Genomic DNA, 230,686 nt, shown 5'->3' with positions numbered 1-230,686 from the left:
GACTGAACTGATTGAGCTTCACGAAAAGCTGAAATAGCGAGGAGTGCATAATGCAGCTACAGATTAACGCACCGGAAATCAAAACCGTCTATGAGCAGCAGCTGTTTAATGGCAAAAATTTCCATGTGTTCATCTATAACAAAACTGAGAGCATCAGCGGGCTGCACCAGCATGACTACTACGAATTTACCCTGGTTTTAACCGGGCGCTATTATCAGGAAATCAACGGTAAACGCGTATTGCTCGAACGCGGGGACTTTGTTTTTATTCCATTGGGATCGCACCACCAGAGTTTTTATGATTTTGGGGCGACAAGGATCCTGAACGTCGGTATCAGTAAACGCTTTTTTGAACAGCACTACCACCCGCTGCTGCCATTTTGTTTCGTTGCATCACAGGTCTATCGGGCGAATAATTCGTTTCTCACTTACATTGAAACGGTTATTGCATCACTGAACTTTCGCGAGAGTGGGCTGGATGAATTTGTAGAAGTGGTCACCTTCTATATTATTAACCGGTTGCGCCATCATCGCGAAGAGCAGGTGCTGGATGATATTCCGCAGTGGCTTAAAACCACCGTGGAGACCATGCATGACAAACGGCAGTTTAGCGAGAATGCGCTGGAAAACATGGTACACCTGTCCGCGAAATCCCAGGAGTATCTGACCCGCGCAACCCAGCGTTATTACAGCAAAACGCCGATGCAGATCATTAATGAAATCCGCATTAACTTTGCTAAAAAACAGCTGGAAATGACTAACTATTCTGTAACGGATATTGCTTACGAATCTGGCTACAGTAGTCCAAGTCTGTTTATTAAAACGTTTAAAAAGCTGACGTCATTTACACCTAATAGCTATCGTAAGAAATTAACTGAATTTAATCAGTAGATATTATTTGCCAATAACCCATTTTTTATAGCTTGCCCAAAATAGCGTCGGGACAGCCACGCTATACCTGACAAACGGGTTGAGCATAATACACGTCAGTGTTTTGACACTGAAGGGAGAAAGTATGAGCCAGAAATTAAAAGTCGTCACTATCGGTGGCGGGAGCAGCTACACCCCTGAGTTACTTGAAGGCTTTATTAAGCGCTATCATGAATTACCGGTTTCTGAATTGTGGCTGGTTGATGTCGACGATGGAAAAGAGAAGCTGGACATTATTTTTGACCTTTGCCAGCGCATGATCGATAAAGCTGGCGTGCCGATGAAGTTGTTTAAAACGCTGGACCGCCGTGAAGCGCTGAAAGATGCTGATTTCGTTACCACCCAGCTGCGCGTAGGGCAACTGAAAGCCCGCGAAAAGGATGAACGCATTCCGCTGAGCCACGGGTATCTGGGGCAGGAAACCAACGGCGCTGGTGGGCTGTTCAAAGGTCTGCGTACTATTCCGGTTATCTTTGATATTGTCAAAGATGTGGAAGAACTGTGCCCGAATGCGTGGGTGATTAACTTTACTAACCCGGCCGGGATGGTGACGGAAGCGGTCTATCGCCATACGAATTTTAAGAAATTCATCGGTGTATGTAATATTCCTGTCGGCATGAAAATGTTCATTAGCGATGTGCTGGCGCTGAAAGAGAGCGATGACTTATCCATCGATCTGTTCGGTCTGAACCATATGGTCTTTATTAAAGACGTACTGGTGAATGGTAAATCACGCTTTGATGAACTGTTGGATGGCGTGGCTTCAGGTCAACTGAAAGCCTCCACCGTGAAGAACATCTTCGATCTGCCGTTCAGTGAAGGGTTGATTCGCTCGCTGAAGCTGCTGCCGTGCTCATATTTGCTCTATTACTTCAAGCCAAAAGAGATGCTGGCGATTGAAATGGGTGAATACTATAAGGGCGGCGCTCGCGCTCAGGTGGTACAGAAAGTGGAGAAACAACTGTTTGATCTCTACAAAAACCCGGATTTGAACGTGAAACCGAAAGAGCTGGAACAGCGTGGTGGAGCCTATTACTCCGATGCGGCCTGTGAAGTGATCAACGCCATCTACAACGACAAACAGACCGAGCACTATGTCAACGTTCCACATCATGGGCATGTTGACAATATCCCGGCGGACTGGGCGGTTGAGATGACCTGTACACTGGGACGCAACGGCGCCACGCCGCACCCACGTATTACCCATTTTGATGAGAAAGTGCTGGGCCTTATCTATACCATAAAAGGCTTTGAAGTCGCGGCGAGCAATGCGGCACTGAGCGGCGAACTGAATGATGTGCTGCTGGCGTTGAACCTGAGCCCGCTGGTGCATTCTGACAGCGATGCCGAGATTCTGGCGCGTGAGCTGATTCTGGCGCATGAAAAATGGCTGCCAAACTTCGCCGGGTGTATCGAGAAACTCAAAAGCGAACAACACTAACTGAGGTCGGCTATGGAACGCGTACTGATTGTAAATGCGGATGATTTTGGCCTGAGTAAAGGACAAAACTACGGCATTGTTGAAGCCTGTCGCAATGGCGTGGTCACCTCGACAACCGCACTGGTTAATGGCGCAGCCATTGACCATGCGGTACAGCTGAGTCGCGATATACCTGAACTTGCCGTTGGGATGCATTTTGTTCTGACGCTGGGCAGGCCGTTGACGGCAATGCCAGGCCTTACTCGTGACGGGTTACTGGGAAAATGGATCTGGCAGATGGCTGAAGAAGACACCTTGCCGTTGGATGAAATTTCTCAGGAACTGGCCGCGCAGTATCAGCGTTTTATTGACCTGTTCGGGCGGGAGCCAACGCATCTGGATAGCCATCACCATGTGCATATGTTCCCGCAGATTTTCCCTATCGTGGCCGGGTTTGCTGCCCAACGGGGGATTGCGTTACGGATCGATCGTCAGACGGTATTCCAGGCGTCTGACTTTCCGCAGACGTTACGGACTTCCCAGGGATTCAGCAGCGAGTTTTATGGCGAAGCGATTTCTGAAGCCCTGTTTTTGCAAACGCTTGACGCGTCAGCAGACCGGGGAGAGTCCTCGCTGGAAGTGATGTGTCATCCGGCCTTTATCGATGACATTATTCGTCAAAGTGCCTACTGTTACCCCCGCTTAACTGAGCTCGACGTGCTGACGTCTCCGTCACTGAAATATGCTATTGCGGAGCGCGGTTATCGTCTTGGCAGTTTTCTGAACGTCTAACTCCTGAGTTTGCGGCGCATAATGCGCCGCATTTTTTTAGGCAGGGATCGTGTCGATTTTTCCGGCGCGTGACCAGACGCGGTGCGCAGTCATTAGCGTCAGCAGGGTATCCATAAACTGTGCGTCTGCACTGTCTGCCTCCACCACGCCTTCTTCTCCTTCAGTTTTGATATCCAACGTTGCTTTAAACTGACGCGCATCGCCAGCCAGTGCGATAGGTTTTAAGTGCTTATACGCTTCGAGTAAGTAATATCGGGCATCACCGTTCATAGCGATATCTGCGATATTGCCACACGGAACGATAACCGCATCGACGGTCAGCGATGGTGAACCCGCAAAGGTACCGGCGATTGTCAGGACGGAACCATCATCGGCAACCACATTACCCATTCGGGAATAGAGCAGTTTGGCGTGAACGCCTTTGGCCTGTAAGGCTTGCATGATGGCAAGCAGGTCGCCCGATTTCACCTGGTCATTAAGTAGAATGGCGACCACGCGGCCCTTAATCTCACCTTGCGCACCCGCATATAAACTGAGTGACGGCGCACTTTTCAAACCATTGACGTTGGCCGGTGGGGTGATTTTGGCCTGTTCCTCGGTTAGCTCAAAACCGAGATTATCGGCAACCGCCTCGGCGAGGGCTGTATCAATATGGGCTAACTGTTCGACCACTCTTTCCCGAATATAGGGGCGCGTAACTTTGCTGAGTTCGAAGCTGAATCCGCCGATAATATGCTGCTGTTCAATTGGCGTCTGACTTAGCCAGAACAGGCGAGGGTGCGCATAGTATTCGCCAAAAGAGGGGCTACGTTCGCGGATTTTGTTTCCTTCAATCCGTTCCTGATACGATTCAAATCCACCGCGTTTTGGCCCCGGCGGCGTTTCACGCGGCCAGTTATCATTGATGGAATTAGGTTCATAGTTGGCCGGGTTGGTATCGATGTCCATACGATGCATGCCGTCACGCTGGAAATTATGGTACGGGCAGGTCGGGCGATTAATCGGGATTTCATGGAAGTTGGGCCCGCCCAGGCGACTGATCTGGGTATCGGTATAAGAAAACAAGCGGCCTTGCAGCAAGGGATCGTTGGTAAAATCGATACCAGGGACGATGTGTCCGGGATGAAAAGCGACTTGTTCATTTTCGGCGAAGAAATTATCCGGATTACGGTTCAGCACCATTTTACCAACGCGTTGTACCGGAACCAGCTCTTCCGGGATCAGCTTGGTCGGGTCGAGCAGGTCAAAATCGAACTTGAATTCGTCTTCTTCAGGAATGAGCTGCAGCCCCAGTTCGTATTCCGGATAATCGCCTGCTTCAATAGCTTCCCACAGATCGCGGCGATGAAAATCGGGATCACGACCGGTAAGTTTTTGCGCTTCATCCCATACCAGCGAAGCTTTGCCCGCCAGCGGTTTCCAGTGAAAACGGACAAAGGTGGCTTTCCCTTGCGCATTTATCAACCGGAACGTGTGAATGCCAAAGCCTTCCATCGTGCGATAGCTGCGTGGAATACCCCGGTCGGACATCGCCCATATAACGTTGTGCAACGTTTCTGGCTGTAACGAGACATAATCCCAAAAGGTATCGTGGGCGCTTTGACCCTGTGGGATAGCCCAATGCGGCTCCGGTTTTACCGCATGAACGAAATCCGGGAATTTATGGGCATCCTGAATGAAGAAGACTGGCGTGTTGTTTCCCACCAGATCGAAAATGCCCTCCTCAGTATAAAATTTGGTCGCAAATCCTCGAATATCTCTGACCGTATCCGCTGAGCCTGCGCCGCCCTGAACCGTAGAGAAACGGACAAAAACCGGGGTGATTTTATTTTCATCACTCAGAAAGTCCGCTTTCGTTGTCGCGCTGAGACTGGCATAGGGCTGAAAGTAACCATGAGCGGCCGAACCTCGGGCATGTACGATCCGCTCCGGGATGCGTTCGTGATCAAAATGGGTGATTTTTTCCCGCAGGATAAAGTCTTCCAGCAGAGTTGGCCCACGGTTTCCTGCGCGCAGAGAGTTCTGATCGTCCGCGATGCGCACTCCCTGATTGGTTGTCAGAGCAAAATCTTCGCTGCCTTTGCGAAAACTTTCCAGCGCGTTGAGTTTGTCACTTTTGGTGTCAGGCGCTTTTAAGCTGCCGGACGTAGTGGGCTGCATTCCTGGTGGCGTGGGTTCAGGTGTTGGCCGATGTGAACCGTCTGCTGGCGCCAGTGAGTCAAGTCCTGGCTGGGATTCGCTGGCATCATGAACCGGCGCTGAGTGATGGAGTGGGTGCTTATCATTCTGTGACATTAAACTCGTCTCCTGTTTTCATCGCTTAAAGGTCGTTGTTGCCGTCAAAAGCTTTAACTATAGACCACTTGCTCAGTGGTGCAGGAACTGACCGAGGGCGTAAAGCGCGATGAACCAGGCAAACAGCGCACGCAAGGCAGGACGTCAGGAGGCAAAATCGGCTAAGATAGCCGTTTTCTGATTTTTAGAATTAGTCTTTAGTGAAGCAACTGATTATGAAACCTCTTCGCCAACAAAATCGTCCGGTAATTAGCTATGTTCCTCGCGTGGAGCCAGCCCCACCAGAGCATGCAGTTAAAATGGATGCGTTTCGTGACGTATGGATACTGCGCGGAAAATATGTCGCTTTTGTCTTAATAGGGGAGGCGTTTCAGCGTTCGCCTGCATTTACGGTCCCGGAATCAGCGCAACGCTGGGCTAATCAGGTTCGCCAGGAAAATGAACTGAGCGATTAATGGATATAAAAAAACCGCCGGAGCATGACACTCCGGCGGTTTTTTGTTTTTCAGATCTAACAGATTTAGCGATGCGCCAGTTCGGCGTTATCGTCGCTGTCCAGAATTGTTTTATCGGTCTGTTTCAGCCATTGGCTGGTCAGCGTACCGGCTGTCATAGAACCGCTCACGTTCAGCGCGGTACGACCCATATCGATCAGCGGCTCAACGGAAATCAGCAGCGCAACCAGCGTGACCGGCAGACCCATAGCTGGCAGGACGATCAGCGCGGCAAACGTTGCACCGCCACCCACACCCGCAACCCCTGCGGAACTGACGGTTACGATACCAACCAGCGTGGCAATCCACATCGGGTCCAGCGGGTTGATCCCGACGGTCGGGGCGACCATTACTGCCAGCATTGCCGGGTACAGCCCTGCACAACCGTTCTGGCCAATGGTGGCGCCAAAGGATGCGGCAAAAGAGGCGATGGATTCAGGCACGCCCAGACGACGGGTTTGCGCTTCAACGTTCAGCGGAATTGAGGCTGCGCTGGAACGGCTGGTGAAGGCGAAAGTCAGCACCGGCCACACCTTGCGGAAGTATTTCAGCGGGCTAACGCCGTTAACACCCAACAGGATCCCGTGTACCACGAACATAATCCCCAGACCGAGATAAGAGGCCACGACGAAGCTACCCAGCTTGATGATGTCCTGCAGGTTGGAGCCCGCAACCACTTTGGTCATCAGCGCCAGAACACCGTACGGTGTCAACTGCATCACCAAACGAACCAGCTTCATCACCCAGCTTTGCAGGGTATCGATAGCAACCAGTACACGCTCGCCTTTCGGCGCATCATCTTTCAGCAGCTTCAGTGCGGCAACACCGAGGAATGCAGCGAAGATAACCACGCTGATAATTGACGTCGGGTTAGCTCCGGTCAGATCGGCAAACGGGTTTTTCGGGATAAACGACAACACCAGTTGTGGAACGCTGAGGTCAGCTACTTTGCCAACATAGTTGGTTTCAATCGCGTTCAGACGAGCGGTTTCGGCCCCACCTTGCACCAGACCTTCTGCGGTCAGGCCGAACAGGTTGGTCACCAGAACCCCTACCAGCGCGGCAATCAGCGTAGTAAACAGCAGTGTACCGATGGTCAGGAAGCTGATTTTACCTAACTGAGAGGCGTTGTGCAGACGCGCAACGGCGCTGAGAATAGACGCAAACACCAGCGGCATGACAATCATCTGCAGCAGTTGGACGTAACCGTTGCCGACAATGTTGAACCACTGTACGGAATCTTTAAGAACCTGGCTGTCGGAACCATAAATGGTGTGCAGGGCGAGGCCAAACACCACACCCATGACCAGACCGACCAGTACTTTTTTTGCCAGACTCCACTGCTTGTGACGGGCTTGCGCCAGCACGAACAGCAGCACTACGAACACGATAATGTTCGCGATTAATGGATAGTTCATCCCCGTTCTCCTGATCTTATTATGCGTATCACCGTGTGACGGTGATTCTGTTGGCGCAAGATTAGCAGAACTGTGACTTGCCTCTTATATTCAAATGGAATTGTTTATACCAAAAATAACTTTTTGGCTGATTTATTAGTCAACCTGGTGCGTTATAAAACGATTAAACTGCATTTGCAGCGTATTTATCATCTGTGATGACCAGCGCACCGCACTGTTCTCTTGTACGGTCTGCGGCATCCAGATTGCCCACGCGAACAGCGCCATGCACAGAAACCGCTCCAGTTGGTTGCCTTTTTGCGGCACGAGGATAGGCAGACGAAAACGCCAGCGGCAGGGCCAAAGCAGGGGGACGCCCGCCGGGGTCAACATGTCGGCCAGAATGTGGCTGAGATAACCGAGAACCATACCTTGTAAGGCATCCGCTGGAATTATCCAGGTATCAGGGACTTTCAGGTAAAACGTGGCCAGCAGGGCAAAAACCGCCAGCAGGCTATGCGTAAACCCGCGATGACCAAATGCCCGGGCAATGGGCTTTGATACCCACTTCAGACGCTGCCCCAGCAGGGATTTGGGATGATCGATATCCGGCAGTAAGCACGTCAAAATGGCTGAAGGAACAATATGCCACCAGTCACCCTGCGCAAGAACGGGCGTTAGCTCGGCATTCTTGGCAAATACCGCACAGGCAATAGAAAAAAGAAGGTGACCTTCCGCCGTCATGATAAAACCCAATAAACTGTCGATTCATACAGTATAGGGGTTTTATACAGTAGGCGGAAGAGGTGACGTTGTAACCCTTTGTCACAAGTGCGCCTTTACCGCGCCAGCCAACCGCCATCCACGACCAGCGTATAGCCATGTATATAGTCCGAGGCTGCACTTGCGAGGAACACGACCGGGCCTTTCAGGTCATCAGGCGTGCCCCAGCGTCCGGCAGGCGGGCAATGCGATCATTGCCCGTCGCAGGATTAGCCGCGCAGGTGGGCGGCAGTGAGTTCGGTGAGCGAGGCCAGTTTGACGTCGGCCAGAACGAAGCGAGGATCGTCCTGATTTTCATGCGCAGGTACTACGATGGAACGCATACGGGCGGCTTTCGAAGCAATCATGCCGTTCACCGAGTCTTCCAGTGCTACGCAGTTTATAGGGTCAATGCCCAGTTTCGCCGCGCAATCGAGATAAACCTGCGGGTGCGGTTTGCTGTAGGGCAGTTTTTCCGCAGAAGCCAGTGCGTCGAAGCTGCTGCGCAGATCAAACATGGTTAGCACTTTTTCCAGCATATGCAGCGGCGAGGCGGATGCCAGTCCTACTTTCAACCCCTGAGATTTACACAATGCCACGGCCTCACGCACGCCCGGCAGCAGTGGTTTTGTTTCTTCAACTAACGCAATTGCCCGGGTAATGATGCGCTCAGTAACTTCCTGACGTGAGGGACCGTTCCACGGTTGCTGTGCAAACCACAAATCAACCACCATGTCGATGCGTAAGCCAAGTGTATCGGGAAGTTCATGGCGGCGGGAGATATCAACGCCTAAACTTGCTATCACATCCAGTTCGGCCTGATCCCAAAGCGGTTCAGAATCGACCAGTAATCCATCCATATCGAAAATTGCAGCAAGAATTTGACGCGGGGTTGACATCACAACCTCTCCTTTACGGGTGATAAAAGGGATTAAGAGCCAGCCAGGACGGGCTCTGAGCGTTCATTATGGCTAATTCAGCAGTATACCGCCTTTAAAGATCAGGCGAAAACGATAATCAACGGGTAAACTTAGGCCAAAATGACACGTCTTAATCAAGGGGAACTCATGACGTATCAACAAGCTGGACGCATTGCCATCTTGAAAAGGCTGGTGGGATGGGTGATTTTCATTCCCGCGCTGATTTCAACCCTGGTTTCAGTACTGAAGTTTATGTATGCGCACAGCGAAAAGCAGGAAGGGATTAACGCGGTCATGCTCGATTTTGCACACGTGATGATCGACATGATGCGCGTGAACACACCTTTTCTTAACGTGTTTTGGTATAACTCGCCGACGCCCGATTTTCAAAGTGGACTGAATCTCGTTTTTTGGCTGATTTTCATTCTGATTTTTATCGGTCTGGCGTTGCAGGATTCAGGCGCCAGAATGAGCCGTCAGGCGCGTTATTTACGCGAGGGCGTTGAGGATCAGTTGATTCTGGAACAGGCAAAGGGCAGTGAAGGGTTATCTCGCGAGCAACTTGAGTCGCGTATTGTGGTACCGCACCATACGATCTTTTTACAAATTTTCCCGCTCTATATTTTGCCGGTGATCGTTATCGTGATTGGCTACTTCTTCTTTTCATTACTGGGTTTTTTGTAACTGCTGCACTATCAGGCCTGACGCGTTGCGAAACGCCAGGCCAGATAAGCAACGGCGACTTTGCTAAGCCGCCAGTAACCTGTCCAGCGCTTTCTGCGCCACGACCAGATGCTGTCCCCCGAACAGAATAGCCCTGTTCAGCAGCGTATAGAGCTGGTAGACAGGCTGTCTGTCGAGAAAATCCAATGGTAGCGGAGAAACAGACTGATAACCGTCATAGAGTTGCGGCGGCTGATCGGTATGTAACGGCAGCATTGCCAGGTCACACTCTCTGTCCCCCCAGTAGCAGGCAGGGTCAAAGATGTACGGGCCGTTCGGGCCGAGGGCGCAGTTCCCGGACCACAAATCACCATGCAGAAGAGATGGCTGCGGCTGATGAGAAGAGAGACGCTGCTGAACATGCTCGACAATGGCGTCGATATTGCCAAACGCAATGCCTTTTTCAGCGGCGAGTTCCAGCTGCCAGCCAATACGCTGCTCAGCAAAAAAGGTTGACCAGCGACGTTGCCAGGTGTTGGGCTGCGGCGTGGTAGAGAGCGCATTATCAAAGTCGAGCCCAAACTGCGGCTGATCGCTCCATTCATGCAAATGCGCCAACTGTTGGCCGAGGATAAACGCGTTGTGCGCATCAAGCGGACGGGGAGGGAGGAAATCCATCACCAGAAAGCTGTAATCTCTGTCTGCGCCTACCGCCCAGACTTTCGGTACAGATACGGTTTGACTGCGAGAAAGTAGCTCCAGCTGATCGGCTTCCGCCGTAAAGCCGGTTAACAGCTCTCTTTCATCGCATTTAACGAAAAAATCGCGCCCCGCATAGCGTAAATGCCATGCGGCGTGGATCTCTCCGCCGGGCAGTTCGTTACGCAGTTCGATTTCGCCTTCACCTAATTGCTCGCTTAAAAGACGACTGATAGCCTGCCACATGATGTCTCTCCCCATGTTGTCTGCCAGATCATAAGGTTAGCGCAAGAATGCGGTTAAAAAACACGAACTGACGCACACCACGGACGCGTCATCGCTGGAAAGGCACTTAATGTGTGTCGTTCTTCTTCACCTCGCATCGTTGTGAAGACGCCCGGTCGCACATGATTCACTTCTTTGTAATCATGTGATTTTTTATCATAGACGTATAACACCCATGCCGACAGTTTTACGGGGAAATCCCCTTGTATCTAGACAAGGGGAAGCCGTTATTACTGAGCCAGATACGCGTATATTTTTTGCGTATCGTCTAAAGCGCACAGACGCGTACCCTGATTCAGGGTGGCGGCGCTACCTGCGGCGACACCGTAACGAACAATATCTGCAAAAGGTGCGCTCTCAGCCAGTTTAAGCGTCATGGCCCCGACCATACTGTCGCCCGCGCCTACGGTACTTTGACTCTTCACCGGTGGCGGAACCACCTGGACACAGGTTTCACGATCAACGCCCAGCGCTCCTTGTGGTCCAAGCGAGACTACTACGCGATGCGCTTTTCCGCTTTGCACGATTTCTTGTGCGGCGTTGCGCACATCATCGGGCTGCGTGAGTTCGCGATTCACCAGCGCGCTCAGTTCTTTGAGGTTAGGTTTGACCAGTTCGATATTGCCGATGGTTAATGCTGCCGCCAGCGCTTCGCCAGAACTATCGACGATACAGCGAATCCCTTGTTTTTGTGCTGTGGTAATGAGCCGGGTCAGCTTCTCAAGCTGTACGCCAGGCGGCAAACTGCCGCTAATAACCAGCAGTGCGCCAGACTCAATTTCCAGCACCTGATCCTGAAGCTGGTAGAACTCATCATCGGTGAGCGCAGCGCCTGGCATGACGAAGCGATACTGTTCGCCGCTGGACTCAACGTGGACATGGAGATTTTGTCGGGTCCAGTCTTTAGCTTCGACGGTGGATACGGGAACATTTTCGTCGGCGAGCAAAGTAACAAGATGCTCTCCGGTGGCGCCACCCGCAGGGAAGATGGCCGTAGCGGTGCCGCCAAGATGGGCAATTGCGCGAGCGACGTTGATGCCGCCGCCGCCGGGTTCAAAAACCGGCGAGGTACAGCGAAGCTTACCTTCCGGGTAGATTTGCGGCGTGATTGTTGCGCTATCGAGAGAGGGCGCAAGTGTTAACGTATAGATACGTACCATCTTTACCTCCTGTTAGGCTGTCCTCAGTCTGGCACTTAACCCCCCGAAAGTGAAGTAATTAACAACATGATTTTTCATATCTTTATTTAAAATAATCGCGTTAAAGATATATAAATAAAAAAACGGTTTAGGAACGCTCTTATTCAAAAAATGAAATAAGAATTTATTGCTATGTTATTCGAGTCTTTTTATAATTTGTTACCTTTCAAGGGTCTTTTGTCATTGATCCATATGAAAGTTTCCGAGACCGTTATGGTCTCTTTTTTTGTTGTACGGACTCTTAATAAATGAAGCTTTTGAAGACAGTGCCCGCAGCGTTACTGCTGACGGGTGGCCTGCTTGCGTCAATGCAGGCTGCCGCCGATGATTCCGTTTTTACTGTCATGGATGACCCTTCCAGCGCGAAAAAACCCTTTGAAGGTAACCTGAACGCGGGATATCTCGCCCAGTCAGGCAACACAAAAAGTTCTTCTTTAACTGCAGACACCACCATGACCTGGTACGGTCAAACTACGGCGTGGTCTTTGTGGGGAAATGCCAGCAATACCTCCTCAAATGATGAGCGTTCATCAGAGAAATATGCCGTAGGTGGCCGTAGTCGTTACAACATGACCGACTATGATTATCTCTTTGGGCAGGCAAGCTGGCTGACCGACCGTTACAACGGCTATCGCGAGCGTGACGTGCTGACCGCAGGTTATGGTCGTCAGTTCCTCAACGGACCAGTGCACAGCTTCCGTTTTGAATTCGGTCCTGGTGTGCGCTATGACGAGCACACGGATGGCACCACCGAAACACAGCCGCTGGGCTATGCGTCCGGGGCCTATGCGTGGCAGATGACGGACAATACTAAGTTTACGCAAGGTGTGTCGGTATTTGGTGCTGACGATACAACGCTCAATTCTGAAACGGCCTTGAACGTTGCTATCAACGAACACTTTGGGTTAAAGGTGGCTTACAACGTTACCTGGAACTCTGAACCACCGGCAACAGCGCCGGAGCATACCGATCGTCGTACTACTGTGTCACTCGGCTATCGTATGTAATGACAAGCCGGGTCAAATAATTGGCCTGGCTTTTCTCAATTAACGTTAAATTTATTTAATATTAAATTTGTGTTTTATTTTTAATACTTATCAATAACGCGCTATTTTCAGACGAATTCGATTTAATTGATAAATACAACGGAACCGGAACAGCGTGTGCCAGTATTTTAACCCCAGATCATCGCAGCCCAACGTAGCATCAGCATTGCCGCACAAATAACGAGCAGTATCACAACCATCTTCCAGTGTTTCTTCGCAAAGCGATTTGTTGGCATTGTCCTTTTCCTGCTCAGGTTAGATAACTTTATACAAGTGTAACAAAAACGTCAGGGTGTCAGTGAATTGATTTACATCATAGAGTGCGCGTTGATTGTTGCTTTGATCGGCTCGTAATGCCGTGTACACTGTCAAACGGTGTTATCAAAAAGCGGGTGTAGGTCCAGTGTAGCCATTAAGGCGACCAGTGACATATTTCGCAGAGTGAAGCGGGAATCAGCCCACACCTTTTTGATGATTTTAAATATTGAATCTTTGTATGTGATCTTACGTGTGGGTCACCACTGCAAATAAGGATATAACATGCCTGTTATTACTCTTCCTGATGGCAGCCAACGCCATTACGACCACGCTGTAAGCCCCATGGATGTTGCGCTGGACATCGGTCCAGGTCTGGCGAAAGCCACTATTGCTGGCCGTGTTGACGGTGAGCTGGTAGATGCTTCCGATCTGATTGAGCATGATGCGAAGCTCTCCATCATCACCGCGAAGGATGAAGAAGGTCTGGAGATCATTCGTCACTCCTGTGCGCACCTGTTAGGGCACGCGATCAAACAACTCTGGCCGTACACCAAAATGGCGATCGGACCGGTTGTTGATAACGGTTTTTACTACGATATCGATCTTGACCGTACGCTAACCCAGGAAGATGTCGACGCGCTCGAGAAGCGGATGCACGAGCTCGCTGAGAAAAACTACGATGTCATTAAGAAGAAAGTCAGCTGGTACGAAGCGCGTGAAACCTTCGTGAAGCGTGGCGAGACCTATAAAGTCTCCATTCTTGATGAAAACATTGCCCATGATGACAAGCCTGGCTTGTACCATCATGAAGAATATGTCGATATGTGCCGTGGCCCGCACGTGCCGAACATGCGTTTCTGTCATCACTTCAAACTGATGAAGACCGCTGGGGCATACTGGCGTGGCGACAGCAATAACAAGATGCTGCAGCGTATTTATGGTACTGCGTGGGCCGATAAAAAAGCCCTGAGTGCCTACCTGCAACGTCTGGAAGAAGCGGCCAAACGCGACCACCGTAAAATCGGTAAGCAGCTTGACCTGTATCATATGCAGGAAGAAGCGCCGGGTATGGTGTTCTGGCACAATGATGGCTGGACAATCTTCCGTGAACTGGAAGTCTTTGTTCGCTCAAAACTGAAAGAATACCAGTATCAGGAAGTTAAAGGTCCGTTCATGATGGACCGCGTGCTGTGGGAAAAAACAGGTCACTGGGATAACTACAAAGATGCGATGTTCACGACCTCCTCTGAGAACCGTGAATACTGCATTAAGCCCATGAACTGCCCGGGCCACGTGCAGATCTTCAATCAGGGTCTGAAATCCTATCGTGATCTGCCGTTGCGTATGGCCGAGTTTGGTAGCTGCCACCGTAATGAGCCGTCAGGCGCGCTGCATGGCCTGATGCGTGTTCGTGGCTTCACTCAGGATGATGCACATATCTTCTGTACAGAAGAGCAGATCCGTGATGAAGTTAACGCTTGCATTCGTATGGTCTACGATATGTATAGCACCTTTGGCTTCGAGAAAATCGTCGTCAAACTGTCCACTCGCCCCGAAAAACGTATCGGTAGCGATGAAATGTGGGACCGTGCTGAAGCTGACCTGGCCGTTGCGCTGGAAGAAAACAACATCCCGTTTGAGTACCAACTGGGTGAGGGCGCATTCTACGGTCCGAAAATTGAATTTACCCTGTATGACTGCCTCGATCGTGCATGGCAGTGCGGTACTGTACAGCTGGACTTCTCTCTGCCGTCCCGTTTAAGCGCCTCTTATGTTGGCGAAAACAACGAGCGTCAGGTGCCGGTTATGATTCACCGCGCAATTCTTGGGTCGATGGAACGTTTCATCGGTATCCTGACCGAAGAGTTCGCTGGCTTCTTCCCGACCTGGCTTGCGCCAGTTCAGGTTGTCGTCATGAACATCACCGATTCACAGTCTGAATACGTCAACGAATTAACGCAGAAACTACAAAATGCGGGTATTCGTGTAAAAGCAGACTTGAGAAATGAGAAGATTGGCTTTAAAATCCGCGAGCACACTTTACGTCGTGTCCCTTACATGTTGGTCTGTGGCGACAAAGAGGTAGAAGCAGGCAAAGTTGCCGTGCGCACCCGTCGTGGCAAAGACTTGGGCAGCCTGGACGTAAATGAAGTGATTGAGAAGCTGCAACAAGAGATTCGCAGCCGCAGTCTTCAACAACTGGAGGAATAAGGTATTAAAGGCGGAAAACGAGTTCAAACGGCACGTCCGAATCGTATCAATGGCGAGATTCGCGCCCTGGAAGTTCGCTTAACAGGTCTGGAAGGCGAAGCTTTGGGTATTGTGAGTCTGAGAGAAGCGATCGAAAAAGCTGAAGAAGCTGGAGTAGATTTAGTTGAAATCAGCCCTAACGCCGAACCGCCAGTTTGTCGTATTATGGACTACGGCAAGTTCCTTTATGAAAAGAGTAAGTCTTCTAAGGAACAGAAGAAAAAGCAAAAAGTTATCCAGGTTAAGGAAATTAAATTCCGTCCTGGCACCGACGATGGCGATTACCAGGTAAAACTCCGCAGCCTGGTACGCTTTCTGGAAGATGGCGATAAGGCTAAGATCACGCTGCGTTTTCGCGGTCGTGAGATGGCCCACCAACAGATCGGTATGGAAGTGCTCAACCGCGTCCGTGACGATCTGAGTGAACTGGCAGTAGTCGAATCCTTCCCTACGAAGATCGAAGGCCGCCAGATGATCATGGTGCTCGCTCCTAAGAAGAAACAGTAAGGCCTTCAAGTAGCAATGTCTGTGGAGCCTGCGGGTTCCACTGCCGTTGTTCGCCTACGTTTCGTTTATTAACAATGCGAAGTGGAAGTTATTAAAATGCCAAAAATTAAGACCGTACGCGGTGCTGCTAAGCGCTTCAAAAAAACCGGTGGTGGTGGATTTAAGCGTAAGCACGCAAACCTGCGTCATATTCTGACCAAAAAATCTACTAAGCGTAAACGTCACCTGCGTCCAAAAGGCCTCGTTTCTAAAGGCGATCTGGGTCTGGTTATCGCGTGCCTGCCGTACGCATAAGCCGTTAACGTTTAATTAATTTTTTTACTAAGAATATAGATACAGGAGAGCACATATGGCTCGCGTAAAACGTGGTGTAGTTGCCCGTGCACGTCACAAGAAAATTTTGAAACAAGCTAAAGGCTACTACGGTGCGCGTTCTCGCGTATACCGCGTTGCCTTCCAGGCTGTTATCAAAGCTGGTCAGTACGCTTATCGTGACCGTCGTCAGAAAAAGCGTCAGTTCCGTCAACTGTGGATTGCGCGTATCAACGCAGCAGCACGTCAGAACGGTATTTCTTACAGCAAATTCATCAACGGCCTGAAAAAAGCCTCTGTTGAAATCGACCGTAAGATCCTGGCTGACATCGCAGTATTCGACAAAGTAGCGTTCACCGCTCTGGTCGAAAAAGCGAAAGCAGCTCTGGCATAAGCCGGTGAAAAGAGGGAGCCTGGCTCCCTCTCTTTTATTTGTAGTGCAATCAATTGGTTGACAATTTATCCGTAAGCCTTTTCAATAAAGGTTGTCCGGTTTTTACCACACAAGGTAACGCAAGCATGAATGCTGCTATTTTCCGCTTCTTCTTTTACTTTAGCACCTGAACTCAGGAGGCTTGCGCGTGAAAGAAGAAACGGAAAACAGCGCCTAAAAGCCTCCCTGGTGGAGGCTTTTTTTATACACGTTATCCTTCAGGCTGCCTCTGCGTTGGCTGCAGTCGCTTACCCCAGTCACATATTTGTCTGAGGATTAGCGCTCTACTGCTGTCTTGACTCAGCCAGAATGATTTTGTGTATATACGAGCGACTAGTGAATATCGCAACATAACGAGGAAAACCATGTCACATCTCGCAGAGCTGGTTGCCAGTGCAACGGCCGCCATTAACCAGGCTTCAGATGTTGCCGCGTTAGACAATGTCCGCGTCGAATATTTGGGCAAGAAAGGGCACCTGACCCTTCAGATGACTACCCTGCGTGAACTGCCGGCAGAAGAGCGCCCGGCAGCAGGTGCGGTGATAAACGAAGCCAAAGAGCAGGTTCAGCAAGCGCTGAACGCGCGTAAAGCCGAATTAGAAAATGCCGCGCTGAATGCTCGTCTGGCTGAAGAAACTATCGATATCTCCTTGCCTGGGCGTCGTATCGAAAACGGCGGTTTGCATCCGGTAACGCGGACTATCGATCGCATTGAAAGTTTCTTTGGTGAGCTGGGCTTTACCGTGGCGACCGGTCCGGAAATTGAAGATGACTATCATAACTTCGATGCGCTGAACATTCCTGGCCATCACCCGGCGCGCGCTGACCACGACACTTTCTGGTTTGATGCGACTCGTCTGCTGCGCACGCAGACTTCCGGCGTGCAGATCCGCACCATGAAAGAAAAACAGCCGCCGATCCGTATTATCGCTCCGGGCCGCGTATATCGTAACGACTACGATCAGACGCACACCCCAATGTTCCATCAGATGGAAGGTCTGATTGTTGATACCAACATCAACTTCACCAACCTGAAAGGCACGCTGCACGATTTCCTGCGCAACTTCTTTGAAGAAGACCTGCAGGTTCGTTTCCGTCCTTCCTACTTCCCGTTCACCGAACCTTCTGCGGAAGTCGATGTGATGGGTAAAAATGGCAAATGGCTGGAAGTATTGGGTTGCGGAATGGTTCATCCGAATGTGCTGCGTAACGTCGGTATCGATCCGGAAATCTACTCTGGCTTTGCATTCGGTATGGGTATGGAGCGTCTGACCATGCTGCGTTACGGCGTAACCGATCTGCGTTCTTTCTTCGAAAACGATCTGCGTTTCCTCAAACAGTTTAAATAAAGGCAGGATAAAACAATGAAATTCAGTGAACTGTGGTTACGCGAATGGGTAAACCCGGCGATTGATAGCGATGCGTTGTCAAACCAAATCACGATGGCGGGTCTGGAAGTTGACGGTGTGGATCCTGTTTCTGGCGCGTTCAACGGCGTTGTGGTGGGCGAAGTGGTTGAGTGCGCTCAGCATCCGAACGCTGACAAACTGCGCGTCACCAAGGTGAATGTCGGCGGCGACCGCCTGCTGGATATCGTCTGCGGTGCGCCAAACTGCCGTCAAGGGCTGAAGGTGGCTGTAGCAACCGTTGGTGCCGTTCTGCCGGGCGATTTCAAAATCAAAGCCGCAAAACTGCGCGGTGAGCCGTCTGAAGGCATGCTGTGCTCGTTCTCCGAGCTGGGTATTTCTGACGATCACAACGGTATTATCGAACTGCCTGTCGATGCACCAATTGGTACCGATATCCGTGAATACCTGAAACTTGACGATAATACTATCGAAATCAGCGTCACTCCGAACCGCGCCGACTGCTTAGGCATTATCGGTGTGGCACGTGACGTTGCTGTACTGAACAAAGCCCCTCTGGTTGAGCCGGAAATAGCGCCAGTAGCCGCAACCATTAGCGACGTCTTGCCGATTCAGGTCGACGCGGTGGAAGCCTGCCCACGCTATCTGGGCCGCGTGGTGAAAGGCATTAACGTTAAAGCGCCAACCCCGCTGTGGATGAAAGAAAAACTGCGTCGTTGCGGCATCCGCTCGATCGATGCCGTGGTTGACGTGACTAACTATGTGCTGCTCGAATTAGGCCAGCCGATGCACGCATTCGACAAAGACCGCATTGAAGGCGGGATTGTTGTCCGCATGGCAAAAGAAGGTGAAACCCTGGTATTGCTGGACGGCAGTGAAGCGAAGCTGAATGCGGATACGCTGGTGATTGCGGACCATAACAAAGCGCTGGCAATGGGCGGCATCTTTGGTGGCGAGCACTCCGGTGTGAATGATGAAACGCAAAACGTCCTGCTGGAATGCGCGTTCTTCAGCCCGCTGTCTATTACCGGTCGCGCACGTCGTCACGGTCTGCACACCGATGCCTCTCACCGCTATGAGCGTGGTGTCGATCCGGCGCTGCAACATAAAGCCATGGAACGTGCTACGCGCCTGCTGATTGATATCTGCGGCGGCGAAGCGGGTCCAATCATTGACGTGACGAACGAAGCCTCGCTGCCAAAACGCGCAACCATTACGCTTCGCCGTAGCAAACTTGATCGTCTGATCGGACACCATATTGCGGATGAGCAGGTGAGCGATATTCTGCGCCGTCTGGGTTGTGATGTTACGGAAGGGCAAGATGAGTGGAAAGCGGTAGCGCCGAGCTGGCGTTTCGATATGGAGATCGAAGAAGACCTGGTCGAAGAAGTCGCCCGCGTATACGGTTATGACAATATCCCGAATACGCCAATTCAGGCGGGTCTTATCATGGGTACGCATCGTGAAGCGGATTTGTCGCTGAAACGCGTAAAAACCATGCTGAATGACAAAGGCTACCAGGAAGTTATTACCTACAGCTTTGTCGACCCGAAAGTCCAGTCGCTGCTGCACCCGGGTGAAGAATCGCTGCTACTGCCAAGCCCAATCTCGATTGATATGTCGGCAATGCGTTTATCCCTGTGGACCGGCTTGCTGTCTACGGTAGTGTACAACCAGAATCGTCAGCAAAACCGCGTGCGTATTTTCGAAACGGGTTTACGTTTCGTACCGGACACGCAGGCCAATCTCGGGATCCGTCAGGATCTGATGCTGGCGGGCGCGATCTGCGGTAACCGTCATGATGAACACTGGAATCTGGCAAAAGAGACCGTTGATTTCTATGATCTGAAAGGCGATCTGGAAGCGGTTCTCGACCTGACCGGCAAGCTGGCGGATATTCAGTTCAAAGCTGAAGCGAATCCAGCACTGCATCCGGGGCAGTCTGCGGCGATTTATCTGAAAGGTGAACGCATTGGTTTCATTGGGGTTGTTCATCCTGAACTGGAACGTAAACTGGATCTGAACGGTCGCACTCTGGTGTTTGAACTGGAGTGGAACAAGCTCGCAGACCGCGTGGTGCCTCAGGCGCGTGAAGTTTCTCGCTTCCCGGCGAACCGTCGCGACATCGCAGTCGTTGTGGCAGAAAACGTTCCCGCTGCGGATATTTTATCCGAATGTAAGAAAGTTGGCGTAAATCAGGTAGTTGGCGTAAACTTGTTTGACGTGTACCGCGGTAAGGGTGTTGCGGAGGGTTATAAGAGCCTCGCTATCAGCCTGATCCTTCAGGATACCAGCCGTACACTTGAAGAAGAGGAGATTGCCGCTACCGTCGCCAAATGTGTAGAGGCATTAAAAGAGCGATTCCAGGCATCATTGAGGGATTGAACCTATGGCGCTTACAAAAGCTGAAATGTCAGAATATCTGTTTGATAAGCTTGGGCTTAGCAAGCGGGATGCCAAAGAACTGGTCGAGCTGTTTTTCGAAGAGATCCGTCGTGCTCTGGAAAATGGTGAGCAGGTAAAACTCTCTGGTTTTGGTAACTTCGATCTGCGTGATAAGAATCAACGTCCGGGCCGTAATCCGAAAACGGGCGAAGATATTCCCATTACAGCACGGCGCGTGGTGACCTTCAGACCCGGACAGAAGTTAAAAAGCCGGGTTGAAAACGCAACGCCGAAAGAAGAGTAATCTGAACTAACTAAAAAGGCCGCGAATGCGGCCTTTTTTCTTAGTGGGCCAGAAGGAAAAACAGCCCGGTCAGTGCTGCGCTCAGCAGGTTAGACAACGTGCCCGCCAGGATCACTTTAAGCCCCATTTTAGCAATGAAACTTTTTTTCCCCGGCACAATCCCCCCCAGTACGCCAATCAATGCAGCAGGAGAGGACAAATTGGCAAAACCAGCCAGCGCCATGATCGTTATTATCTGCGAATATTCCGACAGTTGGTCTTTCATTGGAATAAAGCTGGTATACGCGACGAACTCATTCAACACCAATTTTTGACCTAACAGGCTGCCAATTTGCAAGACTTCGTTAGCGGGAATGCCCAACAGCCAGGCAACCGGAGCAAAGAGGTAACTAAAGATAAATTGTAGCGTGACGTTACCATAGCCGAAAAAGCCACAAAACCAGCCCAACAAGCCGTTCACCATAGCAATTAATGCAATCAGTGCCAGAAGCATTGCCCCCACGTTAGCGGCTAGCTTCAGCCCGATAGTCGCGCCATTTGTCGCCGCTTCAACGATGTTGATAGGCTTTTCCTCTTGACCAAGCATATCGCCTGACACGTCGGCAGTATTTTCGGGTTCCGTTTCTGGAAACAGCATTTTCGCCATTAACAGACCGCCTGGCGCTGACATAAAAGAGGCGGCTACCAGATAGCGAATTTCGATCCCCATACTGGCATAGCCAACCAGCACTGAGCCTGCGATAGAGGCAACACCACCTGTCATGAGGGCAAACAGTTCTGAGCGCGTCATGCGTGGCGCATAAGGCTTCATCAGGACGAAGACGTCAGTATTGCCCGCAAAAATATTGGCCGTTGCAGCCATGGATTCTGCCGGGCTGGTGCGCAGCAGTTTATGGATACCCGTACCGATGAGGCGGATAATCCACTGCATGATGCCCAGGTAGTACAGCACGGAGAACAATGCTGACATAAAAATGATAATCGGCAGAACATGCACGGCAAATACAAACCCCATTTTGAACTGTCCGAGATTACCGAAGAGAAAGTTAATCCCTTCCGACGAATAGTTCAGCATGCCTGACAGACTGTTTGATATGGCGAGTAAGATTTTTTCCCCTAAGGGGACATACAGGATAAATGCAGCAAAAAGAGCCTGGATTGCAAAGGCGCCGCCAACAGTGCGAAACCGGATAGCTTTGCGATTTTCTGAACATAGCCAGGCAACGAGTAACAGGACAACAATGCCAAGTATGACGATGAGTATCTGCATGGTTTATCCCTCATCGGCATCAATGATGCTACGGAAAAGATCTTTAAAGAGAGCATCCCGTTCAATAAATTTTGCGACCTGAATGACGTGACGGCGGTTATCAAAACTCCAGCTCAGATTGTCATTGATCAAAGGGGATGTACGGTATTCACAGGTGAACCAGTCAGGATTCAGGACATAGCCAACCGTAGTGATATCCCAAATGACTTTGCGGGATGCAAAACCAATCCAGGGGCATCGCGGGGCAATTTCAGCAAAGTAGCTACCAATGCGGCTGGTCTCTGCAAAATAGTACTGCATCTCTGGGACCGATGAGGCCATAGTGTTAGCCACGCCAAAGCAGGGGATTTGGGTGAGCGCTACGCCACTATCAAAAAGTACCCGACTCGCCGCAATGTCCTGCATCAGGTTGAATTCATGATTATCTTTCCAGGCATAACTGTTACCCCCAAGCCAGATGACATGAATCTTTGTGACGATGTCCGGCGCGAGGAGCAGTGCGTTAGCGATATTGGTCGGCGCGGCGATTGCGAGTACATGTAATGTTTGCTCAGCCGTTCTTGCCCGGTTAATCAAATCCTGTACTGCTGCTGACATCTCCGGCTGGTTGCTATCTTTCAGATAGCGTGTTGAACCCTGGAATATTTGCGGTATGTTTTCGCGGCGGGGGAGTTTGTTAAATACGCGATAGATCTCATCGACGCTCAGTTGCATGCCTACTGCGGGATCGTCAACATATGTGTGCGAGCCCTCTTTACCAAAATAGTGGTTGGTAAACGGAGCGGCGTAAACAGCTTGCAGATCGAGGCGCTCCGGGTGTAAGAATGCCCAGGCAATGGCCATCTGATCGTCAATTTCATTGTAGGTATCGCTGTCAATAACGATAGGTACTTTGCCATACTTAGGTGGCGTAATTAAGGCAATACGCTGCGCTGAAGTTAATTCAGGCCAGTGGATACTTAACATCGTTAATGTTCCTTAAGTTAGAAGTCGTAGGCCAGTCGATAAATGAGAATATCGCCATATCCATCCGCACCAAGTTTGTTATAAAAGTATCGATACATTAATGTGGTGGATATATGAGGCATGATTTTCCAGGTAATATTCAGGCCGCCGTTTAAACCATTGCTACCATGATTGTTAGCGGTATAGTCATCATTACGGTCAAGTTCTATTTCATTCCAATTGGACAGTAAGAAGTCCTGGTTGAGAAGATTGAAAGCATAGCCAGCGTTCCATCCGATTGAGAAACCATTGAGTCCATTAATATCATAAGCTGGGCCAAAATTACTGTGCGCGGTAATGTACTGACGAGCAATCCAGGGTTTAAACCACCATCCATCGCCTTTCAGGTCGGTATAGCCAAGCCCAATAAATTGATTCGTCTCTTTAAAATTGGGGCTTTGCGAATTATAGACTTTTGTAAATAAGCTGGCACCTGTTTTCCAGAGGTAGGTATGGATTTCACCATTCGCAGTCTGCCCCTGATTTCCCTCGTCATCTAGAATGTTTTCAAAATCATAAAAACCGTACATTTCACCCCAATCAAAACCAATACCTCCCTCAATACCAATTAAGGCTTGTTCATATTCGAGGTCTTTAACACCGGCATCCCAGGATTGATAGTCAAAATGTATATTCCCCCAGCCGTATTGTTGTTCAGCTAATGAGGAAAAAGCTACGCACGATAATAAAGCCCCGAAGGCGATTTTTTTCATTCCATATCCCTATTTTGGTGGTGGGTTAATATCAGTATTTATTACAAGCTAATCGTTTTAATACGAGTTCATGGGATGGCATATTGGCTGCACCTTCACGCTCTACGGCCAGTGCTGCAAATACACAGGCGTAATGAATTGCGTTGGCAATATTTTCTCCACAGGCAAGTCGTGCAGCGAGTGCACCATTAAATGCATCACCGGCGCCGGATGTATCAATATTAACGGCGGGATATGCCGGGAACTGTTGGTGTGTAGATCCATCAAATAACCAGCACCCATCTTTGCCTAACGTAATTAGAATATATTGTGGTCCCATTTGGTGCATGGTTTCGGCGGCCTGACGAATATCGTCTGGCGTACGAATAGCCTTGCCAATAATCGCCTCTGCTTCTGTGAGGTTTGGGGTCAGGATGTGTGTCCAGCGGAGAAGATCTGTCACTTCCTTGCGCCATGGCGCTGGATTCAGGATTGTCATCACCCCTGCGGCATGTGCGAACTTAATAGCTTGAGCTGTAGCGTCAGGATTGTTTTCCATCTGCGTCAAAAAAACATTGGCGGTGCCTATCTCGTCATAACAGGATATAATTTCTTCACTCGTTATTTCCTGATTAGCCCCTGGATTAATAACGATTACATTATCGCCAGCCTCTTCGGATATCATCACTACGGCACTGCCGGTTGGTGCATCACTTTTGGTAAAGATGGTTAGCTTTTCTAATCCTACGCCATTTAAAAAATGCTGGGCTTTGGTTGAAAACTCATCTTCACCTAATTTGACTGTAAAATAAGTGCGAGCATTGGCTTGTGCGGATGCTATCGCCTGGTTGCTGCCTTTCCCTCCGGGTAAACAACAGGAAAAAAGCGCGCGCGTAGTTTCCCCTGAAATAGGAAAACGGTGAAGCCGATATACTAAGTCAGTATTAAATGAACCCAGAATGTAAACTTTCCCATTGTTTTCGTTCATTGATATTTCTCGTTCGATCTTTGATTGGTTAATGATGATGTTTTGGTGCAAATAAAGAGAGTTATTCTCATATAATGGGAATGCATTGTCGTGATTATATACAGCACCTCCATAGCATGAGCGGACATGTCCTGTTTTTACGAGGTCATTGATGTCGCGGCGGAGTGTTCTTTCCGTAACATCAAGTACCTTAACAAGAGATGATATTTTTACACTTCCTTGTTTTTTGAGTAGTGTTAAAATATAGCGAAGACGCTGTTTTTTGTAACGACAGGGCATCTAATCCTCACTTTTCATGAATGTGATGAGAGGTCCATGTAATAAGTTTATTTTGTCTGCGTGTTAATTTTTTGTGAATGAATTTATTTGTTGAATAAATAGTTAAAGATCTGATTACCACTAAGTACACCGATGATACCAAATACACCAGGCCAGGCAGCAGGGGCTGGAATGGGGAGTTTTATTAATGTAAATATGAAACCAATAATTGCACCGGCAATAAGCGAAAGAATTATATCCATAAGATAATTCCTGAGGGTGTTATGATGATATGAAGACTACACAATATATTTACGTATTGATGAGAAGACAATCACACAAAACTTCTGCAACCGGACATCTTGTCCGGTTGTGGTTATTTATTTAATCTCAGGAACGATATTAATAATGACAGCTACTACCTGGTATTGCTGCCAGCATTGCATTATGCAAAAGACTAAGGAAGGTGCGAATAAGCAGGTCATTTCTTCCCAAGCTGACTCGCTGATTAAAATTTCGCGGATCTGGGCCGATTTTTTTCCCGCAAACACATCGAATCAGCCTATTTAGGCTATTTTTTCCACCATTTCTGGCGTTATTTCCGGTTTTTACTGAGATCTCTCCCACTGACGTATCATTTGGTCCACCCGAAACAGGTTGGCCAGGGTGAATAACATCGCCAGTTGGTTATCGTTTTTCAGCAGCCCCTTGTATCTGGCTTTCACGAAGCCGAACTGCCGCTTGATGATGCGAAACGGGTGCTCCACCCTGGCACGGATGCTGGCTTTCATGTATTCGATGTTGATGGCCGTTTTGTTCTTGCGCGGATGCTGCTTCAAGGTTTTTACCCTGCCGGGACGCTCGGCGATCAGCCAGTCCACATCCACCTCGGCCAGCTCCTCGCGCTGTGGCGCTCCTTGGTAGCCGGCATCGGCTGAGACAAATTGCTCCTCTCCATGAAGCAGATTACCCAGCTGATTGAGGTCATGCTCGTTGGCCGCGGTGGTGACCAGGCTGTGGGTCAGGCCACTCTTGGCATCGACACCAATGTGGGCCTTCATGCCAAAGTGCCACTGATTGCCTTTCTTGGTCTGATGCATCTCCGGATCGCGTTGCTGCTCTTTGTTCTTGGTAGAGCTGGGTGCCTCAATGATGGTGGCATCCACCAAAGTGCCTTGGGTCATCATGACGCCTGCTTCGGCCAGCCAGCGATTGATGGTCTTGAACAATTGACGGGCCAGTTGATGCTGCTCGAGCAGGTGGCGGAAATTCATGATGGTGGTGCGATCCGGCAGGGCGCTATCCAGGGATAATCGGGCAAACAGGCGCATGGAGGCGATTTCGTACAGGGCATCTTCCATGGCACCGTCGCTCAGGTTGTACCAATGCTGCATGCAGTGAATACGCAGCATGGTCTCCAGCGGATAGGGCCGTCGGCCATTGCCCGCCTTGGGATAAAACGGCTCGATGACAGCGGTCATATTCTGCCATGGCAGAATCTGCTCCATGCGGGAGAGGAAAATCTCTTTTCGGGTCTGACGGCGCTTAGTGCTGAATTCACTATCGGCGAAGGTGAGTTGATGGCTCATGATGTCCCTCTGGGATGCGCTCCGGATGAATATGATGATCTCATATCAGGAACTTGTTCGCACCTTCCCTAAGGTTCATGCTGTTTTGGGCCATTGCCTCATTTGCGGTAGAGCTTCCTTCCATGTTTTTTGCTTTCATCGTAAAATTAATGAGATAACCCATAAAAAAAGTATAAACATGCAACCTTTTGCACAATTACAACGTCGGCGAGACCGATACTGGTTAGGCACTTTATCGCTGTTGCTATTGGTCATGCTCGTGATTAGCTTATGCGCAGGAGAACAGTGGATCGCCCCCGGCGACTGGTTCAGCGCCCGCGGCGATCTGTTCGTCTGGCAAATCCGATTTCCCCGTACCCTCGCCGTTTTGCTGGTAGGCGCTGCGTTGGCCTTATCTGGCGCAGTGATGCAAGCTCTCTTTGAAAACCCGCTCGCAGAGCCTGGATTACTGGGCGTGTCTAATGGCGCGGGCGTCGGGCTCATCGCGGCGGTGCTGCTGGGGCAGGGGCAGCTCCCCGGCTGGGCGTTGGGCTTATGCGCCATCGCTGGGGCGCTGATTATCACGCTTATTCTGCTCCGTTTTGCCCGCCGTCATTTGTCTACCAGCCGTCTGCTGTTGGCGGGGGTGGCGCTGGGCATTATCTGTAGCGCGCTGATGACATGGGCCATCTACTTCTCCACTTCTTTTGATTTGCGACAGCTAATGTACTGGATGATGGGGGGCTTTGGCGGCGTTGACTGGCATCAGGCCTGGCTCATGGTGGCGTTGATTCCGGTGCTGGTGTGGATCTGCTGTCAGTCGCAGCCGATGAATATGCTGGCGCTGGGGGAGACTTCTGCACGTCAGTTGGGATTGCCATTATGGTTCTGGCGCAACCTGCTGGTGGTCGCCACGGGCTGGATGGTTGGCGTAAGCGTGGCTCTGGCGGGAGCGATTGGCTTTATTGGGCTTGTGATCCCACATATTCTGCGGCTGTGCGGCTTAACCGATCATCGCGTGTTACTGCCGGGCTGCGCGTTGGCTGGCGCTATCGTATTACTGTTGGCTGATGTTGTCGCGCGTCTGGTGCTGGCCTCGGCTGAGCTGCCAATTGGCGTGGTGACGGCCACCATGGGCGCACCGGTATTTATCTGGCTATTGTTAAAAGCCGCGCGCTAGAACGCGTTGATTCGGTCTATGATTAAAAACTGAAAATCCACCTGTTGTTCTGGAGATGCTATGCAAAACACTATCCTCGATACAGACGTGACGACCATCGACGGCGAGGTGACCTCAATGCAGCCGTATGCCGGAAATGTGCTGTTAATCGTCAACGTTGCTTCAAAATGTGGTCTAACGCCGCAATATGAGCAACTGGAGAATCTGCAGAAAGCCTGGCATCAGCAGGGCTTTACCGTTCTTGGGTTCCCCTGCAACCAGTTTCTGGGCCAGGAGCCGGGCAGTGAAGAGGAAATAAAAACGTACTGCAGTACCACCTGGGGCGTTACCTTCCCGATGTTCAGCAAAATTGAGGTCAACGGCGAGGGACGCCATCCGCTGTATCAGAAACTGATTGATGCCGCGCCAACCGCCGTCGCGCCTGCGGATAGTGGATTCTATGAGCGAATGGCGAGTAAAGGTCGGGCGCCGCTCTACCCGGACGATATTCTGTGGAATTTCGAGAAGTTTTTAGTGGGTCGGGATGGTCAGGTACTGCAACGATTTTCACCCGATATGACGCCTGAGGATCCTGTTCTGGTGCAATCCATCAAGACGGCGCTGGCAAACTAATGTCTCGATTGATGCAGCTACAGGAGGTAGCAGAATCGACCCGACTCGGCCCGCTTTCTGGTGAGATAAAAGCAGGGGAGATCCTGCATTTAGTGGGACCTAACGGCGCAGGAAAGAGCACGCTGTTGGCGCGAATGGCGGGGCTGACGACCGGCAAGGGCAGCATCACCTTTGGTGATGTGTCATTGGATGAATGGCCGGCAGCAAAGCTGGCGCAATATCGCGCTTATCTTGCGCAACAGCAAAACCCGCCGTTTGCGATGCCGGTCTGGCATTTTCTGACGCTGCATCAACCCGATAAAGCACGCACCGATCTGTTACAGGAAGTCGCCGATGCGCTTGGGCTTGGGGATAAGCTGGGACGCAGCGTGAATCAGCTCTCCGGCGGTGAGTGGCAGCGCGTGCGCCTGGCTGCGGTTATCCTGCAGATTTGCCCACAAGCGAATCCATTCGGCCAGCTTTTGCTGCTGGATGAGCCGATGAACAGCCTGGACGTGGCGCAACAAAATGCGCTGGAGCGGATGCTGGGTCAGCTGTGTTTGCAGGGCATCGCGATTGTAATGAGCAGCCATGACCTTAATCATACCTTACGTCATGCGCACAAGGCCTGGCTCCTCAAACGCGGGAAGCTGCTTGCCAGTGGTGCTCGTGATACGGTACTAACGCCGGCCAATCTGTCTGCGGCTTATGGCGTGAACTTCCGTCGTTTGGATATTGAAGGCCACAGAATGCTCATATCAACCACTTAAGTTAAATGGGTTCTTGAAAATCATATAATTTCCACGCTAAATTGACATAAAAATATAATTCAGAGGATTCGTCCTGAATGCGCTTTTGGCTTCTTTTCATCACAGCATTGTTTTTGGCGGGCTGCAGCAGCCATCGTGCTCCTGCGCCAAATGCCCGCTTGTCGGATTCTATCGCCGTTATCGCCGGGCTTAATGACCAGCTACAAACCTGGCATGGCACACCCTATCGTTATGGCGGCATGAGCCGTAGCGGAGTGGATTGTTCTGGATTTGTATTGATGACAATGCGCGATAAATTCGATCTGCAACTCCCGCGTGATACGCGCACGCAATCAAAAATTGGTACCGAAATTGATAAAGATGATTTGCTGCCCGGCGATCTGGTGTTCTTTAAAACCGGTTCTGGGGAAAGCGGTCTGCATGTCGGAATTTACGATACCAATAATCAATTTATTCATGCCTCAACCAGCCGTGGTGTGATGCGCTCGTCACTGGACAACGTTTACTGGCGCAAAAACTTTTGGCAGGCGCGACGTATTTAATCCTCATCAGTCACGAGGCTGCCTACGGCTGAGCAGCCTCGACATTTCCATTTGTTAGTAACTTCTTATTTCTGCCGCCAGCCGGACAATACCCCTGAACATTAAGAGCGTATCTTGCTAAAAATATGATTTATTCCGAGATATTAAAAAGTGCAAAGCTGGATATTCGCTTATAATCAGGATAAGCTAAAAAAAAGGGATTCGATTTACTGGCTATAAAGGGAAAAATGAAAGGGCCTCTACTTGCATCAGCAATAACGTATTTCTCCATCCTTTGCTACAGGATGCCGGATAACACCTATGCAGAGGGGCTGGCACGATGATTGTTTCAATGGATACTCTTTATCATTCAGAGTTCTCTTTTCTCCCTGCGAGAAACGAAAAAGGCGATCTTGAATACGTAGATATCATTACCAGTTTTGCCAGTGCGCAGGGGGATGTGCGTATACCCACCGAGCTGGTCCTACCTCGGATGTCGGACGAAGAGCAATGTCGCTTATTTACCGAAAAGCTTGAATTAATCGAAACGTGCCAACATTTTTTTATTCAACGAAAGGTTTCTGCCTGGATTAATTTAACGCCGGCAATTGCTAATACTTTATTATCAGATGCTAAATTTGCTTCACAAGTTGAACGATTGTCATTTCTGGAACTGGCTATTAATGAAAACTATCCAGAGTTAAATAATGGAAAAGCGAATCCAACGCTGGCAGCACTGGCGGCGCGATTTCCATTAGTACTGACAAACTATGGTGCTGGCGGCATATCAAACCGGGCAATTTTTGATGGGTTGTTCAAACGCGTCGTGCTCGATAAAAACTTTGTTCAACAAAGGATTACACATATTTCGTTTGAGCCATTTATGCGGGCTATCCTGGCACAGCTATTTCCCAGCAGTGAGTCAATTATCATTAGCGGTATTGATACACCCGAGATGTTAGCGCGCGTACTGCCTTTGGGATTCAGCGCCATGCAGGGCGCGCTGTGGCCTGCTGTGCCCCCCGCGCAGATAATTTCGCTTGCGAAGATATAACCCTCATATTTGCTGGTGTTTAACAGGCTTTTAACCGTCTACACTAGAGACAGGAGGCCCTATGACCCTGTCTTTTACCACCCGCTGGCGTGATGAATTACCAGCAACCTATACAGCACTTTCACCCACTCCCCTGAAAAACGCGCGCCTGATCTGGCATAACGATGCGCTGGCGGAGCAATTAGCTATTCCAGAGACACTATTTGATATTCCAACCGGAGCCGGTGTTTGGGGCGGTGAATCGTTGCTTCCCGGGATGTCGCCTTTAGCGCAAGTTTATAGCGGACATCAATTTGGCGTCTGGGCGGGCCAGCTTGGCGATGGACGCGGGATCCTGTTGGGCGAACAACAGCTCGCTGACGGCTCAACGTGTGACTGGCACCTGAAAGGCGCCGGACTTACGCCTTATTCCCGTATGGGGGATGGTCGCGCCGTACTGCGCTCGACAATTCGCGAAAGCCTGGCCAGCGAAGCGATGCATTACCTGGGAATACCGACCACGCGGGCATTGTCGATTGTTACCAGCGACACGCCGGTGTATCGCGAAACGGTAGAATCAGGGGCGATGCTCATTCGCGTGGCGCAAAGCCATATGCGCTTTGGCCATTTTGAGCATTTTTACTATCGCCGCGAGCCGGAAAAAGTGCGCCAGTTGGCTGACTTTGCGATTCGCTATTATTGGCCGCAATGGCAGGAAGAAGCCGATAAGTATCAGCTGTGGTTTAACGATGTTGTCACGCGTACTGCGACGTTAATCGCGGACTGGCAGGCGGTGGGATTTGCGCATGGTGTCATGAACACGGACAACATGTCGATTCTGGGACTGACGATGGATTACGGCCCATTCGGTTTCCTTGATGACTACGTGCCCGATTTTATCTGCAACCACTCAGACAACCAGGGGCGATACAGTTTCGATAATCAACCGGCCGCGGCGCTTTGGAACCTGCAACGTCTGGCGCAAACTCTGTCGCCATTTATCCCGGTCGAGGCGCTTAATGATGCGCTGGACAGTTATCAACTGGCGCTGTTAACTCGCTACGGTCAGCGGATGCGACAAAAGCTTGGCTTCTTTAGCGAGCAAAAAAACGATAACGAACTGCTTAGTGAACTGTTTAACCTGATGGCGCGGGAAAGAAGCGACTATACCCGAACGTTTCGCATGCTCAGTCAGACGGAACAACACAGCGCGCAATCCCCGCTGCGCGATGAGTTTATCGATCGCGCAGCGTTTGACGATTGGTTCACGCGGTATCGCTCACGCCTGCAGCAAGACAACATTGCCGACGCAGTCAGACAAACGCAGATGAAGGCGGCTAATCCGGCGATGGTATTGCGTAACTGGTTGGCGCAACGGGCGATTAATCAGGCAGAGCAGGGGGATTACGCCGAGCTGCATCGGTTACACGAAGCGTTGCGTACCCCATTTGTCGATCGTGATGATGACTATGTCAGCCGTCCACCTGACTGGGGCAAACGGCTGGAGGTGAGCTGTTCAAGCTAAGGGGCCAGAAACACCTGCGGGGATCCGTTGGCCGGATGCTGGCCAACGTGTACCTGGGCGCCATACCAGCGCTTCAGGTCATCGGCCTGTAACACGGCCTCTGGCGTTCCCTGCGACACCAGCCTGCCGTTGTGCAGCAACACTATTCTGTCTGCCCACAGTGCGGCGAGATTCAGATCGTGAAGCACAATGCACACATGCAGCTCTTGTGAAGCGGTAAGCGTCTTCAGCAAGCGCAACAGATGCTGCTGGTGGTAAAGATCCAGCGCAGAGGTAGGTTCATCAAGGAATAACCAGCCGCGAGGCGCGCCGTCGCACCAAAGTTGCGCCAGTGCACGGGCTAACTGTACTCGCTGTTGCTCGCCGCCGGAAAGCGCGGCGTATTGCCGGCCCGCCAGCGGTGTACATCCGGTCATTTCCATCACCTGAGCGATAAGTCGAGGTTCCGACCGCTGGGTCCAGGGCGCACGCCCCATCGCGATGACGGCCTCTACCGGCCAGTCAAATCCCAGTTGTGTTTGCTGGCGCATCACCGCCCGATGCCGCGACAGTGTTTGGCTATGCCATTCATCCAGCGGTTTACCCGCCAGCACGCAACGCCCTATAGCCGGTTTCAGAAAACCGGTCAGCAGGCGCAGCAGGGTGGATTTACCCGCACCGTTTGGGCCGATGAGCGCCACCAGTTCACCTTTTTCGAGAGCAAGAGAGACGTCGTCAATCACCGCTCTGCCCGCGACGCGATAGTGAAGCCCTTTAGCGATGAATTGTTCAGCCATGCGGTCCTCGTTGACGAAAAATAAGCCATAAAAACCACGGTGCGCCCAGAAGACTGGTTAGCAAACCGACCGGCATTTCCGCAGGCGCAACCGCCGTACGGGCCAGCGTGTCGGCTATCAGCAATAAAAATGCGCCCGCCAGCACGGAACCTGGGATAACGGCCCGATGGTCTGAGCCGAGCCACATGCGCATCAGATGCGGGATAACCAGCCCGATGAAGCCTATTACGCCGCTTACCGCCACGGCTGCGGCAACCAGCAATGCGCTACAAAGTAGCAAAACACGCTGAACGGTACGCACATCTACGCCGAGGTAATGCGCCTCTTCCTCACCTAACTGCAGCAGGTTCAGCGCCGGTGCCAGACGCCAGATGATCAGCACCGTCGGGACAGTCAATGAAGTGACAGCCAGCAGCGTGGACCATTGCGCGGCCCCCAGACTGCCCATCCCCCATAGCGACAGCTGGCGCAGTTGCGCGTCATTACTGACCCACGACAGAACGCCAACCGCCGCCCCGCACAGCGCGTTGATGGCAATACCGACCAACAGCAGACGTGAGAGTGAAGCGTCGCGTTGTTGGCTAAGGATAAAAATAACCACCGTTGCCGCCAGCGCACCGAGAAAAGCGGCCAGCATGGGGGCGTACAGCATCAACAGCGCGGGCAAAGAGACCGGCAGCACTACCCACAGGGCGACGGCGCAGGCGGCACCGCTGCTTATCCCCAGTAATCCCGGATCGGCAAGCGGGTTGCGAAACAGGCCCTGCATCACGCAGCCCGCGAGCGCCAGAGAACCGCCAATCACCAGCGCCAGCAGGACGCGGGGCAGGCGAATGGTGAGCCAGATTTGACGCAGTGCCTCATCGCCATCACGCCACAGCAGACTTACCGGCAGGCGCAACGCGCCAAAACCGGTAGCCATAATTGTCATCACGACCAACATGAGTGCGAGTGTCCATAAAGAACAACGGATACGTCGCGACATCAGGGCAATTGCTCAGCTTTAGCGCGAAGCTGCAAAATGGCCTGCGGCGTGCGTACGCTAAAGCCGAGCAGCGCCATATCGTCAACCTGCAATACCTGTTTATTCCGTCCGGCAGGCGTCTGCGCCAGGCCCGGCAGCGCCCACAGGTTATCTTCGCCACCCATCGCCTTAACGCCGTCCTGTGAAATCACCACCAGATCGGGCTGGCTGGCAATGACACCTTCCTGCGACAGCGGCTGATAGCGGTTAACACCCTGCATTGCGTTGCGCAAACCGGCGGCACGAATAGCCGCATCGGCTGCGGTTTGCTGGCCCGCCGCCATCGCGGTCATCCCTCCATGATTGAGAATAAACAGCACGCGTTTGTTAAGTTCAGATGACGGCAACGCCGCCAGTTCCTGACGTAAGCGGGTGCGCAGCGTTTCGCCATCGGCCTCCCTATGGGTGGCTTCGGCGATGACGCGAATTTTTTCATCAATCACGTTAAGCTCGTTGCTTGCCGGGATCGTCACAACCCTGACGTTGCTCTGTTCGAGCTGTTTTAGCGCCAGAGAGGGCTGCGCCTGCGCGCTGGCAAGGACCAGCGTAGGACGGGTGGCAAGGATCCCTTCGGCGTTGAGCTGGCGCAAATAACCGACATCAGGTAGGGCGTTTGCTGCTTCAGGCCACTGGCTGGTGCTGTCTCGCGCCACAAGGGAAGACTGTGCTCCCAGTGCGTATACAATCTCGGTGACATCGCCACCGAGAGCAACAACCCGTTCCCTGGACGCAGCCATCGCGACGATGGGCAGTAGCGCAATCAGGACCAGCAGTTTTTTCATGCGGCCAGCCCCTTCGGCGTCAGTGCGTCAATTTGCGCGCGCCATTGCGTCTGCTCTGGTTCGCCTTCCGTTCGTTGACCATACAGCTGGGCGATTTGCGTGCCGTCGGCAGCAAACAGTTCCAGGCTGGTGACGTGGCCATCGGCGGTCGGTTTGCGCGTTACCCATGTTTCTGCCACGCTCTCTTCCAGCAGGTGTAAGGTAAATGTCGGGTTGAATATGTTCAGCCAGCCTTTCATCGGCACCAGTTTTTCTATCACACCGGTAAAAATCTGTACGCAGCCACGATTACCCACAAAGACCATAATTTCATTGCCATCCTGGCGCGCGGTGTCGAGTAACTGCGCCAGAGCGCTATTTGCGACTTTACAGGCCAGATCGTCGCCCACCAGGTTAAACGCCTGTTGGCGGGTGAGGTCGTGGCGTTTCAGCAGACCGAAGAACTGGTGTACATCGGTCATGGCTCGCCACTCTTGATCAACGGTCTGCGCATCGACCGTGACGGTGGCTGGAGCAGAAGGGGGGGCGGGTTGCAGCGCCAGAGGCGGGTTTTCCGCGAAGATGAAACGGGTCAGCAACGCAGCCCATTCCTCAATGAGGGTATTCTGTGTGGCATAGACCTTCAGTAGCGCATCCCCCTGATGGTCAAAGAACTGAATGCTCTGACGTTCGCCGTGGGCGGTTGTTTCGCTGATATGGAACACGCTTGCCCACTGATTGAGGAACAGGCGCAGGTCGAGAGCGCGCGGATTGAGTACCAGTCCGGCATGACCGTTCAGGTGCTGATTGGTAAACGCACCAACCTGCTCATGCACCGCATATTCGTTGCGGCATATACATTTGGTTTCGCCGACGGCTTCCAGTGCGCCGAGGATTTCACGCACTTCGCCACGTAAGCGCCAGGCGTCATGACCGACGCGCGCGAAGGTCAGTTCGGCTTCGCTAATATTCATCAATCCCGCAATATCACGTGCGTATTTGCCAGGATTTTCTTTCTTCAGTTCCAGCCAGCGTGTGTAATGATTCATTGTCTCTTCCTTCCAGATTGCTGCCCCGGCGAACCGGGGAAAAGTGATTACCACTGATAACTCACGAAAATTTTTCCATTACGACCATCCTGCGGAATGCCCTGCGGCGACCAGTACTCTTTGTCGAAGGTGTTGCCCAGTACCAGCGTGGTGGTCATGCCTTTCAGCGCTTGTTGGCCCTGATAGCTCACGTAGAAATCGTTTACCGCATAACCGGGCTGTTTCGTGTAGCTGCTGCTGATATGCGTTGAACGGTCAGCAAATGTACCTATCCAGCCAACGGAAAAACCGCTGTGCGCAACCGGTACGTTCAGTTTGCTGGTGACGGTATCCGGGTTAATGCTGGAAATGTATTCGCCGGTGTCTGTATCTTTGCCGCGCGTACGGTTATAGGCCATGTCGAGGCTGAACAGATCGGCGGAATATTTCGCCATCACGTCCCAGCCCCAGATTTTGGCGTTGGGTACGTTATAGGACATGGTTGTCGCGGCGGCGAAGTCGACGCTGGTGGAGATGTAATCTTTCGCTTTGGTGTCGAAATAGCTGGCTTTAAATTCGAGCGCATCGCTCGCCATCAACAGATCGTCAAAGCGCAGGCCAAATCCGTATTCCTGGGTTTCGTTGGTTTCCGGGCGTAGGTTAGGGTTCGGCACCCAGTAGTTGGTGTAAAAACGGCCAATCGAGAAGTGTTTCGCATCGTTATACATCTCGCCCATGGTCGGCGCACGGAAGGCCTGAGCGTATGATCCGAACAGCATCAGCCAGTCGGTTGGCGCAACGGTGAGCCCGGCGCGGGACGACCATTTATCGGCATCGACATCTTCATAGCCGTCGCTGCTGCCGCGATAAGAGTCATAACGGGTACCGCCCAGCAGCGTAACCGGCAGGTCGCGCAGGGTGATTTCATCTTGTAGCCAACCGGAGCTGAAATCGATTTTTGCCTCCGGGAAACCGGTGGTTGCGCCGCCTGGCTGTTGTTCCTGACGATAGTATTCCCCGCCGTAGGTCAGCAGGTGAGATGCAAAAGAGTCGGTAAACAGGCGGCTGCGGTTGTCGATTTTGCCGCCTTTGGTGGTTTGTTTGCGAAACTCGCCGGTGTTATCCGTGTTTTGCGCATTAATGCGTGCTTCGGACCAGTAGACGCGGGCATCCGCGTTCAACCAGTCATTGTCGGCTGGAGCAATCGAGTAGGTCAGTTGCGCGTCGCGCTGGATGGTTGAGCGATCGGTCATCGGGTTGCTGGTGGCATCCGCTGCGCTGGTTTGCGGGTTTTTAGGTTCACGGGCGTCATTGTTGTAGTAACGCAGCGAGCCGGCCAGCGTCTGGGCGCTGTCAATTTTCCAGCTGCCTTTCGCCAGCATATTGTTAATCGCTTCGTCGTTTGGTGCCGTAGTACCGTCGCTCTGGCGCAAATCACCGCGATCGCGACTGGACCAGGCAAGCAGTCCGTCCAGCGTATCGGTGCGACCAAACGCGCTGGCGCCCATACCGAGGCTGTGATCGCCGGTTGCCGCGGTACCGAACACGCGATAACCGCTGTTTTGTCCGGCTTCCAGCAGATCTTTGGCATCCGCAGTGTCATAGGCGATCACTCCACCTAAAGCGCCGCTACCGTACAGCAGTGCAGAAGGGCCACGGACGACCTCGATGCGTTTGATCAGCGCCGGATCGAGGAAGGTACTGTTCAGGTGTCCGGTGTCGGTTCCCTGACGAACGCCATCAACCAGCACCAGAACGCCACGTCGATCGTAGCCGCGCAGATTCACGTCCTGGCCGTTAGTGCGACCGGTGCCGTCAAGGGTCAGGCCCGGAACCGTACGCAACAGGTCGGCTGCTGAGCTGGCGGTCTGGTTTTCCGGCGCGGTGGCATCAATCACGCTGACCATCATCGGCGCTTCAAAAGCACTACGGGCATTGCCGGTAGCGGTGACGGTCATATCTTCTACCGCCGCATACGCGACGGTGGGCAGGTTACTGATAATCGCCAGCGCCAAGAGCGAAGGGCGCAAGGATGCAGTGTGCAGGTGTGGCATAGCAACTCTCCATTAGGAAATCGAAAAGCGCTGGCTGCCTGGGTATTACCTGGGTGGCTGGCGAAAAGTGGTGTTTATTTGGTCAGAATGAGTTTTCCGGCTTGTGTCTGGCGCAGCAAATAGAGCTGGCCATCGTGTTCTATGATCACGCGCCCCTCTTTGCCCAGCAGACTTTTACTGTCAATTCGGCGCTCGTTTGGCGCGACGGCAGGCGGTGTTTTTTCTTTTGCGGGCGTTGTTGTGTTATCCATACGTGAATAGTTTTTAAAAATAACAATCAATTTAACAATGATAATCATTATCAACAAACTGCAAAATTGCGGCAAGCCTTTTTGTGAAATAATTGTGACGAGAATAAATTTTGTACAATAAGGAGGGGGAAAACAAAGGATTAGCACCGGGAAACGTGATGTTACCCGGCGAACAGCATTAAAAACGGCTATCAACCGCAGAGGCGAGTTTTTCAACCAGTAGTTCAGTATCTTCCCAGTTCAGGCACGGGTCGGTAATGGACTGGCCGTAAACCAGCGGCTGGCCGCTAACGATTTTTTGCGTACCTTCACGCAGGAAACTCTCCGCCATAATCCCGGCAATCGCCGTCGAACCATTGCGAATTTGCTGGCACACATCATCACAAACGTCCAACTGACGACGATGCTGCTTCTGGCAATTGCCATGGCTAAAATCGACCACCAGATGTTCAGGCAGGGAAAATTCGTGCAGGGTATCGCAGGCGGCGGCAATATCTTCAGCATAATAATTCGGCTTTTTACCGCCGCGCATGATGATATGCCCGTAAGGATTACCGCTGGTCTGATAAATGGTCATCTGGCCGGTTTTATCCGGAGAGAGGAACATGTGGCTGGCACGGGAGGCGCGAATCGCATCGACGGCAATACGCGTATTGCCATCCGTACCGTTTTTAAAGCCGACCGGGCAGGAAAGCGCAGAGGCCATTTCACGGTGGATCTGGCTTTCGGTGGTGCGTGCGCCAATGGCTCCCCAACTGATTAAATCGGCAATAAACTGACCGGTCACCATGTCGAGGAATTCTGTTGCCGTGGGTACGCCCAGTTCATTGACCTGCAACAGCAGTTTACGCGCCAGTTCAATGCCGTGGTTCACGCGGTAGCTGCCGTTTAAATCCGGGTCGGAAATTAAGCCTTTCCAGCCCACTACGGTGCGCGGTTTTTCAAAATAAGTGCGCATCACGATTTCCAGACGCGCCTGATGTTTTTCGCGCAGCGCCTGTAAACGCGTCGCGTATTCCATGGCGGCATCAAGATCGTGAATCGAGCAGGGACCTACGATCACCAGTAAACGAGCGTCTTCACCATTTAATATTTTTTCTATCCGGCGTCGGGAGTCCGTAACATGACGGGCGACGGAGGACGAAACAGGATGCCGTTGCGCAAGCTCTGCTGGAGTGACCAGGTTGTCAATACGCGCAGTACGGAGTTCATCGGTTCTGTTCATTACTTGTCTCAGAAATTTGTTGCTTCAACGGCAGGACTACCGGGAAGTGATGTATATCACAATATCATACTCATCCTGCCTGGTGGCGAGCATAATAACAAAAAATCGAACCAATGCACTAGCATTCTAGTACATGCGGCGATTCAGCCCCATGATGTCGAGGATCTTGGTAGCAATCTCTTCTACCGAATAATTGGTACTGTTCAGCCATGGGATCTGGTTTTTCCGGTATAGCGCTTCCACCTCAGCAACCTCCATCCGGCACTGGCGCATCGAGGCGTAACGGCTGTTTTCCCGGCGCTCTTCGCGGATGGCTGCCAGGCGCTCAGGGTCGATGGTCAGGCCGAACAATTTATGCTGTAACGGCTTCAGGGACGCTGGCAGCACCAGATTATCCATATCATCGGCAATAAAGGGGTAGTTGGCCGCGCGAATGCCAAACTGCATGGCCAGATACAAACTGGTCGGGGTTTTACCGCAACGGGAAACGCCAAGCAGGATCACCTGCGCCTGATCGAGGTTGCGCAACGAAATGCCGTCGTCATGGGCGAGGGTATAATCAATGGCGGCAATGCGCGCGTCGTACTTGTTAAGGTTGCCGGGGTTCAGGCCGTGGGTACGATGGGCGATCGGCGTAGGATCGAGCTTCATCTCTTGCTGCAGTGGGGCAACCAACGCCTGCACGATATCCTGACAAAATCCTTCGCTTTGCAAAATGTTCGAGCGAATTTCCGGCAAAACGATAGAGTAAAACACCAGAGGGCGCACGCCAGTTTGTTGATAGATCGCGTCAATCTGGTCTTTAACCGCTCGCGCACGACTCTCATTTTCCACAAACGGCAGCGTAATGCTGCTGATCGTAACCGGAAATTGCGACATTACCGCGTGGCCCAATACCTCGGCGGTGATGGCCGTACCATCAGAAATATAAAATACGTGACGATCAACAGCATTATCCATTTTGCTCATCCTGGGGCAGACATAATTCTCTGAAAGCATAAATTAAAATTCGCCAGAAGCGAATATTGCTGCATCTATTTTGTAAAATGAAACGGTATTTTTATATTTACTGAAAAGTACATTTCATTTTTCGGAACAAATGTTTATACCGGTAGTTTTTGTGGTGATCCCCTGTGGCTCGCGGGTTTGCGCAAATGCGGAAACAATCTGAAAAAATAAAAAATAAAGTTGCTTGAACGATTCACCGTTTTTTTCGCTGAAGTAAATATGCAAAGATAATTACGCAAAATTGAGTTTCCTAACCTCGTTCATATATAAGGATTGTTCGATGTCCAACAATGGCTCGTCACCGCTGGTGCTTTGGTATAACCAACTCGGCATGAATGATGTAGACAGAGTTGGGGGCAAAAATGCCTCCCTGGGTGAAATGATTACTAACCTTTCCGGTATGGGTGTTTCCGTACCGAATGGTTTTGCAACGACCGCCGATGCGTTTAACCAGTTTCTGGACCAGAGCGGTGTAAACCAGCGCATTTATGAGCTGCTGGATAAAACGGATATTGACGATGTCACCGAGCTTGCGAAAGCCGGCGCACAGATCCGCCAGTGGATTATCGACACTCCTTTCCAGCCGGAGCTGGAAAATGCCGTCCGCGATGCCTACGCGCAGCTGTCAGCAGACGATGCCCATGCCTCTTTTGCCGTGCGCTCTTCCGCCACCGCAGAAGATATGCCAGATGCGTCATTTGCCGGTCAGCAGGAAACCTTCCTCAACGTCCAGGGATTTGATGCCGTACTGGTTGCTATCAAACACGTCTTTGCCTCGCTGTTTAACGACCGTGCAATCTCTTATCGCGTTCACCAGGGTTATGACCATCGTGGCGTGGCGCTCTCTGCTGGCGTTCAGCGGATGGTGCGCTCAGACCTCGCGTCTTCCGGCGTAATGTTCTCCATCGATACCGAATCCGGTTTCGATCAGGTGGTGTTCATCACTTCCGCATGGGGCCTGGGCGAGATGGTCGTGCAGGGTGCCGTTAACCCGGATGAATTCTACGTGCACAAACCGACTCTGGCGGCAAACCGTCCGGCGATCGTCCGTCGCACAATGGGTTCGAAAAAAATCCGCATGGTCTACGCGCCAACCCAGGAACATGGCAAGCAGGTGACGATTGAAGATGTACCGCAGGAGCAGCGCGACATTTTCTCCCTGACCAACGCAGAAGTGCAGGAACTGGCGAAGCAGGCGGTACAGATCGAGAAGCACTACGGTCGTCCGATGGACATCGAATGGGCGAAAGACGGTCATACCGGCAAACTGTTCATTGTGCAGGCGCGTCCGGAAACTGTGCGCTCGCGCGGCCAGGTGATGGAGCGTTATACGCTGCATGCTCAGGGTAAAATTATTGCTGAAGGTCGTGCTATCGGTCACCGCATTGGCGCGGGTCCGGTCAAAGTCATTCAGGACATCAGCGAAATGAACCGTATCGAACCTGGCGACGTCCTGGTTACCGACATGACCGACCCGGACTGGGAACCGATCATGAAGAAAGCGGCGGCGATTGTCACCAACCGTGGCGGTCGTACCTGCCACGCGGCGATCATTGCCCGTGAACTGGGGATCCCGGCCGTGGTTGGCTGTGGTGATGCCACCGAGCGTATGAAGGACGGTGAGAAAGTCACTGTCTCCTGTGCCGAGGGTGATACCGGTTATGTTTACGCTGAGATGCTCGACTTCAGCGTGAAGAGTTCCAGCGTGGAGACCATGCCGGATCTGCCGTTGAAGGTGATGATGAACGTGGGTAACCCGGACCGGGCTTTCGACTTCGCCTGTCTGCCAAACGAAGGTGTCGGCCTGGCGCGTCTGGAATTTATCATCAACCGCATGATTGGCGTACACCCGCGTGCGTTGCTGGAGTTCGATGACCAGACGCCTGAGCTGCAAAACGAAATCCGCGGCATGATGAAAGGTTTTGATTCCCCGCGTGAATTCTACGTTGGTCGTCTGACGGAAGGGATCGCCACGCTGGGTGCGGCGTTCTATCCAAAACGCGTTATCGTGCGTATGTCAGACTTTAAGTCCAACGAATATGCCAACCTCGTCGGCGGTGAGCGTTATGAGCCGCATGAAGAGAACCCGATGCTGGGCTTCCGCGGGGCGGGCCGTTACATTGCTGATAGCTTCCGCGACTGTTTCGCGCTGGAATGTGACGCAGTGAAACGTGTCCGTAACGATATGGGCCTGACTAACGTAGAAGTGATGGTACCGTTTGTACGTACCGTTGCCCAGGCGAAAGCGGTAGTGGAAGAGCTGGCGCGTCAGGGGCTGAAACGCGGTGAGAACGGACTGAAGATCATCATGATGTGCGAGATCCCATCCAACGCCTTGCTGGCCGAGCAGTTCCTTGAGTACTTTGACGGCTTCTCCATCGGTTCAAACGACATGACGCAGCTGGCGTTGGGACTGGACCGTGACTCTGGTGTGGTTTCTGAACTGTTTGACGAGCGTAACGACGCGGTGAAAGCGCTGCTGTCGATGGCGATTCGTGCAGCCAAGAAACAGGGCAAATACGTTGGTATTTGCGGTCAGGGTCCATCCGATCACGAAGACTTCGCCGCCTGGCTGATGGAAGAGGGGATCGACAGTCTGTCGCTGAACCCGGACACCGTCGTGCAGACCTGGCTGAGCCTGGCTGAACTGAAGAAGTAACATCATGCCGGATGGTGGTGTAAATGCCTTATCCGGCCTACGGTTAGTGTGCAACGTAGGCCGGATTAGAGGTGTTAGCATTGCCATCCGGTACTTTACCCTTCAACGCTTTCCACACTCTCCACGCTTAAACGCTGAATGATATCCTGACGCAGCTGGTATTTTTGTACCTTGCCTGACGCCGTGCGCGGTAACGTTTCGACAATGACGATGTGTTCCGGATATTTATACTTTGCCACCCGTTTGCGGCTAAAAAAGGCCACCACTGATTCCAGCGACAGCGAATGATGCGGCGGTTTCAGCACCACATAAGCGCACGACCGTTCACCTAACCGATCGTCTGGCATCGCGACAACGCAGGCATCATGAATGCGCGGATGCTGTAATAAAATATCCTCCACTTCGCGGCTGCTGATGTTTTCCCCACCGCGCACAATAATATCTTTTTTACGCCCGGTAATTTTGATGTATCCCGCTTCGTCCATGCGGCATAAGTCGCCACTGTAATACCAGCCATCTTTGTCCAGCGCGCGGGCGGTCAGTTCAGGCTCATCGAGGTAGCCCATAAAAACATTGGGGCCACGCGAGGCCTCTTCACCTTCGCACCCTGCAGGCAACGTATTGCGCGCTTCATCGACGACTTTAATTTCCACGCCTGCGGCGGCATATCCATCGGTATTCATTATGCGTGAAAGTGAATCGTCGAGATTGACCAGCGCATGCGGCGAGCTCTCCGTCGAACCATAGATGCTTAACAATTTAATGCCGCGCTGTTGGCAGTCACGGGCAATCTTTTGCGGAATGGTGGTGCCACCGCATAAGAAAAAACGTAGTGATGTGAGATCACAGGGCCGTTTTTCCAGACTACACAACATGTCGTAGACGAAGGGGGTTGCACCGAGCACGCAGGTACAGCGTTGTTGCTCGAGCAGTTCAAGACAGGCGGTTGGGGTGAATATATCCAACAATACGCTGCGTGCGCCGATTAAAAACGGCGCGGTAACGCCATGCAAAAAACCGGTAGCGTGTCCCAGTGGGGCGGGCATCAAAACCACATCCTGCCAGGTGAGATTGAGTCGGGCACAGTAGGCGCGTTCGCTGGCAAGGATATTGTTGTGGGTTAACATTACGCCTTTCGGCATTCCCTCGGTTCCGGAGGTAAACAGCACGGCAGCCAGTTCATCGGCGTGAACGTTAATAACCTGGGTTAATGGCGGAGCCTGAAGCAGTTGGCTGAACGCCAGCGAGGCGGTGGCCGGTGCCAGTTTATCTACGGCGACAATCTGTTGCAGATGCGGCAACTGGTTTTGCAAGGGGAGGATCAGATCAACCGGTCGGGTCTGTTTAAACAACGTCGGTGCGAAAAAAATCTTCGCTTTGCATTTGTTCAGTACCCACACCAGTTCCGCTTCGCGCCAGGCAGGCAGCAGTGGTACGGAAACGGCTCCGGTTTTCAGGCAGGCCAGGTAGATAATGGTGAACTCGCACCAGCCAGGCAACTGAAAGGCAATGCGATCGCCGGGTTGGATCCCGCAGGCTACAAACCAGGTTGCCAGACTGCTGGCAGCATCGTCGAGTGCAGCGTAGGTATATGAAGCGCCATGATTATCAACCACGGCGATTTTATCCGGCATGGCTCTGGCGGTTTGGTGCCAGTAATCGCCAAGCGAAGCATCTCCCCATAAACCCAGTTGTCGCCAGGCCTGGCGACGTTCGGCGTTAAACGTAAGTGTGATACTCATGAAGTTATTCCCAGGATTATTTCGGCATACATCTGACCGGATGGCCAGGCGGGGCCAATCCGGCGTACAACATGCAAAATCCGTTAGCCGTAGCGGAAATCAACGCCAAATGTTCCGAGCGGGTATTCCCATTGTGTGAGGATCGTGTCACCGCACAGCACCCGGCAGGTGCCGCACTCCAGGCAGCCTGCGGAATCAAAATGAATATTTCCACTCTCATCCTGTTTATACAGTCCGGCGGGGCAGGCTTTCAGCAACTTGCGAAATTCATTAAGGTCGGGATGTTCAGCCAGAATGATGTGCGGGTGGCCTTCATCAACATTAAATTTATTGACGCCCAGTTTGACGTCGACGTTAACGTTAGTGTCCTGATTCATAGTGCGGTGGCCCCCTTGATGCCGTCTTTCAGTAAGTTCATCAGCCCAATCTGCCTGGCATGGGACATGATCATCTTGCGAACGGGCTGATTTGGGCTTCCGTCAACGGTAAACATATCGTTCATGATATCGGCCACCATGCGGGGATACTGGGTGAACAGGCGCGGGTTTTCCATCAGCGCCGGGATCTTGCGAAAATGCTGCAAATCACGCATCACACAGCCCTGTTCGAGGGCGCGTTTGTAATCCATCAGGCTACTGGCCGAGTAATCCTGGCGCTCTTTTGCTGCAATGGCTGTTTGGGCGGCGGCTTCTGCGGAGGCTATCGCCAAATCCATGCCGCGCACGGTATAACCCAGATTCAGACAGAAACCAGCGGCATCGCCGACGATCATTACCCCGTCATCAACCAGTTTCGGAACCATTGCCAGACCGCCTTCCGGTACCATATGTGCGGAATACTCCAGCAGTTCACCGCCGGCAATCAGCGGACGAATAGTCGGGTGTCGCTTAAAGTCTTCCAGCATTTGCGGAATGCTTTTCGTGGCATGGGCAATATCCCCCAGACCACACACCAGGCCCAGAGAGATGGAATCCTGGTTGGTATACAGAAATCCGCCTCCCATCAGTCCATCAGACGGTGAGCCTGCGAACAGCCAGGCTGCACCTTCGTTGCCTGACAGATTGAACCGATCCGCAATCACCGCTGACGGTAAGCCGATCAGCTCTTTTACGCCAACGGCATAGTGCTGCGCAGAAGAGGGGGGAACCATCCCCAGCGACCGTCCCAGCATAGAATTAACGCCATCGGCTAGGATGACAATATTGGCTTCGAGGATATCGTCCCCGGCTTGTACTCCGGTGACCTTATTGCCTTCGCGAATTAGCGCGTCGACGCGCACGCCGGGGATAAACTGCACGCCAGCCTGTTCCGCTTTTTCCATTAGCCATGGGTCAAGCCGGTTGCGCAAAACGGTATAAGAGTCCTGCGCTGGCGCGTTGTCTTTTTCACGATGGAAGTCGAGGGTAACGGCGCTCTCTTCGGTCAGGAAGGAGATTTTTTCGCGGGTGACTTTACGTTCGAGAGGCGCTTCCTGCGCGAATCCGGGCATGATGCGCTCAAGGCTGTGCGCGTAGAGTCTCCCGCCGGTCATATTTTTACTGCCCGCACTGTTGCCGCGCTCAATGACCAGTACGTCCAGTCCGGCCCGGGCCATAACGTAACCTGCCATTGTACCCGCTACACCAGCCCCGACCACAATGGCATCAAATTTTTCATCTGACATGCTTTATGCTCCTTTCCCGCCGCGAGGGCAGCGGGAGATGTGCGTTAACGGGATTAGCGGCTGAGATGGTCGATAAGGGCCGGAACCACTTTGTAGATGTCGCCCACCAGACCGTAATCGGCGTAATTGAAAATAGGGGCTTTTTTATCTTTGTTGATGGCGACAATGACTTTCGCGCCGTTACCGCCGACCATATGCTGAATTTGTCCTGAGATGCCCAGCGTGAGATACAGGTCTGATTTCAATAACACGCCAGAAACGCCAATGTAGCGTTCGCGTTCCATCCAGTTTTCGCCTTCGGCAATCGGTCGTGAACAACCCACTTCAGCACCCAGCACCGATGCCAGTTGGCGCACCATTTCCAGATCGTTTTGCGCCACCAGACCGCGACCCACACCCACCACGCGCCTGGCTTTGCTGAGATCCACGCTGCTCACGGATTTGGCGCGACGCTCCAGGCACATCACTTCATGGTGCGGCGCGATGTACGTTGCTGAGACAACCGGGCAGTTGTGCGAGGCGTTTTCCGCGACCGGTTCAAGCAGGCCTGGAGCAAGCGTGATAATCGCCAGCGTACTTTTGATTTTTTCTTTGCCAAATGCCAGACCACCATACATCCGGTGTTCGGCGAACAAAATGCCTGCATCCAGCGTTACCGATGTGGCGTCGTTCACCATCGCTGCGTTGAGCTGAATACTTAAGCGTGCGCCAAGGGATTTGGCTCGTTTAGTCGCGGACATCAGCAGCAGCCCGGCGTGTTCCTGCATCAGGGCGGCGATGGTCTCAGCGTAATTTTCAACACGCTGTAAACCGGAGGTTGCGTCGAGCACGACTATCTTATCGGCGCCCAGGGCTTGCAACTGATTGGCCTGGTCGCTGCCTTGTACGATAAGGTGAACCTGCTCACCCCACAGGCGAGCGCCGGCCATTAATTCTGCATAGCGTTCTACGTTATCACTGAACACCCAGACGTTGGCTAATTTACTCATGATGATTTCTCTCCGTTGGGCTTAGTTCAGGGCTTTTTTCAGGTGTTCAGCCAGTTCGGCAATGGCTTCTGCTGAGTCATTTTCCAGAATGATGTGCTGACGTTCGGTTTGCGGCGGCACGGTGAGACTCACCAGCTCCGCTAACGGTGACGCAGGTATCCAACCAATATCGCTGGCTTGCCACGGGGTGACCGGTTTTTTACCCGCGCCCAGAATCGCCTTCATCGAGGGAATACGCGGTGTGTTGATATCCGACGTCACGCACAGTACGGCGGGGAGCGGCAGATCAATTACTTCGACTTCATCTTCAAGTGTGCGCTCAACCACAAGGCGATCGCCGTTACGTTGGATGCTGCTGACGGCATTAATCACCGGGAGCTGTAATAGTTCGCCAACCAGTAAGCCGACCTGCTGCGCGTAGATATCCCCCGATCCTTCACCGAACAGCATCAGGTCGAAATCCATATTTTTGGCTGCACAGGCCACCGCCTGAGCGGTATCCCGGGGTAATGAATGCTCCAGCTGTGGATCCTGCACCATATACAAACTGTCCGGCCCGCGGGACAGCACGTCTTTACGCACTTTGGAGTTTTGTAGTAGCGACCCGCCCACCGTTAAGGCGATGATTTCATCACCCTCCGCGCTAAGCTGCGCTGCGGCCTCTATCGCATTTAAGTCAAACTGGCTGATTTTGGCATCGGCCCGGTCAAAGTTAAGCGAGCGCTGTGGGGTAACAACAATGTCCTGTTCTTCAGGCACCAACTTAAAGCAGGTTATTATTTTCATGGCATCTCCAGTGATTCTCGTGTGGATGATGACGTGGTGCGTCATTATCGACAGTAGGGAAAATTGACTGAAAATAGTGTGCGACAGAGGGAGGGCTGTTTTCGACGGGGAAATCTGTTTTCATTGCCAACAATCTTGCAAAAAAAACGTCCCGGGAATGCCTGGTTTATCAGCAATAATCAGACTGTGCGTCCCAGAGGAAAAAACGGGAACACAAAGACAGTGAAAATAATTGCGAAATGCGTCATGTTTTTAATCGCCTCTGCGCTGAATTTGTTTCTTATATGTAAATTATTAATGCAGACTTAATAACATTTATTCTTTTTGATTATTATAAAACGCAAATAATCAATGGCAGCAATGTACCAAAGCAAAAGGTGTCATCTTGCAGACGGGGCAAATAATTTTGTTTCGCCGGGAAGGAATAACGTTGTATAACGTCATTATCATTTTTATTTTCTGATATTAATAATCCCAAAATTGCTGCCTTTAGGTGGAGGTTGTCATGTATCAACGCTGCTTTGATAATGCCGTGGAGACCCTTTTTGAACAGGGGAAAACCCCGAGATTCTCGCGATTCGTCATCAGTGATGACCCTAACTGGGAGTCGGGTCATCACGTTCACGATAATGAAACAGAGCTTATTTATGTCAAAAAAGGGGTCGCAAGATTAATTATCGATTCGTCGCTGTATGTCGCGCATGCCGGGGATATCGTGGTGATAGAGCAAGGGCGACTCCATGCGGTTGCTTCGGATAGTAGCGCGCCTGCAACGACTTACACCTGCGCGCTCTACGGTTTTCGTTTCAACGGCTGGCAGGATAATCAGCTATTGCAGATGCACTCGTGTCCGGTGATTAGCGTTACTCAGGGGAAGGAAGTTATTAAGAGTATCTTTAATGAGTTGGGGGTTATGCTCCCCCAGAGCAAAAATAACCTGACATCTTCAGCCTACGACGCTTTTGCTTATGCTCTAACCGTTTTATTTTACGAAAACTTTAAAAATGCCTATCGTTCTGAGCAAGGTTATATTAAAAAAGATGTCTTAATTAAAGATGTGCTGGTTTATTTAAATAATAACTTCCGTGAAAAAATTACTCTCGATCAGTTATCCAAAAAATTCCGGGCCAGCGTGAGTTATATCTGCCATGAATTTACTAAGGAGTATCGAATTTCGCCGATCAATTATGTGATTCAGCGACGAATGACCGAGGCGAAATTTGCCCTGACGAATACGGAAGCTTCGTTAGCGGAAATCTCCTGGCGGGTAGGGTATGAAAATGTCGATCACTTTGCCAAACTCTTTCAGCGGCATGTGGGTTGTACCCCCAGTGATTATCGCAAGCAGTTTAAAAATAATCTGGTTGAGCAGGAATGCTTGATGCCAGAGGTCTGATTATCCTGGATCGTGCCGGAAAACGCTTGTGCGCTATCCGGCACGGATTACCGCTTACTTATTCTGATAATCTTTCAGGATTTGGCGTCCGGCGACGTAAATCATAATTTCGTCGGTGCCGCCGCCAATGCGCTCGCAGCGAACATCGCGCCAGAATCGGGAAACGCGCGCTTCATCGGTGTAACCCAGCCCGCCCATGATCTGAATGGCGTCATCAATCACTTCCATTGCCGTGCGGGCGCAGTACAGTTTTGCCAACGCCGCGCTGGTCCGCAGCGACTGTTCCTGATCGGCCTGCCAGGCGACTTTCAACACCATATTGCGCATGTTTTCAATTTTAATCGCCATCAGCGCCAGTTTTTCCTGGATCATCTGGTTATGGCCAATCGGTTTACCAAATGCGATGCGCTGGTTAGCGTAACGGGCGGCATCTTCGAAGGCGCACTCGGCGAAACCGGTACTACGCGCGGCGTTGATCAACCGTTCCATCTCAAAGTTGTACATGACGTTGAGGAAGCCCATGCCTTCTTCGCCGACCATATCGCTTTCGTCTACTTCAACATCATCAAGATAAACTTCGCAGGTGCTGAGCATGTGCCAGCCGATTTTATGCAACGGGTTCACCTTAATGCCGGGTTTCTTCGAATCCACCCACCACAGCGTAAAGGCTTTCTTCGGATCTTTCGGCTCCGGATCGCGAGCCAGTACCAGCATATAAGGATACTCTTTAGCGCCGGTGATAAAGGTTTTTTGCCCGTTGAGATATACCTTGCCGTTTTTGCGGGTGTAGCTGGTGGTGGCGCTGTTATTGTCTGAACCTGCTCCCGGTTCGGTTAATGCCAGCGCATAAGCCGGATCGCCCGTTTCCATGGTGCTTTCTGCTGTTTTACGTAACTGCTCGGCGGAGCCAAAACGACGCATACTGTGAATACACTGACCGTTCGTGATTAAAAAAGCGGGTGCGCCGCATTTGGAAACTTCCATCAGTGCCAGCATCTGTGTGACGTAATCTGCCGGGATGCCGCCAAATTCTTCCGGAACGCCCAGCATTGAAATACCGTTGTCCGCAAGGGCGCGCATAAACTCTTTCGGATAGGTCGCCGTCTGATCGCAGGTACGGAAATATTCCTCCGGGAAATTGCTGGTAATCAGTTCGCGAATGCTGGCAAGCAGCAGCTCTTGTTCTTCAGTTAATGAAAAATCCATCAGGGTACTCCTTTTAATTGGCGGCATCGGGCAATATAAAACCCATCGAAGCATCGATAAATAATCTTTCGTCCATCAGTTTCAGTTCCGGAGAAATAACCGGAGGGAAATCCATTTTGTCCAGAATGTCTTCCTGTAAAGAGACTCCTGGCGCAATTTCGACTAAATGAAGGCCATCTTCTTTTAACGTAAATACAGCACGCTCGGTGATGTAACGGACATCCAGTCCGCGCTCGAGTGCAATTTTTCCGCTGAAAGTGACTTCTGGTAATTCGTTGACGAATTTTTTCACCCGGCCTTCCTGCACGATATTTAATTTGCCATTGGCCACTTCCGTTTTCAGGCTTCCGGCAGTTAACGTGCCGCAAAATATTATTTTCTTCGAGGTGGCGCTAATATCGATAAAACCGCCGGTCCCCATAATTTTGCCATTGAATTTATGTACGCCGACATTGCCGTGGCGATCCACTTCGGCGAAGCTTAAATAGCAGACATCCAGCCCACCGCCGTGGTAGAAGTCAAACTGGGAGGTCATATCCAGAATCGCGCGGGTGTTGACGTTGGCGCCAAAAGCGATGCCCTGGGAGGTAATTCCGCCAATCGGACCGGTCTCGACCGTCAGAATAAAGTCGTCAGCGCAGCCTTCTTCGCGAGCAACGAGACCAATACCATCGGCGATACCCACGCCAACGTTGCCGACCGCGCCTTTACGCATTTCGAACAGGGCGCGTCGGGCCACCAGTTTACGCTGATTGAGCGGCAGGGCAGTCTGCTGGCTGTCATCAAGGACAAAATCGCCCGAGATAAAGCGGTTAACCGGCGCGCCGCCGTACAATTGAGTTTGATCGGGATCGATGACCACAATATCGACCAGATAGCCCGGAATACGCACGGCTTTTGGGTGCAGTGTGGCTTTCTTCACCATTTTTTGCACCTGCATCATGACGATGCCGCCGTTGTTGTGAACGGCCTGAGCAATCACCAGCGCGTCGAGATACATAACTTCATCTTCAAACGTGGCGTAACCTTCGCTGTCGCAGGTGGTGGCGCGAATAAAGGCGATGTTTGGCGCAATGGCTTTGTAATAGAGGTACTCTTTGTTATCAATTTCCACCAGCTTGATCAGATCTTCGGTGGTCACTTCATTCAGCTTTCCGCCCTGTTGGCGGGGATCGACAAATGTTCCGATACCGATCTCACTCAGAATACCCGGCTGGTGGGCTGCCGAGGCACGCAGGGTCTGGGTTAATACGCCCTGAGGATAGTTATAGGCGGCAATTTTATTCTGCTCAGCGAGGTCGGAAATTCGTGGTGATTGTCCCCAGTGGCCGCATAATGCCCATTTGACTAAACCTTCTTGTGCTAACGGGCTAATTCCACGGTCAGCACGGTCACCTAATCCCGTTGGGCTAATCAATGATAAGTTTCGGGGAGAGTGTGAGTTTTTATATTTTTCAGCCAGCGCGTTAATTAATGTTGTTGCTTCGAGAATACCGCCGCCTGCGCCTAATACACAGAGCGTTGCCTCATCAGGAATATAATTAATGGCATCCACTGCGGATAATACGGGGACCCGACCATCAATGCGTTTTGGTCTTGATAATTTCATATGAACTCCAGATTATATGCGTGCGACTACCTGTCGCTATATTCGACAATAATAATGTGAGTTATTTAATAATGTCCGGCCATCTGCCCGATATTCGGGATTAAGCGAATATCTGGGGCAGGGCATTACTGATATTAATATGGATAAACAGTACTATTACGCCTGATGCAATATGGTCAAAACGGTACGTAGGTCGGTGACCGAAATTTGCCCAGGGGCAGAGGCTTTTTTCACCGCGCCAAAGGTTGCCGCTGAACCGAAAACCTCACCGGACAGACGTGAAATCACCCCTGTTTTAGCCATCGACATGGTAATGATCGGGCGATCGGCATAGCGTTCCTGCATTTCCAGCGTGGCGCCAAGCAGGGTCAATACATCCGTCTTGTTTTGCGGCATCAGGGCGATTTTCGGGATATCAGCGCCAAGCTCCTGCATTTTACGCAGGCGCAGGACAATCTCTTGTGCCGCTGGCGTCTTATGGAAATCATGATTCGACATAATGACGGCGACATTTTTTGCATGTGCATATTCGACGGTGGCTTTAATCAGTTCGTCACCGGTGAAAAGCTCCAGATCGATCATATCGACCAGACCGCTATCTATCGCCGCACGGTTTAGCGCAATATAGTTTTCGACAGCCAGCGCCTGTTCACCACCTTCTTTGGCACTACGGAAGGTGAACAGCAGCGGTTTGTCAGCCATCACATCGCGGATGGCGCGTGCAGCTTCCAGTACGACATCAACGGAGGACACCTCGGTGAAATGGTCAACGCGCCATTCCAGAATGTCGAAATCCGCCTCGCGATAGGCCAGCGCTTCGCTTTTTACCGTTGCGATGTCTTTACCCATCAGTGAGACAATGATCTTCGGCGCACCCTCGCCAATGACGAGGTTTTTTACGGTTACGGTTTTCATCGATTACCCTTTAAATATTTTACAAATGCTTGCCCATCAGGCTGCAAAACCCATAACCTGTTTCACATACTCAAGAGGGAAATCTTTCCCGGTCCAGAGTTTAAACTGTTCAGCCCCTTGCCATAACAACATGCCGTAACCATCAATCGTTTTGCAACCGGCAAGTTGTGCCTGTTGCAATAATTTGGTCATATGCGGGTTGTAGACGCATTCAGTCACCAGCAGATCCGGGCGTAGCAGGGAAACGTCGGTCACCAGAGATTCGTTCTCCAGCGGCTTCATTCCCACTTTCGTACCGTTGGTCAGAATATCCGCGCTTGCCAGTGCGTCCGCAAAAGCCTGTCGATCGTCGAGATCGATAACGGTGACCACGCAATCGGTATTTTCATTAACACGTTTGGCGAATTCCTGTGCTTTGGCAAAGAACTCATCTTGACGGTTAAAGAGTTTGATTTCTTTGATGCCTTCAATCGCTGCCTGGGCGCCAATGGCCGTTGACGCGCCGCCTGCGCCCAACAGTACCATGGTTTTACCCCTGATATCGAAACCGCTTTCCTTGATGGCGCGAATATGCCCCGTGCCATCAGTATTGTAGCCGCGCAGGTAACCATCATCATTGACGATAGTATTAATCGCGCCGACCAGTTTGGCTGCAGGCGTTAATTCATCAACATATTCACATGCCAGCTGCTTGTTGGGCATCGAGACTCCGGTACCGCGCATTTTTAAGGCCTTCAGCCCGGCAATCGCATTAGCAAACGTGGAGTTATCGACTTCAAATGCCATGTAGGTAAAAGGTAATCCCGCTTTTTCTAATGCCTTATTTTGCATTTCAGGCGACAGGCTGTGTCTGATAGGGTAGGCCATCAGACCAATCAGTTCATATTTTGCAGTTACGTCCATTTGATACTCCTTCTAAGCAATTTATTGAAAATAACGTTCGCCCAACCGCACATCATTTTTGGGAATATCAAATACGCGGTAGTAACGAATAAAGACGATGATGGCGGTGATGAAGGCCAGCAAAGCAAATGCGAGGTCCAGCAAAATGATGTACTGCAGGCCAATGTTTGAAAGGTATCCGGTGATTAATGGGATAATAAAGTTGGCTACGCCCCCCATCATCATATAAATACTGGTGACCTTGGCTTTGCTCCTGGGGAAAAACTCTGACATCACCGAAACGCCGAGCTGTAAAATACCGCCTGCGGCAGAAAACCCGATAAGAAATGAACCGGCGTTACACACCAATGGGGATGGATATAAATAGATAACCGCTGCGGTGAGGGTTGCCAGCCCGGCGTTAAACACATTCGCCCAAATGGGTCGAACCATTTTCTTGAGCAGTACAGCAAAAATAAACACGCAGACCAGCGATCCCATACTGTAGTAAGAGATGGTTTTCAGCGCGTCGGCTTCTGCCATGCCGGCAAATGCCATCGCGTATTTCGGCATCCAGACCACGATGACGTAAAAGGTCGAGAATGCGGCCACCCCAAACATAACGGAGGCTACGCCTTCCAGCCAGACCAGCGGTTTACTGTTCATCTGCGGTAGCTCTTTTGCAATGCCCGCATCCACCATCTGGCTGGGGAAACGGCTTTTGAGCAGCATCAACGTTATGACGACGAACAGTACCCCCGGGATAATGACCGCATAGCCGTACCAGATATGGTTGAGCAGCATGGTGCTGACGACGATGGGGTAGATCATCTGCCCGAATGAGACCATCGCTTTAACCAGGATAACCGCTGACCCAGACGCCTTAGGGAAGCATTCCATCAAAGCCGGATAGCCACCTGTATCCAGGGCCGAGTTAGCGACGCCGACACAAACAGCGAGAATAAAGGCAATCATCAGATTCGGGCTGGCGGGAATGCCGAAGAAAAACAGCATGTACAGAATTGCTCCTAACAGAATGATAGCCCGTCTACCAAATTTATCTGAGAGCACACCAAAGAATAAAATACTCACCAGGCGGCCAAGACCAATGCCGGAAATTAAATAGGCTATCCCAGCATTGTCAGTGGAGAATTTTTCTGCGAGAGAGCTCATATTTTGCGCCAGTGTAATGACGCTAATGCCGTGTAAAAAATAACTTAAGTAAATACAGATTATCGCCAAAAGAAATGGCGTATTAAAGGTCTTATTTTGAGACATGTTCACAACTCCTTGCGGATTTTAAAATTGTTCTGTGCTCGTCGATTTTGTTTAAATTGCGGCGACCTTGTGATTAATATACCGGGGTGCTGATATTGTGCCTACATAGCATGGCGTTTAAGTTACCAGGTATGTTGCATGCTCAACTGTGAAACTTAATTCTTTCAACCAACATTTTGCTGAAGTTTTAAAACCGCGACCAATTATTTTGCAACGGGGGAGAACAATATTGCATCCGCGTTATTTTACGACCGTCGCCATGTTTAGTTGCTGCTTTGTCGCGATACGGCTGCGATAGCCAATAAACAATGCTAACAGGAAGCCTACCGCGGCTATGCCGGTATCAAACCACATGATGTGAGCAATGCTGGTCTGCGAGAGTCTTGCCGTTATCAGTGGGATGGTGAAGGTCGCAATGCTGCCCGCGCTGTAGTAAATCCCGGTGGCTTTGCCCTTCGCATCGGGAAAGCGTGCGGCCATCAGCGTTAAACCGATTTGTACAACGCCCCCGGCTGAAGAGAAACCGATGACAAATGCGAAGACGATCACCATGTAGATCGACGGATGCAGGCAGACCATCAGCAATGCGATAAATGAGATAAAGGTGTACAGCATTAACAGAGAGGTTGCGCGCCCCGTCTTTCGTGCCAGTGGCGCGGTGATCAACACACACAGTAGAGAACCGCAGGTGTAAATGCTTAACAGCTTGATCGATAAGGTGTAGGACATCCCAGCGACAAACTGTCCGTACTGTGCCAACCACTGGCTTATCAGATAAAATGTCGCCATGGCGATGTAGCCGTACAGAGTGTAACTGGTGAGATCGAGAAGAGAACAACGATGTTCAGATTGTATGCTTTTCTGTTCAACGGGTAATGCCTTGAGGGGGGCTTGATGCCCAGGATGGGCCGGGAATCGACAGCGAAACAAAAATACGCCATTGATTAGCATCACCGCGGCCGCCACAAGAAAGGACCAGCCAAACCAAAGTTCTGCCCACACCAGCAGACTGATAATCATCGGCAGCAGAAACTGACCGATGGAAACAAACGCTTTAATTAAGATATTAGCCGTGCCGGGAGAGCGGGGAAACGCCTCCATCAGGCTGGGGTAAGTTCCGGCGTCAAGAAAACTGTTTGCCATTCCGGCTAAAAATCCAAAAGCATAGGCAATATAAATGCTGTGAGTATTGATGATGCCTACAAAGAACAGCAGGTAGCAGACCATACCGAAAATAATAAACGGTCTGCGGCCATAGCGATCGGAAAGCATGCCCGCCACCAATAACACGCTTAAACGGCCAATGCCGAGTGAGGAAATAACAATTGAGACGCCTGCGGCATCGGTGTGCCACTGTTGTTCCAGTGAAGACATATTGAGGCTCATCAGAATGACCCCCATGCCGTGTACCAGGTAATTAAAGTACAGCCCTATCGCAGTGGAGAAATAGGTGTTTTTCATAATATGTTACTCAGCGAAAAGGCTAAATGAGTGTGGCGCTGCGGTCTCTTAACACAAACGCTCAAGGTCGTGGGCATACAGTTCAACAGCGACCGATTGATAGATTTTCCAGTCGAGAAAATCATCGTGCTGATAAACCGCCTGAAAAGAGATCAGATCGGGAAAGAAACGCATGGTGTTATTACCGATACGGTTATTTATTTTTTCGATAATGGCGTTAATTCTTAACTTTCGTCTGGCTTTCATTTCTGCACAAATGCGCGTGATGTCTTCCGGGATTTCCCTTTCGCCATTCTCCCATTGTTGCCAGGCGGCAACATTGTGATCCCGCGAGATATACATAGCGCTTTCTTCTACCGTCATAGCAAAAATATGGCGGATAGCCTGGAGTTCCAATGCGTTCATTATTTGATCACCTCATAAAAGACGGTGGAATAGTAATAACATTGCTGTGGATATTTCGGCTTGAAGAGAGTCACAGTATCTTGTGCAATATTATTTGTTTATCAACGGGGAAGAGCGGAGCTGTGGTGCGGTAAGGTTGGTGGCGAGGCGCGCGAAGGACAAAAAAAAGCCCATCGTGGGAGATGGGCAAAGACTACACACAGCAATTCGTTGTTTCACTCAGGGGATTTCCATGCTTATAAATCAATGTGTTGATCTAAAGCCATGGGCTAATAGTAGGCATACTGATTTTTTACGTCGATCAGATTCATCTCAATAGTTTAAAAACTGTAAATAATTTGCGAAGCAAATGAGTATTTAAAGAAGGATAACGTTGGGTCTTATTCAGTAAGTGGGCGGAATTGATTAGTATTGTTAAACAGTCAGGCGGCGGTGCCGCCTGACGTGGGATTACTTATTGCGTTCGATTTCAGCAATTTCTTCGAGGATTTCGTCGGGATCGCTACCTGGCGCAGGGGCTTCGTTTACCCAGGCGGAGAACAGACGCCAGGACACGGCCAGTACCACCGGGCCGATAAACAGACCAATCATGCCGAAGGCAATCAGTCCGCCGATGACCCCTGAGAGAATCAGGATCAGTGGCAAATCGGCCCCCATGCGAATCAGCATCGGGCGAATAACGTTATCCAGCGTTCCGACCACGCCGCTCCACACCAGCAGCACCGTGCCCCAGGTTGAATCGCCCGTCCAGTACAGCCAGATAATGGCCGGGACCAGCACCGGCAATGGTCCCAGTTGCACCAGACAAGACAGGATCATCAATACCGCCAGCAACGTGGCGTACGGCACGCCGGTTACCGCCAGACCAATACCACCGAGCACTGCCTGCACCAGCGCGGTGACCACAACGCCTAATGCGACGGCGCGAATGGCTTGTGCTGCCAGCAGAATGGCGGCATCGCCACGTTTGGATGCCAGGCGACAAGCGAAGTGGCGAATACCTAACGCCACCTGTTCACCGCGCCAGTACAGCAGGGCGCTGAACAGCAGCATCAGACCACAGTGCATCATAAAGCGGCCAAGATGTGCAGCCTGGCCAACAAACCAGGTCGTCGTTGTGCCGATATAAGGACGAACCTTGGCCATGATGGCCGCGCCGCCCATATCCAGCAGACTGTGCCAAGCGGCATACAATTTGGCGCCGACCAACGGAATACTGTTCAGCCACGCCAGATCCGGCAGGGTCATATCGCCTGCGGTTACGGCATGGATCAATGGCCCGCTGCCATCAACAATGCTATTGACCAGTAGCGCGATAGGAATGATGAACAACAGCACCAGCAGCAGGGTCATCACCAGCACGGCCAGCGAGCGACGGCCCCAGAGCAATTTTTGTAAGCGTAGCAGGATCGGCCAGGTCGCAATGACCACCGTCCCCGCCCATGCAAAACCGAGGATAAAGGGCTGAACAATCCAAAGACAGGCCACAATCATGACGGCTAAAAACAGCGCCGATAGCAGCACTTGTGCAATATCCTTGGGCTGGCGGAAATTTACCATAAATACTTTTCACCTTTGTCTTTGCGCCAGAACGTTGACGCGACGTGAACACTTAAATGACACCCTGTAATGATGAGCAATTTCAGCGGTTTTTAACAGGCGGATTCTGCCTGTAAATCTGCTGAGCGTATTAGAAAAAAATGTGATACAACAAACAAAGCAACACGCAAACGATTAAATTCACAACACAGACCGCAGGAAAGGGTCACTATAATGATTCCACAAATTTCTCAGGCGCCAGGTGTCGTTCAACTGGTGCTCAATTTTTTGCAGGCACTGGAGCAGCAAGGATTTACGGGCGATACGGCAACGAGCTATGCCGATCGTCTGACAATGTCGACGGATAACAGTATTTATCAGCTGCTTCCTGATGCTGTCGTATTCCCTCGTTCAACCGCAGATGTGGCGCTCATCGCTCGTCTGGCGGCGGAACCTCTTTTCTCTTCGTTGATTTTTACCCCACGCGGCGGCGGCACCGGGACCAACGGTCAGGCGCTGAATCAGGGCATTATTGTTGATATGTCCCGCTATATGAGCCGCATCATTGAAATCAATGTGCAGGAAGGTTGGGTGCGGGTTGAAGCCGGGGTGATAAAAGACCAGCTCAACCAGTTTCTGAAGCCTTACGGCTATTTCTTTGCCCCCGAGTTATCCACCAGTAACCGGGCAACGCTGGGGGGGATGATCAATACCGACGCATCCGGACAAGGCTCGTTGGTTTACGGTAAAACCTCCGATCACGTGCTGGGTATCCGCGCGGTGCTGATGGGCGGCGATATTCTTGATACCCAGCCAATGCCGGTCGAACTTGCCCAAACGCTGGGTAATAGCAACACCACTATTGGCCGCATCTACAAGACGGTTTATGAGCGTTGCCGCGACAACCGACAGCTGATCATTGATAAATTCCCGAAACTTAATCGCTTCCTGACCGGTTACGATCTGCGGCACGTCTTTAACGATGAGATGACCGAATTTGATTTAACCCGCATTCTTACCGGCTCTGAAGGTACGCTGGCGTTTATCACCGAAGCCCGTCTGGATATCACGCCGCTACCCAAAGTCAGACAACTGGTTAACGTTAAGTACGACTCTTTCGACTCGGCATTGCGTAATGCCCCGGTGATGGTGGAAGCGCGCGCGCTGTCGGTAGAAACCGTCGACTCCAAAGTGCTTAACCTGGCACGGGAAGATATTGTCTGGCACTCGGTAAGTGAATTGATTACCGATGTGGCGGATAAAGAGATGCTGGGTCTGAATATTGTGGAGTTTGCCGGTGACGATGAAGCATTGATTGATTCGCAGGTCAGCGCACTGTGCGAACGGCTGGATGGCTTAATTGCGCGTCAGGAAGCGGGTGTTATAGGCTGGCAGCTATGTACCGAGCTGGCAGGCGTCGAACGCATTTACGCGATGCGTAAAAAAGCCGTCGGTCTGCTGGGGAATGCAAAAGGGGTCGCGAAGCCGATTCCGTTTGCTGAAGATACCTGCGTTCCGCCGGAACATCTGGCTGACTATATTGCCGAGTTCCGTGCGCTGCTCGATAGCCACGGCCTGAGTTACGGCATGTTTGGTCACGTAGATGCAGGCGTGCTGCACGTCAGACCGGCGCTGGATATGTGCGACCCGCAGCAGGAAGTGCTGATGAAACGCATTTCTGACGATGTTGTCGCGCTGACGGCAAAATATGGCGGTCTGCTGTGGGGCGAGCACGGGAAAGGTTTTCGTGCAGAATATAGCCCGGCGTTCTTCGGTGAGGAACTGTATCGCGAACTGCGTAAAGTGAAATCGGTGTTTGATCCGCAAAACCGGCTCAATCCGGGCAAAATCTGTCCACCGGAGGATGTTGATGCGCCGATGATGAAAGTCGACGCGGTGAAGCGCGGAACGTATGACCGTCAGATCCCGCTGGCCGTACGCCAGGAGTGGCGTGGGGCGATGGAGTGTAACGGCAACGGGTTATGCTTTAACTTTGATGCGAAAAGCCCGATGTGTCCGTCGATGAAAATCAGCCTCAACCGTATCCATTCACCGAAAGGGCGAGCTACGCTGGTGCGTGAATGGCTGCGTCTGTTGGCAGATCGCGGGATTGACCCGCTACAGCTGGAAAAAGAGCTACCGGAAAAACGTGCCAGTTTACGTACGCTGATTGCCCGTACCCGCAACAGCTGGCATGCGCGCAAGGGCGAATACGATTTCTCGCACGAAGTGAAAGAGGCAATGTCGGGTTGTCTGGCGTGTAAAGCCTGCTCCACACAGTGTCCGATTAAAATCGATGTGCCGGAGTTCCGCTCACGCTTCCTGCAGTTGTATCACACGCGTTATCTGCGGCCGTTGCGCGATCACATGGTGGCGACCGTTGAGAGCTATGCGCCGTTAATGGCGCGGGCGCCCAACACGTTTAACTTCTTCATCAACCAGCCGCTGGTGCGTAATCTGGCTAAAAAGCACATCGGCATGGTCGACTTACCGCTGCTGTCTGCGCCGTCGCTTCAACGTCAGCTGGTTGGCCATCGTTCCGCTAATATGACGCTGGAACAACTCGAATTACTCAGCCTTGAGCAAAAAGCCCGTACGGTGCTGGTGGTGCAGGATCCGTTCACCAGCTATTACGATGCACAGGTGGTGGCTGATTTTATACGTCTGGTTGAAAAGCTAGGTCTGCAGCCAGTACTGTTGCCGTTCTCGCCAAACGGCAAGGCCCAGCATATTAAGGGCTTTTTAAACCGTTTTGCAAAAACCGCAAAGAAAACATCTGAGTTTCTCAATCGGGTGGCGAAGCTGAATATTCCGATGGTGGGTGTCGATCCGGCGCTGGTGCTTTGCTATCGCGATGAATACAAACTGGCGCTCGGGGAACAGCGGGGCGATTTCCATGTGTTACTCGCCAACGAATGGTTATCGACAGTTGTGGAGTCACAGCAGCCAGTCGCTGTGGGCGGTGAAGCGTGGTACTTCTTTGGACATTGTACCGAAGTGACGGCCCTGCCGGGCGCGCCTGCTCAGTGGGCGGCTATTTTTGCCCGCTTTGGCGCAAAGCTGGAGAACATCAGCGTAGGGTGCTGTGGCATGGCGGGCACCTATGGCCACGAAGTGAAGAATCATCAGAACTCACTGGGGATCTATGAGCTATCATGGCACCAGGCAATGCAACGATTGCCGCGTAACCGTTGTCTGGCTACCGGATACTCCTGTCGCAGTCAGGTTAAACGCGTTGAAGGCACGGGCGTTCGCCATCCATTACAGGCACTGCTGGAGATTATAGGATGATCTGGAAACGTGAAGTCACACTCGAAGCGCTCAACGCCATGGGTGAAGGAAATATGGTTGGGCTGCTTGATATTCGTTTTGTGCACATTGGCGATGACACGCTGGAAGCCACAATGCCGGTAGACCACCGTACTAAACAACCATTTGGTTTGCTGCACGGCGGCGCGTCCGTGGTGCTGGCTGAGAGCATTGGTTCGGTGGCTGGTTATCTGTGTACTCAGGGTGAGCAGAAAGTGGTGGGCCTGGAGGTCAACGCCAACCATATTCGCTCGGCGCGGGAAGGGCGCGTCAGAGGGGTATGTCGCGCGGTGCATACCGGCTCCCGTCATCAGGTATGGCAAATCGAAATCTTCGATGAGCAGGGACGATTGTGCTGCACGTCGCGTCTGACAACAGCAATTTTGTGATGCATATTGCTTTTGGTCATTATCTGCACAGGGAATGGTGTTATACTGTGCAGGTTTTGAACACAAGCGAGGATGATATGTCTACCCAATTAGACCCGGCCCAACTGGCAATAGAGTTTTTACGTCGTGATAAAACCGATCTTTCACCAGCTCAGTACCTGAAAAGACTGAAACAGTTAGAGCTGGAGTTCGCGGATTTATTGACGCTTTCTTCGACTGAACTTAAAGAAGAGATCTATTTTGCCTGGCGCATGGGCGTTCATTGATTCCGGTATGCTTATCGTAATGAAACCCCGACACGCGTTCGGGGTTATTTTTTGCGTTAAATCTCAATCACCACTTCATCTCACCAGTATTAACCTTCGCACTTAGCTCCAGAGAACTTGCGTCTGCAAGACCTGGCCATGCCGCGGTGATGGTTTTAATCACATAATCCGAACCTTTCTTCGCCCCTAACGCCTGCTCAAACGATTGCAGATAGTCCTGTGTGAAGCGAATCGCTTTATCGCCCGCAGGGCGTTCGCCGATGTAATGCCCCGGGACCACCTGGGTGGGTTGTAACTTCTGCATTTCGCCCAATACGCTACGCCACGCGCTACGCTGTTCTGCAGATTGCGTATCCGCCGTCCAGACGTGTATACCAGACGCCACGCCGGTACCGCCAATAATGGCACGGTTCGCCGGGATCCAGACATAGGCTGCATAATCATTAGGGTGGCGCAGCTCCAGCGTTTCACCATCAACTGTGAAATGCGTTTGCGTTGTCGCCTGCGGAACGGTGAGCGATGTTGGCGCGCCATCCTTCATTTGCGGACCCCAGAATTGCAGTTTGGCCTCTTTGGTGGCACGGATATGGTCTACTACGTGCGGTGTTGCCAGGACTTTTACCTGTGGGAAGGCTTTGACGATAGGCTGCAGTCCGAAATAGAAATCCGGATCGCCGGAGGTGATCACGATGGCCTTCAGCGTTTTACCGCTGGCGCGAATCATCTGCACCAGCTGTTCACCATCTTTAGTACTGAACTGTGCGTCAAACAATATCGCTTCTTTCGGTCCTGAAACCAGCGTTGAAGAGACCGGGAAAATAGCCTTGTCCTGTGGATTGTAGACGTCCAGCTGTAGCGTCGCGGCAAAGGCTGAAGAGGCGAACAGAGGTAACAGCAGGGCCAGCGTTTTAACTTTCATGTCAGGTATCCTTGTGCAGGAAATTGTCTTTTGATAGTTCCTGTATTTTAAGGAAATTCGGATCTGTTAGAATTCCCTTATTAGGACATGCTGAGTTTCATAAAACGATCGGATGGGATGCAATGGACAGAGTGATGGCGGCAACGGTATTCAACCATATCTGTGATTTGGGCAGTCTGAGCGCTGCCGCGCGTGCGCTGGGGCTTTCCCGTCCGATGGTCAGTCGTTACCTCGACGAGATGGAGAAATGGGCGGGTGCAAGGCTTATCCATCGCTCGTCGCGCCGTCTGACAATCACGCCAGCGGGTGAAGAGGCATTAGTGAAAACGCGTTCTCTGGCGCAGCTTTCGCTGGATATTGGTGCCGCCAGCGCCGCGCAAATTCCTTCTGGCACGCTACGCGTGGCCTGTGCGCATTTTACAGCTATGCATATTTTAGCGCCGGTACTGCCCGCGTTTCTGACGAAGTATCCGCAACTGCGTATCGAGGTGGAGATCAATAATCAACCGGTAAGCCTCGTGGGAGAACGCATTGATGTGGCGATCCGTATAACGGAAAACCCTGAACCTGGAACTATCGCCCGTCGCCTTGGCGACTGTAAATCGGTACTGTGCGCGTCTGTAGAGTACCTGCATCAGCATGGCACCCCTGAGACTATCGACGACCTTACGCGGCATAATTGTCTGTACTACAGCGGGTTTGCCGGAAAATCCTGGCACTTTCTGGATGCCCAGGGGCGGGCTGCCGCTGTTGCGATTAAAGGCAATTTGAGCGCCGGGATCTCTTCGTTGCTCTGTGAGTCGGCGTTGGCGGGAACGGGCATTGCGCTGGTGCCGGAACTGGAGGCGCGGGAAGGGCTGGCACAGGGAAAGCTGGTTAGACTCTTGCCCGAGCTTCAACCAAAAAGCCTGCCAATTTATGGTTTATATCTTTCGCGGGAGCATCAGCCTGCAGGACTGCGCCTGTTGCTGGACGCGCTCAGTGAAAAACAGCGCCTAATAATTGATTGAATACGCTTATAAAATAGTCAAATCGCAATTTGTGTTAAACAAAACATATCCGGAAGTGAGATTATTCTTATCGCCCCTTCAAGAGCTAAGCCATCGTGAGTGCCGGAGATAAGCGCCGGATGGGGCCGGAACCCTTAAGCCTGCCAGCAAGCAGCCTTAAGGGTTTTTTGTTGTCTTCACGTAGTGCCCGAACGGGATTGTACCTACTTGCCGTGAGTCTGCAGACCGGTGTTGTCAAAAAATAGCCGTGGTGACATTTAAGTTTAAAGAATCATAACCGCTTTATATCGTACAGAGAATGCAGAACAGACCCTTTGGTAAATCATTACTGTGTGTGCTGTTCTGGTCACCGTGAAACGTTAACCGGGTTTAAATAATGGTAGAGAATCTTGTTTTCAATTATAAAAATCAGACACCGATTCACTATCGATTCAAACCAGCCTCCAGAGATTGTCGGCATTTGTTGATTGTTATGTCTGGATTTAATATCCCGGATGCTACCATCTATGACTTTGTCATGCTTGACCATTGCCATTCTGCAATTCTATGGATTAAAGATGAATTTGGCGGTCTGCCAGCTTATTACTTGTGTAATAAAATGAATTTCGATATTGAGCAGGGGGTTAGTCTACTTATGCAGGGGGTGATTGATTTTGTGAAACCCACTAACACGACTATTCTTGGTGCTTCCAAAGGCGGGTCGATGTCGATGTATTACGGCATTAAGCACAACATTCGGAACATCATTACAGCAGTCCCCCAGTTTTACATCGGTAGCTATGTTGCAAAAGGATATTGGACGCACGTCGGACAAGAGATGATGGGCACCATCTCGCCAGCGAATATTAATAAGCTGGATAATATGCTGCAGGATGTTATCTACAGAGATAAACATAAAACTGCGAATATCTATCTTTTCACCTCACCAAATGATAAACAGTTTCCTGTTGAGATTGCGCCAAATTTAGCACTGTTGCAGGAATATAATCATTTCAATCTTGTGGAAACCAGTTCATCCTTTGCAACCGAACATAATCAAATAACACGATATAACTTAAATGTTATTTTATCCATCATCTATCAGCTTGAAAATAATATAACCCCTGCCTTCGGGCGAGTGAAAAATGGCAATGGGTGGTTAGCCAGCCGTTAACTTTTGTCCGTTCACCGCTCTGCGAATATCATCTCTGATGACTCCCTGGTTAGGTATAGCCTGACAGAGGAAGTTACCCCTTCTATCACAGAAATAGTCATTTTCTATACATCTTTTGATTATCGACCTGTCTCGCCGATTGAAATTACTTAATCCATTATTAATCAATGCATTGAACAAAAAAATCCATCCCTGTTAACCCACGCAGCAGGGTCTATGCTTAGTAAAAGGGGTCAAAAAGGGCGATTAACCCGAATGCCCCTGCTGTTGAGGGGTTGAAGTGATAATCATTATCACTAACATGTTGTTATAGCTTGAAAGCTAGTGACTCGAGGTAACCCTATGGAATTGCATTCAGGAACATTTAACCCGGACGATTTTGCCTGGCGTGGTCTGACGTTAACGCCAGCGGCTGCGGCGCACATCCGCGAGCTGGTGGCAAAGCAACCCGACATGTTAGGCGTGCGTTTAGGCGTGAAGCAAACGGGATGCGCGGGATTTGGCTACGTGCTGGACACCGTTCGCCAGGCGGAAAAAGACGATCTGCTGTTTGAAACGGAGGGGGCCAGACTTTATGTACCGTTACAGGCGATGCCATTCATCGACGGCACAGAAGTTGATTTCGTGCGCGAAGGATTAAATCAGCTATTTAAATTTCATAACCCGAAAGCCCAGAACGAATGCGGCTGTGGCGAAAGTTTTGGGGTATAGGCGGTACTATGTCTCGTAATACTGAAGCAACTGACGATGTCAACACCTGGGCTGGCGGGCACCTTAATTACAAAGAGGGCTTCTTCACCCATCTACAAACCGATGAACTGGCAAAAGGGATCAACGAAGATGTCGTGCGCGCGATTTCGGCAAAACGTAATGAACCCGACTGGATGCTGGAATTTCGCCTGAATGCCTTTAAAGCGTGGCTAACCATGGAAGAGCCGCACTGGCTAAAAGCGCATTACGATAAGCTGAACTACCAGGAGTACAGTTATTACTCCGCGCCGTCCTGCGGTAATTGCGATGAAACCTGCGCGTCTGAGCCGGGCGCGGTGCAGCAAACGGGGGCAAATGCGTTTTTAAGTAAAGAAGTTGAGGACGCATTCGAGCAGCTTGGTGTGCCGGTCCGCGAAGGCAAAGAGGTGGCGGTTGATGCCATTTTTGACTCGGTGTCGGTGGCGACAACTTATCGCGATAAACTGGCGGAACAGGGCATTATTTTCTGTTCGTTTGGTGAGGCGATTCACGATCACCCTGAGCTGGTAAAACAATATCTGGGTACGGTTGTCCCGGGTAATGACAATTTCTTTGCGGCGCTGAATGCGGCGGTGGCCTCCGACGGCACGTTTATTTATGTCCCGAAAGGTGTGCGTTGCCCAATGGAACTGTCGACCTATTTCCGTATAAATGCGGAAAAAACCGGTCAGTTTGAGCGCACCATTCTGGTTGCGGATGAGGGCAGTTACGTCAGCTATATCGAAGGCTGTTCAGCCCCGGTACGCGATAGCTACCAACTGCATGCCGCGGTGGTGGAAGTCATTATCCACAAAGATGCCGAAGTGAAATACTCGACGGTACAAAACTGGTTCCCTGGTGATGGTAACACCGGCGGCATTTTGAACTTCGTCACCAAGCGCGCTCTGTGTGAAGGCGAAAACAGCAAAATGTCGTGGACGCAGTCGGAAACCGGCTCGGCCATTACCTGGAAATACCCAAGCTGTATTCTGCGCGGCGACAACTCTATCGGCGAATTCTACTCCGTCGCGCTGACCAGTGGTTATCAGCAGGCCGATACCGGCACCAAGATGATCCACATCGGCAAGAACACCAAATCGACCATTATCTCGAAAGGGATCTCCGCGGGACACAGTCAAAACAGCTATCGCGGCTTAGTGAAGATCATGCCGACCGCAACCAACGCCCGCAACTATACCCAATGCGACTCGATGCTGATTGGCGCGGATTGTGGAGCGCACACCTTCCCGTATGTGGAGTGTCGTAACAACAGCGCCCAGCTTGAGCATGAAGCTACGACCTCGCGCATTGGTGAAGACCAACTGTTTTACTGTTTACAGCGCGGCATCAGCGAAGAGGATGCCATTTCGATGATCGTTAATGGTTTCTGTAAAGACGTGTTCTCTGAACTGCCGCTGGAATTTGCCGTTGAAGCGCAAAAACTTCTCGCCATAAGTCTTGAACACAGCGTCGGTTAAAATTTAAGGAAAGCACATGTTAAGCATTAAAAATTTACAGGTCAGTGTGGAAGATAAGGCGATCCTGCGTGGGCTGAGCCTGGATATTGGCCCCGGAGAGGTACACGCCATTATGGGGCCGAACGGTTCCGGGAAAAGTACGCTTTCCGCAACGCTCGCCGGGCGCGATGACTACGAAGTCACCGGCGGGACGGTAGAATTCAACGGTAAGGATTTACTGGAACTGTCACCCGAAGACCGGGCCGGTGAAGGGATCTTTATGGCATTTCAGTATCCGGTAGAAATCCCCGGCGTCAGTAATCAGTTTTTCCTGCAAACGGCACTGAATGCGGTGCGCAGTTACCGTGGCGAAGAGTCGCTGGACAGGTTTGACTTCCAGGATCTGATGGAAGAGAAAATCGCGTTATTGAAGATGCCGGAAGATTTGCTAACGCGTTCGGTCAACGTTGGTTTCTCAGGTGGCGAGAAAAAGCGTAATGACATTTTGCAAATGGCGGTGCTGGAACCTCAGCTGTGCATTCTTGATGAGTCGGACTCCGGGCTGGATATCGACGCGCTGAAAGTCGTTGCGGATGGCGTGAACTCGCTGCGCGACGGGCAACGTTCATTCATTATCGTCACCCACTATCAGCGCATCCTGGATTACATCAAACCCGATTATGTGCACGTTCTCTACCAGGGGCGAATTGTGAAATCCGGCGATTTCACGCTGGTCAAACAACTGGAGGAGCAAGGTTATGGCTGGCTTAGCGAACAGCAGTAACGTGCTGCAACAGTGGCATCATCTGTTTGAAACGCAAGGGAAGACGCGCTCGCACCATGCCCAGCAGCACCTGCAGCAGATGCTGCGTCTGGGACTGCCAACGCGTAAGCATGAGGACTGGAAATACACGCCGCTGGAAGGATTAACCAACAGCCAGTTTGTCAGTCATGTCACTGAGATAACGTCCGCCCAGTGTGAAGCGTTAGCGCCAGCTATTGATGCTGTCCGCCTGGTGTTTGTTGACGGGCAATTCTGTCCAACGCTCAGCGACAGCGCAGAAGGTAGCGGGTTTAACATTACCGTTGATGATGTGCGCCAGTCGCTACCGGCGGCTATCCAACCGGAAGTCTTTCTGCACCTGACCGAAAGCCTCTCCCGCAGCGTAACGCACATTCAGGTGAGGCGTAACCAGCGACCGGCAAAACCGTTGCTGCTGCTGCACATTACCCAGGGGCTGGCGGGTGATGAGGTGAACACGGCGCACTATCGCCACCATCTGGACCTGGCAGAAGGCGCAGAAGCCACCGTCATTGAACACTATGTCAGCCTCAGCGAATATCGCCATTTTACCGGTGCACGATTAACGATGAACGTCGCGGCAAACGCACACTTGCGCCACATCAAACTGGCGTTTGAGAATCCGCTCAGCCACCACTTCGCGCATAATGATATTCAGTTGGGCGCTGATGCCACGGCCGCCAGCCACAGCTTTTTACTCGGTGATGCGGTGTTGCGCCATAACACCAGCACCCAGCTTAACGGCGAAAACACCACGCTTCGGCTTAACAGCCTGGCGATGCCGGTGAAAAATGAAGTCTGCGATACCCGCACCTGGCTTGCGCACAACAAGGGATATTGCAACAGTCGACAACTGCATAAAACGATTGTCAGCGATAAGGGGCGCGCGGTATTCAATGGCCTGATCAACGTCGCTCAGCACGCCATTAAAACCGACGGTCAGATGACCAACAATAATTTGCTGCTCGGAAAACTGGCGGAAGTGGATACCAAACCGCAGCTTGAAATTTATGCCGACGACGTGAAATGCAGCCACGGGGCGACGGTAGGGCGGATCGACGACGAGCAGATGTTCTATCTGCGTTCGCGCGGGATCGGCCAGCAGGATGCCCAACAAATGATTCTCTATGCGTTTGCCGCTGAGCTGACGGAAGCCCTGGGCGAGGAAACGCTGAAACAACAGGTCCTGGCACGGATCGCCCAACGCTTGCCGGGAGGCGTAGCATGACATTTCCCATTGAAAAAGTGCGGGCTGATTTCCCGGTCCTGACGCGTGAAGTGAACGGTTTACCGTTGGCGTATCTGGATAGCGCCGCCAGCGCGCAAAAGCCTAACCAGGTGATTGATGCCGAAGCCGAGTTTTACCGTCACGGCTATGCCGCGGTCCACCGCGGGATCCATACGTTGAGCGCGCAGGCCACGGAAAAAATGGAGAATGTGCGCAAGCTCGCCTCGCTGTTTATCAACGCCCGTTCAGCTGAAGAACTGGTGTTTGTTCGCGGTACAACGGAAGGTATCAACCTGGTAGCTAACAGCTGGGGCGGCAGCAATGTGCGGGCGGGCGATAACATTATCATCAGCGAAATGGAGCACCACGCCAATATTGTGCCCTGGCAGATGTTGTGCGCCCGCGTAGGTGCAGAACTGCGCGTTATTCCGCTCAATACAGAAGGTACGTTGCAACTGGAAACGCTGCCGACGCTGTTTGACGATCGCACGAAACTGCTGGCGATTACCCATGTGTCTAACGTGTTGGGCACGGAAAACCCATTGGTTGAGATGATTGAGCTGGCGCATCAATACGGCGCGAAAGTGCTGGTAGATGGCGCACAGGCAGTTATGCATCATCAGGTGGATGTGCAGGCGCTGGATTGCGACTTCTATGTTTTCTCTGGGCACAAGCTCTACGGGCCAACCGGTATTGGCATTCTGTATGCCAGAGAGTCGTTGCTGCAGGAAATGCCGCCGTGGGAAGGCGGTGGGTCGATGATTGCGACGGTGAGTCTGAGCCTGGGGACGACGTGGGCCAAAGCCCCCTGGCGGTTTGAAGCCGGAACGCCAAACACCGGGGGGATTATTGGACTCGGCGCGGCTATTGAGTATGTTTCCGCGCTGGGGCTTACTGAAATCAGTGAATATGAACAATTCCTGATGCGTTATGCGCTGGAACAGCTGGCGGATGTGCCTGATTTGACGCTCTACGGGCCGGATAATCGTCTGGGGGTGATTGCGTTTAACCTCGGCAAACATCACGCCTATGACGTCGGGAGTTTTCTTGATAACTATGGCATCGCCGTGCGGACAGGGCATCACTGCGCCATGCCGCTGATGGCCTACTATAACGTTCCTGCGATGTGCCGGGCGTCGATTGCCATGTACAACACCCACGAAGAAGTGGATCGCCTGGTAACGGGCCTCAAGCGTATTCATCACTTACTGGGATAACAGGGAGGCGTTATGGCTGCGCTGCCGGATAAAGAAAAGTTGTTGCGTAATTTTCTGCGTTGCGCTAATTGGGAAGAGAAATACCTGTACATTATTGAACTGGGTCAGCGTTTGCCGGAATTAAACGACGACGATCGTAATACGGAAAATAGCATCCAGGGCTGTCAAAGTCAGGTATGGATTGTCATGCGTCAGAATGCTGAAGGAATTATTGAATTACAGGGCGACAGCGATGCGGCAATTGTGAAAGGGCTTATCGCTGTCGTATTCATTTTATATGACCGCATGACCGCCCAGGATATTGTGAATTTTGATGTGCGTCCGTGGTTTGAAAAAATGGCGCTCGCACAGCATCTCACACCGTCTCGTTCACAAGGGCTGGAGGCGATGATTCGGGCTATTCGCACCAAAGCCGCAACTCTTAGCTAAACTGATAAAACACGTCAATTTTCAGCTCGACGTGAAAGAGTGAGGTAGTGCAACGCAGTGACTCGTAGGCCGGATCGGGCGCTCGACGCCGTCCGGCAGGAACGCCAGGGGGGTGAGTATGAAACGCGCGTCTGTTATTACGTTAATGCTAATCGGCGCTTACAGCGCTATTCAGGCCGCATGGGCGGTCGATTATCCTTTGCCTCAGGCGAACAGCCGTCTTGTTGGGCAAAATCAAACTTACACCGTGCAGGAAGGCGATAAAAACCTACAGGCGATTGCCCGTAAGTTTGATACCGCCGCAATGCTGATCCTTGAAGCCAATAATACTATTGCCCCCGTACCTAAACCCGGAACGCTGATTACTATTCCCTCGCAATTACTGCTACCGGATGCACCACGAGAAGGCATTATTGTGAATCTGGCGGAACTGCGTCTGTATTACTTCCCGCCGGGAGAGAATATTGTTCAGGTTTTCCCAATTGGTATCGGTTTGCAGGGGCTGGAAACGCCGGTAATGGAAACCCGGGTTGGGCAGAAAATCCCGAATCCGACCTGGACCCCTACAGCAGGCATCCGTAAACGCTCTTTGGAGCGCGGCATAACATTACCGCCGGTAGTGCCTGCCGGGCCAAATAACCCGTTAGGACGCTTTGCACTGCGTCTGGCGCATGGAAACGGTGAATATCTGATCCATGGCACCAGTGCGCCGGACAGCGTGGGACTGCGCGTAAGTTCTGGGTGTATTCGCATGAACGCGCCGGACATCAAAGCACTGTTTGCTCAGGTCCGCACAGGAACGCCTGTTCGGGTGATTAATGAGCCGATAAAATATTCGGTAGAGCCGAACGGAATGCGCTATGTCGAGGTGCACCGACCGCTGTCGCCGGAAGAGGAGCAAAACGTCCAGACCATGCCGTATGTGCTGCCAGCCGGTTTTACCCAGTTTAAAGACAATAAAGCCGTGGATAACAGTTTGGTGGAAAGAGCCTTGTATCGTCGTGCGGGCTATCCGGTCACCGTAACGGCCGGGCAAGCGTCGGTCGTAAGCAATGGCGCGGAAGTGAAGTCTGCACAGAATGGCGTGCCGGGAGAGGATGCAGAGGTGCGCGCTACGCAATAACAGGGAAGGGAAATTCAGAGCAAAAAAAATGGCGCACAATGTGCGCCATTTTTATTACACAGATACTATTACTTGCGGTATTTAGTAGCTGCGTTGTCCAGACGCTGGTTAGCGCGAGCTGCGTCATCTTTAGCAGCCTGAACGTCGGAACGCATTGCGTTCACGTCGTTGCTCAGCTGGTCAACTTTAGCGTTCAGAGTCTGAACGTCAGAAGACAGCTGATCGATTTTAGCGTTGCTGGAGCAACCTGCCAGCAGAGTAGAACCCAGGATTACCGCGCCCAGTACCAGTTTAGTACGATTCATTATTAATACCCTCTAGATTGAGTTAATCTCCATGTAGCGTTACAAGTATTACACAAAGTTTTTTATGTTGAGAATATTTTTTTGATGGGAATGCACTTATTTTTGATCGTTCGCTCAAAGAAGCATCGAATTGTGCAAAAACGGCTAAAAACCCGAGTGAAAACAGAAAGCTTCCATCGGATTCATCTTAGATAATCACGGATTAGATAGTGAAATCCGATTTGATTTTTTATTAATTGTAGCTATCGATAAAATTAAAAAAGCGCCACCAGGGCGCTTTTTTAAGCAAATTAATTCGCGTTGGAATTATTACAGCACGTGAACGGATGCCGTGTTGGTCGTGCCGCTCGGAACCAGCGCACCGGAAACCATCACCACAACGTCACCTTTCTGAGCCAGACCGCTTTCCAGAGCGACTTCTTTACCCAGACGATAGAAATCATCGGTAGAGCTGATTTCTTTAACCACCTGTGCAACTACGCCTTTACTCAGCACCAGCTGACGCGCGGTAGTTTCGTTGGTGGTCAGCGCCAGGATGGTGGCATCCGGGAAGTATTTACGTACTGCGCGAGCAGATTTACCGCCCTGGGTTGCTACAACGATCAGCGGAGCATCCAGTTTTTCTGCAGTTTCAACCGCGCCACGGCAAACGGCTTCGGTGATACGCAGTTTGCGGCTGTCGTTGTTGAAGTCCAGACGGCTGGTCATCACGCGGTCGGTACGCTCACAGATGGTTGCCATGATGGTAACGGCTTCCAGCGGGTATTTACCTTTTGCAGACTCGCCAGACAGCATGACTGCATCGGTACCGTCGAGGATGGCGTTCGCTACGTCACCGGCTTCAGCGCGGGTCGGACGCGGGTTTTTGATCATGGAGTCCAGCATCTGGGTCGCAGTGATAACGACTTTACGTGCACGGATACATTTTTCGATGATCATCTTCTGCGCGAAGATAACTTCTTCAACCGGGATCTCAACGCCCATGTCGCCACGAGCAACCATGATGCCGTCAGATGCTTCGAGGATTTCGTCGAAGTTGTTCAGGCCTTCCTGGTTTTCGATTTTGGAGATGATCTGGATGTTTTCGCCGCCGTGCGCTTTCAGGTGCTCACGGATTTCAACGACGTCAGAACGTTTACGGATAAAGGATGCTGCAACGAAGTCAACGCCTTGCTCGCAACCGAAGATCAGGTCCTGTTTGTCTTTTTCAGCCAGTGCTGGCAGCGCGATGGAAACGCCCGGCAGGTTAACGCCTTTGTTTTCGCCCAGGTCGCCGTTGTTCAGCACTTTACAGATAACTTTGTTACCTTCGATAGCGGTAACTTCCATGCCGATCAGACCATCGTCAACCAGAACGGTATTGCCGACGGACAGATCTTTAGTGAAGCCTTCATAAGTAACAGCAACGATTTCGTTGTTGCCGACAACGGATTTGTCGGTGGTGAAGGTGAAGGTCTGGCCCGCTTTCAGGGAAACGTCGTTACCGCCTTCCAGTTTGATGGTACGGATTTCCGGACCTTTGGTGTCGAGCAGGATTGCGGCTTTCTTGCCGGTTTTGCTCATGACGTTGCGCAAATTCTTGATGCGCTGACCGTGTTCTTCATAGTCCCCGTGGGAGAAGTTCAGACGCATGACGTTCATGCCCGCGTCCAGCATTTTGGTTAACATCTCTTCGGATTCGGTTTTCGGACCGATGGTGCAAACAATTTTCGTCTTTTTCATGACAGTCTTAGTCTTTAAGTTGAGAAGGATATGGAAATCTGGCTCCCGCCGCGCACGGACGGGAAGCTAAACCTGAGTTACGAAAGTTGTGATGCCTCGCACTAAGGATAGGTGACATCGAAAGAGCGTGCAGAGGAATGTGTGCTTGTGTTTCAGCCCAACGGGATGGTGAGTTTTGTAGTCGTTGAGTTTTACAGGTCAATGTGCTGAAACCATTCAAGAGACAATTGGCGCGCATTATACGCTGAAAATTATCAAAAAGGAAAATGGAAACAGCGTTTCAAAACACTTCTGTGCAGTTTTACAGAAAATATTCATTAATTTGTTTCCAGGTATGGATAAAGAGGTTATTCGCAGCAGCATTTGTTGCGCAACAAGGTGTAATTGTCATCCCAATCCCTGACTTTTTGTGTATAACGCCGACCAAACCGACATATTTCTAAAAGTTATATCAAATGCGTTTTAATTCATTTTAAAAGCCAATCTCACTGATTACACTCGTTTGGACATCCATACTGCTAAACAGCCAAAAGCGCTAGCAGCAGAACAATAAGCAGCAGCGGATACCTAAACGACATGATTGTCCTGAAAAATATTTCGAAAGTGTTTACGCCAGGCAGGCTTGCCATTACCGCTGTCGATAACGTCAACCTGACGGTTGAACAGGGACAGATTTACGGAATTATTGGTTACAGCGGGGCGGGGAAAAGCACCTTAATACGCTTACTTAATGGTCTGGAAAAACCGACTTCAGGCAGCGTAACGATTAACGGCCACGATATCTCTGCCGCCCGTGGGGAATCTTTACGTCAGGCGCGACTGAAAATCAGCATGGTGTTTCAACACTTCAATTTGCTGTGGTCACGAACGGTTAGTGAAAATATTGCGTTCTCTATGCAAATTGCTGGAGCACCAAAAGCATCAATTAAAGCGCGAGTTGCTGAACTGATTTCGCTGGTGGGGCTGAGCGGTCGTGAAAATGCATATCCGTCCCAGCTTAGCGGTGGGCAAAAACAGCGGGTAGGAATTGCCCGTGCGCTGGCGAACAATCCTGACGTTCTGCTGTGTGATGAAGCCACCTCGGCGCTGGATCCGCAAACTACCGATCAGATCCTCGATTTGCTGCTCGATATTAATCGCCGCTTCAAATTAACCATTGTGCTGATCACGCATGAAATGCACGTGGTACGCAAAATCTGCGATCGCGTCGCGGTAATGGAAAACGGCAGGGTCGTTGAGGAAGGCGACGTGCTCAACGTCTTTACCCATCCGCAGCAGCCGATCACCCGACAGTTCGTTCGTCAGGTGAGTCAGTACACCGAAGAAGACGAGTTTAACCCACAGTTGGCCCGCGAGCTGGGCGGTGTGGTGATCAAGCTAACGTTTACCGGGCAACGTACGCATCGGCCTGTGGTTGGCGAATTGACCCTGCGCTATGGCCTGCCGTTTAACATTTTACACGGCAAGATGACGCAAACCGCGCACGGTGTGTTTGGTCAGCTTTGGGTGCACGTTGTGGCCTCTGAGGAACAATTGAACAATATTTTGGCCGATCTGCGCCAGAGCGACATTGAAGGCGAGGTGATCAACCATGGCTGAAGAACTGTTTCCTCATCTGAAGTGGGAGCAACTGCTGGCAGCAACCCAGGAAACGCTCTACATGACGGTCCTTTCTGGTGCGGCGACCTTTGTCCTGGGCGTTGCACTTGGTCTGGCGCTGTTCCTGACCGCACGCGGCGGACTGTTTCACAATCGCACGGTGTATAGCGTTATTTCGCTGGTGGTGAATATCTTTCGTTCCATCCCGTTCATCATTCTGATCGTGCTGCTGATCCCGTTTACCAAAGCGATGGTTGGCACCATTCTCGGCGCTAATGCCGCGTTGCCTGCGCTGATCGTAGGGGCCGCACCGTTTTATGCGCGTCTGGTCGAAATTGCCCTGCGTGAAGTCGACAAAGGGGTTATTGAGGCGACGCGTTCGATGGGCGCACGGCTAAGCACGCTTATTTTTCGGGTTTTACTGCCGGAATCCTCTCCTGCTCTGGTGTCCGGGATCACCGTGACGCTGATTGCGCTGGTCAGCTACAGCGCGATGGCAGGGGTGATTGGTGCCGGTGGTTTAGGGAATTTGGCCTATCTGGAAGGATTCCAGCGCAACCACAGCGACGTCACGCTGGTGGCGACGGTGACGATTTTGCTCATTGTCTTCATCATCCAGCTTTGCGGCGATGTGATCACCTCTCTGTTAGATAAACGCTAATAAAATACGGAAACCATTATCATGAAAAAATCACTGACGTTACTCGCCGCAGCAACCTTAAGCGCCCTGAGCTTTGCCTCCTGGGCTGATACTCTGACCGTTGGCGCCTCTAACGTGCCGCACGCGGAGATCCTTGAGCAGGCTAAGCCTATTCTGGCAAAGCAGGGGATCGATTTAGAGATTAAACCGTTCCAGGATTACATTCTGCCCAACACCGCGCTGGCTGGCCGTGAGATTGACGCTAACTACTTCCAGCATATTCCGTACCTGAACAGCGTGATTAAAGATCATGCGGGCGATAAAACCTATGATTTTGTCAGCGCCGGAGCGATTCACATTGAGCCAATTGGGATCTATTCGAAAAAAGTGAAATCGCTTAAAGATCTGCCGGAAGGCGGCAAGGTCATCATGCGCGATGCGGTATCTGAAGAAGGCCGTATTCTGTCGATTTTCGAAAAAGAGGGCGTAATCAAGCTGAAGCCGGGCGTGGATAAAGTCACCGCGCGCATTAGCGATATCGTCGAGAACCCGAAAAAACTGAAGTTCCTGCCTAACGTGGAAGCCGCGCTGTTACCGCAGATGTATAACAACGACGAAGGCGATGCGGTGGTGATTAACGCCAACTACGCCATCGACGCCGGGCTGGATCCGGTGAAAGATCCTATCGCCGTCGAAAGTGGTGAAAACAACCCGTATGCCAACATCATTACCGTGCATCGTGGCGACGAGAAGAAAAAAGATATCGTGGCGCTGGTTGATGTCCTGCACTCAAAAGAGATCCAGGACTGGATCCGCACTAAATATAAAGGTGCGGTGATCCCGGTAAATAACTGATCCGCTGGCATTGCCTTATCCGGCCTACGACGTTCTGTAGGCCGGATAAAACGCGTTGGCGTGGCCATCCGGCGTTAGAGTTTCACTCGCTCAATCCTCGCTGGCAACCCCTGGCGCACCGCTGCACCTGACACCCAGTCAAGGCAGGTATTGGCTACCTGCCGGGTAGGATCCGCAAAGCCCAAATCGTTGAGATTAATCCCCGACCTTATTTGTGCGTCAAACGCCATCGGCTTGCCGTCGAGCGTATGCTGCGCCGCGCCCATTTCTTTATGCCCATAACCGTGTTCAATGGCGATCACGCCCGGCATCACGCCATTAAGCAGGCTTATCTGCGCCTGCGCCTGACCGCCAGGCGTGGTGATACGCACCATATCGCCGTGCGCTAAACCATATCGTTGACCATCCTGCGGATGAAGCGCCACCAGATTAACCGGCTTCAGATGATGCAAACGTGGGATCACCGCCGTGGCGCTGGACATGGTATTGGATTTAAAAGAAATCAGTTTCAGCGGCCACTCTTGTTCCGGGAACAACTCCTCGACCGCACGCCCATCTGACAGGCGTGAAGGATACCAGGCCGGGCAGCCGCTGTAGCGCTCGCCGGTAATTGCATGGCGGTGCGCGGCGACGTCGGCATTCCAGATTTGTAGCGGTTTTTCCCACGCATTGCCTATCCGATTCTCAACCCGCCCGCTGTTGTCTGGCGCAAAACGCCCACCGCGGGAGTAGATAAACGCCACCCGGCTGATTTCATCGGCTTTCAGCGTTTGGGTCATCACAGGCACGATCCGCTGTACCCCAGTCAACGCCAGGTCTTCCGGTTGCGCTTCAGCGACCGGCGCTTTGCCCATAAACGCAATATTGGCGGCGAGTCGCAGGTAGTAATCTTCCGCACGATTCAACGGATAGTGATTGCCCTGCGGATCGGTAATCGCATTGTCACCAAATCCGGGTAGCCCGATGCGTTTTGCCACTGCGATACAGAAAGATTCCATCGAGGCGGGTTGACCATCAGCGGTACTGCTGGTTGCCGCTGTCACTACCGGCCAACGCGCGGTGGTGGCTTTACTGGCAACGCCGGCCCACGGGGCGCTGAATCCCCAACTTTCGAAGTTGTGGGTATCCGGCACGATGTAATCGGCCAGCGCCGTGGTTTCGTTCATAAAGGCGTCAATAGCGATAAACAGCGGCAGACGCGCAGGATCCTTGAGCTTTTCTTCCGCCACGCCGCGCAACCCTGCGATGCCGTAGAACGGGTTGGTCATGTTGGAGATCCAGGCTTTCAGTGGATAAGGGTAGCCTTCCAGCGCCGAGACGAGGAGTTCGGTAAGCTGGCCTGCGACAAACGGATACCACGGGGCTTTGGCCGGGAAGGGCGATTGTCCGGCCGCCACCTTATTGCGATACTCTTCGGAAGACTCATAAGCAGTTTTACTGCGCGCGATGCTTAATCCTTTTGGTTTTACCTTCCCGGCGAAGCTGTCCATGTTGTAGCGCGGACCGTCGGTGGCGCCATTGAACTTGCCGCCGCCGACAAATACGCCGCCTTCAAGACTGAGATTGCCAATCAGCGCATTGAGCATCATCACCGACCAGGCGTTATAAAATCCATTGCCTGCCATCATTCCACCGTGCGTAATCACCGCTGCCTGGCGGCCATGGCGGGTAAACGCGTCGGCCAGGGCGCCAATGTCAGCTTCAGACACGCCGCATTGCTGGCTGTACTGCGTCAGCGTTAGTTTCCCGGCGGACTCTTTCAGACACTGGAAGCTGCTTTTTACCGTCACCGTCTGACCGTCTGCCAGCGTGACCTGGCGGGTGACGAACAGCTGCGCGCGTGGGCAACTGCTGGCGGCGACAATTTCGCCGGCCTCGTTAATGACCACCGGCTCCTGGGCGGCGTTTGCACTCAGGTGCGCGAGGGTTAAATGCTGTCCGGAAAGGGTTGGAAGCTCATCGGTAATCACCAGATGTGTGGCGTTAGTCCAGCTTTTTTCCCCGGCCTGCTGCATGGCCTGTACGCCGGGAATGGTGAGATAATCGGCGTTATAACGCTGTTTTTCGATAATCCAACGGATCATCCCCATCGCCAGCGCGGAGTCACTTCCCGGTCGTACAGGCTGCCAGTGGCCGCGATTGTCAGCCTGCACCGTGGTCAATGGCAGGGCCGGTGCCACCACCACGTAACGGAAGTCGTCGCGTAAACGGGCGCTGGCCAGTTGGCGAGCCTGGCGCTTAAACGGGTTACCGGATTGCGCCGGAGACGTTCCCATAAATAGCGCGAATTTGACATTGTCCCAGTCGGGCTTCACATGGGTATTTTTATCCAGATCGCCCATTAACGCACCGGAACCGGCCCGGTATGCCAGACCACAGTAAGCGCCATGAGCGCCGAAGTTTTTACTGCCAAAACTATTTAATGCAAAGCGGCGCAAAAATGTATCACGTCCTTCATCGCTGGTATTGGTGACCAGCAGTTGATTGGATTTAGGGCCAAAGCCGGGATGCCTGGCATCAAGCGGTGTGTTGGTGTCATGGATTGCCCGCAAGCCGTCAACGTGGCCTTCACCAAACAAGTCGCCGCCTTCCACCACCTCTTTGATCAGCTGTTCAAAGCTGATGCTCTGCCATTTTCCCTCACCGCGTTTGCCGACACGTTTCATGGGCTGGAGAATGCGTAACGGGCTGTATAAACCTTCAAGTAAGGTTGCGCCACGGGCGCAGGCCGTGGAACGAGCGTCAAGACCCGTTTCGCCCGCCAGTTGTTCCATTGCGGTGGTAAAGGGGACGGAGGCGTCAATATGGTGCTCGTGAGACAATGGGTGATAGGGGTTGCCCGCAATGCGCAACACTTTGCCTTGTTCGCTGTCAACGCGCACCCGCACGCCACACTGCGTCCAGCAGCCGAAGCACTGCGTCATGGAGATAACCTGCTGCGGGTTCTGCTGCCAGCGCGGCTGGGCATTGGCTTCGGGGATGAGGGCGTTACCAAAGATGCGGTCTCGGGTAATTTTGCCCGAGGAGCCGTCCAGCAAACCGTCTATCGCGCGCTTTGCCACATCCCGATAACTCAGGCCAAAAGTCACCATACCACCTACGGCAAGGCCTACTTTAAGCCACTGACGACGGGTTAAATTAGCCATGTTGCATTCTCCTTGCGATCGCGTTCAGGGCTTCACGAACAATAATGATCAGTGCTATCCACAGGCCGAAGGTGCCCACAATGGCCAGCCAGCCATCGGTACCACCGGGCAGGGTATAAGGATTAAACAGCGCGTTAAATTTCGGTACGGTCTGCACCTGGATAAGTAATGTCCAGCGCATCAGCCAGCACAGCGCCATCGCGCTAAATGCAAGTAATATGCGCAGCGGCAGCGATAAGGGGTTACGGAGCACCAGCCCGCACAGGACAAGCGAAACAAGCCATAGCGCAACCCAACCGATAGCGTAGTGTCGTGCTAACGGGGCAACGTTCAGCCATTGGCGAATAGCCGAACCGGAAAGCGTATTGCCGCTCACCCATATCACCACGACCAAAGCCAGTACCATCAGGGTGACTGTCTGCCCCCACGCCAGTTTGCGGGCCAATGTTCCCTCGCGTTTTGCCGCGGCGATGAGCAGGGCGAGAAACGTTTGCAGCGCGCTGAGGAACATCGCAACCGGAAAGGCGTAGCTGAACCAGACGGGACGCGCCTGCACTACCGACACTTCGCGGCCGGTGTATACCAGCAACCCGATGGCTGACAAGGCGCTACCTATCGCCAGCCACTTAGTGACGCTGTAACTTTTAAGCGTTAACCGTTTAACATGCTGCGCCAGAAACCACAGACCTAAGAAGCCGGTAAAGAGCGGTAAGAACAGCGCGCCCCAGGGCATCCAGGACCACGGCGTCGGCCAGGCGTAGAAATGCCAGACGCGGGCGGTTTGGTGTAAGTCAGCGGTCAGCGCCAGCGGCGCGGTAATCGCGCAGGTCAGGGCGATTAACAGCGTCAGGTTTTCCAGTTCCGGCATCTCTTGTTTACGCCAGTGAAGTACGCAGGCGAACAGCGCGGCGCAGGCGGCAATGCCGATGAAAAAGAAATATTGTACTGCCCAGGGTAACCAGCTTACGTCCTGGGGATGGGCCAGAACCTCTTCAATAACCAGTGAATGGCTCATTTAAACCTCCTGCCAGAGAGCGGGTTGAGCACGTCCCATCAACGGGGTTACAAACACTTCGTCCAGACCCAGATAGAACACGTGCGGTGATGTCCCGTTTTCCGGTTTCAGGACTTTGATGGCGTCATGGTGTTCACGCAGCATTTGAGAAATCCGGCTGTGCGGATCTTTGATATCGCCTATGATGCGCGCGCCGCCGACGCAGGATTCCACGCAGGCCGGGAGCAGGCCAGCTTCGAGGCGATGAACGCAAAAGGTACATTTATCGGCGGTTTGTGTTTCATGGTTGATGAACCGCGCATCATAAGGGCAGGCCTGCACGCAGTAGGCGCAGCCCACGCAGCGCGTGTTGTCGACCACCACAATGCCGTCTTCGCGTTGGAAGGTAGCCTGTACCGGGCAAACGGGCACGCAGGGAGGATTATCACAATGGTTGCACAGCCGCGGCAGCAGGACGTTGGTGACGCTCTGCTGACCTTCAATCTGCACCTGGTACTGGTTAACGAGGGTGCGAAATTCACCCTGCGGCGTCTGGTTTTCAATGGCGCAACTGACAGTACAGGCCTGGCAGCCGATACAGCGTCGCAGGTCAACCAGCATGGCGTAGCGATGCTGAAGTGAGCCTTCATGGCGTTCAGGCGAGAAGGGAAATTGCGCCTGAGCCAAGGGTACCAGTGATGCGCCAGCGGTCAGGACGCCCAGTTGTTGGAGAAACTGCCGTTTACTGCTGTCCATATTTTCTCCCGTCACGATGCAACAACGAAACATTGGTCACGCCGTTGGTTTGCGTGTGATGAATAAAGAATCTTGATGATTTACAGTGTAAAAATCGTGACGGGGGGTACTCTATTGTGGTTAACCACATACCCGGCTTGTTGTTGATCTAAAACAACATAATTGACAGGGATAATTGAGTGGGACGCAACGTAGCAAAATGTCTGACGGTGCTGGTGTCGCTATGGATGCTAAGCGGTGTGGTCAGGGCTCAGACATGGAACATTGGCGTTTTGGCGATGCGTGGGGAGGTCTCCACACGTAATCACTGGCAGCCGCTGGAAACCCTGTTGAATCAGCAAATTCCCGGCGAACAGTTTCATATTCAACCTCTGGACCTGCGGCAGATGCAGGAGGCGGTGAATCGTGGAACGGTACAATTTGTGGTCACTAATCCGGCGCAATTTGTTCAACTAAACAGCCGCGCTGCGCTACGCTGGCTGGCGTCACTCCGTTCTACTCGCGGGGGGAAAGCCACCAGTAATGTGATTGGCAGCGCGATCCTCGTCAGGCGCGATAGCGGGATAACCTCCGCACACGATCTGATCGGCAAAACGGTGGGTGCCATTGATGCTCAGGCATTTGGCGGCTATTTGCTGGGATATAAAGCGCTCAGCGATGCCGGCCTGCGCCCGGAGCGCGATTTGCGCCTGACGTTTACCGGATTTCCCGCCGATGCCTTACTCTATTTATTACGCGAAAAAGCCGTGCAGGCGGTGATTGTGCCGGTGTGCCTGCTGGAAAAAATGGACGAAGAAGGGCTTATTCGTAAAACAGATTTTACGGCCGTGCTTAACCATCCAACGTCGATACCCTGTTTAACCAGTACGCCGCTCTATCCTGACTGGTCATTTGCGGCACTGCCTGCGGTAAGCGACGAGCTGGCCGATCGCGTCACGCGGGCTCTGTTCAACGCGCCGCAAAACGCGACGTTTCGCTGGGGGGCGCCCGCCTCGACCCGCGAAGTGGAAGCGTTGCTGCGCGATGTCCGCCAGCATCCGCAGCAGCGCCAGCTGTGGCTGGATGTCAAAAGCTGGTTTATTCAACATCGGCTGGCGATGGGGGCCGCGGCTCTCGTACTGTTGTTGCTGACGCTCAATTACATCTGGGTGATGCTGCTGGTCCGCCGACGCGGCAGGCAGTTGGAGCGAAACAACGTATTGTTGCGCAAACAGGAACAGGAGCTGGAAACCGCTCGCCAAATGAGCGTGCTTGGCGAGATGACGTCGGGTTTTGCCCACGAGCTCAATCAGCCGCTATCGGCTATCCGTCATTATGCGCAGGGCTGTCTGATCCGCCTGCGTAGTCAGGATCAACAGCATCTGCTGCTGCCCGCGCTGGAACACATTGATACCCAGGCGCAGCGGGGGGCTGATACGCTGCACAATCTTCGCCAGTGGGTCAGCCAGGCACAGGGCAATCCGGTGATGACCGATGACTGGCAAGTTGTTAACGTTCACGATGCTATCCATCACGTCTGGCAATTATTACGCATGCCCCAGCAATTTCCGGCGGTAGCGCTGCAAACGCAGATCGGTAAGGCGTTAACATTAACGTTGCCAAGTGTTCTCCTCGAACAGGTACTGGCCAATGTGGTTCTCAACGCCGCTCAGGCGGGGGCAACCACCGTGTGGTTTTGCGCTCAGCGTGAGGATGGTGATGTGAGTATTCAGGTGCAGGATAACGCCGGAGGTATTGATGAGGTGCAGCTGTACCAGGCTTTTCAGCCGTTTATGACCACCCGTAAAGAGGGCATGGGGCTGGGGCTAGCCATTTGCCAGCGGCTGGTGCGCTACGCAAACGGAGACATTGAGATCAAAAATCATCAGGCTCCAGATGAAAAAGCGGGCGTTGTAGTGACATTACATTTTAAGCAAAATCCGGAGGGAGGCCGTCGTGGCAATCATTCATCTGCTGGATGACGATATTGCCGTCACCCAGGCTTGCGCGTTTTTACTGGAAAGTCTGGGATATGAGGTGTGTTGCTGGAAGCAAGGCGAAACATTCCTCTCCGAGGCAAATCTGCACCAGGTGGGCGTACTTTTGCTGGATATGCGTATGCCTGTACTGGATGGGCATGCTGTGCATGAAGCCATGCGCCAGCGTGAGAGTACGCTGGCGGTGGTATTTCTCACCGGGCATGGCGATGTGCCGATGGCGGTTGAGCAAATGAAACGCGGTGCGGTCGATTTTTTGCAAAAGCCGGTTTCCGCCGCGCCTCTGCAAGCGGCGTTAGAGCATGCAGTGCAGATTTCTCACGCCGCCTTTTCGCGACAAGAGATCGTGGTTTGCTATCAGCAGCTTACGCCAAAGGAGCGAGAGCTGGCGCGACTGGTAGCAAAAGGGTTAATGAATCGGGAAATTGCTGATGCCATGAATATTGCCGTGCGCACGGTTGAGGTTCATCGGGCGCGGGTGATGGAAAAAATGCAGGCGGGGAGTCTTGCTGAACTGGTTAATCGACTGCAGAGGATTCAGTAAATTTATGACATTTATTTGATTTTCATTGAATTTTGTCTAATCCGTCAGACTGATATATGCTGTTGGTTTGAGTTAATGACGAGCGGGAAAAAATGGGAAATCAGACCAAAGACGATGAGTTGTACCGTGAAATGTGCAGAGTAGTCGGTAAAGTAGTGCTGGAAATGCGCGATCTGGGACAAGAGCCTAAGCATATCGTCATTGCGGGAGTACTGAGAACCACCCTCGCCAACCAGCGCGTGAAGCGCAGCGAGTTAGAAAAACAGGCTATTGAGACCGTAATTAAAGCATTAGCCGGTTAATCCACAAAAAGAGGATGGTGGTCTCGTTCGCCGTCCTTTTATTCTCGTCACGTTAATTTATCAATATATATAATTTAGTGCTGCAATTAGAAGAGTAACCTTCGTTGTATATTGAGTTATATTCCGAATGATATATTAAAATATATATGCGAGTAGAGTCACAAATATTTGCAAAGCATGTGAAATATTATTTCAACTTATCTTAATGATAATAAATCTCACTCCGCATTTATTATTTCCCTTCCGTTTTTTAATTGATGACGATCAAAACTATGAGCGCTGAATAACCACATTATCTTTACGCCTAACCCTAAAGGATTAGATTCATTCAGTTTAACCACCGTCATTTTACGCGATCAGGTTAGGGCAAAAATTTACGTGTTGTTGGCAACATTAACCGCCCGAAATGGCTTGAGTTGCACGGGTTTAATTTAGCCTGGAGGTGTTGCTAACACAGCGTTTGCGAAGAGGATGCGAAATAAATGAATCAGGTTGATCGTCCATTTTTAGATTGTGGTTTAACGCGGCTTGAATTTCTGCGGATATCAGGAAAAGGTTTGGCGGGATTAACCATCGCCCCTGCACTGTTATCACTTTTTGGCTGTAAGCAGGAAGATATCGACAGCGGTACCGTGGGGCTTATCAATACGCCGAAAGGGGTGCTGGTGACCCAGCGAGCGCGTTGTACTGGCTGCCACCGCTGTGAAATTTCCTGTACCAATTATAACGATGGTGCCGTGGGGACTTTCTTTTCCCGTATAAAAATCCATCGCAACTTCTTCTTTGGCGATGATGGCGTCGGGTCCGGTGGCGGACTTTATGGCGATTTAAACTATACCGCTGATACCTGCCGTCAGTGCAAAGATCCGCAATGCATGAAGGTCTGCCCCATTGGCGCTATTACCTGGAAACAGGAAGACGGCTGTATTGCGGTGGATCATAAACGTTGTATTGGCTGCAGCGCTTGTACCACCGCCTGCCCGTGGATGATGGCGACCGTGAATACTGAAACAAAAAAATCCTCAAAATGTGTGTTATGTGGGGAGTGCGCCAATGCTTGTCCGACTGGGGCATTAAAAATTATCGAGTGGAAAGATATTACTGTTTGATAGATAGCAGGTATGCCTGATACGCGTCATTAATTGCCAAAAATATCGCAGTTTTGCAAAAAAAAACTGCCTGAAGGATGGCGGGTATATCTATTAAACCTTCTTGCAAAGGAAAACATGATGGCTAATGGTTGGACAGGTAATATTTTACGGGTCAATCTCACCACGGGGAATATCACCCTTGAAGATTCCAGTAAATTTAAAAAATTTGTCGGCGGGATGGGCTTTGGTTATAAAATTATGTACGACGAAGTCCCGCCAGGCACCATGCCTTTCGATGAAGGGAATAAACTGGTTTTCGCCACCGGGCCATTAACGGGCTCTGGTGCCCCTTGTAGCTCCCGCGTCAATATCACCTCCTTATCGACTTTTACCAAAGGCAATTTAGTGGTGGATGCTCATATGGGCGGCTTCTTTGCTGCGCAAATGAAATTCGCCGGTTACGACGCCATTATTATCGAAGGCAAGTCCGCGACGCCTGTCTGGATCAACATTAAAGACGAAAAGGTCAGCATCGAAAAAGCCGATTTCCTGTGGGGTAAGGGAACGCGTGCCACAACCGAAGAGATTTGCCGCATTACCAGCCCGGAAACCTGCGTCGCCGCTATTGGTCAGGCGGGTGAAAATCTGGTGCCGCTCTCCTGCATGATCAACAGTCGCAACCACAGCGGAGGCGCCGGTACTGGCGCGGTAATGGGGTCGAAAAACCTGAAGGCTATTGCGGTAGAAGGGACCAAAGGGGTCAATATTGCCGATCGCAAAGAGATGAAGCGGCTCAATGATTACATGATGACCGAGCTCATCGGTGCCAACAACAACCACGTTGTGCCAAGCACCCCGCAGGCCTGGGCAGAATACTCTTCGCCAAACTCGCGCTGGACGGCCCGTAAGGGACTGTTCTGGGGCGCGGCAGAAGGGGGACCAATCGAAACCGGGGAAATCCCGCCGGGTAACCAGAATACCGTGGGTTTCCGTACCTATAAATCCGTGTTCGATCTGGGGCCAGCCGCTGAGAAATACACGGTCAAAATGAGCGGCTGCCATTCATGCCCCATTCGCTGTATGTCGCAGCTCAATGTCCCGCGGGTGAAAGATTTTGGCGTGCCAAGTACCGGCGGTAACACCTGCGTGGCGAACTTTGTCCATACCACCATTTTCCCCAATGGCCCGAAAGATTTCGACGATAAAGACGATGGGCGCGTGGTGGGAAATCTGATTGGTCTGAACCTGTTTGACGATTATGGCATCTGGTGTAACTACGGGCAGTTGCATCGTGATTTTACTTACTGCTATTCGAAAGGCGTCTTTAAGCGCGTACTGCCAGCTGAAGAGTATGCGGAGATCCGCTGGGATCAGCTGGAAGCGGGCGATCCTCATTTTATTAAGGATTTTTACTACCGGTTGGCGCATCGCGTGGGGGAACTCAGCCATCTTGCGGACGGATCGTATGCCATTGCTGAACGCTGGAATTTGGGCGAAGAGTACTGGGGTTATGCCAAAAATAAACTGTGGTCGCCGTTTGGTTTTCCTGTCCACCATGCAAACGAGGCCTCTGCACAGGTGGGGGCGATCACCAACTGTATGTTTAACCGTGACTGTATGGCGCATACCCATATCAACTTCATCGGTTCCGGTTTACCGCTGAAATTACAGCGCGAAGTGGCGGGCGAGCTATTTGGTTCGCAGGATGCATACGACGAAACCAAAAACTACACCCCGATCAATGCCGCCAAGATCAAATATGCCAAATGGACGCTGCTGAAAGTCTGCCTGCATAACGCGGTTACGCTGTGCAACTGGGTGTGGCCGATGACGGTTTCACCACTCAAGAGCCGTAACTATCGCGGCGATTTGGATCTGGAAGCAAAATTCTTCCAGGCGGTCACCGGCGATGAAACCACGCAGGAGAGTCTGGACCTGGCCGCTGAACGCATCTTTACTCTGCACCGTGCCTATACGGTCAAATTGATGCAAACCAAAGATATGCGCAATGAGCACGATCTCATCTGCTCCTGGGTGTTTGATAAAGATCCGAAGATCCCGGTCTTCACTGAAGGGACCGACAAGATGGACCGGGAGGATATGCGTCAGTCGCTGACGATGTTCTATCAGGAAATGGGCTGGGATCCAGAGCTGGGTTGCCCAACGCGTGAAACCCTGAACCGACTCGGACTTGAAGATGTAGCCGCTGATTTGGCTGCACAAGATCTGTTGCCGGCGTAAGGAATGCGAGATGACTAACGTGAGCGACGTTCTGCCCCCCGTTGAGGCGTTTCCTGACGAAGTGGATAGCCGAAAGAGACAGTGGCTGCAGGCGTTTCACCCGCCTGTTGAACAGATGAATGCGCCCCAGGTTCAGGAACCAGCCAGCCCGGAGTCGATTGTGGCAGATTTTATCCGTCAGCATTCAGCATCGGGGCAACTGGTGGCGCGCAGTGTCTTTTTGCTGCCGCCTTATTCGGTTCCTGAAACCGATCTTTCCGCGCTGCTGGATGTGCTGGGCCAGGACGCGAATGGTGCGGATATCACCTGTGTGCAGGGTGCGGAAGAAGCATATTTCTATTCGACGCAAACCATGACGGCAAATTACGCCGACATGTGTGTGCAGGTGGTGGAAAACGACATCTGCCGTGCGATTGCCGAGGCGGTACGCTTCGATTGTCGAACGTATCCTCGCCCTTATAAGGTCGCCATGTTGACGCAACCGCCGTATTGCTTTGAGTCTCAACAGATTGCCGCTGCGCTCACGGCTATGGAAACGCATCCTGATTATGCAGATATACGGACTGTGGAATCGTCAAATGCGGAGCCTTATTTGTTCAGCGAACGTTTTATGAGTTATGGCAAAGCGTACGGCCTGTGCGAATGGCTTGAGGTTGAGCAGTATCAGAACCCCTGAATTATTCAGGTTGATGTCATGGAACGTGTGGACGACCACTGTCACAGTATTAGAGGATAACCCGATGTCCTTCACCCGACGAAAATTTGTCATTGGCATGGGGACGGTGATTTTTTTCACTGGCCCAGGTCAAAATCTGTTAGCGAGTACCAGGAGTTCTAAAGACGTACATTACGTCATGATTCACGATGAATCACTGTGTAACGGATGTAATATCTGCGCCCGCGCATGCAGGAAAACCAACCATGTTCCTGCGCAGGGTAGCCGTTTGTCGATAGCTCATATTCCGGTTTCGGACAACGACAACGAAACGCTGTATCACTACTTCCGTCAGTCCTGCCAGCACTGTGATGATGCCCCCTGTATTGAGGTGTGTCCGACCGGCGCCTCATGGCGAGATGACAACGGCATTGTGCGGGTAGACACGTCTTCCTGTATCGGCTGCAGTTACTGTATTGGCGCGTGTCCTTATCAGGTGCGTTATCTCAACCCGCAGACCGAAGTGGCGGATAAATGCGACTTCTGCGCTGAATCACGTCTGGCGAAAGGTTTCCCGCCGATCTGTGTTAATGCCTGCCCGGAACATGCGCTGATTTTTGGTCGCGAAGATAGCCCGGAAATTCAGACCTGGTTGAGAGAAAATAAGTATTACGAGCATCAACTTGCAGGCGCCGGGAAACCCCATCTGTATCGTCGGTTCGGTCAACATTTGATTAAAAAGGAAAATGTATGAACGCGTCGCAGAATGCCGAACAGTTTCACGCCCAGCTTGCGCAGTATGTTCCCCTGTTTTCACCGGACTACTGGCCTGTGTGGTTGGTCATCGCCGGATTAATGCTGGTGGGGATGTGGCTGGTGCTGGCGCTACACGCCATGCTGCGCTTTCGGGCCGCACATAAAGCGTCGGCAGGGCACGGTGAGAAAGTCTATTTATACTCGAAGGCCGTTCGTTTGTGGCACTGGTCGAATGCGCTGCTATTTCTGCTACTTCTGGTCAGTGGCCTGGTCAATCACTTTTCCGTCGTCAGTGCGTCGGTGATGAAAAGCCTGCTTACCGTGCATGAGGTCTGCGGCTTTTTGCTGCTCGCCTGCTGGATTGGATTTGTCCTGATCAATCTGATTGGCGGCAACGGGCATCACTATATTATTCAACGTCAGGGCTGGATCGGACGAGCGCAAAGACAAACGCGTTTTTACCTGTTTGGCATTATGCAGGGCGAGTCACACCCATTCCCGGCATCAAAGCGTTCTAAATTCAACCCGCTACAGCAGGCGGCCTATGTTGGCGTGATGTATGGCTTACTGCCACTGCTGCTGATCTCAGGGTTGTTATCGCTCTATCCGACGGTTGTCGGTGACCTGTTCCCCGGCGTGCGTTACTGGTTGCTCCAGGCGCACTTCGCGCTGGCAATAATCAGTCTGTTTTTCATTTTTGGGCATCTTTATCTCTGCACGACAGGTCGTACGCCGGGCGAAACTTTCAAGTGTATGGTGGATGGCTATCACCGGCATTAAGCGATGATGATTACGCGAAGTGACTTACGGGCCTGGCGCGTTGGGCCCGTAATGTATCGCTGGTTTCTACGCGCGTTTCCAACTGGCGGAAGCTATGCTGATGTCCATCGTGCGCTCCAGCGGGAAGGGTATACAGACTGGGCAAATAGCCTGGTGGAATACGGCTGGTCAAAATGGCGGGAAGAGGCGAGTTTTGCCCAGCAGGATATTCGCGCGATGGGGAATATTTCCCGTGTGCAAACGGCGGGGGAAATCAGCCGTCCGCTGGCGAGTGCGGAAGATAATGCCCGATTCAGTTGTGCAAGTGATAACGTTAAAATCACCAGCGCCGGGTATGCCGCACAGATCGCCAGCGCAGGTTACAGCGCACGTATTGGTAGCGTAGGCTATAACGCGCATATCGGCAGTTCAGGCGATCGCGGGCGAATTGCGGTTGCGGGAAATTCGGCACGTATCAGTAGCGTGGGTGACGGGACGCGTATCGCCAGTACCGGCATGCGCGTACGCATCAGTTCGCTCGGCGACAGAAATCGGATTGCCTGCGGTGGTGATTTAACTCAGTTGGCCTGTTTTGGCGCAGAGTCTAAAATCGCCAACTGCGCCGACAACATCCACATTATTGCCAGCGGAGAGAACGCCGTTGTTGCCAGTACCGGTGTTGTCGATTCGATAATACTCGGTCCCGGCGGCTGCGCGGCGCTGGCCTATCACGATGGCGAGAGAATGCGTTTTGCGCTTGCCGTTGAGGGGGAAAATAACATCCGGGCGGGCGTGAAATATCGGCTCAACGAAGACCACCAGTTTGTGGAATGTTGAGCCGTGATCTCATTTTAACGCGAAGCGGCGTTGGGTGATTTTCTCCAGACTCAGGCACAGCAGGTAATAGACCAGTCCGGTAAAGATAAAAATGGCTGCCGGATAGATTTGTACCCGGCTGTTAACCTGACCCGCAACCGTTGTGAGTTCCGGCACGTTAACGATAAACGCCAGCGATGTGTCCTTCAGTAATCCAATAAAAATCCCCGTCAGCGATGGCAGTACGTTACGCAGCACCTGCGGCAATAAGATAAGCCACAGGGCCTGATACGGGCGAAAACCCTGAACCACGGCAGCATCATATTGCCCGCCAGGCAGCGCGCTAATTCCTGCATACACTGAGTGCATGACCGAGGCAGCGGTGAACCATGCCAGCGCCAGCGTCACGGTAACGGCTCCGGGGAGATCGCTTCCGGTCAGCATGGGTAGCAAATACCACATCCAGAAAATCACAAAGATTAGCGGAATGCCGCGAATAAACTCCGCCCAGATAAACAACCCGTTGCGAACCGTGCCTGGAAAACGCCAGGCGCAGCAGGCAAGAACTATCCCACCAGGCAAGGCCAGCAGCGCCGCGCCGAGAGCCATCAACAACGTGAGCAGAACGCCGCCGGGTTGTCCATCCGCCACCCGTCCCCACAGGAGATAATCAAGATTGTCGGTAATGACAGAAATGTTAGCGATCATGCAGTATGCTCCTGACGCTGAAGATACGCGTTTTAACCTTTGACGATTTACCCGATGCAGGCCGTGGGCCAAGACGCGTAAGCAGCATACCCAGAACGATGCCGGTGAACAGATAGAGCGCAGTGCCAACAGCAAAGGCTTCCAGCGCGTGCGCGTTGTAGCTCTCAATTTGCCGCACCTGGTAGGTGAGCTCAGCAAATCCAATACCGCTGGCAAGCGAGGAAAGTTTCATCAGGTTAAGGTATTGCCCAACAATGGGTTGCCAGGCGTTCGCCAGTCCCTGAGGGAGCAGAATGTGACGAAACGTCGCCCAGGATGAAAAACCCTGCGCCACGGCAGCCTCACGTTGTCCGGCAGAAACCGCCTGTAAACCAGAGGCGATCTCCTCGACCAAAAATGCCGAGGTAAATACGCCCAGCCCCCATGCTGAACAGATAAACTCTGGTGTTAACCACCAGACATCGCCTGGCAGAATAGACCAGGGATGCTCTGCATTGATGAAGGTAATGACGTTGCGGGGCAGCCAGTTCCATGCGGCAAAATACCAGAACATCAGTTGCACCAGTAAAGGCGTGTTGCGAAACACCGAAACCCATACACTGACCACCGCTTTGTTGAAGCGATTGCCCGTCAGACGCAGGCCGAGTAGGAAGATGGCAATGAGCGTGGCGAGTACGACACCTGCCAGTGTCACCCAGAGCGTGGTGAGAAAACCGGAAATTATCCATTGCAGAGGTTGCCCGCTCAGCACTCCCTGCCAGTCCATTGCAAGCATTATAGCGATGACTCCTGGTGTAGCGGGTCGAGCACTTTTTTCAGGAAACGCTGGGTTCTCGGGTGCTGTGGCCGGGTGAAAAAATCCTCCGGCGCGGCCACTTCAAGAATTTCTCCGCCATCGTTGAATACCACGCGATCGGCAATCTCACGGGCAAAATGCATTTCATGGGTCACGACGATCATGGTGATACCGCTGTGGGCCAGGTTTTTCATCACCTGTAATACCTCGCCGATCATTTCTGGATCCAGCGCGGAGGTGGGTTCATCAAACAGAAGGATTTGTGGCGATGAGGCCAGCGCGCGGGCGATGGCCACGCGCTGTTGCTGCCCACCGGACAACTGTGCGGCATAAGCGCTCGCTTTTTCTGCCAGTCCCACCTGATCCAGCAATTCGAGTGCCCGACGCGCCGCTGCCGCCTTGTTCCAGCCGTGAACATATTCCAGCGCCAGCGAGATGTTCTGATGCGCTGTCAGATGCGAATAGAGATTGAATTGCTGAAAAACGAAACCGATACGGCTGCGTAACTGGCGTAATGCTGCCCCGCGCAACTGACTAATTGGTTTGTCATCAATGAAAATCTCGCCACCGCTGAGCGACTCAAGCTGATTGATAAGGCGTATAAGCGTGGATTTTCCCGAGCCAGAAGGGCCCAGAATAGTCACCACTTCACCGGGTTCAACTGACAGGCTGACGCCGTTAAGTACGGTATGAGTGTCAAACTGTTTGATGACATTGCGCAGTTCGACGCTTGCCTGGCGCAAATGGGTAAAATCCGCCGCGGAAACTGCACAACGATGAAACAGGGCTGAGAGCATATTACTTCGCTTCTATTTTAAAGGCGCGGAGTTGCGGATTTTTGGTTTCAGGGCCAAACCAGACATCATAAATTTTTGCCGCCTGCCCGGTAGATTCCAGCCTCAAAAGCTCATCATTGACGGCTTTTAACAGCGCTGGCTCACCTTTTTTTACTCCCACGCCAATCTCTTCTTTGCTCAGCAGGTCTGGCAGAATTTTGAAATCTGCTTTATCCGGCGCACCGCTTAATAGACCGGCCAGAATCGTACTGTCCTGGGTGATGGCCTGAACATTGCCATTGCGTAGCGCGGTTAACGCCAGTGGAATATCGTCGTAGGCCAGCACACGTGACTGCGGGAAGCGCTGATGTAGCGCCTGCTCACCGGTAGTGCCTTTCACCGCACCGATTCGCGCTTTGCTGTATGCATCGAGCTGGTCCGGGGATTTGGCCGGTACCAGGAACTGCTGCCCGGTAACAAAATAGGGGACGGAGAAGTCAATGACCTGCGCCCGCTCAGGCGTAATCGTGATATCCGCCACGATTAAATCGGCTTTACCGGATTGTAATAACGGAATGCGGTTTGCCGGATTAGTCGCTACCAGTTCCAGTTTTACGCCGAGGGATTTCGCCAGCGCTTCAGCAAAATCAACGTCATAGCCGACAATCTTATGCGTTTTTGCATCGATGGAGCCAAACGGCGGATTCGCGTCGAATGTCGCAACTTTTACAACACCTGCGGCTTTGATATCGGCCAGTTGGTCAGCCTGAGCCTGCGAGGCGGCAATGCCGGTGGCCAGCAGCACGCCGAGTGCCAGCAATGTTTTTTTAGCGCGGTAAGTTTTCGTTGCCATCATGATGTAAATCCCTGTCGTTTTTGGTTTGTGCTTTTTACGCTCCCATAACTTACGTTCAGGACAAAATAAGAAAAAATTCTTATCTATTTACAAAATGTTATTAGTAAAAGCGGTGTTAACAATGGGTAAACGCAATGGGAAATGTATATAAGAGGAGGGGCATAGTCTGGCGGTAAAAAAACCGGCATTGCGCCGGTTTGGAAATCAGATTTTACAGGCGTCGCCGCAGTCATTATCAGCAATAATGTCCTGCGCTTTCTTGTCAGCATCTTCCAGACGTTCAGCATTACGCTCTTGCGCTTCTTCCAGTCCATCAAAGACCAGATTATCGAGATCAATTTCCATCATTCACCTGCTCAGGTTCAGCGTTTAACATCACATTATTATATTGCAAAAATGTTGCTTAACAGCAGCGATTCTTGCTACTTAGCGTCGAACTCAATTCGGGGTGCCTGTTTACCCGTCAATTGACCAACAGTTCGCCATTGCTAAAGAACCGTGAAGCGTAAATACCGAAAAATGCTTGTGCCCTCGACTGTTCTACCCCCACCTTTTCATTAACGTGATGCGCGATCATTTTTAACAAATTAGCGACAAAATCACTATACATATAACTTAATATCTTTTATACATTAATTGTTCAACCCTGCGACTATTCCACAAAAGAGAAAGCTATATGGAACAGACACCTGATAAGAAAAACGATAATTTTCAAAAAGATGGCAAAGAACAGTTCAATCGCTCGATCGGTCTTATTTCAAACTTTGCGTTGGGTTTTACCTACCTTTCGCCGCTTACCGCCGTCTATTCGCTGTTTGCACTGGCCGTAACGCTGGCGGGGCCGCCCGCAGTCTGGTGGATTTTAATCGTCGCATGTGGACAACTTTTGGTGGCGTTGGTGTTTGGTGAGGTGGCTTCCCAGTATCCGATAACCGGCGGGCTTTATCCCTGGGCCAGAAGGTTATGGGGCAAGAAATATGCGTGGATCGCTGCCTGGATTTACCTGTGGGCACTGGTGGTCACCATTACGTCAATCGCGGAATATACTTCAACATTTGTTGAGTCGCTCTTCCACTATGGTCAGACGCCAGCCACTATGTTGGCGACTTCCGTCCTGCTGCTGCTTTTGATGATGGCTGTTAATATGTCCGGGACTAAAAATCTGGCCCGGGTTGCAAAAATTGGCTTCTGGTGTGAAATCGTTAGCGTGATTGCGCTGGGAATTTATCTGCTGATATTCCACCGTTCGCAGCCATTCTCCGTAATTTTTGATTCGATGGGCGTGCTGGCGCATGACGGCAGCTATTCCACCGCATTTATGTCTGCCGCGCTGATGGGGCTGTTTATGTTCTTTGGCTTTGAGGCCTGCGGTAACGTTGCGGAAGAGGTACAGAATCCAAGTAAAAAGATCCCGGTTGCGATGATTTTGAGCATCGTATTTGGTGCGATTTCGGCGATTATTTCCGTCATGGGATACCTCCTGGCTTCACCAAATCTGGTCAGTATCGTGAATGGCAAAACATCTGACCCGATTCCGGCCATCCTTAATGAAGCACTTGGTGAAACTGGCGCAACTATCTTTATCATCGTCGCGATTGTGGCGATGCTGTCGTGCATTTTGTCTCTGCAGGCTGCGTTAAGCCGCCTTATCTTTTCTTTCTCCCGCGACAGAATGCTGCCGGGAAGTGAGTGGATGTCAAAGATCTCTAAAAATGGCGTTCCGGATAATGCCATGGTTGTTAGCTGTCTGCTGCCAGTCATCATTTGCGTTTGGGTCTATTTCCAGCCAGACAACCTGTCGCGTATTACCGCGTTTGCCGTCATCGGTATTTATATCTCGTTCCAGATGGTTGTGCTTGCCGCACTGCGCCAGCGCCTGAAAGGCTGGAAACCGGCTGGGGAGTGGACCATTGGCGGTTGGGGCGTGATTGTGAACGTGCTGGCGCTAGCCTATGGATTGTGTGGGATCTGGTTGTTGGCGCAACCGGCAGACAGCAACGATTTCATCGACCGTTGGACGGTACTGTTCGGCCTGGCGATTGTCGTTGGCTCCGGGCTTATCTATATGTTCCTGACCCGACCGTTTGGTCGCTCTGCGGCGCCGGAAAATGACGCCATTGCCTACGCTAACAAGCTGAATATGGGGCAGGATAACTAAACACTAAGGGCCTTCGGGCCCTTAGTTTTGATAGTGATAAAGGATAAAGTAGTCGCTCTGATAAACAAGGGTACTGTTTGCGGGAGAGAGTAATTCACCCACGCGAAAACGTGGCCAGCTGGAAAAGATAATTCTGTTTTCCAGATTGGTCAGAATGACATAGTCAGGATGAGCGCAGGAGAGCAGTTCGGCCTCAATCTGACTGACCAGCAGATCGACGGCGGCAACGCCAAGAAACTGATCGTTGTAGTAGATCGGCACTGCCGAGGTCAGGGTGTAGGAAATATTGCAGATATAGTCGACGTAGGGGCCGTGGATATAGGCTTTTCCTGCCGGAGGTGAGTGCTTAAACCACTCGAAGGTTCTGAAATCCAGACGTTGCTGGGTGGCCTGATCTAAATCGAGGTGCGCCTGACTCAAACCATTATCTTTCTTATACCACCATTCCAGCAGCCAATACTCTTTTGTGGTGGCAGTGCTCTCAATATGGCTGGCGAACCCGGCCCCTGAACAGTAATGATTGTTACTGAGGGTGCGCTTGATGTGTTGCTGAACGGTAGATCTCAGCGATGGATCGAGGACAACTTCTGCTGAGGTCTTTTGCACCCCGGAAATCGCCTCATGGATGCTCCTCGCCAGCGCAACGGTAGAATCTACGGTAGAGGCGGTAATATCATCAATCTTACGAATTAATGCGCTTAAGGATGTCGAAGAGCTCATTGTCTGTCCTGCCTTCACTGATTGTCAGTTCGAGTTATATTTCAGCTTTTTTTCAATAAGGTAATAGGTAAACGTGTCGATGATCCGTGTGGCAAGCTGCACGGATTCTGCCTCGTTGTGAGCCGCCAGCGCATCGGCCAGTGCCGAGTAAAGCGCAATAATTTCGGCATGAATGTTGTCTGCGCGATAAAGTATCGCAACCAGCGATGCCCATTCAGCCTGGACCTGCAGCTCCTGATTGGCCAGTCGCGCCGAATGTGAACTGGCAGCTATCGCCAGTAGACAGCGCATGTCGGCCTGGGTCATCAGCTCAGGTGAGTTTGCCTTGTTGAGCACCTCAACAAACTCGCGAAATTTGGCGATATCCGCGCCGGTCATCCGTCTGGAAGCCAGCCTTGCGCTATGGCTGATAATGGCGCAATGCATTTCGCCCAGGTCAGAAAGATAATCCGTACTGATCGCTTTGAACGGATGCAGGGCGCTGTTTTTGCCATCAATATTTTCGCAAACGAAGCTCCCGCCATTACGACCACGAACCGTATGGATAAGATTATTAGCCCGAAGCGTGTTTAGCGCTTCTCTGATAGTGATATGTGAGACACCCATCATCTTTGCCAAATCAGTTTCGTTGGGGAGCTGTTCTTTTGGCTCCAGCAACCCCGTGATAATGGCGTTTGACAGGCGCTGCACTATCTGGTCTGAACGACTGACCTGCCCGATAGGCGCAAATATGACCGCGTGAGTAATCATAATCTTTTCTGCACTCAATTCCCTGAAACAACGACCATTTTTAACACATGCCCGTCAGGCAAGGAAGGTAAGAATGGCCGAGTTATTTTACATGCCTATGCGCAACGTCACTGCACAAGCGGATGTGTGTCCCGATAACTTCATGATGAGCTGAGCATAAAGCCTCGGCTCACGATGAAAAGCCTTATCCCGAAAATGTAAAAATTAAGTTAAAAATGCGAGGCTTATCATAGTGTCAATGTTGCGCATTTGAAAATCTTTTACAATATATATATTACATAAGATTCTTTATGTATTAACGGGCAGGAGACAGACATGAAAACCCTGAAGCATTTTATCAATGGGCAATATGTAGCAGGTCGTAGCGAAGATACCTTCGAACTGGTGAGTCCGGTCGACGGCGAAACGTACGCATTATCACCCAACGCCGATGCGGAAGAGGTGGAGCAGGCCTACTCGGCGGCGGAGGCGGCGTTTAGCATCTGGCGAAAATCGACGCCGGCACAGCGGCAAAAGGCGTTATTGCAACTGGCAGATGAGATTGAACGAAACGTTGAGCGGCTGGTGAACGCACAGAGTCAGGAGACCGGTCAGCTTCGCCATTTTATTGAGAAGGAAGAGATCGCGGCATCCTGCGATGCCATCCGCTTTTTTGCCGGTGCGGCGCGTTGTCTTGAAGGGAAAGCCGCAGGGGAATATTCCGCCGGGTTTACCTCGACTATCCGCCGTGAACCGCTGGGTATCGTTGGACAAGTCACGCCATGGAACTACCCGTTCATGATGGCGGTATGGAAGATTGCGCCAGCGCTGGCGGCAGGCAATACGGTCGTATTAAAACCCAGCGACACCACGCCGGTCAGCACGCTGCTGTTGGCTGAACTGGCCGCGCCGTTGTTCCCAAGAGGGGCGTTTAACGTCGTATTAGGTAAAGCCAGCACCGGTTCGCTGGTGGTTTCAAACCCGAAGGCCTCACTGGTTTCGATTACCGGTTCGGTCCGCGCGGGCCTACAGGTTGCGGCTTCGGCAGCGGCGAACCTGACCAAGGCGCATCTGGAATTGGGCGGGAAAGCGCCTGCTGTGGTGTTTGCTGATGCAGATATGGACAAGGCGATCGCGACGATCACCACGGCAGGCTTCTTCAATGCTGGCCAGGATTGCACGGCGGCTACGCGTATTCTGGTCGAACAATCCATCTACGCTGAATTCCTGGAAAAGCTGGTTCAGAAAACGAAGAGTATTAAATTTGGACCGCCAGCGGATCAGGCTGCGCTATATGGCGCATTGAACAGTAAAAACCAACTGGAGCAGGTGAAAGGCTTTATTGCGCGTTTACCGGCACATGCAAAAATTGAAACGGGTGGGCGTGCCGGGCCAGGTCCGGGCTTCTATTTTGAGCCGACGATCGTCTCCGGATTGCATCAACATGACGAAGCTATTCAGCATGAAGTATTTGGACCGGTAATGACTATTCAGCCGTTTTCGACTGATGAAGAGGGTCTACACAAAGCGAATGATGTGGAATATGGTCTGGCCGCCAGCGTCTGGACCAGTAACCATGGTCGCGCACAGCGCTTCAGCATTGACCTCGATTTTGGCACCGTGTGGATTAACAATCACATTCCTCTGTGCGCCGAAATGCCGCACGGCGGGTTCAAAAAATCGGGTTATGGCAAAGATCTCTCATCCTATTCGCTGGAAGAATATACTCGGGTGAAACATATCATGTGTGACATTTCTGAATAGAGAGGATGTCGATGAAAACATTAAACATAGCGGTGCTTTCATTCGTGATGTTCTCGGGCTATAGCCTGGCAGAAAGCACATCGCTGAATACCGTTAAAGAGTATATGGCGGCCTGGAATGCACACGATGCTTCACGAGCCGCGCAATATCTTGCTGATGACGCAGTCTATTATGATGCCGCCGCTGGCGAACCGATAAATGGCAGAGAAAAAGCTGAAAAAGAGGTTATCGGTGCCTTTATTAAGGCGGTGCCAGATCTGAGCTGGAAAATGGTCGGCAAACCCGTTTACGACGAAGATACCGTGGCGTTTCGTTGGGAATTTTCAGGCAAAAATAGTGGTGAATGGGCAGGGAGTCCGCCGACAAATAATCCGATAAAATTTGAAGGTGTCAGCTATATTCATGTGAAAGCAGGTAAAATCACCTGGCAGGGTGATTATTATGATTCTAAAAAACTGGATGAAGAGTTAAAGCCAGGGAAATAGTCGGCTGTACCCCTTTATTACTATGAAGGGGGACATCTCTTATTTGTGTCGTATTTAGGGCAGTGTGTAGCAATAAGGAAAAAAGTTAATGGCAATTACCAGACGTGATTTTCTCAACGGCGTCGCGGTGACTATTGCGGCGGGGCTTACCCCGCTGGAATGGGTCAGGGCGGCAGGAAAGGGAAACGCATTTATAGATGGAAATTATTATCCGCCAGGGCTGACGGGGCTGCGGGGTAATCATCCTGGATCGTTTGAAATGGCGCATGCAGTAGGCCGCGAGCATAAACATTTTGATTTAAACGCTCTGCCCGTTGAGGAAGAGTACGATCTGGTGATTGTGGGCGGCGGTATTAGCGGGCTGGCTGCCGGTTGTTTCTGGCGCCAGCTTGCCGGGCAAAATAGCCGGATCCTGATCCTCGATAACCATGACGATTTTGGCGGACACGCCAAACGTAACGAATTTACGAGCTCAGGTAAGAAATTACTCGGCTATGGCGGTAGCGAAGCATTCCAGTCGCCCGCGCACAATTTCAGCCCTGAGGTGCAAAAACTGATGGAAACCGTGGGCGTCAGTGTCACGCGGTTAAAAGAGAGTTTTGACGTAAACTTCTACCCCGACTGGCAGCTCAGTCGCGGTGTTTTCTTCGACAAAAAGAATTTTGGCGAGACAAAAATCGTCAGCGGCGATCCGGGGCGCGCGGTATCTGATGATATCCCGCCGAACAGGCTCAATGGCCGTAAAATTGAAGACTTTATCAATGATTTTCCGCTAAGTGAGCACGACCGAAAGGCGTTGATCGACCTGCACGTCCATCCTGGCGACTATCTTCCGGGCATGACGGTCGATGAGAAAATGGAATGGCTGGATACCCACAGCTACAGTGAATTTTTGGCCACAAAAGTTGGTTTGAGCAAAATGGCGCTGCTCTATTTTCAGCAGCGTTCTAATGACTTCTTTGCCATCGGCATTGAAGGCATTTCCTGTAGCGATGCCAGGGCGTGCGCATTACCCGGCATGGAGGCGCTGGGACTACCGCCGTTGGACGGCGAGTCGCTGGCCGACCTCGAAGAGCCGTATGTTTACCATTTCCCTGACGGTAACGCCGGGCTGGCCCGACTGTTAGTCAGGTATATGCTGCCGAATGCGCTACCGGGTAACACGATGGAAGACTCTGTCCTTGCCAGACTGCATTACGAAAAGCTGGATCTGCCGGAAAACACCACGCGCCTGCGTCTGAACAGCACGGTGATTAATGCGGCCAACACAAAGGATGGCGTGGTGGTGACCTATCTGCGTGACGGCAAAATGCATCGCGTGCGCGGTAAAAACACCATCATGGCGGGCTATAACATGATGATCCCGTATCTGGTGCCTGAGATGCCGGAACAGCAGCAGGCGGATCTCAAACTGAACGTGAAGGCACCGCTGGTGTACACCAACGTGGTGGTCAAAAACTGGCAGGCGTTCAAACAGCTTGGCGTGCATGAATTTTACTCTCCGGCGGCACCATACAGCCGGATTAAGCTCGACTATCCGGTCAGCATCGGCGGGTATCAACACCCGGCCTCACCGGACGATCCGATGGTCATTCACATGGTCTATGTGCCTACTTATCCAGGCAGTAATCTGTCGGCCAGAGAGCAATTCCGTCTGGGGCGAGCGTATTTACTGGGGACCACATTTGCGACGCATGAGGAGATGATTCGCTCCCAGTTGCAGGAAATGTTTGGCTCAACGGGCTTTGATAATCAACGCGATATCTCCGCCATTACGGTTAACCGCTGGGCGCATGGCTATGCGTATTACGCCAACGCGTTGTTCGATGATATGGATAAAATGCCAGAAATTATCGAGCGGGCGCGTCAGCCAGTTGGTCGCATTGCCATCGCTAATTCCGATTCTGACTGGGGGGCTTATGCCCATACGGCCATCGACCAGGCATGGCGTGCGGTTAATGAACTCAAGGATATGGGGTGATCTATGCGTAACGTAACCGTTCTTGCCGCCTGTTTGTTTACCGCCTCTGTGAGTGCAGCGGAATCTAATGGCGAATATATCGCCCGTATCTCTGACTGTGTGGCCTGTCATACCACCGAAGGGGGGGCGGCGATGGCGGGTGGCAAAAAGTTTCCTACTCCGGTAGGGGATATTTATTCGACCAACATTACCCCAGACAAAACCCAGGGTATTGGTAATTACTCATACGAGGATTTTGACAAGGCCGTACGTCAGGGAATTGCCAAAGATGGTCATCCGCTCTATCCGGCCATGCCTTATCCCTCTTACGCGAAACTTTCTGATGACGATGTACAGGCGTTGTATCGCTATTTTATGCATGATGTCACCCCCTCTGCGCAGCCCAATAAAGAGAATGCCATTCCGTGGCTACTCTCCGCCCGCTGGCCGCTGCATATCTGGAACTGGCTGTTTACCGACGCGCCAGCGACGACTGTAGAGCGTGCGAAAACGGATGACAACGCTGCGTTAGTAAAACGGGGCGCTTATCTGGTGGAAGGTCCCGGGCACTGCGGTTCTTGCCATACCCCGAGAGGCATGGCGATGAACGAAAAAGCGTATACCAATGCTGATGCCGAGTACCTGAGCGGCGCGATGATCGACGGCTGGTATGCGCCTTCGCTGCGCGGCACGGGAATGTCTGAGCAGGAATTAAAATCGCTGTTGCTGACCGGTAAAAGCAAGCATGCCGCGGTTTCAGGTTCGATGGCTGAAGTCGTTACGCAGAGTACACAGTACCTGACCGATGACGATGCCACGGCGATCGCGCAATATCTGCTGAGCCTGAAAAGCGAGAAGCCTGAAACGGTGCGCGCAGCGGCAACTACGGTGTCCTGGTCGAATTCACCCGAGGCGGGCAAAGTGACCTATAACCGCTACTGCTCCACCTGTCACGGTCTGGAGGGGAAAGGTACGGATGATAACGTCCCTTCTTTGATCAACAATCCGTTGGTGATGGTTGATGACCCGACGCCGCTATTCAGAGTGATTTCCCACGGCGCAGAAACACCGACAACGCGTGGTAGCGTCTCCTTTAAGATGCCGGCTTACGGTGGCATGTTAAGCGACAATGAAATGCGCGACGTGATTAATTACGTGCGTAAAAGTTGGGGAGAAGGGAATGGCGAAGTAAGCCAGGAGGACCTGGCAGGGATTAAAAAAGCGTCACATTAAACAGCATGTCGGATGGACAAGGTGCTTGCAGCGCCATCCGGCAGTGCTTAAACGGCGTTTACTCTGATAATACCCACCAGTCGGGTAAACGCCGCCGCCATTTCATGCTCTTCGATACTGGCAAATCCCAGCAGCAGGCCGCTGCGTTTCTCTTCATTCACGTAGTAGCGAGACAGCGGGCGCACCAGCAGCCCTTGCGCATTTGCCTGTTGGGCAATGACAACGTCATCGCTCCCGACGGGCAACTGTAGAATCATATGCAGCCCGGCGTTGCTGCTGAAGGAGCCAAGATACTGCTCGCCCAACTGGCGGCTGATAAGCTCCACCAAGGTTTGGCGGCGACGACTGTACAACTGGCGCATTTTACGAATGTGCGCCGCGTAGTAACCCTCGCGGATAAACTCCGCCAGCGCTGCCTGAATCAGCAAATGTCCACCACGATAGAGGTCGTTATGAACCTTCTTCAGCGGCGCGGCGAGCGGTTTGGGCAGCACCACATACCCGAGCCGCAGTGCGGGATAGAGTGTTTTACTGAATGTCCCGATATAGATGACCGGCGTCTCTTCTTCCAGTCCCTGCAATGATGGAATTGGCTGGCCGGAAAAGCGAAACTCGCTGTCGTAGTCATCTTCCACTATCCAGCTTCGCGTTTCACGTGCGCGAAAGAGAAGTGCCCGACGGCGGTTGAGGCTCATTACCGAACCGAGCGGATATTGATGTGACGGCGTCACAAAAATCAGCTTTGGCGCGGATTCGCCAGCCTCCGGCGGCACCATACCTTGTTCATCAACCGGGATCGCCGAAAAGTTAACCGCATTGATGCGCAGAATATTTTTGATTCCCCAGTAGCCCGGCTCCTCAATCCAGGCGTTATCCCCCGGGTTGCATAGCGTCCGGGTCACCAGATCCAGCGCCTGGTGAATACCTTCAGTAATCAGTATTTGCTCCGGTGAACACCGCACCCCGCGTGCGGTGCGCAGATAGTCTGCCAGCGCTTCTTTCAGTTCAGTCACGCCGCCTGCGGCATCGTACGTGAGAAACTCCGGGCGCAAGCGCCTCGCCAGCCGATCCTGAATTTTTTTGAGCACCCGGTGAGGAAAATGCTCCACATCAGGTACGCCTGGAATAAATGCGCCCCATTGACGAGGGCTGGCGCTGGCATGGCCCAGCAGCTCAAGGCAGCGGGCAGATAAGCGGGTGTGATCCTCCAGTGTGGCGGCAACGGGCTCTTTGTGGGGACGCAGGTCGAGATTGTCCAGCACGCTGTCGGTGACAAATGTGCCGCTGCTGGTGCGCGCGGAAATATAACCTTCGGCCTGCAATTGCTCGTAAACCCGCAGGACGGTATTGCGCGATAGCGTCAGTTCGCCTGCCAGGTCACGCGACGGAGGCATTCGGGTAGCCGGTTTCAGGCTACCTTCGAGGATGCAACTGCAGATGGCGGCATACAGGCGACGATGCAGCTTTTCATCGGTCTGCTGGCTAAATGCCTGCTTGATCACATCTCCGGCAAGTGAACGCATTTGGATCCTTAAAATAAAACGATTTGGCTCTCGATTAAAGTACCAGATGGCGTCTAAATTTAAAGGGTAATTCAACCTAAATGTATTAATGGACAAGGTGTAGAGAATGAACAATAAAAACCTGCAACAACGTCGTCTGGATGCCACCCCGCGTGGCGTGGGTGTAATGTGTGATTTTTATGCCCAGTCAGCAGAAAACAGCACAATTACCGATATCGAAGGCAATCAGTACATTGATTTTGCCGCCGGGATTGCCGTGCTGAACACCGGACACCGTCATCCTCGCCTGGTGCAGGCAGTCGAAGCGCAACTGCAGGCTTTTACCCATACGGCTTATCAGATTGTCCCGTACGAAAGCTATGTGTCTTTGGCGGAGAAAATCAACGCCGTTGCGCCAATCGACGGCAAGCGCAAAACCACATTCTTCACCACCGGGGCTGAAGCGGTCGAAAATGCGGTGAAAATTGCGCGCGCACATACCGGCCGTCCTGGCGTTATTGCTTTTGGCGGCGGTTTTCATGGACGTACCTACATGACAATGGCGTTAACTGGCAAGGTGGCGCCGTATAAAAAAGGGTTCGGCCCGTTCCCTGGCTCGGTTTACCACGCACCGTATCCTTGCGAGTTGCAGGGGATTTCTACGGCGGACTCCATCAAAGCGATTGAACGCCTGTTTAAAGCCGATATCGATCCCACCCAGGTCGCGGCGATCATTTTCGAGCCCGTCCAGGGTGAAGGGGGCTTCGTGGTGGCGCCGCCGGAGTTTGTGGCTGCCATCCGCCGTATTTGCGACGAGCATGGCATCGTGATGATCGCCGATGAGGTGCAAAGCGGGTTTGCCCGTACAGGCCAGTTATTTGCGATGGACCACTACGCTGACAAAGCTGACCTGATGACTATGGCAAAAAGCCTTGCAGGCGGCATGCCGCTGTCTGGCGTCGTGGGCAAAGCTGAAATTATGGATGCGCCTGCGCCGGGTGGTCTGGGCGGAACCTACGCCGGAAACCCGCTGTCAATTGCGGCAGCTCATGCGGTGCTGGATATTATTCGTGATGAACAGCTGTGCCAGCGTGCGGCAGCTCTCGGCGAACAACTGCGCGCCACACTGACTGACGCGCAAACCGGGTGTCCTGAACTGGCCGAAGTGCGCGGCTTAGGCTCTATGATCGCCGCTGAATTCTGTGATGCAGCGACGGGAGAACCCAACGCAGTCGCCGCACAACGTGTGCAGAAGAAAGCCCTTGAGCAAGGATTACTGCTGCTGACCTGTGGTCAGTATGGCAACGTTATTCGTTTCCTTTATCCGCTGACGATCCCGCAGGATCAGTTCGCCAAAGCGCTCGATATCATTAAAGCGGCAACCAAATAATCCGTTAGTCATAGTGTTACCCACAGCCGACGGTGGTCATCACCGTCGGCTTTTTTGTCGGCATAAATTGATCTTCCTCGTGTGTCGTGCGGTATTTATCGCGAATGGGTTGCCTGTTATATCGTTATATAATTTAATGCACATCGTTTTTACTCCGCTATCCAGATGGTATCCCATGTTAACTTTCCGCTCTTTTGTGCTGGTATGCGCCAGCATGTTGTTTGCGTTTTCTGCCCAGGCCGACCGTACGATCACCGACCAGCTTGGTCGTCAGGTCACGATTCCGGACCACGTCGACAAAGTGGTCGTGCTGCAACACCAGACGCTGAATATTCTGGTCCAGCTTAATGCTCAGCAGGACATTATTGGCGTGATGTCGAGCTGGAAAAAACAGCTCGGGCCTGAGTTTGCGCGCTTTATGCCGACAATTGCCACATTGCCGACGCCGGGCGATCTCACCAGCGTGAATATTGAAAGCCTACTGGCGATTCATCCACAGGTGGTTTTTGTCGCCAACTATGCGCCTGCGGAGATGATCCAGCAGATTCAGAACGCCGGTATTCCGGTCGTGGCAATCTCATTGCGCAAGGATGCAGCCGGGCAACAGAATAAAATGAACCCGACCATGGCCGATGAAGAGCAGGTCTACAACGAAGGGTTAAAGCAGGGGATTCGCCTGATTGCGGACGTCGTGGGGCGCAAACCGCAAGCTGAGACGTTAATCGACTACGTTTTTGCGGCGCGGGCAAAATTCAATGCGCCGGTCGCAAAAATCCCGGATGCGCAAAAAGTCCGTATTTATATGGCTAACCCCGACCTGATGACTTACGGTTCCGGGAAGTACACGGGACTCATGATGCAGCACGCGGGTGGGCTAAACGTGGCGGCTGCCAGTGTAAAAGGCGCCCGTCAGGTTGCGCTGGAACAGGTATTGGCGTGGAACCCGCAGGTAATTTTTGTTCAGGATCGCTACCCGCAGGTGGTAACGGAGATCCAAAACGATCCTAACTGGCAGGGGATTGATGCGGTGAAAAATCATCGCGTCTGGTTGATGCCTGAGTACGCCAAAGCCTGGGGCTATCCGATGCCTGAAGCGTTGGCGATTGGTGAGCTGTGGATGGCCAAAAAACTGTACCCGGACGCCTATAAAGACGTGGATGTTGATGCGCAGGCGCAAGACTACTATCAGCGTTTTTATCGTGTGAACTGGCAGCCTGATGCAGTTAAGTAAGTGCATTTTACTCCAGCAACCACTCTTAATCGCGACGGTCCTGTTGCTGGGCCTTGGTTCGTTGTGTCTCGGACAATATCCGCTGTCATTAAGCGAAGTCTTTTATCACCTGATGCACTATAGCGACGCTGAAGGGATTGCCGGTCAGGTTATCTGGACGGTCAGGCTACCGCGAATTCTGATGGCGCTGCTGGCGGGTGGTGCGTTGGGGTTATGTGGCGCGACGCTGCAAGGGGTATTTCATAATCCGCTGGTCGACCCGCATATTATTGGCGTGACGTCCGGGGCCGCTTTTGGCGGAACGCTGGCTATTCTGCTCGGCCTGTCGCCGTGGTTGATGATGGGTTCAACGTTTTTCTTCGGTCTGACGGCGCTGGTCCTGGTGTATGCCATTGCTGCGCTGCAGGGGCTGGAGAATACGCTGGTGCTGATCCTGTCGGGTATCATTTTGAGTGGTTTTTTTGCCGCGCTGGTGAGTCTGATTCAGTATCAGGCTGATACCGAAGAAACGTTACCCAATATCGTGTTCTGGCTGCTCGGCAGCTTTGCGACGGCTAACTGGCATAAAGTTCTACTGTTGGCGATTCCAGTCGGTATCGCTGCGACAGTTTTGTACCAGCTACGCTGGCGGATAAACCTGTTATCACTCAATGATAAAGATGCCCGATCGCTAGGCGTCGCAGTGGTTCCTCTGCGACGCAGCGTTTTGCTGTGCTGCGCTTTTTTAGTCGCCGCTCAGGTAGCGGTCAGCGGCAGTATCGCCTGGGTTGGGTTGGTTATTCCGCATCTGGCGCGTTTGCTGGTGGGGGTTGATCATCGTCGTCTACTGCCGTGCGCCTTCTGGATGGGAGGCGGTTTTATGATTGTGGTGGATGATATTGCCCGTACCCTGATGCACGCGGAGATACCGCTTGGGATCATCACCGCATTATTCGGCGCGCCGCTGTTTGCTTTTTTACTCATCCGCTCCAGCCGCCGGGGGACATCATGAAACCTGCCGCATTGCGTGTAAATACGCTTACCTATGGATATCGCACGCCGCTATTTGAGCCGCTTACATTCAGTTGTCAGAAAGGTGAGATCTGGGCTGTGCTGGGACGTAACGGTCTGGGTAAAAGTACGCTGCTCGATACGCTAACCGGCACGCTGCCAGCTTTGGACGGTAGCATTGAAATTGACGGCGGGATCGGGATTGTGGCGCAGCATTGCCACCTGCCATTTCCTTATACGGTGAGCGACGTGGTGCTGATGGGGCGGGCACAGCACGTGAAGCTTTTTGCGCAACCCAGCCAGCAGGATCAACAAAGAGCGACCCAGGCGCTGGAGCAATTGAATATTGCCCAGCTTGCTTCCCACTCGTTTAGCTCACTTTCCGGGGGTCAACAGCAACTGGTGATGATAGCCCGGGCGCTGGTGACGGAGTGTCAAACGCTGCTGCTTGATGAGCCGTGCTCCGCGCTGGATCTCGCCAATCAGCAGGTGGTGCTTCAGCTCATCAGCGATCTGGCCCATCTACAGGGATGCAGCATTCTTTTTTCGACCCACGATCCGCTGCATGCGTTACAAATAGCCACCCATACTTTGCTGCTGCTCCCTGAAGGAAAATGGCGGGCAGGGCCAACGGACAGTATTGTGACGGAAGAGAATCTGTTCCTGGCCTATGGCTTACCGCTGCGAAAACTCAGTGTAGAGAACCACCCGACGCCGTTTATCGCACCGCTGTTTACTATTCGTCGTTAAGAGGTAAGAACCCGGCGGCGGTAAGAAACGCCTGACCGCCGTTGGAGAGCATGAATTTAACCAGCGCCATCACCTCGTTGGATGCGTCGAGCACCGCCAGTTGGTATTCGCAGCGAATATTGTGCTCATCAGGGATAGCTACATAATGCACGTCGGGTTGGGCGCGCAGCGTATTCGCGTAATGCGCGTAGCCGATAAACAGATCGGCCAGTCCCTGGCGAAGGATCCAGGCGCTCGCCAGTTCTCCAGACGGTATTTTCACCGTATCACGTCCACCAACCAGCGGGATGGCGCGCGCCCTAAGCTGTTGTCCGAGTCCTGGCTCCAGTACATCCATATTGTCGAAAAATGCCCAGGTATAGTCTCCGGAAGGGTCGCAGCCGGGCGTGGATGTACCTATTCGTAGCGTTGGGTCGCGGAGCAAATCCAGCCAGGCGCCGTTTCGGTTGCTGACCAGACTCAGTTGATTCCAGCTAAAGGTCTGCGTGAGGACAGCTTTTTGCAAAGCCAGCAGGCGTTGCGGGTGCTCCCGATTGGCTGAGGCAAAGAGCGCACACGGTTCACCGGCTTCAATACGCTCGCGTAATAAACCGGCCGGACCATATTCCACCTTCACGTCTATTCCACTATGGCGCGAGAACTGGCTTATTAAAGGGGCAAATGCCAGGCGTAAACTGCCCGCGGCAAACAGAAGAATGGAAGAGGGCATGGTATCCGATCTCTGGCGAAAAAGGGTTTGCGAAGAGGATAAATGATACGCGCTGAGCATAGCGTTTAGAAGGCTTTGGCGCATCGCTTTGTGCCAGCATCATACGGAGTAATGATTAAGCTTAAGGTTACGAACAGGAGGCAATAAAAAGAAATTATGAGGTGTAGCGAAGGGAAATAGCACCAAATCATAGAAATAATTTGGTGCGTCCGAGTGGACTCGAACCACCGACCCCCACCATGTCAAGGTGGTGCTCTAACCAACTGAGCTACGGACGCAAGATGGTGCGTTCAATTGGACTCGAACCAACGACCCCCACCATGTCAAGGTGGTGCTCTAACCAACTGAGCTATGAACGCAACGTTGTAGGTGACAACGGGGACGAATATTAGCGGCACAGACCGAATGAGGCAAGAGGGAAATAGCATTTTTCTTCCTGAACTCACGCGATTGCAGAGTAATTAAGCAAGTTGATTATATTTTGTTGATTTTGCAGCGTGTTTTTTATTCAGACAGTGCGCTGGGGCATAATGGGGACGGTTTGAATGACAGGTGCGCTCAGACTTTAAGCGCAGCAAGGATCGCGGTTTCTATTTTCTCAGGGGTAGTGAACGGCGCAAAACGCTTGAGCGGTTTGCCGTCACGCCCGATCAGGAACTTAGTGAAATTCCACTTGATACGCCCACCCAGCACGCCGGGTAATTCGTTTTTCAGGTAACGAAACACCGGATGCGTAGCCGCACCGTTGACTTCCACTTTCTCAAATATCGGGAAGCTCACACCGTAGTTGATGTGACAGGTTTGCGAGATTTCGTCGGCCCCGCCGGGCTCCTGATTACCGAACTGGTTGCAGGGGAAACCAAGCACCACCAGACCCTGCGCGGCGTACTTCTTGTAAAGCGCTTCGAGGCCTGCATATTGCGGCGTGAAGCCACAATGGCTGGCAGTATTGACCACCAGAACCAGTTTGCCAGCATAGTCGGCCATAGAGACGGGCTCACCATGCAGACGGGTGGCTGTAAGTTGATAAAAGGTGATCATGCCGGAATCCTCAAATAAGATCGCATTACTCATTTTATTATGGTCGCAACTGTCTGATTAATAAACTGACCGTTAAAGTGATGCCGATTTATTATTTTGTCGGGTTATCGCTAATTTTTTAAACGCGTCACCCCAGCAGCATCGTTAGGTGACGACTAAAAATGGGGGACGTGACGTTGTGGGCGATTGTCACTGCGACAAACACGTGACAGATATAAAAAAATCCACGCCTGGCGTGGATTTAGAGAGAGTGTGAGAGCAGGGGATTAACGTTCGTGCTTTGCCATTAGCAGTGCCAGGTCGACGAGGCGATTAGAGAATCCCCATTCGTTGTCGTACCACGCCAGAATTTTGACCATATTGCCGCCAATCACCAGCGTTGACAGGCCGTCGATGATGGATGAGCGCGGGTCACCCTGATAGTCGCTTGAGACAAGCGGTTCATCGCTGTAACCGAGGATCCCTTTCAGTGGCCCTGTCGCGGCGGCGTCACGAAACGCATTATTGACCTCCTCTGCTGTAACATCCCGCTCAAGCGTTACGGTCAGGTCGACAATGGACACCACCGGAACCGGTACGCGCAGCGAGTAACCGGTTAAGCGACCATCCAGCTCCGGGATGACTTTGCCAAGCGCCTTCGCGGCACCGCTGGAGTAGGGCACAATCGACAATGCAGCGGCGCGGGCACCACGAAGATCTTTTTCCGGCTGGTCGTGCAGCGCCTGGCTGTTGGTATAGGCGTGGGTGGTATTCATCAAACCATGCTTAATGCCGAAATGTTGGTGCAAAACCTGTGCGGCAGGTGCCAGACCGTTAGTGGTGCAGCTACCGTTGCTGACGACAAAGTGTTTATCCGCAGAGTAGAGGTGATCGTTAACGCCCATCACGATGGTTAAATCATCGTTCTTACCAGGGGCGGAGATAATCACTCGTTTTGCGCCACCGCTGTGGATATGCACCGCCGCCTTGTCACGTTCAGTGAAGAAGCCGGTTGCTTCAATGACAATATCGACTTCACGCTGACGCCATGGGATGTTGGCTGGGTCGCGTTCGCTGAACACGGTAATGGATTTACCGTTAACCACCAACTGCCCCTCACCGGCGGTGACGTCGGCGTCGAGTTTACCGAGCAGCGAGTCGTATTTCAGCAGATGCGCCAGCGTTTTACTGTCTGTCAGATCGTTGATTGCCACGATCTGGATCTCCGGGTTACCCAGTGCAGCACGCAGTACGTTACGTCCGATACGGCCAAAACCGTTAATACCGACCTTTACCATGATGAACTCCTTATCTGTTGTCTCTGGAGTAAATTTAGGCCGGTCACGAGTTGGCGTAAATGACAAAAAAGGATCATTTTACGCCATTTTACGACAATGAAAGCGTTGGCGATATTCACCAGGCGTCAGGTGAAGCTGTTTTTCAAACAGCCGTCGCAGGTTAATGCTGCTGCCAAATCCTGTTTGTTCGGCGATACGCTCCAGTGTCTCGTTGGTCTGCTCCAGACGCTGTCGGGCAGCGGCCAGACGGGCTTCGGCCACGTAGCGTGCCGGTGATACGCCCGTTTCTCGGGTAAACACGCGGGTGAAATTACGTGGGCTCATGGCGACTTTTTCCGCCAGTTTATCCACACTCAGATCGGCGGTGAGGTTCTCAAGCAGCCAGGCGAGCAGACCGTTAATCGGGCCCAGGGTACTGGTCTGCTGAAGGTTGTAGCGGCTAAACTGGAGTTGTCCCCCGGGACGGCGCAGGTACATGACGAAATCCTGAGCGACGTCGCGCGCCAGACTGAAGCCGTAATCCTCTTCAACTAACGCTAACGTCAGGTCAAAGCCGGAACTGTCGCCACCTGATGTCCAGATATGTTCGTCCTGGATATAGAGCGGACCGCTTTCGACGCGCACCTTAGGGAATTCTGCCTGCATGGTTTCCAGTAGCTTCCAGTGGGTGGTGGCTCGTCTGCCGTCCAGCAGCCCGGTTTCTGCCAGCAGCATCGCGCCGCCGCAAATAGATGCAATGCGGCGGGCGTGGGGAGCAGCCAAGCGTAGCCAGTCAACCACCGCAATCCCTTCCTGCGGGTTTTGACCTCTGCCAGTGATGATGACGGTATCGAGAGGTTCGCGAGGATCTATCTCATGCAGGCGGTGATCTGCCAGTAAATTTAGGCCGGACTGACCATGGATCACCTGATGCGGTTGCGTTGTCGCTAACTGAACCTGGTAACACGTCTCCGTAGCGCCTTTGGGATGCAGGCGATTGGCCTGCATCAGAATGTCGGCAATACCGGCGGACTCAAACAGCATACCGCCATCGGGAACAATAATGAGTATCTTCTTCATGTCCTGAAAAGTAATCTTTTTACACAATAAGTCAATGTTACATACTCAAATGGAAAAAGTCTTACCCGTGGCACAGCGACATTACCGCCACTGGTCGATGGTTTGATGTTGACTCAACGGCGTTGCCTGGGCATCTCCCTTGATTAAGAATAGCGTTGCATTGACCCATTAAACTCACCGCGAGGAGCTGACGCTCCGCTGCACCAAAAATGGTATTGTTCTACAAGTCACTCTCCTGACGAGGTCTTATGAAAATCAGAAGGTTTAGTAATGGAGATGAAATTTCGTTATTCAGCGTCTTTTTATCTTCTGTACATACCCTCGCATCACACTACTACACACAGGAACAAATAGATGCGTGGGCCCCAACGGATATCGACCCGGAACAATGGGCCAATCATATGAAGGAATTACGCCCCTTTGTTGTTGAAGTGGATGGTGAAATAGCTGGATATGCAGATCTTCAGCCAAATGGGTACATTGACCATTTCTTTGTCTCGGGAACCTACCCGAGACAGGGAGTAGGGACACTATTGATGAATCGCATTCATGAAGAAGCCAGACAACGTGGAATTGGCGAACTGACTTCAAATGTCAGTAAGGCTGCGGAGGCGTTCTTTCTACGACACGGCTTTCATGTTGTGGAACGTGGGTTTCCTGCCTGTCGCGGAGTGACATTACAAAATGCACTGATGCGGAAATATTTGGTGAAAAAATAGAAGATAACTGGGCTAAAGGTCCGCGATCAGCGAGGGCGGACACTCGGCTCTCTGCCGTATGCCATGACAGAGAGCACGCCAGAAATGAATGGATAGTTCTAGTTTGCTTTGCTGTTTTGACGGGATGTGACAATCGTCATTGCTGCCGCCGCCAGAAGTAAGAAACCACTCAAGCCAAAAGTACTGCGCCATCCCAGAGTGTCGAATACCAACCCACCTGCCGTTGAACCCAGGGCAATTGATAGCTGGATCACCGCAACCATTAAGCCACCACCCGCCTCTGCATCTTCGGGTAGTGCCCGCGCTATCCATGTCCACCATCCCGTTGGCGCAGCCGTTGCTAGTAGTCCCCACAGGCTGAGCAATACGGCAACAGCCCAGATGCTGTGTCCAACCAGTAGTAACGCCCCGGCAGTTGCTGCCATAAGCAGGGGGATCATGATTAAAGTCTGATAAAAACTTGTGTTCAGGAATATTGATACGGCCAGTGTGCCGACAAAACCAGCCACGCCTATTGCGAGCAAAATCAGAGAGAGACCAGAAGGGCCTACGCGGGTTACGGTCTCAAGAAAGGGGCGCACGTAGGTAAATAAGGCAAATTGCCCCATGAAGAAGAATCCGCAGGCCAGAAGTCCCGCAGGGACAATGGTGATGCGGAACAGACGATGCATAGATCTCTGGGATTTTTGTTTTTTATCGCTTTCCATCGATGGCAGGCTGACCCACTGCCAGATGAATGCGGCTATAGCCAGGGGAACGAGGCATAAAAAAGCCCCTCGCCAGCCCACGGTCGTCCCCAGATAGCTGCCAAGCGGTGCCGCTACAACGGTAGCCAGCGCGTTCCCACCGTTAAAAATCGCCAGTGCGCGGGGAACCTGATGCTGCGGAACGAGCCGAATGGCGGTTGCAGCAGACATGGACCAGAATCCACCAATGACCACCCCAAGCAGGACCCTCCCCAGCATATAAACCGGGTAGCTGGGTGCCAGGGCGACGACTATCCCCGATATGGCCATTAAAACCGTCAGCCCCTGCAGGAGATGTTTTCGGTTCAGATCTCCGGCAATATGGGAGATAGTCAGGCTGGTAATGACCGCCAGCGCGCCAGAGATTGCAATTCCCTGGCCAGCCAGCCCTTCGGTAATGTGTAAATCACTGGCAATAAGCGTAAGCAGGCTGACCGGCATAAACTCGGAAGCGATCAGCACAAACACGCACAGCGTCATGGCAAACACGCCCCCCCAATGCGCATGCTTTTTTACGTAATGCGGTTTTAGTCTTACTGTGGACATTATCAGATCTCTTAATATCGAATCGGCCTGGTTCAGGCGCAGTCCGGACAGACGTCATTCAGGAAATAACGTCAAAACATGGATGAAAATGATCTGCAGGCGATTTACAGCCGCCTGCAAATATCAGGCGGCTTGGGACGGTTATCTTAGGTTGGTATTGAAAAACTGCTCAAATTTAGCAAACGGAATCTTACCCGCAACGTTGTCGTACAGATCAACATGATTTGCCCCCGGCACAATCACCAGCTCTTTCTCATTGCTGCCGATCGTCCTAAACGCATCTTCAGCAAAATAGCGTGAATGGGCTTTTTCGCCGGTCACGATAAGCGTGGGGATAGTGACTTCATTGGCGTAACTCAGCAGCGGCATATTCATAAATGACAGCGGCATCGTCGCATTCCAGGCCCCGGTTGAGTTGACCGAACGCGCATGGAAACCACGCGGCATGCGATAATAATCAAAGAATTCTTTCAGAACCGGATTGGGATTTGCGGGTAACGTTTCTGGCAGAATACGTTTCGACGTACTGACGTTCCCCTTTTCATCAACATAAATGTCATGCCCGCCGGGCGCGAAAGCTCCGTTCTTCGCATCTTCCCAGCGCAGTGCGTTCAGATACTGTAATACGGCGCGACGATCCGCAGTGGTATAACGGTCTTTACCATCACCTACGCCATGCCCCATCGCACGGCTCATGTCATACATCACGCTGGTCGCCACTGCTTTCACGCGGGTATCCATCGCGGCGTCGTTTAAGGCCATCCCGCCCCATCCGCAGATACCCAGTAATCCGATACGATTTCGATCAACCTCATTTTGCAGGCCAAGGAAATCAACAGCCGCGCTGAAATCCTCGGTGTTGATATCCGGAGAGGCAACGTTACGCGGATAGCCACCGCTTTCCCCCGTATATGAAGGGTCAAAAGCCAGGGTAACAAATCCCTGCTCAGCCAACGTCTGCGCATACAGACCGCTGGACTGCTCTTTCACCGCGCCGAAAGGCCCACTGATGGCAATGGCCGCCAGTTTGCGCTCGCCGCGATCCTTTGGAATGTAGAGATCACCGACCAGGGTGATCCCGAAGCGGTTCTGAAAGGTCACTTTACGGTGATTGATTTTCGTACTTTTAGCGAAGGTTTTATCCCATGTCTCGACCAGTGAAACTGGCGCGTTCGGATTGGTTGTATTGGCATAACTCATCGTTGTAACTCCACTTAATGATGCGCAGAGCAGCATGGCTGGTATCGCGGCTGTCAGTTTTTTGGTGAAGGCAGTCATCAAAATCCCCTCATAAAACGTGATAGATACAGGTTTCATACGGACAACACTGCTGTGCTTTGTTGCAATGCGAGCATTATAGTGAGCAGTAATAGTGCTTATTAGAGGGATAAAATTGCTAGAATTAATACCGTATTGTTCTAAATGGTGATGCGATAGCGAGGGAAACGTGATGGCGAAACGGGAAAACTATAATGATTTATACCTGTTCATGCAGGTGGTGCGGGAAGGGAGTTTTACCGCTGCGGCGCAACGACTCGGCCTGGCACAATCAGGTATAAGCCGTTCCGTACGCGAACTTGAAGAAAGACTGGGCGTTCAGCTTCTGGCTCGCACTACGCGTAGGCTATCGCTCACCCATGCCGGCGAACAACTCTACCGGACTATTGAGTCAGGATTCGACGCTTTAGATATGGGGCTTGCCACGCTGGCCCATTATCGCCAGTCCCCGTCAGGTACGGTACGGATTAATGCCAGTCAGCACGTTATTGATAAACTGCTCCTGCCAAAGCTTGCGGTGTTTAAGCAACGCTATCCTGACATCCGGCTGGAACTCATTAGCGAAAGTCGGTTTGTCGATATTATTGCGGAAAGATTCGATGCCGGTGTACGTCTCGGACCGGAAGTTGGCGGTGGCATGATAGCGGTCCGTATTTCCCCCGACATGGAGATGGCCATTGTTGGTACGCCAGAACACTTTCGCCGCTATGGCTTTCCACAAGTCCCGGCAGATTTGGCGGTTCATCCCTGCATCGCTTATCAATTTGGCGATGGAAGCCTCTATACATGGGAGCTTCAACAGGATGGTAAAAAAATAACTCATCAGCCGCAGGGACAATGGGCTTTTGCTGACAGTTATATGGAAGCCAAAGCAGCCAGACTGGGGCTGGGGCTGGCTTATGTTCCGGAAGAACTGGTGTCCGATGATTTAGAAGAGGGTTCGCTCATCAGAGTTTTACAACGCTACAGTCAACGCCTGGAAGGCTCATTTCTCTATTATCCGCACCGCAATGTGTCTCCCGCTCTGCGAGCAGTTATCGATACACTGAGAATTTATGAATGAAGGCGAGGCTGCACACGTGTCAGGGTAACTGATCTGAGCGAGGAGCGGGCCTTATATACACATCCCCATTAACTTGAGTATGCTCCTCTGTGAATTTGTTTCGAAAATGATGTCGCTGATGTGCTTCATTCCCTGCTTTTTATAGAATTTTTGAGCACGTTCATTTTGTTCAAGAACCTCCAGCCATAAATATTTTTTCCCCTGACTTCGGGCAAGATCTATGACTTTATTAAACATTAGTTGACCGTAATGCTGATTCGTTTTGGTTGGGGCAAGGTAGAGTTTATTAAGTAAAACACCGCTGATGTCTGTATTCGGGACAGTTGCTTGCCATGTCAGCTTCACAAAACCAATCGGCTGCTCGATTTCAACTATATACCAGCTAATGTTTTTATCATTAATACTCTGCTCAATAACAGGAAGTGAATATTCACCCTCCAAATAATTATCAAATTCTGATTCTGACTTCCACATATGCTTAAAGTGCGCAGAATAGAAGCGGTAGCCAAGCTCATTTAGTAATCCCGAATCGGCTAATGTTGCTTGTCGTATGATTAAAGACATGGGATAGGCCCTTACTTTATGAGAGAAAAATGATCTTAAATTTGTAATATATACGGCCTGTTAAGTCTATATGTCCGTTGTGACTGTCTTACCCTCAAACTTTGAATACGCAATCTAAGGTCTGAAGTTGGTGGAGCTCGACCATTAAGTTATTTTTTATCGATGTTAGCTTCTGACTCGAAGCAGACAGGCCAACTGATTGCCTGGTCTGCTTTGAGCGCAAATGAAAAGACATCTTCCGAACTTGCGGCTGTTCATTCAGGATTTTACAAACAAGCTCATTATTCCCACTGCCAGGGCGCTATAGAAAAGCAACTGATACAGATTCGTCGGCACTTCTGTCCATTTTCTAAGGATGCCCAGCGCGACCACGACCAGCGCAGCCGGGTAAATGGCGCACAGCACGGGAACCGCCATTGCGGTGAGGGAATTCAGTCCCAGCACGGCAAGTGCTGCTGACACCATCAGGGAGAGCGTCACCAGCAGCCCATAAGACGCACCGGTCGTCTGGTTGAAATAGCGCGCCGTTCCGGTCGTCAGACCAATGGCCGTGACCAGACAGGCGAGGGTAATGATCGCCGCCAACAACACCCGGCCATAAACGCCAAAAACAGTCTCGACATAGGCGCTCATCACCTGCATACCGTTCGTTGCGCCCCGCACCGGGCTGTGGGACCCCATCGACAGATAGCAGATATAAATCACGGCCAGACCTGCAGCGGCAATAAAGGCTGCTGCGGTGGAATGGGTGAAGATGCCCCGCGGATGGTGGATCCCGCGCTGCTTAAGCGTGTGGGTGATAATGGCGCCAAAGCACAGCGCACTGATTACATCCAGGGTCTGATAACCGTTGACGAACCCTGTATCGAACGCGCGAGTTTGATACGCGGTTGTGGCGGTCGTGAGCTCACCAATCGGATGTAACCAGGCACACACGCCGATAAAAATCAGGGCACTAATTTTAATGGGCGAAAGGAAGAAACCGACGATTTCCAGCAGTTTTCCGGGTTTAGCCAGCGTCGCGCCAGCAAGGCCAAAGAACGCGGCGGAAAATATAATCTTCTGCATCAGGGAACTAGCTGCGCCATCGGTGATGACCTCGTAGCTAATCGTCGCGGTGCGTGGCGTACCAAATAAAACCCCCAGCGTTAAAAAGCAAATGCTAATAAAAATCAGGCTCGGCCATTTGCCTAAGGGTTTCGTTAATTCCGCGATATCACCGCCATTAATGGCAAGGGAAATAATCGCCAGCGCCGGGAACAGAACCGCTGTGATGATAAAGCCAAAGCCTGCATTAAAGGCGTTTGCGCCCGCCTGCATGCCGACCAGAGGCGGGAATATAATATTGCCTGCGCCCAAAAAAAGCGCAAGTGTCATCCCGCCAAGAGCCATTGTCTCTGGCAATGAAAGTCTGGTGTTTGCTGTCATTATTAACTCTTATTTTATATAAACATCATGCTTTGGAAGGCGTGGTCATTATCTGCTCAGTCACCGTTCCGGTCATACATCGTTATTACAACTGGAATATTCCTTCGATGGTCATACGAGCGAAGCCATGCAATTCCACGCGCCCGTCATCCCGAACTACACAGCGCAACGCCCCTTTACGCTTCCCGCCTTGTTGAGCGGTCAGGACATTTTTACCCGTACGCGCCGCCCAGAACGGGGCGAGGAAAGTGTGTGCCGACCCGGTGACTGGATCTTCGTTGACGCCGACCTGCGGGCCGAACCAACGGGACACAAAATCAAACTGGTTATCAGCGGCGGTCACGATCACGCCGCGGGTGTCGAATACCGCCAGCTTGTTGAAGTCAGGATTAAGCCCGTCGATGATGGTTTTGTCATCGACCAGTACAATCAGATCGTCCGATTTCCACACCCCGATAACACCGTCGGTAATGCCGAGGGCTGCCAGCAGCCCATCAGGAGTATCAATCTTTATGGCCGATTTAGCCGGGAAGTCCATGCAGAGTTCGTCCCCGTTCTTACTCACCGTCAACAGGCCGCTGCGGGTGTGGAAGCTGATAGTTTCTTGTTGGTAGCCAAGCTTGTTGAACAGCACCCAGGATGCAGCGAGAGTGGCATGACCGCACAAATCCACTTCAACCGCAGGCGTACACCAGCGCAGTTGATAACCCTCCTCGAACGGCACAAAAAACGCGGTTTCAGAAAGATTATTCTCCGTGGCGATGGCTTGCAGAACAGCGTCAGGCAGCCACGCAGTTAACGGACAAACGCCCGCCGGGTTGCCGCCAAAAGGTTGAGAGGTGAAAGCATCAACCTGATAAAAAGGAATTACTGTGGTGTCAGACTTTGTCATTTAATTTATCCAGATAGTTGTAAACGGTGTATCGGGTGACGCCCAGCGCTTTAGCAACATGATTAACGCTGCCTTTAATCTTGAAAAAGCCCTGAGCATGTATTTCAGAAATAACCCGTTTTCTGAAATCAATTTTATTTTCTGAACCCGTGGGTCTGAATTTCGAAATAACGTCATCCAGAGATTTATCCTGAATATCACCTAGCGGATTTTCCGGCGTTTCAGCCGCGGCGGCCGGATGGAGTAAATAGTCCAGGTCGCGTTTGAGTTTTGATACCACATCCATATCGACGTTAATGCAAAAAGCCACTAACGGCACGCCGTCCTTGCTGTAATAAATCGTCGATGCGCTATTCAACGTGGTGCCAGAGAGAGTGGTGGTGGTATATCCACTGAATACCTGACTGGGAACACGCTGCGAAGCATCCAGTAAACCTAAGAATCCCGTGTCATTTTCCGGGCCGGACAACAGCGCATCACCGGCTTTCCTGCCGCTGACGTGTCCATTAATGATGTTTATCACGGACGATTCGGGGCGGGTAAGGTCATGCAGAACCGCTTCTGTGTTTAAGGGAAGCGTGGTTCTCAATGCCTCAAGCGAAGCCGTCAAAATAGTGATTAAACGTTCACGTTCGTCTTTCATTTTGCTCTCTCCATCAGACAACGGCCTGGACTTCTATTTCGACGTCTAAATCAAATGCAAGGTGGCTGGTGACGACGCTCCTTGCGGGGAAACCTTCCGGGAAGAACGCGCTGTAAGCAACATTGAATTCGCTAAAGTGCTCCATGCTGCTTAACCAAACCTGGACTTTCACTATGTGGTTCAGCGTCGTATGCGCCCGCGCCAGAGTTTCCCGGATGGCGTGCATGATATGCCGGGTCTGCTGGGTGACAGATCCATACAACGGTTCACCTTCGGGGCTCATGGCGACATGGCCTGAAAGAAAAACAAACCCGTTCACCTGCACGGCGTCTGAAAAGGGAAAAGGTTTGGTCGAGGGGTAGCGTACGATAGACATGTGTCAGATTTGCCCTAAAGAAAGTGTAGTAGCACGGTAGCATGACTTTATTTTAAATTAAACAAAATTATTATTTTAAACATTTGTTGATTTTGTGGCTTTCATGCCTCTCCACTAACAGAGCATCGACAGATACTTTGTTGACGGGATGGGACATGCTCTGAACCGCGTTTAAGTTCTGTAAGGACAAGCTCGTCTGTTTCTGGTACTGATCGGATAAGCTAACTGAGCGAATGTCCGTTTTGGGCGGGGAGCGGAAGTTAGTCTCGTAAGCACAAAAGCAGTCTGTCGGAAGCTCTATAAAAGTGAATGATTCGTTTTGCAGGGATACTTACACCGCCAGTTAGTTTGAAAATGGTGCAATTTCTCAACACAGGGTTTACCCAGATGGCTATGTCACCACCTCCTATTTTTGAAGGCAACGACTATTACAGCGTCTCTGAAGAATTTTTTAGCAAATTACCAGCTGATCTAAGAGCGCCTTTTGAACAAATAATGAAGAAAGGGGCGGAGATTATTAGCGGTTGCGATAAAGAGATTGAAAGTCTGATTAGACTTATAAAGGTAATACCTACTACAACAAGCCTTAGTTACATTTATCGTCGGCTTCGTACGACCAAGTTTGAAATCACTACTGAATCGATGATGGAACAGGAGATGTTAACAACCGCTTTTGTGGTCAGCTACGCACGTTTGTTCGCCAAAAGCAATGGCACTTGCGTTCTCCAGCGGAATGATCTCCCTGTCCACCTACGGGCTGTTCATGATGAGCTGTATAAAATTCGCAACGAACGTTATGCTCATAACGGAGGTCATAACCCCCTACAGCGGCCTCGTCGGCTTACTGGTTTTAGCGCTATTACCTTCTATAACCTCTCTTTTGCGGTAGATAACTATTGCAGGGATCGTTTGGATGAGCAACATGCGTATAATATGGCTTGCCATCACAAAACTCGCATTCGCGTTAAGCGCCAGTGCCGCAAAGGACATTGATTCCACGCTCCCGGGAACCCAGGAGAGCATCAATACATAAAATGGATAATCCAGAAGATGCGCCGCTGTAAATGCCATCATGACCGTCACACCCAGTCCAATAGCAATGAGCTGTATTGAAGACCAAAGATGACGCAAAAATGCAGTCAACGTAAACGCAATAAAATGATGCCCCAGTAATATGCCCATCAGGATCATACTGAACTGATTGAAAATATCGGGAAAAAACACAGTCTGAGATGACAAAGGGTGTAGGAGTGCTGCACAAAGCAACGACGTGATCATAAAGGGCGCAGGAAAGTGGAAGCGTTCAAGGCATTTGCCCAACACATAGCCCGCAAAGACAATACCCAATAGCCAGAGCACATTAGTCGTTGCAAACAATACAGGCGGCATGGCCATATGGGTTTGCGCACCGCCGGTAATATATCCGGCCAATAAGGTCAATGTGATGAGCCGAAGCGAGTGCGAAATGATAATTTTTTGCGGCGGCGTTTTAACATGGGACGCTAGCGCTAATACCGCTGCCATTGCCCCCGGAACGGCGCCCAATAACGCCTCTTCCTTACTCCAGCGTAATCGGTGAATACACCACAAGTAGCATGCGGTGAATTGCAGGGATAAGCATACTAATAACAACACCAGTAAAAATGCGATATTTCCTTGCGCCCCAAAAGAAAAATCGCGAAATAAAAGACCAATTGACGTACCAAGAGAGAGTTGAATCACCGTCAGGCTGCCCGGCAGTACTGGCACAGAAAGACCGGTACGTTTTAACACCAGCACGGTAATAAGGGGGCCAAACATCATACCTAACGGAACGTTGCAATAGGTTAAACCCAACCCAGCCAGGATACAAAGAGCAAAACCTAACAATAATTTCATACACCTTTCTCCTGGCTACCGGGAGTGTTAAATACTCAGTGAACGGTTTCGTTAACCCAAAGGGTATTTTCAGCAACCCATTGGGTCAATGCATCAAGACGTTCGTGTATTTCCCGGCTGGACTCCGCTTGAACAATAGCACTCACGATCTCGCCATTTGTTAATTTCATCGCGTCATATTGGCGGCCGACGACACCTGTTGCCCGATATTTAACCACAAAAGGCAATGGACATTTTTCCGCAATAGAGAGGAGCGTGCCCTGTGCAGGCGGCACATTTAATTGGCCAACCCGTAAAACGGGTTGTCTTTGCGATAAATCCTGCGGATAGATTTCGCATAAACTGGCTTTAAGCCAGGTCATTCGAGGATCAAGACCAAAAGCGGCCCCTAATTCTTCATTGACAAAGCAGCCACCTAATCGGCAAGCAAGCTCGCCAAAAATAATGTTGTTATCTTTATCAACAAAAACTTCAAGGTGAAGCAATGCGTTTTCTTCCGTTGGAAAAACCTCTTCAGCAAGATATTTGGTGTAGGCAATCAGTTTACGATGCAGCGGCGTGTCATCTTCCATAACCAGACCTAATGTTTTCCCGGATAGAAAATCCAGGCAGGAGACGGTTGCACGAGATGCAGAAACAAATATCGCCTTTCCTTTTAAATACAACGCATTAATTTGATAAGCTTCGCCTTCGATAAATTTTTCAATGAGCAGATTGTGATACTCTGGCGGCTTAACCTGCACCAGATATTTATAAAGCTGGCCTTCATTTTTAAGAACCACCACGCCCTGTGATCCACGCCCATCATTAGGTTTGATGACGCAGGGATATCCCTGTTCGGCAATGAATCGCGCCATCGCAGTCGCACTGTCGACGCGTGCCATAGCAGGAACCGGTAACTGATGAGACTGAACAAGCGATTTCATCATAAATTTATCACGGAAGAACATGGCCTTTTTTTCACGGTCGTGTGTCAAACCCAGACGATCGCTGATTCGCGCGGCCCTCAGAACATCGATTTCGGCGAGGTAAAAGATACCCGTTGCTTTATTGTCCTGGGCGTAGTGGTAAATATCCATTTCCACGAAGGGATTATCATTAAAGTTTTCATAAAAAAGGAAAGAAAAACCTGCCCCCATATGATCAAGAATATTATCGATCTGGCTTGCGCACGTTGCAATCAGAACCGGGGCCACTGATTGCAATGACTGCCACTCTTCACGTGAGTGCTGAAAAATAATTTTTGGTGGACACAGCAAGATATTCATTGTTTTTCTCATTCAATATCAAATGTAATGACAAATACATCCCGATAACCTTTTCCTGGCAACAAAGGAACCACTGCCGCGGTATAATGCTGATAATTCACATCATTGAATATTACTGCATCGCCCGCATGCAGTTTGAACGTAGAGGCATCATTGCCCCCATCATGATTAGGAATAAGCGTGGTTTCTCCACCAGTCACATTCTCAATTTCGCTGCAATAGATTGCAATGTACTTAAAACCATCTTTATGAATACCCTCTGGAGCGGGATATCCAGGCCTTCGGTCATCTGTCGTTATTCTTATTTGATGAATGCCAATATTGTAAGTCGTGTCTGGAAGCAATGGCAAAAGCTTACGAAACACCAGATTCATCACTTCTTCAGCAACGTCTTGTTTTATTTCTGGGTATTTTCTTGCAATACCGCCAGCGTAATTGTTCAGTTTTTCCGCTTGAAAAAACTCACCCACTGCGCACAGATCAAAATACTTTTCACGTCCGGCCCTGGCCTGCATGTAACTTCTGAACCGAAAAATACCATCTTCAGCCTTAAGCCATGGATCGGGTAGTAATTCATCAAAACTATTTTTGACTTTCGCTGAAGTCTTCCCCAGTCGAATATGATGATAGGCGTGCATAGATAACCTCCTTAATACGGTAGTTTGAGCAGTCTACTTATAAGATATGAAATGCATATCCAACAATAAATAATATTGCAGACTCTTTTATACTGATAATCTATGGGCAAAAGTAAGGAGGCAGGCTCCTTACTTTTTAAATAACTCTACTTGCTTTTTTTACGTAACTCCGTCACTGGCACGCCACCAATTCCCCAGTTATCAGTCTCCACTTCATCAATGACCACGATGGTTGTGCTGGGGTTTTTATTCAGGACATCAACCAATAGCTGTGTCACTCCCTCCATTAATTTTTTCTTTTGCTGATCGGTAGCACCTTCATTAGTAATTTTAATATTTACGTAGGGCATATGAACTCCTTTTATTAGATAATTTTTGACATTGCACCAAGATAAACAAGTGCAAAGAGATTAAACGATAGAACATAACCGTAGTGCATTTTAAAACTGGTGTTACTGGGTGATACATTCAGACTGTTTGCGGCGAAAATAGCATTGATCGATACGGGAGAAATAAGCTGAGTTGCAATAAATAAGCAAATCCATATCTGATAATCAACCATCCCCCCCGTAAGATAATCAGAAAATATCGACCATGCGATACTAAAGATAATCAGTGGATGGATACCTAATAAACCAAAAAGCGGTACGATGAACAAAATAATCGCGTAGATCTGCAACGTTGTCAGCCCGCCAACATAAGCAGTGATACCCTCAGGTACATGGGAAAAAAGCAGCCAACAAACTGAGGTCAACACACTACAGCTTAAAAGCAACAATACCTCACCGGATATATTCTGTGCTGATTCAGTTAATTGCTCAGCCCAGGGTTTATCCTTTTTAACCAGATGATCGACAACAAAGAGCACAACTGCTGTAAAGGCAATACTTTGCAGTGAATTAAGATTCAGTACCGTTAATGAAAAAATGAATACTCCCCAGAACAGACCTACACATAGCAGGATATACCGCATCCCATCACGGCTGGGTGTCACCGTCTCGTTTTCAGCGATTACCGTCACTTTTGCGCTTTGGTTGAACAAGATACTGAATAAAAAGAGAGGGATACCCACCAGCATCGCCTTAAGATGCGGTACGTCAGGCATTGCCGCCCAAACGGCAGCAGCGCCGATGGTGGTTGGCATCAGTACCATCGTAATGCATACGGTGCGCGTAATAATCTTTGCCAGGTTGAATCTTGGCCCAATAACTGACTTGAGGCCATCGAGCAGCAATGATATTGCCCCCAGACTCATTTGCCATGTTAAGAACGCCGTCAATAACGTAACCCCAAAAGTCATGTTCGATGTTTTTCTACGCGAAAAATATCCTCCCAGAACAGCTGTAAAATTAAGAGAGGCCATGACTTGTCGTAATAAGGCAATACCAACAAGCAGTAAAATCACATCAAAATATCGCGAAAAAATTGCAGGGAGCACAATGCCTTTCAGGTTGTTTGTAGCAAGAAGAAACATCATCGAGCAGAGAAAAATAATCACACCACTTCTGGCGGATGATTTTTTTGACCAGAAAGCAAATGTCGATGCGAAGTAGAGCACGGCGGTAACTCCCGCAATAGCCGACATCGCCGCATGTTTATCCGTCAACGCACAAGCGAACAGAAATACCAGCAATGATGTTATCGCTAACGCAGGTTGCAATGATTGCCACGCCTTGCCACGGGCCTGGATTTGCTCAGTCTGCATTTATCGCTACCTCTGGCTGAGCCTGCCGCACCATCATTTGATGATACATATCTGCGACACAACGGCCTGCATCAACCAGGAATCTTGAATTAACCAGCGGACGTGGCAGGACGTAGGTGTAAAAATTCGCGCCTTCCGCAGGATTGCCCAGCACCCAAAAAGCCGTCTGCGCTTCCCCCATGCGATTAATAGGATGCTGGCATTGATCGATATCCAGCCCACCCGGGTGATACCCCTCATTCATAAATGGACGAGCAATACCATTGGCTGTCATATTTCTGATTAACGGTGAAGCGTCATGTAGTGGCGAAAAACTGGCAATTTTCGCCTTGATTAAAACATCAGCCTGAATCTCAGTACTCTCTTCTTTAAAAGGTGAGTGAACTTCGAATTTTCCTTCGCAGTCGTTCAATACTAACCTTGAATCTTTACCACCGGCCAGACTCACCACATTCGCTTCCATTAATGCTAATAGTTGTTCATTTCTTAACTTCGGCGGGCCAACGGCAATGCGGTTAAAAATAGGATTAAAATGCTCAAGGAAATACTGATGTGACCGCGATTCAAGCCCTGAATTATCAATCGCTTCTCGTAAAATATCCCTGACATCACGAATAATGTCTGTCGCCGCTTTGATCGGGCCATGGACATTGCCCTCCTCAGACTCCTGGAGATCTTTACGCAGGAAATACATAAACCATTGAGTATAATCCTTTAAACTCAGATGTTCCTGCGATTGATGTGGATAAAGCACACTGTCAATTACCGCGATGTCTTCAGCGCTCGGTTCATAAGAGCCAGCATCTAACCACTGCCCATTTAGGGTTGAACGATAGGCATAACACATTTCTTTATGCAGTAAGGGGAAAACTTGTTCAAGAAAATCGATTTTTGAAGATCCTTTCTCAAACACATTTTTCAACCGCAATTCTCTGATAGCCATTGCCGTTAAGAAGCGTGGGGAGTACTGCCCAGAAACGCCTTTTTGATTCGCGCCGCGACTGCTAAAAGGTAGAGCCTTACGTGAATAGATAAAAATACCCGGTTCTTTTCCGGAAGGATGATAGCGAAGCTCACCATCTTCCCGGCTAAATTTTCCACCCCTGCCGATAGTGAGTTGCGAAATGACATCATAGGCAGTCAGACCAATACCCTGAACAATCACATTTGATTCCGCTGTTATTTTATTCAAATTATTTATTGGATAAGGAGTCGAATAGTAGTCCAGGCGTTCATTTTCTTATACTTATTGGCAATAAATCGTTCAACAAGATGATCGTCAAACGTTTTGGCGTTGTCGCTGTGACCAGTGGTTAAATAGACGTAATCGGCCACCACACGCTGACTGTCTTCCAAGACAATAATAGACTTCGCATCGTCCTGAATCAGAATGTTGTTGGCCTGCTGATTTATCTGTGTAACCGAGATATTGTCAGGCAAACTTTTGATAATTTCGTGATAAAACCAATTTAAGTATTCACCTAATAATCGACGAGGTAAATAATCGTTGGCGTCAATTGGTTTGCCAGCCACGTCTTTTAAATAACGGCCATCAACATTTTTATAGCCCTGCTCATTAGCCCACTGATGAAAACATGGCCCTGAACGGAAAGATCCGGCATTTGTTACCGTCGCATCACCAAATAATGTTATCTGGCAAGCAACGGTGTTAACCAATAAATGGTCGGGCTGCGATAAACTGTGCGCACCTACACCCATCGCATTTTTATCAACGATAACAATATTAATATGTTCATTCTGTTTACGTTGTGCATGCTGAGCACAAATCCTTTCCAGAATACTAAGCCCCCGAGGCCCCATTCCTATAATAGCAACGGTTGTCTTTTTCATTCTTTGCTCCAACTTTGAGAGTATTTAACTTTGCTGTGTTGAACATAGCTAATCCCTGCTGCGATAAATAACGCACAAGCGCCAGATAATATTGAAATAGTCATCCCGTTTTTATTGTTCTGAAACGCACTCACGATTAATGGCCCGGCAATTTGCCCAATGCCATATGTTAACGTCACCAGACCCAGAAGATTAATTTTCTGTGGTGCAGAAATCTTTTTCGCGAGTGGCATAACGAGAGAACTGGTTCCCATGAAAGTTGCACCAAAGCCAATACAACTCAAGGTCAATAAAAGCGGGGAATGGATAAACGAGGCCATCACAACGCAGCTCGCCTGCACAATTAAGTTAACACTCAGGCAGGACAATATGCTCCACTTGCGTGCAGCCCATAACCAACCATAGCATCCTGGGATAACGGCAAGGCCAACAATAGACCAGATATGGTTGGCCAGAAATTCATTACCCACTCCCCGGGCCATTAAAGGGAGATAAGTAGCTACAATGATATAACCGAAGCCTGCCAGTCCATATAACAATGCTAAATTCCACCACTGGATGTTCGGCTCGGATGACGAAGCTTTTTTCTGAGGAGGTAGAACGTGTTTATTTGCAGGCAGCAAGATAATCAGCGCGATGAAGAGTACAGCTGAAATGATTGACGCGCCGATCCATAGTAGCTTTGAATTTAATGCATATGCGATACCGGCTATAACATATTCATTGCCTATAAAAATACCCACCCCGACGCCGGCAAACAAAGAAGCAATGACAAACGGATTATGGGTATGCTGTAGCATAAGCATCGACCCGAATATCATCATGCCTGCGCTGGCAACACCGGCGAAAAATCGAATAACAATTACTATATCAGGGTGCGTGACTACTGCCATCGCAAAAATAAGTAGGCCGGTGACTAATGCAGCACAAATTAACATCGTTTTGATATTCTTCAGGCCACCAAAAATACCAAACGAGAACAGGAGGCTGCCAACCAGGTATCCGGCGTAATTCGCGCTTGCGATTAACGATAATTGCGAAAAATTAAAAATGCCTTCATGCAACATGACCGGCAGCATCGGAGTATATAAAAACCGACCAATTCCCATCCCCAGCGTTAAAACAATCATACCGAAGACAGCCGTGCTCAACTGGCGATGGCCAATAACATTGTGATCAAGATCCATTTTTCAGGCTCAATATGTCAATCAGATTTGATTGTTATGTTACATAAAGAAATGATAATAAAAAGTTAATAAAAATGACGAAAACCTTCACTTTGAGTGACAGACACGATGAACAGTACCTCATTAAATTTGTTTAAAACCGTCGCGGAAACCGGCTCTATCACCGCAGCAGCCCGTAATCTGCACTGCGTTTCTTCAAACGTCACGACGCGGCTCAAGCAACTGGAGTCCAGCCTGGATGTTTCGTTGTTTGTTCGCGAGAAGAATCGTCTCCACATCACCCCTGAAGGTGAACTGCTTCTGCGTTACGCTAACAAAATCCTCGCGCTTTTAGACGAAGCCGAGTTGTCTATGCAGGGAACGAAAGCGGCTGGCCCTCTGCGCATTGACGCAATGGAAACCACTGCCGCCGTCCGACTTCCTGCTTTGCTGGCAAACTTCCACCGTGAAATGCCCTCCGTAGAATTAAACTTAAAAACGTCACCGACAGATGTGTTAGTTCGTCAGATCCAGAATAGTGAACTTGAAATTGCCTTCGTCGCTGACCACAAGGCGTTGCACGTAGACAATTCAAGGCTACAAACGCAGGTGCTGTGTCAGGAAACCCTGGTTCTGGTTACGGCCGCAGAGCATGGTGATGTCGTGACGGGAGCCGATCTGGAGGTGACAAGGCCGCTCGTCTTTGTGAAAGGATGTAATTATCGTTCCCGGCTTGGGCAATGGTTACGGCTACAAAATGTCGATTATGACGACCCGCTGGAGTTTGGTTCTTTTCAGGCAATACTTGGTTGCGTAAGTGCCGGAATGGGCATTGCATTATTGCCTGAGAGCGTCGTCAAACAGTATGAAACGAGCTTCCCCATACGGTGCCACTCTATTACTCCTCACATTGGTAATGTCAATACTATGATGATATGGCTTAAAAATCGTGAGGTTAGCCGGGTATTGAATTGCTTTGTTTCCTTTGTTTCATCCCACTGAGGTATTCCACAACCATATTGTGCCGTTAGGACTTTTGGGCTGGTAAATACTCTATATGGATCTATTATCGATGCAGGCTTTCAGTTTCAGGATTGACTAATGCAATTTAATAGAGTTGCTGAAGATTTCTTTCCTGGGATTGGTCAAGAAATTTGACCACTGTTTTGTAGTAAGAACGGCATCTGCTCTCTGATTCGTTCGTTGCCAGTCTGCCATTGCCACAGAGCTGCTGTTGCAGCCCTGACAACCTTAGACTTCAATCGATTCAGAGATCTCTAACGCATCATCGACTTCAATGCCCAGATAACGGACTGTGCTTTCCAGTTTCCTATGGCCCAACAGAAGTTGGATCACCCGAAGATTCTTGGTTTTCTTGTAGATCAGGTAAGGTTTTGTTCTTCTCATGGAGTGTGTGCTGTAAAGCGAAGCTTCGAGACCAAGCTTTTCTACCCACCCATGAAAAATTCGGCTGTATTGCCGGGTTGATATGTGCCGGTTAGTTCCGATCCGAGACCGAAACAAGAAGTCTTTACTGTGCAAATTGCCAAGCTTTATCAATGCAGCAACAGCTTCTCTTGTCCCTTTGGTTATCTCAAATTGCACAGGGCTACCGGTTTTCTGTTGCAGCACCGTAGCTCTGCTTGAAACCGAGCTACCATATGCAACATCAGATACTTTGAGGTTCACCAGATCACAGCCTCGTAGCTTACTGTCTAAGGCCATGTTGAACAGAGCTAAATCACGCGTTTTACCTTCCAGTTCAAGCCGGATTCGGATCCCCCAGATATGAGATATCTGAAGTGGTCTTTTTTGGCCTATGATACGGTCTTTGTTCCACGGTGACATGTTCATACTCAAATCTCCTGCAATGTTGGAGATTTGAGTATGGTTGTCCCTTATGAGCGAAGAGCGGAAGTTATGCTTGCTGATTTCTCTTAAAATGAATAGCTCGTTTTCCAAGATACTTACAGTTGCAGCCTAGCCGTAGCGGAGCATTAATGCTGGACCGGACAGTGGCAAATTGTGGGTAAGCTCTAGCATATTGCCAACAACATGTACAAGCGCTTCGACTTAGGAGCGCGTTACTATGCTGTGTTACTTGGTACCAGTTCACAATGACGGAGCTAAATCAGGTGTGGTACAGCGGTGTGTTCTTTATCTGAACTCGAAGATGCAAAGGGTAACTTGTAGCTGTTCCTGCTATGTTTGCCAGAAAGTATGTGGCTAAGGCCGTGTCATGATCCCCAGTGATGCCTTCTCATACATGCCAAATGTGAATTCGCACGAGTAACTCAAAAAAGAGTATGTTTTCATCGTGTTAAAACGCTACGATATAACCATCAGGATTATTCTGGGCGTCACTAAACACAGTTGGAATTTACTCTTATCGTAATCGGGTATTGGCAAAATGGAGTCGCTGAATGAGCGTGTTGAGCTGGGCAATAGGTCTGTGCAGGAAGACGGAAGCATGGCTGGTTAAGCGCCAGGCAAAAGATCAGCTACAGCGTGCAGAGCTGGGGCTGAGTCTGACGGAAGGAGAGTTAGATGACCGCTATGACACCTTAGCGCCGAAAACTATCAATGATGCCAGTATGCGAGAGTATTTCATTGCCCTGAAATACGCTTTGTTGCAGAAAGATGTGAGAAACATTGCCATTACAGGTAGCTACGGAGCAGGGAAAAGTACGGTTATTTCATCATTTATGAAATATCACTGCGATGATAAGTACATCAATGTATCACTTGCCGGATTCGATATGACGGAAAATGAAACAACCGTCAGCCCAACTCATCAGGAGGTTGAATTCAGTATCCTCCAACAAATTCTTTATAAAGAGAATAGAGAGAAACTTCCCGACTCAAGGATAGACAGAATAATCGATAGAGGCCCCCACTATGTCAGAGGAACCTATCGGGCCTTACTTAAAGTCATTGCGCCCATCGCGGCTGCCGCATTTATTATCTATTTTAAAACAATTGCAGAGTTTCTAAGCCTTCCACTAACTTGGGCCGAGGTATTTAATGAACACTATATTATAAAAAGCATTATATTAGTTTTGCTGGCTTTTACGGCGCTATACTTTATAACTGCCAGTGCATCACGAATCGGTATTTTTGATAAGAAACTTAAGTTGAGCAAGATCGCCCTTTTAAGCGGGGATGTTGAAGCAAGCGACCAAGAGACGCCATCTTTACTGAATAACTGCCTTGACGAGATTGTGTATTTTTTTACCAAGTTGGAATATAAAGTGGTTATCTTTGAAGATCTTGACAGGCTAGGAACGCCTGAGATTTTCGTTAAGTTGCGTGAAATTAACAAAATAGTTAATAACAATATTGTTGATGGCAATCCAGTCAGGTTTGTTTATGCGGTAAGAGACGACCTGTTCCTTGGTGCTGATGCCAGAACTAAATTCTTTGATTTCATTCTTCCCGTTATTCCATTTATGGATAGCAGAAATGCGTTTACTCTATTAAAGAGGAAAATGTCGTTCGATACGCATAATGATAAATATCTGAAAGACATTTCGGCATATATAAATGATATGCGCAGCCTGCAAAATTTGGTCAATGAATACCATGTATTCAGCAATATCGTTGATAACGGAAATGATAAAATCAAACTGTTGTCGCTGGTTTTTTATAAAAATATCTACGCCTTAGACTATTTTCTTACCGATAAGAAAACAGGGGTTTTATATTCATTTATTCGCGACTATCGCACTCGCAAACTTCACCGTAATCATTTCGATTCTCTGGAAACAAAACTGGATCTTTTACAGTCCGAAATAGAACATCTTAATCATGAACCTATGTATGATCATAGGGGCATTAGAGAGGAAATAGTTTGTCGATATATTCCAAAAATACTCTGGGATGGCATTCATTTTGGTACGGGGAATGGATATAGTAATTTTTACCCCCTAACAACTTTGGCTTTAATTGATGATGAAAATGGTTTTTTAGAATTTTTATCGCAAAAGGAAAATTTATATATAGGCTACTTTGTTAGTCATCAGAGATATTCACTCTCACTTTTTGATAGGGCATTAAGAGAACAACTAAAAGAAGAATACCTGAAACGAAAAACAAAAATGGGTAAAGATAAAAACTCGGCTTTTAGTGAGCTGCAGATAAAAATAAAGAAACTTAAAGAGTCAATAAAATTAAAAAATGCCCTTTCGCTGCGAGAACTCACGCTAATCATCGGGCGTGAAAAATTTGAAGATATTGCTCAGGGGTATCTTGAGGCGATGGAGGGTCATGACTTCGTCTCTGAGCAGCAGCTCCATGCTTTGCGTACCGATATGCGCAATGGCGGGTTAGACGCCTTGTATCTGCTGCTGTCTGATGGTCTGGTGATGCAAGACTTCATGGCCTACCGCTCTATTTTCCATGAAGGATCGATGACCGTAAATGATAACGACTTCCTGAAAGCCGTTGGTCAGGATCTGAGCTACGCAACCTCAAACGGTGAATATTTTATCGATGATGAGAACAGAGTCACCAGCGAACTGGTTGAACATAACCGTATTTATGCCGATGGAGCGCTTCATCATCAACTGGTGACACATCTGATTGATAACGAGGATGAACATCTGGCTGGTATGATCACTTCGCTATTCAGCAAGTCTGATGAACATATCCTTGCTGTTTTTTCTGAGCTTTATAGCAGATTTGGCAAACCCGAGACCTTCGATAAGTTAATCGTTACTGCACTGCAAAAAAATGGTTATCTTGACAGAATGGTTGCCGTTCTCGCAGGCCAGCCTGGTGAAAAATTCACCAATGATATTGCTATAAGTATGATAGCCTGCGTATCGCCTGAACATGCGCTAGATAAATCGCAATACCGCCAGCTTATTCATTCGCTGGGCTGCCGTATCATCTCTCAGCTCACCGAGGAGAATCAGGAAGAGTTCATGCGTCACGTACAACAGGCGGAGGCATGTTATGACGAGCTGTTCGAACCAATGACGCTAACGGAGCGGTATTGCCTGCAATTTATTGCACAAAACAGTCTTTATCAGTTAACTCGGCACAATGTTGGCATTGCCGTTTCGTGTCTTATTGAAAACATAACGCCTGAAGAGGCGGAAAGGAAACCTTGGACGCTCGCCTATGAGCATAAACTCAATGCGGTTTCTGATTACTTCAGTCAAAACATCGATACATTCGTAAGGGATGTGTTTATCTCCTCTGCTGAGGATGCCGAATGTATCCGCTACGTCCTGACCCGCACCTCCCTAAGCGATGGTTCCAAAGGCGATATCGTCAGAAAAATGACCTTCTCGTTTGCTGATCTGTCCGGGATATCGGCTAAAGAAGAATTTACCGAAGACCAGCTAACGATCTCCTATCACGACCTGTTTTACCGTTATGACCGCGTCGTGCCGGGATGGGGCGCGCTAATAGACTATATCTGTGAAGACTGCAACATGGCGATACTGACGGCGTATGTGACAAAGCATGTGGCTGCATTAGGTCAGTCCCCCCTAGAAGTCTATGATGGCGACCGCTATGACCTGCTGTACATGAAAATTATCTGTAATGATGACCTAGACGAGTGGACTTATCAGAACCTGGTTGCACCGATTGAGATTAACATGCGGGAAATTGATGAGCACCTCAGCGCCCGTAATTTCTGCACATTGATAGCTATGTTGAAACTGCCTCTCGACGCGGATGTGTATGAAAAAATTGCGGCTCAATACGCGGATCTGGATGAGAAAATCAGTGATGCCTTCGTCTATTGGTTTAGTCAGTATAAAAGTGAATTTTTGGAGCAGCCCGAGTTCTATCTAAGAAAAGAAAAAGATGCGCGCTTCTTTAAAGCCATGTTCACAAAAGTCATGACTTACGCACCCTTTACTGTGCAAGAAAGAGCGGACCTGGTGTCGCTATTTATTGATTATTTCATTGTGTCTGATATCGCTGACCTTAATTTCCCAAATGATGTCCTGCTGCAGGTGTTTAACAGCACTAGTAATGAAGAATTCAAGGGCATGCTGTTTACGCGATTTATTGTGACAGGTCTCAATAAACATCAACTGGCCGGGCTTTGTCATCATTTAGGTGAAGATGAATTGAAAAATATATTCCTTAATCGAACCCGAGCGACAATTGCTGTTGCAAACAGGGAGCGCGTGATATCAATTCTTCAGCATCTGCAAGCAGTACGCATCATCAGAGATTTCAAGGAACGTGAGGATGGGAAATTCTCTGTCGTTATCGAACCTAACCCAGAGGATGAAGATTAGCTATTTAACCTTTGCTGGCCGGGACCGGGTAGGTCTCTGCCGGTCTTTGTTAATCTGTTAACGAACCTAGATTGTCTCTATTCATGTTAGATTCTTTCAGCAATATGTTGCTGAACAGTCCGCTTTTGGCACAAAGCGGCTATTCAGTCTGCTTAACTTTGTTTCCAGGTTCAAAGGGGGAACGATGAGGTTTTGGCAGAATATGCTTAAGTTAAATGCGAAAAGGAATTCAAATTGGATGGAGTTTTTCACACATGAAAGACATCTTTCAGGATGCTGGTAAAAATTACCGAACAAGCAGATTCTGCCAATCTGGATTCTCAATTTTATGGGAATAGGGCAGCATCGCACGATTAATCAGATCAAAGAATTCTGACTCCACCATCCTTACCGCTTTGCTTGTACCTGGCCCTTTCCATTCATCAAAGAGACGCCAGTAAAGCGATTTCAGCATATCGACCGCTGCCTCGAAAATCTTTACGTCAGGTTCAAACCAATGACACACCAGAAAATACATTTTTTGTTCTGCATCATGAATGGATGTGCACTGGGAAAGTTGACTCATAAATAGCTTTATCCAGACCAATGCTGCTGTTTTTAGCGGTGGCAGTACAATCCGCTGCTCTATCATGTATCGTGACAGATATAATTCAACCTCATTCCGTTCAGGTTGATTATCATGACCCAGTGAAGCGAGAATTAAGAGAGTCCCCGAATCATTTCCTTCGGTAATTTTATCTTCAGCCCATGCAATGATCAGGCAGTCCAGATTATCGTAGAGAAAGTGATATTTCCTTGAAAAAACAAGCAGTCCGAGCAGGTCATTGAGTGAGTATATACATGGCATCTGATGTTCTCTTTCCTGTATCGTTTACATGAACCTTGGCAATGCTCCTGTCTAAGGCCATCATTCATTTAACGGGTGGGGCTACGTATTCGAATGAAATGCCAGTTAACCTTAATTTTATCTTAACTATTGATATAAATACTATAAAGTGTAGTGACATACAGATTTTGACCACATAAGCCGAAGTGTGAGAAGTCCGCCTCTGGCACGGAGCAGTCTGGCTGGCGCCCCTCAAGAGCTGCTATGTCAAGAGCGGACGTTGAGCACGTTGTTCAACGTCACCAAATTCAGCCCCTGGCACTCAGTTTCTCGCGAGTCGGACCTTGAAAGTAGATACTACCTATATGGCAACTACGCGGTTGAGCGAGCACAAAACGAATTGTTTCCCAGACTGAGCGTCCATTTAATAAACGTTCCCCCATTCTGGATTGACTATCAACAAACGTATCTTGATGTAGCCCCCTGAAACACCGGACAGTAGCTGTATCTCCAGATAAGAGATAGGCTTGAATATATGTCTAACACTAACGCCAATTTTGAGATGACCGGGATCCTGTTAGGGCAAGAAGTCCGTAAACGTAAAACTCCTCAGGAGAAGATCGCCATTATCCAGCAGACGATGGAGCCGGGTATGAATGTCTCCCATGTCGCCCGCCTGCATGGTATCCAGCCCAGCCTGCTGTTTAAGTGGAAGAAGCAATATCAGGAAGGCAGCCTCACCGCCGTTGCGGCTGGAGAGGAAGTCGTTCCTGCTTCTGAGCTTACTGCTGCTCTGAAGCAGGTCCGGGAGCTTCAGCGCCTTCTGGGCAAGAAAACGATGGAAGTTGAGATCCTGAAAGAAGCCGTGGAGTACGGTCAGTCGCGAAAATGGATAGCGCACGCGCCCTTGTTGCCAAAGGACGGGGAATAGCCATGGTCAGCCGGACCATGGGCGTGTCGCGTGCGCAACTGTCACTGCGGATTAACCGTTCTGCCGACTGGCAGGACAGGCGCTGTAACCGGCGTAATGAAGAAGCAGACGCAGAAATACTGTCGGCTATCCTCAACATTATCAGCGATATGCCGAGTTATGGTTATCGACGCGTGTGGGGCATCCTGCGCAAGCAACGTCGCACAGAGGGACAGCCACCTGTGAATGCCAAACGGCTTTACAGGATAATGAGCGAGCATAACCTGTTGTTGTTGCATCACAAACCAGAGCGACCGAAGCGTGAACATAAGGGCAAGATAGCGGTGGCAGAAAGCGATATGCGCTGGTGTTCAGATGGCTTCGAGTTCGGCTGCGACAACGGCGAAAAACTGCGGGTAACGTTCGCGCTGGACTGCTGCGACCGTGAGGCCATAGACTGGGCAGCAAGCACGGGAGGCTATGACAGTTCGACCGTGCAGGATGTGATGCTGAGGTCGGTGGAAAAGCGCTTCGGCGACAGGTTGCCCGACACAGCGGTGCAGTGGCTGACGGATAACGGTTCAGCGTATACCGCGTATGAAACGCGGAGGTTCGCGAGAGAGCTGAATCTGGAGCCCTGCACAACAGCGGTGAGCAGCCCGCAGAGTAATGGCATGGCCGAACGGTTCGTGAAAACGATGAAAGAAGACTATATCGCGTTCATGCCAAAACCGGATGTGAGAACAGCACTGCGAAACCTTGCAGTAGCGTTCACGCATTACAATGAAAACCACCCGCACAGCGCGCTGGGATATCACTCCCCGAGGGAATACCGGCGGCAGCGGACATCGTTAACTTAAGATACAAAAGCTGTTCGGAGATGGAGGGTCAAGATCATCAACAAACGTATCTAACCCTGTAAGTTCGAAATCCGGTGGATACAACCCGGTCACACGTATATTTTCTTCGGACAACTGGTGTGACAGTTTAGATGTGAATCCGCTAAGCCCGTGTTTGCTGGCAAAAAAAGCGGGATGCGCAATTGAATCCGTAAAATTCGGAATCCCACATGAAGATATTATTGAGACGACATCCGCGCTTTCTGAACGTCTTAACCCAGGCAACAATGCATGAGTCAGTAAAATCGCACCTGTCAGGCCTGAACTGACGGTATTGATAATTTCTGCGTCTGGTTGATCGTCTAACGTTCCTGACAGCCACTGGGCGGCATTGAGGATTAAAATGTCGATGGGCTTGTCTGAAGTTAACAACTGTGAAGAAAACTGCGAAAGGGATTCAGGCTGGGTTAAATCACAGATATATCCTTTTGCAATCCCGCCTTCAGCCGCGATGATACTGCAAGTTTTTTGAATATCATCAGCACGCCGCGCGCAAAAATCCACCTCGACGCCTTCTTGCGCCAGCCACACGCACAGCGCCTGACCAAATCCTCCACCTCCACCCGTAATTACAGCTCTTTTACCTCTTAGCATCTTCATCCATCCTTTCTTTATGACTATGTGTGGATATAGATATACATGAGGAGGTGGATTGGCATCTTTCAATTAGTGCCATTTTTACATGAGGAATAGGGATAGGGGACTTGCAAAGCCAGCATCTGGCGCGGAGCGGACTGAGCGTTAGGTTATTATATTCTCTGCAAGGATATGTATGCGCTATAAACCAATTTTAATTGTGCTATTTAGTCAGTAAATTTGTTTAGAATACCATTCCTCTTCTGTTTATAAAGACAAGAAGAGGGATGTGTTAATCATTTAGATATCAGTAGCCTGCAGCCCTGTTGGCTTCTTTGATGCGATTGTTTCTTGCGTCTTTATCGTGTTGGTCTTTTGCCTGCATTATCCCACTTGCAGCATCCACCCAATCATTTGCGGTACAACCTGATAATACCATACTCAACATTAATGCAAACGCATACTTCATTTTAACTCCATCATTCATTATTGTATAAATAGCGTCTGTGTAATGCTCAATGTATTTAACGCTAATGCGGTTAATTTAACAAATAATCATATCTCAGGCAAGGTGAGGATTTCGAACCCGTACATGTAATGGGTAATTCATAATGATTAGCTGAAATAATTGAAGGGCCGGGTAGAAATAGCACTGCATAAAAAACGACATATCGTCTTGAGTGGATTATTAAACAGCGAATTAATTAGCCTCTGTGACAGAGGTTATCTTTACGCGTCAACGCATAGCTGCGCCACTCCCGGCGATTGTCATTCGTCGGGAGCTATCTTTATTTATCGAACCAGTAGTACTTTGAGTTCAGAACACCGGCAAACCCAGCCCTTGCTTTACTTCTTTTAATGTCTGCTGCGTGACCTCGTGCGCCTCTTCGCTTCCTTTTTTGAGCATCGCCATCAGCATACCTTTATCCTGGATGTAGGTTGCCCGCCGCTCGCGCATCGGGGCGATAAGCTCCTGCAAGCACATCTCCAGCTCGTTTTTGCATGTCCGGTCACCCAGCCCGCCGCGCTGATAATGTGCTTTCATCTCCGCCACTTTCGCTTTATCCGGATGAAAAGCATCGAGGTAAGTAAATACCATATTGCCGTCAATCTGCCCCGGATCGGACACTTTTAGATGATTGGGATCGGTGTACATTGCGCTGACCGCATGATGAATAGCCTCTTCGCTGGCGGACAGAAGTAGTGTGTTGCCGAGCGATTTTGACATTTTGGCATTACCGTCGATCCCTGGAAGACGGCTGGTCTCACTCAGTAGCGCTTTACAATGCGACAAGACAGAGGTCGGTAACAGACTATTCATCTTATGCACGATCTCATTGGTCTGTTCGATCATGGGCAACTGATCGTCGCCGACGGGAACCACCTCGGCTTTGAAGGCGGTAATATCTGCCGCCTGGCTGATGGGATAAACCAGAAAGCCAACCGGTAACGAGCGGGCAAATCCTTTCTGCGCAATTTCGTTTTTGACCGTAGGATTTCGCTCCACGCGAGCCACGGTAACGATGTTCATATAAAGCGCGGTCAGCTCAGCGAGGGCAGGCAGGGCCGACTGCAGACAAATGGTGGTGAGTGACGGGTCGATTCCTGCGGCGAGGTAATCAGCCAGCACTTCGGGAATATTGTTGCGGATCTTTTGTGGTGTGCTGCCGTTATCGGTTAGCCCTTGCAGGTCAGCAACCAATATAAACTGCTGATAATCATGTTGCAGCGTGGCGCGCTGGCGCAGAGAGCCAACATAGTGGCCGAGATGCAGCGGGCCAGTGGGACGATCGCCAGTGAGGATGATAGTTTTGTTGTTCATGTAAGACTCCTTAATCAAAAAACCGAAAGGGGTCTTTAAATGCAAATAACCGCCTTTCGGCGGTTATTTAAAATGGGGAAAACACATTCTGACCGCCTTTAAGAAGGCAGCCACCACAGGTTGTGATTAAACGCGGTGATATCGTGTTTTGTGTTCATCCTGTCAACATATCACCGCCTGGCGCAGAGGTAAAGCAATGCACGGCGTACTGACGTATCTTAGCTCGCTTCCAGCATGCCAAAGCTCACGATGCGCGAACGGCCTAACTCTTTCGCGCGATACAGCGCCACGTCTGCGGCGCGCAGAAGATTGTCGCTCTGGGCGTGCTGCGGATAGCTGGCAACGCCGATAGAGACATCAACGTGACCAATCTCTGAGAGTCCAAAGCGCAGCGACAGTTCGCGTACACCATTATAAATATCTGTCGCAAAGCGGTTGGCGGCCTGCTCATCCGTATTGGCCAGCAACACCAGAAACTCTTCACCGCCGTAGCGGAAGGCCATGCCGCTGTCATGGACAACGCGCTGAATAGTGGTGGCGATACTTTTTATTACGCTATCGCCCGCCTCATGGCCAAAGCGGTCGTTAATATTTTTGAAATGATCGATATCGATCATCAGGCAACTGATTGGCTCTTTGTTACGCACTGCCTGGCTCATCTGGGTGCGCAGCGTATCTTCCAGATGGTGACGGTTGCGCAGGCCGGTTAGCGGGTCGTAGAGCGCTTTCTCCAGCAGCGCATCACGCAGGCGCTGGTTGGCTAACGCCAGACCGAGTGCTTCCGCCATCAGTTCCAGATACGCGCGAGAGGGAGCGGAATCATTGCTGAGGTTCTGGAATGAGAGCAGGCCGATGGCTTCACCCTGGGCAATCAGTGGCACGCACAGGGTATGCTGCTGGCATGATTCCGGTAGATGGTAGCAGGCGATATCGGGTTCGCCTTGCACCGGTGGATGGCTCTGACCGCGGCGCACTGCCCAGCATTCGTCCGGGTGGAAAGCATCCGCTTTGCCCTGCGGTGAAAGCCATTGCGCAACGCAGCGCATTTGCCATGGCTCTCGATCCAGTATGTAAAGCCGCCCGGCAATACCGGGAGCAACATTCGGCGCAAACAGCTCTGCCACATTAATGACATCGGCAAAATTCTCGCAGCCTTGCAAACGTTGAGTCATACGTGCGAGCAGCTCGCGGATTGCCCAGTCAGCGTCTCGTTCTTTCTCCAGTCGCTGACGTGCCAGGCCGTTCTCGCGAAAAATGCGGATCGCCTGCGCCATATCGCCGATTTCATCGATCTGATTAAAGCTGGGTGTCTCAACGGCGTAATCCTGCGACGCCAGACGGTTAACCACATCGCTCAAACGCACCACGGGACGCAGTACGCGGCGTTTTAAAATAAAGCCGAGAACGAACAAAAATAGCAGCGCCGTCAGCCCGACCATCACTTCCGAAGCCGTACGTAGCGTGCGCGATGTCTGAGTGGCATCTTCAATGGTGTTGCGTACGCGGCTGTCGAGTAACTGACGGAAATGATCTATCCGGTCCTGGGCTCGCTCCAGTTCCTGTTCATAGGATTTGCCATACAGCAGGGCGATGGCCTGCGACTCTTCTCCGCGCGCGACGCTGGCAAGCGCCGCAGCTTGCTCATCCTGCAGGGTATCAACAATCTGCAGCCCTTCATGCAATAGCGCCAGCTCTTCATCCGTCGCCCCAATGTCTTTTAGTTTCGACAGCCGCTGTTCAACGGCTTTCAGCGACGCTTCTTTCTGGCGGTAGGCGTTAAGCGCTTCAGGGTCTTTTGCAATAACATATTCGCGTGCCAGACTGGACAGCGACCAGGCATCGAGCTCGACTTCTTCGGTCAGTTGATCGAATTGATAACGCTGCTCCACCACCTGGCGTTCGGTGTTATCGGCGCTGGAGGCCATCAACATGACAACGCCGGAGGCAATGGTCAGACACACCGTCGCGCTGTAGGCCCAGTTGGTGATTGTGGCAATTCGCACTGATTAGTTCCTTCTGCGACGATTAATGAATAAGCATGATTGAAATTATAGGAAACGTATGATTTTGCGTGAAAATAAAAAAGGCGGTCTCAGGACCGCCTTCTGTTATCGTCCTGCCATCATAAATCTGGAGGATTTTTTCCTTCTTCCATAAAGGCTTCGTCGATTCCTTCCACGTTACCTTCATGATCGCGCCCGGAAAACAGGTTCCAGCAGGTAATGAACAGTGCGGCAATCAGGGGGCCAATCACAAAGCCGTTAATGCCGTAGATCTCCATTCCGCCGAGAGTGGAAATCAGAATCAGATAATCCGGCATTTTGGTGTCTTTACCCACCAGCAGCGGGCGCAGGATATTGTCCACCAGCCCGACGATAATCACGAAGAAGCCAACGATAAACAGCCCTTGCCAAAGCTGGTGCGTGGCGAAGAGGAATATTGCCGCAGGTACCCAGACGATCGCTGAGCCGACCGCGGGCACGAGGGAGAGAAACGCCATCAGCGCGCCCCACAGAACGCTGCCGTCGATGTCGACAATTGCAAACGCGATGCCGCCAAGAATACCCTGAACCAACGCCACGACCGCTGTGCCCTTGACCGTTGCCCGCGTCACGCCGACGAATTTGGCAAACAGGTGCTGTTTGGCAAAATCAGAAAGCGGTAATGAGTCCAGAATCTGGCGCACCAGGTACGGCCCGTCCTTCAGTAAGAAAAACAGCAGATACAGCATGATGCCAAAGCTAATAGCAAAGCCGAATGTCCCCTTACCAATCAGGAACGCGCTGCCGGCGAGGTACTGTCCACCCTGCAGTACAACGTCGGACAGTTTTTTCTGGATCTGCGCGACGTTATCCAGATTATGTTCTGCGAGGAATCCTCTGGCCCAGTCAGGAAGATACGAAATAATGGCGGTGACCACTTCCGGGAACTGAGTGTCGTTTTGTTGTAATTTGGCATACACCACGTTCAGCTCAATAGCCAACGAGGAGAAGATCACCATCAGTGGGATAAAAACAATCAGACAGATGATGCCGATGGTGAGCAGTGACGCCAGCCCGTTACGTTCGCCAAGCGCGCTGCGCAGTCTGTTTTTCACCGGGTTAAAGATGGTGGTTAAGATTGCGGCCCACAAAATGGCAGAGAAATAGGGAGACAACACATCGAAGAACGCCCAGGTCACGAGGGCAAGTATGAAAATGAAGAAACCTTTAGTCAGTCCGTTAAATCGCATTAGTGAACCCTGTAATGAGAAGCAGTCCCGACTATAGAACCGTTCAGGGGAATTACCAACTTTCGCTGCGCATATTTACTTAAATTGGTTAACCTGTTTTTCGTAGGGAGCCTGCGACAGATAAATAACGTACGCTATGATTTATTAGTGAAACAGTCATACTTTTCTTCCCGAAAAAGGGCGTCAAAAAAAGAGGGGGCGTTATGAACACTCAACCTGTAATCGGGATTAGTGGATGTTTAACCGGCTCAGCCGTGCGTTTTGACGGCGGGCATAAACGGATGGGATTTGTGATGGACGAGCTGGCTCAGTGGGTGACTTTTAAACCTGTCTGCCCGGAGATGTCCATCGGTTTGCCTGTACCACGCCCCGCGTTGCGTTTGGTTCAAACCGCCCAGGGGAATATCCGCATGTGTTTTAGCCATGCGCCTGGTGAGGATGTAACCGATAAAATGTCCGATTTCACCGCTTCATATATCAATGGACTTGGCGGTCTGTCGGGTTTTATCGTCTGTGCTAAATCACCGAGCTGCGGAATGGAGAGAGTGAGGCTGTATGACGAACAGGGAAATCGTGGGCGAAAAGAGGGAATCGGTCTGTTTACCGGCACCTTAATGGAAACCTACCCGTGGTTGCCGGTCGAAGAAGATGGCCGCTTGCACGATCCGGTGCTGAGGGAGAACTTTGTCGAGCGAGTGTTCGCGTTACATGAACTTAATATGCTGCGAGCCACTGGTCTTACTCGCCACGGTTTACTCAACTTCCACAGCCGCTATAAGCTCCAGCTTTTGGCTCATCACCAGGCGGGTTACCGGGATATTGGCCCTTTCGTGGCCTCGCTCCATCAATGGGATGATTTGGACGCTTTTTTCGTGGTATATCGCGAAAAGCTAATGGCAATCCTCAAAAAGCCCGCCTCACGGAAAAATCACACCAACGTACTGATGCATATTCAGGGCTACTTCCGCGATCGGTTGAACACCCGCCAGCGCGGAGAGTTGCGTGACGTGATCCTCAACTATAGCGGCGGACTGCTGCCAATATTGGCGCCACTGACTCTGCTCAAGCACTACCTTGCTGAATACCCAGACAGCTATTTGCTTACCCAGAACTATTTTGATCCTTATCCGAAGGATTTAGCCCTACGGTTAATGATTAATTAGCCTGATGGCGAGTAAATCTGGGGCAGAAATATCCGTTGTTCGCGAAGGTTATCCCTGCCGTTTTCTGATGCGTTTAAGCAGGGATAACTTTCACGGTGTGTAATCGATGAGAAAATGCGGCCCTGCACCCACGGGCAAATGTGCCGACCGCGATTTAACCGTTTCTGATTTCTTCATCGATACAAGGCTGAGGTTTGCCAAACAGATATCCTTGCGCGAAATCGCAGCCCAGAGCCTGAAGTCTTGTCAGTTGCTCCTGCGTTTCAACACCTTCTGCAACAGCCTTCATATTGAGAGATTTCGCCATACCCGTGATCAGTTTGATGATAGTCAGGGCGTCTTCCTGTGTAGATATAGAATGCACAAAGGACTTGTCTATTTTGATTTTATCGAAGGCCAGTCTGCTGAGGCGCGAAAGAGAAGAGTATCCGGTACCAAAATCATCGATGGAGATTTTTACCCCCAGGGCCCGGAGCTTATTAAGCGTATTTATCGGCGTAGCACTCTCGGTAAAGAGAGAGGATTCAGTCACTTCCAGTTCGAGGCGGTCAGGTGGAAGTCCAGTTTCTTTCAGAATGGTTAACACGATTCCTGCAAAGGCCTTGCTGCTTAGCTGGACAGGGGAGACATTGACTGAAATTTTAGCCGGAACCGCCCAACCCGCGGCTTCCCTGCAGGCAATTTCCAGCACCGCTTTCCCCATCTCATTAATCATCCCTGTTTTTTCAGCAACAGGAATAAAGCTATCCGGCGACAAGAGGCCCTTGAGAGGATGGACCCAACGAATTAGCGCCTCATAGCTGTATATTTTCTGACTGAAAGAATCGACAATAGGCTGGTAATACACCACGAACTCTTTGTTCACTATTGCTAATGCCATATCATGCTCAAGCGTTCTGCTTTCCTGCAATTTTTCTAACATTCGTTGCCGGAAGACTTTTATTTTGCCAGAGCCTTCATTTTTGGCTTCATAAAGGGCCAGATCGGCAAATTTATAAAGATAGTCGGAGCGACGCTCATTTTCTGAGATAACAATGCCAACACAGGTAGTTATGTTGATAATTGTGTTGTAAATGGTGTAGGGCTGGCTGATAAACTCACATATTTTCTGGGCTCGCGAAACGGCCCGACTTTCTGTCAGGCCACTTGAGAGAAACGCAAACTCATCCCCGCCTAAGCGATACAGCGTATCCGACGTAAGGCTTGTCGAAATCAGACGATCGGATATCTGGCGCAGTAACATATCACCGGCATCATGACCATACGTATCATTGACCTCTTTGAATCGATCTAAATCAAACAACATCACCGTCACAGCATCGTTATTTTTCTCTGCCATTTCGATTGTTTTATTTAAATCGCTCCAGAATAGCTGGCGGTTATTCATCTCGGTGAGCGAGTCATGGTAGACGTCATATTCCAGCTTGGCATTCTGAATTTGTAGCTTTTCCTTCGATTTTTGCAGTTCTTCGGCAAGACTCTTGACCTGAAGGTGCCCCCGCAGAATATTTCTGTTTTGATAAAAAATGAGCACGCCCAGAATCGCACTCAGTATTATTAGCAGTACAGATGTCGTTGAGTAAATATAGTACAGCGTTTGAATTTTTTGGTTGGCGTTATTAATCGAGTTAACATCTTTGTTTAATGCGCCGGATGAAAGACGCCCAAGTTGTGCATCCAGGGTATGCATCTTTTTCAGATATGCCTGGAGTGCTGGACGGTTCATTTTCTCGAGATTATCATCCAGATAACTAAGGATATTTTCAAGTGTTACCGCTAGCTCACGGTGGGCTATATTGCTTTCTATGTAGCGCCCCAAATCACCTTCTTTTATCAAATCACTCTGGCTGAGCATAATGTCGAGACGCATGCGTACATCATCAAGATTCATCGTATCATCGATAGTGTAAAGACCAAGCAACGATTCAAATCGGTAATATTGAGATACCAACTGAGCGGCAGACCAGGAATCGGTGTAGTGAGTCAGTTTCTGTAGCTCTTGTTGCCTTTCATGCACGAGGAAAGAGATATATCCGGTCGATATAAAAAGAAAAAAGATGATGCCAGCCAGTATTCTGTTCATGATGTTCCTCTGAACGCTTACTCAATATCCATACTACTGACCTGCCATGCAGACCTTGAATAATAAATCTGATTATTTAGTTCCGGCATGCTGTCATAGGGGTACACAATGAATAATGGGCCCTTATCACGGATGCGCATATATTTTCCGTTGATTTTTAAAGCAAGGATGGCATTGTATTTTTTGAAATCACTGAGAGGGATAACGGTGGTGTAGTCATTAAGCGCAGTAACCTTTACAACGGAGCCGCTCGCCCCAACATAATCCATGAGTTTTTGTAGTGGAATACCCGTAAAGGTCGTACGTCCATTATACCAGGGGGAGGTGGTCTGAAAACTTACCATGCCCAGCTTCTCAAGGCTGGCGGTATCAAAAACCGCTTTCCCGTCTTCATTTGTATTTTCAATATTACCGGATAACGTTAAAAGAACTTTACCGGTGGGCCTGGAAAGTTCACCCGCCCAAAGCTGGGTGGAGAGCACAACGCTTACCAACATGACTATTAACCGCATTCTAACCTCACCAATCAGCCGGATGTAAAAGAATTATAATTTAGATATCACGCTATTTATATATTCCGCCTGTCTATTATTGGTGATGTGAAGCTATTTGTATTTTAATTCATTTAAATCAATGGGTTGCCATGCTTTATGGTTATGAATATTTATTAAATCAGGCGAAGTCTGTTATTAACGGACGGTGATTTTTGTTGTGTCTGTACAAAAAACACTCACTCTGTGGTTGTTAAAAAATCACACGATCATAAAGGTTTATTTTTTTGTGCAGCGACAGGGAATCGTTGTTTTATCGGCGGGTAACCTTGTTGAATAAATCAAACTTTTGCCTATTCCCGGGATTAGATTACACAGGCGTAGCAGACGTTCAAAAATAGTCAATTATCAGGAATTCAAAATATGCAAAATCACCTACGGGATTGTCAGCAACTTAATGAACTTATCAATGGCTGGATGCACCGCGATTGGGGGAATATGCCGCGCTGGCTTGCTGCCTGAGCCAGGCGGATATACCTTGCTGAGCGCCGCATAACCGGGTTTAGTCGCCAGCCTGAGCCGACTGGCGGGCATACAGATACGCGGTCGCTCTGGAGACGCCCAGATGCTGCGCCACAGTGTCCATAGATTTTCGTACGTTCAGCAAACCGTCTTTGCGTAATTGTTGAATCAGTCGTTTACGGTCTTCAGGTTTCAGGGCGCGGGCCGTCGTTGCGAATTTAGCGGCAAAGTCATCGATACGCTGGCGGATGACTTCGTTACTGCCGGGATCGATATGTTCCTTAATGGGAGAGTCAGCGGTTTCAGTAAAACGCGCAAGGGCACTCTGCATGCCACGAAACAGCGTCATATCCACGTTCAGACAGAGTGCTGCTACGTATTTGCCTTCATCATCCTTGATGCCGATGGAGGTACTTTTCACCGGGCGGCCATCGGCAAACTGGTTGCTGTAGTTGGCTATAATGCTGGGGAATTCAGGCGATGCGATTCGCGCCAGACCCAGTTCTGTTGCCGGTTGGCCGGGTTCTCGCCCGGACAGGTTATTATGGATGGATAAAATGGCATGTTCAGGATTTTTGAGATCATGAACCACCACTTCGCAAAACGGAGAGAAGGTCTCGCTCAAGCCCCTGGCGATAGTGTCAATTTGGCTGAGAAGTGAGTTGTTATCGGTTTTTGGCATGCCAGTCTCCTGCGGTGATGCCTGTTGCCATGATTGCGGGCAGTTTACAGTGAGCAGGGTTCGCTTTTCCAGACGCGAGTGTTCAGACGGTAATAAGGTATCCGCATGGCAGATACCTTCTTGATTACCCGGCAAGGAATTCACTGTAGCGGCTGATATCCACGTTCCCACCGCTGATGATAATGCCGATTTTTTTGCCGTGAAGTTCAGCTTTGCGCGCTCTGGCGGCGGCAAAACCCAGACAGCCAGTCGGCTCCACGACAATTTTCATTCGCTCAGCGATAAATTTCATCGAGGCGACTAATTCTTCGTCTGAGACAGTCAGAATATCGTGCACATTTTGCTGGATAATCGGAAACGTAATATTCCCGAGATGTTGGGTCTGAGCACCGTCAGCAATGGTTTTCGGCGTATCGATATGAACAATCTTTCCGCTGCGAAACGACTGTTGACCATCGTTTCCTGCCTCCGGCTCGACACCATAGATGATGCAGTCAGGTGACAGATGTCTGGCTGCCAGTGAGGAGCCCGAAAGCAGGCCGCCGCCGCCCAGACACACGAAAAGAACGTCTAGCTGACCCACTTCTTCAATCAGCTCTTTTGTGGCGGTACCCTGGCCCGCAATCACGTGCGGATGGTCGTATGGCGGGATCAGCGTCAATCCTTTTTTCTCTGCCAGCTCCCGTCCGATTTTTTCACGATCTTCGGTATAGCGATCGTAAATCACCACATTTCCACCATAGCCTTTTGTGGCTGCAACTTTAGCCGCCGGGGCATCATGCGGCATGATAATCGTCGCCGGGATCCCCAATAATTTTGCCGACAGGGCAATGGCCTGCGCATGGTTGCCGGACGAAAAGGTGACGACGCCCGCAGCGCGTTGTTCTGGCGTGAACTGGCGTAACGCATTCATGGCTCCGCGAAATTTAAACGCGCCCATTCTCTGGAAGTTTTCGCACTTGAAGAAAACTTCAGCACCAAATTCGTCATTAACCGTTCGGGAGGTCATCACCGGCGTTTTGTTGGCATAGTCGGCGATGCGCTCTGCCGCGGCGGCAACATCGTTATAATCAGGCAGTGTCATCTCAGTCATTGTTGTTCACCTGTATGTCGTTAAACGTCATGCTTGTGGGGCCAGGGCTATAGCTTCAACTTCCAGCGCGAAACCATAATGAAGTTCTGCAACGCCCGCTACCGCGCGGGAGGGCCGGAAATCACCGATCCACTCCCCATAGATTTTGTTAAACGTTGGCCATTGGTTGATATCTGTTACATAGACGCGTACTGACACCAGGTGCTGTCGAGAAACCCCAGCGCCAGCCAGGCAGGCATCAATATTCTGCAGTACCAGCCGCGTCTGCTCTTCAAAAGAGGCCTCGGTTTTTTTTTCGCCATCACTTGTGACCGGCAACTGACCAGAAATGAAGACGAATCCGCCAGCCGTTGTACTGTGTGAGTAATGACCTGCAGGCGGAAAACCTCCTGCAGATGAGTTCAATGTAATGTCCACGGACATAAGAGAATCTCCTGTAGTTAGTGGTAATTCATTTTGTATAAAATAATACTGTTTGTATTATTTTATACGCTTTCAAACCGCGTTCGGCTAGTGATAGTTTTCACAGGTGATGATTTTGTGAACTATGGCAAACGTGACCCACGTTATATAGCTATCCTGGCGCGGTGAAAGAGGGGGAACGCTTTTGATGAGGGTAAAGCAGGGGAGTGAAGAAGCGCCCCGGGGCGGGGCGTTAAAGCCAAAAATTAGCCGATATGGCCGTGGTTAATCTTACTTAACGGTTCATTGATATCGAAGATTTTGCACGTCACGTCTTCCACACCCAGGTGCTTCAGGCGGGCCGTGTGTTTTTTGATATAGGCCAGAGCGCTGTCTTCATCCTGAAACAGGTAGATGCCACCCGCTTCGTGGTTTGCTGCGTTCTCGGTCCAGATTTTCCAGATGAAACCCGGCTCCTGGTTGATGGATTCGGCCAGTTCAACAAGTTGATGTGACATCTCAGCGCCAAACGGACCAGGAAAATCAAAGTGTATCTGCACGAGTTTGTTCGCCATAAATCCTCCATGGATTGGTTAATTTGGGTAAGGCTGCTAGCGTAACAGCACTTTACCCGTCAGATAAGTTACTGCTTGTCCACCAATATAAACACGCGTTCCTGTCAGCTGGCAGCGTAAATCGCCACCGCGTTCAGAGACCTGGCGCGCCAGCATCTGCGTTTTATTCAGTTTTGCAGCCCAGTAAGGAATCAGCATGCTATGCGTCGAACCGGTGACCGGGTCTTCCGCGACCGCTTCACCCGGGCAGAAGAAACGGCTGACGAAATCGTATTCCCCGTCACCCGGCGCGGTGATACATACCATTTTCCCGAGGGGAATCATGGCGTGGATATTCGGGCGCACAGCCTCAACCTGCTGTTGATTCTCCATCACGACCATGTAATCGCGCGCGACGCGCACTTCTTTATATTCGGTGATGCCCAATGTTTCCAGCAGTAAGGTGGGCGGTTCGGCAGGTTCGCTTTGCCAGGCAGGAAAATCAAGCGTCAGCCAATCACCGCTGCGCGTGACCGTCAGTGGACCCACAAAACGGGTGGCAAAATGGATGGTCGCTTCCGGGTAATCCAGATGTTCAAAGATGACATGTGCGGCGGCAAGCGTGGCATGCCCACACAGATTAATTTCGCCTTGCGTGGTAAACCAACGCAGCTCGAAGCCATTCTCATTGGCGACAAAAAAAGCGGTTTCCGACTGGTTATGCTGCTGCGACATTTTTAATAATATTTCATCGGGCAACCAGTCATCGAGCGGGCATACTGCTGCGGCATTACCGCCAAACGTCGTAGTGGTAAAGGCATCTACCATGTAGAAATCGATTTGTTGCACGGTGTAACCCTCTCATCGCACTCAGGATATCCCACACTCTATCATGCAATGATTGTCATTGGTTAAGCGCCCTGATTCGCCAGTGTGGTAAAAATTCGCTATCATCCGTTTCCACACTTCATCCTGGCCGCTCATGTCTACGATCCTCGATACCTTTATTGCCCCGCCTTGTCATGAGGAGATAGCGATCCTCTATCAGGACGAGCATCTGGTGCTTATCAATAAACCCACCGGACTGCTTAGTTTGTCGGGGAAAAATCCGCAGAATCTCGATTCGGTACATCACCGGCTGGTACAGATTTACCCCGGCTGTACGCTGGTACATCGGCTTGATTTTGGGACGTCAGGGCTGATGGTGATTGCCCGTAACAAGGCTATCAACGCCGCGCTTTGCCAGCAGTTCAGTCAGCGCGCGGTAAGCAAGGTGTATAGTGCGTTGTTGTGCGGGCATCTGAAAAACGATGAAGGCGTTATAGATGCAGCGATTGCCAAAGACCCGGCGCTGTTTCCACTGATGTCGATTTGCGCCATTAACGGTAAACCCGCGCGCTCGCGCTATCAGGTTATTGAACGTTTTCATCATCGCCAGCAAGATGGGACATTACTCGCTTTGACGCGGGTACAGCTGACACCTGAAACCGGGCGTACCCACCAGTTGCGGATCCACTGTCAGCAGTTGGGGCATCCCATTTTGGGGTGCGATTTATATGGTGGGCGTCTGCTGCCAGGCACCGAACGGACGTCGAGACTGATGCTGCATGCCAGTGAACTGCATTTCAGGCATCCGGTCAGTCAGGAATGGATGACGGCCCAAAACGCCAGCCCGTTTTGAGGATATAAAAAAGCCGCCAGATGGCGGCTATTTGGGGATTATCGTGCAGCGCGTTGTAAAATAACCGCTGACGGCTGGCGCTGCAGAAAACGCATCCGCAGCATCATCAACACTGCCGCAGAGGTCAGGCCGATAATAAAGCCCATCCAGAATCCTGCCGGCCCCATCCGGTCAACCACCAGATCGGTCAGCGCCAGAATATAACCGCTCGGCAGACCCAGTACCCAGTATGCCGTAAAGGTAATAAAGAAAATGGAACGCGTATCTTTATAACCACGTAGGATACCGCTGCCAATAACCTGGATAGAGTCCGATATTTGATACACCGCGGCCAGTAACATGAGCTGCGCTGCCAGAGCGACAACTTCCGGGTTATTGTTGTAGAGCAGGGCAATGTGCTCACGGAATGTCACGGTGAAAATCGCCGTCACAACCGCCATGCAGACGCCGACGCCCAGGCCTGTTCTGGCTGCGGTTTGCGCATCCAGCGTGGAACCCTGGCCCAGACGATAACCGACTCGAATGGTGACGGCTGCAGCCAGAGACATCGGCAGGACGAACATTAACGAGCTGAAGTTGAGCGCGATCTGGTGTCCGGCCACGTCGACAATCCCCAGCGGGGAAACCAGCAGCGCCACCACAGCAAACAGCGTCACTTCGAAAAATAACGCCAGCGCGATAGGTAAACCCAGCTGTACCAGGCGCTTCATTACGGCGGTGTCCGGTTTCTGGAAACCACGCTCATTACGGATATCACGCATCGAGCGTGCGCGTTTAACGTATGACAGCATGGCGATAAACATCACCCAGTAAACCGCCGCCGTTGCCACGCCGCAGCCCACGCCGCCAAGTTCCGGCATGCCAAAATGCCCATAAATGAAAACATAGTTAACAGGAATGTTCACCAGCAGGCCGAGAAATCCCATCACCATCGCCGGTTTGGTTTTGGCCAGACCTTCACACTGGTTACGGGCTACCTGGAAGAACAAATACCCCGGCGCGCCCCACAGCAACGCACGGAGGTAGCCGACGGCTTTATCCGCCAGCGCCGGGTCGATGTTATGCATGGAGCGAATAATGTATCCCGCGTTCCAGAGCACGATCATAATCAGAATGGAGACGCTGCTCGCCAGCCAGAAACCCTGACGTATTTGATGGGCTATACGATCGCGGCGCCCGGAACCATTGAGTTGCGCAATCACCGGCGTCAAGGCCAGCAGCAGTCCGTGACCAAACAGAATGGCCGGCAACCAAATAGATGTGCCAATGGCGACGGCCGCCATGTCCGTGGCGCTGTATCCGCCCGCCATGACGGTATCAACGAATCCCATTGCGGTTTGAGCGATTTGCGCAAGAATCACCGGAATTGCCAGAGCTAATAACTGACGCGCTTCACTTACATACTTTTGCACGTGTACACCACTATATTGTTGTTATTTGAGAGACTAAAAAAGCCGCCTTATATGGCAGCAAGGAGAAAAAGCAGGGGAAATTTCAGTCTATTGTAGCGAGGAATACGTAATTCTCCAGTGAAAAAACAGGCAGTAGCGGCGCATTGCTGGCAACCTGAATTTCCACCTGCTATTGTGCTGTGCAGAGATGTCTTAATTCAGTTCAGGAGTTAGAAGTATGTTTACGGGTATTGTGCAGGGCACCGCGAAATTGGTGTCCATTGATGAAAAACCAAATTTTCGTACGCATGTTGTGGAGTTACCTGAATATATGTTGGATGCGCTGGAGACCGGCGCATCGGTTGCCCACAATGGGTGCTGCCTGACGGTAACCGAAATCAACGGTAACCAGATAAGCTTTGATCTGATGAAAGAAACGCTGCGTATCACCAATCTGGGTGACCTGAAGGTTGGGGATTTGGTTAACGTTGAGCGTGCGGCAAAATTCAGTGATGAAATTGGCGGACATTTAATGTCGGGCCATATTATGACGACCGCCGAAGTGTCGAAAATTCTGACCTCGGAGAACAACCGCCAGGTGTGGTTTAAAGTTCAGGATCCGTCGCTGATGAAATACATCTTGTACAAAGGATTTATCGGAATTGATGGCATCAGTCTGACGGTCGGCGAGGTGACACCGACGCGTTTCTGTGTGCATTTGATCCCGGAAACGCTGGAACGTACGACGCTGGGTAAGAAAAAGTTAGGCGCGCGGGTCAATATCGAAATCGATCCCCAAACCCAGGCGGTGGTTGATACCGTTGAGCGCGTACTGGCGGCGCGTGAAAGCGCCATCAGTAACGTAACGGGTGAGGCGGGAGCCTAAGCCAGAGTGTAAAACCCCCGTTGGCACGGGGGTGATAACGATTAGCGGGGAACGCGCAGGCCGTGTTCAACGCCGCGGGAAAAAACCACCTGCCACAGCTGAATGTCGCGAGCACGAAACGCACCGGCGCAGGCGTTCAGGTAATAGCTGAACATCCGTTTAAAGCGTTCGGTATAGTTATCGGCGATTTCAGGCCAGGATCTCATGAAACGCTCGTGCCAGGCCATCAACGTTGTATCGTAATCCGCGCCAAAATTATGCCAGTCTTCCATCACAAAATGCGGCTCGCTGGCGTTGGCAATCTGGCGAACTGACGGTAAACAGCCGTTCGGGAAGATATATTTATTGATCCACGGATCAACGTTATTGTCGGTCTTTTTAGAGCCGATGCTATGCAGCAAAAAAAGGCCGTCGGGTTTTAAATTACGATCAACCACTTCAAAATAAGTCGCGTAGTTCTTCGGCCCCACATGCTCAAACATGCCGACGGAGACAATGCGATCAAATTTGTCGTTCAGGTCGCGATAATCCTGCAGCAAAATTGTGACATCCAGCCCCGCACAACGCGCCTGCGCCATTTTCTGCTGTTCTGCCGAAACGGTCACGCCCACCACGCTAACGCCATATTGTGACGCCATAAACTGGGATAAGCCGCCCCAGCCGCAGCCAATATCGAGCACCCGCATGCCTGGCTTCAACTGCAGTTTTTCGGCAATCATTTTTAGCTTCGCCTGTTGGGCAGATTCCAGGGTATCGGCATCTTTCCAGTAGGCGCAGGAATACTGCATATAAGGGTCCAGCATGCGGGTAAAGAGATCGTTGCCCAAATCGTAGTGTTCTTTGCCGACGACCCACGCACGTTTTTTGGTCTGTAAATTGAACAGGCGAGCCGTGGCGATACGTAGCGTGTCTTTAAAGTGGCGGGGGAGTTGGTTTTCAAGACCGGCGCGCAGGACTTTACAAAAAAACATGTCCAGCCGGTCGCATTCCCACCAGCCATCCATATAACTTTCGCCCAACCCTAACGATCCTTCCTGCAGTACGCGTTTGAAAAAATCGGGGTTCGTTACGCGAATATCTGCCGGTGCCGGACCATTAATGGTAATACCTGCACGGCTCAATAATTCATTGGTGATGCGGTACCAGTCATCATCCGGTACGCTGACGTCTTCTATACACGATGAACTCATAGCTTCTCCATCACTGGTCGGTGATCAGAACCTTAAAATAGCGTAGACGCTTTTTTGGGCTTTGTGAGAACTCTCACGGAATTAATCCGCGAATCTATAATCCGACGTAGAACAGAGGAAGGGAGGAACCCTTGCCGAAAAGACCATCCATGGGAAAACGGGAACGTTCTTGTCCCCGTTAACACATAACAATTATCGTTTTTTTAACAACTGGAAATCAGTATAGGCCTGAATTTTTGACGATTCAACCAATAAATATTAGCAGGCTAATCAATTATTCATGGCGATTACTAGTGAGACTCACCGTGGGCAATTTGCGCCCGATCATCTGTGTGCGGGGCGTTAGCCTTCTGCGATTGCATTTTGTAACCCGCGGCCGCCAGCAGCACCGTTGTCAGCATCACGCTGGTGGTGGTGAGCAGCGGGGTGGCGATCAACCAGGAAACCACAAGACTTGCCAGGAAGCATAAACCCAGTTGCAGTGTGTTCTGCAATGCCGCAGCGCGTCCCGTAGCCTGTGGGAAAGGACGTAACGCCTGAGCCACAACAATAGGGTAGATTGCTCCATTGGCTATCGCCATAACGCAGAATGGGATGAGGATTTCAGCCAGCGCAACATGGTGAATAAAGCCGGTTGCCCAGGTGGCCACTACGCTAAAGGCATACAGAATGAGTAACCAGGGCAGCAACTGACGGCCCTGCCATTTTTGCAGCGCAGCGCGGCAGCCGTAACCACCAATTAAGAAAGCGATGGTTTGTGGAACATAGCTCAGGCCAATCACCGCCGGACTGTAGCCCATTTCGCTGAGGATGAACGGGGAACCCGTCAGCCACGCGAAGAAGCTCGCGGAGCAGGCGGCATAAATCAGCACGTTTCCGCGGTAAACTTTTGAGCGCAACAGGGTAGCGAAAGTCAGTTTATCCTGGCTGTCGTCGCGTGCTTTAGCTGTTGGTTTTAAGCGCAGAGCCGGAAGCATCAGGATCAGGGTAATGGCAAACAGAGTGGCGAAAATGGCCTGCCAGGAAAAATGTACCAGGATCCAACTGCCTAATAACGGCGCTAATGCCGGGGATAACCCGACCAACGGCATAATGGTGGCAAAGATGCGGTTTACTTTTTGTGAAGGATAATAATCGGTGACCAGCGCCTGCCAGATAACTGATGCCGCACAAACGCCAACGGCCTGAACAAAGCGCAGTACCAGCAGGCCGGTGGCATTTTCAACCCACAGCATGCCCAAACTGCCCAGCGCGAAGATGGATAAACCCAGCAGCAAAACAGGCTTGCGACCATAATGGTCAGAGAGCGGCCCCCACAGAAGTTGCGCGACGGCAAAACCCGCTAAGAATAAGCTAAGGCTGGCGCTGACGGCAGATGCAGGCGTCTGCAGATCGGACTGAATTGCGGCAAAGGCGGGCAGATACATATCCGTTGCCAGAAAGCCGAGTACGCTAAGACCCGCCAGCCAGACTAAAAATCCTTTCCCAGGTTGCATCATCATTTCTCTTTTTTTAGCAGTAGAACAATGCCGCTGAGTGTAGTGAGTGTAATTCTTGCTGTGAAACGCTAATATTTGCTTACTGATTTCAAATTTTTTGTAGGCAGAATATGTGGTCGGAATATTCACTTGAAGTTGTGGATGCGGTTGCGCGTAACGGTAGCTTTAGTTCGGCCGCGCAGGAGTTGCACCGCGTACCCTCGGCGGTAAGCTACACCGTGCGTCAACTGGAAGAGTGGCTGGCGGTGCCGCTTTTTGAGCGACGTCATCGGGACGTGGAATTGACGCCTGCTGGTGCATGGTTTCTCAAAGAAGGCCGCTCTGTTATCAAAAAAATGCAGATCACCCGCCAGCAATGTCAGCAAATTGCCAACGGCTGGCGCGGGCAGTTGGCGATCGCGGTAGATAACATTGTCCGCCCGGATCGTACCCGACAGATGATCGTGGATTTCTATCGTCATTTTGATGATGTGGAGCTGCTGGTTTTCCAGGAGGTGTTTAACGGTGTCTGGGATGCGCTGTCCGATGGGCGCGTTGAGCTGGCAATCGGCGCCACGCAGGCGATTCCGGTGGGGGGGCGCTATACCTTCCGCGACATGGGAATGCTGAGCTGGAGCTGCGTGGTGGCAAGCCATCATCCGTTGGCGTCAATGCCCGGACCGCTAAGCGACGACACGTTGCGCAACTGGCCGTCGCTGGTGCGTGAAGACACGTCGCGTACGCTTCCTAAGCGTATTACCTGGCTGCTGGATAACCAAAAGCGCGTTGTGGTGCCTGACTGGGAATCTTCTGCGACCTGTTTATCTGCAGGTTTGTGCGTGGGCATGGTACCGACGCATTTTGCCAAACCGTGGATTGATAGCGGCAAATGGGTCGCGCTGCAGCTGGAGAATCCATTTCCTGATGCCGCATGCTGCCTGACATGGCAACAGAACGATACGTCGCCGGCATTGAGCTGGCTGCTGGACTATTTAGGGGATAGTGAAACGCTGAATAAGGAATGGCTGCGGGAGCCCGATGAGGCTCCCGCACAACAGTCTTAACGACGGTAATCGCGGAACGGGCCGTCGGCAACGGAGCGGCGTTCTACCAGGCGCGGATGAACCTCGATAGACTGCGACTCTTCACGTTTATTCACAATACGGTCTAACAGCATGTTGAAGGCCGTTTCCCCCAGTGAATCTTTAGGCTGGTGAATGGTCGTCAGAGCCGGCGTGAAGAAGCGGGCATTGCGCACGTTGTCGTAACCGATGAGCGAAACATCCTGCGGTACGCGCAGTCCCATCTCGTCAGCGGCGCACAGCGCACCCATCGCCATAATATCGCCACCGCAGAAGACGGCGGTCGGACGATGCGACTGTGACAGAATTTGCTGCATGGCGCGATAGCCGGATTCAGGCTCAAAATCGCCCTGCACAATCCAGTTTTCAGGAACTTTAATCAGCGCTTCTTCCATCGCTTTCATAAAGCCTGCCAGACGCCCGGCTCCGGTATTACGCTCCATTGGTCCAGGGATCACGCCAATCTCACGATGACCGCGTTCTACCAGATACCGGCCCGCCATGTAACCGCCTTCGAAGGCGTTATCAATGACCGTATCGGTAAAGTCGGCTTTAGCTTCGCCCCAGTCCATGACGACCATCGGAATATGGCGGTACTCTTCGAGCATCGAAAGCAGCGACTCCGGATACTCAGAACACATCACCAGCAGACCATCAACACGCTTTTGCGCCATCATTGACAGATAAGCCTGCTGTTTTTCGAGACTGTTCCATGCGTTACCCAGAATCAGGGTATAGCCTTTCTGGAAACAGTTTTTCTCAACGGCTTCGATAATTTCAGCGAAATAGGCCGCTTCGCTGCTGGTGGCCAGCAAGCCAATAGACTTGGTGTGATTCACCTTCAGGCTGCGCGCCACGGCGCTCGGAGAATAGTGCAGCTCTTTGATCGCCGCCCAGACAGCATTACGCGTTTCTTCCGCGACAAAGCGCGTCTTGTTAATTACGTGTGATACGGTTGTAGTGGAAACGTTTGCTCGCTTCGCTACATCTTTAATTGTTGCCATTACATCTCACTCCAGACCATATCCTAAGCTCCTGAGAATACTCCAGGTAAACGTTTGCCTTAACACACCCTTAGCGCAACGTAAGGGTTGCGGCACGCCGGGAAAACGACACGGAACGTCAGGAAGGGGTCAATGGCCGGTACGCTAATCAAGTAAGCGTGGAATTTTGTCTGATCTTAACGAAAAGGGGAAGAGTTAAAAGCAGTTATCAATATAAATCGTGAGAGATTTTTGCTTTCAAGTGTGTAAAAATGCGCAATATCACTTTTTGTGTGGGAATAAAAAGGAGAAAACTTGATGAGCACCGATCTGAAATTTTCGTTAGTGACTACCATTATTGTTCTGGGTTTGATCGTCGCGGGTGGCCTGACCGCAGCGCTGCATTGATTTCCCCCGAGGGAGTTCGCTCTCCCTCATCTTTTCCGCTTGCCTTTCCCGTCGATTGTTTGCGAATAAGCAAAAGTTTTTTGCAATTTTGTTAACTTTATTAATTTTGCGATCAATGTCATGCTTTTGACTCTTATTTTATGTCGCGCCCCGGCTCGACGTTACGGAGTCGAAATATGAAACTCAATTATCCTTTACTGGCGCTGGCGATCGGCGCATTTGGCATTGGCACCACTGAATTTTCGCCAATGGGATTATTGCCCGTCATTGCCAAAGGTGTGGATGTCTCGATTCCCGCGGCCGGAATGTTAATCAGCGCGTATGCGGTTGGGGTGATGGTGGGTGCTCCGCTGATGACATTACTGCTGTCCCATCGTGCGCGACGTAATGCGTTGATATTCCTGATGGCGATTTTCACGCTGGGCAACGTGCTTTCGGCTATCTCGCCGGATTATACCACCCTGATGTTATCGCGTATTTTGACCAGTCTGAACCATGGGGCATTTTTTGGTCTTGGCTCCGTTGTCGCTGCAAGCGTAGTACCCAAACATAAGCAGGCCAGCGCCGTGGCAACCATGTTTATGGGGCTGACCATTGCCAATATTGGCGGCGTTCCTGCGGCGACCTGGCTTGGTGAAACCATCGGCTGGCGTATGTCGTTTATGGCAACGGCGGGTCTGGGCGTCATCGCCATGGTCAGCCTGTTCTTCTCATTACCCAAAGGTGGGGCGGGAGAGCGCCCGGATGTCCGTAGCGAACTGGCGGTACTTATGCGTCCGCAGGTGCTGTCGGCGCTGCTGACGACCGTTCTGGGTGCCGGGGCGATGTTCACGCTTTATACCTATATCTCACCAGTGTTACATACGATTACCCATGCCACACCGGCGTTTGTGACCGGTATGCTGGTGCTGATTGGCGTTGGCTTCTCAATCGGTAACTATCTTGGTGGCAAACTGGCTGACCGTTCCGTCAACGGTACGCTGAAAGGCTTTTTACTGCTGCTGATGGTTATTATGCTGGCCATTCCTTTCCTGGCGCGTAATGAGCTGGGTGCGGCAGTTAGTATGGTGGTCTGGGGGGCAGCGACGTTTGCGGTCGTTCCGCCGTTGCAGATGCGCGTGATGCGCGTTGCCAGCGAAGCGCCTGGATTATCATCGTCAGTCAACATTGGCGCGTTTAATCTGGGGAATGCTCTGGGTGCCGCAGCCGGTGGGGCGGTGATTTCCGGTGGGTTGGGCTATAGCTTTGTTCCGGTGATGGGGGCAATTGTGGCGGGGCTTGCGCTGCTGCTGGTCTTTATCTCGGCGCGCAAACAGCCTGAAGAGGCTTTCACTACCGCGAATTAATGCTAAAACGCAGAAGGGTTCTCCTTCTGCGTCATCTTTTTTATGCTGCGAAGTTCTTCGCAACAAATTCCCAGTTCACCAGCGCCCAGAAGTTTTCCAGGTAGCCAGGACGGGCATTGCGATAATCGATGTAGTAGGCGTGTTCCCATACGTCAACGGTCATCAGCGGCGTCGCGTCGGTGGTCAGCGGTGTACCTGCATTGGAGGTGGAAACGATAGCCAGTTTGCCATCTGTTCCTTTTACCAGCCAGGTCCAGCCAGAACCGAAGTTTTTAATAGCGGCATCGGTGAACTGCGCTTTGAAATCCGCAAAGCTGCCAAAGGAGGCGGCAATTGCTTCGGCCAGTTTACCGGTAGGTTCGCCACCTGCGTTCGGTGCCAGGCAGTTCCAGTAGAACGTGTGGTTCCATACCTGTGCTGCGTTATTGAATACACCGCCTTCAGAGCTACGTACGATCTCTTCCAGTGATTTGCCTTCAAACGCCGTGCCTTTAATCAGGTTGTTCAGATTAGTCACGTAAGTTTGATGGTGTTTGCCATAGTGATATTCCAGCGTTTCGGCAGAAATGTGCGGTGCCAGAGCATCTTTGGCATACGGTAATGCAGGTAATTCAAACGACATTGCTTCTCTCCTTATTATTTGTATTGAGTACACACAATAGCCTCATTGTGAGTAAGGATAGGGTAGCAAATTGAAAGGTTATGCAAAAGAAGAACTTACCCTACAGCATGTACTGTAGGGTAAGTTTTTAACGAATTGTTTTTGGCGTCATTACCCGACGAGCGCCCACATAGTGGCGCTGCCAGTAATCTTCACTCAGAGAGGTGATTTGAATTTCCTGGCCGCTGCGCGGTGACTGAATAAACTTACCGTTGCCAACATAAACGCCAACGTGATCGGCAGTTCCACGCCCCTGGGTACGGAAAAATACCAGGTCGCCATTTTTCAGTTCGCCACGTTCAATCGGCGCGGCATCGCGCAGATGATACATTTCGTTCGCAGTGCGTGGAATGCGGAATTTCACCAGATCTTTATAGGCGTAATAGACCAGACCGCTGCAGTCAAACCCGGTTCTTGGTGAGGTGCCGCCCCAGCGATAAGGCTTGCCGATTTGGTTCATCAGCGTGGACATGGCGGTTTTAGTGGCTTTCTGCACTTTCACTTTATGCGCGTCAGCCAGCGTCGTTGGTGCGGTGGTTTTCACTTTTACACAGCGCGGCTTATGACCTTTGCGCGGCGTGCATTTTTCAGTCCAGGTAACGGCAGCGGTTTGTGCTGCGGTGTTTTTACCACGACGGTTTGCCGTTTTAGTCGACTTTGCCGGAGCGGCAGTGCGATGTTTAGAAGAGGAAGCGGTTTTGGTGCTGGTTTTGCTGGTGGTTTTTGTCGCCGTTTTTTTGCTGGTCTTTGTTGTTTTTTGGCTGGTTGTTGCGCTTTTCTTTTTATCTACCGTTTTGATGGTGTGGGAATGGGTAGGTGTCGTCCTGGCCTGCTTGGAAGCATGAGCCATGGGCGTAAAGGGCAGTGTAGTAAAAAGTAAAGCACAGAGCGTGATCGAGATTCGGTTTATCCGCGCCACTGAGCAATCCTCTGGTAAGGCAGGTCTATCATGCCTGCGTGTGATTTTCAAAACTTGATGATTCTAATCTATAGAAAGAGGGAAAGTTAATAGCTTTTTTGTTTAAAACTACGTTTCGTAACCGACCGCAAAAAAAAATCAGCAATTAAAGTTGGCGTTGGTGAACGAATAATCAAATCCACAGGCTTTAAGGGGATAAATGAGATTGTGAATGCAACTTTTGGCGTCAGGGGATAAAATAATAACGCGTAATGAAAATGTTATTTTCCGTTGCCTGTCTGACCCGCTACAATGTCAGACTACTGCCGTAAAAGAAGTTTAAGGAAGCAAGATAATGAGCACCACTATCGAAAAAATCCAGCGCCAGATCGCTGAAAACCCGATTCTCCTGTACATGAAAGGTTCCCCTAAACTGCCAAGCTGCGGTTTCTCCGCTCAGGCTGTGCAGGCGCTGTCCGCCTGTGGTGAACGCTTTGCTTATGTTGATATTCTGCAGAACCCGGATATTCGCGCCGAGCTGCCGAAATACGCAAACTGGCCAACCTTCCCGCAGCTGTGGGTTGATGGCGAGCTGGTTGGCGGCTGTGACATTTTGATCGAAATGTACCAGCGCGGTGAGTTGCAGCAGCTGATTAAAGAAACAGCGGCGAAATACAAAACCGAAGAGCCGGACGCTGAATAATATCAGCGTAAATAAAAAGCGACCTCGTGATGGTCGCTTTTTTTATCGGTCCGTTATGCCTCTTCAGGTACGGGAAGAGGCCAGCCGCCGAGACGTTTCCAGCGGTTAACAATTTCGCAAAACAGCACGGCCGTCCGTTCGGTGTCATACAGCGCCGAGTGCGCCTGAGTCCCGTCAAATTCCATTCCTGCCGCCAGGCACGCTTTCGATAACACAGTTTGCCCCAGAGACAGGCCGCTTAAGGCCGCAGTATCAAAGGTGACGAACGGATGAAATGGATTACGTTTGAGCGAGGCGCGTTCTGCTGCGGCCATCATAAAACTGTGGTCGAACGTAGCGTTATGCGCCACCATGATCGCCCGATTGCAGCCGCTGTCTTTAATGCCTTTACGCACCATTTTAAAGATGGCATGCAGAGCGTCATATTCGCTGACCGCGCCGCGTAGCGGATTGTTAGGGTCAATTCCGTTAAAGGCGAGGGCTTCCGGCTGCAAATTCGCGCCTTCAAATGGCTCTACGTGGAAATGTAACGTCGTGTCCGGCATCAGCCAGCCTTGTTCATCCATTTTCAGTGTGATGGCTGCGATCTCAAGCAGCGCATCGGTTTTGGCATTGAACCCTGCGGTTTCGACATCAATGACGACAGGATAAAAACCACGAAAACGGTCACACAGACCGGAAAGTTGAGCGTTATCGGACATCTGGGTCTCTTAATACGGGAAAATTGCAGCGCGTATTATGGCAAAATGATGAGTATAAAACTACGGGCACAGACGATCTGCGCCCGTGGGGAGGTTAGTCGCCCAGGCCGCGCCCGGCGTCTTTCTCTTCGATCAGTTCAATTTTGTAACCGTCTGGATCTTCAACGAACGCAATTACGGTGGTGCCGCCTTTTACCGGACCGGCTTCACGCGTGACGTTACCGCCATTCTGACGAATACGTTCACAGGCTTCGGCTGCGTTGTCTACGCTCAGGGCGATATGGCCGTAGGCAGTGCCCAGCTCATACTTGTCGACACCCCAGTTATAGGTCAGTTCGATCACGGCTTCGCTGGTTTCAGGGCCGTAGCCGACAAAGGCCAGGGAGTATTTGTATTCAGGGTTTTCGCTGGTACGCAGCAGCTTCATGCCCAGCACGTTGGTATAAAACTCGATGGAACGCTGCAGGTTACCCACGCGCAGCATGGTATGAAGTAAACGCATCTTTTTCCCCTTCGAAAATGGCTAATACATTCAAAATGTTGTTTTAGTATAGCGGCGTTGTTACGCCGCTATCAATGGCAGAACGGAGTTTGTGACGTTAGAGGGTAGGATAATCGGTGTAACCTTCCGCGCCGCCGCCGTAGAAGCTTTCGGCACGTTGCGGATTCAGCTCCGCTTTACGCTGCAGGCGCGCAACCAGATCCGGGTTAGCGATATAGGCGCGACCAAAAGCAACGGCGTCGATCAGGCCCTTCTCGATCAGTGCTTCTGCTTTTTCAGGTGTGTAGGCACCCGCACCAATGATCGGACCGTGGAAACGTGCACGAACTTTTTCGCGAAACGCATCGGAATACGGCTCGCCGCCAGCCCAGTCCGGCTCAGACATATGCAGGTAAGCGATTCCGCGCTTGCCCAGTTGTTCAATCAGATACAGCGCATCGGCTTCTTCGTTCGGGCCGTTGTCAACGTTCTGGAATGAACCAATCGGAGAGACGCGAATACCGATGCGATCGGCACCCCATTCTTTAATACCGGCATCGACAACTTCCAGCACCAGACGCGCACGATTTTCGACGCTGCCGCCGTATTGATCGGTACGCTGGTTAGACGTTGGCGACAGGAACTGGTGCAGCAGATAGCCGTGAGCGGAGTGCAGTTCAACCATGTCGAAACCCGCTTCGCGCGCGTTGGCAATCGCCTGACGGAAGTCATTAACGATGCCGGGAATTTCTTCAGTTTCGAGCGCACGCGGCATTGAGGTATCCGCACGCGTTGCCAGACCATTTTCATCACGAAGCGAGGTCCGGGTACCGGCGCTAATCGCGGAAGGTGCGACCGGTGCCTGACCGTTGGGCTGCAGACTGGCGTGAGAGATGCGCCCGGTATGCCACAACTGGACCGCAATATGACCTTGCTCCGCATGTACGGCAGCGGTGATATTTTTCCATGCGGCAATTTGCGCTTCGCTGTGTAAGCCGGGCGCCCCCGCATAGCCTTTCGCCTGCGCGGAAATCTGTGTAGCTTCACTGATGATAAGACCCGCGCTGGCGCGTTGACGGTAATACTCGGCCATCAGCGGAGTAGGGATGTCGCCAGGCTCAATGCTGCGCAGACGCGTCAGTGGCGCCATGAATACGCGGTTTGCTGCCGTAATAGCACCCACTTTCAGTGGGGAAAAAAGTTTTTCAGATGACATATGGCACTCCTGAATAGACCGGTCGTCTAGTAATAAAAGAAATAAAAACGCCTGTTAAACGGCAGGCGTAGTAATGATGGTTTTAACGTGCGCCAGCGCATTTTCCAGCGGGGTGGCGCTACGAGAAATCTTGGCCTGCAGGTTGGCGCCCAGCCACAGAGCATACAATACCTGCGCCTGTTGTAACGGCTCGCCAACAAAGGACAGACAATGATTTGCCTGACCTTTCTCCAGCGCCTGCGCTAACAGCGCAATAATGTGCCGCGCGCCTTTATCCATCGCCGTGCGCATATCTTCTGACAGATCGCACACTTCGGCAGACAGTTTTACGGTTAAACAACCGCTGATAATGCCGTGCTGGCTAAACTGGTTCAGAGTTTCCTGATAGTAGGCCAAAATACGGTCGCGATAGTTTCCTGCCCCCGTATCAAAGTGCGTAGCCAGTCGCTGATGATAGGCCGCATAGTGGCGTTCCAGCATCGCAACACCGAACGCTTCTTTAGAGCGAAAATAGTGATAAAACGAACCTTTGGGGACTTCAGCGGTTTTCAGTAGTTCGCTTAAGCCCATACCGGTGAAGCCGCGCTGCATACACAGCAGTTCGCCAGTCGCCAGCAGATGTTCGCGTGTATCGTGTTCAGTGATTTTGTTCATGGGAAGGAGTGTAATAGACCAGTCGGTCTAATGCAATAGCGCTTGCGAGAAATTCAGTTAACGTCTTCAATAGGTATATCAATCTTACGAAAGGAGGGGATGTGGCCGAACAGCTGGAGTTTTTCCCCGTCCAGAGCCCATGCCGTGGAATATGTCAGTCTGACGAGCGCGGTTTTTGCCGCGGCTGTTTTCGCAGTCGGGATGAGCGTTTTAACTGGCAAAAGATGAGCGATGCCGAAAAGCAGGAAGTGCTACGGCTTTGTCGTCAGCGCCTGATGCGTAAATTACGAGCAAACAAAGCCAACCCTTCGGAAGAACCGCAACAACCTTCACTCTTTTAAAAGCGTAATTGCGTATACTCGATGCACATTCACTTATAAGGAAGCTGCTATGGTTCAGCGTATTACTATTGCGCCGCAAGGTCCGGAATTTTCTCGCTTTGTAATGGGGTATTGGCGCCTGATGGACTGGAATATGTCCGCGCGCCAGCTAGTCAGCTTTATTGAAGAACATCTGGATCTGGGCGTTACCACCGTCGATCACGCCGATATTTACGGCGGATACCAGTGTGAAGCGGCGTTTGGTGAGGCACTGAAGCTGGCCCCGCATCTGCGTGAAAAAATGCAGATTGTTACCAAGTGCGGGATCGCCACGACGGCACGCACGGAAAATGCGCTGGGTCATTACATCACCGACAGCGCGCATATCATTGCCAGTGCGGAAGCATCGTTGAAGTTACTGGCGACCGATCATATTGATTTGCTGCTCATCCATCGTCCCGATCCGCTCATGGATGCGGACGACGTAGCCGACGCGTTCAAAAAATTGCACCATAGCGGAAAAGTGCGTCACTTTGGCGTATCTAACTTCACCCCGGCACAGTTCTCACTGCTGCAATCGCGTCTGCCGTTCACGCTGGCGACTAACCAGGTTGAGATCTCACCGGTACATCAGCCGCTCCTGCTGGATGGTACTTTAGATCAACTGCAACAACTGCGCATTCGTCCGATGGCCTGGTCCTGCCTCGGCGGTGGTCGTCTGTTTAATGACGATGCGTTCCAGCCATTACGTAATGAACTTGCCACAATCGCAGAAGAGTTAAACGCGCAGTCCATTGAGCAGGTGGTGTACGCCTGGATTTTACGTCTGCCGTCTCAGCCGCTGCCGATTATTGGCTCAGGGAAGATAGAGCGTGTACGCGCTGCCATTGAGTCTGAGTCATTGAACATGTCTCGCCAGCAGTGGTTCCGTATTCGCAAAGCTGCGCTGGGTTACGACGTACCGTAATCGCGTTTTTGACGCTTCTCCGTTCAAATTTGTGTCACTGGTTTACACTTATCAATCAGACACCTTTTGGACGGAGGTCTTATGAAGCGTTTGAGTTTGGCCATTATTACTCTACTTGCCTGTGCAGGTGCGCAGGCTGCCAGTGAAGAAAAAGTGACAATGAATCTGGTAACGTCGCAAGGCGTCGGCCAGGCGATTGGTACGGTCACTATTGCTGAAACCGGGAAAGGGCTGGAGTTTACGCCCGATCTGAAAGCGCTGCCGCCGGGTGAACATGGCTTCCATGTGCATGCGAATGGCAGTTGCCAACCGGCGATTAAAGAAGGAAAAGCCTCAGCCGCGGAATCGGCTGGAGGCCATTATGATCCGCACCAAACCGGCAAGCACGAAGGTCCGGAAGGCGCAGGCCACATGGGCGACCTGCCGCTGCTGGTGGTGAATAACGACGGTAACGCCACAACACCGGTCATTGCGCCGCGGCTGAAAACGCTCGATGAGGTTAAAGGCAAAGCGCTGATGATCCATGTCGGTGGCGATAATATGTCCGATCAACCAAAACCGCTTGGCGGTGGTGGAGCGCGCTACGCCTGTGGCGTTATCAAATAATCAATTGCCTAGCGTACCCGGCGGAGGCGCCTGTTCGAGCTGAGAAAGCGAGCAGTGTAGTCGCCAGATAAGCGCCGACAGTTCTTGCGCCGCAGGTTGATGATGGTGGGCGAGCGTGTCGCAAATACGCTGTAGCTCACTCAGCGTGGCATTCAGCGGTCGTTGCTGAACGCCGCGCTCACTCATTACGTCGCGAAGCAACGAAATACACACGTCTCTGACACGAGCCAGAGGATCTGAACGCACCTCCCAGGTGCGCAGTTGCCACACCACGTGCGAGCAGTTCAGCAAGACAACCCCCCAACGCAATAGCCAGCGTCGCGCCAGTGCATCCTGACTGTTGCTGAGCTGGCTGACGTGATGATAGGTCAGCGACTCAAATTCGTTTTCACTGAGCGAGGGATGTCGGCTGAGCTGATCGACAAAATCCCGGCGCAGGGCGCGAATATGGCGGCGACCTTTCCGCGCATCCGATCCGGGCCGCAGAATGGCGAATGCCAGCCACGATAGCGCCACGCCGGTGATTTTCGCCATATTGTCATTCAGGAAATCAGCAAAATCATAAACCGGTGGATTAGTCACCGCGATAAACGATCCCATAAACACGATTAGCTGCCCCCAAAGACCCGCCAGCGCGGGCATTTGCAGCTTCAGGAGTTGCATGGTAGCGAGCAGCGGGAAGAGAAACAGAATGAATTGCCAGAGGTCAGAGATTTGCACCATCAGGCCAAACTTAACCACAAAGCTAAACAGCGACAGCAGAACCAGCGTGCGCATCAGCAAAGAAAGTGACTTGAACGGCGTGGCTACGGCAGAATACAGCACGCTGCTGATGGCCGCGAGCGTTAGTGCGCCAGAGCCTGATTCCCATTGCGCGCCAATGCTCCATGCGCCGATAAGCATCAGGGTACAGAACGTACGCAATCCGCTCCAGAGGGCTTCCGCATTATCGGTATGACGGGCAAGTCCTGGCGTGCGGGCGATAGTAATACGCTCGGCGGTAACGCCATTTTCCAGTAAATGCAGATAATGACTGCTGCGTAAGTACAGCCGACAAAAATAACGCAGTCGTTGCCAGAAGGCGACGTGCCGATAGTCGCGCGCATCGAGGGGACGCAGGGGGGCAATAATACGCGCGACGGTGTAGGTGTCGGTATTGGATTTGACCAGCTCGCTGAGCAGTTGTTCGATGATTTCCCGGGTATTAGCCGGGGGAGTGGGCCAGTTCAGGAGCATCCTGCGCAGACTGGAGATCACGCTGGTCATACGTAACTGCTGATGCAACAGCGAATTGAGCAACGCATTTTGACGGCGAAAACGGTAGTGACTCCAGAACGCCTGAATACGCAGCAGGTTCATGGTCAGAATCTGACCGATAACACCTTCATGGGCTGTGCGAATCGCATCCGTTGTCTCCGGTTGCCAGAGTAAGCTGGCATGCTCCAGTAAACGCGAATGCATGTTTTTCAGCGCGGTAAGCAATGTGGTCCCATCGGAGGTGCTGGGGAGGATCATCATCATCATGCCGCCGCACAGGATACCGACGATGACCTCGCATACGCGGGCCTGAGCGATATCCCACAACTGCGTAATCTCTATGGTATTGACCATGGGAAAAGCAATGATCGCCGCCGTATAACCGGCCAGTTGAAAGGCGTAGGCGACGTTATTGGTGAAGTGAGCGCAGGCCCAGGTACAAAAACCGATCCACACTGACATGCTCAGCAAAAACAACCACGGCTCATTGAGGGTATGACCGGCAATAATCAACGCGGCGGTGGCACCCAGCAAGCTACCCGCAACACGACCCAGACTTTTGCTTATAACCCCGCCGACGGTGGGAAAGCTGACCACTGCCGCCGAGGTCATCGCCCAGTAGGGCTCATCCAGATTCAGGTAATAGGCGAACGTTAACGCCAGACACATCGCAATGGTATTTCGCAACGCATAACGCCACTGCGCTACCGTGGCTTTAAACCACGGCCAATGGCCTGGCATCAGGTGGGACAGTTTCATTTACGCTGGCCGATAGACACGCTGCAGGTCGTACCAGAAACCAGGGTGACATCCTGCGGCAGAGCGTCGAATTCGATGCGGACCGGAACGCGTTGGGCCAGACGCACCCACGGCACATTGGGTTTGATGTCGGGAATCAGGCCGGAATCGCTTTCCACACTTTGGTCGTAGATGGCGCGACCAATACTGGATACGTGACCCTGTAACTTTATGTTGCCGCTGTAGAGCGTGATAACCGCAGGTGCACCTTCACGAATGTGGCGCAATTTGGTTTCTTCAAAATACCCCATCACATAGAAAGAGTGGCTGTCGACAAGGGCAAACAGGGGCTTACCGGTTGAGGCGTAGTCTCCAGTACGAGTTGAAAGGTTGGTGACCCAGCCCGCTACGGGCGCTTTGACCACCGTCTGCGTCAGTTGCCACTGCGCCTGGCGCAGACTGGCCTCGGCTGCTTCAACGCTGGCCTGCATGGCTTTCACGTTGAGGTTAGCTGTATCCAGATCTTCGGCTGAGATATAATTTTGCGATAAATGACGGCGGCGGTTGGCTTCGTTATTGGCTTTCGCCAGATCGGACTGTGCCTTCGCCAGCTGCGCTTGCGCATTCAGTTCAGCAATGTGAAACGGCGTCTTGTCGATGATAAAAAGGACATCGCCTTTGTTCACAAACTGGTTATCTTTTATATTGAGTTCGCTAATGCTGCCTGAGACCTGCGGCGTGATGCTGACCTGCTCAGCACGCACTTTGCCATCACGTGTCCAGGGCGATTGCATATAGTAATTCCACATCCACCATCCGGCGAAAACTGCGATGGCAGCGACTATAATGGTGGAGAAGTATTTAATGGTTTTAAGCGACATAATCACCACACAATCAGCATTACAAAGGCCAGACATACGCAAAGCGTAAAGAGTGACAGATCCATTAACAGGGGATGCCAGATTTCGCCGGAGTAAATCCAGTCGCGTAGCAGGCGATGAACAATCAGCCAGAGAATAAATCCTGCTACAAACGCCTTGAAAACAGGAGGGAAGTAGACAGATGCTCCGATCATTAAATCTTGTAGGGGCAATCCTGTTGCATTAAACATAAACTTCACGGGCAAAATCCTTGGCGGAAGAGAGCATTGCTATAGGTTTAGCAAAAAAGAGACAATGAGTCTCTGTAACGCATAATGTCTGAAAAAATGTCAGCCGGTAAGCAAATTTGGCAATACATTTGTTTTGGGAATACAAATGCTGCACACTATTCTAAAATCAGCATAATAACTTAGCAAGCTAATTATAAGGAGATGAAATTGGAATCGCCATTAGGTTCTGATCTGGCACGGTTGGTGCGCATTTGGCGTGCTCTGATTGACCATCGCCTGAAACCTCTGGAGTTGACGCAGACGCATTGGGTTACGCTGCACAACATTCATCAATTGCCGCCTGATCAATCGCAGATTCAGTTGGCTAAAGCGATTGGCATCGAGCAGCCTTCGTTGGTACGCACGCTTGACCAGCTGGAAGAAAAGGGACTCATTTCACGACAGACTTGCGCCAGCGATCGTCGGGCTAAGAGAATTAAACTGACAGAAAAAGCAGAGCCGCTGATTGCAGATATGGAAGCGGTTATCAACAAGACGCGTGGAGAAATTTTGGAAGGGATTTCAGCTGAGGAAATTGATCTGCTGATTAAACTGGTCGCCAGACTGGAACACAATATTATTGAACTGCAGTCACAGGGCTGAAACGATAAGATGACGTGTGGCCAGAGCCTGACCACACGTGAATTCGATTAGCGTGGAGACACGGTAACCTGGCTGCCGTTGTTAGCCATAACAACGCGCTGGCCAGCTGAGAACTTGGTCGCACCCTGTTTCTGAACCACCATGATGGTATTACCGTCGTCCTTACGGATTTCCAGTTCTACACCCTGGGTTTTATTCATCGCACCTTGTACGCCTTGACCCGCTACGCCACCGGCAACTGCGCCAGCCGCCGTGGCTAATGAACGACCCGTACCGCCGCCGACGGTGTTACCCAGGAACCCGCCGAGTACCGCACCACCAATGGCGCCAATCACGTTTGCGTCATCGCCACCCTGGATTTGCACCGGACGAACATGAACAATTGTACCGTAGGTAACGTTCTGAACTTGTTTCGCTTCGGATGCGGTGTATACGTCGCCTGAAAGGCTATCATTGTTAACGCAGCCCGCCAAAGACACACCCATTAATGCAACAATCAGCACACGTTTAATCATTTACAAATCTCCTTTAACACCACGAAACGCTAATAAAGCACCCTTCATGGCTAAATTATATGGCACTTGTGAGCCTAAGGTCACATGTTCTACTGGAACAATATGAAAATCTTAACCGAAATCGGATATACCGAGTATAAACGAATCATTCATATAATTGATGTAATAAAGCGTCCATTGTAATGATTAGCCCTCAAAAATCATTAAGGAAGCATGGCATTAGTCGGCACTTTATGGTTGAGTGTCAAGGCTAATTTGCTTAAAAGGATGACATATGAAATCGGGCCGTTTTATCGGTGTAATGTCTGGAACCAGCCTTGATGGCGTCGATGTTGTGCTGGCGACAATAGATGAAACGATGGTTGCGCAACAGGCGAGTCTGACCTGGCCTATCCCTCTCCATATAAAGCAGGCGATCCTGGATATCTGCCAGGGGCAGCAGCTTACGCTATCGCAGTTTGGCCAACTCGACGCACAGCTCGGTTATCTGTTTGCCGAGGCGGTGAATGCACTGTTGGCACAGGAAAAATTGAAACCGCAGGAGATCGTTGCGATTGGCTGTCATGGGCAAACCGTGTGGCATGAACCGACGGGAATTGCGCCGCACACGCTGCAAATTGGCGACAACAATCAAATCGTCGCGCGTACCGGGATAACGGTGATCGGCGATTTTCGTCGCCGCGATATCGCTCTCGGCGGGCAGGGCGCGCCGTTGGTTCCCGCTTTTCATCAGGCGCTGTTGGCTCATCCAACGGAGCGGCGGATGGTGCTAAACATCGGCGGAATTGCCAATCTGTCTCTGCTTATCCCACAGCAACCCGTTCGCGGTTACGACACCGGGCCGGGCAATATGCTGATGGATGCCTGGATCTGGCGGCAATGCGGCCAACCCTACGACAAAGATGCGCAGTGGGCCACATCGGGAACGGTGATCCTGCCTTTACTGCAAAATATGCTTAACGATCCTTATTTTTCTGCGCCTGCGCCGAAAAGCACTGGCCGCGAGTATTTCAATTATGGCTGGATAGAACGTCATATGGCGCAGTTCCCGGGAATAAGCCCGCGGGATGTGCAGGCGACGCTTGCCGAACTGACGGCCGTGACCATTTCCGAGCAGGTCTTGCTAAGCGGAGGCTGTGAACGGCTAATGGTATGCGGCGGCGGCAGCCGTAATCCGCTGCTGATGATGCGTCTGGCGGCATTATTGCCAGGGACAGAGGTCACTTCAACCGATGAGGCTGGGATCAGTGGCGATGATATGGAGGCCCTGGCTTTTGCCTGGCTGGCGTGGCGAACGCTGGCGGGATTACCGGGAAATCTGCCTTCTGTGACCGGCGCATCAGAACCGAGCGTTTTAGGGGCGATTTACCCTGCTAACCCACGAACTCAGAGTTAACTGAAATTATTCAGCGCCATATATCGATAAACTAGGGATATTAGGGAGGGTGCCATTACCCTCCAGGACCAGGAAAGTCTTCAGGATATGGCTATGAAAAAACTGTTGTTAGTGTGTCTGCCGGTACTGCTTAGCGGGTGCAGCGTGTACGACCAATTTGTCGAGCGTATGCAAACGGATACGCTTGAATACCGCTGTGACGAAAAACCGCTTACCGTGAAGCTGAACAATACCCGTCAGATGGCGAGTTTTGTTTATGATAATCAGCTATTGAACCTCAAACAGGGCGTGTCGGCATCAGGTGCTCGCTATACCGATGGTATTTACGTCTTCTGGTCTAAAGGCGATGAGGCAACGGTCTATAAACGAGACAGAATTGTGCTAAATAACTGTCAGTTACAGAACCCGAAGCGTTGAGATTTTCACCTGGGCGGCGCACAATAGCGTCACCCACTGACAATCCGTAGCCAACATCATGTCTGATAACGACGAATTGCAGCAAATCGCGCATTTGCGCCGTGAATACACGAAAGGCGGTCTCCGCCGCCGCGATCTTCCCGCCGAGCCCCTTGCGCTGTTCGAGCGCTGGCTGGGGCAAGCCTGTGACGCCAAACTGGCCGATCCCACAGCGATGGTCGTTGCTACCGTCGATGAAAACGGTCAGCCTTATCAGCGTATCGTGTTGCTCAAACATTATGATGACAAAGGGCTGGTGTTCTATACCAACCTCGGTAGCCGTAAGGCACATCAGATTGAGAAAAACCCACGCATCAGCCTCCTGTTTCCCTGGCATACGCTGGAACGGCAGGTGATGGTGATCGGCAAGGCTGAGCGCCTATCCACGCTGGAAGTGGTGAAATACTTCCACAGTCGCCCACGTGATAGCCAGATTGGTGCCTGGGTCTCTAAGCAATCCAGTCGGATCTCCGCGCGCGGTATTCTGGAAAGCAAATTCCTCGAACTGAAGCAGAAGTTTCAGCAAGGAGAAGTTCCACTGCCCAGTTTCTGGGGAGGCTTTCGCGTAAGTATTGAGCAGATGGAGTTCTGGCAGGGTGGCGAAAACCGTCTGCACGATCGTTTTTTATACCAACGCGAAGATAACGCGTGGAAAATTGATCGCCTGGCCCCCTAAAGATGCAAAATTCTTGTTTTAAGCGCTGGTGCTGAACAATCCGGCGCTTTATTCTATGTTTCTTTCGCATCAGGCGAAAAGTCGTGTACCGGCTAAGGTGCAGTCGTTTTATACATGGAGATTTTGATGGCAAGCAGTAACTTGATTAAACAATTGCAAGAGCGGGGGCTGGTGGCCCAGGTGACGGACGAGGAAGCGTTAGCAGAGCGACTGGCGCAAGGCCCGATCGCGCTCTATTGCGGCTTCGATCCTACCGCTGACAGCTTGCATTTGGGGCATCTGGTTCCATTGTTATGCCTGAAACGCTTCCAGCAGGCAGGCCATAAACCTGTCGCACTGGTGGGCGGCGCAACCGGTCTGATTGGTGACCCGAGCTTTAAAGCCGCCGAGCGTAAACTGAATACCGAAGACACCGTGCAGGAGTGGGTGGATAAAATCCGCAAACAGGTTGCGCCGTTCCTCGATTTCGACTGTGGCGACAACTCGGCGATTGCTGCGAACAACTATGACTGGTTTGGCAGTATGAATGTACTGACTTTCCTGCGTGATATCGGCAAACACTTCTCCGTTAACCAGATGATCAACAAAGAAGCGGTGAAGCAGCGTCTGAACCGTGACGATCAGGGGATCTCTTTTACCGAGTTTTCTTACAACCTGCTGCAGGGTTATGACTTTGCCTGCCTGAACAAACTGCACGGTGTTGCGCTGCAGATTGGCGGTTCTGACCAGTGGGGCAACATTACTTCGGGTATCGATTTGACCCGTCGCCTGCACCAGAACCAGGTGTTTGGTCTGACCGTTCCGTTGATCACTAAAGCTGACGGCACGAAATTCGGTAAAACGGAAGGCGGCGCTGTGTGGCTGGATCCGAAGAAAACCAGTCCGTACAAATTCTACCAGTTCTGGATCAATACCGCCGATGCGGATGTTTATCGCTTCCTGAAATTCTTCACCTTCATGGACATTGAAGAGATCAATGCGCTGGAAGAAGAAGATAAAAATAGCGGTAAAGCGCCGCGCGCCCAGTATGTTCTGGCTGAGCAAGTAACGCGTCTGGTTCACGGCGAAGAAGGTCTGGTAGCGGCAAAACGTATTACCGAAAGCTTGTTCAACGGTAATCTGAGCGAATTGAGCGAAGCGGATTTCGAACAGCTGGCGCAGGATGGCGTGCCGATGATCGAGATGGACAAAGGTGCCGATCTGATGCAGGCGCTGGTGGACTCCGAGCTGCAACCTTCTCGCGGCCAGGCACGTAAGACTATCGCGTCTAATGCGGTGACCATCAACGGTGAGAAGCAATCCGATCCGGAATATTTCTTCCAGGAGAGTGATATCCTCTTCGGGCGCTACACCTTACTGCGCCGTGGTAAGAAGAACTATTGTCTGATTTGCTGGAAGTAAGATTTAGTTAGCAGGGGCGTGGGAAACTACGCCCCTTTATTTTTTCAGGGTTGTGGTAAGTAAAATGAAGAATATCCTCGCCATCCAGTCCCACGTTGTTTTTGGTCATGCGGGCAACAGCGCAGCAGAATTCCCAATGCGTCGTCTTGGCGCAAATGTCTGGCCGCTGAATACCGTTCAGTTTTCTAACCACACACAGTACGGCAAATGGACCGGTTGCGTTATGCCGCCGAGTCATCTGACTGACATTGTCCAGGGCATTGCCGATATCGATAAACTCCAGACTTGTGACGCAGTACTGAGCGGCTATCTTGGCTCGGCTGAACAGGGCGAGCATATTCTGGGTATTGTACGCAAAGTAAAGGCGGCCAATCCGCAGGCGAAATATTTTTGTGACCCGGTGATGGGCCATCCGGAAAAAGGGTGTATCGTCGCGCCGGGCGTAGCGGAGTTTCATGTACGCCATGCGCTTCCGGCCAGCGATATTATCGCCCCGAATTTAGTTGAGCTCGAAATTCTGTGCGAGCATGCGGTGAATAATGTCAATGAGGCCGTGGCGGCAGCGCGTGAGCTCATCGCTCAGGGACCAGAAATTGTGCTGGTGAAGCACCTGGCTCGCGCGGGTATTAGCGCAGATCGTTTCGAGATGCTGTTAGTTACTGCTGAACAGGCGTGGCATATCAGCCGACCGTTAGTCGATTTTGGCGCTCGTCAACCGGTTGGCGTGGGTGATGTCACCAGCGGCTTGTTGTTGGTTAAACTGCTGCAGGGCGCGTCTTTACAGCAGGCGCTGGAGCACGTGACGGCGGCGGTGTACGAAGTGATGATTGCCACCAAAAAAATGCACGAGTATGAGCTGCAGGTCGTGGCTGCGCAGGATTGTATCGCGAAGCCTGAACACTACTTCAGCGCGACGCAGCTGTAAGCAATGCCCGATGGCGCTCACGCTTATCGGGCCTGCGTTTGGCTGAAGGCCGGGTAAGCGCAAGCGCTACCCGGCAACAACAATTAATTTAACCCTTCTGCTTTCAACGCCGCAGCAACCGCCGGACGTTCAGCCATACGCGCCATATACGCATCGATATTGCTTAATCCTGCCATATTCAGCTTAACCGCATAGGCCCAACGCAGCACGGTGAACAGATAGGCGTCCGCAATGCTGAAGCGCGAACCGCAGATCCATTGGTTATCTTGCAGCGCGTCGTTCACATACTGCATTTTTTTCTCCAGCAGCGCGCGAACGGTTGGCTTGAAGTCTTCCGGCGTATCGGGACGGAACAGTGGGGTAAAGCCTTTATGCAGTTCTGTCGCAATGTAGTTAAGCCATTCAATGGTTTTGTAACGGGAGAGGCTGCTGGTTGGGGCAAGGAGTTGACGGTCTGGAACGGTGTCCGCCAGGTATTGCATGATGGCGACGCCTTCGGTCAGTAGCGTACCGTCATCCAGCAGCAGCGCGGGAACTTGCCCTTTTGGGTTTACCGCGAAAAAATCATCGCCGTTTTCCAGACGCTTCTTCATCAGATCAACACCATCCAGCGTGAAATCTTTACCGCTCTCACGAAGTGTGATGTGGGAAGCAAGAGAACAAGCGCCCGGTTTGTAGAACAGTTTCATCGGTAACTCCTTTTGGCTGAGGTATATCGTATGGTAGTGCTAGCTCAGGCAAAAAAAAAGCCGCTAACACCAGTTAGCGGCCTGAAAAAGAGTTTCCCTGAGAATTACGCTGTCGCGGCCTTAGAGGCTTTCTCATTGACGTCATCGTCCTGAGTCATACGATTCAGCTTCGGCGCCGTCAGCAGCATCAGAACAGCGATAACAGCCGTAGCAACACCAATCTGCAGGAACACACGACCGTAGACTTCAAGGGACATCAGCGGGTCAGTGACGTTCTCTGGTACAGCCATCATGTTGGCTACGTAACCACCGATGATGTTTGCACCGGCAGTGGTCAGGAACCAGCTACCCATGATGAAGCCCATCAGGCGTTGCGGAACCAGCTGAGCCACCATTGCCAGACCCAGACCGGAGATCATCAGTTCACCGATACTTTGCAGACCGTAGCAGATGATCAGCCAGTTAACGGAAACGATGCCCGCATCGGTAGCGAATTTAGCACCCAGCGGCAGGATCAGGAATGCACCGGAACACAGCACCATACCAATCGCAAACTTGGTTGGCATCGGCAGGGTATCGCCCATCTTGTTATAGATAGCGGCAAGGATTGGGCTACCAATGATGATCCAGAACGGGTTCAGTGCCTGGTACTGCTCAGGTTCGAAAGCAATGCCAAGAATAGAGTGCTCAACGTTACGAATCGCGAAGAAGTTCAGTGAGGTCGGCATCTGGCTGTACAGCACGAAGAAGATAATCGCTTCCAGCATTAGAATGAAGGCGACGATCATTTTACGACGCGCAGCACCGTGCATGGTGAATGCTTCTTTACCGAAGATAAACACGATACCCAGAGCAATGACGCCCAGAACCATACGTGCGATCTGCTGGTTGTGCAGCAACCAGGTTGCAATCGCGATCAGCACCACGACGCCAACAATAGTCAGCAACAGGTTACGGAAGTTGATCGGCTCAAAGTCAGGTTTAGAACCGTACTGTTTAACCCAGCGCTGACAGAATGCGAAGTTAACAACGGTAATCAGCATACCCACGACGCTCAGAGCGAACGCGGTGCTCCAGCCGTAATGCGCAGCCAACCACGGTGTTGCCAGCATAGAGAAGAATGAACCGATGTTGACGGACATGTAGTACATGGTAAATGCACCATCAAGACGCGGGTCATCTTTGGCATAGCAGGTAGAGAGCAGGGATGATGGGTTTGCTTTAAACAGGCCGTTACCGACCGCGATGGCCGCCATGCCCATATAAACGATACCCGCATCGTGACCAGACCATGCTACCAACGCATAACCGATGGCCAGGACAACGGCACCCAGCATAATGACACGTTTTGTACCCAGAACTTTATCACCTAACCAGCCGCCAATGGCAACCAGACCGTACACCAGGGCGCTAAAGGACGAGAAAAGGGTGATGGAATCCGCTTCTGACATACCCAGTTGTTTAACCAGGTAGACGGCCATAATTCCTTGCAGGCCGTAATAACCAAAACGCTCCCACAGCTCAATAGAGAAAATGAGATAGAACGCTTTTGGTTGTTTGAAGGCGTTTAAACTCACGCTTTCTGTTGGTTTATTGTTTGCAGTAGACACTTTTACCTCTTTTTTTACATCCCATATCAACGGGGGTGTTCAGGCACGTGATGAGTCAAGTTCATCCGTCCGATTGTTATAGTGGGAGGGGAAACGGCAAGTAATGTTCACTATCTTGACCATTCAGACAAGTGGTTTGTAATAATCTGTTACATATATCATGACTGGTGAAATCGTCCGGACTGTGAAATGTTATCTAGCGTTAAATTTCTTCATTTGAAAAATGGCAGATTTTTACACTGTTTAATCAGGGTAAAAACCGCAATGTGGCGATATGTTCTGCTATTTGCGCTTGAATCCAGTGATATAGGCCATTATCTGAAAAATAGCCAGTGTAATGTTTTGTTTAGAAACTGTTCAGTTAGGTCATCTGATTGTCACTTTAACTAAAAAATAAATATTTTTTAACATTGTGTTATCTGGATGATCTGGATCACGTATAGATAGAAATTTCTTTTACTAAAAAAACGATTAACCTGCTCAGGTGTTAATTAACAAGAATATTGCATTAGATATGCGCGGTTGAACGGCATCATTGTCGGGAAAATAAAGTCAGGGGAGTGCATAACTAATCGTTATGTTTGCGAGGGGCAAGCAGTATGCCCCGGCAGCATCAGATATCGACTTTCTCTTTGAATTCGCAAAGATCTTCGATAATACAGGAACCGCAGCGCGGCTTTCTGGCTATGCAGGTATAGCGGCCATGAAGAATTAACCAGTGATGGCAATCGACTTTAAATTCACTGGGTACGACTTTCAGCAGCTTCTCTTCAACCTGCTCGACGTTTTTACCCGGGGCGAACTGGGTACGATTACAAACGCGAAAAATATGGGTATCTACGGCAATAGTGGGCCAGCCAAAGGCGGTATTTAACACCACATTAGCCGTCTTTCGCCCAACCCCGGGCAGGGCTTCTAATGCGGCCCGGTCTTCAGGCACTTCACCATTATGTTGCTCCAGCAGAATGCGGCAGGTTTTAATCACGTTCTCCGCTTTGCTGTTAAACAAACCGATTGTCTTGATGTAGGACTTAACCCCTTCAACGCCTAGCTCCAGCATCGCGGCTGGCGTATTGGCGATGGGGTAGAGCTTAGCCGTCGCTTTATTGACGCTGACATCGGTGGCCTGCGCGGAGAGCAAGACTGAAATCAGCAGTTCGAACGGCGATGTAAAATTTAGCTCGGTTGTCGGATGCGGATTGTTCTCACGCAGGCGCGTCAGTATTTCCAGCCGTTTTGCTTTGTTCATTACACATTCCCTGTTTCACCAGCCGGACTGTCCGTGACAGCCGCCTCGGCACGATGTTTCTTCATTTTCTCATCAATCAGATACTTAACTGCCAGCATCAGACCCAGGCCAATAAACGCGCCTGGTGGCAGCATGGCCAGCAGAAACGGCGTATCGGTATGAAAGATCTCAACGCGCAATACTTTGGCCCAGCTACCCAACAAACCCTCTGCGCCATCAAAGAGTGTACCGTTACCAATTATTTCACGTAGCGAGCCCAGAACAAACATGGCGCCAGTTGCGCCCATGCCGATGGAAAAACCATCGAGTGCGGATAGCGCAGGGCCCTTTTTGGCTGCGAAGGCTTCAGCGCGGCCAACAACAATACAGTTGGTCACAATCAGCGGGATAAAAATGCCCAGAGACTGATACAGGCCAAAAGCGTAGGCATTGATCAACATTTGCACCGCGCTCACCACGGAGGCGATGATCATGACATAAATCGGAATACGTATTTCAGGCGGTGTCCAGCGACGAAGGGCAGAAATCGTCAGGTTCGTCAGCGTCAGGACGAGCGTAGTCGCGAGTCCCAGGCCCAGCGCGTTAGTGGCGGTCGAGGTGACGGCCAACAGCGGACACATCCCGAGTAACTGCACAAGCGCGGAGTTATTTTTCCATAACCCTTGGACAATAACGTCTTTAATTTCGCTCATGGTTTATTCTCCACAGGCGCTAAGTTGAGGAAGTTGCACGGGCAGCATCTGCGCATACAAACCGGCGCGTTTTACTGCATTAACTACCGCACGTGGCGTAATGGTTGCGCCAGTAAACTGGTCAAAGTCGCCGCCGTCTTTTTTCACCGCCCAGTGAGCGTCGTTACCCGCAGCGATCGTTTTGCCGCTAAAGTGGGTGATCCAGTCGGACAGTCGCAGTTCGATTTTATCACCCAGCCCTGGCGTTTCATGATGTTCGGTCACCCGCGTACCCAACACGGTACCCGAAAAATCGACACCAACCAGCAGTTGAATAGCCCCGGAATAACCATCTGGCGCCGTAGCTTCAAGAATTGCTGCAACGGGACGATCGTCCTGGCGGGCAATATACACTCGGTGAGTGCCTTTACCCAACGCCTGCGCATCGACCAGATAACAACTTTCGGACAAGTTATTATTGTAGCGATCGCCTGGCAGAACCTGATCGAACAGCGTTTTTTGCTGCAGCGCGGCCTGTTCATCAATGGTGGACTTGGTTAATTGATTGATTGCCGCGGTTAACCCCGTCGAGCCCGCTGCAAACAGCGCCAGAGTAATACCGTGTTTACGAATCGTTTTCAGCATAGGGAGTCCTTAGCGATGTCCGTACACGCGAGGGCGGGTGTAATAATCAATCAGGGGAACCGTGATATTTGCCAGCAATACGGCAAAAGCCACGCCATCAGGATAACCGCCAAAACTGCGAATCAACCACACTAACAGGCCCGCAAGTGCGCCAAAAATCAGGCGGCCACGGTTGGTTGTTGATGCTGTAACGGGATCGGTAAGAATAAAGAATGCACCCAGCATGGTCGCGCCGGAAAGTAGGTGCAACTGAGGCGAGGCCAGCGAATCTGGCGAGAAAATCCAGCCTAAAGTGGCACAAACGGCGAGCGACAGCAGGAAGCTAACCGGGATATGCCAGCGAATCGCTTTCTGCCATAGCAACACGACGCCGCCCACCAGCCAGGCAAGGTTAACCCACTGCCAGCCAGCACCTGCAAGCATGCCGCTGTAGATTGGGTATTGCATCACCTGCTCAACAGTACGTCCCGCATGCAGCGAAGTCTTAAAGGTATCGAGAGGTGTTGCCTGACTGATACCATCAATACCCATACGCAGCGTGTTCATATCCCCGCCACTGGCGGTATGTCCGCTAAAGATAACGTTCAGGGCGTCAAAAAAACCAGGCACAGTCGCCGCAATTTCATGCGGCGGCAGCCAGCTTGTCATCTGTACCGGGAATGAGATAAGCAGCACCACGTAACCAATCATGGCGGGGTTAAACGGGTTCTGACCGAGGCCACCATACAGCTGTTTAGCAATGATAACGGCGAATACCGTGCCTAAAACTACCATCCACCAGGGGGCGAGCGGGGGAATACTCACGGCCAGCAGTAACCCGGTGAGCAACGCGGAGTTGTCTTTTAAAATCGCGACAATGGGTTGTTTGCGCAGTTTAAGCACGACCGCTTCGGCGGCGATAGCGCTGATGGCGGCCAGAACTATCTGGAACAACGTACCCCAGCCAAAGAACCACAGCTGAGCGGCGATCCCCGGCAATGCAGCCAGTAATACCAGCATCATGATACGCGATGTCTGGCGCTGGTTATGGGTATAAGGGGAGCTTGCTATTCTGAATACCATTTATTCCTCGTTTACAACCTGCTGCTGGGCGGCTTTCTTTGCCTGAGCGCGTGCAATAGCGGCCGCGACGGCGGCTTTACGCGGATCCACCGGTTCGACTGTTTCCGTAACCGTCTGCTGCTCGAGCTTGCGAGCTTTGGCGCGGGCGATAGCCGCTTCCACGGCGGCTTTACGCGGATCCACCGGTTCGACTGTTTCCGTAACCGTCTGCTGCTCGAGCTTGCGAGCTTTGGCGCGGGCGATAGCCGCTTCCACGGCGGCTTTACGCGGATCCACCGATTCGGCTGTTTCCGTAACCGCCTGCTGCTCGAGCTTGCGAGCTTTGGCGCGGGCGATAGCCGCTTCAACGGCAGCTTTACGCGGATCGACCTCTGTGCTGCTACCTCCAGTTTGGGGAGGGTTTTCCATCCGGGTTGCGCGAGCTTGCGCCTTACGCGCCTCGCGTGCGGCAATCACGGCACTATTGTCAGGTTTTTCGCCAGCCTGAATGACTACCGGCTGCATTGCCTGAGCCTGCTTTTCTTTTACGCGAGCCAGCGCGGCGGCAATGGCATCATGATCTTTAGCCGCAGGCTGAACGGCAGCGCTTTTGTGACGTTCAAGACGGGCTGCTTTTTCACGTTCGAGTCGCGCCTGTCGGGCTTCAAATCGCGCTTTCGCTTCAGCGGCACGTTTTTCTTCCTGACTAATGGCATAAATCTCGGCTTTTTCCTGACGGAAATACTGCACCAGTGGAATATTGCTTGGGCATACCCAGGCGCAGGCACCGCATTCAATGCAGTCCGCGATATTGTGCGCCGTTGCTTTGTCGTGCTGCTGCCCTTTACTGAACCAATAAAGCTGTTGCGGCAGGAGATCGGCCGGACAGGCATCGGCGCATGCGCTACAGCGAATACAGCCTTTCTCTTCCGGCGTTTCTCCCATTTCACTGGCAGAGGGCGCCAGAAGACAGTTGGTTATCTTCACCACCGGTACATCCAGCCACGGCAGCGTAAAGCCCATCAGCGGCCCGCCCATAATCACCATCTGGTCGGCGGAAGGGCAGAAGCCCGCGTCGTTGAGCAGATGACGAACCGGCGTGCCTAAACGCGCCCAGACGTTGCCCGGACGGCTGACGGCTTCGCCGGTCAGCGTCACGACACGCTCGGTAATCGGTTCTCCGTCAATCACCGCACGTTTAATCGCGTAGGCGGTTCCAACGTTTTGCATCAGCACGCCGATATCTGAGGAGCGTCCCCCGTGGGGAACCTGCTTGCCGGTCAGGATTTGCGTTAACTGCTTGGCCCCGCCTGACGGGTACTTGGTGGGGATTACGCGTAAGCTGATATCGTGTGAATCAGCCAGCACCGCGCGCAGCATGGAAATTGCCTGTGGCTTGTTATCTTCAATGCCCAGTAGAATTTCGCGTGGCTGAAGAATATGCGCCAGGATACGGATACCTTCGACGACCTGCGCCGCGCAGTCCTGCATCAGGCGGTCATCAGCCGTAATGTACGGCTCGCATTCAGCAGCGTTAATGATCAGCGTTTCAATTTTATCTCCGCCGCCCTGCAGCTTAACGCCGGTGGGAAAACCCGCGCCACCCAGTCCGGCGACGCCGAACTGGTGAATACGTGCGATCAGCTCTTCCCGGCTGCGGGAACGGTAATCGGCCCAGCCGTCTCGCTCAATCCAGCGATCTTCACCATCGGCGTCAATAATAACGCTCAGCTCAGCTAATGCCGATGGATGTGCAGTAGAATGCGGCGCAATAGCAACAACGGTGCCTGACGTTGGCGCATGTACCGGAAGCATTTTACCACGCCCAAGGGTTAACGCCTGACCACGCAGCACGGTGTCGCCTACGTTTACGCACAGCTCACCCTCCGCGCCAATATGTTGTTTCAGCGGAATAACAAAGCGTGGCGCCAGCGGAACCTGTCGCAGTGGCGTACCGTTCGACTGGGTCTTCATTTCTGGTGGATGAATGCCGCCATCAAAGTCCCAGATTTTGTTTTTTCTGAATGCAGAGAATAACTTAAACATGTTGTTCCACGGGAATGATGCGCACAGGGATGGTGTTTAAATCCCATTTCCAGCTATCAGGTGTCTCGGCTACCGGCCGTAATTCGATACATTGCGTCGGGCACGGATCAACGCACAGGTTGCACCCGGTGCAGAGATCGCTCATCACCGTGTGCATGGCGCGGGTCGCGCCCACGATCGCATCAACCGGGCAGGCCTGAATGCACTTTGTACAACCGATACAGTTATTTTCATCAATGACCGCCAGCATACGCACGGGGGTAACATCGTGTTCATCACCATCAATCGGCTGCGGGTCGACGTTCAGCAGGGCGGCAATTTTTAACATCACCGCTTCGCCTCCGGGTGCGCAACGGTTGATTTTTTCGCCCTGAGAGCCGATCGCTTCAGCGTAAGGATGACAGCCCGGATAGCCGCATTGTCCACACTGGCTTTGCGGGAGAATTTCATCAATTTTCTCCACGACAGGATCATCTTCGACGGCAAAACGTCGTGAGGCGTAACCCAAAATAGCGCCGAACGCCAGACCCAGTAGACTCACTGCGGCAACGGCAATCCAGATAGCATTCATTACAACTTCACCAAACCACTAAAGCCCATAAAGGCCAATGACATTAAACCAGCGGTAATCAGCGCAATCGCATTACCGCGAAACGGAGCAGGCACGTCCGCCACGGCGAGGCGTTCGCGGATGGCGGCGAACAGTACCATCACCAGCGAGAAGCCGACGGCGGCGGAAAAACCGTATAGCGCCGACTGTAAAAAGTTATGACCGAGATTGATATTCAGTAACGCCACGCCTAATACCGCGCAGTTAGTGGTGATCAGCGGTAGGAAGATCCCCAACAGGCGGTAAAGTGCAGGGCTGGTTTTGCGTACAACCATCTCGGTAAATTGCACGACGACGGCGATGACCAGAATAAAAGCCAACGTGCGCAGATAGATGAGATTGAGTGGAATGAGGATCCAGGTGTCAATCAGCCATGCGCAGATGGATGCCAGTGTCATGACAAACGTCGTGGCAAGGCCCATACCCATTGCGGTTTCCAGTTTTTTGGAAACGCCCATAAACGGGCAGAGCCCCAGAAACTTGACCAGTACAAAGTTATTGACCAGTACAGTTCCGACAAACAGCAGCAGGTAATCAGTCATTTTTCGGCCTGAAATAAAAAAGCCGCCTATTATCTGATAATCTACAACAGGCGACAACAGGTTAACTGTAGGGTTATTACGGATTCACAAACGTCGATTTAACGCGTTGCGAGCGTTTGAAATAGGGCACCAGCAGTGCCGCAGCCAGCAATGGGAACAGCAGTTGGCGCACGGCAAAGGCGTCCGGAACCGGTGAAAACGCAAACGCTTTAATCGCCAGTAACACGGAGATCAGCAGCCATAGAATATAATGCTTAGGCACACAGGCTCTGCGTTTGAAAAACGCAATCGTCAGCCACAGCGTGTAATACCACATGGCAATCGCGGTAATAAAAGAGACGCCCCATAACAGCAAATTTGCCGTACTTTGCGCACCCAGCGTTTGGAAGGTTTGCGGTGTAGCCAGCGCAGTGACATAAAGTAATAACGCCAGCGAAGCGCTCAACAATGCGACTAACAGCCAGGCCAGTGGCCCAAGTAGCCAGCCCCCGATACGTTGTGCCGGTGTGGTAGTCATCTCTTCTCCAGGTTTACGCGCGCAATCAAACATGCCATTCATTTTGGGGCAATTATTATAAAGCTTTTAACGTTGAGCGCTACTTTCTTCTTTATTGCACGTAATGCCAGACTGATTTGGGTACCTGACCAACATCAAACAGACGACCTCCTGAGATAAGCTCCGCACGGCGATGGTCTGCAGCGCGATACATATTGATAATGTCGCTATCGTCGGTGAGTGTGTAGTTAAGATGGTCGAACAGTTTTTCCAGACTTTCGAGTGAACTGATTTTGCGGAATTTTAATAAGTAATCCTGAACAGTCATAAATGGAAATCCATATTAATAAAATAATACCAACGGAGTAGTAAATATAAATAATAAACAACATGCACAGGTAAAAGCGGATTGACGCGCAAATGTGAGAAGAGTGTTCATACCTGTGGAAAAGCAGGCGCTATGCGCACCTGCGGTAAGGGTAACGCGCTTCGCTACAGCAGGCAATATGCACCGGAGTGGGATGCGGCATTATTCTCTTTTTTTGACAAAATTCGATCTTTTGCAGCCAAACCCTGCCGTTACTCGATGTTAATTGCCGGGTTATAAGGGACTGCAGATGCTTATTTCTTCTGCACAGCAGCAACGGGCTCCGGTGGCTGGTAATTGTCAATATGATTGGCAACACCCAGCAGGATCACAGAGACGGTGAGAACAATCCAACCTGCTAATTCAATAAGACGATTCATTACTGATGACATTTGCTTTGATTTATCCATAAACACAGGCTGCAAATGTTACTAATCTCTCAATAATACAGCAAGATAATTGGGAACGATTTCTCCCTCTTTTTCGCTGCAAGTTAAGCATAAGTGGCATATGTTTGACTTAAGTTAATAAACAACCTTTGTAGCGCAATGGTTATTAAACTATTGAGACGTTGCAGGGTATGGTGTGAAATAGGTCAGTCCTGAATTGAGAGGCTATAACATGAGTGACAACATCCGCGTTGGGCTAATTGGCTATGGTTACGCCAGTAAAACCTTCCATGCCCCCCTGATTGTGGGCACACCGGGCCTCGAACTGGCTGCGGTTTCCAGTAGTGATGAAGCAAAAGTGAAGGCAGACTGGCCAACGGTGGCGGTTGTTGCTGAGCCTAAACACCTTTTTAACGATCCGAATATCGACCTGATTGTGATCCCCACGCCTAATGACACTCACTTCCCGTTAGCGAAGGCTGCGCTGGAAGCGGGCAAACATGTGGTTGTTGATAAGCCTTTCACCGTGACACTGTCACAAGCACGCGAACTGGATGCGTTGGCGCGTAGCCTTGGCCGTGTGCTGTCCGTTTTCCATAACCGCCGTTGGGACAGTGATTTTCTGACGTTGAAAGCCCTGCTGGCGGATGGCGTTTTGGGGGAGGTGGCGTATTTCGAATCCCATTTCGATCGATTCCGCCCGCAGGTTCGTGACCGCTGGCGTGAACAGGGGGGGCCGGGAAGCGGCATCTGGTATGATTTAGCTCCGCATCTTCTGGATCAGGCGATTAACCTGTTTGGTTTGCCCGTCAGCATGACGGTAGATCTGGCTCAGCTCCGCCCAGGTGCGCAAGCGACGGATTACTTCCATGCCATCCTGACTTACCCGCAGCGTCGTGTGATTCTGCACGGCACCATGCTCGCTGCCGCTGAGTCGGCCCGTTATATCGTGCACGGATCGCGTGGCAGCTATGTGAAGTATGGTCTTGACCCGCAGGAAGAGCGCCTGAAAAATGGCGAGCGACTGCCTCAGGAAGACTGGGGTTATGACATGCGCGATGGCGTGTTGACGCGAATAGAAGGCGAAGAGCAGGTTGAAGAGACCTGGCTGACTGTACCGGGTAATTACCCGGCGTACTATGCTGGCATTCGTGATGCGCTAAATGGTCATGGTGAAAACCCGGTACCGGCGAGACAAGCTATTCAAATCATGGAGCTGATTGAGCTGGGTCTTGAATCTGCGAAACATCGCTCGACGCTGTGCCTTGCCTGATTAGGCAAATGCCGGATGGTGATGCTCAGCATCTCATCCGGCACTTTAACCGTCACGCTGCGGCGACTTTCTCGCGCAGGGCACGTTTTTCTTCGTTACTCAGAAATGCCATTTCCAGGCCGTTGATTTGCGCCTGACGGATCTGTTCGCGCGTGAGTCCTGCCGCTGGCGCGGCAATGGTGTACTCGTGAATAATATCCACACCCTGTACCGCCGGATCGTCCGTATTCAAGCTGGCTAAAACGCCATGCTCAAGGAATGTTTTTAGCGGGTGGGTTGCCAGAGAGGCGACGGTGCTGGTCTGAATGTTCGATGTCAGGCAGGATTCGATGCCGATACGGTGTTCGGCGAGGTAATCCATCAACGCACGATCTTCAACGGCTTTAACGCCGTGACCTATACGTTCTGCGCCCAGCTCTTTGATGGCCTGCCAGATACTTTCTGGTCCCGCGGCTTCGCCCGCATGCACAGTAATACGCCAGCCGGCGTCGCGCGCCTGATTGAAATGCGACAGGAACAGACTGCCCGGGAAACCCAGTTCGTCACCCGCCAGATCCAGCGCCGTAATATGGTCACGGTGGGCTAACAGCGCATCCAGTTCCTGCAGGCAGGCGGTTTCGCCGAAGGTACGGCTCATAATGCCAATTAAGCGAGCTTCGACGCCAAAGGTCTTGCAGCCCTCGCGTACGCCGGCAATGACGGCTTCAACCACGCCCGCAACCGGGAGCTGATGCGCCATCGCCATATAGCCGGGTGAAAAACGTAATTCTACATAGTGCAGGCCGTTACGTGCAGCATCCTCAATATTCTCAAATGCCACGCGGCGACAAGCATCCAGCGAGGCCAGTACCTTCACGCCCCAGTCGAGCTTGGATAAAAAGCTCACTAAATCCGGCTCAGTTGATGTGACTTGCACATGAGGGATCAGCGTTTCCAGCGTTTGTGCCGGAAGCGTTAAATTGAACTGACGACCCAGATCCAGGATCGTTTGGGCACGGATGTTACCATCAAGGTGGCGATGGACGTCGGTCAGGGGGAGGGAAGTATCAATCATGGTCGCACTCGTGTATTTAGGTAAAGTGCGTCGTATTATATGAAAAAATCGGGATAAAAAGCTATGTTGCGCAATGAATAATTTCATTGCGCAAACTTAATTAGCGTACAGAACGGATGGCGTTAATCAGCCCCTGAACGCCTTTTTCAAGCTTGGATCTTGGGCATCCGGCATTGAGACGTACAAAACCGCGACCTTCTTCTCCGTAGGTGTATCCCGGCATGATAGCCACTTTCTGCTGGTGGATGAGAACATCCTGCAAGGCATGGTCATCAATATTGAGCGGACGCAGGTCAATCCATGCCAGATAGGTGGATTGAGGAATCTGCCAGTTGAGTTCGGGGAATGCGGCATTAAGCTCACGCGCAACGTAATGCAGATTGCTGGCAAGATAATCGCGCAGCGCATCAAGCCAGCTTGCACCCTGTTGATAAGCGGCAATATGTGCGCTAAGCGCCAGCACCGCAGGCGAGGAAAGACCATCGCGGCCTTTTAACGCGCTGAGGTAATCGTTGCGGCTTTGAGCATCTTCAATGAGTCCGTAAGCCCCGGTTAATGCCGGAATATTAAAACTCTTTGAGCCGGAAGTGAGCAGTGCCCAACTGCCGCGCGCGACGTTACTCCACGGGATGTGCGGCCGGTCTGACCATACCATATCCATATGAATCTCATCGGAGATAACTTTTACACCATGGCGCTGACACAGTTCTGCCATGGCTTCCAGCTCGTCGCGCGTCCACACTTTACCCGTTGGGTTTTGTGGGCTGCAAAGCAGAAGAATTTTGCTTTCAGGTCGAGACAGGGCTTTCTCCAGCGCAACCATGTCACAAAACCAGCCGTCGGCGCGTTTTTCCAGTCCGACTGCGCGTACCTGTCGCTGATTACCTTCAATCGCTTTGTAAAACGCATCGTACGCCGGAGTATGGATAACCACCGCATCGCCCACGGATGACCACTGGCGGATCAACTCCGACACCATATAGATGACCGAGGGGCCATATACCAGCGACTGAGGATCTATTTGAGTGTTATGCCGCGAAAGAAACCAGTGGCTTATCGCCGCCAGAAACTCATCGTTTTTCCAGCGGCTGTAACCCAACACGCCATGTGACAGGCGCTGAGTCAGCGCCTCCAGAATGCAAGGTGCGGTGGCAAAATCCATATCGGAGATGGTGAATGGCAGCAGGTCGGCTGAACCAAAACGGTCGGCAACGTAATCCCACTGAGTACACCAGGTACCGTGCCTGTCCACAACCTTTGAAAAATCAAACATATTGTTGTCCTTAAGCCTGTACGGTGTTCATCAGAACCGCGATCTCGTCTTTCACTGACTGGACCTGCGGACCGATAACGACCTGAAGGTTATGCTGATTGAGTTGTACTACGCCAATGGCACGATTGTCCTTCAGAGCCTGTACGTTAACAAGCGACATATCTTTCACTGACAAGCGCAGACGGGTGATGCAATTATCCAGGCTGACAATGTTTTCTGCGCCGCCCAGCGCCGCCAGAATAGCAGGGACGTTGTAACCTGATTTACCAGGCGCTCCGGCCATTACTTTTTCGATATTGCTGGCAATTTCGACTTCACGGCCCGGCGTCTTCAAATTGAAACGCGTGATGGCGAAGCGGAAGATCACGTAGTACACCGCAAACCAGATAGCCGCGACAACAGGGACCAGGTACCACTTGGTGGACAATCCGTGCAGGATGCCGAACACCACGAAGTCAATCAGGTTACCGTCAGTGTTACCGATAGTGACGCCAAGCACCGCCATCACGGTGAAGCCAAGACCGGTTAGCAGGGCGTGGATTACATACAGAACCGGAGCGACGAACAGGAATAAGAACTCAAGTGGTTCGGTTGTACCGCCGATGACACAGGCAATCAGACCAGAAATTAATAACCCTTTAATTTTATGACGATTTTCAGGGCGTGCGCAGTGGTACATGGCTAATGCCGCACCCGGTAAACCGCCGAGGAACGCCGGCATTTTACCCTGGGACAGGAAACGTGTTGCGCTTTCAGAGAAACCTTGCGTTGTCGGGCAGCTCAGTTGAGCCTGGAAAATAGTCAGTGCGCCGCTCACGCTATGGCCGCAGACTTCCTGTGTGCCGCCAGCTTCGGTGAAGCGAATGAGTGCCACCAGAATATGGTGCAGGCCAAAAGGCAGCAACAGACGTTCACCGGTACCAAACAGCATAGGACCAAATTCCCCCGCGCTATTGATGATGTGACCGAGTCCGGTAATGCCCATGGCGAAAACCGGCCAAATCAAGGGAATGACCAGCCCGACCAATCCCATCACCACCGAGGAGATGATAGGCACAAAGCGCGTACCACCGAAAAACGCCAGCGCATCCGGCAGACGAATGTTGTGGAAGCGTTCATGCAGCATCCAGACAATGATCCCGGCAATAACGGCACCGAGGATCCCGGTGTCGATCGACTGGATCCCCAGAATGTTTTGCACGTTGTTGGCTTTCAGGATCGCCGCATCTGTGGTGGGTAAGATACCTTTGGCGGTTAACCAGAAATTGACGGCGAGGTTCATGACCGCATAACCGACAAAACCGGCAAACGCCGCAACGCCTTTGTTCTCGCGCGCCAGGCCCAGAGGAATGGCAATACAGAACATGACTGGCAGGAAGCTAAACGCAAATGATCCAACTTTACTCATCCAGGTAAAGATGGCCTGCAGCAGCGGATTCCCCAACGCTGGGATCAGCGTCAAGACATCATGGCTACTCAACGAGCTGCCGATCCCCAACATGATCCCGCAAAATGAGAGCAGCGCTACAGGCAGCATAAAGGTTTTGCCCAACTGCTGGAAAAATTCCCATAACGTTATTTTTGGTGTGGTTCTCGCCGTCATCAAACGACTCCTTGTAAAGGCTAGCTGACTAATGATGGCGAGAAGATAAAACGTTTTACCTAATTTTAGTGCGGTATAAATCACATTATCGAACGATAATAGGGGGTATAAATATAAGTGATTGATAAAACGTTTTATCTGTCACGTTATCAGGGAGTTTTCTGTTTTTATGGCTATAGCCAAAAAAATAACCATCCATGATGTTGCGCTGGCTGCGGGGGTTTCGGTCAGCACCGTCTCATTGGTGCTCAGTGGAAAAGGGCGAATTTCATCAGCGACTGGGGAGCGGGTGAATGCTGCTATTGAGCAACTGGGGTTTGTGCGTAACCGCCAGGCATCAGCGCTGCGCGGCGGGCAGAGCGGAGTAGTTGGTTTGATTGTACGCGATCTTTCAACGCCGTTTTACGCCGAGCTGACGGCAGGTCTGACGGAAGCGTTAGAAGCGCAGGGGCGCATGGTCTTCTTACTGCACGGCGGTAAAGATGGGGAGCAGCTGGCGCAGCGTTTCGCGATGTTACTCAACCAGGGGGTGGATGGCGTGGTCATTGCCGGGGCCGCCGGTAGCAGTGATGCACTGCAACAGTTGGCCGCTGATAAAGGGATCCCGGTGGTATTTGCATCACGCGCCAGCTACATGGATGACGCAGACACCGTCAGGCCCGATAACATGCAGGCTGCACAGTTACTGGTTGAACATCTTATCCGCCACGGACACCAGCGTATTGCATGGCTGGGCGGGCAGAGTTCTTCATTGACTCGCGCAGAGCGCGTCGGCGGTTATTGTGCAACCTTACTAAAATATGGTTTACCGTTTCATAGCGACTGGGTGTTGGAGTGTTCATCCAGCCAGAAGCAGGCCGCAGAAGAGGTAACGGCGCTGTTACGCCGCAATCCCACGATCAGCGCGGTGGTGTGCTACAACGAAATAATCGCCATAGGCGCCTGGTTTGGCCTGATGAGAGCAGGACGTCAGAGTGGTGAAATTGGTGTCGATCGCTATTTCGAACAGCAAATATCGTTGGCCGGATTCGCTGATGTGGCGGAAAACGCGTTGGACGATATCCCGATTACCTGGGCCTGTTCGCCCGCACGGGAAATGGGATACACCCTTGCTGAACGTATGCTACAACGCATTGCCCACGATGAAGGTCATTCACGCAATCTGACGCTTTCCGCTCGTCTGGTGGCGGCGAAATAAAAAAGCCCGATAAACACTGTTATCGGGCCTGTCACCGACGAGTGATTATTGTTGCGGGATGGCAGGGGCATCCGGCTGTGTAAGAGAAGGCATACCGAACATACCAACAAACTCATCCAGCGGCATTTTTTGTCCGTTCAGCGTCACCTGGCCGTTTGCGTATTGCAGGCTGGTGCCGATAACGTTGTCCTGCAAAGTCGTAATGCGGAACATCTGACCCATCGCCGCCAGGCCATTAACCTGTTGCTTCGCCAGACCAGCCGCTTCTTCCTGCTGATATCCTTCCAGTTTGGCAATTTGCGTCATGAACTCAGTCGCCATATCGACAGGGATGGTCAGTTTCGCATCCAGCGATTTGACGGAACGATCCACTTCCTGGGCCAGCGTTTGCGGCTCCACCGTGTTTGCTGTCGGATCTTTTAGCAGCAGTGACAGATTAAATGTGGTTTCACCTTTTGCATTCTTCCAGCTCAGTGGAGCAATGGTGACAACCGGTTCGCCTTTCATCAGAATCGGTAGCGCATTAAAGAAGGCTTCGGTGACTTTCTGCTGATAAAGCTCAGGATTTTGGACCACATCAATCTGCGCCATCAGCGCTTTGGTTTGGGCGCTGTACTGCTGGCTGAACTGGTGCAGTGCTTCACCGTCAATCTGGCCAACTTTCAACGTCAGCTTACCGCTCCCCATATCCTGGCCCTGCAATTTAAGGCTGTTCAGGGTGTAATCCAACTGGCTGTTGACGGTTTTGCCATCGTTAATCAGATCGGATTTGCCATCGATACCCATGCCTTCCAGCACCGCCAACTCTTTGCCCTCAACTGAAATCGACAGTTTTTCGAGGGACAATTTCTGATCGCCGATGCGCTCACCAAAGCTTGCGATACTGCTGGAACCTTCAGTTTTCAGGTTATTGAAAGTAACTTGTACTTTCTGATCATACTCATTGACGGCATTAACCAGGCCACTTTGCGCCTCGCCAGTCAGCGACACCGCATTACCATCCTTATCTGCCGTAAACTGGAACTCCCCGCCGCTAAAGGCCACTTTTTCGTCGCCTTTCTCGTAGTTCAGCGGTTTGAGGGAGAGATCGGAACGGGTATCCCCACTGTAGCCAATACGGGAATTAATGATGAATGGCGTCTCACCTTTGGCAATATCAAACAGCGGTTTCGTCACGTCGTTATTGACCAGCGTCGTTTTCACGGAGGCCATTGCCGGAACAAGATTCAGTGATTTCAGCTGAGCCAGCGGGAAAGGACCGTGATCAACGGTTTCATTCAGGACGATGCTTTGTCCCGGTTTCAGCCAGGAATCTGCCTGACCGGCGACAGGTTTCACCACCAACTGCAGTTGGCTATTGAACACGCCGCGCTGGTAGTTTTGATAACTCAGTTCAATGCCCGCCTCTGGGGAGTAGCGTTTTAACTGATCGTTTGCCTGCGTCACCATCTCGGCGAGATGCGTTTCGAGTTTCTTTCCTGTGTACCAGGCGCCGCCCGTCCAGACGATACCCAGTGCAACCACCACACCCGCAGCTACCAGCGATTTTTTCATTTTGATATCCATAAAATAAAACCAGGCGTTTGAAGACGCCTGGAGGAGTGACATGTCTTTAACTCACTACAGCTTAGCAAGAGTTGTTAAAAATATCAGTATCTTGCTACAGCTTGTTATAAACCCGAGCTAAACGGCCCGTGCCGCTGACGTTTACCGGCGATTCATTCGCGCTAATAAAGGCCGACTCACCCGGCTGCAGCACCAGACGCTGCTCGCCCTTGCTCAGCACGGCTTCACCTTCGATGCAGAACAAAATGGCCGCACTTTGCTGGTTGATATCTGCGCCATTGGCGGTCAGATCATGCAAGGAGAACGCGAAATCGTCGACCGGAATGGGGAAGTCCAGTTCGCTGTCAGTCTTAACTGGCGTGGTCAGCAGCTGATTGGCTGGCTTGGCGACAAACTTAACGTTGGCGACCAGCTCCGGGATATCAATGTATTTTGGCGTCAGTCCGGCGCGCAGCACGTTGTCCGAGTTAGCCATTACCTCCAGCGCCACACCTTGCAGGTAGGCGTGTGGGGTTTCGGCAAATAAGAACATCGCTTCGCCAGGATTGAGTTTCACCACATTGAGCAGCAGCGGGGAGAAGAGCCCGCTGTCATTCGGATAGAAATCGGCGATCAGGCGAATGGTTTGCCACGGTTCACCCTGCTGGCTGTTCAGCGCCGATTTCAGGATCGCCAGCGCATGGGATTTCTCCTCATCCTGCATATTCAGCAAGCTGGCGAAAAGATAGCTCAGACGTTCCGCGCTCGGTTCCTGCAGGAAATGCGCAATAGCCGGATGCGCGGCGGAAACCGGTTGTAACAATGCGACGATGTCAGAGAACTCGCGGAATGCGTTCATCGCCAGGAACGGTGTCAAAGCAAAAACCAGTTCCGGTTTGTGGTTAGGATCTTTGTAATTGCGCTCGGCGGCATCCATCGGGATCCCCGCCGCGTTTTCTTTGGCAAATCCGATTTCAGAGTTGTGCTTGTTAGGATGAACCTGAATCGAAAGAGGTTGCGCGGCGCACAGCACTTTAAACAGGAAAGGCAGTTCACCAAAGCGTTTCGCAACGGCATCGCCTAACAGTGCGGATTTATCGTGTTCGATGACATCACGCAGAGCGACCGTCTGGCCGTTAGCGTCCAGAACCTGCGAACTGCTTTTCGGATGCGCGCCCATCCACAGCTCAGCCATCGGTTGCTGAGTGGGGTTGGCAATCCCATAAAGTTCCGTTAACGCAGTTTTACTTCCCCAGGCGTAGTTCTGCACTGAGTTGATGAGTTTTTGCATTCTCAAGCCCTGTTTCAATGTGGAATTTTCTACGGCTATTAAACCAAGAAACCCTGAGCGAAGTAACCTGCACATGTAAAAAGTCGTACTTGTCTCAGTTTTTGTTAAAAAATTGTGTAGGATATGGTGACTCGCTTTTAATACCCTGAGTAATTCCGGTTGCAGAAAGCCTTTCCTTCTACAACCCGACCTGCGGCAGGGAAGCAGGGCAATGGAACATCTGCCCAGAGAATAACCAGACCGAGCAGTAAGTGAGAGCACAATGTCAAACAAACCCTTTCATTATCAGCATCCTTTCCCCCTCAAAAAGGATGATACCGAATACTATCTGCTGACCAGCGACCATGTCTCCGTTGCCGAATTTGAAGGGCAGGAGATCGTTAAAGTCGCGCCGCAAGCCTTAACGCTGCTGGCTCGTCAGGCCTTCCATGATGCATCGTTTATGCTGCGTCCTGCGCATCAGCAGCAGGTGGCCGACATTCTGCGTGACCCGGAGGCCAGCGAAAACGACAAATACGTGGCCCTGCAATTCCTGCGGAACTCTGATATTGCGGCAAAAGGTATTTTGCCGACCTGTCAGGACACCGGCACCGCGATTATCGTGGGTAAAAAAGGTCAGCACGTCTGGACTGGCGGCGGGGATGAAGCTGCGCTGGCGCGCGGTGTGTATAACACCTACATCGAAGACAACCTGCGCTATTCACAAAACGCCGCGCTGGATATGTATAAAGAGGTGAACACCGGTACCAACCTGCCGGCACAGATAGATTTGTATACCGTCGATGGCGATGAATACAAATTCCTGTGTATTGCCAAAGGCGGTGGTTCGGCGAACAAAACCTATCTGTACCAGGAGACCAAAGCGCTGCTCACGCCGGGCAAATTAAAAAATTACCTGGTTGAGAAAATGCGAACGCTGGGAACAGCGGCCTGTCCGCCGTATCACATTGCGTTTGTGATCGGTGGAACGTCAGCGGAAGCCACGCTGAAAACGGTGAAACTGGCGTCGGCTAAATATTACGATGAGCTGCCGACCGAAGGTAATGAACATGGTCAGGCATTCCGCGATGTGGAGCTGGAAAAAGAGCTGCTGATTGAGGCACAAAATTTGGGGCTGGGCGCGCAGTTCGGCGGGAAATATTTCGCTCATGATATCCGCGTGATCCGCCTGCCGCGTCACGGTGCGTCGTGTCCGGTTGGTATGGGCGTTTCTTGCTCAGCCGATCGAAATATCAAAGCTAAGATCAACCGTGAAGGTATCTGGATCGAAAAACTGGAGCATAATCCTGGCAAATATATACCAGAAGAGTTGCGCCAGGCGGGAGAAGGCGAAGCGGTACGCGTTGACCTCAATCGTCCGATGAAAGAGATCCTGGCTCAGCTGTCGCAGTACCCGGTTTCTACACGTCTGTCGCTTAACGGTACCATTATTGTTGGCCGTGATATTGCGCATGCGAAACTGAAAGAACGTCTGGATAACGGTGAAAGTTTGCCGCAGTATGTTAAAGATCATCCGATCTATTACGCTGGCCCGGCGAAAACGCCGGAAGGCTATGCCTCTGGTTCGCTTGGACCAACCACGGCAGGGCGTATGGACTCGTATGTTGACCAGCTTCAGTCCGCAGGTGGCAGCATGATCATGCTGGCGAAAGGCAACCGCAGCCAGCAGGTGACCGATGCCTGTCATAAGCATGGCGGCTTCTACTTAGGCAGTATCGGCGGCCCGGCAGCGGTGCTGGCCCAGGGCAGTATCAAGAGTCTGGAATGTGTGGAATACCCTGAACTGGGGATGGAAGCCATCTGGAAAATTGAAGTGGAAGATTTCCCGGCGTTTATCCTGGTGGATGACAAAGGCAACGATTTCTTCAAGCAGATTCAGACGTCGCAGTGCGCACGCTGCGTTAAGTAACGTCAGCCGCCCTTCGGGGCGGTTTTTTTTTACCGCACGAACCACCAAACGACAGATTAATCCTCGTTAATACTCATAAGACCAATGCAAATGGGCAATGTCGAAACATAACCTAATCAATTGTTAATGTAAGGAGCAGGTAATGGTAACGGTACGCCGCGAGAATGATTCAATGGGGGCGATTGATGTTCCAGCCGATAAGCTTTGGGGCGCGCAAACCCAACGTTCGCTGGAGCATTTTCGTATCTCTACGGAGAAAATGCCGGTCTCGCTGATCCATGCGCTGGCGCTGACGAAACGCGCCGCAGCAAAGGTTAACCAGGATCTCGGGCTGCTGGCGGAGGATAAAGCCAGGGCTATTATGCAGGCCGCAGATGAGGTGTTGGCGGATAAACACCGCGATGAGTTTCCGCTGGCCATCTGGCAAACCGGGTCAGGTACGCAAAGCAATATGAACATGAACGAGGTGCTGGCAAACCGGGCCAGCGAGTTGCTGGGCGGCGTGCGGGGGATGGAACGGAAAGTTCACCCCAACGATGATGTAAATAAAAGCCAAAGCTCGAATGATGTGTTCCCGACCGCAATGCACGTTGCCGCTCTGCTGGCGCTGCGTAACTCACTGATCCCGCAGTTAAATGTCTTAACCAAAACGCTCAGTGATAAATCACACGCTTTCGCGGATATCGTCAAAATTGGTCGTACACATCTGCAAGATGCAACCCCGCTTACGCTTGGCCAGGAGATTTCCGGCTGGGTGGCAATGCTTGAACATAACCTCAGACACATTGAAAACAGCTTACCCCACGTGGCGGAACTGGCGCTGGGGGGAACCGCGGTAGGGACCGGACTGAACACGCATCCGGAATATGCCCGTCGGGTCGCGGATGAATTGCGGGACATTACCTGTGCGCCGTTCGTTTCCGCACCGAATAAATTTGAAGCGCTAGCCACCTGCGATGCTCTGGTTCACGCCCACGGCGCGCTAAAAGGGCTGGCGGCATCGCTGATGAAAATCGCCAACGATGTGCGCTGGCTGGCATCCGGTCCGCGTTGCGGGATTGGCGAAATTTCGATTCCAGAAAATGAACCGGGCAGCTCCATTATGCCGGGTAAGGTCAATCCTACCCAGTGTGAAGCGCTCACCATGCTTTGCTGTCAGGTAATGGGCAACGATGTCGCCATCAACATGGGCGGAGCGTCAGGTAATTTTGAGCTCAACGTTTACCGACCAATGGTCATCCACAATTTCCTGCAGTCGGTGCGTCTGCTGGCTGACGGTATGGAAAGCTTTAACGAGCACTGCGCGACAGGGATCGAGCCCAATCGTGAACGAATCGATCAACTGCTCAACGAGTCGCTAATGCTGGTGACCGCGCTCAATACCCATATCGGTTATGATAAAGCCGCTGAAATTGCCAAAAAGGCGCACAAAGAGGGGCTGACGTTAAAAGCTTCCGCCCTGGCGCTGGGGTATCTAACCGAAGCGGAGTTTGACAACTGGGTACGCCCGGAACTGATGGTTGGCAGTATGCGGCCATGCAGTTAATCCGCAACGTACAGGTGCAGCCGGGGAATAATCAATCTCAACGGCTGCGCCTGAGGTTTAAAACGATGCTGAACATTATCGGCATCATAATTCAGTAACTCGCCGATATCTGGTACGGTCATGCCGTTTTCATTGTTGAGCAACGCGATCAAGGGCGTCGGGCAGGCATATTGCACCTGCTTTTGTTCTCCTTTGTACCAGACGCGGGCGATGGGCTGCACTTTTACCGGCCGTTTAATCTTCAGGCGCGCCTGCTGGCCCAGGGCGGCGACATCCTGATATTCCCGTTCAAGCTTCGCCTGCCACTCTTCCCGCGTCCAGGGATGTACGCTGCGCGGCGACGTCAGGCTTTTTTCCAGTTGCTGTAGTACTTCATCGCGTTTCAGATTTTTAATAATGTGTTTGTTGGCCCAGCCAAATCGCAGGGTGGCAGGCTCTCTGACAAGGGTGAGCGTACGATAGGCATTCAGCGTAATCAGTCCCGGCAGGTGGCGATGCACCCATTCGAAACGCGCTGCCGGTGCCAGCCCTGATTCCACCGTGACAATGCGCTCGAAGGTGGTTTTTAGCTGGTTAATACGCTGTATTTGCTCTTCCAGAGCGCGCTGAACTGCGTTATCTACCTGATAACACAGTACGCCTGGCAGGCGGACGGCCGCTTTACTGCTACGATTCTCGGACTGTTGCTGGATAAACAGATGACGATAGTGGCGTAGCGCCAGCGTTTCAGCCTCTTTACCTAAATGTTGCTTAACATCAATGTTCTGCAGTGGGGCATGCTCTGCCTCTTTGGCCACTTCCGGTAACGAGAAGACGCGCGCAATCAGCAGCGTCTGCTGCAACAGATTGTCGTTCAGAAGCGCCAGCTCTTGCTCCATCTGGCGGAAGGTGCCGTTCAGGCGGTCGACGAGATCGTAACGGGCCATAGATTTACCATTTTAGTTACAACATACTTTTTTATAGCACAACCTCCACCATTTGACCACCGAGCCGAATGGGTCAGGCAGCTGAAATTTCAGGAATGTTATGCCAGACGGGCCAACTGAAACAAAAGCGGGCGCCGCCGAGTTCACTTTCATCACAGACGACCGTACCGCCCATAGCCAATGCGATCGAGTGAACAATGGCTAGCCCAAGCCCGCAACCACCGGTCGCCCGGTCACGGCTGGGGTCAAGGCGTACAAACGGTTCAAAAACCTGTTCGCGGGCGTCTGGAGCAATACCGGGACCGTCATCTTCCACAACCAGCGTCGCCTGATTGCCATTCAATAACAGGCTCGCTTGCACCGTAGACTGGCAATAGCGCAGGGCGTTATTCAGTAGATTATCCAGTACGCGCTCCATCAGGCGCATATCCAGCGCGCCGTAGTCACCAATATTAAGATGGCGTAAGCGCACCGCACGCTCAGGGTTTACGCTTTGCACATCCTCCAGATGGGTTGTCAGCCAAACGGCCAGGTCTGGTACGCTGAGCTTCAGTTCATTTTGCGGGCGGTCCAGCCGGGCATAGGTCAGTAATTCTTCGATTAACCCTTCCAGTTGACCAATATCGCGATTCAGCGCCTGGGATTCCTGCGCGGTGAGGTTATCACTCATTTCCAGACGATAACGTAGGCGTACCAGTGGGGTACGAAGCTCATGGGCAATGCCATCGATAAGTTGTTTCTTACTGGCGATTAGCGCATTGATATTGTCTGCCATCTGGTTAAACGCGATACCCAATCGCTCAAAGCTGGAACCGCTGTCAAAATGGAGGCGTTCGCCCAGATGTCCTTCCCCAAAACGCTGTGCAGCAGCTTCCAGTCGCAGCATTTCCTGCCAGTGCGGACGCATCCAGATAAGTACCGGAAAGGCCAGCGAGATAGCAATAAACGCCATCAACGCGATGTCCAGCAAGCGCATTTGATGGAGAAAATAGAGATAGGGAAGCGGGCCGACGGCCAGCACGTAATGGCTGCGTGGGATCCGTTGAATAAATGTGTACTGATCGTCAAGCGCCACGATATCGCCTTCGCGCAAACGTTGCATTGTTTGAACGTCCAGCGTGTACTTATTTAGCGGTTCAACGCGCAGGTCAAAGGAGAGGTTCAAATCCATCTCCTTCAGCGTTTTACCCCAGTCACGTGGCGGGATCTCGCGAAGCTCGCTGCGCATCAGGTATAACGAGCTTTTCATTAAATCGTCGAGCGATTGTCTGCCTGCGCGCTCTGCGGTGAATTTATAGACCAGGCCGGTAATGACTCCAACTTATTGATAGTGTTTTATGTTCAGATAATGCCCGATGACTTTGTCATGCAGCTCCACCGATTTTGAGAACGACAGCGACTTCCGTCCCAGCCGTGCCAGGTGCTGCCTCAGATTCAGGTTATGCCGCTCAATTCGCTGCGTATATCGCTTGCTGATTACGTGCAGCTTTCCCTTCAGGCGGGATTCATACAGCGGCCAGCCATCCGTCATCCATATCACCACGTCAAAGGGTGACAGCAGGCTCATAAGACGCCCCAGCGTCGCCATAGTGCGTTCACCGAATACGTGCGCAACAACCGTCTTCCGGAGCCTGTCATACGCGTAAAACAGCCAGCGCTGGCGCGATTTAGCCCCGACATAGCCCCACTGTTCGTCCATTTCCGCGCAGACGATGACGTCACTGCCCGGCTGTATGCGCGAGGTTACCGACTGCGGCCTGAGTTTTTTAAGTGACGTAAAATCGTGTTGAGGCCAACGCCCATAATGCGGGCAGTTGCCCGGCATCCAACGCCATTCATGGCCATATCAATGATTTTCTGGTGCGTACCGGGTTGAGAAGCGGTGTAAGTGAACTGCAGTTGCCATGTTTTACGGCAGTGAGAGCAGAGATAGCGCTGATGTCCGGCGGTGCTTTTGCCGTTACGCACCACCCCGTCAGTAGCTGAACAGGAGGGACAGCTGATAGAAACAGAAGCCACTGGAGCACCTCAAAAACACCATCATACACTAAATCAGTAAGTTGGCAGCATCACCGACCAGGCCGACCAGCAGGGTCATCACCAGAAAGCAGACAAACAGCAGGAGATAAAACTGTACAAACAGCTTCTTCATAAAAAATCACCGAATACATAATATAATGCTCACCGATACTCTCAAAATTGCTGTGATATAAAAATATGAATTTCAATCGCTGTTGTTATTTACTACTCATTTTCACGGCGTTAGGCTGCATTTTCACCTCGCATCCCTTTGTTATATGGTTTTTGCTCGCCAACATACTGACGTTGGCAATGTACGGTGCGGATAAAATGGCAGCGCGCAGGGCCTGGCGCCGAGTGCCGGAGTCCACTTTGCTGCTGTTTGGCGTTGTTGGCGGGTGGGGTGGCGCGATAGCCGCCCAACAACTCTTTCACCATAAAACACAAAAACAGCCATTCAAAACCTACTTCATTATCAGTGTGATAGTGAATGTGTCTGTCATCGGAGCGGCCTATCATTTCTATCCCATTTCATCCTGGTGAACGTCAGTGACAGGCAGCCTGTTTACTTGAGACAGGAAACATACTTTTCACCTGAGCGCTGCACGATGTCATCGGCATTTTTCGTTATGTCTTTCCCTTCAAACGCGCCATAGAGTTGCTTAAATTTCACCGTACTCAGGCGGTGGGTAATGTCGCTGACCGTTGCGGCTGGCAATGGCAACATATTGGGGTAGCTCCACATAAAGGAGACGGCATGCGCCCCAGGGGTGACCTGAACGATATCGCCGGAAAGCACCACGCCTTCATCTCGCGCCCAGTGCAGAACGCAGCCGCCAGCAAAGTGTCCGCCGAGGCGTATCACACTGACGTCGCGTGTCAGTTCCAGGGTGTCGCCATCCCAAAATTTAATCCATGGGCTGTCGCGCATTACCCACTTGCGGTCGTTGGCATGGAGATAAATGGGAGCGTTAAATTCGTCAGCCCAGTCTTGCATGGTGGTGTAGTAATGAGGATGCGAAATCGCGATGGCCTTAAGCCCGCCCAGGGACGTTATTAGCATTTTTGTGGCGTCGTCGAGCGTGGCAATGCAGTCCCATAAAATATTGCCTTCCGGAGTACGCAGAATAAACGCCCGTTGATCAATTGCAAAACCAGGAACGGTGCGGATGCTGAGGAGGGTGCTGTCATGTTGCCGCCACTTATTTGTGTGCGAAGCACAAAGTGCGGCAAAATCGACCCATTCCTGCCCGGTCGCGGGAACATACTGACGTTCGTCCTGGCAGATATCGCAATGTTCAGGAAGGGCGTCTGCCACCTCATAGGATGTTCCACAGGCTTTGCATAACGTGATCATCGTGTCTTCCTCTATTGAAAAAACACAGTCAGCATGGCACACCGATACGCAAGGGTGTGCCCTTTAGTGCTCTACACGATAAGCCAGTGATGGTGGGCGTGGGTCGTTGTGGCCCAACCAGCAGAAAGCAGGAATAATGTCTACACCGTCCCTGTCGAGGGTCATTTCCGGCGAAAAATGAGGTTAATGTTTGGAAAATAGTCTGTTCAACACCTGGCTCAGCCATTGGGGACTTACTCCTGATGGCCAACCGTTTGAGACGCACACATCACAGCTTTTGCCCGTGGTGACCAAAGATGGTCAGAAAGCCATACTCAAACTCACCGACGATGACAGTGAACGAAACGGCTGCGAACTAATGGTCTGGTGGAACGGGAATGGTGCTGCGAAAGTGCTTGCTCATGCAGCAGGGGCGATTCTGTTAGAACGTGCAACAGGGGCGGGGTCTTTAGCGGACATGTCCTGGTCCGGCAATGATTCGCAGGCCTGTCGCATTATTTGCCATGCAGCCAGTCGACTCCATCTCCCCCGGAATGCGTCAACGCCTGCGTTAACACCGCTGCTTTATTGGTTTCGCGATCTGGCTCCTGCCGCGAAAAAGCATGGCGGCATCCTGACGCATTGTGCAGAGGTGGCAAACGTATTGCTCTCCTCTCCCCAGAATGAAGTCGTATTGCACGGTGACTTACACCACGGCAATATTCTTGATTTCGGAACGAAAGGATGGCTGGCTATCGATCCTAAAGGGCTGGTGGGCGAGCGTGGCTTTGATTACGCCAATATTTTTACTAATCCCGATCTTGCCGATCCCACCAAACCTGTCGCCATTGAGCCAGAAATATTCGCACAACGGGTAAATATTGTGTCTGAAATCGCGAGGATTGAACGGCAGCGTTTGCTGATGTGGATTATTGCCTGGTGTGGGTTGTCGTCTGCCTGGTTTCTGCAAGAAGGAGACTGCGCCACGATACCCCTGCGCATCGCAGAGTTAGCGAGCGCGGAACTCGCTTTTGGGGGTAATCAATTTTGATCTACGACACTGGGCTGGTAATTCTTTAGAGTTATCATTAGCCTGGTAAATGTTTTATTAATCAATCAGTGAACGGCGGTGTAGTGTGTTTTTTAGCGCAAATTTGACAGGCTGTGAGCAATGAACGCATTGTTTTTATTATTAAAAAAACGCCCGAACATTATTTTGTTGATGGTCTTACTCATCGGGGCAAACATCGTGGCGTGGCTGTGGGCTTTCACCGCGTTTAGCAACAACACGTCGTTACTGGCGCTTAGTCTGATCGCATGGTGCTATGGTTTGCGCCATGCTGTTGATGCCGATCATATCGCCGCGATAGATAGCGCTACGCGCAAACTTATGCAGCAGAAAAAACGCGCCCTGACGACGGGAGCCTGGTTTTCCCTGGGGCATTCCACCATTGTGGTACTGGCAAGCATTGGCATTGCGTTGACCACCAGCGTGTTTAAGCAACACATGGCATGGTTTCAGAATGTCGGCGGTCTGATAGGTACCACGGTCTCTGCCGTATTTCTGCTGATTCTGGCTACCATTAATCTCGTTATATTCTGTCATGTCTGGAAGGCTTTTCGTCATCTAAAACGCACCGGTACTTACGATGGCACCACAGAGGAAATGACAGTTTCAGGCCCGCTGAACTGGCTTTTCCGCTCGGCGTTTCGGCTGGTAGGCAAAGACTGGCATATGTATTTTGTCGGCTTTTTGTTTGGCCTGGGTTTTGATACCGCTACTGAAATTTCTCTGCTCGGAATTTCAGCTTCAAGCGCGTCCAGTGGCATGTCGGTGTGGTCAATTCTCGTGTTCCCGGCGCTGTTTACCTGCGGCATGGCGCTGATTGACTGCCTCGACAGTATCCTGATGGTTGAGGCCTACGGATGGGCATTCAATAAGCCGCAGCGTAAGCTCTATTACAATATGACCATCACCTGGACCTCGGTAATTGTTGCGCTTTTTATTGGTGGGCTGGAGGCGCTAGGGCTTCTCTCTGACGCATTTTCGCTTCAGGGGGGGTTGTGGGATACCGTCAGCGAGTTGAGTGACCATATGGGGAATGTCGGGTTTGCGATTATTGGCGTCTTTATCGGCTGCTGGATTATTTCTGCAATAAATTACCGTTGGAAAAAATACGACGGGCTGACGTTTAGTTGACACAAAAGAAAGCCTTCCGTGAAAGGGAAGGCTTTGATCTTACTTGAGGTCTGACTAATTCGCGGTGATGATACACACCATCTGCATCACCCAAATCTGGGTGATATTAAAAGTGACGGTGTAACGTATAATGGTCGGCCCGGAGGGATTACATTTGAGGCTCATCGTCCCAGGCGTGCGGTGCGAACAGATAACCTTTGTTGCGCACCGTTTTGATTCGATAGGGTTCAGTCGCGTTATCGAGCAGTTTTTTGCGTAACCGGGAAATTGCGACATCAACGCTGCGATCCATGCCGTCATAACTTACGCCGCGCAGGTTCTTCAGCAGCGCATCGCGGTCCATAATTTGCCCGGCATGGGTTGCCAGCTCCCACAGTAATTCAAAATCTGCGGTGGAAAGAGAGACTTGCTCGCCGCCGAGCAGCACGGAACGATTGGTTGGGTCGATAGTGAGTGTGCCAAAGCGCAGCGTTGTGTGCGGCGTGATGGTTGCCGCCTGAATGCCTTTAGACTGGACTGAGTGTTCATTCTGGCGCAGATGCAGACGCAGGCGAGCAAGCAGTACAGCTGGCGGCGTTGTCTTCAGAATATAGTCACAGGCACCCATTTCCAGCGCCAGAATATGGTTCATATCGCTGTCCAGCGAGGTGAGCAACACAATTGGACCCTGCCAGCGTCCGCGCAAATCGCGGCAGATAGTCATCCCATCTTTGCCCGGCAGCATGATATCTAATAACACCAGATCGGGTTGAACTTGCAGGATTTTCTCCTCGGCCAAATCACCTCGAGGCTCAACGATAACCTCAATATCATGCCGGGCCAGATAGGCCGCAATCAGCGAGCCAACTTCGGGATCATCTTCAACAAATACGATGGTGTTCATATCATTCATTTTGAATATAAAACGCCAACATACACCGCCCCGGTTTTTCCTTCCATTAATCTTTTCTAAACAAGAACGCTTCCGTTATGCTAGAGGCTGATGTTATTGATGTGTTAAGGCAGAGTGATGGGACTCGTTATAAAAGCGGCGCTCGGTGCGCTGGTGGTGGTGTTAATTGGTGTGCTGGCGAAAACAAAGAACTACTATATTGCCGGATTAATTCCGTTGTTCCCGACCTTTGCGTTGATTGCCCACTATATCGTGGCCAGTGAACGTGGGATCGAAGCGTTGCGTACAACCATTGTCTTCAGCATGTGGTCGATTATTCCCTATTTTGTCTACCTCGTTTCGCTGTGGTATTTCACCGGATTTATGCGCTTACCCGTTGCGCTCGGCGGTTCAGTGGTGTGCTGGGGCCTGAGCGCATGGTTGCTTATTTTTTGTTGGATTAAATTGCACTAACGCAGATGACGCCCGCCATCAAGGGCAAAACTACGCCCGGTGACAAAACAGCTGGTCAACAGATAGTCAATTAAATCAATGACCTCTTTTTCACCCGGCGCTGTTTTCATCAGTGATTTGTTCAATGCCTGCTGACGATACTCTGCATCGTCACCCTCGTTAAACAGGATTAGCGAGGGGGCAATCGCGTTCACTTTCACTTCTGGTGCCAGTTTGCGCGCGAACGAGCGGGTCATGTTGTCCAGCGCCGCTTTGCTGGCAGCATAAGCAATGTGCTTATCGCTGCCACGCTCTACAACATAATCCGTAAAATGGATAATATCGCTGGCCGCGTGTCCATGCCCGCGCAGCAATCCTTCCAGCGCGTGGTTGAGCAGGTAGGGGGTATTGACGTGAATCTGCATCATGGCTGACAGCACTTCGGTTAACGGCGCACCGGGCTTTTCTGCAAGCCAGGCACTGGCATTATGCACAATACCGCGCAGGCCATCCGTCTGTGCTTTGACCTCATCCGCAAAGGCCAGTACGCCTTCATCGGTGGAAAAATCAGCCTGGATACACAGCGCCCCCGCATCTCGCAGGCCATCAATAGCCGGATAATGCGTGCGGTAGCTAACGATAACTGGCTGTTTTTGATTAATAAAGTGCCATGCGACGGCGAGACCGATACGTCGACCTCCTCCGGTGATAAGAATTGGCAAAGGGGGTTTTTTACCCATCGTAATCTCCATGTGTCGCGAACGATGGGGACAATGTTACCCCATCAACATCCAGGTCGCCGGAACAGCAGCAACAAGCAGCAGGCCGATCAGCGCCATTTCCTGGCGTTTTAATACGTTTTCATGCGCGTGTGTTTTACGGGCATAAAGGAAGACCAGCAGCCCTGGCGCATACAGCACCACAGACAGCAGCAGGTGCATCGGACCTGACGCATACAATAACCATATGCCATAAATACTCGCTCCGATACCGACAGCCTTATGAATTGGACGAGTGGCAATTTTCAGCAGAAATGCGCCGACCAGTAAATAGGGCACCAGAATCATTTCTGAGGCGATGGTTAATAACGTATTGTAGTCGGAACCTGTGAGCCAGATCAGCACCAGGCAAATCTGTACGCAGATGTTGGTCAGCCACAGCGACGCCGATGGCGCGCCTTGCGCGTTCTGCCGCGCAAAAATGCGTGGAAACGCTTTGTGCGTGGAGGCGAGGAACGGCACTTCCGCCGCCATAATCGTCCAGCTTAAATAAGCACCGCACACGGAGACAATCAGACCTGCGGCAATAATAATTTCCCCCCATGGCCCCATCATTTTCACCATCAGACCGGCCATTGACGGGTTGCGGATCTCCGCCAGTTCGGGACGTGCGACAACGCCCAGAGACAGCAGGGTGACAAGCAGGTAAACGCCCAGCGCGGCGAGTACCGCCAGCAGCGTAGCGCGTCCGACGTCGCGTTTGTTTCTGGCACGAGCTGAAACCACCACCGCGCCTTCCACACCGATGAAAACCCACAGGGTGATGAGCATGGTGTTTTTTACCTGCTCCCAGACGGGAACGCCCAACGCTACGCCGGTAAAATCGAGGGTAAAGGTGTCGAGCTTAAACAGCATAAACGCCAGCACGATAAACAGACCAAGCGGCAGTAATTTCGCCAGCGTCGCCACCAGGTTAATACTGGCTGCCGTTTGCACACCACGCAGCACCAGAAAATGGACCACCCACAACAGCACCGATGCGCCAACAATCGACTGCCAGGTATTACCATCGCCAAACAGACGTAACTCCGGCGTGTCGGTAAAGAAGCTGAGCGCAGAGAAAACAATCACCAGATACGAAACGTTAGCGATAACAGCACACAGCCAATATCCCCACGCGGAGCAAAAGCCAATCAGCTCACCAAAACCTTCACGTGCATAGGTAAATATGCCGCCATCCAGTTCAGGACGGATACGCGTCAGAATCAGCATGGCAAAGGCGAGCAAAAGGATACCCGCACCGGTAATCGCCCAACCAATCAGTAATGCAGCCGGGCTTGCTACCGCCGCCATATTTTGTGGCAGGCTGAAAACACCAGCGCCGAGCATTGAGCTTAAAACCAGCGCGGTGAGTGCGCTCAGACCCAATTTCTTTTCCATTTGTATCCAGTGACAAAAACGAGAGTGAGAGAATAATTATTTTGGCAAACCGCATAAAAATGGTGAAAGCCACTAAGGCGCGGGATTTTACGGAGAGAAGAGAACGCATGCAATGGGGATAGAGAGATTTGTGACTAATAGTGTGAAAAGTAGTCTTAATACTGCTGTTTTTGTTTCGCCCGAGGGGAGGATGGTGGGAAATTATCAGGTCTACAAGGCTGTAGACCTGATAAGGTACTGAGTATTACTTATACAGGTCAGCGCTGATGGTCATGTTATTACCACGTTCAGACCACTGGCGGGTGATGTGATAATACTTAGCGCCTTTCTTCGCTGCGCGTTTGGCTACCTGGTAAGAGATTTCAGTCATGTTGCCATAGTTACCGGTGAACTTAATGCTGTCGAACGGCACCATCATAGCGGCGGTTGCTTTATTCAGTTCTTCAACTTTGGTTCCATCCGGCAGCGTGACAGTGTAACGCCCACCTTTGGTGGATTGCGTTTCGAAGAAACGACCGACTTCAGCGCTCGGAGACGCGGTAGTCGCAACGCCTGGGATCTCAACTTTCTTCGCGGCTTCGCCACCGGCAGCTAATGCGGCACGTCCGGCATCTGAATCTGCTGGGATCGCATCAGGGCTTTGTACTACGCGTTTTTTCGCATCAGCTTTATAGATGAATGCGGTAATACGCTGGTTGCCACCCTGGTTGGCATCGACCTGGCGCACGATGTAGAAGGAGTAAGCGCCTTTCTCTTTCGCTGCTTTGGTGATGGCATCGTTCACTTCAGGCTGGCTGCGGTAGAAGCCCTGCACCGTAACGGTATCGAATGGTTCTATCAGAACGGCCTGATCTTTCGGTAATTCCATAACGCCGTTAATGACACGGTTTTTGGACGCTTCCGCTTTTTCAGCATCGGCTTTATAGATGTCGGCTACAACGCGCCAGTTACCGCCGCTGCCAAAATCTGAGGTATCAACAACATAAAAGGAGGCTGCACCGTCTTTATCTGCACGGCGTGATACGGCGGTCACCGCGTCACCGATAGCATTAAAACGACCGGTAACCACAATGCGGTCATAGGGTTTCAGGGCAGCCGCTTGCTCCGGCGTCAATTCTGTCGCTGCATTTACAGAAAAAGCAGTCGCAGAAATAAGTGCGGACGCCAGGAGAGTGTTCTTAAGCTTCATAAAAATAATCCTTCGCCTTGCGCAAACCAGGTACTGGTATTGTTATTGACTAGAAACGTCGCTGATTATTGCATTTAAATTGTGTCAGTGTCTGCGTCATTTTTCACTCATCGTGCCACGTGACGTAACAACACAGATAACATTTTGTGATATGTCGAAAATTTCGGCGTTTGGCGACCAAAACTGATAAAGCAGTTGAATTTCATAAGTTAATTTAATGTTAATCAATTGTTTTTGGCAGGCACGTAATCATGTTTTGCCGCTTCGCTTGAGCGAATTATCGGCCTTTGTGGGCTATTTTTAGGGTATTTTATCTGCCAGCGGTTCGATTCATCTCTATTTCGCGAATTTCATAATAAATACTGTTTATTGGCGCTAGATCACAGGCGTCATTTTCAGTAGGTTATACAGAGTTTGTTACTGTTTTATTTTATTGGGGTAACACTGACCTCTTTCGAGAGTGCGCGCATGCCTCGTGCGAACATTGATAAACCATCATCACAAATACAGATGGAAGGGAACATTATGCGAATTGGCATACCAAGAGAACGGTTAACCAATGAAACCCGCGTCGCAGCTACGCCGAAGACGGTTGAGCAGCTGCTTAAGTTGGGTTTCAGCGTCGCGGTTGAAAGCGGTGCAGGTCAACTGGCAAGTTTTGACGATAAGGCGTTTGTACAAGCAGGCGCAGAAATTGTTGACGGAAATGCCGTCTGGCAGTCAGAGATTATCCTGAAGGTCAACGCGCCGGAAGAGGCGGAAATCCCGTTGCTCAACCCGGGCACGACGCTGGTGAGTTTTCTTTGGCCCGCGCAAAACCCTGAGCTGTTGCAGAAGCTGGCAGAGCGCAACGTGACGGTTATGGCGATGGACTCCGTGCCGCGTATTTCGCGCGCGCAGTCGCTGGATGCCTTAAGCTCGATGGCGAATATCGCCGGGTATCGTGCCATTGTTGAAGCCGCTCATGAATTTGGCCGCTTCTTCACCGGGCAGATCACCGCCGCGGGCAAGGTTCCACCTGCCAAGGTCATGGTGATTGGTGCGGGTGTGGCAGGTCTGGCTGCTATCGGTGCGGCAAACAGCCTGGGCGCTATCGTTCGTGCTTTTGACACCCGTCCGGAAGTGAAAGAGCAAGTTCAGAGTATGGGCGCTGAATTCCTCGAACTGGACTTTAAAGAAGAGGCCGGCAGCGGCGACGGTTACGCCAAGGTGATGTCCGAAGCGTTCATCAAAGCTGAAATGGCGCTCTTCGCCGCGCAGGCGAAAGACGTTGATATTATCGTTACCACCGCGTTGATTCCGGGCAAACCGGCACCGAAACTGATCACCCGTGAAATGGTCGATTCGATGAAGGCGGGCAGCGTGATTGTCGATCTCGCCGCGCAAAACGGCGGTAACTGCGAATACACCGTGCCTAACCAGGTGACCACCACCGAGAACGGGGTGAAGGTTATCGGTTATACCGATCTGCCAGGCCGACTGCCGACGCAGTCTTCCCAGCTTTATGGCACGAACCTCGTTAACCTGCTCAAGCTGTTGTGCAAAGAGAAAGACGGCAATATCACCGTCGATTTTGACGACGTGGTCGTACGTGGCGTTACGGTGGTTCGCGAGGGTGAAATCACCTGGCCTGCGCCGCCTATCCAGGTTTCTGCTCAGCCGCAGGCTGCGCCAAAAGCCGCGCCCGCGCCGAAAGAAGAGAAAAAACCGGCCTCACCGTGGCGCAAATATGCGTTGATGGCGCTGGTCGTCATACTGTTTGGCTGGCTCGCTGATGTCGCGCCGAAAGAGTTCCTGGGGCACTTTACGGTGTTCGCGCTTTCCTGTGTAGTGGGTTACTACGTGGTCTGGAATGTGTCGCACGCGCTACACACTCCGCTGATGTCCGTGACGAACGCTATCTCCGGGATCATCGTTGTCGGGGCGTTATTGCAAATTGGCCAGGGTGGCTGGGTGAGTTTCCTGAGCTTTATCGCGGTGCTTATTGCCAGCATTAATATTTTCGGTGGCTTCACCGTGACTCAGCGCATGCTGAAAATGTTCCGGAAAAACTAAGGGGTAACATATGTCTGGAGGATTAGTTACAGCTGCATACATTGTTGCCGCGATCCTGTTTATTTTCAGCCTGGCGGGGCTTTCGAAACACGAAACCTCTCAACAGGGTAACAACTACGGTATCGCCGGGATGGCGATTGCGCTGATTGCCACGATTTTTGGCCCGGAGACCGGCAACGTTGCGTGGATCCTGGTGGCGATGATCATCGGCGGCGCGATTGGTATTCGTCTGGCGAAGAAAGTCGAGATGACCGAGATGCCGGAGCTGGTGGCGATTCTGCACAGCTTCGTCGGTCTGGCGGCGGTACTGGTGGGTTTCAACAGCTACCTGTATCACGACACGGGCCTGGAACCGATTCTGGTGAACATTCACCTGACGGAAGTGTTCCTTGGTATCTTCATCGGTGCGGTGACCTTTACCGGTTCCGTGGTGGCGTTTGGCAAACTGCGCGGTAAGATCTCCTCTAAACCGCTGATGCTGCCAAATCGTCACAAAATGAACCTGGCGGCGCTGGTTGTTTCTTTCCTGCTGCTGGTGGTGTTTGTTCGTACCGAAAGCGTGGGTCTGCAGGTTCTGGCGCTGCTGGTGATGACCATTATTGCGTTAGCCTTTGGCTGGCATCTGGTGGCGTCCATCGGCGGTGCGGATATGCCGGTCGTCGTTTCAATGCTTAACTCCTATTCAGGATGGGCGGCGGCGGCGGCGGGCTTTATGCTCAGCAACGATCTGCTGATCGTCACCGGTGCGCTGGTCGGTTCTTCCGGTGCGATCCTGTCTTACATCATGTGTAAGGCGATGAACCGTTCGTTTATCAGCGTGATTGCCGGTGGCTTTGGTTCTGATGGTTCTTCTACGGGGTCTGATGAAGAAGTCGGTGAGCATCGTGAGATTAATGCGGAAGACACGGCAGAAATGCTGAAGAACTCGCACTCCGTGATAATCACCCCGGGCTATGGCATGGCCGTGGCACAGGCGCAATATCCGGTCGCTGAAATCACCGAGAAACTGCGCGCCCGCGGCATCAAGGTACGCTTTGGTATTCACCCGGTAGCAGGGCGCTTGCCAGGTCATATGAACGTGCTGCTGGCGGAAGCCAAAGTACCCTATGACATAGTGCTGGAAATGGATGAAATCAATGATGATTTCGCCGATACCGATACCGTGCTGGTGATTGGCGCCAACGATACGGTAAACCCGGCGGCGCAGGACGATCCGCGTAGCCCAATCGCCGGTATGCCGGTGCTGGAAGTATGGAAAGCGCAGAACGTTATCGTGTTCAAACGTTCTATGAACACCGGCTATGCTGGCGTGCAGAACCCGCTGTTCTTTAAAGAAAACACTCATATGCTGTTTGGCGATGCCAAAGCCAGCGTGGATGCGATCCTGAAAGCGCTGTAATCGTCAGCGCAAACCAAGACGGCCTCTGCGGAGGCCGTTTTTTTAATACTCCGCTATTCATGATTACCACTCATAAACCCATACGGTTTTAACCGTCTAATCACCGTAAAACGCCGTGTATATACTGCTTCCTGACTTTTTAGAACATAACAGGGCGCTATGCGTACACGTAAACATGCCTCGTCGGCGGCTATAGCAAGCCAGACTGGTCTTACTTTTATTCTGATCCTCAGTGGCCTGATGGCCTTTGCCTCGCTTTCCACCGACATTTATCTTCCGGCAATGCCGACAATGGCAGAGGATTTACATGGCAATGTAGAACTGACGATCACCGGTTTTTTGGTAGGTTTCGCCATTGCGCAATTGATTTGGGGGCCGATAAGCGATCATCTGGGACGGCGTAAACCGCTGTTAATTGGCATGGTGCTTTTTATCATCGGCTCCGCAGGATGTGCGATGTCCACGAGTATTACGCAAATTGTTTTCTGGCGAGTTTTTCAGGCGCTTGGAGCCTGTACCGGACCTATGCTGGCGCGGGCGATGATCCGCGATCTCTTTGCACGTACTCGCGCGGCGCAAATGCTTTCAACTCTGGTGCTGGTCATGGCGATTGCGCCAATAGCAGGACCGTTGATTGGCGGACAAATTATTCGCCTGAGCACCTGGCACTCTGTTTTTTGGCTGCTGGCGGTGATAGGGGCGCTGATGTTTATCTCCTTAAACTGGCTGCCGGAAACATTGCCGGAAGAGAAACGGGTGAAAGCTTCTTTAGCTGGCGCATTTCGTAATTACCGTTCGTTATTCAGCAATGGACGTTTTATGCGCTACACCCTGAGCCTGACGTGTTATTACGTTGCCGCGTATGCGTTTATTACCGGTTCGCCGTTCGTTTATATTAGCTATTACCATGTTGAACCACAGCAATACGGCTGGCTGTTTGCGCTCAATATTGTCGGAGTCATGGTCATGAGCGTAGTAAACCGTCGTCTGGTGCAACAGCATTCTCTGGAGCAACTGCTAAAGTATGCGACGATGCTGGCGGCGCTGGCTGCAGTGGCGCTTGCAGTGCTGGTTAAGCTGGAGTCTGGTGGCGTTGAAGCCATTATCATCACCGTTTTTCTGTTTTTCTCAATGAATGGCATTATTGCTGCTACTTCAACCGCTGCTGCGCTGGACGCAGTACCGAGCATCGCCGGTTCAGCCTCCGCGCTGATTGGCGCGTTACAATACGGTAGCGGCATTATCTCGTCATTGCTGCTGGCCGTCTTCAGCGACGGAACGCCATGGACTATGGCCTGGATAATTGCGTTATTTACGTTGTGTAGCGCCGTTCTGGCGCTACGGGCTAAACGATAAAAATGCCCGCAATGGCGGGGCGAATTCACTCTTTATTGAGATCGCTCAGCAACACGGCAATGCTTTGACCGCCGTTGGTTTGCTCAAGCGCGATTTTCACGATGATGGTCAGCGGCACAGAAAGCAGCATCCCGACAGGCCCCAGTAACCAGCCCCAGAAGATTAACGACAGAAACACCACCAGCGTAGACAACCCAAGTCCACGCCCCATGATCCGCGGTTCGAGGATATTTCCGAACACCAGGTTAATGACCAGATAACCTGCGAAAACCACCAGGGCGTCATAAAGGCCGCTAAATACCAGCACCTGAGCAATAGGGGGAATGGCGGCCAGCACCGAACCGATATTAGGAATATAGTTGAGTGCAAAGGCCAGCAGTCCCCAGACAAAGGCGAAACGCACGTCGAGTGCGGCGAGCATGCCCCAGGCTACCAGCCCGGTCACAATGCTGATCGCCGTTTTGAGCACCAGATAGTGGGAAACGCTGTCGATGGCGCGTTGAATCGCCGCCATTCCCTCAATGGGACGACTCATCATTTGTTTGAGTTTGTTGGGTAACTGCGGTACTTCCAGCAGCATAAAAACCACCGTCAACAGCAGTAAAAATATCGATGACATGGCATTAGACAACTGCGCCAGTAAATTGGTCACCAGCGTCATTGCCGCGTTCGGGTCGATATATTTGACGAGTTCATCTACGGAAACGCCGATCCCTGCGCGCTGTAACCACGGCTCAAGGTTTTTGAGTGGGATAACCAGTGAAGAGCGATACTGCGGCAGCGTTCGCGCAAGCTCGTTTAAGGATGTACCTAAATACGCTAATAGCAACACCATTAGCATCACAATAATAACAATGAGCAATGATACCGCTATTACGCGCGGTATGCGAAGTTTGACCATCCGCTGCACCACGGGGTTAAGCACGACGGCAATAAATAACGCCAGAATAAATGGGACGATGATATCTGCGGCAACGCGGATGCCGCTCAGGATGATAACCAGCATGCCCAGCATAATGACTATTTTTAGGCCGTTAAGCGTGATGATCGGTTTCGCCATGTGTATTCCTGCATTTTTCATTTTTGAATCTGAATAATAATGTGATTTGCGTCGAGCCGTTATAACAAAAATCAAATGGGGCAGGTAAAGAAGTGAAAAGACTTTGAGTTCGCATTGAAGCTATGGTACAAATCATCTGTGTTTAACTACCGAGGACAATTATCATCCGCGATGATGAGAAGCAACACTGCGGATAATTGTAATATTATGGACAATATGTTCAGGATGTTTTTGCGTTTACCTTCACTTCTTCGTACCTCCTCCACTTTCTTGCTTGCGGGTGAGCAACACTGGCGCAACGCGCTTTAGTCCCTTCTTCTGCCTGAGCTGGCGCTGTGCGCTGAGCTAACTAATTTTATTTTTTGGTTTACTGCATGCAGTAGGCCCAAAGGACTATATTCTCAAGCAGGAGAAGCATTATGTTTTACTGGATATTATTAGGTCTGGCCATCGCGGCTGAAATTACTGGTACGCTGTCAATGAAATGGGCAAGCGTCGGCCATGGTAATTCGGGCTTTATTTTAATGCTGGTAATGATTGCCTTATCGTATATTTTCCTCAGTTTTGCCGTTAAAAAAATTGCCCTTGGTGTGGCCTATGCCTTATGGGAAGGTATCGGTATTTTATTTATTACGCTGTTCAGCGTGCTGTTATTTGACGAAACCTTGTCCACGATGAAGGTGGCTGGACTGGTCTCGCTGGTGTTAGGTATTGTGCTGATTAAATCCGGTACACGAAAACCGACAAAGGCGGGCAGAGAGGTGAGCCATGCAGCAGTTTGAGTGGGTTCACGGCGCATGGCTTGGCATAGCCATTGTGCTCGAAATCGTCGCTAACGTCTTTTTGAAATTTTCAGATGGGTTTCGCCGCAAGACTTATGGCGTGCTGTCGCTGGCAGCCGTGTTAGCGGCCTTTAGCGCGCTGTCCCAGGCGGTAAAAGGTATCGACCTTTCTGTTGCCTACGCCTTGTGGGGCGGCTTTGGGATTGCTGCGACGTTAGCGGCAGGTTGGGTATTGTTTGGTCAGCGCCTGAATCATAAAGGCTGGATCGGTTTGGCGCTGCTGCTTGCCGGAATGGTGATGATTAAACTTGCCTGATCTCAGTGCTGCCCGTTACTACGGGCAGCATAGGTTATTCGTTCGCCAACTCATCCAGCTTATCGCGAAAACCGGTCACGGATATGGCGCGATTATCGGCCCGCCAGCGATCTTTCGCCGCCGGAGCGGAGCTTTGTACGCCAATCAACTGCCAGCCAGTATCTGTCTTCAACATCAATGGTGAACCGCTGTCGCCCGGGAGTGTATCGCACTGGTGCGACAAGACGGTATTCTGCGCCCAACCGGTCACCACGCAATCCTGATGCGTGTACAAGTCATCGAGATGATCTTCCGGGTAACCCGACTGCGTAACTTTACGATCTGCGGTTTTCAGCGCCGCGGTTAATGCCGCTTTATCACCTTCAAATAATGGCAGCGGTGTGATGCCAGAAGGTGGGTAACGCAGCACCACCAGACCAAAATCCCACGGGGCCGCGGAAGGCGGCACAATCCAGCCATCGCCATCGGCTTTTAAACGTTTTCCGAGCGAGGGATCAACCCGTCCTTCAATGCCGTGGATCTCGTAGCGCCAGACACCCTTTTTCGACACGAAGCGTAATGCCACGGCTTTATCCGGCTTGCCTTTCGGGGGGGTGAGTAAGCAGTGTCCGGCAGTCAGTGCCAGTCGTGGTGAAATGAGCGTGGCAGTACACAGGTTACCGCTGGCGGTTTCCAGTTGCCCGATAGCGTCCCATGGAGATTGCGTTGGGTCAGTCACTTTTATGCGATCGTCATGACCAAAAAACAGCGTTTTTACGTTTTCTGCTTCAGCGCTGGCCGTTGCAGGCTGGTCCGCATGCGCAACGACAGGAAGTAAACAAATTGAACCCAGTAACACAGCAATGGTTTTATGCATATCACACTCTGGTGGGGAATTATGATTTTTAACAGCAAACCCTCAGTTAATACTATAGACGGGACGGCGGGAAAGTGGGAGTAAAATCAGATAACTACACTCAGGAAAGATAAAAATGCATGGCAATGAGGGCGCAAATTATCAGGGTAATAAGAATGAACTCAAAGCGATAATGTGACACCATTTTACCCTCCAAAAGGCGGCGCTAAATCAGGTCGATTTAGCGCCGTATGCTATGGCGTGGGGGACGCCATAGTAACTACAAATGTGTTATGCAGCAGGTTGAGCAGCGGGTTTAGCGGTGTCGTGTTTTACGGCTTTTTTGGTGTGTTTTTTTGCTGCCTGAGCTTTCTGCTCTGGTGCTTTTTGTTCTGCAGCGGGTTTTGTGGTGGATTTTTTAGCGTGTTTCTTGGCAGCCTGCGCTTTCTGCGGCGCTGCTTTGTGCTGTTTTTTATGATGAGTGGTTTTTGCCGGAGCTGCTTTGGTGGTTGCAGCAGCAGCCGGAGCGGTGGTAGCAGTTGTTTCAGCAGCAAATGCAGCAGAAGACAGACCCATAGCAGCGGCAACAACCAGAGCTAATACTTTTTTCATTCTCATACCCTCGATTTGGTTTTTCATTCAACCCCACTGCGGGGCCGTTGAAATAACTATATCGCTGTAATCACAGGGCTTCCGTGAGTCATTGGTTTCGGCGTGTAACGATATGTACAATGACTCACGGTATGAGATTACAAATAGCGGGCTTCCAGATGAGCGCGGAAATAACGGCTGCTGAGCGGCTCTCCGGTGGCCTGGGTAATAAGTTGTTCAGTGGTGAAACGGCTGCCATGCTGCCAGATATTCTGACGTAACCAGTCAAACAGGGCACCAAACTCACCTTGCGCAATAGACTGCTCTAAATCAGGCAATGCGCGCTTAGCGGCACTGAATAACTGCGCCGCATACATGGCGCCTAAAGTATAGGAAGGGAAGTAGCCAAAGCCGCCATCGGTCCAGTGAATATCCTGCATACAACCGTTACGATAGTTGCCGATGGTTGACAGCCCCAGCCAGGACTGCATTTTCTCATTCCACAATGCCGGGATATCATCCACTTCAATATCGCCATTAATGAGCGCGCGTTCGATTTCATAACGCAGGATAACGTGAGCAGGATAGCTCACCTCGTCGGCATCAACACGGATAAAACCGGGTTTAACCTGCTGGTTCCAGGCGATGAAATTGCTTTCTTCAAACGCAGCCTGATCGCCAAAGTGGCGCGTCACAGCAGGAATTAACCGCGTCAGGAATGCTTTACTGCGCCCCAGTTGCATCTCAAAGAACAGACTCTGGGACTCATGAATGGCGGTTGAGCGTGCCAGGGCGATAGGTTGCCCTGACCAACTGTGCGGCAGATTTTGCTCATAGCGGGCGTGACCGGTTTCATGGATCACGCCAAACAGCGCGCTAAGTAATTCGTTTTCATCATAGCGGGTGGTGATACGCACATCTTCAGGTACGCCACCACAGAAGGGGTGCGCACTGATATCCAGTCGACCAGCCGTAAAATCGAATCCCAACTGCGCCATCGTTTCAAGGCCTAACTCTCGCTGGATTGCGGTTGGGAAAGGACCAACCGGGGCGATGAGCGACTGCTGAGACTGCTTTGCCACCACCTTGTTGAGCAGATCCGGTAACCAGCTCTTAGCGTCTGCAAACAAGACATCCAATTGGGCACTGGTCATCCCTGGTTCGAAAATGTCCAGTAGCGCGTCATACGGCGAACAGCCTGTGGCTTCCGCACGCAGCCGGGCTTCTTCACGACTGTGCTTCACGACCTCTTTCAGGTTTTCGGAAAATCCCTCCCAGTCATTCGCTGGTCGCTGGCTGCGCCAGGCATGCTCGCAGCGGCTACCCGCGAGTGATTTCGCTTCTACCAACGATTCAGGTAGTAAGGATGCCTGATGATGCAGTCGCGACATTTCGCGCAGGTTGGCTTGCTCAACATCGTTAAGGTCCTCCTGTTGGGCTGCGGCGATCCACGTTGCCACCTTCGGGTCGGTTAACAACTGGTGCTCAAGCACACTCAGCTCGGCCAGCGCTTCGCCGCGAGCTTTGCTGCCGCCAGATGGCATCATGGTAAACATGTCCCAACTGGCGATTGCCGAGAGGTGGGAGAAGCGAGAGAGCCGCTGGAACGTGCGGGTGAGCTGATGGTAATTATCATTGTTACTCATTTTTTGTTCTCGTTCTGTTTAGGTGTGATGAGAAGTTTACCGTGATTCATTCACTTTTCATAAACACACCTTTGTACCCGACTTTGCGTAACAGCTTTTTATAGCGAAAAGCCAGTAGCACGAGAAAACAGAGGGCATAAATAATGGGGAGCGGTGATAACACTTTTACCGACCACATATAATGCAGCGGAAGCAAAACGGCCGCCAGGTAGACGTAGTTGTGCAATGTTTGCCAGCGTTTGCCCATTTTACGTTGCGCGGCTTGCGTGGAGGTCAGCGTCAGCAGGAATAAGATTATCCAACCAGTCATGCCCAACGTTAGCCATGGGCGTGAAACCAGTTCACGTCCCAATAATCCCAGATTTTGTATACCCAACTCCAGCAGCGCATAGCTGGTCATATGCAGCGTGGCCCATGCAAAACACCATAACCCTAATAATCGACGGGTGCGATACAACAACGGCTGCTTTGCGTAGCGGGCAAGCGGTGACACCAGCAGGGTAGCAAGCAGAAACTTCAGCGCGGTGATGCCCGTAAAGTGTTGGATATCTTTACCCGGGTCGGCCCCCAACTCACCACGCTGTGCGGCCCAGAAGAGCCATAGCAGGGGTAAAAAACCGGCGAGATGCAGCAGTACTTTCAGGCCGGTTATCTGTTTTGCGGTTAACCTCACTTAAAAATACTCCGTAGATCCATGCCCTGATATAAAGAAGCCACCTCATCGGCATAACCATTAAAAGGCAACGTGGGCTGTCGCTGAACATCGAGAATGCCACCCGAACCGATAAAACGCTCTGTGGCCTGAGACCAGCGGGGGTGATCGACTTGCGGATTGACGTTGGCGTAAAAACCGTATTCGTTAGGTGCTGACATATTCCAGGTCGTCGGCGGCTGTTTACGCGTCAGCTTAATACTGACTATCGATTTAATGCCCTTGAAGCCGTACTTCCAGGGTACGGTCAGGCGTATTGGCGCTCCGTTTTGCGGCGGCAACGCTTTGCCATACACGCCCACGGTCAGAAGGGTAAGCGGGTGCATGGCCTCGTCCAGACGTAAACCTTCAACATAGGGATACTTCAACCCGCCACCAATGAAGCGATCTTTCTGGCCGGGCATTTCATCAGGCGCGTAGCGTGTTTCAAAGGCGACGTATTTGGCGTGGCTGGTGGGTTCAACCTGCGCCAATAATTTATGCAAAGGAAAGCCGACCCACGGTACAACCATCGACCACGCCTCAACGCAACGCATCCGGTAAATACGCTCTTCTAATGGAAAACGAGTCGTCAGCGCATCATGATCCAACGTTAAAGGTTTGTTCACTTCACCGCTGATGGTTAACGTCCAGGGATCGGTTTTCAGGCTACCGGCATTCGCGGCAGGATCGGCTTTATCCAGACCAAATTCGTAGAAATTGTTGTAGCCCGTGACCTTGTCTTCCGGCGTCAAGGGCAGATTGTTTTGCCAGATCTCTGGTTTTGTGAACTCGAGCGGTTTGCCCGCTGGTGCAGACGGGCGATCGTTGCCTTTAAACCAATTCAACAGACCGGCCTGTGTCGGGGAAGAGAGCGAAGCCGCCGCCGCGCCTATCCCAAGAGCTTTGAGGATCTGTCGTCGTTGCATAAAAAAAACGGACTCGGCGGTAACATCAGCTTCCCGAAGTGGATGTTTTTTCTGCATAACTTTTCCTTTTTATTTTCATGTTAAGGAAAACAAATCGACGTTTCCCTGTTGATGCCTGACCTATCTATAACGACATACTGGACGCATGCGTATCCCTGATTCCTCACGAAAAGTTAAAAATTTTGTGATAACTTCCGCCCCTTGCCTGAGGTAAGCTTTCAGCATGACGAGAGGGGGATGACACTGATGGCAGGCGCGAAAAAGATATTTTTGGTGGAAGATGACAGCGATATCGCCTCACTTTTGCAACTTAGCCTGAAGGATGAGGGGTACGAAATTATTCATGAGGCTGATGGGGCACGTGCGGTCGAGCTACTGGAGAAGCATGTCTGGGATGCCGTTATCCTCGATTTAATGCTGCCGGGCGTGGACGGTCTGGAAATTTGTCGTCGCATTCGGCAAATGAGCTTCTATCTACCTGTCATTATTATCAGCGCTCGCACCAGTGAAACTCACCGCGTACTGGGGCTGGAAATGGGCGCCGATGATTATTTAGCCAAACCTTTCTCGGTGCTGGAATTGATGGCCCGGGTGAAGGCGTTGTTTCGCCGTCAGGAGGCGATGAGTCAGAACCTGCGTATGGAGGCGGGGATTATCACCGTCCATGGTGTGGAGATTGATCCATTAGCCCGGGAAGTCCGCCTGCAGGGTAAATCCCTCGATTTAACGCCGCGTGAATTCGATCTGCTCTATTTTTTCGCCCGCCATCCCGGGGAGGTCTTTTCGCGTCAGGCGTTGTTAGACCAGGTGTGGGGCTACCAGCACGAAGGATATGAGCATACGGTGAACAGTCATATTAATCGCCTGCGTACCAAAATTGAAAAAGATGCTGCGGAGCCGGAAATTATTCTTACCGTTTGGGGACGGGGCTATAAGCTTGCTGCGGTTAACGCGGAGCATCAACCATGATTTATCGATTGTCGCTGAGCCAGCGTCTGACCCTGGTCTTTACCGCTATTATGTTGATTTGCGCGGTTGCGGTCAGCGTTGTCCAGATCCGCAGCAGTAAACAGTATGGCGACGCTATGGTGCAAAGGCTCTCGCTGGAATTGGCGAGCAAGATTGTCAAAAGTGAGTCGCTTATTGATGCCAGCGGGCAGGTTAATCGGCAGACCTTAAAAGGACTGTTCAATCACCTGATGACGCTAAACCCTAGCGTGGAGCTGTATCTGGTTTCACCGTCAGGCGAGATACTTGCTGATGCCGCTCCGCCTGGGCATATTCAGCGCCAGAACATTAGCGTACAGCCGATCCAGGTTTTCCTTAATTCGGACGAGCTGCCCGTTTATGGCAATGATCCGCGCAGCAGCCAGCAAAAGGTATTCAGCGCCGCGCCAGTTTTATTTAACGGCAAGCTGCATGGCTATTTGTACATTATTCTCCAGGGCGAAGATCTCAATATGCTGGCGAATACCGCCTGGCAAAAAACGCTTTGGAACACCGTGACCGGGACGTTAATACTGGTTTTATTAGCCGGTGCAATCGCGGGGTACCTGGTGTGGAGATGGGTGACGAATCCGGTGAAAAGGCTGACCGGACAGGTGGTTAATCTGGAGCAGGACAGCATTAGCGTCATCAAACAGCTGGCGCAGAAAAAGCCCGATTTAACTCCGGCGAATGAAATTGCGTTGCTGAACAATGCATTTATTGAGTTAGCACAGAAAATTGCTCACCAATGGGATTTATTAGCTGACAGCGATCGTCAGCGCAGAGAGTTTATCGCTAATATTTCGCACGATTTACGTACGCCGCTCACTTCACTGCTGGGGTATCTGGAAATGCTGTCACTGAAAGCCGATACGATGACGCCGGAGGAAAATCGGCATTATCTAAGCATTGCACTGCGCCAGGGGCATAAGGTTCGCCATCTGTCACAACAGCTTTTTGAGCTGGCGAGACTTGAGCATGGCGGCATAAAACCACAGCGTGAACGTTTTGCTATTGGCGAGCTGATCCAGGATGTGGCACAGAAATTTGATCTACCCGTTGCCACGCGTCATTTGCAGTTACACCTTGACGTAATTGGTCCGTTACCGCTGGTGAATGCCGATTTATCGATGATGGAAAGAATCGTCACGAATTTGCTGGATAACGCTATCCGCCATACGCCTGACGGGGGCGAAGTGTGGCTAAAAGTCTGGCGTGATGAAGACCGCTTGTTAGCAGAAGTGCAGGACAGCGGGCCTGGCGTCGAAGAGGCTGTTCGCGAAGTATTATTTCAGCGCCCGACGGCGTTACTACCCCGTGAGCAGCGGGCTGAGCGTGGTGGTCTGGGCTTACTGATCGTGCGCAGAATGCTCGAACTGCATGGGGGAGATATCCGCCTGATTAATTCAACGGCAGGGGCCTGTTTCCGTTTTTCGTTGCCGCTGGCGGATTCCCCACTGAGTAGCTGATGAGAATGTTCCGCTGAAAAGAGTCTGTAACGCTATACGCGTTGTAAACCGTGGGCATTGCGTAAAAGTTGGTAGGTTGCCAGTGATAATGAGAATTTTTATCATATATTGATAATTCATCAAGTTATCTTTGATAAGCGCAAGGAGATCGTATGTCACAGGATGCCGACAACCTGTATATCGTCAGGACCAAAGCGGTTGCTGGCTGTTTTACCATGTTTTTGCTGATGTTTGGCCTCACGTTTCTTCCGTTGTTTTTCCCCGCCAGCCAGGTTCTGCTTGCCAAAGGGCTACTTTTTCCGCTGCTGTTTGCGCTGGAATTTGTTGTGCTGGTCCCGCTGTATTACTTCTTCTTTAGAAAAAGGGAGGGGCTGGGAAAGGGAATTTTCAACGCCAGATGGTTTGTCATTTTGTTCGTGGCGCTGCTGTTTATTCAGCTTATCCTGCCATGGTTTCTGGGCCTCAGACAAACCGAAGCGTGGGTAACCAGCCAGATATCCCTAAACAGCTACGCGCTGTGGTTATCCACTCTGACCCTGATATTTATTGCGCCAGTATATGAAGAGATTGTTTTCAGGGGCTGTTTATTCAACGCATTCCAGTATTGGTTCAATAATAAAACCTGGCTGTCGTCGGTGGTTGTATCGGTCATTTTTGCCATCATGCATACCCAGTATGTGGATCTGCGCACGTTGCTGATGCTGTTTCTTGTGTCGCAGGTTTTGATCATCGCCAGACTGAAAAGCAACGGCCTGCTGATGCCGGTTATGCTGCATATAGCGATGAACGGGACGGTTATTGCCCTGCAAATGGGGGCTCAGACGTTACAGCCTGGTTGATGAAGGCGATGCCCGGAACCCGGGCATCGTGGATTATACGTGCAGACGATGGTGCAGACGTGCACCGACCAGCAACGCCAGCACCAGCATCAGGGCGATAAATCCGCCCACGCCGTTCCAGCCGTAGCTGTGCCAGAATACGCCACCCAGCGTACCGGCAATACTGGAACCCAGATAATAGCTGAACAGATACAGGGAAGATGCTTGGCCTTTAGCGCGTTTTGCCCGTGGTCCAATCCAACTGCTTGCCACGGAGTGCGCGGCAAAGAACCCGGCTGAAAAGAGCAGCATCCCGGCGAAGATCAGCCACAGTGATGTGAACAGGGTCATCAACAGTCCAACCAGCATCACGCCGGTTGAAAAGAGCATTACCGGACCACGTCCATAGCGGGTGGTCATCGACCCCGCTTTCGGTGAGCTCCAGGTCCCGGTCAGATAGGCCACGGACAACAGACCGACAACCGCCTGGCTGAGTTCCCACGGCGAGAGCATCAGACGGTAGCCGATGTAATTAAACAGCGTGACAAACGACCCCATCAGTAAAAAACCTTCCGCAAACAGCAGCGGCAACCCTCTGTCGCGCCAGTGCAAACGAAAGTTGATAAACAGCGTTTTCGGTCGCAGCGACGTTGGTCTGAAATGACGAGATTCCGGCAAGATTTTCCAGAACATCAGCGCGGAGGCGAGGGCAAAACAACCGATCGCCGCCAGCGCGATACGCCAGTTAAAAAAGTCGGTAAACACGCCGCTTATCAAACGGCCACTCATACCACCAATCGAGTTACCGCTGATATATAAGCCCATTGAGAAGGCGACGAAGCTGGGATGTATTTCCTCGCTCAGATAGGTCATTCCCACTGCCGCCACGCCGCTGAGCGAAAGACCTATCAGCGCACGCATGATTAAAATACCGTGCCAGCTGGTCATCATCGTCGAAAGCAACGTACAACAGGACGCGAGCAGTAGGGCGGTAACCATCACCGGCTTGCGGCCTATCGCATCGGAAAGTGGACCGGTAAACAGTAAACCGATCGCGAGCATCGCCGTTGAGATGGAAAGCGAAATACTGCTGCTGGCGGGAGAGACCCCAAACTCGTGCGAGAGCACTGGCAGTATGGGTTGCACGCAATAGAGGAGAGCAAATGTCGCCAGTCCGGCAGAAAACAGCGCCAGCGTGACGCGCATAAATGGGGATGTTCCGCGTTTGATAAAACTATCCGGCGGGGTAACTCTCTGTTCATCAACATCGCTTGTCGGCGCGGTATCGACAGTGGTTGTACGGCTCACTTGAAATCCTTGCTCAATCAATTACCTCTACATGACTAGCTTTAAGAGTATGAAAATCGCATTATTCTGTCTAATATATTAATAATCTCAAATGATATCTTAAAAATATGAATATCGAGCTGCGTCATTTACGTTACTTTGTAGCGGTTGCCGAAGAATTGCATTTTGGCCGGGCGGCGGCACGGCTGAATATTTCGCAACCGCCGCTGAGCCAGCAAATCCAGATCCTCGAGCAGCAGGTCGGCGCCCGACTTCTGGCGCGCACTAACCGCAGCGTGGCGCTGACCTCTGCCGGAAAGCAGTTTCTGGCAGACAGTCGGCAGATCCTGGGGCTGGTTAATGAGGCCGCTGCCAGGGCTGAACGTCTGCATCTGGGAGAAGCGGGGGAATTGCGTATCGGCTTTACGTCATCGGCACCGTTTATCAAAGCGGTTTCAGATACGTTATCCCTCTTTCGCCAGAGCTACCCCGCTGTACATATGCAAACCCGTGAAATGAACACGCGCGAGCAAATTGCTCCGCTCAATGAAGGAACGCTGGATTTGGGACTTCTGCGCAACACGCAGCTTCCGGAAACGCTGGAGCGTGAAATCATTCTGCATGAGCCGCTGATGGCGATGATCCCGCGCGCGCATCCGCTGGCGCAAAAGCCCGTGGTCACATTGGCGGAGTTGGCCAATGAGCCATTTGTCTTTTTTGATCCGCATGTGGGGACGGGGTTGTATGACGATATTCTTGGCCTCATGCGTCGCTATGGACTGAAGCCGACTATCACTCAGGAGGTTGGTGAGGCGATGACTATCATCGGGCTGGTGGCCGCAGGATTAGGCGTTTCCATTCTTCCCGCTTCCTTTAAACGGGTGCAATTGTATGAAATGTGTTGGATCCCGATAGCGGAAGAAGATGCCGTTTCGGAAATGTGGCTAGTGTGGCCAAAACATCATGAGCAAAGTCACGCCGCGCAACGCTTTCGCGAGCAACTGCTGGCGGCCGTTCAGGCGATTAATTTAGTTTAAAAATGGGCGAAAATGTGCAGTAAATCACAAGGCTAAGTAAAAAGTTGACGGAAGCCATTGAAGTGCTTCACCATAGCCCGCAG

At 51.3% G+C, this 230,686-nt stretch carries 220 protein-coding genes, 2 tRNA genes, 1 other RNA gene, 4 pseudogenes and 1 other annotated feature (1 of these 228 cut by a window edge); of the genes and pseudogenes, 94 read left to right on the top strand and 133 right to left on the bottom strand.

Annotated features, from left to right (window positions below):
- From chbA to chbG, 4 genes are all read left to right on the top strand, one after another.
- Positions 1 to 37: the 3' portion of a PTS N,N'-diacetylchitobiose transporter subunit IIA gene (chbA, locus tag HV350_RS14210; RefSeq protein ID WP_003030618.1), read on the top strand. Its footprint begins 311 nt before the window's first position; only the last 37 of its 348 coding nucleotides appear in the window; the start codon falls outside the window, past its left edge; it ends in the stop codon at positions 35 to 37.
- A 10-nt stretch (positions 38 to 47) separates the two neighbouring features.
- The gene (gene chbR, locus HV350_RS14205) at positions 48 to 890 is read left to right on the top strand and encodes a transcriptional regulator ChbR (protein ID WP_085951046.1); all 843 of its coding nucleotides are present in this window, start codon (positions 48 to 50) and stop codon (positions 888 to 890) included.
- A 124-nt stretch (positions 891 to 1,014) separates the two neighbouring features.
- Entirely contained in the window at positions 1,015 to 2,370 is a 1,356-nt protein-coding gene (locus tag HV350_RS14200) for a 6-phospho-beta-glucosidase (protein ID WP_016152854.1), read from the top strand.
- Between the two features lie 12 nt (positions 2,371 to 2,382).
- Entirely contained in the window at positions 2,383 to 3,141 is a 759-nt protein-coding gene (gene chbG / locus HV350_RS14195) for a chitin disaccharide deacetylase (protein WP_019076632.1), read from the top strand.
- Between the two features lie 36 nt (positions 3,142 to 3,177).
- Here chbG and katE read toward each other — a convergent pair whose 3' ends face one another.
- A complete protein-coding gene (katE, locus tag HV350_RS14190) occupies positions 3,178 to 5,436 on the bottom strand; it encodes a catalase HPII (protein WP_181628752.1) in 2,259 nt (752 codons plus the stop codon).
- Between the two features lie 212 nt (positions 5,437 to 5,648).
- Here katE and cedA point away from each other — a divergent pair, with 212 nt between their 5' ends.
- On the top strand, positions 5,649 to 5,891 hold the full coding sequence (cedA, locus tag HV350_RS14185) for a cell division activator CedA (protein WP_029139771.1): 243 nt from the start codon (positions 5,649 to 5,651) through the stop codon (positions 5,889 to 5,891).
- Positions 5,892 to 5,956: 65 nt separating this feature from the next.
- Here cedA and tcyP read toward each other — a convergent pair whose 3' ends face one another.
- The 4 genes and pseudogenes from tcyP to hxpB form a co-directional block, all read right to left on the bottom strand.
- The gene (gene tcyP, locus HV350_RS14180; protein WP_019078417.1) at positions 5,957 to 7,348 is read right to left on the bottom strand and encodes a cystine/sulfocysteine:cation symporter; all 1,392 of its coding nucleotides are present in this window, start codon (positions 7,346 to 7,348) and stop codon (positions 5,957 to 5,959) included.
- A gap of 135 nt (positions 7,349 to 7,483) precedes the next feature.
- Positions 7,484 to 8,083: a metal-dependent hydrolase gene (locus HV350_RS14175; RefSeq protein WP_087121839.1), complete on the bottom strand. Its 600-nt coding sequence runs from the start codon at positions 8,081 to 8,083 to the stop codon at positions 7,484 to 7,486.
- Between the two features lie 83 nt (positions 8,084 to 8,166).
- A pseudogene (locus HV350_RS14170) lies at positions 8,167 to 8,289 on the bottom strand (SDR family oxidoreductase); the annotation flags it as partial.
- A 30-nt stretch (positions 8,290 to 8,319) separates the two neighbouring features.
- The gene (hxpB, locus tag HV350_RS14165) at positions 8,320 to 8,988 is read right to left on the bottom strand and encodes a hexitol phosphatase HxpB (RefSeq protein ID WP_016156335.1); all 669 of its coding nucleotides are present in this window, start codon (positions 8,986 to 8,988) and stop codon (positions 8,320 to 8,322) included.
- A 168-nt stretch (positions 8,989 to 9,156) separates the two neighbouring features.
- On the opposite strand from hxpB, the gene HV350_RS14160 reads away from it, so the two are divergent.
- Positions 9,157 to 9,693 (top strand): YniB family protein, encoded by a 537-nt coding sequence (locus HV350_RS14160; protein ID WP_019076635.1) that lies wholly within the window; start codon positions 9,157 to 9,159, stop codon positions 9,691 to 9,693.
- 63 nt (positions 9,694 to 9,756) lie between these two features.
- Here HV350_RS14160 and HV350_RS14155 read toward each other — a convergent pair whose 3' ends face one another.
- Together HV350_RS14155 and pfkB are read right to left on the bottom strand one after the other, a co-directional pair.
- Positions 9,757 to 10,617: a fructosamine kinase family protein gene (locus HV350_RS14155; protein WP_016152861.1), complete on the bottom strand. Its 861-nt coding sequence runs from the start codon at positions 10,615 to 10,617 to the stop codon at positions 9,757 to 9,759.
- Positions 10,618 to 10,886: 269 nt separating this feature from the next.
- Entirely contained in the window at positions 10,887 to 11,816 is a 930-nt protein-coding gene (gene pfkB, locus HV350_RS14150) for a 6-phosphofructokinase II (protein WP_047500833.1), read from the bottom strand.
- 287 nt (positions 11,817 to 12,103) lie between these two features.
- Between pfkB and HV350_RS14145 the strand changes: the two genes are divergently transcribed.
- Complete coding sequence (locus HV350_RS14145; RefSeq protein ID WP_016152863.1) at positions 12,104 to 12,862, top strand: YdiY family protein; 759 nt, start codon at positions 12,104 to 12,106, stop codon at positions 12,860 to 12,862.
- A gap of 167 nt (positions 12,863 to 13,029) precedes the next feature.
- Here the strand turns inward: HV350_RS14145 and yniD are convergent, their stop codons facing one another.
- Positions 13,030 to 13,137, bottom strand: coding sequence for a small membrane protein YniD (yniD, locus tag HV350_RS14140; protein WP_003030590.1), 108 nt, complete (start codon positions 13,135 to 13,137; stop codon positions 13,030 to 13,032).
- A 304-nt stretch (positions 13,138 to 13,441) separates the two neighbouring features.
- Here yniD and thrS point away from each other — a divergent pair, with 304 nt between their 5' ends.
- From thrS to ihfA, 8 genes are all read left to right on the top strand, one after another.
- A complete protein-coding gene (gene thrS, locus HV350_RS14135; RefSeq protein WP_181628751.1) occupies positions 13,442 to 15,370 on the top strand; it encodes a threonine--tRNA ligase in 1,929 nt (642 codons plus the stop codon).
- A gap of 3 nt (positions 15,371 to 15,373) precedes the next feature.
- Positions 15,374 to 15,916: a translation initiation factor IF-3 gene (infC, locus tag HV350_RS14130; protein WP_048997935.1), complete on the top strand. Its 543-nt coding sequence runs from the start codon at positions 15,374 to 15,376 to the stop codon at positions 15,914 to 15,916.
- A 96-nt stretch (positions 15,917 to 16,012) separates the two neighbouring features.
- Positions 16,013 to 16,210: a 50S ribosomal protein L35 gene (gene rpmI / locus HV350_RS14125; RefSeq protein WP_003030583.1), complete on the top strand. Its 198-nt coding sequence runs from the start codon at positions 16,013 to 16,015 to the stop codon at positions 16,208 to 16,210.
- 55 nt (positions 16,211 to 16,265) lie between these two features.
- Positions 16,266 to 16,622: a 50S ribosomal protein L20 gene (gene rplT / locus HV350_RS14120; protein WP_003030578.1), complete on the top strand. Its 357-nt coding sequence runs from the start codon at positions 16,266 to 16,268 to the stop codon at positions 16,620 to 16,622.
- 120 nt (positions 16,623 to 16,742) lie between these two features.
- Positions 16,743 to 16,867, top strand: a sequence feature (Phe leader region).
- Complete coding sequence (gene pheM / locus HV350_RS26520) at positions 16,748 to 16,792, top strand: pheST operon leader peptide PheM (protein ID WP_001386830.1); 45 nt, start codon at positions 16,748 to 16,750, stop codon at positions 16,790 to 16,792. (Overlaps the previous feature by 45 nt.)
- 159 nt (positions 16,868 to 17,026) lie before the next feature.
- A complete protein-coding gene (pheS, locus tag HV350_RS14110) occupies positions 17,027 to 18,010 on the top strand; it encodes a phenylalanine--tRNA ligase subunit alpha (protein WP_016152865.1) in 984 nt (327 codons plus the stop codon).
- Positions 18,011 to 18,025: 15 nt separating this feature from the next.
- Positions 18,026 to 20,413 carry a phenylalanine--tRNA ligase subunit beta gene (gene pheT / locus HV350_RS14105; RefSeq protein ID WP_181598302.1) on the top strand — a complete coding sequence of 796 codons (2,388 nt, stop codon included), beginning with the start codon at positions 18,026 to 18,028 and terminating at the stop codon, positions 20,411 to 20,413.
- A gap of 4 nt (positions 20,414 to 20,417) precedes the next feature.
- Complete coding sequence (gene ihfA, locus HV350_RS14100) at positions 20,418 to 20,717, top strand: integration host factor subunit alpha (protein ID WP_003030571.1); 300 nt, start codon at positions 20,418 to 20,420, stop codon at positions 20,715 to 20,717.
- Positions 20,718 to 20,757: 40 nt separating this feature from the next.
- Here the strand turns inward: ihfA and HV350_RS14095 are convergent, their stop codons facing one another.
- The 7 genes from HV350_RS14095 to HV350_RS14070 form a co-directional block, all read right to left on the bottom strand.
- Complete coding sequence (locus HV350_RS14095; protein WP_181628749.1) at positions 20,758 to 21,987, bottom strand: NupC/NupG family nucleoside CNT transporter; 1,230 nt, start codon at positions 21,985 to 21,987, stop codon at positions 20,758 to 20,760.
- 3 nt (positions 21,988 to 21,990) lie between these two features.
- Complete coding sequence (locus HV350_RS14090; protein ID WP_053389680.1) at positions 21,991 to 22,953, bottom strand: nucleoside hydrolase; 963 nt, start codon at positions 22,951 to 22,953, stop codon at positions 21,991 to 21,993.
- A 17-nt stretch (positions 22,954 to 22,970) separates the two neighbouring features.
- Positions 22,971 to 23,705 carry an outer membrane protein OmpK gene (locus HV350_RS14085; protein WP_016152869.1) on the bottom strand — a complete coding sequence of 245 codons (735 nt, stop codon included), beginning with the start codon at positions 23,703 to 23,705 and terminating at the stop codon, positions 22,971 to 22,973.
- Positions 23,706 to 23,736: 31 nt separating this feature from the next.
- Positions 23,737 to 24,951: a PfkB family carbohydrate kinase gene (locus HV350_RS14080; protein ID WP_181628747.1), complete on the bottom strand. Its 1,215-nt coding sequence runs from the start codon at positions 24,949 to 24,951 to the stop codon at positions 23,737 to 23,739.
- Positions 24,952 to 25,034: 83 nt separating this feature from the next.
- Positions 25,035 to 25,193: a DUF1427 family protein gene (locus HV350_RS14075; protein WP_016152871.1), complete on the bottom strand. Its 159-nt coding sequence runs from the start codon at positions 25,191 to 25,193 to the stop codon at positions 25,035 to 25,037.
- A gap of 139 nt (positions 25,194 to 25,332) precedes the next feature.
- Positions 25,333 to 25,557, bottom strand: a complete 225-nt coding sequence (locus HV350_RS26840; protein WP_346267092.1) for a hypothetical protein — start codon at positions 25,555 to 25,557, stop codon at positions 25,333 to 25,335.
- Positions 25,539 to 26,519, bottom strand: coding sequence for an IS5-like element ISKpn26 family transposase (locus HV350_RS14070; RefSeq protein WP_000019450.1), 981 nt, complete (start codon positions 26,517 to 26,519; stop codon positions 25,539 to 25,541). Before HV350_RS14070 ends, HV350_RS26840 begins: the two co-directional genes overlap by 19 nt.
- Positions 26,520 to 26,697: 178 nt before the next feature.
- Here HV350_RS14070 and btuC point away from each other — a divergent pair, with 178 nt between their 5' ends.
- The 6 genes from btuC to selO all read left to right on the top strand — a co-directional run bounded on the left by btuC (position 26,698) and on the right by selO (position 32,118).
- Complete coding sequence (gene btuC, locus HV350_RS14065; RefSeq protein ID WP_032931198.1) at positions 26,698 to 27,678, top strand: vitamin B12 ABC transporter permease BtuC; 981 nt, start codon at positions 26,698 to 26,700, stop codon at positions 27,676 to 27,678.
- Between the two features lie 60 nt (positions 27,679 to 27,738).
- Positions 27,739 to 28,290 carry a glutathione peroxidase gene (locus HV350_RS14060; RefSeq protein ID WP_181628745.1) on the top strand — a complete coding sequence of 184 codons (552 nt, stop codon included), beginning with the start codon at positions 27,739 to 27,741 and terminating at the stop codon, positions 28,288 to 28,290.
- Complete coding sequence (gene btuD / locus HV350_RS14055; RefSeq protein WP_181628744.1) at positions 28,290 to 29,039, top strand: vitamin B12 ABC transporter ATP-binding protein BtuD; 750 nt, start codon at positions 28,290 to 28,292, stop codon at positions 29,037 to 29,039. Before HV350_RS14060 ends, btuD begins: the two co-directional genes overlap by 1 nt.
- Positions 29,040 to 29,116: 77 nt before the next feature.
- Positions 29,117 to 29,581 (top strand): NlpC/P60 family protein, encoded by a 465-nt coding sequence (locus HV350_RS14050; RefSeq protein WP_003832591.1) that lies wholly within the window; start codon positions 29,117 to 29,119, stop codon positions 29,579 to 29,581.
- 319 nt (positions 29,582 to 29,900) lie between these two features.
- Positions 29,901 to 30,614 (top strand): EAL domain-containing protein, encoded by a 714-nt coding sequence (locus HV350_RS14045; RefSeq protein ID WP_019076659.1) that lies wholly within the window; start codon positions 29,901 to 29,903, stop codon positions 30,612 to 30,614.
- 61 nt (positions 30,615 to 30,675) lie between these two features.
- Entirely contained in the window at positions 30,676 to 32,118 is a 1,443-nt protein-coding gene (gene selO, locus HV350_RS14040) for a protein adenylyltransferase SelO (RefSeq protein WP_047500304.1), read from the top strand.
- On the opposite strand, the gene HV350_RS14035 is transcribed toward selO, so the two are convergent.
- From HV350_RS14035 to ppsR, 8 genes are all read right to left on the bottom strand, one after another.
- A complete protein-coding gene (locus tag HV350_RS14035; protein WP_047417835.1) occupies positions 32,115 to 32,894 on the bottom strand; it encodes a heme ABC transporter ATP-binding protein in 780 nt (259 codons plus the stop codon). The genes selO and HV350_RS14035 overlap by 4 nt on opposite strands.
- Positions 32,887 to 33,879: an iron ABC transporter permease gene (locus tag HV350_RS14030; protein WP_032947022.1), complete on the bottom strand. Its 993-nt coding sequence runs from the start codon at positions 33,877 to 33,879 to the stop codon at positions 32,887 to 32,889. Before HV350_RS14030 ends, HV350_RS14035 begins: the two co-directional genes overlap by 8 nt.
- Positions 33,879 to 34,700, bottom strand: a complete 822-nt coding sequence (locus tag HV350_RS14025) for a hemin ABC transporter substrate-binding protein (RefSeq protein WP_181628742.1) — start codon at positions 34,698 to 34,700, stop codon at positions 33,879 to 33,881. Before HV350_RS14025 ends, HV350_RS14030 begins: the two co-directional genes overlap by 1 nt.
- On the bottom strand, positions 34,697 to 35,728 hold the full coding sequence (chuS, locus tag HV350_RS14020; RefSeq protein ID WP_016152880.1) for a hematinate-forming heme oxygenase ChuS: 1,032 nt from the start codon (positions 35,726 to 35,728) through the stop codon (positions 34,697 to 34,699). Before chuS ends, HV350_RS14025 begins: the two co-directional genes overlap by 4 nt.
- 47 nt (positions 35,729 to 35,775) lie before the next feature.
- The gene (locus tag HV350_RS14015; RefSeq protein WP_181628740.1) at positions 35,776 to 37,761 is read right to left on the bottom strand and encodes a TonB-dependent hemoglobin/transferrin/lactoferrin family receptor; all 1,986 of its coding nucleotides are present in this window, start codon (positions 37,759 to 37,761) and stop codon (positions 35,776 to 35,778) included.
- A 74-nt stretch (positions 37,762 to 37,835) separates the two neighbouring features.
- On the bottom strand, positions 37,836 to 38,012 hold the full coding sequence (gene hemP, locus HV350_RS14010) for a hemin uptake protein HemP (RefSeq protein ID WP_137367684.1): 177 nt from the start codon (positions 38,010 to 38,012) through the stop codon (positions 37,836 to 37,838).
- 178 nt (positions 38,013 to 38,190) lie between these two features.
- A complete protein-coding gene (gene aroH, locus HV350_RS14005; protein ID WP_016152883.1) occupies positions 38,191 to 39,237 on the bottom strand; it encodes a 3-deoxy-7-phosphoheptulonate synthase AroH in 1,047 nt (348 codons plus the stop codon).
- 126 nt (positions 39,238 to 39,363) lie between these two features.
- Positions 39,364 to 40,197 (bottom strand): posphoenolpyruvate synthetase regulatory kinase/phosphorylase PpsR, encoded by an 834-nt coding sequence (gene ppsR, locus HV350_RS14000; protein ID WP_181628738.1) that lies wholly within the window; start codon positions 40,195 to 40,197, stop codon positions 39,364 to 39,366.
- 328 nt (positions 40,198 to 40,525) lie between these two features.
- Between ppsR and ppsA the strand changes: the two genes are divergently transcribed.
- Entirely contained in the window at positions 40,526 to 42,904 is a 2,379-nt protein-coding gene (gene ppsA / locus HV350_RS13995) for a phosphoenolpyruvate synthase (RefSeq protein ID WP_016152885.1), read from the top strand.
- Positions 42,905 to 42,999: 95 nt separating this feature from the next.
- Here ppsA and fadK read toward each other — a convergent pair whose 3' ends face one another.
- From fadK to HV350_RS13970, 5 genes are all read right to left on the bottom strand, one after another.
- Positions 43,000 to 44,646 (bottom strand): medium-chain fatty-acid--CoA ligase, encoded by a 1,647-nt coding sequence (gene fadK / locus HV350_RS13990; RefSeq protein ID WP_049040470.1) that lies wholly within the window; start codon positions 44,644 to 44,646, stop codon positions 43,000 to 43,002.
- An 83-nt stretch (positions 44,647 to 44,729) separates the two neighbouring features.
- Positions 44,730 to 45,023, bottom strand: coding sequence for a ferredoxin (locus HV350_RS13985; RefSeq protein WP_016152887.1), 294 nt, complete (start codon positions 45,021 to 45,023; stop codon positions 44,730 to 44,732).
- Entirely contained in the window at positions 45,020 to 46,309 is a 1,290-nt protein-coding gene (locus HV350_RS13980) for an FAD-dependent oxidoreductase (protein WP_049040471.1), read from the bottom strand. Before HV350_RS13980 ends, HV350_RS13985 begins: the two co-directional genes overlap by 4 nt.
- Positions 46,310 to 46,362: 53 nt before the next feature.
- A complete protein-coding gene (locus HV350_RS13975) occupies positions 46,363 to 47,298 on the bottom strand; it encodes an electron transfer flavoprotein subunit alpha (RefSeq protein ID WP_109017539.1) in 936 nt (311 codons plus the stop codon).
- A gap of 21 nt (positions 47,299 to 47,319) precedes the next feature.
- Positions 47,320 to 48,084 carry an electron transfer flavoprotein gene (locus tag HV350_RS13970; RefSeq protein WP_101700829.1) on the bottom strand — a complete coding sequence of 255 codons (765 nt, stop codon included), beginning with the start codon at positions 48,082 to 48,084 and terminating at the stop codon, positions 47,320 to 47,322.
- A 505-nt stretch (positions 48,085 to 48,589) separates the two neighbouring features.
- Between HV350_RS13970 and HV350_RS13965 the strand changes: the two genes are divergently transcribed.
- Complete coding sequence (locus HV350_RS13965; RefSeq protein WP_016152891.1) at positions 48,590 to 49,480, top strand: AraC family transcriptional regulator; 891 nt, start codon at positions 48,590 to 48,592, stop codon at positions 49,478 to 49,480.
- A gap of 54 nt (positions 49,481 to 49,534) precedes the next feature.
- Here HV350_RS13965 and HV350_RS13960 read toward each other — a convergent pair whose 3' ends face one another.
- From HV350_RS13960 to ydiK, 9 genes are all read right to left on the bottom strand, one after another.
- On the bottom strand, positions 49,535 to 50,686 hold the full coding sequence (locus HV350_RS13960; protein ID WP_003836610.1) for an acyl-CoA dehydrogenase: 1,152 nt from the start codon (positions 50,684 to 50,686) through the stop codon (positions 49,535 to 49,537).
- A gap of 13 nt (positions 50,687 to 50,699) precedes the next feature.
- The gene (locus tag HV350_RS13955) at positions 50,700 to 52,295 is read right to left on the bottom strand and encodes an acyl CoA:acetate/3-ketoacid CoA transferase (RefSeq protein ID WP_047358873.1); all 1,596 of its coding nucleotides are present in this window, start codon (positions 52,293 to 52,295) and stop codon (positions 50,700 to 50,702) included.
- Positions 52,296 to 52,451: 156 nt separating this feature from the next.
- Complete coding sequence (gene aroD, locus HV350_RS13950; RefSeq protein WP_103928149.1) at positions 52,452 to 53,210, bottom strand: type I 3-dehydroquinate dehydratase; 759 nt, start codon at positions 53,208 to 53,210, stop codon at positions 52,452 to 52,454.
- 36 nt (positions 53,211 to 53,246) lie between these two features.
- Positions 53,247 to 54,113, bottom strand: a complete 867-nt coding sequence (ydiB, locus tag HV350_RS13945; protein WP_016156358.1) for a quinate/shikimate dehydrogenase — start codon at positions 54,111 to 54,113, stop codon at positions 53,247 to 53,249.
- 21 nt (positions 54,114 to 54,134) lie between these two features.
- Positions 54,135 to 55,370 (bottom strand): MFS transporter, encoded by a 1,236-nt coding sequence (locus HV350_RS13940; RefSeq protein ID WP_053390159.1) that lies wholly within the window; start codon positions 55,368 to 55,370, stop codon positions 54,135 to 54,137.
- 240 nt (positions 55,371 to 55,610) lie between these two features.
- The gene (locus HV350_RS13935) at positions 55,611 to 56,831 is read right to left on the bottom strand and encodes an MFS transporter (RefSeq protein WP_094168895.1); all 1,221 of its coding nucleotides are present in this window, start codon (positions 56,829 to 56,831) and stop codon (positions 55,611 to 55,613) included.
- 48 nt (positions 56,832 to 56,879) lie between these two features.
- Entirely contained in the window at positions 56,880 to 57,236 is a 357-nt protein-coding gene (locus tag HV350_RS13930) for a YdiL family protein (protein ID WP_181628737.1), read from the bottom strand.
- Positions 57,237 to 57,394: 158 nt separating this feature from the next.
- An RNA gene (gene rprA, locus HV350_RS13925) (antisense sRNA RprA) lies at positions 57,395 to 57,502 on the bottom strand.
- A 184-nt stretch (positions 57,503 to 57,686) separates the two neighbouring features.
- On the bottom strand, positions 57,687 to 58,796 hold the full coding sequence (ydiK, locus tag HV350_RS13920) for an AI-2E family transporter YdiK (protein WP_016156362.1): 1,110 nt from the start codon (positions 58,794 to 58,796) through the stop codon (positions 57,687 to 57,689).
- A 213-nt stretch (positions 58,797 to 59,009) separates the two neighbouring features.
- On the opposite strand from ydiK, the gene HV350_RS13915 reads away from it, so the two are divergent.
- The 3 genes from HV350_RS13915 to HV350_RS13905 all read left to right on the top strand — a co-directional run bounded on the left by HV350_RS13915 (position 59,010) and on the right by HV350_RS13905 (position 62,739).
- Positions 59,010 to 62,066 (top strand): FAD-binding and (Fe-S)-binding domain-containing protein, encoded by a 3,057-nt coding sequence (locus HV350_RS13915; protein WP_181628735.1) that lies wholly within the window; start codon positions 59,010 to 59,012, stop codon positions 62,064 to 62,066.
- Complete coding sequence (menI, locus tag HV350_RS13910) at positions 62,063 to 62,473, top strand: 1,4-dihydroxy-2-naphthoyl-CoA hydrolase (RefSeq protein WP_016152900.1); 411 nt, start codon at positions 62,063 to 62,065, stop codon at positions 62,471 to 62,473. Before HV350_RS13915 ends, menI begins: the two co-directional genes overlap by 4 nt.
- 77 nt (positions 62,474 to 62,550) lie before the next feature.
- Positions 62,551 to 62,739, top strand: a complete 189-nt coding sequence (locus HV350_RS13905; protein ID WP_029139522.1) for a YdiH family protein — start codon at positions 62,551 to 62,553, stop codon at positions 62,737 to 62,739.
- A gap of 67 nt (positions 62,740 to 62,806) precedes the next feature.
- Here HV350_RS13905 and HV350_RS13900 read toward each other — a convergent pair whose 3' ends face one another.
- On the bottom strand, positions 62,807 to 63,658 hold the full coding sequence (locus tag HV350_RS13900; RefSeq protein WP_049268703.1) for a Vmh family MBL fold metallo-hydrolase: 852 nt from the start codon (positions 63,656 to 63,658) through the stop codon (positions 62,807 to 62,809).
- A 122-nt stretch (positions 63,659 to 63,780) separates the two neighbouring features.
- Between HV350_RS13900 and HV350_RS13895 the strand changes: the two genes are divergently transcribed.
- The 9 genes from HV350_RS13895 to HV350_RS13855 all read left to right on the top strand — a co-directional run bounded on the left by HV350_RS13895 (position 63,781) and on the right by HV350_RS13855 (position 72,806).
- Positions 63,781 to 64,668 carry a LysR family transcriptional regulator gene (locus HV350_RS13895; RefSeq protein WP_115190640.1) on the top strand — a complete coding sequence of 296 codons (888 nt, stop codon included), beginning with the start codon at positions 63,781 to 63,783 and terminating at the stop codon, positions 64,666 to 64,668.
- Between the two features lie 376 nt (positions 64,669 to 65,044).
- Entirely contained in the window at positions 65,045 to 65,821 is a 777-nt protein-coding gene (locus tag HV350_RS13890) for a hypothetical protein (RefSeq protein ID WP_181628733.1), read from the top strand.
- Between the two features lie 342 nt (positions 65,822 to 66,163).
- On the top strand, positions 66,164 to 66,532 hold the full coding sequence (gene sufA, locus HV350_RS13885) for a Fe-S cluster assembly scaffold SufA (RefSeq protein ID WP_016152905.1): 369 nt from the start codon (positions 66,164 to 66,166) through the stop codon (positions 66,530 to 66,532).
- A gap of 8 nt (positions 66,533 to 66,540) precedes the next feature.
- A complete protein-coding gene (gene sufB, locus HV350_RS13880; protein ID WP_016152906.1) occupies positions 66,541 to 68,028 on the top strand; it encodes a Fe-S cluster assembly protein SufB in 1,488 nt (495 codons plus the stop codon).
- Between the two features lie 16 nt (positions 68,029 to 68,044).
- Positions 68,045 to 68,791, top strand: coding sequence for a Fe-S cluster assembly ATPase SufC (gene sufC, locus HV350_RS13875; RefSeq protein WP_016152907.1), 747 nt, complete (start codon positions 68,045 to 68,047; stop codon positions 68,789 to 68,791).
- The gene (sufD, locus tag HV350_RS13870; protein WP_181628732.1) at positions 68,766 to 70,037 is read left to right on the top strand and encodes a Fe-S cluster assembly protein SufD; all 1,272 of its coding nucleotides are present in this window, start codon (positions 68,766 to 68,768) and stop codon (positions 70,035 to 70,037) included. The genes sufC and sufD overlap by 26 nt, the downstream gene beginning before the upstream one ends.
- Positions 70,034 to 71,254 carry a cysteine desulfurase SufS gene (gene sufS, locus HV350_RS13865; RefSeq protein ID WP_016152909.1) on the top strand — a complete coding sequence of 407 codons (1,221 nt, stop codon included), beginning with the start codon at positions 70,034 to 70,036 and terminating at the stop codon, positions 71,252 to 71,254. The genes sufD and sufS overlap by 4 nt, the downstream gene beginning before the upstream one ends.
- Positions 71,255 to 71,266: 12 nt before the next feature.
- On the top strand, positions 71,267 to 71,683 hold the full coding sequence (gene sufE / locus HV350_RS13860; RefSeq protein WP_016152910.1) for a cysteine desulfuration protein SufE: 417 nt from the start codon (positions 71,267 to 71,269) through the stop codon (positions 71,681 to 71,683).
- 118 nt (positions 71,684 to 71,801) lie between these two features.
- Complete coding sequence (locus HV350_RS13855; RefSeq protein WP_181628730.1) at positions 71,802 to 72,806, top strand: L,D-transpeptidase family protein; 1,005 nt, start codon at positions 71,802 to 71,804, stop codon at positions 72,804 to 72,806.
- 68 nt (positions 72,807 to 72,874) lie between these two features.
- On the opposite strand, the gene lpp is transcribed toward HV350_RS13855, so the two are convergent.
- Positions 72,875 to 73,111 carry a murein lipoprotein Lpp gene (gene lpp, locus HV350_RS13850; protein ID WP_003029373.1) on the bottom strand — a complete coding sequence of 79 codons (237 nt, stop codon included), beginning with the start codon at positions 73,109 to 73,111 and terminating at the stop codon, positions 72,875 to 72,877.
- A gap of 309 nt (positions 73,112 to 73,420) precedes the next feature.
- Positions 73,421 to 74,833 (bottom strand): pyruvate kinase PykF, encoded by a 1,413-nt coding sequence (gene pykF, locus HV350_RS13845; protein ID WP_016152912.1) that lies wholly within the window; start codon positions 74,831 to 74,833, stop codon positions 73,421 to 73,423.
- A 576-nt stretch (positions 74,834 to 75,409) separates the two neighbouring features.
- Between pykF and HV350_RS13840 the strand changes: the two genes are divergently transcribed.
- From HV350_RS13840 to HV350_RS13830, 3 genes are read left to right on the top strand one after another with little or no spacing between them, the layout of a single operon-like run.
- Positions 75,410 to 76,432 carry an ATP-binding cassette domain-containing protein gene (locus HV350_RS13840; protein WP_016156371.1) on the top strand — a complete coding sequence of 341 codons (1,023 nt, stop codon included), beginning with the start codon at positions 75,410 to 75,412 and terminating at the stop codon, positions 76,430 to 76,432.
- On the top strand, positions 76,425 to 77,093 hold the full coding sequence (locus HV350_RS13835; protein WP_181628729.1) for a methionine ABC transporter permease: 669 nt from the start codon (positions 76,425 to 76,427) through the stop codon (positions 77,091 to 77,093). The genes HV350_RS13840 and HV350_RS13835 overlap by 8 nt, the downstream gene beginning before the upstream one ends.
- A gap of 21 nt (positions 77,094 to 77,114) precedes the next feature.
- Positions 77,115 to 77,927: a MetQ/NlpA family ABC transporter substrate-binding protein gene (locus tag HV350_RS13830; RefSeq protein WP_003029358.1), complete on the top strand. Its 813-nt coding sequence runs from the start codon at positions 77,115 to 77,117 to the stop codon at positions 77,925 to 77,927.
- A 74-nt stretch (positions 77,928 to 78,001) separates the two neighbouring features.
- On the opposite strand, the gene ttrA is transcribed toward HV350_RS13830, so the two are convergent.
- The 3 genes from ttrA to ttrB are packed head-to-tail and all read right to left on the bottom strand — an operon-like array spanning position 78,002 to position 82,823.
- Positions 78,002 to 81,073, bottom strand: a complete 3,072-nt coding sequence (ttrA, locus tag HV350_RS13825; RefSeq protein ID WP_181628727.1) for a tetrathionate reductase subunit TtrA — start codon at positions 81,071 to 81,073, stop codon at positions 78,002 to 78,004.
- Positions 81,066 to 82,088, bottom strand: a complete 1,023-nt coding sequence (gene ttrC / locus HV350_RS13820; RefSeq protein WP_181628726.1) for a tetrathionate reductase subunit TtrC — start codon at positions 82,086 to 82,088, stop codon at positions 81,066 to 81,068. Before ttrC ends, ttrA begins: the two co-directional genes overlap by 8 nt.
- Complete coding sequence (gene ttrB, locus HV350_RS13815; RefSeq protein WP_250153375.1) at positions 82,089 to 82,823, bottom strand: tetrathionate reductase subunit TtrB; 735 nt, start codon at positions 82,821 to 82,823, stop codon at positions 82,089 to 82,091.
- Positions 82,824 to 83,050: 227 nt separating this feature from the next.
- Between ttrB and ttrS the strand changes: the two genes are divergently transcribed.
- From ttrS to ydhT, 9 genes are all read left to right on the top strand, one after another.
- On the top strand, positions 83,051 to 84,784 hold the full coding sequence (gene ttrS / locus HV350_RS13810; RefSeq protein ID WP_225622913.1) for a tetrathionate respiration histidine kinase TtrS: 1,734 nt from the start codon (positions 83,051 to 83,053) through the stop codon (positions 84,782 to 84,784).
- Positions 84,759 to 85,343 carry a tetrathionate respiration response regulator TtrR gene (gene ttrR, locus HV350_RS13805; RefSeq protein ID WP_181628723.1) on the top strand — a complete coding sequence of 195 codons (585 nt, stop codon included), beginning with the start codon at positions 84,759 to 84,761 and terminating at the stop codon, positions 85,341 to 85,343. Before ttrS ends, ttrR begins: the two co-directional genes overlap by 26 nt.
- A gap of 92 nt (positions 85,344 to 85,435) precedes the next feature.
- Positions 85,436 to 85,645 carry a fumarate hydratase FumD gene (fumD, locus tag HV350_RS13800; RefSeq protein ID WP_003029345.1) on the top strand — a complete coding sequence of 70 codons (210 nt, stop codon included), beginning with the start codon at positions 85,436 to 85,438 and terminating at the stop codon, positions 85,643 to 85,645.
- A gap of 482 nt (positions 85,646 to 86,127) precedes the next feature.
- Complete coding sequence (locus tag HV350_RS13795) at positions 86,128 to 86,754, top strand: ferredoxin-like protein (protein ID WP_016152920.1); 627 nt, start codon at positions 86,128 to 86,130, stop codon at positions 86,752 to 86,754.
- A 120-nt stretch (positions 86,755 to 86,874) separates the two neighbouring features.
- A complete protein-coding gene (locus tag HV350_RS13790; protein WP_019076689.1) occupies positions 86,875 to 88,977 on the top strand; it encodes an aldehyde ferredoxin oxidoreductase in 2,103 nt (700 codons plus the stop codon).
- A gap of 10 nt (positions 88,978 to 88,987) precedes the next feature.
- Positions 88,988 to 89,653 (top strand): YdhW family putative oxidoreductase system protein, encoded by a 666-nt coding sequence (locus tag HV350_RS13785; RefSeq protein WP_181628721.1) that lies wholly within the window; start codon positions 88,988 to 88,990, stop codon positions 89,651 to 89,653.
- Between the two features lie 64 nt (positions 89,654 to 89,717).
- The gene (locus HV350_RS13780; RefSeq protein WP_181628720.1) at positions 89,718 to 90,386 is read left to right on the top strand and encodes a 4Fe-4S dicluster domain-containing protein; all 669 of its coding nucleotides are present in this window, start codon (positions 89,718 to 89,720) and stop codon (positions 90,384 to 90,386) included.
- On the top strand, positions 90,383 to 91,168 hold the full coding sequence (gene phsC, locus HV350_RS13775; protein ID WP_016152924.1) for a thiosulfate reductase cytochrome B subunit: 786 nt from the start codon (positions 90,383 to 90,385) through the stop codon (positions 91,166 to 91,168). The genes HV350_RS13780 and phsC overlap by 4 nt, the downstream gene beginning before the upstream one ends.
- A gap of 3 nt (positions 91,169 to 91,171) precedes the next feature.
- Positions 91,172 to 91,984, top strand: a complete 813-nt coding sequence (gene ydhT, locus HV350_RS13770; RefSeq protein ID WP_131379217.1) for a protein YdhT — start codon at positions 91,172 to 91,174, stop codon at positions 91,982 to 91,984.
- A gap of 9 nt (positions 91,985 to 91,993) precedes the next feature.
- On the opposite strand, the gene HV350_RS13765 is transcribed toward ydhT, so the two are convergent.
- The 5 genes from HV350_RS13765 to HV350_RS13745 form a co-directional block, all read right to left on the bottom strand.
- Positions 91,994 to 92,671, bottom strand: a complete 678-nt coding sequence (locus HV350_RS13765; protein WP_019076692.1) for an ABC transporter permease subunit — start codon at positions 92,669 to 92,671, stop codon at positions 91,994 to 91,996.
- The gene (locus HV350_RS13760; RefSeq protein WP_047499624.1) at positions 92,661 to 93,446 is read right to left on the bottom strand and encodes an amino acid ABC transporter permease; all 786 of its coding nucleotides are present in this window, start codon (positions 93,444 to 93,446) and stop codon (positions 92,661 to 92,663) included. The genes HV350_RS13765 and HV350_RS13760 overlap by 11 nt, the downstream gene beginning before the upstream one ends.
- Complete coding sequence (locus HV350_RS13755) at positions 93,446 to 94,264, bottom strand: amino acid ABC transporter ATP-binding protein (protein ID WP_181628719.1); 819 nt, start codon at positions 94,262 to 94,264, stop codon at positions 93,446 to 93,448. Before HV350_RS13755 ends, HV350_RS13760 begins: the two co-directional genes overlap by 1 nt.
- Before the next feature lies 1 nt (position 94,265).
- Positions 94,266 to 95,099 carry an ABC transporter substrate-binding protein gene (locus HV350_RS13750; protein ID WP_181628718.1) on the bottom strand — a complete coding sequence of 278 codons (834 nt, stop codon included), beginning with the start codon at positions 95,097 to 95,099 and terminating at the stop codon, positions 94,266 to 94,268.
- Positions 95,100 to 95,303: 204 nt separating this feature from the next.
- Positions 95,304 to 95,444 carry a hypothetical protein gene (locus HV350_RS13745; protein WP_016152930.1) on the bottom strand — a complete coding sequence of 47 codons (141 nt, stop codon included), beginning with the start codon at positions 95,442 to 95,444 and terminating at the stop codon, positions 95,304 to 95,306.
- Positions 95,445 to 95,775: 331 nt separating this feature from the next.
- On the opposite strand from HV350_RS13745, the gene HV350_RS13740 reads away from it, so the two are divergent.
- Positions 95,776 to 97,257 (top strand): APC family permease, encoded by a 1,482-nt coding sequence (locus HV350_RS13740; protein ID WP_115190629.1) that lies wholly within the window; start codon positions 95,776 to 95,778, stop codon positions 97,255 to 97,257.
- A gap of 21 nt (positions 97,258 to 97,278) precedes the next feature.
- Here HV350_RS13740 and HV350_RS13735 read toward each other — a convergent pair whose 3' ends face one another.
- On the bottom strand, positions 97,279 to 97,977 hold the full coding sequence (locus tag HV350_RS13735) for a cache domain-containing protein (RefSeq protein WP_181628716.1): 699 nt from the start codon (positions 97,975 to 97,977) through the stop codon (positions 97,279 to 97,281).
- Between the two features lie 24 nt (positions 97,978 to 98,001).
- Complete coding sequence (locus HV350_RS13730; RefSeq protein ID WP_047358859.1) at positions 98,002 to 98,727, bottom strand: GntR family transcriptional regulator; 726 nt, start codon at positions 98,725 to 98,727, stop codon at positions 98,002 to 98,004.
- Between the two features lie 315 nt (positions 98,728 to 99,042).
- Here HV350_RS13730 and HV350_RS13725 point away from each other — a divergent pair, with 315 nt between their 5' ends.
- The 4 genes from HV350_RS13725 to HV350_RS13710 all read left to right on the top strand — a co-directional run bounded on the left by HV350_RS13725 (position 99,043) and on the right by HV350_RS13710 (position 104,148).
- Positions 99,043 to 100,470: a gamma-aminobutyraldehyde dehydrogenase gene (locus HV350_RS13725; protein ID WP_016156386.1), complete on the top strand. Its 1,428-nt coding sequence runs from the start codon at positions 99,043 to 99,045 to the stop codon at positions 100,468 to 100,470.
- 11 nt (positions 100,471 to 100,481) lie between these two features.
- Positions 100,482 to 100,955: an ester cyclase gene (locus HV350_RS13720; RefSeq protein WP_016152935.1), complete on the top strand. Its 474-nt coding sequence runs from the start codon at positions 100,482 to 100,484 to the stop codon at positions 100,953 to 100,955.
- A gap of 88 nt (positions 100,956 to 101,043) precedes the next feature.
- Positions 101,044 to 102,936: an NAD(P)/FAD-dependent oxidoreductase gene (locus HV350_RS13715; RefSeq protein WP_181628714.1), complete on the top strand. Its 1,893-nt coding sequence runs from the start codon at positions 101,044 to 101,046 to the stop codon at positions 102,934 to 102,936.
- A 3-nt stretch (positions 102,937 to 102,939) separates the two neighbouring features.
- Positions 102,940 to 104,148, top strand: coding sequence for a cytochrome c (locus HV350_RS13710; RefSeq protein WP_181628713.1), 1,209 nt, complete (start codon positions 102,940 to 102,942; stop codon positions 104,146 to 104,148).
- 47 nt (positions 104,149 to 104,195) lie between these two features.
- On the opposite strand, the gene HV350_RS13705 is transcribed toward HV350_RS13710, so the two are convergent.
- Positions 104,196 to 105,671, bottom strand: coding sequence for a PLP-dependent aminotransferase family protein (locus tag HV350_RS13705; protein WP_046274905.1), 1,476 nt, complete (start codon positions 105,669 to 105,671; stop codon positions 104,196 to 104,198).
- Positions 105,672 to 105,777: 106 nt separating this feature from the next.
- Here HV350_RS13705 and puuE point away from each other — a divergent pair, with 106 nt between their 5' ends.
- The 4 genes from puuE (at position 105,778) to HV350_RS13685 (ending at position 110,011) form a co-directional block, all read left to right on the top strand.
- Entirely contained in the window at positions 105,778 to 107,040 is a 1,263-nt protein-coding gene (gene puuE, locus HV350_RS13700) for a 4-aminobutyrate transaminase (protein WP_181628711.1), read from the top strand.
- A 175-nt stretch (positions 107,041 to 107,215) separates the two neighbouring features.
- Positions 107,216 to 108,271: an ABC transporter substrate-binding protein gene (locus HV350_RS13695; protein ID WP_131350623.1), complete on the top strand. Its 1,056-nt coding sequence runs from the start codon at positions 107,216 to 107,218 to the stop codon at positions 108,269 to 108,271.
- Entirely contained in the window at positions 108,258 to 109,262 is a 1,005-nt protein-coding gene (locus HV350_RS13690) for an iron ABC transporter permease (RefSeq protein WP_181628710.1), read from the top strand. Before HV350_RS13695 ends, HV350_RS13690 begins: the two co-directional genes overlap by 14 nt.
- Positions 109,259 to 110,011 carry an ABC transporter ATP-binding protein gene (locus tag HV350_RS13685; RefSeq protein WP_131405875.1) on the top strand — a complete coding sequence of 251 codons (753 nt, stop codon included), beginning with the start codon at positions 109,259 to 109,261 and terminating at the stop codon, positions 110,009 to 110,011. Before HV350_RS13690 ends, HV350_RS13685 begins: the two co-directional genes overlap by 4 nt.
- On the opposite strand, the gene HV350_RS13680 is transcribed toward HV350_RS13685, so the two are convergent.
- From HV350_RS13680 to HV350_RS13655, 6 genes are all read right to left on the bottom strand, one after another.
- Positions 109,998 to 110,720 (bottom strand): substrate-binding domain-containing protein, encoded by a 723-nt coding sequence (locus HV350_RS13680; RefSeq protein ID WP_047417743.1) that lies wholly within the window; start codon positions 110,718 to 110,720, stop codon positions 109,998 to 110,000. The genes HV350_RS13685 and HV350_RS13680 overlap by 14 nt on opposite strands.
- 201 nt (positions 110,721 to 110,921) lie before the next feature.
- A tRNA-Val gene (locus HV350_RS13675) sits at positions 110,922 to 110,998 on the bottom strand.
- Positions 110,999 to 111,002: 4 nt separating this feature from the next.
- Positions 111,003 to 111,079, bottom strand: a tRNA-Val gene (locus HV350_RS13670).
- Between the two features lie 199 nt (positions 111,080 to 111,278).
- Positions 111,279 to 111,761 carry a glutathione peroxidase gene (locus HV350_RS13665; RefSeq protein ID WP_016152944.1) on the bottom strand — a complete coding sequence of 161 codons (483 nt, stop codon included), beginning with the start codon at positions 111,759 to 111,761 and terminating at the stop codon, positions 111,279 to 111,281.
- A gap of 266 nt (positions 111,762 to 112,027) precedes the next feature.
- The gene (gene gap / locus HV350_RS13660) at positions 112,028 to 113,038 is read right to left on the bottom strand and encodes a type I glyceraldehyde-3-phosphate dehydrogenase (RefSeq protein ID WP_046274911.1); all 1,011 of its coding nucleotides are present in this window, start codon (positions 113,036 to 113,038) and stop codon (positions 112,028 to 112,030) included.
- 78 nt (positions 113,039 to 113,116) lie between these two features.
- Positions 113,117 to 114,097 (bottom strand): helix-turn-helix domain-containing protein, encoded by a 981-nt coding sequence (locus tag HV350_RS13655; protein WP_181628708.1) that lies wholly within the window; start codon positions 114,095 to 114,097, stop codon positions 113,117 to 113,119.
- A gap of 248 nt (positions 114,098 to 114,345) precedes the next feature.
- Here HV350_RS13655 and HV350_RS13650 point away from each other — a divergent pair, with 248 nt between their 5' ends.
- On the top strand, positions 114,346 to 114,816 hold the full coding sequence (locus HV350_RS13650; RefSeq protein WP_046274913.1) for a GNAT family N-acetyltransferase: 471 nt from the start codon (positions 114,346 to 114,348) through the stop codon (positions 114,814 to 114,816).
- A 98-nt stretch (positions 114,817 to 114,914) separates the two neighbouring features.
- On the opposite strand, the gene HV350_RS13645 is transcribed toward HV350_RS13650, so the two are convergent.
- Complete coding sequence (locus tag HV350_RS13645; RefSeq protein ID WP_181628707.1) at positions 114,915 to 116,108, bottom strand: MFS transporter; 1,194 nt, start codon at positions 116,106 to 116,108, stop codon at positions 114,915 to 114,917.
- A 141-nt stretch (positions 116,109 to 116,249) separates the two neighbouring features.
- Entirely contained in the window at positions 116,250 to 117,386 is a 1,137-nt protein-coding gene (locus HV350_RS13640; protein ID WP_181628706.1) for an alpha/beta hydrolase, read from the bottom strand.
- A gap of 172 nt (positions 117,387 to 117,558) precedes the next feature.
- Between HV350_RS13640 and HV350_RS13635 the strand changes: the two genes are divergently transcribed.
- Positions 117,559 to 118,449, top strand: coding sequence for a LysR family transcriptional regulator (locus HV350_RS13635; RefSeq protein ID WP_181628704.1), 891 nt, complete (start codon positions 117,559 to 117,561; stop codon positions 118,447 to 118,449).
- A gap of 51 nt (positions 118,450 to 118,500) precedes the next feature.
- Here HV350_RS13635 and HV350_RS13630 read toward each other — a convergent pair whose 3' ends face one another.
- From HV350_RS13630 to HV350_RS13575, 13 genes are all read right to left on the bottom strand, one after another.
- Positions 118,501 to 119,013 (bottom strand): GNAT family N-acetyltransferase, encoded by a 513-nt coding sequence (locus HV350_RS13630; RefSeq protein ID WP_181628702.1) that lies wholly within the window; start codon positions 119,011 to 119,013, stop codon positions 118,501 to 118,503.
- A 258-nt stretch (positions 119,014 to 119,271) separates the two neighbouring features.
- Entirely contained in the window at positions 119,272 to 120,441 is a 1,170-nt protein-coding gene (gene brnQ / locus HV350_RS13625) for a branched-chain amino acid transport system II carrier protein (protein WP_181628700.1), read from the bottom strand.
- An 85-nt stretch (positions 120,442 to 120,526) separates the two neighbouring features.
- Positions 120,527 to 121,333 (bottom strand): PhzF family phenazine biosynthesis protein, encoded by an 807-nt coding sequence (locus tag HV350_RS13620; RefSeq protein ID WP_047358845.1) that lies wholly within the window; start codon positions 121,331 to 121,333, stop codon positions 120,527 to 120,529.
- Positions 121,320 to 121,976 (bottom strand): PAS domain-containing protein, encoded by a 657-nt coding sequence (locus tag HV350_RS13615; protein WP_046274916.1) that lies wholly within the window; start codon positions 121,974 to 121,976, stop codon positions 121,320 to 121,322. Before HV350_RS13615 ends, HV350_RS13620 begins: the two co-directional genes overlap by 14 nt.
- A 13-nt stretch (positions 121,977 to 121,989) precedes the next feature.
- Complete coding sequence (locus HV350_RS13610; protein WP_046274917.1) at positions 121,990 to 122,352, bottom strand: RidA family protein; 363 nt, start codon at positions 122,350 to 122,352, stop codon at positions 121,990 to 121,992.
- An 822-nt stretch (positions 122,353 to 123,174) separates the two neighbouring features.
- On the bottom strand, positions 123,175 to 124,230 hold the full coding sequence (locus HV350_RS13605) for an AbrB family transcriptional regulator (RefSeq protein ID WP_181628698.1): 1,056 nt from the start codon (positions 124,228 to 124,230) through the stop codon (positions 123,175 to 123,177).
- A 35-nt stretch (positions 124,231 to 124,265) separates the two neighbouring features.
- Positions 124,266 to 125,498, bottom strand: coding sequence for an ATP-grasp domain-containing protein (locus HV350_RS13600; RefSeq protein ID WP_181628696.1), 1,233 nt, complete (start codon positions 125,496 to 125,498; stop codon positions 124,266 to 124,268).
- 8 nt (positions 125,499 to 125,506) lie between these two features.
- Positions 125,507 to 126,136 (bottom strand): 2OG-Fe dioxygenase family protein, encoded by a 630-nt coding sequence (locus HV350_RS13595; protein ID WP_016156404.1) that lies wholly within the window; start codon positions 126,134 to 126,136, stop codon positions 125,507 to 125,509.
- A gap of 146 nt (positions 126,137 to 126,282) precedes the next feature.
- Positions 126,283 to 126,486: a 4-oxalocrotonate tautomerase family protein gene (locus tag HV350_RS13590; protein WP_016152960.1), complete on the bottom strand. Its 204-nt coding sequence runs from the start codon at positions 126,484 to 126,486 to the stop codon at positions 126,283 to 126,285.
- Between the two features lie 14 nt (positions 126,487 to 126,500).
- Positions 126,501 to 127,841: a hypothetical protein gene (locus HV350_RS13585; protein WP_181628695.1), complete on the bottom strand. Its 1,341-nt coding sequence runs from the start codon at positions 127,839 to 127,841 to the stop codon at positions 126,501 to 126,503.
- The gene (locus HV350_RS26670; protein ID WP_225622999.1) at positions 127,831 to 129,006 is read right to left on the bottom strand and encodes a hypothetical protein; all 1,176 of its coding nucleotides are present in this window, start codon (positions 129,004 to 129,006) and stop codon (positions 127,831 to 127,833) included. Before HV350_RS26670 ends, HV350_RS13585 begins: the two co-directional genes overlap by 11 nt.
- Before the next feature lie 32 nt (positions 129,007 to 129,038).
- Positions 129,039 to 129,692 carry an FAD/NAD(P)-binding protein gene (locus HV350_RS26665; RefSeq protein WP_225622998.1) on the bottom strand — a complete coding sequence of 218 codons (654 nt, stop codon included), beginning with the start codon at positions 129,690 to 129,692 and terminating at the stop codon, positions 129,039 to 129,041.
- Complete coding sequence (locus tag HV350_RS13575) at positions 129,689 to 130,879, bottom strand: MFS transporter (RefSeq protein WP_046276354.1); 1,191 nt, start codon at positions 130,877 to 130,879, stop codon at positions 129,689 to 129,691. The genes HV350_RS26665 and HV350_RS13575 overlap by 4 nt, the downstream gene beginning before the upstream one ends.
- Positions 130,880 to 130,987: 108 nt before the next feature.
- On the opposite strand from HV350_RS13575, the gene HV350_RS13570 reads away from it, so the two are divergent.
- On the top strand, positions 130,988 to 131,860 hold the full coding sequence (locus HV350_RS13570) for a LysR family transcriptional regulator (protein ID WP_181628693.1): 873 nt from the start codon (positions 130,988 to 130,990) through the stop codon (positions 131,858 to 131,860).
- Between the two features lie 249 nt (positions 131,861 to 132,109).
- Here the strand turns inward: HV350_RS13570 and HV350_RS13565 are convergent, their stop codons facing one another.
- The gene (locus HV350_RS13565) at positions 132,110 to 132,712 is read right to left on the bottom strand and encodes a site-specific integrase (RefSeq protein WP_079497767.1); all 603 of its coding nucleotides are present in this window, start codon (positions 132,710 to 132,712) and stop codon (positions 132,110 to 132,112) included.
- Positions 132,713 to 133,281: 569 nt separating this feature from the next.
- On the opposite strand from HV350_RS13565, the gene HV350_RS13560 reads away from it, so the two are divergent.
- Positions 133,282 to 137,121 (top strand): DNA-binding protein, encoded by a 3,840-nt coding sequence (locus tag HV350_RS13560; RefSeq protein WP_049040710.1) that lies wholly within the window; start codon positions 133,282 to 133,284, stop codon positions 137,119 to 137,121.
- Between the two features lie 286 nt (positions 137,122 to 137,407).
- On the opposite strand, the gene HV350_RS13555 is transcribed toward HV350_RS13560, so the two are convergent.
- Both HV350_RS13555 and HV350_RS13550 read right to left on the bottom strand, forming a co-directional pair.
- Entirely contained in the window at positions 137,408 to 137,968 is a 561-nt protein-coding gene (locus HV350_RS13555; RefSeq protein WP_181628692.1) for a hypothetical protein, read from the bottom strand.
- Positions 137,969 to 138,255: 287 nt separating this feature from the next.
- Positions 138,256 to 138,417 (bottom strand): annotated as a pseudogene (locus HV350_RS13550) (deoxygluconate dehydrogenase); the annotation flags it as partial.
- Between the two features lie 92 nt (positions 138,418 to 138,509).
- On the opposite strand from HV350_RS13550, the gene HV350_RS13545 reads away from it, so the two are divergent.
- Positions 138,510 to 139,717, top strand: a protein-coding gene (locus HV350_RS13545; protein ID WP_089617520.1) for an IS3 family transposase whose coding sequence is annotated in 2 segments (ribosomal slippage) — positions 138,510 to 138,831 and positions 138,831 to 139,717 — 1,209 coding nt in all. Because the reading frame shifts where the segments join, the coding sequence is not laid out codon by codon here.
- Here the strand turns inward: HV350_RS13545 and HV350_RS13540 are convergent.
- The 5 genes from HV350_RS13540 to HV350_RS13520 form a co-directional block, all read right to left on the bottom strand.
- On the bottom strand, positions 139,709 to 140,350 hold the full coding sequence (locus HV350_RS13540; RefSeq protein ID WP_249418041.1) for an SDR family oxidoreductase: 642 nt from the start codon (positions 140,348 to 140,350) through the stop codon (positions 139,709 to 139,711). The two genes, HV350_RS13545 and HV350_RS13540, sit on opposite strands and share 9 nt — an antisense overlap.
- 289 nt (positions 140,351 to 140,639) lie before the next feature.
- Positions 140,640 to 140,801 carry a hypothetical protein gene (locus HV350_RS13535; protein ID WP_016152967.1) on the bottom strand — a complete coding sequence of 54 codons (162 nt, stop codon included), beginning with the start codon at positions 140,799 to 140,801 and terminating at the stop codon, positions 140,640 to 140,642.
- Between the two features lie 348 nt (positions 140,802 to 141,149).
- Complete coding sequence (trpS, locus tag HV350_RS13530) at positions 141,150 to 142,154, bottom strand: tryptophan--tRNA ligase (protein ID WP_016156413.1); 1,005 nt, start codon at positions 142,152 to 142,154, stop codon at positions 141,150 to 141,152.
- A 218-nt stretch (positions 142,155 to 142,372) separates the two neighbouring features.
- A complete protein-coding gene (locus HV350_RS13525) occupies positions 142,373 to 144,157 on the bottom strand; it encodes a diguanylate cyclase (RefSeq protein ID WP_047500554.1) in 1,785 nt (594 codons plus the stop codon).
- Positions 144,158 to 144,276: 119 nt separating this feature from the next.
- Positions 144,277 to 145,386 (bottom strand): AI-2E family transporter, encoded by a 1,110-nt coding sequence (locus HV350_RS13520; RefSeq protein ID WP_016156415.1) that lies wholly within the window; start codon positions 145,384 to 145,386, stop codon positions 144,277 to 144,279.
- A 203-nt stretch (positions 145,387 to 145,589) separates the two neighbouring features.
- Between HV350_RS13520 and HV350_RS13515 the strand changes: the two genes are divergently transcribed.
- Positions 145,590 to 146,549, top strand: coding sequence for a DUF523 and DUF1722 domain-containing protein (locus HV350_RS13515; protein ID WP_181628690.1), 960 nt, complete (start codon positions 145,590 to 145,592; stop codon positions 146,547 to 146,549).
- A gap of 154 nt (positions 146,550 to 146,703) precedes the next feature.
- On the opposite strand, the gene HV350_RS13510 is transcribed toward HV350_RS13515, so the two are convergent.
- The 7 genes from HV350_RS13510 to HV350_RS13480 all read right to left on the bottom strand — a co-directional run bounded on the left by HV350_RS13510 (position 146,704) and on the right by HV350_RS13480 (position 153,225).
- On the bottom strand, positions 146,704 to 148,632 hold the full coding sequence (locus HV350_RS13510; RefSeq protein WP_016152973.1) for a bifunctional diguanylate cyclase/phosphodiesterase: 1,929 nt from the start codon (positions 148,630 to 148,632) through the stop codon (positions 146,704 to 146,706).
- A gap of 17 nt (positions 148,633 to 148,649) precedes the next feature.
- Positions 148,650 to 149,144: a molybdopterin-dependent oxidoreductase gene (locus HV350_RS13505; protein WP_016152974.1), complete on the bottom strand. Its 495-nt coding sequence runs from the start codon at positions 149,142 to 149,144 to the stop codon at positions 148,650 to 148,652.
- Positions 149,145 to 149,685: 541 nt separating this feature from the next.
- Positions 149,686 to 150,327, bottom strand: a complete 642-nt coding sequence (locus tag HV350_RS13500) for a PAS domain-containing protein (RefSeq protein ID WP_181628689.1) — start codon at positions 150,325 to 150,327, stop codon at positions 149,686 to 149,688.
- Between the two features lie 124 nt (positions 150,328 to 150,451).
- Positions 150,452 to 151,420: a threo-3-hydroxy-L-aspartate ammonia-lyase gene (locus tag HV350_RS13495; RefSeq protein ID WP_181628688.1), complete on the bottom strand. Its 969-nt coding sequence runs from the start codon at positions 151,418 to 151,420 to the stop codon at positions 150,452 to 150,454.
- 27 nt (positions 151,421 to 151,447) lie between these two features.
- Positions 151,448 to 151,843 (bottom strand): RidA family protein, encoded by a 396-nt coding sequence (locus HV350_RS13490; protein WP_019076721.1) that lies wholly within the window; start codon positions 151,841 to 151,843, stop codon positions 151,448 to 151,450.
- Between the two features lie 245 nt (positions 151,844 to 152,088).
- Positions 152,089 to 152,397: a monooxygenase gene (locus HV350_RS13485; RefSeq protein WP_016152978.1), complete on the bottom strand. Its 309-nt coding sequence runs from the start codon at positions 152,395 to 152,397 to the stop codon at positions 152,089 to 152,091.
- A 36-nt stretch (positions 152,398 to 152,433) separates the two neighbouring features.
- The gene (locus HV350_RS13480) at positions 152,434 to 153,225 is read right to left on the bottom strand and encodes a PhzF family phenazine biosynthesis protein (protein WP_181628686.1); all 792 of its coding nucleotides are present in this window, start codon (positions 153,223 to 153,225) and stop codon (positions 152,434 to 152,436) included.
- A 133-nt stretch (positions 153,226 to 153,358) separates the two neighbouring features.
- On the opposite strand from HV350_RS13480, the gene HV350_RS13475 reads away from it, so the two are divergent.
- Positions 153,359 to 154,057, top strand: a complete 699-nt coding sequence (locus HV350_RS13475; protein WP_181628684.1) for an RluA family pseudouridine synthase — start codon at positions 153,359 to 153,361, stop codon at positions 154,055 to 154,057.
- A gap of 38 nt (positions 154,058 to 154,095) precedes the next feature.
- Here the strand turns inward: HV350_RS13475 and mdtK are convergent, their stop codons facing one another.
- Positions 154,096 to 155,469, bottom strand: coding sequence for a multidrug efflux MATE transporter MdtK (mdtK, locus tag HV350_RS13470; RefSeq protein ID WP_181628682.1), 1,374 nt, complete (start codon positions 155,467 to 155,469; stop codon positions 154,096 to 154,098).
- 217 nt (positions 155,470 to 155,686) lie between these two features.
- Here mdtK and HV350_RS13465 point away from each other — a divergent pair, with 217 nt between their 5' ends.
- Entirely contained in the window at positions 155,687 to 156,334 is a 648-nt protein-coding gene (locus tag HV350_RS13465; protein ID WP_016152982.1) for a riboflavin synthase, read from the top strand.
- 41 nt (positions 156,335 to 156,375) lie between these two features.
- Here HV350_RS13465 and cfa read toward each other — a convergent pair whose 3' ends face one another.
- Positions 156,376 to 157,524, bottom strand: a complete 1,149-nt coding sequence (cfa, locus tag HV350_RS13460) for a cyclopropane fatty acyl phospholipid synthase (protein WP_016152983.1) — start codon at positions 157,522 to 157,524, stop codon at positions 156,376 to 156,378.
- Positions 157,525 to 157,814: 290 nt separating this feature from the next.
- Positions 157,815 to 159,020 (bottom strand): purine nucleoside transporter PunC, encoded by a 1,206-nt coding sequence (gene punC / locus HV350_RS13455; protein ID WP_016156423.1) that lies wholly within the window; start codon positions 159,018 to 159,020, stop codon positions 157,815 to 157,817.
- A gap of 113 nt (positions 159,021 to 159,133) precedes the next feature.
- Between punC and punR the strand changes: the two genes are divergently transcribed.
- Positions 159,134 to 160,066 (top strand): DNA-binding transcriptional activator PunR, encoded by a 933-nt coding sequence (punR, locus tag HV350_RS13450; RefSeq protein WP_019076726.1) that lies wholly within the window; start codon positions 159,134 to 159,136, stop codon positions 160,064 to 160,066.
- Here the strand turns inward: punR and purR are convergent.
- Complete coding sequence (gene purR / locus HV350_RS13445) at positions 160,063 to 161,088, bottom strand: HTH-type transcriptional repressor PurR (RefSeq protein ID WP_003832757.1); 1,026 nt, start codon at positions 161,086 to 161,088, stop codon at positions 160,063 to 160,065. The two genes, punR and purR, sit on opposite strands and share 4 nt — an antisense overlap.
- A gap of 297 nt (positions 161,089 to 161,385) precedes the next feature.
- Here purR and cydH point away from each other — a divergent pair, with 297 nt between their 5' ends.
- Complete coding sequence (gene cydH, locus HV350_RS13440; protein ID WP_003029209.1) at positions 161,386 to 161,475, top strand: cytochrome bd-I accessory subunit CydH; 90 nt, start codon at positions 161,386 to 161,388, stop codon at positions 161,473 to 161,475.
- Between the two features lie 176 nt (positions 161,476 to 161,651).
- Complete coding sequence (locus HV350_RS13435) at positions 161,652 to 162,821, top strand: MFS transporter (RefSeq protein ID WP_046276347.1); 1,170 nt, start codon at positions 161,652 to 161,654, stop codon at positions 162,819 to 162,821.
- Between the two features lie 40 nt (positions 162,822 to 162,861).
- On the opposite strand, the gene sodB is transcribed toward HV350_RS13435, so the two are convergent.
- Entirely contained in the window at positions 162,862 to 163,443 is a 582-nt protein-coding gene (gene sodB / locus HV350_RS13430; RefSeq protein WP_016152988.1) for a superoxide dismutase [Fe], read from the bottom strand.
- A gap of 127 nt (positions 163,444 to 163,570) precedes the next feature.
- The gene (locus HV350_RS13425; protein WP_019076728.1) at positions 163,571 to 164,401 is read right to left on the bottom strand and encodes a C40 family peptidase; all 831 of its coding nucleotides are present in this window, start codon (positions 164,399 to 164,401) and stop codon (positions 163,571 to 163,573) included.
- A 334-nt stretch (positions 164,402 to 164,735) separates the two neighbouring features.
- Between HV350_RS13425 and grxD the strand changes: the two genes are divergently transcribed.
- Positions 164,736 to 165,083 carry a monothiol glutaredoxin 4 gene (gene grxD, locus HV350_RS13420; RefSeq protein WP_003832760.1) on the top strand — a complete coding sequence of 116 codons (348 nt, stop codon included), beginning with the start codon at positions 164,736 to 164,738 and terminating at the stop codon, positions 165,081 to 165,083.
- A gap of 53 nt (positions 165,084 to 165,136) precedes the next feature.
- Here grxD and rnt read toward each other — a convergent pair whose 3' ends face one another.
- The 4 genes from rnt to HV350_RS13400 form a co-directional block, all read right to left on the bottom strand.
- Complete coding sequence (gene rnt, locus HV350_RS13415) at positions 165,137 to 165,784, bottom strand: ribonuclease T (protein ID WP_016152990.1); 648 nt, start codon at positions 165,782 to 165,784, stop codon at positions 165,137 to 165,139.
- A 94-nt stretch (positions 165,785 to 165,878) separates the two neighbouring features.
- Positions 165,879 to 166,286 (bottom strand): lactoylglutathione lyase, encoded by a 408-nt coding sequence (gene gloA / locus HV350_RS13410; protein ID WP_046276345.1) that lies wholly within the window; start codon positions 166,284 to 166,286, stop codon positions 165,879 to 165,881.
- Positions 166,287 to 166,383: 97 nt separating this feature from the next.
- Positions 166,384 to 167,481 (bottom strand): alkene reductase, encoded by a 1,098-nt coding sequence (locus tag HV350_RS13405; protein WP_181628680.1) that lies wholly within the window; start codon positions 167,479 to 167,481, stop codon positions 166,384 to 166,386.
- Between the two features lie 54 nt (positions 167,482 to 167,535).
- On the bottom strand, positions 167,536 to 168,135 hold the full coding sequence (locus HV350_RS13400) for a TetR/AcrR family transcriptional regulator (protein WP_016152991.1): 600 nt from the start codon (positions 168,133 to 168,135) through the stop codon (positions 167,536 to 167,538).
- A gap of 101 nt (positions 168,136 to 168,236) precedes the next feature.
- Here HV350_RS13400 and HV350_RS13395 point away from each other — a divergent pair, with 101 nt between their 5' ends.
- The 3 genes from HV350_RS13395 to sodC all read left to right on the top strand — a co-directional run bounded on the left by HV350_RS13395 (position 168,237) and on the right by sodC (position 170,028).
- The gene (locus HV350_RS13395; RefSeq protein ID WP_016156428.1) at positions 168,237 to 168,476 is read left to right on the top strand and encodes a DUF1289 domain-containing protein; all 240 of its coding nucleotides are present in this window, start codon (positions 168,237 to 168,239) and stop codon (positions 168,474 to 168,476) included.
- A 49-nt stretch (positions 168,477 to 168,525) separates the two neighbouring features.
- Entirely contained in the window at positions 168,526 to 169,422 is an 897-nt protein-coding gene (locus tag HV350_RS13390) for an aldo/keto reductase family oxidoreductase (protein WP_181628678.1), read from the top strand.
- Between the two features lie 81 nt (positions 169,423 to 169,503).
- The gene (gene sodC, locus HV350_RS13385) at positions 169,504 to 170,028 is read left to right on the top strand and encodes a superoxide dismutase [Cu-Zn] SodC (RefSeq protein WP_016156429.1); all 525 of its coding nucleotides are present in this window, start codon (positions 169,504 to 169,506) and stop codon (positions 170,026 to 170,028) included.
- Here the strand turns inward: sodC and HV350_RS13380 are convergent.
- The 3 genes and pseudogenes from HV350_RS13380 to HV350_RS13370 all read right to left on the bottom strand — a co-directional run bounded on the left by HV350_RS13380 (position 170,004) and on the right by HV350_RS13370 (position 173,143).
- Positions 170,004 to 172,044, bottom strand: a pseudogene (locus tag HV350_RS13380) (FUSC family protein). The gene sodC and the pseudogene HV350_RS13380 overlap by 25 nt on opposite strands.
- Positions 172,041 to 172,904 carry an HlyD family secretion protein gene (locus HV350_RS13375; protein ID WP_016152996.1) on the bottom strand — a complete coding sequence of 288 codons (864 nt, stop codon included), beginning with the start codon at positions 172,902 to 172,904 and terminating at the stop codon, positions 172,041 to 172,043. Before HV350_RS13375 ends, HV350_RS13380 begins: the two are co-directional and overlap by 4 nt.
- 2 nt (positions 172,905 to 172,906) lie before the next feature.
- Positions 172,907 to 173,143 (bottom strand): DUF1656 domain-containing protein, encoded by a 237-nt coding sequence (locus HV350_RS13370; protein ID WP_016152997.1) that lies wholly within the window; start codon positions 173,141 to 173,143, stop codon positions 172,907 to 172,909.
- 192 nt (positions 173,144 to 173,335) lie between these two features.
- Between HV350_RS13370 and slyA the strand changes: the two genes are divergently transcribed.
- Entirely contained in the window at positions 173,336 to 173,776 is a 441-nt protein-coding gene (gene slyA / locus HV350_RS13365; protein ID WP_019076732.1) for a transcriptional regulator SlyA, read from the top strand.
- A 47-nt stretch (positions 173,777 to 173,823) separates the two neighbouring features.
- On the opposite strand, the gene slyB is transcribed toward slyA, so the two are convergent.
- Positions 173,824 to 174,291 carry an outer membrane lipoprotein SlyB gene (slyB, locus tag HV350_RS13360; protein ID WP_046276343.1) on the bottom strand — a complete coding sequence of 156 codons (468 nt, stop codon included), beginning with the start codon at positions 174,289 to 174,291 and terminating at the stop codon, positions 173,824 to 173,826.
- A 274-nt stretch (positions 174,292 to 174,565) separates the two neighbouring features.
- On the opposite strand from slyB, the gene anmK reads away from it, so the two are divergent.
- The 5 genes from anmK to pdxY all read left to right on the top strand — a co-directional run bounded on the left by anmK (position 174,566) and on the right by pdxY (position 179,145).
- Positions 174,566 to 175,687, top strand: a complete 1,122-nt coding sequence (anmK, locus tag HV350_RS13355) for an anhydro-N-acetylmuramic acid kinase (RefSeq protein WP_016152999.1) — start codon at positions 174,566 to 174,568, stop codon at positions 175,685 to 175,687.
- 87 nt (positions 175,688 to 175,774) lie between these two features.
- Entirely contained in the window at positions 175,775 to 176,104 is a 330-nt protein-coding gene (mliC, locus tag HV350_RS13350) for a C-type lysozyme inhibitor (RefSeq protein WP_153647258.1), read from the top strand.
- Positions 176,105 to 176,162: 58 nt separating this feature from the next.
- Positions 176,163 to 176,819 carry a pyridoxamine 5'-phosphate oxidase gene (gene pdxH, locus HV350_RS13345; RefSeq protein ID WP_003029169.1) on the top strand — a complete coding sequence of 219 codons (657 nt, stop codon included), beginning with the start codon at positions 176,163 to 176,165 and terminating at the stop codon, positions 176,817 to 176,819.
- A 126-nt stretch (positions 176,820 to 176,945) separates the two neighbouring features.
- Positions 176,946 to 178,220: a tyrosine--tRNA ligase gene (gene tyrS / locus HV350_RS13340; protein ID WP_181628676.1), complete on the top strand. Its 1,275-nt coding sequence runs from the start codon at positions 176,946 to 176,948 to the stop codon at positions 178,218 to 178,220.
- A gap of 64 nt (positions 178,221 to 178,284) precedes the next feature.
- The gene (gene pdxY, locus HV350_RS13335; RefSeq protein ID WP_019076734.1) at positions 178,285 to 179,145 is read left to right on the top strand and encodes a pyridoxal kinase PdxY; all 861 of its coding nucleotides are present in this window, start codon (positions 178,285 to 178,287) and stop codon (positions 179,143 to 179,145) included.
- Between the two features lie 83 nt (positions 179,146 to 179,228).
- Here the strand turns inward: pdxY and gstA are convergent, their stop codons facing one another.
- The 12 genes from gstA to blr form a co-directional block, all read right to left on the bottom strand.
- Positions 179,229 to 179,834, bottom strand: a complete 606-nt coding sequence (gene gstA, locus HV350_RS13330; RefSeq protein ID WP_016153002.1) for a glutathione transferase GstA — start codon at positions 179,832 to 179,834, stop codon at positions 179,229 to 179,231.
- A 104-nt stretch (positions 179,835 to 179,938) separates the two neighbouring features.
- On the bottom strand, positions 179,939 to 181,444 hold the full coding sequence (gene dtpA, locus HV350_RS13325) for a dipeptide/tripeptide permease DtpA (RefSeq protein WP_016153003.1): 1,506 nt from the start codon (positions 181,442 to 181,444) through the stop codon (positions 179,939 to 179,941).
- A 613-nt stretch (positions 181,445 to 182,057) separates the two neighbouring features.
- On the bottom strand, positions 182,058 to 182,693 hold the full coding sequence (gene nth / locus HV350_RS13320; RefSeq protein WP_016153004.1) for an endonuclease III: 636 nt from the start codon (positions 182,691 to 182,693) through the stop codon (positions 182,058 to 182,060).
- The gene (locus HV350_RS13315) at positions 182,693 to 183,385 is read right to left on the bottom strand and encodes an electron transport complex subunit E (protein ID WP_181628675.1); all 693 of its coding nucleotides are present in this window, start codon (positions 183,383 to 183,385) and stop codon (positions 182,693 to 182,695) included. Before HV350_RS13315 ends, nth begins: the two co-directional genes overlap by 1 nt.
- 3 nt (positions 183,386 to 183,388) lie before the next feature.
- Complete coding sequence (gene rsxG / locus HV350_RS13310) at positions 183,389 to 184,009, bottom strand: electron transport complex subunit RsxG (RefSeq protein ID WP_181628672.1); 621 nt, start codon at positions 184,007 to 184,009, stop codon at positions 183,389 to 183,391.
- 9 nt (positions 184,010 to 184,018) lie between these two features.
- Positions 184,019 to 185,071 (bottom strand): electron transport complex subunit RsxD, encoded by a 1,053-nt coding sequence (gene rsxD, locus HV350_RS13305; RefSeq protein WP_016153007.1) that lies wholly within the window; start codon positions 185,069 to 185,071, stop codon positions 184,019 to 184,021.
- Complete coding sequence (gene rsxC / locus HV350_RS13300) at positions 185,072 to 187,096, bottom strand: electron transport complex subunit RsxC (RefSeq protein ID WP_181628670.1); 2,025 nt, start codon at positions 187,094 to 187,096, stop codon at positions 185,072 to 185,074.
- Positions 187,089 to 187,667, bottom strand: a complete 579-nt coding sequence (gene rsxB / locus HV350_RS13295; protein ID WP_006684670.1) for an electron transport complex subunit RsxB — start codon at positions 187,665 to 187,667, stop codon at positions 187,089 to 187,091. The genes rsxC and rsxB overlap by 8 nt, the downstream gene beginning before the upstream one ends.
- Positions 187,667 to 188,248 (bottom strand): electron transport complex subunit RsxA, encoded by a 582-nt coding sequence (gene rsxA / locus HV350_RS13290; protein ID WP_003029144.1) that lies wholly within the window; start codon positions 188,246 to 188,248, stop codon positions 187,667 to 187,669. The genes rsxB and rsxA overlap by 1 nt, the downstream gene beginning before the upstream one ends.
- A 76-nt stretch (positions 188,249 to 188,324) precedes the next feature.
- Complete coding sequence (locus HV350_RS13285; protein ID WP_016153009.1) at positions 188,325 to 188,765, bottom strand: DUF2569 domain-containing protein; 441 nt, start codon at positions 188,763 to 188,765, stop codon at positions 188,325 to 188,327.
- Between the two features lie 91 nt (positions 188,766 to 188,856).
- Positions 188,857 to 189,072 carry a transcription modulator YdgT gene (gene ydgT, locus HV350_RS13280; RefSeq protein ID WP_003832804.1) on the bottom strand — a complete coding sequence of 72 codons (216 nt, stop codon included), beginning with the start codon at positions 189,070 to 189,072 and terminating at the stop codon, positions 188,857 to 188,859.
- 293 nt (positions 189,073 to 189,365) lie between these two features.
- Positions 189,366 to 189,491: a division septum protein Blr gene (blr, locus tag HV350_RS13275; protein WP_019076739.1), complete on the bottom strand. Its 126-nt coding sequence runs from the start codon at positions 189,489 to 189,491 to the stop codon at positions 189,366 to 189,368.
- 241 nt (positions 189,492 to 189,732) lie between these two features.
- On the opposite strand from blr, the gene HV350_RS13270 reads away from it, so the two are divergent.
- Positions 189,733 to 190,773, top strand: coding sequence for an oxidoreductase (locus tag HV350_RS13270; protein WP_016153010.1), 1,041 nt, complete (start codon positions 189,733 to 189,735; stop codon positions 190,771 to 190,773).
- A gap of 52 nt (positions 190,774 to 190,825) precedes the next feature.
- Here HV350_RS13270 and add read toward each other — a convergent pair whose 3' ends face one another.
- The 3 genes from add to malX form a co-directional block, all read right to left on the bottom strand.
- Entirely contained in the window at positions 190,826 to 191,827 is a 1,002-nt protein-coding gene (gene add, locus HV350_RS13265) for an adenosine deaminase (RefSeq protein ID WP_016156440.1), read from the bottom strand.
- 100 nt (positions 191,828 to 191,927) lie between these two features.
- Positions 191,928 to 193,100, bottom strand: a complete 1,173-nt coding sequence (locus tag HV350_RS13260) for a MalY/PatB family protein (protein ID WP_019076740.1) — start codon at positions 193,098 to 193,100, stop codon at positions 191,928 to 191,930.
- A 10-nt stretch (positions 193,101 to 193,110) separates the two neighbouring features.
- Positions 193,111 to 194,703: a maltose/glucose-specific PTS transporter subunit IIBC gene (gene malX, locus HV350_RS13255; RefSeq protein ID WP_075848264.1), complete on the bottom strand. Its 1,593-nt coding sequence runs from the start codon at positions 194,701 to 194,703 to the stop codon at positions 193,111 to 193,113.
- 169 nt (positions 194,704 to 194,872) lie between these two features.
- Between malX and HV350_RS13250 the strand changes: the two genes are divergently transcribed.
- Positions 194,873 to 195,901 carry a Mal regulon transcriptional regulator MalI gene (locus HV350_RS13250; protein WP_016153014.1) on the top strand — a complete coding sequence of 343 codons (1,029 nt, stop codon included), beginning with the start codon at positions 194,873 to 194,875 and terminating at the stop codon, positions 195,899 to 195,901.
- A gap of 45 nt (positions 195,902 to 195,946) precedes the next feature.
- Here HV350_RS13250 and HV350_RS13245 read toward each other — a convergent pair whose 3' ends face one another.
- Positions 195,947 to 197,455: a YdgA family protein gene (locus tag HV350_RS13245; protein WP_029139531.1), complete on the bottom strand. Its 1,509-nt coding sequence runs from the start codon at positions 197,453 to 197,455 to the stop codon at positions 195,947 to 195,949.
- A gap of 106 nt (positions 197,456 to 197,561) precedes the next feature.
- The gene (manA, locus tag HV350_RS13240; RefSeq protein ID WP_141895135.1) at positions 197,562 to 198,737 is read right to left on the bottom strand and encodes a mannose-6-phosphate isomerase; all 1,176 of its coding nucleotides are present in this window, start codon (positions 198,735 to 198,737) and stop codon (positions 197,562 to 197,564) included.
- A 262-nt stretch (positions 198,738 to 198,999) separates the two neighbouring features.
- Between manA and fumB the strand changes: the two genes are divergently transcribed.
- Positions 199,000 to 200,646, top strand: a complete 1,647-nt coding sequence (gene fumB / locus HV350_RS13235; RefSeq protein ID WP_137352247.1) for a class I fumarate hydratase — start codon at positions 199,000 to 199,002, stop codon at positions 200,644 to 200,646.
- Positions 200,647 to 200,788: 142 nt separating this feature from the next.
- Entirely contained in the window at positions 200,789 to 202,192 is a 1,404-nt protein-coding gene (fumC, locus tag HV350_RS13230; protein ID WP_181628668.1) for a class II fumarate hydratase, read from the top strand.
- Here the strand turns inward: fumC and tus are convergent.
- The 3 genes and pseudogenes from tus to HV350_RS13215 form a co-directional block, all read right to left on the bottom strand.
- Complete coding sequence (gene tus / locus HV350_RS13225) at positions 202,189 to 203,118, bottom strand: DNA replication terminus site-binding protein (protein ID WP_181628666.1); 930 nt, start codon at positions 203,116 to 203,118, stop codon at positions 202,189 to 202,191. The genes fumC and tus overlap by 4 nt on opposite strands.
- Before the next feature lie 73 nt (positions 203,119 to 203,191).
- Positions 203,192 to 204,433 (bottom strand): annotated as a pseudogene (gene rstB, locus HV350_RS13220) (two-component system sensor histidine kinase RstB); the annotation flags it as partial.
- A gap of 6 nt (positions 204,434 to 204,439) precedes the next feature.
- A protein-coding gene (locus HV350_RS13215) for an IS1-like element IS1A family transposase (protein WP_103215986.1) occupies positions 204,440 to 205,137 on the bottom strand; the annotation gives its coding sequence in 2 pieces (ribosomal slippage) (positions 204,440 to 204,888 and positions 204,888 to 205,137; 699 coding nt in all).
- 198 nt (positions 205,138 to 205,335) lie between these two features.
- On the opposite strand from HV350_RS13215, the gene HV350_RS13210 reads away from it, so the two are divergent.
- Positions 205,336 to 205,680, top strand: a complete 345-nt coding sequence (locus tag HV350_RS13210) for a DUF1294 domain-containing protein (RefSeq protein ID WP_181628664.1) — start codon at positions 205,336 to 205,338, stop codon at positions 205,678 to 205,680.
- Positions 205,681 to 205,702: 22 nt separating this feature from the next.
- Here the strand turns inward: HV350_RS13210 and HV350_RS13205 are convergent, their stop codons facing one another.
- Complete coding sequence (locus HV350_RS13205; protein ID WP_019076747.1) at positions 205,703 to 206,494, bottom strand: MBL fold hydrolase; 792 nt, start codon at positions 206,492 to 206,494, stop codon at positions 205,703 to 205,705.
- A gap of 190 nt (positions 206,495 to 206,684) precedes the next feature.
- Between HV350_RS13205 and HV350_RS13200 the strand changes: the two genes are divergently transcribed.
- Both HV350_RS13200 and HV350_RS13195 read left to right on the top strand, forming a co-directional pair.
- Complete coding sequence (locus HV350_RS13200) at positions 206,685 to 207,524, top strand: aminoglycoside phosphotransferase family protein (RefSeq protein ID WP_181628663.1); 840 nt, start codon at positions 206,685 to 206,687, stop codon at positions 207,522 to 207,524.
- A 120-nt stretch (positions 207,525 to 207,644) separates the two neighbouring features.
- Entirely contained in the window at positions 207,645 to 208,673 is a 1,029-nt protein-coding gene (locus HV350_RS13195; protein WP_181628661.1) for a HoxN/HupN/NixA family nickel/cobalt transporter, read from the top strand.
- A gap of 148 nt (positions 208,674 to 208,821) precedes the next feature.
- Here the strand turns inward: HV350_RS13195 and rstA are convergent, their stop codons facing one another.
- Positions 208,822 to 209,565, bottom strand: a complete 744-nt coding sequence (gene rstA, locus HV350_RS13190) for a two-component system response regulator RstA (RefSeq protein ID WP_016153025.1) — start codon at positions 209,563 to 209,565, stop codon at positions 208,822 to 208,824.
- Positions 209,566 to 209,682: 117 nt separating this feature from the next.
- Between rstA and HV350_RS13185 the strand changes: the two genes are divergently transcribed.
- Positions 209,683 to 210,018 carry a GlpM family protein gene (locus HV350_RS13185; protein WP_016153026.1) on the top strand — a complete coding sequence of 112 codons (336 nt, stop codon included), beginning with the start codon at positions 209,683 to 209,685 and terminating at the stop codon, positions 210,016 to 210,018.
- Here the strand turns inward: HV350_RS13185 and folM are convergent.
- The 3 genes from folM to ydgH all read right to left on the bottom strand — a co-directional run bounded on the left by folM (position 210,015) and on the right by ydgH (position 213,345).
- The gene (gene folM, locus HV350_RS13180; RefSeq protein WP_019076752.1) at positions 210,015 to 210,737 is read right to left on the bottom strand and encodes a dihydromonapterin reductase; all 723 of its coding nucleotides are present in this window, start codon (positions 210,735 to 210,737) and stop codon (positions 210,015 to 210,017) included. The two genes, HV350_RS13185 and folM, sit on opposite strands and share 4 nt — an antisense overlap.
- A gap of 36 nt (positions 210,738 to 210,773) precedes the next feature.
- Positions 210,774 to 212,156, bottom strand: coding sequence for an amino acid permease (locus tag HV350_RS13175; protein ID WP_016153028.1), 1,383 nt, complete (start codon positions 212,154 to 212,156; stop codon positions 210,774 to 210,776).
- A gap of 244 nt (positions 212,157 to 212,400) precedes the next feature.
- On the bottom strand, positions 212,401 to 213,345 hold the full coding sequence (gene ydgH, locus HV350_RS13170; protein ID WP_016156455.1) for a DUF1471 family protein YdgH: 945 nt from the start codon (positions 213,343 to 213,345) through the stop codon (positions 212,401 to 212,403).
- Positions 213,346 to 213,870: 525 nt separating this feature from the next.
- Here ydgH and pntA point away from each other — a divergent pair.
- The 3 genes from pntA to HV350_RS13155 all read left to right on the top strand — a co-directional run bounded on the left by pntA (position 213,871) and on the right by HV350_RS13155 (position 218,155).
- Complete coding sequence (gene pntA / locus HV350_RS13165; RefSeq protein ID WP_029139532.1) at positions 213,871 to 215,400, top strand: Re/Si-specific NAD(P)(+) transhydrogenase subunit alpha; 1,530 nt, start codon at positions 213,871 to 213,873, stop codon at positions 215,398 to 215,400.
- A gap of 10 nt (positions 215,401 to 215,410) precedes the next feature.
- The gene (gene pntB, locus HV350_RS13160) at positions 215,411 to 216,799 is read left to right on the top strand and encodes a Re/Si-specific NAD(P)(+) transhydrogenase subunit beta (protein ID WP_016153031.1); all 1,389 of its coding nucleotides are present in this window, start codon (positions 215,411 to 215,413) and stop codon (positions 216,797 to 216,799) included.
- A gap of 159 nt (positions 216,800 to 216,958) precedes the next feature.
- On the top strand, positions 216,959 to 218,155 hold the full coding sequence (locus tag HV350_RS13155; protein ID WP_181628660.1) for a multidrug effflux MFS transporter: 1,197 nt from the start codon (positions 216,959 to 216,961) through the stop codon (positions 218,153 to 218,155).
- A 25-nt stretch (positions 218,156 to 218,180) separates the two neighbouring features.
- Here the strand turns inward: HV350_RS13155 and HV350_RS13150 are convergent, their stop codons facing one another.
- Positions 218,181 to 219,215, bottom strand: a complete 1,035-nt coding sequence (locus HV350_RS13150) for an AI-2E family transporter (protein ID WP_019076755.1) — start codon at positions 219,213 to 219,215, stop codon at positions 218,181 to 218,183.
- A gap of 416 nt (positions 219,216 to 219,631) precedes the next feature.
- Between HV350_RS13150 and mdtJ the strand changes: the two genes are divergently transcribed.
- Complete coding sequence (mdtJ, locus tag HV350_RS13145) at positions 219,632 to 219,997, top strand: multidrug/spermidine efflux SMR transporter subunit MdtJ (RefSeq protein ID WP_161623250.1); 366 nt, start codon at positions 219,632 to 219,634, stop codon at positions 219,995 to 219,997.
- Positions 219,984 to 220,313, top strand: a complete 330-nt coding sequence (gene mdtI / locus HV350_RS13140; protein ID WP_016153035.1) for a multidrug/spermidine efflux SMR transporter subunit MdtI — start codon at positions 219,984 to 219,986, stop codon at positions 220,311 to 220,313. The genes mdtJ and mdtI overlap by 14 nt, the downstream gene beginning before the upstream one ends.
- Positions 220,314 to 220,347: 34 nt before the next feature.
- Here the strand turns inward: mdtI and HV350_RS13135 are convergent, their stop codons facing one another.
- The 5 genes from HV350_RS13135 to msrP form a co-directional block, all read right to left on the bottom strand.
- Positions 220,348 to 221,169: a serine protease gene (locus HV350_RS13135; protein ID WP_016156459.1), complete on the bottom strand. Its 822-nt coding sequence runs from the start codon at positions 221,167 to 221,169 to the stop codon at positions 220,348 to 220,350.
- A 270-nt stretch (positions 221,170 to 221,439) separates the two neighbouring features.
- Positions 221,440 to 221,760 (bottom strand): acid resistance repetitive basic protein Asr, encoded by a 321-nt coding sequence (gene asr / locus HV350_RS13130; RefSeq protein ID WP_131405950.1) that lies wholly within the window; start codon positions 221,758 to 221,760, stop codon positions 221,440 to 221,442.
- Positions 221,761 to 221,897: 137 nt separating this feature from the next.
- On the bottom strand, positions 221,898 to 223,385 hold the full coding sequence (locus HV350_RS13125) for a carboxypeptidase M32 (protein ID WP_181628658.1): 1,488 nt from the start codon (positions 223,383 to 223,385) through the stop codon (positions 221,898 to 221,900).
- Positions 223,386 to 223,431: 46 nt separating this feature from the next.
- Positions 223,432 to 224,058 carry a protein-methionine-sulfoxide reductase heme-binding subunit MsrQ gene (msrQ, locus tag HV350_RS13120; RefSeq protein ID WP_181628656.1) on the bottom strand — a complete coding sequence of 209 codons (627 nt, stop codon included), beginning with the start codon at positions 224,056 to 224,058 and terminating at the stop codon, positions 223,432 to 223,434.
- On the bottom strand, positions 224,055 to 225,062 hold the full coding sequence (msrP, locus tag HV350_RS13115; RefSeq protein WP_181628655.1) for a protein-methionine-sulfoxide reductase catalytic subunit MsrP: 1,008 nt from the start codon (positions 225,060 to 225,062) through the stop codon (positions 224,055 to 224,057). The genes msrQ and msrP overlap by 4 nt, the downstream gene beginning before the upstream one ends.
- A gap of 189 nt (positions 225,063 to 225,251) precedes the next feature.
- Here msrP and HV350_RS13110 point away from each other — a divergent pair, with 189 nt between their 5' ends.
- The 3 genes from HV350_RS13110 (at position 225,252) to HV350_RS13100 (ending at position 228,300) form a co-directional block, all read left to right on the top strand.
- Positions 225,252 to 225,974 carry a response regulator transcription factor gene (locus HV350_RS13110; protein ID WP_016153040.1) on the top strand — a complete coding sequence of 241 codons (723 nt, stop codon included), beginning with the start codon at positions 225,252 to 225,254 and terminating at the stop codon, positions 225,972 to 225,974.
- Positions 225,971 to 227,461 carry an ATP-binding protein gene (locus HV350_RS13105; protein WP_181628653.1) on the top strand — a complete coding sequence of 497 codons (1,491 nt, stop codon included), beginning with the start codon at positions 225,971 to 225,973 and terminating at the stop codon, positions 227,459 to 227,461. The genes HV350_RS13110 and HV350_RS13105 overlap by 4 nt, the downstream gene beginning before the upstream one ends.
- A 152-nt stretch (positions 227,462 to 227,613) precedes the next feature.
- Positions 227,614 to 228,300 carry a CPBP family intramembrane glutamic endopeptidase gene (locus tag HV350_RS13100; protein ID WP_047358411.1) on the top strand — a complete coding sequence of 229 codons (687 nt, stop codon included), beginning with the start codon at positions 227,614 to 227,616 and terminating at the stop codon, positions 228,298 to 228,300.
- A gap of 33 nt (positions 228,301 to 228,333) precedes the next feature.
- Here HV350_RS13100 and HV350_RS13095 read toward each other — a convergent pair whose 3' ends face one another.
- Entirely contained in the window at positions 228,334 to 229,587 is a 1,254-nt protein-coding gene (locus tag HV350_RS13095) for an MFS transporter (protein ID WP_016153043.1), read from the bottom strand.
- Positions 229,588 to 229,694: 107 nt separating this feature from the next.
- Between HV350_RS13095 and HV350_RS13090 the strand changes: the two genes are divergently transcribed.
- Positions 229,695 to 230,603: a LysR family transcriptional regulator gene (locus tag HV350_RS13090; RefSeq protein ID WP_016153044.1), complete on the top strand. Its 909-nt coding sequence runs from the start codon at positions 229,695 to 229,697 to the stop codon at positions 230,601 to 230,603.
- Positions 230,604 to 230,686 lie beyond the last annotated feature (83 nt).

This window comes from Citrobacter sp. RHBSTW-01013, assembly GCF_013781985.1.
Classification (GTDB): Bacteria; Pseudomonadota; Gammaproteobacteria; order Enterobacterales; family Enterobacteriaceae; genus Citrobacter; species Citrobacter braakii.
This window is presented reverse-complemented; position numbering and strand designations above follow the sequence as displayed.

Coding starts and splice junctions, on each gene's coding strand:
- HV350_RS14200 (WP_016152854.1), top strand. CDS start 1,015: ATGAGCCAGAAATTAAAAGTCGTCACTATCGGTGGCGGGAGCAGCTAC.
- chbG (WP_019076632.1), top strand. CDS start 2,383: ATGGAACGCGTACTGATTGTAAATGCGGATGATTTTGGCCTGAGTAAA.
- katE (WP_181628752.1), bottom strand. CDS start 5,436: ATGTCACAGAATGATAAGCACCCACTCCATCACTCAGCGCCGGTTCAT.
- tcyP (WP_019078417.1), bottom strand. CDS start 7,348: ATGAACTATCCATTAATCGCGAACATTATCGTGTTCGTAGTGCTGCTG.
- hxpB (WP_016156335.1), bottom strand. CDS start 8,988: ATGTCAACCCCGCGTCAAATTCTTGCTGCAATTTTCGATATGGATGGA.
- HV350_RS14160 (WP_019076635.1), top strand. CDS start 9,157: ATGACGTATCAACAAGCTGGACGCATTGCCATCTTGAAAAGGCTGGTG.
- HV350_RS14155 (WP_016152861.1), bottom strand. CDS start 10,617: ATGTGGCAGGCTATCAGTCGTCTTTTAAGCGAGCAATTAGGTGAAGGC.
- pfkB (WP_047500833.1), bottom strand. CDS start 11,816: ATGGTACGTATCTATACGTTAACACTTGCGCCCTCTCTCGATAGCGCA.
- HV350_RS14145 (WP_016152863.1), top strand. CDS start 12,104: ATGAAGCTTTTGAAGACAGTGCCCGCAGCGTTACTGCTGACGGGTGGC.
- yniD (WP_003030590.1), bottom strand. CDS start 13,137: ATGCCAACAAATCGCTTTGCGAAGAAACACTGGAAGATGGTTGTGATA.
- thrS (WP_181628751.1), top strand. CDS start 13,442: ATGCCTGTTATTACTCTTCCTGATGGCAGCCAACGCCATTACGACCAC.
- rpmI (WP_003030583.1), top strand. CDS start 16,013: ATGCCAAAAATTAAGACCGTACGCGGTGCTGCTAAGCGCTTCAAAAAA.
- rplT (WP_003030578.1), top strand. CDS start 16,266: ATGGCTCGCGTAAAACGTGGTGTAGTTGCCCGTGCACGTCACAAGAAA.
- pheS (WP_016152865.1), top strand. CDS start 17,027: ATGTCACATCTCGCAGAGCTGGTTGCCAGTGCAACGGCCGCCATTAAC.
- pheT (WP_181598302.1), top strand. CDS start 18,026: ATGAAATTCAGTGAACTGTGGTTACGCGAATGGGTAAACCCGGCGATT.
- ihfA (WP_003030571.1), top strand. CDS start 20,418: ATGGCGCTTACAAAAGCTGAAATGTCAGAATATCTGTTTGATAAGCTT.
- HV350_RS14095 (WP_181628749.1), bottom strand. CDS start 21,987: ATGCAGATACTCATCGTCATACTTGGCATTGTTGTCCTGTTACTCGTT.
- HV350_RS14090 (WP_053389680.1), bottom strand. CDS start 22,953: ATGTTAAGTATCCACTGGCCTGAATTAACTTCAGCGCAGCGTATTGCC.
- HV350_RS14085 (WP_016152869.1), bottom strand. CDS start 23,705: ATGAAAAAAATCGCCTTCGGGGCTTTATTATCGTGCGTAGCTTTTTCC.
- HV350_RS14080 (WP_181628747.1), bottom strand. CDS start 24,951: ATGCCCTGTCGTTACAAAAAACAGCGTCTTCGCTATATTTTAACACTA.
- HV350_RS14075 (WP_016152871.1), bottom strand. CDS start 25,193: ATGGATATAATTCTTTCGCTTATTGCCGGTGCAATTATTGGTTTCATA.
- HV350_RS14070 (WP_000019450.1), bottom strand. CDS start 26,519: ATGAGCCATCAACTCACCTTCGCCGATAGTGAATTCAGCACTAAGCGC.
- btuC (WP_032931198.1), top strand. CDS start 26,698: ATGCAACCTTTTGCACAATTACAACGTCGGCGAGACCGATACTGGTTA.
- HV350_RS14060 (WP_181628745.1), top strand. CDS start 27,739: ATGCAAAACACTATCCTCGATACAGACGTGACGACCATCGACGGCGAG.
- btuD (WP_181628744.1), top strand. CDS start 28,290: ATGTCTCGATTGATGCAGCTACAGGAGGTAGCAGAATCGACCCGACTC.
- HV350_RS14050 (WP_003832591.1), top strand. CDS start 29,117: ATGCGCTTTTGGCTTCTTTTCATCACAGCATTGTTTTTGGCGGGCTGC.
- HV350_RS14045 (WP_019076659.1), top strand. CDS start 29,901: ATGATTGTTTCAATGGATACTCTTTATCATTCAGAGTTCTCTTTTCTC.
- selO (WP_047500304.1), top strand. CDS start 30,676: ATGACCCTGTCTTTTACCACCCGCTGGCGTGATGAATTACCAGCAACC.
- HV350_RS14035 (WP_047417835.1), bottom strand. CDS start 32,894: ATGGCTGAACAATTCATCGCTAAAGGGCTTCACTATCGCGTCGCGGGC.
- HV350_RS14030 (WP_032947022.1), bottom strand. CDS start 33,879: ATGTCGCGACGTATCCGTTGTTCTTTATGGACACTCGCACTCATGTTG.
- HV350_RS14025 (WP_181628742.1), bottom strand. CDS start 34,700: ATGAAAAAACTGCTGGTCCTGATTGCGCTACTGCCCATCGTCGCGATG.
- chuS (WP_016152880.1), bottom strand. CDS start 35,728: ATGAATCATTACACACGCTGGCTGGAACTGAAGAAAGAAAATCCTGGC.
- HV350_RS14015 (WP_181628740.1), bottom strand. CDS start 37,761: ATGCCACACCTGCACACTGCATCCTTGCGCCCTTCGCTCTTGGCGCTG.
- hemP (WP_137367684.1), bottom strand. CDS start 38,012: ATGGATAACACAACAACGCCCGCAAAAGAAAAAACACCGCCTGCCGTC.
- aroH (WP_016152883.1), bottom strand. CDS start 39,237: ATGAACAGAACCGATGAACTCCGTACTGCGCGTATTGACAACCTGGTC.
- ppsR (WP_181628738.1), bottom strand. CDS start 40,197: ATGGATAATGCTGTTGATCGTCACGTATTTTATATTTCTGATGGTACG.
- ppsA (WP_016152885.1), top strand. CDS start 40,526: ATGTCCAACAATGGCTCGTCACCGCTGGTGCTTTGGTATAACCAACTC.
- fadK (WP_049040470.1), bottom strand. CDS start 44,646: ATGAGTATCACACTTACGTTTAACGCCGAACGTCGCCAGGCCTGGCGA.
- HV350_RS13985 (WP_016152887.1), bottom strand. CDS start 45,023: ATGAATCAGGACACTAACGTTAACGTCGACGTCAAACTGGGCGTCAAT.
- HV350_RS13980 (WP_049040471.1), bottom strand. CDS start 46,309: ATGTCAGATGAAAAATTTGATGCCATTGTGGTCGGGGCTGGTGTAGCG.
- HV350_RS13975 (WP_109017539.1), bottom strand. CDS start 47,298: ATGAGTAAATTAGCCAACGTCTGGGTGTTCAGTGATAACGTAGAACGC.
- HV350_RS13970 (WP_101700829.1), bottom strand. CDS start 48,084: ATGAAAATAATAACCTGCTTTAAGTTGGTGCCTGAAGAACAGGACATT.
- HV350_RS13965 (WP_016152891.1), top strand. CDS start 48,590: ATGTATCAACGCTGCTTTGATAATGCCGTGGAGACCCTTTTTGAACAG.
- HV350_RS13960 (WP_003836610.1), bottom strand. CDS start 50,686: ATGGATTTTTCATTAACTGAAGAACAAGAGCTGCTGCTTGCCAGCATT.
- HV350_RS13955 (WP_047358873.1), bottom strand. CDS start 52,295: ATGAAATTATCAAGACCAAAACGCATTGATGGTCGGGTCCCCGTATTA.
- aroD (WP_103928149.1), bottom strand. CDS start 53,210: ATGAAAACCGTAACCGTAAAAAACCTCGTCATTGGCGAGGGTGCGCCG.
- ydiB (WP_016156358.1), bottom strand. CDS start 54,113: ATGGACGTAACTGCAAAATATGAACTGATTGGTCTGATGGCCTACCCT.
- HV350_RS13940 (WP_053390159.1), bottom strand. CDS start 55,370: ATGTCTCAAAATAAGACCTTTAATACGCCATTTCTTTTGGCGATAATC.
- HV350_RS13935 (WP_094168895.1), bottom strand. CDS start 56,831: ATGAAAAACACCTATTTCTCCACTGCGATAGGGCTGTACTTTAATTAC.
- HV350_RS13930 (WP_181628737.1), bottom strand. CDS start 57,236: ATGAACGCATTGGAACTCCAGGCTATCCGCCATATTTTTGCTATGACG.
- ydiK (WP_016156362.1), bottom strand. CDS start 58,796: ATGGTAAATTTCCGCCAGCCCAAGGATATTGCACAAGTGCTGCTATCG.
- HV350_RS13915 (WP_181628735.1), top strand. CDS start 59,010: ATGATTCCACAAATTTCTCAGGCGCCAGGTGTCGTTCAACTGGTGCTC.
- menI (WP_016152900.1), top strand. CDS start 62,063: ATGATCTGGAAACGTGAAGTCACACTCGAAGCGCTCAACGCCATGGGT.
- HV350_RS13905 (WP_029139522.1), top strand. CDS start 62,551: ATGTCTACCCAATTAGACCCGGCCCAACTGGCAATAGAGTTTTTACGT.
- HV350_RS13900 (WP_049268703.1), bottom strand. CDS start 63,658: ATGAAAGTTAAAACGCTGGCCCTGCTGTTACCTCTGTTCGCCTCTTCA.
- HV350_RS13895 (WP_115190640.1), top strand. CDS start 63,781: ATGGACAGAGTGATGGCGGCAACGGTATTCAACCATATCTGTGATTTG.
- HV350_RS13890 (WP_181628733.1), top strand. CDS start 65,045: ATGGTAGAGAATCTTGTTTTCAATTATAAAAATCAGACACCGATTCAC.
- sufA (WP_016152905.1), top strand. CDS start 66,164: ATGGAATTGCATTCAGGAACATTTAACCCGGACGATTTTGCCTGGCGT.
- sufB (WP_016152906.1), top strand. CDS start 66,541: ATGTCTCGTAATACTGAAGCAACTGACGATGTCAACACCTGGGCTGGC.
- sufC (WP_016152907.1), top strand. CDS start 68,045: ATGTTAAGCATTAAAAATTTACAGGTCAGTGTGGAAGATAAGGCGATC.
- sufD (WP_181628732.1), top strand. CDS start 68,766: ATGGCTGGCTTAGCGAACAGCAGTAACGTGCTGCAACAGTGGCATCAT.
- sufS (WP_016152909.1), top strand. CDS start 70,034: ATGACATTTCCCATTGAAAAAGTGCGGGCTGATTTCCCGGTCCTGACG.
- sufE (WP_016152910.1), top strand. CDS start 71,267: ATGGCTGCGCTGCCGGATAAAGAAAAGTTGTTGCGTAATTTTCTGCGT.
- HV350_RS13855 (WP_181628730.1), top strand. CDS start 71,802: ATGAAACGCGCGTCTGTTATTACGTTAATGCTAATCGGCGCTTACAGC.
- lpp (WP_003029373.1), bottom strand. CDS start 73,111: ATGAATCGTACTAAACTGGTACTGGGCGCGGTAATCCTGGGTTCTACT.
- pykF (WP_016152912.1), bottom strand. CDS start 74,833: ATGAAAAAGACGAAAATTGTTTGCACCATCGGTCCGAAAACCGAATCC.
- HV350_RS13840 (WP_016156371.1), top strand. CDS start 75,410: ATGATTGTCCTGAAAAATATTTCGAAAGTGTTTACGCCAGGCAGGCTT.
- HV350_RS13835 (WP_181628729.1), top strand. CDS start 76,425: ATGGCTGAAGAACTGTTTCCTCATCTGAAGTGGGAGCAACTGCTGGCA.
- HV350_RS13830 (WP_003029358.1), top strand. CDS start 77,115: ATGAAAAAATCACTGACGTTACTCGCCGCAGCAACCTTAAGCGCCCTG.
- ttrA (WP_181628727.1), bottom strand. CDS start 81,073: ATGGCTAATTTAACCCGTCGTCAGTGGCTTAAAGTAGGCCTTGCCGTA.
- ttrC (WP_181628726.1), bottom strand. CDS start 82,088: ATGAGCCATTCACTGGTTATTGAAGAGGTTCTGGCCCATCCCCAGGAC.
- ttrB (WP_250153375.1), bottom strand. CDS start 82,823: ATGGACAGCAGTAAACGGCAGTTTCTCCAACAACTGGGCGTCCTGACC.
- ttrS (WP_225622913.1), top strand. CDS start 83,051: ATGCTAAGCGGTGTGGTCAGGGCTCAGACATGGAACATTGGCGTTTTG.
- fumD (WP_003029345.1), top strand. CDS start 85,436: ATGGGAAATCAGACCAAAGACGATGAGTTGTACCGTGAAATGTGCAGA.
- HV350_RS13795 (WP_016152920.1), top strand. CDS start 86,128: ATGAATCAGGTTGATCGTCCATTTTTAGATTGTGGTTTAACGCGGCTT.
- HV350_RS13790 (WP_019076689.1), top strand. CDS start 86,875: ATGGCTAATGGTTGGACAGGTAATATTTTACGGGTCAATCTCACCACG.
- HV350_RS13785 (WP_181628721.1), top strand. CDS start 88,988: ATGACTAACGTGAGCGACGTTCTGCCCCCCGTTGAGGCGTTTCCTGAC.
- HV350_RS13780 (WP_181628720.1), top strand. CDS start 89,718: ATGTCCTTCACCCGACGAAAATTTGTCATTGGCATGGGGACGGTGATT.
- phsC (WP_016152924.1), top strand. CDS start 90,383: ATGAACGCGTCGCAGAATGCCGAACAGTTTCACGCCCAGCTTGCGCAG.
- ydhT (WP_131379217.1), top strand. CDS start 91,172: ATGATGATTACGCGAAGTGACTTACGGGCCTGGCGCGTTGGGCCCGTA.
- HV350_RS13765 (WP_019076692.1), bottom strand. CDS start 92,671: ATGATCGCTAACATTTCTGTCATTACCGACAATCTTGATTATCTCCTG.
- HV350_RS13760 (WP_047499624.1), bottom strand. CDS start 93,446: ATGCTTGCAATGGACTGGCAGGGAGTGCTGAGCGGGCAACCTCTGCAA.
- HV350_RS13755 (WP_181628719.1), bottom strand. CDS start 94,264: ATGCTCTCAGCCCTGTTTCATCGTTGTGCAGTTTCCGCGGCGGATTTT.
- HV350_RS13750 (WP_181628718.1), bottom strand. CDS start 95,099: ATGATGGCAACGAAAACTTACCGCGCTAAAAAAACATTGCTGGCACTC.
- HV350_RS13745 (WP_016152930.1), bottom strand. CDS start 95,444: ATGGAAATTGATCTCGATAATCTGGTCTTTGATGGACTGGAAGAAGCG.
- HV350_RS13740 (WP_115190629.1), top strand. CDS start 95,776: ATGGAACAGACACCTGATAAGAAAAACGATAATTTTCAAAAAGATGGC.
- HV350_RS13735 (WP_181628716.1), bottom strand. CDS start 97,977: ATGAGCTCTTCGACATCCTTAAGCGCATTAATTCGTAAGATTGATGAT.
- HV350_RS13730 (WP_047358859.1), bottom strand. CDS start 98,727: ATGATTACTCACGCGGTCATATTTGCGCCTATCGGGCAGGTCAGTCGT.
- HV350_RS13725 (WP_016156386.1), top strand. CDS start 99,043: ATGAAAACCCTGAAGCATTTTATCAATGGGCAATATGTAGCAGGTCGT.
- HV350_RS13720 (WP_016152935.1), top strand. CDS start 100,482: ATGAAAACATTAAACATAGCGGTGCTTTCATTCGTGATGTTCTCGGGC.
- HV350_RS13715 (WP_181628714.1), top strand. CDS start 101,044: ATGGCAATTACCAGACGTGATTTTCTCAACGGCGTCGCGGTGACTATT.
- HV350_RS13710 (WP_181628713.1), top strand. CDS start 102,940: ATGCGTAACGTAACCGTTCTTGCCGCCTGTTTGTTTACCGCCTCTGTG.
- HV350_RS13705 (WP_046274905.1), bottom strand. CDS start 105,671: ATGCGTTCACTTGCCGGAGATGTGATCAAGCAGGCATTTAGCCAGCAG.
- puuE (WP_181628711.1), top strand. CDS start 105,778: ATGAACAATAAAAACCTGCAACAACGTCGTCTGGATGCCACCCCGCGT.
- HV350_RS13695 (WP_131350623.1), top strand. CDS start 107,216: ATGTTAACTTTCCGCTCTTTTGTGCTGGTATGCGCCAGCATGTTGTTT.
- HV350_RS13690 (WP_181628710.1), top strand. CDS start 108,258: ATGCAGTTAAGTAAGTGCATTTTACTCCAGCAACCACTCTTAATCGCG.
- HV350_RS13685 (WP_131405875.1), top strand. CDS start 109,259: ATGAAACCTGCCGCATTGCGTGTAAATACGCTTACCTATGGATATCGC.
- HV350_RS13680 (WP_047417743.1), bottom strand. CDS start 110,720: ATGCCCTCTTCCATTCTTCTGTTTGCCGCGGGCAGTTTACGCCTGGCA.
- HV350_RS13665 (WP_016152944.1), bottom strand. CDS start 111,761: ATGATCACCTTTTATCAACTTACAGCCACCCGTCTGCATGGTGAGCCC.
- gap (WP_046274911.1), bottom strand. CDS start 113,038: ATGGTAAAGGTCGGTATTAACGGTTTTGGCCGTATCGGACGTAACGTA.
- HV350_RS13655 (WP_181628708.1), bottom strand. CDS start 114,097: ATGAAGAAGATACTCATTATTGTTCCCGATGGCGGTATGCTGTTTGAG.
- HV350_RS13650 (WP_046274913.1), top strand. CDS start 114,346: ATGAAAATCAGAAGGTTTAGTAATGGAGATGAAATTTCGTTATTCAGC.
- HV350_RS13645 (WP_181628707.1), bottom strand. CDS start 116,108: ATGTCCACAGTAAGACTAAAACCGCATTACGTAAAAAAGCATGCGCAT.
- HV350_RS13640 (WP_181628706.1), bottom strand. CDS start 117,386: ATGACTGCCTTCACCAAAAAACTGACAGCCGCGATACCAGCCATGCTG.
- HV350_RS13635 (WP_181628704.1), top strand. CDS start 117,559: ATGGCGAAACGGGAAAACTATAATGATTTATACCTGTTCATGCAGGTG.
- HV350_RS13630 (WP_181628702.1), bottom strand. CDS start 119,013: ATGTCTTTAATCATACGACAAGCAACATTAGCCGATTCGGGATTACTA.
- brnQ (WP_181628700.1), bottom strand. CDS start 120,441: ATGACAGCAAACACCAGACTTTCATTGCCAGAGACAATGGCTCTTGGC.
- HV350_RS13620 (WP_047358845.1), bottom strand. CDS start 121,333: ATGACAAAGTCTGACACCACAGTAATTCCTTTTTATCAGGTTGATGCT.
- HV350_RS13615 (WP_046274916.1), bottom strand. CDS start 121,976: ATGAAAGACGAACGTGAACGTTTAATCACTATTTTGACGGCTTCGCTT.
- HV350_RS13610 (WP_046274917.1), bottom strand. CDS start 122,352: ATGTCTATCGTACGCTACCCCTCGACCAAACCTTTTCCCTTTTCAGAC.
- HV350_RS13605 (WP_181628698.1), bottom strand. CDS start 124,230: ATGAAATTATTGTTAGGTTTTGCTCTTTGTATCCTGGCTGGGTTGGGT.
- HV350_RS13600 (WP_181628696.1), bottom strand. CDS start 125,498: ATGAATATCTTGCTGTGTCCACCAAAAATTATTTTTCAGCACTCACGT.
- HV350_RS13595 (WP_016156404.1), bottom strand. CDS start 126,136: ATGCACGCCTATCATCATATTCGACTGGGGAAGACTTCAGCGAAAGTC.
- HV350_RS13590 (WP_016152960.1), bottom strand. CDS start 126,486: ATGCCCTACGTAAATATTAAAATTACTAATGAAGGTGCTACCGATCAG.
- HV350_RS13585 (WP_181628695.1), bottom strand. CDS start 127,841: ATGCAGACTGAGCAAATCCAGGCCCGTGGCAAGGCGTGGCAATCATTG.
- HV350_RS26665 (WP_225622998.1), bottom strand. CDS start 129,692: ATGAAAAAGACAACCGTTGCTATTATAGGAATGGGGCCTCGGGGGCTT.
- HV350_RS13575 (WP_046276354.1), bottom strand. CDS start 130,879: ATGGATCTTGATCACAATGTTATTGGCCATCGCCAGTTGAGCACGGCT.
- HV350_RS13570 (WP_181628693.1), top strand. CDS start 130,988: ATGAACAGTACCTCATTAAATTTGTTTAAAACCGTCGCGGAAACCGGC.
- HV350_RS13565 (WP_079497767.1), bottom strand. CDS start 132,712: ATGAACATGTCACCGTGGAACAAAGACCGTATCATAGGCCAAAAAAGA.
- HV350_RS13560 (WP_049040710.1), top strand. CDS start 133,282: ATGAGCGTGTTGAGCTGGGCAATAGGTCTGTGCAGGAAGACGGAAGCA.
- HV350_RS13555 (WP_181628692.1), bottom strand. CDS start 137,968: ATGCCATGTATATACTCACTCAATGACCTGCTCGGACTGCTTGTTTTT.
- HV350_RS13540 (WP_249418041.1), bottom strand. CDS start 140,350: ATGCTAAGAGGTAAAAGAGCTGTAATTACGGGTGGAGGTGGAGGATTT.
- HV350_RS13535 (WP_016152967.1), bottom strand. CDS start 140,801: ATGAAGTATGCGTTTGCATTAATGTTGAGTATGGTATTATCAGGTTGT.
- trpS (WP_016156413.1), bottom strand. CDS start 142,154: ATGAACAACAAAACTATCATCCTCACTGGCGATCGTCCCACTGGCCCG.
- HV350_RS13520 (WP_016156415.1), bottom strand. CDS start 145,386: ATGCGATTTAACGGACTGACTAAAGGTTTCTTCATTTTCATACTTGCC.
- HV350_RS13515 (WP_181628690.1), top strand. CDS start 145,590: ATGAACACTCAACCTGTAATCGGGATTAGTGGATGTTTAACCGGCTCA.
- HV350_RS13510 (WP_016152973.1), bottom strand. CDS start 148,632: ATGAACAGAATACTGGCTGGCATCATCTTTTTTCTTTTTATATCGACC.
- HV350_RS13505 (WP_016152974.1), bottom strand. CDS start 149,144: ATGCGGTTAATAGTCATGTTGGTAAGCGTTGTGCTCTCCACCCAGCTT.
- HV350_RS13500 (WP_181628689.1), bottom strand. CDS start 150,327: ATGCCAAAAACCGATAACAACTCACTTCTCAGCCAAATTGACACTATC.
- HV350_RS13495 (WP_181628688.1), bottom strand. CDS start 151,420: ATGACTGAGATGACACTGCCTGATTATAACGATGTTGCCGCCGCGGCA.
- HV350_RS13490 (WP_019076721.1), bottom strand. CDS start 151,843: ATGTCCGTGGACATTACATTGAACTCATCTGCAGGAGGTTTTCCGCCT.
- HV350_RS13485 (WP_016152978.1), bottom strand. CDS start 152,397: ATGGCGAACAAACTCGTGCAGATACACTTTGATTTTCCTGGTCCGTTT.
- HV350_RS13475 (WP_181628684.1), top strand. CDS start 153,359: ATGTCTACGATCCTCGATACCTTTATTGCCCCGCCTTGTCATGAGGAG.
- HV350_RS13465 (WP_016152982.1), top strand. CDS start 155,687: ATGTTTACGGGTATTGTGCAGGGCACCGCGAAATTGGTGTCCATTGAT.
- cfa (WP_016152983.1), bottom strand. CDS start 157,524: ATGAGTTCATCGTGTATAGAAGACGTCAGCGTACCGGATGATGACTGG.
- punC (WP_016156423.1), bottom strand. CDS start 159,020: ATGCAACCTGGGAAAGGATTTTTAGTCTGGCTGGCGGGTCTTAGCGTA.
- punR (WP_019076726.1), top strand. CDS start 159,134: ATGTGGTCGGAATATTCACTTGAAGTTGTGGATGCGGTTGCGCGTAAC.
- purR (WP_003832757.1), bottom strand. CDS start 161,088: ATGGCAACAATTAAAGATGTAGCGAAGCGAGCAAACGTTTCCACTACA.
- cydH (WP_003029209.1), top strand. CDS start 161,386: ATGAGCACCGATCTGAAATTTTCGTTAGTGACTACCATTATTGTTCTG.
- HV350_RS13435 (WP_046276347.1), top strand. CDS start 161,652: ATGAAACTCAATTATCCTTTACTGGCGCTGGCGATCGGCGCATTTGGC.
- sodB (WP_016152988.1), bottom strand. CDS start 163,443: ATGTCGTTTGAATTACCTGCATTACCGTATGCCAAAGATGCTCTGGCA.
- grxD (WP_003832760.1), top strand. CDS start 164,736: ATGAGCACCACTATCGAAAAAATCCAGCGCCAGATCGCTGAAAACCCG.
- rnt (WP_016152990.1), bottom strand. CDS start 165,784: ATGTCCGATAACGCTCAACTTTCCGGTCTGTGTGACCGTTTTCGTGGT.
- gloA (WP_046276345.1), bottom strand. CDS start 166,286: ATGCGTTTACTTCATACCATGCTGCGCGTGGGTAACCTGCAGCGTTCC.
- HV350_RS13405 (WP_181628680.1), bottom strand. CDS start 167,481: ATGTCATCTGAAAAACTTTTTTCCCCACTGAAAGTGGGTGCTATTACG.
- HV350_RS13400 (WP_016152991.1), bottom strand. CDS start 168,135: ATGAACAAAATCACTGAACACGATACACGCGAACATCTGCTGGCGACT.
- HV350_RS13390 (WP_181628678.1), top strand. CDS start 168,526: ATGGTTCAGCGTATTACTATTGCGCCGCAAGGTCCGGAATTTTCTCGC.
- sodC (WP_016156429.1), top strand. CDS start 169,504: ATGAAGCGTTTGAGTTTGGCCATTATTACTCTACTTGCCTGTGCAGGT.
- HV350_RS13375 (WP_016152996.1), bottom strand. CDS start 172,904: ATGTCGCTTAAAACCATTAAATACTTCTCCACCATTATAGTCGCTGCC.
- slyA (WP_019076732.1), top strand. CDS start 173,336: ATGAAATTGGAATCGCCATTAGGTTCTGATCTGGCACGGTTGGTGCGC.
- slyB (WP_046276343.1), bottom strand. CDS start 174,291: ATGATTAAACGTGTGCTGATTGTTGCATTAATGGGTGTGTCTTTGGCG.
- anmK (WP_016152999.1), top strand. CDS start 174,566: ATGAAATCGGGCCGTTTTATCGGTGTAATGTCTGGAACCAGCCTTGAT.
- mliC (WP_153647258.1), top strand. CDS start 175,775: ATGGCTATGAAAAAACTGTTGTTAGTGTGTCTGCCGGTACTGCTTAGC.
- pdxH (WP_003029169.1), top strand. CDS start 176,163: ATGTCTGATAACGACGAATTGCAGCAAATCGCGCATTTGCGCCGTGAA.
- tyrS (WP_181628676.1), top strand. CDS start 176,946: ATGGCAAGCAGTAACTTGATTAAACAATTGCAAGAGCGGGGGCTGGTG.
- pdxY (WP_019076734.1), top strand. CDS start 178,285: ATGAAGAATATCCTCGCCATCCAGTCCCACGTTGTTTTTGGTCATGCG.
- gstA (WP_016153002.1), bottom strand. CDS start 179,834: ATGAAACTGTTCTACAAACCGGGCGCTTGTTCTCTTGCTTCCCACATC.
- nth (WP_016153004.1), bottom strand. CDS start 182,693: ATGAACAAAGCAAAACGGCTGGAAATACTGACGCGCCTGCGTGAGAAC.
- HV350_RS13315 (WP_181628675.1), bottom strand. CDS start 183,385: ATGAGCGAAATTAAAGACGTTATTGTCCAAGGGTTATGGAAAAATAAC.
- rsxG (WP_181628672.1), bottom strand. CDS start 184,009: ATGCTGAAAACGATTCGTAAACACGGTATTACTCTGGCGCTGTTTGCA.
- rsxD (WP_016153007.1), bottom strand. CDS start 185,071: ATGGTATTCAGAATAGCAAGCTCCCCTTATACCCATAACCAGCGCCAG.
- rsxC (WP_181628670.1), bottom strand. CDS start 187,096: ATGTTTAAGTTATTCTCTGCATTCAGAAAAAACAAAATCTGGGACTTT.
- rsxB (WP_006684670.1), bottom strand. CDS start 187,667: ATGAATGCTATCTGGATTGCCGTTGCCGCAGTGAGTCTACTGGGTCTG.
- rsxA (WP_003029144.1), bottom strand. CDS start 188,248: ATGACTGATTACCTGCTGCTGTTTGTCGGAACTGTACTGGTCAATAAC.
- HV350_RS13285 (WP_016153009.1), bottom strand. CDS start 188,765: ATGACTACCACACCGGCACAACGTATCGGGGGCTGGCTACTTGGGCCA.
- ydgT (WP_003832804.1), bottom strand. CDS start 189,072: ATGACTGTTCAGGATTACTTATTAAAATTCCGCAAAATCAGTTCACTC.
- blr (WP_019076739.1), bottom strand. CDS start 189,491: ATGAATCGTCTTATTGAATTAGCAGGTTGGATTGTTCTCACCGTCTCT.
- HV350_RS13270 (WP_016153010.1), top strand. CDS start 189,733: ATGAGTGACAACATCCGCGTTGGGCTAATTGGCTATGGTTACGCCAGT.
- add (WP_016156440.1), bottom strand. CDS start 191,827: ATGATTGATACTTCCCTCCCCCTGACCGACGTCCATCGCCACCTTGAT.
- HV350_RS13260 (WP_019076740.1), bottom strand. CDS start 193,100: ATGTTTGATTTTTCAAAGGTTGTGGACAGGCACGGTACCTGGTGTACT.
- malX (WP_075848264.1), bottom strand. CDS start 194,703: ATGACGGCGAGAACCACACCAAAAATAACGTTATGGGAATTTTTCCAG.
- HV350_RS13250 (WP_016153014.1), top strand. CDS start 194,873: ATGGCTATAGCCAAAAAAATAACCATCCATGATGTTGCGCTGGCTGCG.
- HV350_RS13245 (WP_029139531.1), bottom strand. CDS start 197,455: ATGAAAAAATCGCTGGTAGCTGCGGGTGTGGTGGTTGCACTGGGTATC.
- manA (WP_141895135.1), bottom strand. CDS start 198,737: ATGCAAAAACTCATCAACTCAGTGCAGAACTACGCCTGGGGAAGTAAA.
- fumB (WP_137352247.1), top strand. CDS start 199,000: ATGTCAAACAAACCCTTTCATTATCAGCATCCTTTCCCCCTCAAAAAG.
- fumC (WP_181628668.1), top strand. CDS start 200,789: ATGGTAACGGTACGCCGCGAGAATGATTCAATGGGGGCGATTGATGTT.
- tus (WP_181628666.1), bottom strand. CDS start 203,118: ATGGCCCGTTACGATCTCGTCGACCGCCTGAACGGCACCTTCCGCCAG.
- HV350_RS13210 (WP_181628664.1), top strand. CDS start 205,336: ATGAATTTCAATCGCTGTTGTTATTTACTACTCATTTTCACGGCGTTA.
- HV350_RS13205 (WP_019076747.1), bottom strand. CDS start 206,494: ATGATCACGTTATGCAAAGCCTGTGGAACATCCTATGAGGTGGCAGAC.
- HV350_RS13195 (WP_181628661.1), top strand. CDS start 207,645: ATGAACGCATTGTTTTTATTATTAAAAAAACGCCCGAACATTATTTTG.
- rstA (WP_016153025.1), bottom strand. CDS start 209,565: ATGAATGATATGAACACCATCGTATTTGTTGAAGATGATCCCGAAGTT.
- HV350_RS13185 (WP_016153026.1), top strand. CDS start 209,683: ATGGGACTCGTTATAAAAGCGGCGCTCGGTGCGCTGGTGGTGGTGTTA.
- folM (WP_019076752.1), bottom strand. CDS start 210,737: ATGGGTAAAAAACCCCCTTTGCCAATTCTTATCACCGGAGGAGGTCGA.
- HV350_RS13175 (WP_016153028.1), bottom strand. CDS start 212,156: ATGGAAAAGAAATTGGGTCTGAGCGCACTCACCGCGCTGGTTTTAAGC.
- ydgH (WP_016156455.1), bottom strand. CDS start 213,345: ATGAAGCTTAAGAACACTCTCCTGGCGTCCGCACTTATTTCTGCGACT.
- pntA (WP_029139532.1), top strand. CDS start 213,871: ATGCGAATTGGCATACCAAGAGAACGGTTAACCAATGAAACCCGCGTC.
- pntB (WP_016153031.1), top strand. CDS start 215,411: ATGTCTGGAGGATTAGTTACAGCTGCATACATTGTTGCCGCGATCCTG.
- HV350_RS13155 (WP_181628660.1), top strand. CDS start 216,959: ATGCGTACACGTAAACATGCCTCGTCGGCGGCTATAGCAAGCCAGACT.
- HV350_RS13150 (WP_019076755.1), bottom strand. CDS start 219,215: ATGGCGAAACCGATCATCACGCTTAACGGCCTAAAAATAGTCATTATG.
- mdtI (WP_016153035.1), top strand. CDS start 219,984: ATGCAGCAGTTTGAGTGGGTTCACGGCGCATGGCTTGGCATAGCCATT.
- HV350_RS13135 (WP_016156459.1), bottom strand. CDS start 221,169: ATGCATAAAACCATTGCTGTGTTACTGGGTTCAATTTGTTTACTTCCT.
- asr (WP_131405950.1), bottom strand. CDS start 221,760: ATGAAAAAAGTATTAGCTCTGGTTGTTGCCGCTGCTATGGGTCTGTCT.
- HV350_RS13125 (WP_181628658.1), bottom strand. CDS start 223,385: ATGAGTAACAATGATAATTACCATCAGCTCACCCGCACGTTCCAGCGG.
- msrP (WP_181628655.1), bottom strand. CDS start 225,062: ATGCAGAAAAAACATCCACTTCGGGAAGCTGATGTTACCGCCGAGTCC.
- HV350_RS13110 (WP_016153040.1), top strand. CDS start 225,252: ATGGCAGGCGCGAAAAAGATATTTTTGGTGGAAGATGACAGCGATATC.
- HV350_RS13105 (WP_181628653.1), top strand. CDS start 225,971: ATGATTTATCGATTGTCGCTGAGCCAGCGTCTGACCCTGGTCTTTACC.
- HV350_RS13100 (WP_047358411.1), top strand. CDS start 227,614: ATGTCACAGGATGCCGACAACCTGTATATCGTCAGGACCAAAGCGGTT.
- HV350_RS13090 (WP_016153044.1), top strand. CDS start 229,695: ATGAATATCGAGCTGCGTCATTTACGTTACTTTGTAGCGGTTGCCGAA.